Raw genomic sequence first — 188,611 nt, 5'->3', positions numbered from 1 at the left:
ACCAGCGGTCACACTCAAGCTCCTCAAGGGAGCGGTCACGGTCCACGAGTCGAGTCACCGACCGATCGTCCCATGGCAGATCTCAAACGCGGTCTCAGAGCTATGTCAACGCGCAACGAAGCCATGCAAGGTGGTTCGAGGTCTTTGGTCGCTGAGGTCAGTCATCCAGGATCGGCACATTGAGGCGTAGCTTGCTGTCTCGGTGCGCTCGACCTGTTGCGATGAGAAGTCTGGAGTGGATCGCGAAGGACGGTCTTTGTATCTGGATTGGATAGGTCGAAATCCTCACAGGGCTGGAATGCCAGTTGATGCCCTGGTCGACCTCGTGGCCGCTTACGCACTTTCGATGGCTGAAGGATGCGCAACATAGCACCGGATCGCCGGTTAGCCTAACCGGCGATCCCGGGGACCATTGCTGTTTGTACGCATGGGTCATGCCTGGCAGCGAAGTCGATGGACACGACCTGCCGGGAGCACATGATGCTTCCTTGCGGCCTTAACTTGTGTAGCCCTTCCTGGGCCCAACCGAATGGAAGAAATGGCTCGTCCCCCTGCGCTGAAACTTGCTGAGGTCCTGGCGGAGATCCGCATGAGTCCCTCGGCGTTCTACCGTCTGCGTGGCCGCAATCAGGCTCCACGGATGATCAAACTGCCGAATGGCGAACTCCGTTGCAGTCGAGCTGATCTGGATGCCTGGTGGGAGGCGTGCGAGAGGGATTCTGACAGTTGGCGATGAGTTACAACGTCCGCTTCTGGGACATACGGGAGCGCCCCGACCGGCGCAAGCCGTTCATGGTCCGGTGGACAGTCGACGGGCGCGAGAAGTCGGAATCATTCATGACCGCCGGGCTTGCCGAGAGCAGGCGAGCGAGGCTCGTCACCGCGGCACGCGACGGCGAGCCGTTCGACTTGCAGACCGGCTTGCCGGCGTCCGAGCTGCGGGCCATCAAGCAGCGAACAACGTGGTACGACCTCGTCCACGAATACCTCGATCAGCGATGGGATCGCACACCTGGCAACACTCGCCGCACACTGGCCGACGCGTTCGCCACCATCACACCTGCCCTCGTACTGCCGGGTGCCGCCTATTCGGAGCCACGAGTGCTGCGACGCGCCTTGTACTCATGGGCGTTTAACAAGCACGCCTGGGCCGAGGAGCCGAAGGAGGACTGGTGCAGGGCCCTGGACTGGATGAAACGGAACTCCCTGCCTGTCAGTGCCCTCACGGAAGCCGACGTGCTGCGGCGGGCGCTGGACGCCTTGTGTCGCAAGCTTGACGGCAAGAAGGCCGCGGCCAAGACGGCGCGACGCAAGCGGGCCGCGTTCAGTGAAGTGCTCAACACGGCCGTGGAGAAAGGTTACTTCGCAGAGAATCCTCTCGGTGGTCTTCGGTGGAACGCTCCGGCGGTCAATGAAGAGGTCGACCCGGCTGCTGTGCCCAATCCGGCCCAGGTCGCCCGGTTGCTTGCCGCAGTTGCCCGGCGGCGCGGGCGTGGTCCTCATCTGGAGGCGTTCTTCGGTTGTATGTACCACGCGGCGATGCGTCCGGCGGAGGTCATTCACCTCCGGTTCGAGCAGTGTGATCTACCCGAGACCGGGTGGGGCATGCTCAACCTGTCGGGTGGTGTCGTCACCGCGGGCAAGGACTGGACGGATGACGGCGCGGTGCATGAGGTGCACTCGCTCAAGCGCCGCGCGCCTACAGCCACCAGGCCCGTCCCCATCCCGCCGCAGTTCGTTCGTGTCCTCCGTGCCCACATCGACTGCTTCGGTGTGGCAGCGGACGGCCGGTTGTTCCGGAATCAGGCCGGTAACTACGTGGATCCTTCGGCCTATGGCATGACGTGGGCGCGGGCCCGGGAGGACGCGCTCACGCACGTGGAGCTCGGCTCCGGACTGGCCAAGCGGCCCTACGGTCTCCGGCACGCGGGCATCTCGTTCTGGTTGTACTCCGGTGTCGACCCGGCCGAGTGCGCTCGACGCGCGGGCCAGAGCATCGAGATTCTCTTCCGTCACTACGCCAAGTTCTTGGACGGCGTGCGGGAGCAGGCCAACCGTCTCATCGAGCAGTCCATGGAGGAGTGGGACCGCTTGAGCCGGGGCGAGGCTACGAGGTGAGCCGGAGTTTTGGTCCGTGACTGGTCCGGAACAGCTGGTCAGGAACGGGATACCGGTGGGACGAACCGGTAGTTCCGGTGTAAACGCGACCTCTGGCGGGACGGGATGAGCACGAGGCGCCCGACCAGTGAAACGCCAGGTCAGGCGCCTATTCTCTTGCCCCTAGAAGAAGCCGAGCTTCTTCGGCGAGTAGCTGACCAGCAAGTTCTTCGTCTGCTGGTAGTGCTCCAGCATCATGCGGTGGTTCTCGCGTCCGATGCCCGACTGCTTGTAGCCGCCGAAGGCCGCGTGGGCCGGGTACGCGTGGTAGCAGTTCGTCCAGACGCGGCCCGCCTGGATCGCCCGGCCCGCGCGGTAGGCCGTGTTCGTGTCGCGGGTCCACACGCCGGCGCCGAGACCGTACAGGGTGTCGTTCGCCGTGCGGATCGCGTCGTCGAAGTCCGTGAACGAGGTCACCGCCACCACCGGGCCGAAGATCTCCTCCTGGAAGACCCGCATCCGGTTGTCACCCTCGAAGATCGTCGGCTGGACGTAGAAACCACCGGCCAACTCACCGTCATGCTCGATTACCTGACCACCAGTCAGGATCTTCGCGCCCTCCTTCTGTCCGATCTCCAGGTACGACACGATCTTCCGCAGCTGCTCCGCCGACGCCTGGGCGCCGATCATCGTCGCGGTGTCCAGGGGGTGTCCCGGCACGATGAGTTCGGTACGGACGATCGCCGCCTCCATGAACTCGCCGTACTGTCCCCGCTGGACGAGCGCGCGCGAGGGACAGGTGCAGACCTCGCCCTGGTTCAGGGCGAACATCGTGAAGCCTTCCAGCGCCTTGTCCCGGAAGTCGTCGTCCGCCGCCCATACATCGTCGAAGAAGATGTTCGGCGACTTGCCGCCCAGCTCCAGTGTCACCGGCTTCAGGTTCTCGGCGGCGTACCCCATGATCAGCCGACCGGTCGCCGTCTCGCCCGTGAACGCGACCTTGGCGACCCTGGGGGAGGACGCGAGCGGCTTGCCCGCCTCCTCGCCGAAGCCGTTGACGATGTTCAGGACGCCCGGCGGCAGCAGATCGGCGACCAGGCCCAGCCAGAAGTGCACCGACGCAGGGGTCTGTTCGGCGGGCTTGAGGACCACGGCGTTTCCCGCCGCCAGCGCCGGAGCGAGCTTCCAGACCGCCATCAGGATCGGGAAGTTCCAGGGGATGATCTGCGCGACCACGCCCAGCGGCTCGTGGAAGTGGTACGCCACGGTGTCGTCGTCGAGCTCGCTGAGCGTGCCCTCCTGCGCCCGCAGCACCCCCGCGAAATAGCGGAAGTGGTCGATCGCCAGCGGAATGTCGGCGGCGAGCGTCTCCCGGACGGGCTTGCCGTTGTCCCAGGTCTCCGCGACGGCCAGCGCCTCCAGGTTGGCCTCCATGCGGTCCGCGATCCGCAGCAGCACCGAGGCACGCTCCGCCGGGGCCGTACGCCCCCACGCGGGGGCCGCCGCGTGTGCCGCGTCCAGGGCGAGCTCCACGTCCTCGGCGGTGCCGCGCGCGATCTCCGTGAAGGGGCGGCCGTCGACCGGGCTCGGGTTCTCGAAGTAGCCGCCACGTGCCGGGGCGACGTACGCGCCGCCGATCCAGTGGTCGTAGCGGGCCTCGTACGACATGAGGGCGCCCTCGGTGCCGGGAGCGGCGTAACGGGTCATGAACATGGCCTCCCTGGGTGGCGCCGGCCGTCCCTGGCCCGCGCTCACCGGCGAGTGTGCGGTCCCGGACGTTGCAAGAGGGTTGCGCCTGAGGTGAGTTCGGCCTCGAGGGAGTCGAGCCGGGCCCGCACGGGGGCGAGCCGGTCCGCCGGTACGGCCGCGCAGAGCGCCCGCCAGACCACCACGTCGTCCTCGCCCCACGCGCTGTACGCCCAGTCGGCGAGCAGCCCCGGATCGCCCCGGCCCACCAGTGCCGCCCGCACGCGGCCCGCGAGGCGTTCCCGGAGCCGTACCACCGCGGGGGCGCGGGAGCCGGGCAGCAGCGGACCCGCGTACCCTCCGGCCGCCGCCGCCACGGCCCCCGAGGCCAGCCGCCGGTCCACCGCCGCGAAGTCGGCGTCCACCACGCCCACCAGCCGGTACGGACGCGAGCGCAGCACCTCCGGCCCCAGGACGGAACGCAGCCGGGACAGCTCCGCCCGAAGGGTCACCGGGGTCACCGACTCGTCCTCGTAGAGCAGCGTGAGGAGTTCCTCGCCGCCCACCCCCTCCGCGCGGTGCGCGAGCACCACCACGATCTCGCTGTGCCGTCGGCTCAGCCGCGTCCGGCGCCCGTCGACCGACAGCACGGCCTCGTCCCGGCCGAGGGCCGTCAGACGCAGCCGCCCCGGCTCGGGGGCGGGCCCCGCGAGGGCCAGGTGTGATTCCGCCGCCCGCGCCACCGCCTGGACGAAGCCCAGACTGTGCGGATGCGCGAGCCCACTGCCGCCCGTGATGTCGACCGCGCCGAGCACCCGTCCGCTGTGCGGATCGTGCACCGGGGCGGCGGCGCAGGTCCACGCGCGCACCGGATGCCGGAAGTGCTCGGCGGCGACCACCTGCACGGGCCGGTCCACGGCGAGCGCGGTGCCGGGCGCGTTCGTTCCCGCCGCCGCCTCCGACCAGCGGGCCCCGGCGACGAAGTTCATCCGCCGCGCCCGGCGCAGCGCGGAGGGATGCCCCTCGACCCACAGCATCCGCCCGGCCGCGTCGCAGACCGCCACCAGGTGCTCCCCGTCCGCCGCGTACGCGCCCATCAGCTCACGGACCACCGGCATCGCGGCGGCCAGCGGATGCGCGTCCCGGTGCGCGGCCAGCTCGTCCCCGTCCAGTTCGATCCGCGCGGCCCCGTCCTGGCTCACGCGCGCGCGTGCCGAGCGCCGCCACGAGGCGGCGACCAGGGGGCGCAGCCGCTGGGCACCCGTTCCACCGGTCCCGGTGACGAGCCGGAGGCTCTCGGAGTCCGGGGGTGTGCCGTCGGGTCCGAGGGGCGGGTGGCTTCCGGGGCCCGGATTCCCCGGGTCCGGGCCTCTGGCGCCCGGCCCCCGCCCTGTCCCCGTGTCCGTCCGCCCTGCCATCCGCGTACCGCCCAACTCGGCCTCCTCGTCGAGGTCGTCCCGGCCCGTCGCGCTCATCGTCGTGCGGGCGCGAGCCGCCGACAAGCTCCTCGACGGCCAGGCGGTGGGCGGGTGTCCGGGACTCGCCCCTGCTGAGGGTGCGATGTGACGGGTGTGCCGGAGGGGGCTCTTCCGGGAGTCGGCCGGAAGTCGGTCGGGCGCCGGTCGGGCGGCGCCCAGATGCCAGTCGGTGGCCGACCGGGAGCGCCCCGGGAGTGCCCCGGCCGCCCGTGCCCGGACTCGACCGGGACTTGTTCGTGAGTCGGCCGGAAGAGCACGGACCACGCCGGGACGGTCCCCTGCCTGTGAGCCTCCGCCTTGCCGTCCTTCCGTCGTCGCCCGCGCGGAATCCCCGCCGGGCCGAAGGCCGTTCGGCTTGTACGGGACATACGGCAACGGGGCGTACGGCATACGGGGTGTACGGCTCCGCCCGGCTCGTGCGCGAGTCGGCCCACCGAGGCCGACGTGCGCCTGCGCGGCGGGACTCGCGGGGGCGGCACCCCGTACGTGAGCGCCCGCCCAGGGACGACCCCACCCGCCCTCCGGTCGACGCTCTTGTGCGTTCTTCGTCTGATTCACCACCGCCCCCGGCCGCCCTCCGTCATGCTCACGTACAGTGGGGCCGGGCCGTGACTGGCGCTTGAGGTGGATCACCACCGGGGAGCGGCCCGGCGGGACCGCGCCCGGTGCGGCGCCCGTCCTCATGCCGTGCGCCTGGGCGAAGCACCGGTCAGCCACGACGCCCAGGAGTTGCCATGTCCACCAGCACCGCCGCCCTCATGGACGGTACGGCCCTCGCTCGCCGCACGGTCGAGGAGACCGCAGCCCGCGCCTCCGAGATCACCCGCCGCACCGGCGTCACCCCCTGTCTCGCGACGGTCCTCGTCGGCGCGGACCCGGCCTCCGTGACGTACGTGAAGATGAAGCAGAACCGGTGCGCCAAGGCCGGAATCCGCTCCCGGCACGTCGAACTTCCCGCCGCCACCACGACGGAGGAGCTGGTCGCCGCGATCAGCGCGCTCTCCGCCGACCCCGAGGTCCACGGCATCCTGCTCCAGCACCCCGTCGGCCCGCACATCGACGAGCGCGCAGCCTTCGAGGCGATCGCCCCGGAGAAGGACGTCGACGGTGTGACCATGGCGTCCTTCGCGGCCATGGGCTTCGGCCTGCCGGGCTTCGTCTCCTGCACGCCGGGCGGCATCATGCGCCTCCTCGACGCGTACGACGTCGACCCGCGCGGCAAGCGGGCCGTCGTGGTCGGCCGCAGCGCGATCCTGGGCAAGCCCGCCGGACTGCTCCTGCTCGGCCGGGACGCCACCGTCACCTACTGCCACTCCCGTACCGAGGACCTCTCGTCCGTGGTCCGGGAGGCCGACATCCTCGTGGCCGCCGTCGGCCGGCCCCGCTTCATCAAGGGCGCCGACATCAAGCCCGGTGCCGTCGTCGTGGACGCCGGGTACAACCCGGGCAACATCGGCGACGTCGACTTCGCCTCGGCCTCCGAGCGGGCCTCGCTGATCACCCCGGTCCCCGGCGGTGTCGGCCCGATGACCATCGCCGTGCTCCTCGCCCAGACGGTCGAGGGCGCGGAGCGTCAGTTGGGGCTGCAGGCCGGGTGAGGGAAGGGCGGGCGCAGGGGAGGCGGTGGGCCGGGGTACGGTCGGCGATCGTCACGGTTCTGTACGCGCGCGGCGCGGTGGTCGAGAGAGCCGAAAAGCAGTGGCCGCGAGGCCGCCGACGGGCGAACCTGGACGGTGTGTCCCACCCGTCTACCGCCACTCCGCCGACCGCCACCCCGTCACCGGACCACGAGCCGACCGCGTCCGGGACGCCCGATCCGGGAGAACCGCCCGTGTCGGGTGGGCCGCTGGTGCGGGGTGGATCGTTCGAATCGCCCGAGTCCGTACCTCCGCACGAGCGCGGTCCAGACCGCCCGGACGTGCCCGTACGCCCGCGTGAGCCCGTACCCGTACCGCCGCACGAGCGTCGGTCCGTCCGGCCGGGCGATCCCGTGTTCGTACCCCCGCACGAGTCCGTGGCCGATTCGACGGCTGCCCTCGGGACCGTCCCCGGGTCCGCAGCCGTCCACATGACCGCTCCCGTATCCGCAGCCGTCCCTGGCGCCGCCCCCGCGTCCGGGGAGGACTCCGAGTGGTCCGCCCGGCTCACCCGGTTCGGCAAGCCCTGGCCCGGTCCGGCCGCCCGGCGCGCCCACCGGTTCGGCGTGCCGGTCGTACCGATGCTGGTGGCCGGTCTCGTGGCGGCGGCCCTCCTGACCGTCAGGGGAGAGGCCGGGCAGGAGACACGGCTCGAAGGGCGACCGGGGGACCCGTCCGCCGTCTCCGACGAGGGCCGGAGCACCGGGTCGCCGTACGGAGAGCCGGGGACACTCGGCGGAACGCGGTCGGACGACGCCACGCCCCTGGCCGACACGCCGGCATCCGGGACGTCGCTGCTCGACACGCCCGACACACCCACCGCCGGAACGCCTTCGTCCGCGAGGTCCGCACCGGGCACCCCGGGGGACGGCGGACCATCGGGAACCTCCACCCCCACCGGCCGGACCACGACCCCGAAGCCCTCCCGCACCGGGGTCGGCACCCCGGCGCGCCGCCCGACGTCGGCCGCGCCGCCGACCGGCGACCGGCCCGGCGGCGCGCCCGTCTCCTTCGAGCACCTGCGCGTCGGGGACTGTTTCGACATCGACCGCGCCACGCCGGGCACCGCGCTGCGGCGCGCCTGCGACAGGCCGCACCACGCCGAACTCGTCGCCCGGCCCCGCCTGACCGGCCGCTACGCCACCGACCAGGCGATCCGGGAAGCGGCCACCCAGCTGTGCCGCGCACCCCTGAGCCGCAAGGCCGCACGACAGCCGCTCGGCACCCGCTGGACGACCTTCGTCCAGTACCCGTACCGCACCAGCCACCTCCTCGGCTCGGTGCACGCGGCGTGCAGCCTGGCAGCCCCCTCGGGCGACCGGTTCAGCCACCGGCTCCGGTAGCGGCCCCCGCCGCGAAGGCGGTCGCCAGGGCCGTCGCCGGATCACGGTCCGCCGGACCCGCCGGGGACCAGCGCGCACCGGACTTGGCGTACGGCCACCAGCGGCCGTCCTCGCCGAGCCGCACCTGCGCGTCGGTTCCCACCGCCGTCCACCGCGCGCCCCCGGCCCGTCGCAGCGACGGCCGGTCGTCGTCCTCCCAGGACTCCGCGAGCCGTTCCCCGGCCCGCGCCAGTGCCCCGGCGTCCGGCGTCCACTCCTCCTCCAGTACGGCGAGACCGGCGGCGGCGCCGAACCGCCACGCGCGCGTGGCCAGGTCCAGTTCCGCCCGGGACCGGCCCGAACCGGTGGCGAGCCGTGCCGTGATCCACGGCACGGGGGAGTCCGCCGCGAGCCGCACCGCGTCCTGCGAGACCGTCAGCGAGGGCTGGACGCGCACCGCGCCCGAGCCGTCCCGGGGGGACGCCGTCCCCGCCCCGAGCGCCTCGGCCAGCAGCCGGAGCGCGCGGGCCGCCGCGTCCGCGGCCAGGAACTCCAGGGCCGAGGGGTCCACCCCCGGCTCCGGGTCGGTCTCGGTGTCGAGCGACGGCGGTCCTCCCGGCACGTCCGGGACGACCGGAGGCGCGGGCAGCGGCGGCAGGAGGAACCCGTCCGCGTACGCCTCCTCCGCCGACACGCCCGGCATCCCGCCGAAACCCACGGCGCGGTCCGCACCCGGCGTGTCGTCACCGGGGCCGCCGCGTGCCGCACGCGAGGCGCTGCGGGCCTGGAGCTCGTCCACCAGGGCGCGTTCGCCGCGTCCGCGCAGGAGCAGCAGGACGAAGGGGTCCTCGTCGAGCAGCCGCGCCACCTGGTAGCAGAGGGCCGAGGTGTGCGGGCAGTGGTCCCAGGCCTCGCAGCCGCACTCGGGGTCGAGGTCGCCGATCCCCGGCAGCAGGTCGAGCCCCGCCGCCGCCGCGTCCTCCACGAGGTGCGGCGGCATCTCCCGGTCGAGGAGCGCCGCGATGTGTCCCGCGCTGTCCACGGCGAGGTCCAGGAACCGGTCCCACTCCTCGTCCGTGAACTCCCGCACCAGGACGTCGCTGCGGTGCGCCGTGCCGTCGCGGTCCTTGACCACGGCCGTGATCCGGCCGGGCCGCACCGACACGGCGCCCACCGCCCCCGCCCGCGCGTTCCGGCGGCCCGCCTTGAGCTGCTGGCCGTCCAGCGCGGTGTCCTCAAGGGCCTGGAGCCACGCCCGGCCCCACCAGGTCCGGGTGAAGCCGCCGCCGCGCGCGGCCGGCAGCGCCGCGAAGGTGCGTTCCTCGTCCCCGTGTGCGTATCCGGTCATCGTCCGTCCCCCCGCAGTCGTACGAGCTCCGCCAGTTCGGCGTCGGTCAGTTCGGTCAGCTCCGACGGCGCGTCGCCGCCCGTGCCGAGGACGGAGTCGGCCAGTTCCCGCTTCCGGTCGAGCATCGCCGCGATCCGGTCCTCGATCGTGCCCTCGGCGATCAGCCGGTGCACCTGGACCGGCCGGTCCTGGCCGATGCGGTACGCGCGGTCGGTGGCCTGGGCCTCGACGGCCGGGTTCCACCAGCGGTCGTAGTGCACCACGTGCTCCGCGCGGGTGAGGTTGAGTCCGGTGCCCGCCGCCTTGAGGGAGAGCAGGAAGACCGGCACCTCCCCGTCCTGGAAGCGGGCCACCATGGCCTCCCGTTCGGCCACCGGGGTCCCGCCGTGCAGGAACTGGGTCCGCACGCCCCGGGCAGCCAGATGGGTCTCCAGCAGTCGGGCCATGCCGACGTACTGGGTGAAGACGAGCGTGGCGGCGCCCTCGGCGAGGATCGTGTCGAGGAGTTCGTCGAGCAGTTCCAGCTTGCCCGAGCGTCCCGCGATCCGGGGACGATCCTCCTTGAGGTACTGCGCGGGGTGGTTGCAGATCTGCTTGAGGCCGGTCAGCAGTTTCACGACGAGCCCCCGCCGTGCCATGCCGTCGGCCTCGGAGATGGCCGCGAGCGTCTCGCGCACGACCGCCTCGTACAACCCGGCCTGTTCCGGTGTCAGGGAGACGGCCCGGTCGGTCTCCGTCTTCGGCGGCAGTTCCGGCGCGATGCCGGGGTCCGACTTGCGGCGGCGGAGCAGGAACGGGCGGACGAGCGCGGCGAGCCGTTCGGCCGCCGCCGGGTCCCTGCCGCCCTCCACGGCGGCGGCGAACCGGGTCCGGAAGGCCCCCAGACCGCCGAGCAGCCCCGGGGTGGTCCAGTCGAGGATCGCCCACAGCTCGGAGAGGTTGTTCTCCACCGGGGTCCCGGAGAGCGCCACGCGCGCGCGTGCCCCGATGGTCCGCAGCTGCCGGGCCGTCGCCGAGTACGGGTTCTTGACGTGCTGGGCCTCGTCCGCGACGACGAGTCCCCAGGTCCGTCCGGCGAGCCGCGCCGCGTCGAGCCGCATGGTGCCGTACGTGGTGAGCACGAATCCGTCGCCGGGGAGGTAGTCGAGGCCCCGGGCGGCGCCGTGGAAGCGCCGTACCGGAGTGCCCGGCGCGAACTTCTCGATCTCCCGCTGCCAGTTGCCCATGAGGGAGGTCGGGCAGACGACGAGCGTGGGGCCCGCGGTGTCCGGCTCGGACTGCCGGTGCAGATGCAGGGCGATCAGGGTGATGGTCTTGCCGAGTCCCATGTCGTCGGCGAGACAGCCTCCGAGACCGAGGGAGGTCATCCGGTGCAGCCAGTCGAGCCCGCGCAGCTGGTAGTCGCGCAGGGTCGCGGCGAGCGCGGCGGGCTGGGCGACCTCGGTCCTGGTGCCCTCCGGCGCGGCGATCCGTTCCCGCAGCCGTTCGAGCCACCCGGTCGCCGCCACCGGGACCGGGCGCCCGTCGATCTCGGCGGTGCCGGTGAGGACGGCCGAGAGGGCGTCCACCGGGGTGACCTTGCGGTCCTGCTGGGCACGGGCCCTGCGTACCTCCGCCGGATCGACGAGCACCCAGCGGTCGCGCAGGCGCACCAGAGGCCGCCCGGCCTCGGCGAGACGGTCCAGCTCGGCGCGGGTCAGCTCCTGGTCGCCCACGGCGAAACGCCAGTGGAAGCCGAGCAGGGCGTCGGCCGAGAGGAAGGAGGGGAACGACGCCGAGGAGGCGGCCGAGGGGAAGCCACCCCCGGTGTCCCCGGTGCCTCCGGTGTCCCTGGTGTCTCCGGCGTTCCCGCGCGTGCCGGGCGTGTCGGTCGCGCCCGGCGTGTCGGAAGCGGGCCTCCCGGCGCCTTCCGGGACCGCTCCGGTCGGCTGTTCCCCGCCGTCCACCGGGCCGATGACCGCGCTCGCGGTCAGCCGGTCGGTGAGTTCGCGCGGCCAGTGCACCTGGACACCGGCCGCCGTCAGGGCCGGACCCGCCCGGCCCAGTAGTTCCGTGACCTCCTCGTCGGCGAGTTCGACGGTGTCGGGCACCGCCGCCGTCAGGAGCGGCGCGAGCGGCGGCCAGGCACGCGCGGCGCGCCGCAGCGAGAGCAGGGCGTCCATCCTGGCCCTGGGGCCGAAGGCGGTCGCGGTGCGCCCGGTGCCCGCCCACACCTCGGCCGCGTCCGCGACCAGCGTCGGGTCGGCGACGTCGTGCAGCTGCAGAACGGCCCGGAAGGCGGGCGCCTCGCTCGACCCGGCGGTGAACCCGGGGAGTTCGAGCCGCAGCGAGAGCCGCACACCGGCGTCGTGCACGGCCGCCACGTCGGCGGCCCACGCCCGGTGCTCGGGCACGGCGACCGGCGTGTCCGCCGCGAAGGCGGGCCCGCCCGCCGCGAGCGGAGCCGCCGGAGTGCGGGGCAGACAGTCCGCCACGGCGTCCACGAAGGCGCGCAGGAGCGCCTCCGGTGCGGGGAGGAGCAGAGCCCCGGCCCCGGACGCCCGTCCGTCCGTCGCCGCCAGCGGGACGGCGTGGGCCGTGGGAGGCATCGACGCGGCGAGCGTGCGCAGTTCCGCCAGTTCGCCGGGGCCGAGCGGCCCGGCCCGCCAGGCGTCGTGGTCGCCCGGGGTGAGGCCCGGCAGGAGTAGCCCACGGGCGACGAGCCCGAGGCCGAGCAGCGAGGCCGCACCCCAGAAGGCGGCGGCGGGCGAGGCACCCTCCGTGAACCGGGCCCGGGTGAGCAGCGGCAGGGCGTCCCGTACGGGAAGGGTGTACGCGGGAACGGTCACGGCCCGCAGCTCCGCACCGTCCACCACGGTGAGTTCGGCGGACCCGTGCGGGAGTTCCGGGAGCGGCTCGCCGTCCGTCGACCAGAACGCGATCCGGCCCGCGCGGGGCGGATCGGCGGGGAGGAAGACGGCGGCGTGGCGGGCGAGCATCCCGGTTGATTCACGAGTCGGTTTGAGAGTCGATTCGCGAGTCGGTTCGAGAGTCGATTCATGAGTCGGTTCACGAAGGGAGCCGGGGGCGGTTTCACGAGCGGGTTCGCGGGCCGAATCGTCAAGTCCGTACGACAGCGACAACACATTCCTCAAATTTGACTACCTGAATACTGAGCGGCCGAGGATACCTCGCCGAGCCGCTCCCGCATACAGCATGGGCATGTGATCAGGGACACAGGGGATCGGGGTGGGGGTCGCCCCACCCCGGCCCCCCGGTGCGCCCCCGGCGCGGGCCGGGTGGTGACGCCATGGCCCGGCCCGGCCGCTCCTCCGTACGTTCTCGGTGGGCACCCGACGGCCGATGCGCCACCGCACGACGGCCGCCCACCGCGCCCCAGCCGCCCCAGAGAACCCGGAGCCCCGCCATGTCCCAGGCAACCGTCCCGCCACCGGCCGTCGCCCCCTCCCCGGCGCCCGCCCGCACCCGGGGCGGCAGCGAGTTCACCCCGCTCCTGCGCGTGATCAGGGAACAGGGCCTCCTCCAGCACCGCCCCGGGTGGTACGCCCGTGGCATCGCCGTCAACCTGATCGGCATCGCCGCCGTGGTCGCCGGACTCGCCCTGACCGGACCCTCCTGGTGGGCCCTGCCGCTCGCCGCGCCCCTCGCCCTGCTCTCCGCCCGAATCGCCTTCGTGGCCCACGACGCCGGCCACGCCCAGATCACCGCGAACCGCAGGGCGGGGCGGATCATCCAGCTCGCGCACGCCAACCTCCTGCTGGGCATGAGCCGCGAGTGGTGGAACGACAAGCACAACCGCCACCACGCCCACCCCAACCACCTCGACAAGGACCCGGACGTCGCCGCCGACATCCTCGTCTTCGCCGAGCACCAGACCACCGGCCGGACCGGAACGCGCGGCTTCCTCACCCGCCACCAGGCCCTGCTCTTCTTCCCCCTGACGACCCTGGAGGGCATCGCGCTCAAGGTGTACGGAGTGCGGTCGCTGCTCGCACAGGACGGACCCTGCCGCACCCGGCGCGAGCGACTCGTCGAAGGCGGACTGCTCCTGGCCCACTTCCTGGGGTACGCCACCCTGCTGCTGACCCTCCTCACCCCGGCCCAGGCCCTCGTCTTCGCCCTCCTCCACCAGATGCTGTTCGGCGTCCACCTGGGCATGGCCTTCGCCCCCAACCACAAGGGCATGGACCGGCCCGACGAGCATCCCGACAGCGACGACTGGGGCCACCTGCGGCGCCAGGTGCTCACCTCGCGCAACATCCGGGGCGCCACGCTGACCGACTGGTTCCTCGGCGGACTCAACTACCAGGTCGAGCACCACCTCTTCCCGAGCATGCCCCGCCCGCACCTGCGCCTCGCCCAGCCGGCCGTCCGGGCCCACTGCGCGGCGCTCGGGGTCCCGTACACGGAGACCGGCTTCGTGGACTCATACCGTCAGGCCCTCGGCCATCTGCACGAGGTGGGCGCGCCCCTGCGTTCCGAGGGCACGGAGTAGGGTCGAAGGAGATCACGCACGATGTGATCATCGGATCGGTGGCCGCTGTGCCGGTGCACCGGCACGGGACGGCGGAGACCCCGCCGGACAGCGGAGAAGGGGAACTCCTCGCCATGAGCGACGCCACGGTCACCACGGTCAGCAGCAACGACACCTACGCGTTCACCAAGCCCAACCGGGAACGCATCACCCTCGTCGCCGGGCTCGGCGTGGAGGGCGACGTCCACGCGGGCGTGACCGTCAAGCACCGCTCCCGGGTCGCCCAGGACCCGACCCGGCCCAATCTGCGCCAGGTCCACCTCATCCACGCCGAACTGTTCGACGAGGTCGCCGAAGCGGGCTTCGAGGTTGCCCCGGGCGACCTCGGCGAGAATGTCACCACCCGGGGCATCGACCTCCTCGGCCTGCCCACCGGCACCCGCCTGCACCTCGGCGCCGAAGCCGTCGTCGAGGTCACGGGACTGCGCAACCCCTGCGCGCAGATCGACGGCTTCCGGCACGGACTCCTCAAGCGGGTCGTCGGCCGCGACGAGAACGGCGGGATCGTCCGCAAGGCCGGGATCATGGGCGTCGTCCTCACCGGCGGCGACATAAGGCCCGGCGACCCGATCCGCGTCGAACTGCCCGAGGGCCCGCACCGCCCGCTGGAGAAGGTCTGAGCCCGGACTCGGGACCCGCGCGGCCCGGCACCGGCCCCGGGCGGACGCCGGGTCAGTCCTCCAGGGAGCAGGAACCGACCGGATCACCGTGCGCGGGCTTTTCGATCGTCCGGTCGGCGGGCGGCCGGGTACCCCTCTCGACCCAGCGCGTCAGCGCGTCGAACGCCGAGCGGTAGCACGGCAGTATCGGCCGCAGCCGGTCCGGGAACGTGTCGTACAACCCGTCGGCGTGTGTGCCGCCCCGGACCGTGTAGTACCGGTGCAGCCCGCCCCGCCCCCGACCGTCGATCATCCGCGCGTACACGTCGGAGCCGGTGGTGATGGGCAGCAGGGTGTCCAGGTCTCCGTGCAGGGTGATCAGCGGCCTGCCGATCCGGCCCGTCAGCGCCACCTTCGCCACCGCCCGGTGGACGGCCGCCGGACGCGCCGCGTAGTCGTACGAGGCGTCCGACGCGCAGGGCGCGAGGATCTGCTCCGCGGTGCCACCGGCCGTCGCACCGGGACACGCCGGATCGTACGAGGGATCGAACTCGGCCCGGAAGATCTTCTGCGTCAGACCCCAGTAGACCTTCTCGTGGTACGGCCACAGGAACCGCGACCCCGGCGCGAATCCCGCCCCGATCAAATCCTCGTCGGTGGCCCGCCCCAGCGACCTGGCGACCGTCACGGGCAGACCGGTGAGGAGGTTCGGACCGTGTGACGTCCACAGCACGCCCTCCCAGTCCACCCCGCCGTCGTACAGCTCGGGCCGGTTCTCCAGCTGCCAGCGCGTCAGATAGCCGCCGTTGGAGATCCCCGTCATGTACGTCCGCGCGGGCGTCCGGCCGTACCGCTGCCCTACGGCCCGCTTCGCGGCCCGGGTCAGTTCGGTCACCCGGCGGTTCCACTCGGCCACCGCGTCACCCGGCTCCCGGCCGTCGGTGAAGAAGTCGGGTCCCGTGTTGCCCTTGTCGGTGGCGGCGTACGCGAAGCCCCGGGCGAGGACCTGGTCCGAGATCAGCGCGTCCGTGGAGTACTGGCGTCGGTTGCCCGGCGCGCCCGTGACGACCAGACCGCCGTTCCAGCGGTCGGGCAGCCGGATCACGAACTGCGCGTCGTGCGCCCAGCCGTGGGTGGCGTTGAGACGGGAGTCGTCGGGGAAGTACCCGTCGATCTGCACCCCCGGCACCCCCGAGGGGTTACGGGTCCCCCGCGCGGCCAGACCCGCCTGGTCCGCCATGTCGGTGTACGGGGTTCCGGCGAGACCCGCGGTCGTCAGGTCGTCCAGACAAGCGGACCGCTGGTGCTCGGCGCCGGGCACCCGGAGCCGTTCCTGCCGGGCACAGTGCCCGTCGGCCCGGTCCCACGCCCCGGCGGGACTCGCGGGGCCGAGGACGGTGACCCCGGTCAGGAACGCGACGAGCAGGGAGACGCCCGGAAACAGGCGCATGGTGGACCTCCGGTGGTACGGAAAGGGGCGCGGCGCCACATCGTGCGGCGTGCACCCACCACCGGGCCATGGGTTGAGCCCCCATGCCGGGGAGGGGGTTTGTGGGGTGCGATGACTCCTCTGAGCGAAGACGGACGGCAGACGGGGGACGGGGAGCACCGGGCTGGGACTGGGTGCTGGGAACTGAAAGTGGGAGCCGGGTTGGGGAGTCCGGCCCGGCCACCGGAAGCCACGACTGTGGGGTGGGGTGGGGTGGGGGAGCGGGAAGCCGGGGGGCGGGAGTCGACTGCGGGGAGGGGAACCAGGTCAGGGCGGCCCGTGGAGCCGGGACGGGGGCCCGGTCCGGAGGTCGGTGAGGCCGGGCCGGAACCCGGCTCCGGGAGGTCGTTTCAGGACGGGCGCAGCGCCATCGCGTCGAGTCGTGCGAGGAGCGAGGGCAGCCGGGCTCCCCGGGCCACCGGGAGCACCTGGCGGGGGAGTTCGTCGAGGAGGACGAACGCCATGTCGTCGGTCCGGGCCACCAGCGACCACCCCGGCCCGTCGGCCCGTAGCGTCCGCCCGCCTCCGGCGGCCCCCGCGTCGGACCGCACCCGGCCGACCGGGGGTGGGTCCTCCAGGTAGCCGCGGAGCTGGTCGAGCGCCCTGCGGACCCCGTCGTAGGGATCGGTGGCGGGGACGAGGGCGGAGCCCTGGGTGACGGGACCGGACCCGGTCGCGGCGGAGTCCGACGGTCCGGACCGGGCTCCGGGAGGCGTGCGCGAGAAGTCGGGGCGGGCCCCGTCGAGTGCCCCGGGACCGGCAGCGGCCGGGGCGGTGGCCCCGGCATCGCCGCCGTCGGCGGGCACGGGCGGCCCGAGCGTTCCGTCGTCGGCGACCTGCGCCCGCCAGGCCGACCACTGGCGCGCCACCTCGTCGGCCCCCGTACGGCGCTGCGCCGGACCCCACTCGTCGTCGCGCGGTGGCGTCAGCGGGGGCGGATCACCCTCCTCCGGTGCCGGGTCGTGCGGCGCGGGCACGCCCGGCGCGCGGGTCGCCACGGGGAGCGGCCAGCCCGGCAGTCCGGCGACGACCGAGTTCTCGTCGGGGGACAGGTCGTAGGCCATGCCGCAGTCCCAGGACGAGATGGCGACCGCGACCAGGGACACGTCGTCCACGACGACCGTCCACCGCGCCCCGAGCCCGTCCTGGCCGAACAGCAGCCCGTATCCGTCCGCGTACGGCGCGAGCCCCAGCACGGCACAGGCCGCCGCGTAGTCGTCGCCGAGCACGCTCGGGAAGCGCGCGGGCGTCAGGAGCGCCGCGGTGAGCACGAACAAGGCGTCCGCGTCACCCGCGGCCTCGACGGTCCGGTCCGTCCCCGTCACGGCGGCCTCCCCTCTGGTGGTCGGCGCACCTTAACCAGTCAGTAGGGAGAGCTGTCCATAGTCCGGCGCGGTGACCTGTGTCGCCGCTCCGGACCCTTGCCCCGCGCGGAGATCAGGTCTCACCGGCCGGTCGCCGGGCCGGTTCCTCGCGGAGACCGAGCAGCGAACGCGCCACCGCGCCCGGTGCCTCGTTCCGCTCCCGGGCCAGCGCGAGCACCGCCCGGCAGGCCAGTTCGTTGACGCCGAACGACAGCATTCCCGGAGAGACCCGCCCCGCCGCCTCCTCGGCCCGCGCCGGATCGTTCTCGGCACACGCGGCCACGTACTCCGCCGCCGCCTCGAACAGGTTGTGCCCCTGCCGGGGCCGTACGGGCGCGGGCGCCTCGGCCCGTGGTGCGCTCCGGGCGGACGGAAGGAGCCTGCGCAGTCCGTCGGGTATTCGTGCCACACCCCACCGCCTCTCCCGGGCACGACTGCCCGGCACCACCACCGTAGACAGTGAAGTGACCCGGCAGAAGGGCGCGTCGACGACAGACGCGGAAGAGCCGTTCCGTCAGCGGTAAGCGCTTGTGCCCTCATGGGTCGGCCCTGCGGCTGCCCGGGCTTCGGCGGGGTGTCCGTCCGCGGTGGCCGAAGGTTCCTCTCCACGGCCCCGCGCCGGCTCCCGTCGGAGATCATCCGCTCCAGCGCGGTCGTGCCCCGCGCCCGCCCTCGGACGGGTCGGCGCCCGCCGACTCGGCGCGCTGGGCCGTGCGCCCCGGCGCGCAGCGGGCGCACGGCGATGTCCCTCAGCCCTCGCGGACGGCCGTCGCCAGATAACGGGCGTCCTCGTCGACGTACCCCACGAGCCGCCAGCCCGCCTCGGCGAGCACGCGGCGGAGCCGGGGCTCCGCGCGCAGGTCGTCCGGGGAGATCTCGCGGCCGTGGCGCGCGGCGAGGGCGGCCCTGCCGATCGGGTGGAAGAGCACGAGGTGCCCTGCGGGCCGGACGGCACGGGCGAGCTCGCGCAGATCGGCGACGGGATCCGAGAGGTGGGAGACGAGCCCCGCCCCGAAGACCGCGTCCAGCGCGCCGTCCCGCACCGGAAGCCGCCCGACGTCCGCGCGCAGCAGGGCGGCGGAACCACCGGGTCCACCCCGTCCGGCCAGGACGGCCTGCTCCAGCATCTCGGGCGTGAGGTCGATGCCGAGGACGGTACCGGAGGGGCCGACGGCCGCCCGGAGCGGCGGGAGCGCCCGCCCGGTTCCACAGCCCGCGTCGAGCACCGCGTCCCCGGGGCGCAGACCGATCGACTCCACGGCGGCGGCGTACGCGGGGCCGTCGCCGGGGAACCGGGAGTCCCAGTGGGCGGCCCGGGAGCCGAAGAACTCTCGTACACGCGTGGGGTCATCGCTCATGGGCTCATGATCCCTCACCCCCAGGGAGGAACCCCCGGCGTTCATCCCGCCCGGAAGGATGAACGTTCTTCGTACACGTTCGAGCCCTGCCCGATCGTTACGGAACATCCTTCCGTCATATTCCAGCAGCTTTCGAAATGCGCCCCTGGTGCGCCCCCCGATGCGCCTAGCGTCCCTGACCCATGGGACACCTGGACCACGCCGCCCTCGGCTGGCTGACACCCGCACTCTCGTACGCCATGGCGTGCGTCGGCGCCGCCCTCGGCCTGCGCTGCACCGTACGGGCACGCGACACGACCGGCCGCTCGCGGCGGAACTGGCTGCTCACAGCGGCCTCCGCGATCGGAACCGGCATCTGGACGATGCACTTCGTGGCGATGCTCGGCTTCGGTGTGACCGGCACCGACATCCGCTACGACGTACCCCTCACCGTTCTCAGTCTCGTCGTCGCCATGGCGGTCGTCGGCGTCGGCGTGTTCGTCGTGGGACACGGGATGGACCGGCCGCGCTCGCTGTTGATCGGCGGACTCACCACCGGCGTCGGCGTGGCGAGCATGCACTACCTGGGCATGGCCGCCCTCCGGCTGCACGGCGAGATCCGGTTCGATCCGGTCCTCGTCGTGCTCTCCGTGGCCATCGCCGTCGTCGCCGCGACCGCCGCCCTCTGGGCGGCCCTCAACATCCACTCGCCCGCCGCCGTGGCCCTCGCCTCGCTCGTGATGGGCGCGGCCGTCAGCAGCATGCACTACACGGGCATGTTCGCCGTGCACGTCCAGGTGTCCCCCTCCGGCACCGGGCTCCCCGGGGCGACCGCCATGCAGTTCGTCTTCCCGCTCGCCGTCGGCCTCGGCTCCTACCTCTTCGTCACCGCGGCCTTCGTCGCCCTCTCCCCGACGGCCGAGGAACGGGCCGCCTACGCCTCCGCGGGACGCCTCACCGAACCCGACGAACGCGCCGTGGACGTCGCTCCTCCCGGCTTCCGTGCCCCGAGACCCGTCCGCGCGCCCACGCGCTGACCACGCCCGCAGGGGCTCCCGTACTCCCCGCGGAACCAACGCTCCAGAGCCAGCGACAGCCGGAACGAGGACCATGCGAACCTCCCGCACGACCAAGGACGCCGAGTCCCCGCCACCGCCGTCGGCGACAGCGCGCGGACGCCGCGCGCACGCCGGACCGTCCGCCGACGAACGACCCGCCGATGAGCCGCCCGCCGGGAAACGGCTCGCCGGGGCACCGGAGGAGCGCGCCTCGGTGTCTTCCGTGTCTTCCGTGTTTTCGGTGTCTTCGGCGTTTTCGGTGTCTTCCGGCGGCGCCCGTTCCCGCCCCTGGCCGGGGCACCACCGACTCCGCCCCCGCACCGTCCGCGCCAAGGTCGTCTCGCTGCTCCTCGTACCCGTGGTCTCGCTCCTCGCCCTCTGGGGCTTCGCCACCGTCACCACCGCCCAGGACATCGCCCGCCTCAGCCGGATCCAGCACATCGACGCCGGAATCCGCAGGCCCGTGGCCGCCGCCGTCGCCGCTCTCCAGGACGAACGGCGCGCCGCCGTCCGGCAGGTCGCGGCCCCCGCCACCACCCGTGCCGCCGAACTCAGGGACCGGGTCCGCCGCACCGACGAGGCCGTCGACCGGCTCCGTCTGGACGACACCCACACCGTGGGCGACTCCGGCGGTCTGCCCGAAGCCGTCGGCGCCCGGGTGTCCGCGTTCGTCGGCCGGGTCGAGGGCCTCGCCCGGCTCCGTACCGCCGCCGTCCGGGGACGGGCCGACTGGGACCAGGTGTACGAGGAGTACACGGCCGCCGTCTCCGCCGGATTCGCCGTCGGCGGCGCCCTCACCGGCTCCCAGGACACCGCACCGGGCTCCGACGCGCGCGTACTCCTGGAATTCGGCCGCGCGGGCGAAACGCTGTCCCGCGAGGACGCCCTCCTCACCTCCGCCCACCTCACCGGCCACCTCGGCGGGGCGCACCTGCGCGCCTTCACCGGAGCCGTCGACACCCGCCGTACGCTCACGGGCCCGGCCGCCGCCGACCTGCCCCCGGCCGGGCGCGCCGCGTGGGCCGCGCTCGCCACCGGACCCGACCACACCCGGCTCACCCGCGCCGAGGACCGCGTCCTCGCGGCAGCCCCCGGACGTCCCGCCGCACGCGCCGTCACCCCGGCGGAGTGGGACGGCGCCGTCACCGCCGTACGGAACGGACTCGCCGCGATCGAGACCCGGGCGAGTGCCGCCGACCGCACCGACCCCCTGACCGGCGGCTTCCTCAGCACCGGCGGTACGGCGGTGCTCCTCGGCCTCGCCGCGGTCGCCGCCTCCCTCGTCATCTCCGTACGGATCGGCCGCGGCCTCGTCGTCGAACTCGTCAGCCTCCGCAACACCGCACTCGGCATCGCCATGGGCAGGCTCCCCGCCGCCATGCGCCGCCTGCGCGCGGGCGAGCGGATCGACGTCCACGCCGAGGCACCCCCAGGTCCCGCCGCCCAGGACGAGATCGGCCAGGTCGGCCAGGCCCTCACCACCGTCCACCGGGCGGCCCTGTCCGCCGCCGTCGAACGCGCGGAACTCGCCGACGGCATCTCCGGTGTCTTCGTCAACCTCGCACGCCGCAGCCAGATCCTCGTCCACCGCCAGCTCAATCTCCTGGACACCATGGAGCGGCGAGCCGACGACCCCGACGAACTCGGCGACCTCTTCCGGCTCGACCACCTCACCACCCGGATGCGCCGCCACGCCGAAAGTCTGATCATCCTCTCCGGCGCGGCCCCCGGCCGTGCCTGGCGAACCCCCGTCCCCCTCGTCGACGTCGTCCGCGCCGCCGTCTCCGAGATCGAGGACTACGCGCGCGTGGAGCTGAACCGACTCCCCGAGACGACCGTGGCCGGCGTGGCCGTCGCCGACCTCACCCACCTCCTGGCCGAACTCATCGAGAACGCCGCCCAGTTCTCCCCACCCCACACCAAGGTCCGCGTCAGCGGCGAACCCGTCGGCAACGGCTACGCACTGGAGATCGAGGACCGGGGCCTCGGCATGGGCAAGGAGGCCCTCGCCGAAGCCAACGCGCGCATCACCCGGTCCGAGACCCTCGACCTCTTCGACAGCGACCGGCTCGGCCTCTTCGTCGTCAGCAGGCTCTCCTCCCGCCAGGACGTCAAGGTCCATCTGCGGACATCCCCCTACGGCGGCACGACGGCCGTGGTCCTCCTCCCCGCAGACCTGCTCCGAAGCGCCCCGCCGCACCCCGTGGACGACGTCCCCAGGGCGCCCCGGCCCCGCCGCGCCGCCGCGCCGCCGACGACGACCGGAGGGCACTCCGGACGTCCGTCCGGCAACCACCCTTCCGGACGTCCGTCCGGCAACCACCCCTCCGGTCCCGGGTGGCTGGGCGACCGTCACTCCGGACGCCACCCGGACGGCACCGGACCGTCAGGAGCCCCGCAGGACCCCCGCCCGGGGCCTTCCCCGGCCCGCCCGGCCGCCGTACCCGCACGCGTGCCGACGGACCCCGGCCCCGCGCCCGCCGGGGTCACCGCACTCCGTCCCCGCGGCCCCTCCGTACCACCGCCCACCCTCAGGACGACAGCGGCGGGACAACGACCCGATCCCACCACTCCCGTCACTCCCACCAGACCTGTCAGCCGCACGGACCATGACGGCCCCACCGGCCACGGCGCCCCGACCAGTCACGGGGGCCCCACCACCCACGACACCTCGGGGGGAGACCTGCCCCGGCGCGTACGACAGATGAACCTCGTCCCCCAACTGCGCGGACCTGCCGCGCCCGAACCGGGGCCCACGCCCTCCGCGGCCGACCCGCGCACCCCTGAGCAGGTCAGGGACCGGATGACGGCCTACCGGGAGGGCTGGCTGCGCGGCGGCGGACCGCCCCTCGGCAGCGCCCGCCCCCCGGCCACCGGCCGGCGCCCCCTCGACGACCGACACCCCGAAGGAGACCACGCATGATCGACCACGAGAGGATCTCGCCCCACCGGTCCAGCGAGCTCGACTGGCTCCTCGACGACCTCACCCGGAGGGTCCGGGAGGCGCACCACGCCGTCGTGCTCTCCGACGACGGACTCCCCGTCGGCGCGTCCGGCGGCCTCAGCCGTGAGGACGCGGAGCACCTGGCCGCCATCGCCTCCGGCTTCCACAGCCTCGCGAAGGGCGCGGGACGCCAGTTCCGCACCGGCACGGTCCGCCAGACCATGGTCGAGATGGACGACGGCTTCCTCTTCGTCGCGGCGGCGGGCGACGGCTCCTGCCTCGCGGTGCTCAGCTCCGCCGACGCGGACATCGGCCTGATCGCCTACGAGATGGCCCGTCTCGTCAGGCGGGTCGGCGAGCACCTGCACACCCCGCCGCGCCTCGCGGCCACCCCGCCCGCCGCGGGCTGACAGGGAGAGCGTCCGTGAACGAGGAGCACCCCGGCGGCGACCCGACCGCACCGGGCGGCCAGTGGTACGACGCCGACGCCGGACCGCTCGTCCGCCCGTACGCGATGACCGGCGGACGCACCCGCTCAGGGCCCGCCCACCTACGGTTCGACCTCATCGCCCTCGTCGCCGTGCGGGGCGAACCGCCCGGCCCCGCCGAGGAGTCCCGTCTCGGCCCCGAACACCGCTCGCTGCTCGCCCGGTGCCGGGCGGAGACGCGGTCCGTGGCCGAGCTCGCCGCCGACGCCGACCTGCCCGTCGGAGTCGTCCGGGTCCTCCTCGGAGACCTCCTCGCATCGGGCCTCGTACGCGTCGACGGACCCGTACCGCCCGCACAACTCCCCGCCGAAACGATCCTGAGGGACGTCATCCATGGCCTACGAGCGCTCTGACAGCAGCGGCACGGACGAGAGCGCGGACCCCGCCGGCCTCGCCCTGAAGATCCTGGTCGCCGGAGGCTTCGGCGTCGGCAAGACCACCCTGGTCGGCGCCGTGAGCGAGATACGCCCCCTGCGTACCGAGGAACGGCTCAGCCGCGCCGGTGCATCGGTCGACGACACCGGGGGAGTCGGCAGCAAGACGACCACGACGGTCGCCATGGACTTCGGCCGGATCACCATCCGCGCCGGACTCTCCCTCTACCTCTTCGGCACGCCCGGACAGGACCGCTTCTGGTTCCTGTGGGACGACCTGTCCCAGGGAGCGCTGGGAGCCGTCGTCCTCGCCGACACCCGCCGCCTGGAGGACTGCTTCCCGGCGGTCGACTACTTCGAGCACCGGAAGATCCCCTTCGTGGTCGCCGTCAACTGCTTCACCGGCGCGCGTGCCTATGGAGCCGCCGACGTCTCCCGCGCCCTCGACCTGGACCGGGGCACACCGGTCGTGCTGTGTGACGCGCGTGACCGGGACTCCGGAAAGGAGGTCCTCATCCGAGTCGTCGAGCACGCGGGCCGGGTCCACACGGCCCGCTTCCTGGACTCGGCGAACTGATCCGGTCCCGTCAGATCCGTCACCCCGTCACCCCGTCACCCTGCCGTGCCGTCACCCCGTCGTCCCGGTAGCCGTACGCCGTCAGGGAGCGCGCGTCGGCGTACGGGAGCACGCCCCGGCGGGCTTCCGCCCCCTCGACCGCCATGTCCCGCCGACACATGCCCCGCGAGGCCGTTCCGCCCCTGGATTCCGCGCCACGGGTCCGGGATTTCCCGCGGCACGCGCGGGCGTGGTGGGGTGCTTGCCCTGTTCACGACAGTGCGTAAGGCTTGCGGCGATACGGCTGACCACAGCGGTCCGGACCACGGGAGCCCGGCCCGCAGGGGACACACCAAGCAGGGGGAGGACCACTGATGGCGCTGGACAAGGGACTTGACTGGCTGCTCGACGACCTGACCCAACGCGTCGGGTTCATACGACACGCGTTGGTGCTCTCGAACGACGGCCTGGTGACGGGTGCGAGCAGCGGGCTCGCACGGGAGGACGCCGAGCACCTGGCAGCCGTCTCCTCCGGCCTGCACAGCCTCGCCAGGGGCTCGGGACGGCACTTCAGGGCGGGCAGGGCCCGCCAGACGATGGTCGAGTTCGACGAGGCGCTGCTCTTCGTCACCGCGGCGGGCGAGGGCAGTTGCCTCTGCGTGCTGAGCGCGGCAGAGGCGGACGTCGGTCAGGTGGCGTACGAGATGACCCTGCTGGTCAACCGGGTCGGCGAGCACCTCGCCGTGGAGGCGCGGCAGCCCGGCGGGCTGGGCGGAGGACCGTTCTGACCCACTGACAGGCCGTTGTCCACAGGCCGTTGTCCACAGGTCGTGCGGACATCGTGACTCTGAGTTACTTTCGTGGAGTGGGTCCGAGGGGCTCACGACACGAGGACACGGAGAAGCACGGGAGGGCCGCGGAATGACGGTGGACGAAGGGGTACGCACGGTGACACCGGGGCGGGCCGCGCAGGAACTGGAGCTGAGGCGCGAAGAGTTCCAGCTTGCGGTCCAGATCGGCCTGGTGAGGACGGTACCGGCGGGTGAGAGCGGGCGACGAAGGGTCGAGCACCGCGAGATCGACCGGCTCAAGGCCGCGCCCGACTTCCCCGCCGGACTGCGCGACCGGGTGAGGGCGGTCGGTACGGCCGAGGCGGCGGCGCTCCTGGCGATCACCCCGGAGCGCTTCACCCGGCTGGTCAGGACCGGACACCTCAATCCGGTGCGGTTCTCGCTGAACCGCTACCGGGCGGTCGTGTGGACCTACCTCGCCGAGGAAGTGGCCGAGTTCGGGCTCCTCTGCCCCGACCTGCTCACCGGGCGCCTGCCCCAGCGACTCCGCGACCGCCTCGTCGCCAACGAGGACCTGCGCCCCAGGAACTGGCGGGCCCGTCGGCTCGGAGCTCAGCTCCGCGCCACGGACGACCCGTGGGCCAAGGCCGCGGCCATCGCCGCGCTGCTCGACCCGGTGCAGGTGGCCGAGGTCGTCGACGACCCCTACGAACGACACCACCTCGACCGGCTGCGCCCGCCACCGCCACCGGGCCTGCCCCTGCGTGCCGTGGCGGCCCGGGACATCGGCGAGCGACTGACACGGGCCGACGACCCGGACGAGATCCTGTGGCACCGGCTGAGCCTGGCCCTGGCCCTGGACGAGGCCCGCACCGAGCGCGAGGCGCCACACCCGGGGGAGGGGGTCACGGGGAGCGAACGGAAACCGGCCCCGTGGGACACCGCCGCCGGATGGGACCGTGCGGTGAGGTGGACACCACCGGAGGCGCGGGACGCGATCGGACACCTCCGGACCGGCGCATCCGCTGGTCGGACGGGGGTACGGGGGCTCTCCGGGCCGTTGCCGCCGGGGACGCGGCAGCGACCGGGCGAGCGTCCGGGGACCCTGGGCTCTGCGGGTTCCCCGGGGACTTCGGAGACTCCAGGGGCTACGACGGCTCCGAGGCAGACAGGGCCCGGGGTGCCGCTGAGGGGGCCCGTGAACCGTGTTCCCGTGATGCCGCTCGCGGCCCAGGAGCCTCCGCCCGTACCCGCGATGCCCCCGGCTGTGCCTCCGATGCTCCCGCCTGTGCTCCCAATGCCCTCGGCCGTCGTCGCGCCCACCGGGCGCCTTCCGGCGGCAGAACGCACGCCCGGCCGGGCGGCCCGTGCCGGGCTGTTCGCCCGGTTCCGTCGCGCGAGGGAAGGGGCGAGCGGGCGACGGACCGACCGGCGCGGGCGCAAGGACACCTGGCCCTGAGGCCGACCCGGGGCAGGTGCCGGCCGCCACCCGCCCCGCCGTACCTCCGGGCCCGGCCACGCCCGCCACCTCCGGGCCCTGGCCCCACTCGCCCGAGCGGCGTGGATCGGGCCCCGCACGGTGCTGTCCTCCGCGATGCCGCTGCCGCGATGCCGCTGCCGTGCTGCCGCTGCCGCGCTGCCGTGGGGTGCGGGCGAGCTGCGGTTGTCCGTGGGAGTCAGGGAGGAGGGAGGGAGGAGGGAGGGGGAGGAGGGGGAGGGGGAGGGGCCCGTGCCGGATCTCGCGTCGCCGCGCGGGAGGGCCGAGGTTGTGGGGACGATGGGGGCATGATGTTCGCCCGTCTCGCGGAGGTGTCCAGGGAGGTCGCCGCCGCGCTCGCGCGCTCGCGCAAGACCGAGTTGCTCGCCGAGTTGTTCGTGGAGGCCGAGCCTGAGGAGAGCCCCCTGGTCATCGCCTATCTGTCGGGTCGGCTGCCGCAGGGGAGGATCGGGGTCGGGTGGAGCGTTCTTCAGGAGGTCGTGCCTCCCGCTGTCCCGCCCGTCGAGCGGCCGGAGCTGACGTTGGGGCGGGTGGACGCGACGATGACGGAGCTGGCCGGTGTCTCGGGGGCGGGGGCCCGCGCGCGGCGGTCGGAACTGGTGCGGGGCCTGTTCGCCACCGCCACCCACGACGAACAGGAGCTGCTGCTGCGGCTCCTGGCCGGGGAGGTACGGCAGGGGGCTCTGGACGCGGTGGCGCTGGAGGGTGTCGCGCGGGCGTCGGGTGTTCCCGCCGCCGAGCTGCGGCGCGCCGTGATGCTCGAAGGGTCGCTGCCACCGGTGGCGCGGGCCGTTCTCACCGAGGGGGTCTCCGCGCTCGACCGGTTCACCCTGCGGGTCGGCACCCCGGTGCAGCCCATGCTGGCGCACACCGCGGCCTCGGTCACCGAGGCGATCGGGCTGGTCGGCCCCTGCGCGGTCGAGGAGAAGCTCGACGGCATCCGCGTCCAGGTCCACCGGCTCGGTGATGAGGTCCGCGTCCACACCCGTTCCCTCGACGACATCACCGATCGGCTGCCTGAGGTGGTGGCGACGGCCCGTGCGGTGGCCGCCGACGCGTTCGTCCTGGACGGTGAGGTGATCGCCGTCGATCCCGGTACGGGGCGTCCCGCCGCGTTCCAGTCGATCGCGGGCCGGGTCGGTTCCCGCACCGACGTCGCCGGTGCGCGTGCCGCACTGCCGCTGACACCGGTCTTCTTCGACGTCCTCGCGGCCGACGGCGAGGAGCTGATCGACCAGCCGGGGAGGGAACGGCACGCGGTGCTGGCCCGGCTCCTGCCCGCCTCCCAACGCGTGGGGCGCCTCCTGGTCACCGATCCGGACGACCCGGCGCAGGTCGAGGCCGCCGAGCGGTTCTTCACCGACACTCTGGCGCGGGGGCACGAGGGCGTCCTCGTGAAGGCCCTGGACGCCCCCTACGTCGCCGGGCGCAGAGGGCGCACCTGGCTCAAGGTGAAGCCCGTCCACACGCTCGACCTCGTCGTCCTCGCCGCCGAGTGGGGACACGGGCGCAGGACCGGGATGCTGTCCAACCTGCACCTCGGGGCCCGCACCGCGGACGGCGGCTTCGTGATGCTCGGCAAGACCTTCAAGGGGCTCACCGACGAGATGCTGCGCCGCCAGACGGAGCGGCTCGGTGAACTGGCGGTGGAGGACGACGGATTCACCGTGCGGGTCCGGCCCGAATTCGTCGTCGAGATCGCCTACGACGGGCTCCAGGTCTCTTCGCGCTACCCGGCGGGCGTGACCCTCCGGTTCGCCCGGGTCGTACGACACCGGCCCGACAAACCCGCCGCCGAGGCCGACACGATCGAGGACGTCGTCGGACCGCACTGAGCCGAACCGTCGCACTTCACCGGGCCGAGGGGAGGAGCACGGTGGAGAGGAGTGCTGCCGGGGGGAGAGGCATGCGGGGTGGCCCGCGGCCCTCGTGGCCCGGAAGACCGCGGACCACCTGACGGAGGGGTGGGGCGACGGGCCTCGCGGGCGGGAGACGCACGAGGGATGCTGGAGACGTGCCAGGAGGAGCGGTCGGCACGATGGGCAGGACGGGTCACCGTGCGACCGGCGGGCCGCGAGGAGATGAGCGACGTGTACGACTTGCACATCGACACCGATGTCACCGTGCAGCTCAGTGACTGCTGCCGGGAGGACGCCCAGGCCGTCTTCGACGTGCTCGACGGCGTCTATCAGCGGGAGGACATGACGGTTCCGGGCCCGCAGTCGGCTCCAGGGCCCGCGGTCACCGTCTGGACGGCCACTTTCGACACGGCGGGTGGCGGGCGCCGGGAGACGGCGCCCGCCTCGTTGACGGCGCCGGTCGGCGTCACCCTCACCGGCGGATACCACGCCGTCGACGCGGTCGAGAAGACCCTGGCCGTGGCTTTCGACGTCCGGTCGATGCAATCGGTCTCCGGTGACCAGGAGACCGAGGCCCGTCTGCTTCTCGCGTCTCGTTGAGAGCGGCCCTCCGGTTCCCCGTGGCGGGGGTGCGGAAAGGATCACGTCCTCGTGGCGGGGCACGGAGAGAACACGGACGCCCGGGTGCCGCGCGGACCGGCGGGCGAGCCGCTCGCGCCTGCCACGCGACCCCGGTGGCCCTTCTCGGTATACACCATGTGTAGAGTGCTTGACCGGTCGTGCGAACCGTCCTGACCTGGCGGTTTCCGGCTGCACCGAAGACACCACAGGGGAAGCGGGTTCCGATATGTTCCGATCCAAGCTGGGCCGACACAAGGGCGCGGTCGCCGCGCTGCTCGCCACCGCGTCTCTGGCGCTGACGCTCGGCGGCTGCGGAATGGACACCGTCACCCCGCAGGACGCCCGGGGCGAGGCGGGCGCGGACGCGAAGAAGGCCGCTCCTTCACGCCGGGTCGACTGCGACAAGGTCAAGTGCATAGCACTGACCTTCGACGCGGGTCCGGGCAAGGACACGCCCCGGCTGCTCGACGTCCTCAAGGAGGAGAAGGTCCCGGCGACCTTCTTCCTCCTCGGAAGCAAGCACGTCGACCGCTATCCCAAGGTGGTCAAGCGCATCGCCGACGAGGGGCACGAGGTCGCCAACCACACCTGGACCCACCGGATCCTGACCGACCTCGACGCCTCGGAGATTCGTGAGGAGCTGTCCAGGACCCAGGACGCCGTGGAGAAGATCACCGGGCGCAAGCCCACGCTGATGCGCCCGCCGCAGGGCCGTACCGACGACACGGTCTCCGAGGTCAGCAAGGAGCTCGGACTGGCCCAGATCCTGTGGAGCATCACGGCCAAGGACTACTCGACCAACGATTCCGCCCTCATCCGCCAGCGCGTGCTCGAACAGGCACACGGCGACGGCATCATCCTGCTCCACGACATCTACGACGGTACGGTGCCCGCCGTTCCCTCGATCATCGACGAGCTGAAGCGGCGCGGCTTCACCTTCGTGACGGTGTCGGAACTGCTCGCCCCCGGCAAGGCGGAGCCGGGCGCGGTCTACCGCCCCGAGAAGGACTGACGAGAACCGTCGAAAACCGGGTGAGGTGACTCACACCGCCCACACGGGCATTCTCGGAACATTGGGGAAAGGCCGACCGTTGTCAGTTATGTGACGGCGAAGGGGTCCGGTCCCCAGGTTCCCCCCCAGAGGCGACCGCTCTTCCCGTCACGGCAGATCGGCCCCGGTTGGAATCCCCCGTCCAGCCGGGGCTCTGTCGTTCCCGGACTGCCGCCCTCCCGTGAGGGGCGCCGGAGGGTGCGCCGACGGCGCCCGAGAGGCGCGTGCTCCGGCGGATCCGACCCGTTCGAGTGAGGACCCGCATGGTGGCCCCGTGCCCGGGCACCGATCATCCCGAGCGGGGGAAGTGCGATCCCCGCTCACCGCTCCGAACAGGGACGATCGCAGGGGGACACCATGATCCGAGCGACCTCGCGCACCTCGCGCATCCGCCTCACCCTCCTCGCCGCAGCCGGTGCGCTGATGCTCTCCGGCTGTACCACCGTCGTGCCCGACAGCTCCGTGACCTCGGGCCGTGCGGCTCAGGACACGCGGTTCGCAGCCGCCGAGCCCCGGCTCGTCGTGGAGTGCCCGGACGACCGGGTCCTCGCCCTCACGGCCAGGCCCCGCGCCCCCGACGTGAACCGCACGCTGCGGGCGGAGTCCTTCGGCATCGCTCCCGGGGGAGTCTCCCTCACGGCCACCACCCTCACCGTCTCCCGGGGCGGCTGCCTCACCGCCGCTCGCGGCGGGCTCCACGGTGACCGGCACGGCCCGTTCCTCGCCGGAGTCCCCGTCGGCGGACTCCAGGCCGACGCGCGGTCCCGGACGAGCAGCGGCCCCGCTGCCCGGGAGGCCCTCGTGCGCCGGGCCGACTGCGCGCCACCGTCCGAGCGTCCGTACTTCGACCGGCCGTACTTCGACCGTCCGGAACTCGGGGGGCCGTACTCCGGCCGCCCCGGTCCGGCCGACATCGCCCGATGCGACCCCGATGCGGCACTCGCAGCCGTCCGTGCCCGGCTCGAAGCCGTCCGGCCCGGTACGGTCCGCGCCCTGCGGCACGGCGAACCCGCCACCTACCGGGAACTGCGCGCCCGCGCGCTGCGAAGAGCGGCCGAACCGCAAGGACCTGCCACCCTCCCGGAGAAGGCCACGAGCCATCCGTGACGCACCCCCCCGGGCCGTTCCGCAAGGGGGCGGCGGTCATGATGGCGGCGCCGACGACCCGCCGTGTTCCGGGAAGGCGGCGGCTCGGCCGTCGGCGCGGCCCACGGCCCTCAGGTACGGGGAAGCGCCGCCGTCGGGTGACGCAGGGCGGAGGTCAGCATCAGGCCCGCGCCCCGGACCACACTGGTCTGCGGATCGTTCACGAGACGGAGACGGGCCCGCAGCAGGTGCGCCAGACGCCCGGTCACGTCCAGCGACAGGGCCCCGCCGCCGGTCACCAGGACGCCCCGGCGCAGTGCGCCCCTGACCGCGCCGGTGCGGTCCCGCCGCCACAGATCGCTCACCATGTCCGCCGCCGTACCCGCCACCGAGTCCGCAGAGGACCGGGCCGTCCCGACCGGTGCGCCGCCCGACTCGGGCGGGTCGTCCACCCCCACCTCGGCGAGCCGCGCGTCCTGGACGAGACCGTCCACGACGAGCGTCACCTCGGTCAGCCGTGCGCCGAGGTCGATCACCAGGAGCGGGCCGCCGCCCGCCGGAGCCGCGTAGGCCGCGGCGGCTCGCGCGCTGTCCACGGCGATGATCCGTGTCGGCCCCAGGGCGTCCACCAGGCGCCGGGCCGCCGCCCGTTCCTCGGGGGCGGCGAGCACGGGATGGGTCAGCATCACGACGGTGTCGTGCCCCTCGTCGCCCGGAGCGGTCGCGGTGAGACGGCGCAGCAGGGCGAGCCGGGAGCCGGACTCGGTCATGTGCCCGCCTCGGACCGGACCGCTCGGGACATCCGCGAAGACACCCGCGCCCGGCGCCCACGCACGGGTCCTCGCGCTGCCGATGTCCAGGGCGATCCCGCGCACCGGACGCCTCGCGCCCGGGGCGCCGTCTGCTGAACCGAACGATCCCATCACGTGCGTCGCTTCCGTCCGTCCCTTGCGGACTCGCTGATTACGAGGCCGATATGGGGCTTCACTATGCAGTATCCGTGGTGGAAGCGCCATGATGCTTGTGGATCGAAGGATTCGTAGGGGAGTGTCGGTGAGGGCTCAGGCGCCCAGCCACAGGTCGGGGCCGAACACCTCGTAGTGGATGTCGGCGGCGGACGTGCCGCGCCCGAGGAGATCCGCCCGGATCGTCCGGAGGAAGGGGAGCGGGCCGCAGAGGTACGCGGTCGTGCCCGTCGGCAGGTCCAGCGCGGTGACGTCCGCGCGTCCCGGCAGGGCACCGGAGTCGCCCGGCTCCTCGTACCAGAGGTGGAGCGTGCCCTGCGGCAGGGCGTCCACGAGTCGGCGCAGTTCCGCGGCGTGCGCGTGCGATCCCGGCGAGCGGTCGGCGTGGACGACCACGACGGGACGGGACGAGCTGTCGGCCGCGAGGTGGTCGAGCATGGCCAGCATCGGGGTGCTGCCGATGCCCGCCGAGGCCAGCAGCAGCGGGGTGTCGCCCTCGGGCAGGACCAGATCGCCGAACGGGGCGGACACGTCCACGAGGTCCCCGGTCCGGGCGTGGGCGTGCAGCCAGGAGGAGACCTCGCCCGCCGGGTCGCCGTCGACGCGCTTCACCGTGATCCGCCACCGGGGGTGACCGGGGGCGGCGGACAGGCTGTACTGGCGGATCTGCCGGGCGCCGTCGGGCAGGGCGACCTGGACGCTGACGTACTGGCCCGGGCGGAAGGCGGCCGTGGGGGATCCGTCGGGGTGCCGCAGGACGAAGGAGACCGTGTCCGGTGTCTCCTCGTGCCGTTCGGCGATCTCCATCGGGCGCCAGACCTCGCCCTCGGCGACCCCCGCTTCCTGGTAGAGCCGGGACTCGACGGCGATCAGGGCGTTCGCCATCAGCCAGTACACCTCGTCCCAGGCGCGGGCGACCTCCGGGGTCACCGCCTCGCCGAGGACTTCCACGATGGCGGCGAAGAGGTGCTCGTGCACGACCTTGTACTGCTCGGACGTGACGCCGAGCGAGGCGTGCTTGTGGGCGATCCGGGACAGCATGGCGTCGGGCCGGGCGTCCGGCTGCTCCAGGAGGGCGGAGGCGAACGCGGCTATGGATCCGGCGAGGGCCTTCCGCTGGTCGCCGCTGGCCTGGTTGCCGCGGTTGAACAGGTCCCGCAGCAGCCCGGGGTGGGCGGCGAAGAGGCGGCCGTAGAACCGTTCGGTGATCTGGTCGAGCGCGCCTCCGACGGCGGGCAGGGTGGCGCGGACGACCGGGACGGCCTGCTCGGACAGCATGACGACTCCATATCTGGTAGATGATCTACCTATTTAAAGGTGGGTGTGAGGCGCCGCCGGACGCGGCGCCCAGGAAGGGGGGGCTCAGTCGGTGGGGCGCGGGCCGAGCGAGAGCAGCAGGGGGCCGGTCGGGGATTCCACCAGTTCCGCCACGGTCACCGGGTCGAGCACCCGGTAGAACGCCTCCTGCGCCTGGCGCAGGGTGGCCCGTAGTCTGCATCCGGACCGCAGCGGGCACGGTGGGTCGCCCTCGCAGGCGACGACCTCCTCCTCGCCCTCCAGGGTGCGGGTCAGCCAGCCCACCGAGGCGTGCCTGCCGCGTTCAGTGAGGGCCAGGCCGCCACCCCTGCCCCGTCGCGCCTCGATCACGCCGAGGTGCTGGAGCCGGGTCACCACCTTGGCCATGTGCGCGTAGGGCACCTCCATCGAGTCCGCCACCTCGCGGGTGGTGACGGATTCCTCGGGAGCGGTGACCGCCAGGCGCATCACGGCACGCAGCGCCAGGTCGGTGAACTTCGTCAGCCTCACGCCGTGACCGTATCAAAGCGGTATGGGGGATGCGTATTAAGGGGGTGTCGAGTGGAGGACGTCTCGTCCAGCCGTCATGGTCGAGTGGAGGACGTCCCGTCCAGCCGTCGCGGTCGGTTGGAGGGCGTCCCGTCCCGCCGTCGTGGTCGGTCCGCCCCTTCACCTCGTCACGTGGGCCCGGTGTTCCCGGCCGGTCGGGCGGCCCTCTCCCCACGCCGTCGATGCCGCCGCCACTGCCACCAGCCTCCGGTCAGCAGACAACTGCTGGTGAGGACGATCCCGGCGACCGGCCAGCGCCCGTCGGCGATCCTGGTGTCCGAGGCGACGACCACGAACAGCCCGAAAGCCGGCAGCAGCAGTGATCCGGCCGCGCGCAGAGCCGCCAGGGCGACGGCCGGATCCATCCGGAGGCCGCGCGGGGCGCGCAGATCGCGGTCGCCGACGTAGAAGACGGTGGCCCGGTCCATGAGCCGACGGGTGGCCCGCAGATACGAGACGGCCATGTACGGCAGCCACACCAGCGGCGCGACCAGCCCGGCCAGGAACACCACGCCGACCAGCGCCCAGTGGCCGAGCCGGGCGAGCGGTCCGCCGCCCGCGTCCGGGGTGAGCAGTCCGAGGAGCCGCGCCATCCGCATGACCAGGTCGAAGAGCACCGCCACCCGGCCCGGCCCGGTGGCGCCCCCGCGTACGGCGGCACCGCCCCCCTCCACCGCCTCGCGGTCCGTGCCTCCCGCATCCTCCTCCACGGCCTGCGAAGCCGCTGTCCCGTTCTCCGCCACGGCTTCCGGAGCTCCTGGCCCGTTCTCCTCCAGGAGCGCCGCCAGCGAGGCCCGTGCGGCCGGCAGGTCCTCGTACACGCCTTGCAGGACGAGGAGCTCCGCCGCCCGTTCCGGGTCCGTGGGGTCCCGCCCCTCGACGGCGGCGAGTTCCAGCACCGTGCGCGCCTGGCTGAGGAGCGCGCCGCAGAAGGCGAACGGCACGAAGAGCAGGAAGGGCCCGCCGACGAAGGCCCCCTCCGTCGCCACCGCGCGGCGCCCCCGGGCGACGACCAGGGCGCGCAGGGCCGCGTCGTCGGCGCCGGGGCGGGCGCTGCGGAGCCGGTCGACGGTGGCTCCCGCCCCCGGGCCCAGACGGCGCAGCGCGAAGGACGCGAGCGACTCCGGGAGCCTGCCGGGCCGTGCGCGGATCTCCCCGAACAGGGAGCCCGCGAGCCCGGCGGCCGGTGCCGCCCGCGCCCTCTTCCGCACCGTCGTGTGCGCTTCCTTCCGGGCCCCGCCGGGCCGTCCGGAGGTGCTCAGGCCAGGACCTTGGCCTTCGCCTTCTCGTACTCCTCGGGCGTGATCGCGCCCTTGTCCTTCAGCTCGGCGAGCCGTGCCAGCTCGTCGGTGGGGCTGGGGGCGCCGCCCTGGGTCCCCGCCGTCTTGCGGATGTAGTCCTGGAACCTGGCCTCGGTGTCCTTGGCCTGCTTGGCGTCACGCTCGCCCATGCTCCGGCCCCGGGCGATCACGTAGATGAGCACGCCGATGTACGGGAGGACGATGCAGAGGATCAGCCAGCCGGCCTTGGCCCAGCCGTTGAGCGAGTGGTCCCGGAAGATGTCCGTGATCACCTTGAACAGCAGGAACAGCCACATGATCCAGAGGAAGAACCACAGCATGGTCCAGAACAGGTTGAGGAGAGGGTAGTCGTCCATTCCTGCACGCTCCGTTCCCGCGACGGCCGGGAGGGGCCACGCGTTGAACCGAGTCTCACCCGCCGACGGCGCCCCCGCACGTCGTGGCCGCCCCGGTGGCGGGCAGCCGGAGGACGTGCCCCGTCACGAGGCGCGCAGCGCGGCCAGGGCGCGGTCGGCGTGCGCGCTCATGCGCAGCTCGCTGCGCACGACCTCCCGCACCCGCCGGTCCCGGCCGATCACGAACGTGACCCGCTTCGTCGGCGCGAGGGAGAAACCGCGGGTGACGCCGAACCGGTCGCGCACGCTTCCGTCCGGGTCGGAGAGCAGCGGATATCCGAGCGAGTGCCGCTCCGCGAACTCCCGCTGCCGTCCCACGCCGTCCGAGCTGATCCCGACGGGCAGCGCACCGGCGGCCCGGAACTCGGCGGCGAGATCACGAAAGTGGCAGGCCTCGGCCGTGCATCCCGGGGTCATGGCCGCCGGATAGAAGAAGAGGACGACCGGCCCCTCGGCGAGCAGTTCGGTCAGGGAACGGGGGGTGCCCGTCTCATCCGGAAGGGTGAAGTCCTCCACCAGGTCACCGACGTTCACAGCGGCCGTCCCCGATCGTGTGCGGGCCGCCACCGGTGCCTCCGGTGGCCGGCCGGTGACGTTACCCCAGAGCGGGAGCCACCGTCACCCCGCACCCTGTCGAGGGCGCCGCCGCGTGGCGGACCCGTGGGCGGGCCCCGGACCCCCGCCGGATCACCCGTTCAGCCCAGGCCCGCCGTCACCGTGCCCCGTGCCGTGGCGGCGCGTCGGTCCAGGACCGCGAGCACCCGCTCGCCCCACCGCAGGTTCTCCTCCTCGAAGTACCGGCCGCGCATGAGCGTGAGGTACGGGCCCACCCGCTCGGCCTCGTCCAGATACCGTTCCTCGTCCCGGCCGTCCAGCATCCGTTCCCGCATCCGGTCGTAACGGGCCAGCTTCTCCCGTGCCGTCTCCATGCGCCGGGCCACGAACGCCCGCACCGCCTGCGTGTCGCCCTCGTCGCAGGACTGCACCTGCACCATCAGGTCGTCACGGACCGCGCTGGGGCGCGGCGGGGTGGAGGTGTAGGCGGCCAGGTCCCGCCGTCCCGGTTCGGTGAGGCTGAACATCCGCTTGTTGGGGCGCCGTTCCTGCTGCACCACGCGCGCCGTGATCAGACCGGCCTCCGCGAGCCGGTCGAGCTCGCGGTACAACTGCTGCGGAGTGGCGGCCCAGAAGTTGGCGACGGACACGTCGAAGATCTTGGCCAGATCGTATCCGGAGGCCTCGCCCTCCAGGAGAGCTGCGAGGACGGCGTGCTTGAGCGACATCCGGACACGCTAGCAGTACGTTGAAGGGTTTCCCCCGGGTCCGATCGCCCCTCGGCCGGGGGCCGGACGGACGCTCTACGCTGGCACGTCCGTCCGCCGCCTGCCTAGGCTCGGAGAGGGGACGGCACACCCGAGGGGCAGCACGATGGACAGCGACACCTTCGTCTACACCACCTACATCCGGACCACTCCGGACGAGCTGTGGACGGCGCTCACCGACCCGGCGTCCACCCGCCGGTACTGGGGCGTGGCCTTCGAGACGGAGTGGACACCCGGCGCCCCCATGGTCTGGGAGGAGGGCGGACGCCGGACCGCCGACCCCGAGCAGCTCGTCCTCGCCGCCGAACCCGGCCGCCTCCTCGCGTACACCTGGCACACCTTCACCCCCGCCTGGGCGCAGGCGGTCCGGCTCGATCCGGAGGTCCACCGGAAGCTGCTCCAGGAGCGCAGATCACGGGTGACCTTCGACATCGAACCCGCCGGTGACACCGTGAAGCTGACGGTCACCCACGGGGACCTGGAGGCCGACGGCCTGATGAAGGGGCTGATCGGCGAGGGCTGGCCCGCACTGATCTCCAGTCTCAAGTCGCTGCTGGAGACCGGCGAGGAACTCCCCGAGCCGCCCCGCTGACCCATGCCGCCGCTGACCCATTCGAGTCGTCTCGTCCGTGATTCGCCCGCCACACCCGACGTCTTGATCATCCTTTCCTCCTCTCATCCGATGTGATGCAGCGGTCGGCGCCGTCCGCCGGCCTCGCCGTCCGGGAGGAGAAGGTGTCCGACGTGCCGTCACACAGATACGTACGGGGCTGGGGCGCGGTGTCGCTCGTGGCCGGAGCGGTACTCCTCGGGACGGCCGCGCAGTTCCCTGACCGGCCCGGGACACCGGACCCGGCGGCCCCGCGCCCGGCCGCCGTCGTCTCCCTCGACGGCTGCGTCGTCGCGGGCGGATGGTGCTCCGCGCCCCGGCACACCGTCGTCCTCGGCGGCACCACGGTGCTCACCGGGCGCCCGTTCACCGTCGACCGCCGGGTGGACGGCCCCGTCGAACTCGTCCTGCGCAGCCCCGGAACGCTCGCCGACGTCACCGTCACGGACCGGCGGGGCCGCCGGATCGCGGGCTCCCCGAGCCCGGACGGCAGCCGGTGGACCAGCGCCGCGCCACTGCCCGCCGGAAACCGCTTCGCCGCCCGGCTCGTCGTCGAGGGAAGCGGCGCCGAAGGACCCCGGCGGCAGGTCGCCCGTCTGGACTTCCGTACCGTCGCACCCCCCGGGGGCGAGCGGCTCACCGCCTCCTTCGGACCGGACGGCGGCGGTACGTACGGGGTCGGGCAGCCGGTCACCGCCGAACTCAGCCACCCCGTCCCCGAGGACGACGGCGAGGCCCGCAGGACCGTCGAGCGCGCCCTCGTCGTCGCGACGGAGCCCCGGGTCGAGGGCTCCTGGTACTGGGTCGGCCCCCGCACCCTGCACTACCGGCCCCGCCACTACTGGCCCGCGCGCACCACCGTGAGGGTCCGTGGCGGTCTCGAAGGGGTCAGGATCGCCGACGGGCTGCACGGCGGCCGGTCGCGTGCCCTCACCTTCACCACCGGGGACCGGATCGAGGCCGTCACCGATGTCGCCGCCCATGAGATGACCGTGCTCCGCGACGGACGGGTGCTCCGTACACTGCCGGTCACCACCGGGAAGGCCGGATACCGCACCCGGGGCGGCACCAAGGTCGTCCTCGGCAAGGAACCCCTGGTCCGGATGCGCGGCGACTCCATCGGCATCGCGCGCGGCAGCCGGGACTCCTACGACCTGAAGGTGCGCTGGGCCACCCGGGTGACCTGGAGCGGCGAATACCTGCACGCGGCACCCTGGTCGCTCGACGCGCAGGGCACCGAGGACGTCAGCCACGGCTGCACGGGGATGAGCACCCGGGACGCCGCCTGGCTGTACGACACCGTCCGCGAGGGAGACCTGGTACGCGTCGTCAACGGGTACGGGGCCCCGATGACCCCCTTCGGCAACGGCTTCGGCGACTGGAACCTCGGCTGGTCCGCGTGGCTGCGGGGCAGCGCCCTCGGCCCGGACGCCCCCGAGCGGGCCTCCGCCGCACCCCGTACGGGCGGCGCGGTGGTTCTCCGGCCCGCACTCTGACCCGGCGCGACCAGGCACCGGTCACCGGGCCCAAGCCGGCCTCGCCGCGCACGCCGCGCCAGCCGAGCGGCCCGGTCGCGGAGGTCCTCCGCGCGGACCGTCACGGTCCGGGGCGTGCTCGGAGTTCCCTCTCAGAGTTCCGCCGTCGGCCCCCGCGTTCCCTGCGGGGCGTCCGGCGACGACTCCGGTGAGGGGGCCGACGGCGGGACCGTGGCCGGGACCGGTTCGCCGAGGCTGACACGGGGACGGCGCTGGAGGCCCGCACCCACCAGGACGCCCAGGGCGATGGCCGCCACCGTGATCACGGTGGTCACCAGACTGTCCAGACCGCCGCCCGTGTCACCCTCCACGACGATCTCCGACACGCTCGTGAGCCCGACCGCCCCCGGCACGAGCAGCCAGAAGCACGGCAGGAAGACCACCTGGTCCGGGGTGTGCGAGCGGCGCGAGATCCAGCGGGCCATCGGCGGCAGCAGCATCCCGGCGGCGAACGCGCCGAAGGCCGCCCCGGCGAACCCGGCGGCGGCCGACTGCACGAACCGCTCCACCAGCAGGGCGCCGAGCAGCCAGAACGTCACCCGGGGCGGTGCGGAGAAGTACAGCAGGAAGCCGAAGCCGAGCAGCAGCACCCCCACCCACGGCGCCCATTCGCCCAGCGGCTGCGCCATGGCACCGGACGAGGGGTGCGGGCGCAGGAGTTCGGTGCCGACCAGGATGCCGAGCGCCAGCAGGAACAGCACTCCGGCGGCGCCCGCCAGCCGGGCCATACCGGAGAGGGCCGCCCCGGTGGCGAGTTCGATGGCGCCGAGCGTCAGCGCGGCACCCGGCAGGAAGGCGATCAGCGGCGGCACGTACAGCACGGTGGGCGCCTCGTGCAGCAGCGGACCGGCCCAGCGCAGCGACACCGCCGTGACGAGGATCGCCGCGACCACCGGCAGCGCCGTACGGGCCGCGGGGAGCCGGTCGCCGAACAGCCGGAGCAGACCGACGCCCGCGCCGAGCACCGCGTATCCGGCGACCGCCGGGACGGTCGCGTGCCGCATCGAACCCAGGCCCACGGTCAGCAGCACATAGCCGAGGACCGTCGCCGCCGGGCTGAACCGTTCCGGACGCTCCCGCAGTTCCCGAAGTCCCCGCGACACCTCGGCGAACGGCAGCGCCTCGGCGCGCATCCGCGCCACCAGCGACTGCAGCGCCTCCACCTGGTCCAGCCTCAGATCGGGGCCCTCCACCGGCGCGAAGTCCAGTTCGCCGCCCCGGCCGTCGGGCCCGCCGCCGACCCGGACGAACAGACCGGTGGGAACCACGAAGGACCGCACCCGCATCCCGTACCGCGCCGCCACATCGGCCAGCAGCCGTTCCACCTCGGAGGTCTGCTCCCCGGCCCGCAGCAGTTCGGCGCCCAGCTCGCACAGGACCGCGGCCAGATCCCGCAGCCGCTCCCGTCCCGCGTCCTCCGCCTCCGGCACGGTGACGGTGTTGCCGCCGCGCCGCAGGAGCCGCAGGGTGGCGGCCCTGCGGGCGAGGCCACGCACATCGAAACGGGGCAAAGAGCGCATTGTGGAAAATTAGCAGTGCGGAGGACCCCGCACCCGGCGGCGCCGCAGCGGCGCGCACCCGTACCCGCCCGTCGTACCCGCCCGTCGTGGCCGCCCTCAGACCCGTCCGCCGCCCGTGGTGTCGGAGGAGAGCCGCTGCGCCGCGTAGATCGGCAGCACCGAGAGGACGATCAGGACCGCCGCCACCACGTTGACCACCGGGGCCTGCTGGGGGCGGGTCATGTTGTCGAAGATCCAGACCGGCAGCGTCTGGAGCCCGGGACCGGCCGTGAAGGTCGTCACCACGATCTCGTCGAAGGACAGCGCGAAGGACAGCAGCGCGCCCGCGAGCAGCGCCGACCGGAGCTGCGGGAACGTGATGTCCCAGAAGGCCCGGAAGGTGTGCGCGCCCAGGTCCGCCGCCGCCTCCTCGTGCGAGCCGGGCAGTCTGCGCAGCCGGGCGGCCACGTTGTTGAAGACCACGACGACGCAGAAGGTCGCGTGGCCCACGACGACGGTGAACATCCCCAGCCCCACACCGAGCGGTTCGAGGACCGTGCCGAAGGCCGAGTTGAGCGCGATGCCGGTGACGATGCCGGGCAGCGCGATCGGCAGCACCACCGCGAAGGAGACCGCCTCGCGGCCGAAGAACGCGTACCGCTGGACCGCGAAGGCGACGAGCGTGCCGAGCACCAGCGCCACCGCCGTCGCCGCGAGCCCGGCCCGCACCGAGGTCCACAGCGCGGCCCGCGCGCCCTCGTTCTCCCAGGCGGCGGCCCACCAGTCGAGCGTGAACCCGGACGGCGGCCAGCCCGCCGCCCGGTCGGGGTCGAACGAGCCGAGCAGCACGAGGAGCAGCGGCAGGTAGATCCCCGCGAGGACGAGCCCGGCGGCGGTGCGCAGCGCGATCCGCGCGGGACGGGAGAGATGCATCGGTCGGGTTCCTTCCGGCCGGTCACAGGCTGCGCAGCGCGCCGGAACGGCGCACCGCGAGCAGGTACACGACGATGACGGCGACCGGCACGGTGCCCAGCGCGGCCGCGAAGGGCAGGTTCAGGGTGACGTGGGAGGAGATGACGTTGCCGATCAGCTGGGTCTTGCCGCCGACGATCTGCACGGTGATGTAGTCGCCGAGGCTCAGCGAGAAGGTGAAGACGGACCCGGCCGCGAGCGCGGGCCGCACCAGTGGCAGGACGACCGACAGGAACGTCCTGCCGGTCCGCGCCCCCAGATCGGCGGAGGCGTCCAGCAGGTTCGCCGGGAGCTGGACGAGCGCCGTGTGGAGCGGGAGCACCATGTACGGCAGCCACAGGTACGTCAGGACGAGCACGGTCGCCGTCAGGCCGTACCCGGGCCCGGACAGGCCGAAGGGGCGCAGTACCGAGTCCAGCGGACCGCCCTCGGAGAGGATCAGCCGCCATGCGTACACCTTCACCAGATAGCCCGCCCAGAGCGGGGTGAGCAGCGCGACCACGAGCAGGGGGCGGCGGCGCGGGTGTGCCACGCGGGCGGTGTAGAACGCGAGCGGAAAGGCGAGGACGGCGCAGAGGGCGGTGACGCCGAGGGCGACGCCGACGGTCCGCAGCGCGACCGTGCGGTGGACGGGGGAGGTGACGAGTTCCTCGAAGTTCCGCGTGGTCCAGCTCCGTACGACCTCGGAGGTGAAGCTGTCGGTCGTCCAGAAGGCGGACAGGAAGAGGGCGGCGAGCGAGCCGAGGTAGGCGAGGACCAGCCAGAGCAGCGGGGCGGTGAGCAGGGCCGCGAGCCGCAGCCGGGGCCGCCGGTGCAGAACGCCCGCGAGTCGTCGCACGGCACCGGGCCCCCGGGCCGCGCGGACGGCTCCGGGGGTTCCGGCGGAGGGCTCGGGGGAGAGCCCCGGGGGGAGCGGGGTGAACGAGGTCACGGCACGGTCAGCCCTTGATCTCGGTCCAGGCCCGCACCCACTCGGCGTACGGGACGCATCGGGTGTCCGTCCGGCCGTCGAGGCACTGCTCGATCGGGGTGGTCCAGAAGTGGACCTGCTTCCAGTACGACTCGTCGGAGGCGTGGAAGACGGTGCAGTGGTTCTTGTCGGCGGTCTCGGCGCAGGACTTGGCGTTGGCGGGGGCCTCTCCGAAGTACTCGGCGACCTGGGCGTTGGCCTTCGGCGAGACGATCCAGTCGAGCCACTTGTAGGCGCACGTGGGGTGCTTGGCCTTCGCGGAGACCATCCAGGTGTCGGACCAGCCGGTGGAGCCCTCCTTCGGCAGGACGGCCTCGACCTTGGCGCCCTCGGCCCGGGTGAGGTTGGCGATCACCTGCCAGCTGGTGCCGACGACGGAGTCGCCGCTCTTGAAGGCGGAGACCTCCTTGAGGTAGTCGCTCCAGTACTCGCCGATGTGCTTGTTCTGCTCCTTGAGCAGGGCCACGGAGGCGTCGAACTGCTTCCGGTCGAGGGCGTAGGGGTTCTCGATGCCCAGCTCCGGCCGGGTCGACTTCAGGTAGAGGGCGGCGTCGGCCAGGTAGATGGGCGAGTCGTAGGCGGTGACCTTGCCGCTGTGCGCGGAGGCCCGGTCGAAGACGGCGGACCAGGAGTCGGGGGCGGGCTTCACCTTCTCGGTGTCGTACATGAGGAGGTTGGCACCCCGGCCGTGCGGGATGCCGTAGGGGACGTCCTCGACCGAGTTCCACTCCTTGTTCTTGAGCCCGGCGAAGACATCGGCGTAGTTCGGCACGAGCGAGGTGTTCACGGGGGCCGCGTCACCGGAGGCGATGAGCCGCAGGGAGGCGTCGCCGGAGGCGGAGACGGCGTCGTACGCGCCGGTCTTCATCAGCGCGACCATCTCGTCGGAGGTGGCCGCCGTCCGGGAGTTGACCTGGCAGCCGGTCCGCTTCTCGAAGGGGGTGACCCAGTCGGCCTCCGGGTTGTTGGAGCCGTCCTCGACGTAGCCGGGCCAGGCGATCAGATCGACCTGGCCCTCGGGCGCGCCGAGCGACGTGGGTGCCTTCAGGTCGGGCGGGTTGAGGCCGCCGGACCTGGTGGCGCCTGCCGGTTCGGACGAGCCGCAGGCCGTGAGGAGGAGCAGCCCGGAGACGGCGGCTGCGGCGAGCAGGGAACGGTGCGGGCGCACGTGGTTCTCCCTTGAGTGAGGGGACGGGAGCGAGTGGGGGAGAGGGGCGGCGGAGGGGTGGGAGCGGACCCGCCCGGGAGTCGGGGAGGGCGGGCCGTTTCGGACCGGGGTGGTCGGGCTGGCCGCGCGGGGAGCGGAGCGGGCCCGTCCTAGACGTTGTCCGGTACGCGCACGGCGTGGCGGGGGTGCCAGCCGAGGCCCACCCGGGCGCCCCGGTAGGCGGTGAGGTCGGCCGGGGAGGTCTCCACGTTCTGCTGGAGCGCGGTGAGCCGTCCGCCGCCGTCGATGTCCACCAGGAAGCGGGTGGTGGCACCGAGGTAGGCGACCTCGGCGACGGTGCCGGTGGCGGTGAGCAGTCCGGATCCCGCGGGCTGCTCGGGGCCCCTGAGCACGCGGATCTTCTCCGGCCGGATGCTGTACGTCCCCGAGGCCCCGAGGAGGCGCCGGGCGATGTCGCCGACCAGCAGGTTGGAGGTGCCGACGAACCCGGCGACGAAGGGGGTGCGGGGGCGTTCGTAGATCTCGGCGGGCCCGGCGACCTGTTCGACACGGCCCTGGTGGAGGACGGCGACGCGGTCGCTGAGGGCCAGCGCCTCCTCCTGGTCGTGGGTGACGAAGACGAAGGTGATGCCGACCTCGCGCTGGATCTCCTTCAGTTCGAGCTGCATCCGCTCGCGGAGCTTGAGGTCGAGCGCGCCCAGCGGTTCGTCGAGGAGCAGCACCCGGGGCCGGGCGACGAGCGCGCGGGCGAGGGCGACGCGCTGGCGCTGACCGCCGGAGAGCTCGGCCGGTCTGCGGCGTCCGAGCCCGTCGAGCCCGACGCGGGCGAGTGAGGCGCGGGCCCGCACCAGACGTTCGGCACGGGCCACCCCGCGCACCTTGAGGCCGTAGGCGACGTTCTGCTCGACCGTCATGTGCGGGAAGAGGGCGTAGTCCTGGAAGACGGTGTGCACGTCCCGCTCGAAGGGGGCGAGCCGGGTGACATCACGTCCGGCCAGCTCGACCGTGCCCGAGGTGGGCGTCTCGAACCCGGCGATCAGCCGCAGCACGGTCGTCTTCCCCGAGCCGGAGGGGCCGAGCATCGAGAAGAACTCGCCGTCGGCGATCTCCAGCTCCACCCCCGCCACGGCCTCCACCCGGCCGTAGGTCTTGCGCAGTCCCGTCAGCCGGATCGCCGGTCCGTCCATGGGAAGAGCCTTTCTGATGCGGTGGAGCGTCGATCGGGCGTGAGCGCAAAGATATGAAACCATAGTTCATAGCTCAAGGCCCCTTTAAGGTGAAACCTGAGTCAACGCTTGACGCGCGAGGTGGTGAACGGTGAGACCAGACGGCAGGCCGGACGAGGGCGGGGCACCCGGGGCGGGCACCGCCCGCAGGGCCGTCTTCACACCCGTCGACACCCGGGCGCGGGTGGACACCGTCGCCCGCCGCATCGGCGACGCCATCGAACTCGGACTCCTCGCCGACGGGGAGCAGCTCCCCGGCGAGACCGAACTCGCCGGACAGCTCGGCGTCTCCACCGTCACCCTCCGCGAAGCCCTCATGGCCCTGCGGCAGCAGGGGCTCGTCACCACCCGCAGGGGCCGGGGCGGCGGCAGCTTCGTCACCCTGCCCGACGACCCGCCGCGGGAACGGCTGCGCGCCCGCCTCGCCGACTGGTCCACCGAGGAACTGCACGACCTCGGCGACCACTGGGCCGCCGTCTCCGGCGCCGCGGCGCTCCTCGCCGCGCGCCGCACCCAGCCCGGCGACCTGCGCCCCCTCGTCCGTACGGCGCGGGAACTCGACGTCGCCGAGGACCCGGCGACCCGCAGCAGGCTCTTCGGGCGCTTCCACGTCGAACTCGCCGCCGCCGCCCAGTCCGCGCGCCTCACCCGCGAGGAGATCGCCCTCCAGACCGACCTGGGCGCACTGCTCTGCCTGGTCCTCGACGATCCGGAGCATCTGGCGAGTCTGTCGGATCGTCACCGCGACGTGATCTCGGCCGTGCAGGATGAGGCCGACGAGCGGGCCAGAACGCTCGCCGAGACATGTGTACGGGAGTCGGTGGAGCGGCTGATCGCGCTGCGCCTCGCCGGTCCCGGCCGCGCACCCGAGCCTCGTCCCGAGGAGGACATGCATGGGCAGGAGCACCGGGCTCGCGGGCCCCGAGGGGGCCACCGCTGACACTCCGCACCTGACGGCCACGGCACGGGATGGGGACCCCGAAGGCCCTGAGCGGAGCCCGGGACCCGGCGACCGTGCCGGACGCCCCGGACCCGGCGCCCGGTACGAACCGACCGCCCCGCCCGGCGACCGCGCCCGGGAACCGTCCGGCACCCCTGGAGCGACCCGCCCGGCGGACGTCCCCGACGCCCCCGACCCGTACCGCGAGGCCGTCGAGCGGGTCGGTGCCACCCTCGAAGCGGTCTTCGCCGTGGTCGCCGGGACCGGCGACGACACAGCGGCCCTCCTCTCCGACGCGGCCCGCACCGGCCGGGCGCCGCGCTCCGCAGTCCTGGCCCCCCTGCGGCCAGGACTGCGGGACCGGCTGGGCCGTCACCCGCTCGTGTCCGGTGTGGGGTTCGTCGCCGCGCCGGGACTCCTCGACGACGTGCCGGGATGGCTGGAGTGGTGGCAGCGCGGCCCCGACGGCACCGCCCGGCCGCTGCTCCTCGATCTGGACCCCGGCCACACGGCGTACTCCGACTACACCCACTGGGACTGGTACACCCTGCCCCGCGACACCGGCCGCAGGACCGTCGCCGGGCCCTACGTCGACTACCTCTGCTCCGACGAGTACGGGCTGACGCTCTCCGTGCCCGTCGTCCTCGACGGCGCCTTCGCCGGGGTGGCCGCCGCCGACGTCTATCTGCGCCACTTCGAGGCGGCCGTGCTCCCCGAGCTCCAGCGGCTCCCCGCGCCCGCCCGGCTGGTCAGCGCGCGCGGCCGGGTCGCCGCCTCCACCGACCCGGCCCACCTCGCGGGCTCCCTGACCCGGGGCCCCGACACGGCCGCCGCGCTCGCGGGCCCTCCGAGCGGACACCGCGCCGACGGACTGCGGCTGCTGCCCTGCGCCGGGACGCCCTTCGTCCTCGTCACCGCCGAGGACTGACGGCACGGGACGCCCCGCACACGACGACGGACATCGCCGCCCACCGGGCTCCGGCCGCCGCCCGCCTCACCCCACCCGTACGCGACCGCCGACGCCACCGGAGCGTCCGGTCCACGCAGAGGCACGCCGTCCCCGCCGAGGCGGACGCGAAGCTCAGCCGCGACCGCGTCACACGCTCCCCCGGCGTCCTCCACGGCTGAGGGCGCCGCCGTCCCGGCCCGTCACCCGGCGGGCCCGCCCTCGGAGCACCCGCCGCGAGCTGCGAGGATGGCGGCATGGCGGACCACGACGAGAAGGACGCGCGACTGGCCGAGGCCGTCGCGCTGCGCGCGCGGGGAGAGAAGGAGGAGGCGCGCAGGCGGCTCGTCGCCCTCGCCGCCGCACACCCGCACGACGCCGAGACCGCCTACCAGACGGCCTGGGCGCATGACGTCCTCGGCCTGGAGGCGGAGGCCGTGCCGTACTACGAACGCTCCCTCGCGGGCACCGGACTCACCCCCGAGGACCGGCGGGGCGCGCTCCTCGGCCTCGGCAGCACCTACCGCGTCCTCGGACGGTACGAGGATGCCGTCACGCTGCTGTCCGGCGCCGTCGAGGAGTTCCCCGACGACGGCGCCCTGCGGGCCTTCCTCGCGATGGCCCACTACAACACCGGCCGTAACCACGAGGCGGTCGCCCTGCTGCTCCGGCTGCTCGCCGCCACCAGCGAGGACGCGTCGGTACGGGCGTACCGCCCGGCCATCGAGCACTACGCGGCGGACCTCGACGCGCTCGGCTGAGCGCGGCCCGTCAGCCCCCGGTTCCCACGAGGCCAGGGGCCCTGGCCTCACCCCTGGCCGCCGGGGCCGCGAACGGTGACCATGGGCCCATGCTGCTGCCCCGCACCCGTACGGAGACCGAGTTCGTCGAGGTCGTCCGGCTGACCGCCCCCGGACACCTCACCCCGAAGGGCCTGTCCGGCGACACCGTCGACATCTGGGTGGAACACGAAGCACGGCGGGCCCTGGAGCTGATCGCCGCCCTGCCGCCCGGAGAACAGCACCGGTGCTTCGTCCCCGGCTGGGGCATCCGGGCCCACGGCCCCACCGACCCGCTCTTCGAGATCGCCTTCTGCTTCCGCTGCCACGGCGCCCGCCTCTGGGGACCGGACCTCCCTCCCGCGCTGCGGGGCCAGCCCTTCGACGCCGACAGCCCGGCAGCCCATGAACTCCTCCGCCGGTTCCGGGCCCGCCTGCCCCCGGAACCGGCCGCCGCTCCTCCCGGGTGACCGGATCAGTCGTTGTGGCCGGATCAGTCGTTCACCGCCGTCAGGAGCACCACCGCGTCCTCCAGGGCGGTGAGCCCGTGCCGCTCCTTGGGGATCATCCGCAGCGCACCCGCCGTCAGCTCCTCGGCCCGTCCCGCCGCCGTCAGGTCCACCCGGCCGCGCAGCACCTGGAGGCTCGCGGCGGGCGGTGCGTTGTGCTCGTCCAGGGAGGTGCCCGAGGTGAGGGCGATGACAGTCTGCCGCAGCACCCCGTCGTGCAGCACCACCCGGGCGCTGCGTCCGTGCGGCGCCGTGCGGGCGGCGCTCAGGTGCTCGTCGGCGAGGGCGGCGAGGTCCAGGATCATGTCTCTCCCTGCGGGTGCGCGGCCGGATGCCCCCAGCCTCCCGCCTGCCGCCGGTGCCGCAACTCGGGAAGGGCCCGCGCTCAGCCGTCGTCCCGGGGGAGCAGGGCCCCCGCGAGATGGTCGTACGCCACGTGCGCGTGCAGCCGCACCGCGGTCACCAGGGTGTCGTCGTCCGCGTAGAAGCCGGGGTTGTGATTGGTGACGAGCCCCCGTCCGCCCGGTTCCGGAACCGGCCGGCCCGCCGTGTCCAGCACCGTGTCCTGGACGCCGAGCATCACGTACAGGCCGCCGAACCGGCCCACGAGCTCGGACACGTCGTCGTACCCCAGCGTTCCCGACGTCTCCACCACCCGCTCCGCGCCGACCACCCGCCGGAACGTCGGGAGACCGGCCGCCACCCACGGACCGGTGTTGCGCACCGGCGGCACCGGCTGGAGGTACGCCACCTCGGCCGTCGCCCCGTACGCCGCCGCCGAGTGCTCCGCGAGCGTCGTCAGGCGCTGCCGCACCCGCTCCATGTCCGACTCCACGGCGCAGCGGACCGTGCCCCACAGCGTCACCGTCTGCCCGACGATGTTGAAGCGGCCGACGTCCTCGACGTGCCCGATCGACACCGTGACCGGATCGAACGCCGACACCTGCCGGTAGAGCTGGCCGATGCCCGTCAGGACCGCCCCGACCGCCGGCATCGGATCGACGCCCTCCCAGGGCGTGGAGCCGTGCGTCTGCCTGCCGGTGACGACGATCCGCACGAGGACCGAGGCGCCGTACTGGTTCCCGATCCGGTATCCCACGTACCCCTTCGGATGCGGGGTCACGTGCAGCCCGAACGCCATCGTCGGTACGGGATCGTCGAACGCGCCCGCCGCGACCATCGCGCGGGCCCCGCCCTCCTCGGTGACCGGAGGCCCCTCCTCGGCGGGCTGGAAGACGAACAGGACGGTGCCCGGCAGCCTTCCCCGGACCCCCGCGAGGACCGTCGCGGCGCCCAGCAGCGCCGCCGTGTGACAGTCGTGCCCGCAGGCGTGGGAGACGGGGAAGGGGCCGCCCGGGTACTCCGTGTCGACCACCTCGGAGGCGAACCCGGCCCCGCACAGGTCCCGGACCGGCAGGGCGTCGGTGTCGGCGCGCAGCGCCACGACCCGCTCGCCGGGCACGCCCCCGCGCAGCACGCCGACGACCCCGTGGCCCGCGATGCCCGTACGGACCTCGTCCAGGTCCAGGGCGCGCAGCCGGTCGGCGACGAGACGGGCGGTGTCCACCTCGCGGTTGGACAGCTCCGGGTGCCGGTGCAGATGGTGGCGCCACGCCACGACCTGTTCCGCGACGGCCGCCGCCCGTTCGTCCAGCTCGTCATGGATCGCGTCGCTGCCCAAGGGAACTCCTCCGGTCGCCGGACGTGGTCGCCGGACGCCGGGGGCGGCCGGAGCGGTGACGGGCGGCCGTCCGGGGACGGTGGCCGTGCGGGCATGGTCCCACCGGAGCGCGAACGGCGCACGCCCCGCCGGGAAGGGCGGGGCGTGCGCCGTTCGGGCGCGGGCGTTTCCTGTCCGGGTCGGCCCGGTCAGCCGGTGAAGACCTCCACCAGGGACCAGATTGCGAGACCGGCCATGCAGACGCCGCCGATCCGCTGCACCACCTTGAGCGGGACGCGCTTCGCGATGAACCGGCCCGCGACCAGGGCGAGCGCGGACACGCTCATCAGGGCGGCGAGGGAGCCGATCGCCGTCGACCAGGTGCCGTTCGTGGCGGCCAGGTTGGCGGTGGTGATCTGGGTGAGGTCACCCCACTCGCTGATGAAGACGGCCATGAAGGCGGTCGAGAAGACGGGCCAGAAACCGGTGACGGTCTTGCCGCCCTCCTCGCTCTCGTCGTCGTCGCCCCCGCCGCGCAGCAGCATGAACGCGCCGAAGCCGAACAGCAGGGCGGAGACCAGCTTCACCGACCAGCCGGGCAGCAGCCCGAGCAGGCTGCCCGCGCCCACAGCGATGGCGACATGGGCGAGGAAGGCGGTCGAGGTGCCGAACCAGACGTACAGCGGACGCATCCGCGTGCCCATGGCGAGGGACGCGAACATGGTCTTGTCGGGAAGCTCGGCGAGGAAGATCAGCCCGAAGGCGGTGAGGATCGCCAAGGGGTCGAGGTGCATACCGGGGCTCTCTGCTCGGTCCGGGCCACGGGCCCGGCACGGCGCCGAGAAGGCGACGGGAGGACCACTCGGCCCGGCATGACGGACCACGCCCACGGAAGCGCGGACGCGGTTGATGCCTGGCCGAAGGTCTCGCCCGTCCGTGTCACACGGACCCGGCCACCGGGAACCCGGAGGTTCCAGTATGTCGACGGCCGGTTCGCAGGGCTACTCCCCTTCGCTGCGCCCAGTGTAGCCGACTGGGCCGGACGGGTGAGGAGCCGGTGTCCGCCCCACCCGGGAGCCCTCCACCGGCCTCCGCCCGCCCCAGCGGCCCCGGACCGTTCAGCCGTGCCGGCCCACCCCACAGGCATCCGCCCACCCCGCAGGCCCCGGCACTCCCCGTCCCCCCGGCCCGGCAGCGGACACACCCGGCAGGGGACACGCCGAGCCGCGGACACGCCCGGACCCCGCGCCACCCGGGACCGGACGCCGCCCCTGCGTACGATCATGGAATGCCCGCAGGTCATCGGAGCCGTCCCGGTTCAGCGACGCGCACCCAGTTCAACCTCGGTCGCACGCTGCCCTTCCTGGTCCTGGCCCTGGCGTTCCTCATGGACCTGGTGACCCCCGACCAGGAGCGGTTCGACCGGCTCCTGATCGCCGCCCCCACGCTCGCCGCCGTCACCTGGAGCGTGCGCGGGACCCTCGGCATCGGCCTGCTCGCCATGGCCGCCCGGTTGCTGCTCGGCCTGATCCGGGGAGAACCGCTCGTCGCCGAGGTCCTCGCCAGTGAGGCGGTCCTTGTGGTCGTCACCCTCGCGGGCGCCTGGGTCAGCCGCGTCCGCACCCGCTACGAGCAGGACCTCGCGGAACTCAGCGCCGTCGCCGAGGTCGTCCAGCGGGTCGTGCTGCGCCCGCTGCCCGCGCACCTCGGCCGGTACGACCTCCACCTCCTCTACGTGGCCGCCGCCGCCAAGGCCCGTATCGGCGGTGACTTCTACGAGGCGGTACGGGTCCCCGGCGCCGTCCGGATCATGCTCGGCGACGTCCAGGGCAAGGGCCTGGGCGCCGTCGAGACCGCCTCCGTCCTGCTCGGTTCCTTCCGCGCCGCCGTCAGCGACGCCGTCGACCTCGCGGCCCTCGCCGACCGTCTCGAAGAGGGCCTCGCCCAGTACGGGGCCTGGGATCCGGAGTCCGACGCCGCCGAACGCTTCGCCACGGTCGTCCTCGTGGAACTCCCCGACGGCCGGGACCTCGCCCGCCTCCTCAGCTGCGGTCATCCCGCCCCCCTGGTCCAGCGCGGCACCGAGGTCGCCCAGGTGCGCTTCACCGACCCCTCGCTGCCGGTCAACCTCGCCGGGCTGTGCGTCTCGCGCCACCGGATCGAGGAAGTGCCCTTCGAGCCGGGGGACCGGATGCTCCTCTACACCGACGGCGTCAACGAGACCCGCGACCGGGCCGGGGTCTTCTACCCGCTCGAACAGCGGCTCCGGGGATGGGCCGGGGAACCGGCCGGAGAACTGCCGGGCATCCTCCACCGGGACCTCACCCACTACGGCGGCGGCGACCTCGACGACGACGTGGCCGCCCTCGTCGTGGTCTTCCCGGCCGAACCCCGCTGAGGCGGACCGCCCCCGCCCAAACCTCCCGCCGGGGGGCGGCTTCCGCCGCCGCCGCGCCGCCGGGTGTCCCGTGCGCTCTCCGCGCGCTCTGGCCGCTCCGTCCCGCATGCGTGAGGCTGGCGGCCGTCCGTGTCGCGGACGGTCACGAGTCCAGCCGAGAGGAACGGGTGCACGTGTCCCAGCAGAACCCCTTCACCACCGGCCCGGCCGAACCCTTCCCCGGCTTCCCGGGGATCACGGCCGGACTCACCGACGCCGAGGCCGCCCGGATCGCCGGACGCGGTCTGTGGGCCGCCGACGGGACCGTGGAACCCGGCGCCGTCCGCCTGGGCCAGACCCTCGCCAACGCCCTCCTCGCCGGGACGGCGGACGCCCCCGACCGCACGCCCGGGGGCGCGGCCCCGGACACGGCCCCGACCGCGCTCCTCCCCGCCGGTCTCGCCGCCGTCGTCGAGGAAGTGCGCGGCCTGGCCCTGCCCGCGTACCACCGGATCGAGGGCGCGTCGGACGACGTCCGGCTCTCCGCCCTCAGCCTGCGGCAGCTCGGCCCCGGCCCGCACCCGCTCGTCGTCCTCCCGGCCGGCTGGACCCCCTTCGGCTGGTCGCTCTTCCTCTGGACGTACCTGGTCCTGGCCCGCAAGGGCTACCACGTCCTCGCCTACACCCCGCGCGGCCTCGGCGCCCCCGGTCTGCCCTCCACCTCCGGCGGCCTCGTCGATGTCGCGGGACCCCACGACTGGGCCGACGGCTCGGCCGTCGTCGACTTCGCGGTCGACCACTTCGCCCCGAGCGTCATCGGCTTCATGGGGGAGTCCTACGGATCGGGCATCAGCCAGCTGGTCGCCGCCCACGACGACCGGGTCGCCGCCGTCGTCGCCCTCAGCACCTGGGGCAATCTCGCCACCGCCCTGTACGACCACGGGACCCGTCACGTCGCCGCCGTGAAAGCGCTCCTCGCCCTCACCGGCGGACCCGTGGAGGCCAGGTTCGGCGAGGAGAACCAGCGCGTCCTCGCCGACTTCCTCGCCGACCGCGACCTGCCGGACGTCGTCGACTGGGGCCGCCGCCGCGCCCCGGAGTCGTACCTCGGCCTCACCAACGACAACGGCACCCCGACCTTCTTCTCGAACACCTGGCACGAGAGCCTCTTCGCGGTCAACCAGCTCCTGGACACCTTCGAGGGCCTTGAGGTCCCCAAACGGCTCAACCTGTGGATCGGCGACCACGCCGCCCCGGAGGGTCCCGGGCTCATCGGCCCGCCAGGGGAGGAGGACCCGCCCCTGGCGGAGGCGTACGCCTGGCTCGACCACCACCTCAAGGGCGCGCCCAACGGCGTGGCCGCGTGGCCCCAGGTCAGCGCGCAGGTGATGTTCACGTACACGACGGAACCGGTGCCGGACCCGGTGACCGGCGAGCCGACCGGGGAGCGGCGGATCACCGCCCCGGCCCGCCGCGAGGCACACGAGCACTGGAGCGGCTTCACCCGCGCCACCGAGGTGTTCGGCCTCACCGGCGACGGCGCGGGCGGCGCCGACGGACGGCTCCTGCCCGCCGGCGGAGCCGCCCCGGGCCCCCGGGAGACCGGCTGGCGCCGCACCTTCCTCGCGGGCGTGGACACCGAGGCCACCGCCATGGACGCGATCATGAGGACCGGCCGGGCGGAATGGACCGGCAACCCCAAGACGTACGACACCCGCAAGATCGACCGCAGGCACGCCGTGGCCTGGACCACCGACCCCCTGACGCCGCTCCGGCCGGGCGACACGGCGGGCCGCCGGATCCGGGGTGCCCCACGGCTGCGCCTCACCGTCCGGTCCACCGTCTCCTCGGCGAGTCTCTACGCGCACCTCTTCGACGTCGCCGAGGACGGCACGGCCCGGATCGTCAGCCACGAGCCGCTCAACGCGTACGGTCTGGCGCCCGACCGGGACACCACCGTGACCTGGCGGCTCCAGGCGGCCGCGTACGACGTCGCCGCCGGGCACCGGCTGATGCTGGCCGTCGACAGCAAGGACCCGCTGTACGGCGACGCCACCGTCACCTGGACGCAGACCGTGGTCGGCTCCCCGGCCGCCACGCCGTCCTTCCTGGAGCTGCCGCTGGGCTGAGCCCCCGCCCGGCGGAGGGCCGGGCAGGGAGCGCGGGCTCAGGCCACCGGCGCGAGCCCCAGGTGCTCGCGGAGCGTGCCGCCCGTGTACGCGGTCCGGTACACGCCCCGTTCCTGGAGCTCCGGGACCAACAGGTCCACGATGTCGTCGAGACCGTCCGGGACCAGGTACGGCGAGATGTTGAAGCCGTCGATCGCCCCGTGCCGGACGAACCGCGCGAACTTCTCGGCGAGGCCCGCCGGGGTGCCCGCGTGCCCGCGCTGCGGCCCCAGTTCGATGACCGTCTCGCGCAGCGACCATCCGTTGGCCTCCGCCTTCGCCCGCCACTCGGCCACCACCGGACGGGGGTCCTCCAGCCAGCGGGTCCCGAAGGCGCCCGTGTACTGGCCCACCACCGGGTCCTCGGCGGGCAGCGGGCCGTCGGCGTCCCGCCCCGACAGGTCGAACCCCCACAGCCTGCTCGCGATCCCCAGGGCCACGGCGGGCGTGACCTGAGAGAGGCGCACCCAGCGCTGCTTCTCCTCGGCCTCCTTCTCGGTGGCCCCGATGACGATCTCGGTCCCGGGCAGGATGCGCAGCGCGTCCTCGGCGCGCCCCGCCGCCCGCAGCCGCCGCCGGATGTCCTCGGCGAAGGAGAGGGCGTCGTCGAAGTCCGTGCCGTGCGCGGAGAAGACGACGTCCGCGTTACGGGCGGCGAAGTCCCGGCCCTCCCCGGAATCACCCGCCTGGAAGATCACCGGATGCCCCTGGGCGCTGCGCGGCAGGGTCGGCGCGAGATCCACGTCGAACTGGGCGCCCCGCCTGCTGACGCGGCCCACCGCGTCCGGCACCGACCAGGACCGGGCGTCCGCCGAACCGGCGACGGAGTCCTCCGCCCAGCCGTCCCACACGGCGCGCGCCACCGACAGGAACTCCTCCGCCCGCCGGTAGCGGTCGGCGTGGTCGAGGAAGCCGCCGCGCCGGAAGTTCTCGCCGGTCCAGGCGTTGTGCGTGGTCACGACGTTCCATCCGGCCCGGCCGCCGGACAGCAGATCCAGCCCGGCCAGACGGCGGGCGAGGTCGCCCGGTTCGTTGAAGGTGGTGTTCGAGGTGGAGACGAGACCGATCCGGTCGGTCGCCGCGGCGAGCGCCGCCAACTGGGTGATCGAGTCGGGCCGGCCCGCCACGTCGAGTTCGTGGATGCCGCCCTCCGACTCCCGCAGCCGCAGGCCGTCCCCGAGGAAGAAGGCGTCGAACAGACCGCGCTCGGCGGTACGCGCCACCCGCAGGAAGGTCGCCGGGTCGATCTGCGAACCGCTGGCCGGATCGGACCAGATCGTCCAGTGGTTGACGCCCTGGACGAACACCCCGAGGTGGAGCCGGGCGTCCGGGCGGGGGACGTCGGTCGGGTCGGTGCGGGTCATCGGGACTCCTCCCGGACGGGCGCGGCGGCGGAGGTGGTGAAGCGGCTGGGCGGCCTGGTCAGGCCGAGGGAGGTGCGCAGGGTGGCGCCGGGCAGCGGCCGGGCCGCGACGCGCCGGACGAACAGCTCGGGCAGGACCAGCCGGGACAGCACCGCCAGGTCCTCGTCGAGGACGAGCGGCCGCAGCCGTACCCCGTCGACGTGCTCGGCCAGTTCGGCGAGCAGGGACACCAGCCCCTGGGCCGGACCGGTGTACCGCAGCCGGTCCGGACGGGCGGACCACGGGGAGTGCCGTTCCAGGTCGGCCACCCGCTCCCGGGCCGTCTCGCCGGGCGCGTCGAGGGCCACCTCGACCTCGGCGAAGACACGGGGGGTGTCCGCGGCGGAGGCCTCCCGGGCCTCCCGGGCCACCTCGGCGACGGCGGCGCCGCCGACCAGCGCCACATCGGTCAGTCCGGCCGGGACGAGACCGGACCGGGCGAGGACCACGGGCCTGCCCTGCGGCGGGCGCGGCACGATCGAAGGTCCCTTCACCGAGTACGTGTCCCCGACGAAGTCCACGGAGTGCAGCCGCGAGCGGTCCAGATAGCGGCTCGTGGCCACCGACCGGATCACCGCGTCGTCCTCCCACGAGTCCCACAGATCCCGTACGACCCTGAGCCCGTCGCGGGCCTCACGGGCGAGGGCGTCCGGGCCTTCGACCGGGGGCCGTCCCCAGGCGCGGGCGGCGCCCGGGTCCGCCTCGACCCCCACCACCCAGCCGGACCGGCCCGCCGACAGGTGGTCGAGCGAGGCGAGTTGCGAGGAGACGTGGAACGGCTCCGCGTACGTGGTCGACAGGACCGGCGCGACACCGAGGACGCTGGTCGAGGCGGCGACGAACGCGGCCCGTTCCACCGCCCCGATCCGGCCCACCGGGTCGGGTCCGGAGCCGGGCGGGAGGATCGAGTCGTCCAGGGTCACCAAGGTGAACCCGGCGTTCTCGGCGACGGCCGCGACCCGGGCGAGCCGACGCGGGGTCAGCAGGTCGCCGGGGGCGTGCGCGGCACGGCGCCACGCGGCCGGATGGGCGCCGTCGCCGTCGATCTCGACGGCCAGGCGCAGGGCGGGGCGGGGCATGGGAGGTCCTTCCGGAAGACAGCGGCGCACACCGGGACCACGGGCGCGCGGGGGCGCGCCGCCACGGGGCCGGGCGACGGGACGTCAGGGAGCGCGCGGACCCTCGCGGGGCGGGGTTCAGACGCGGGCGGAAGGACAGATGGCCGAGGAGGTCCGGCAGAGGTCGACATGGCGCCTGCACACGAGCGGCGTGCCCGCCGGGGGCACGGACCGGAGGGCACGCGGCCCCGAACCCGTTGCCCGCATGTCCACCTCCCCGCAGTTCAGACCCTGTGTCCCGGCCAGGACCGGAGGGCACCTCAGCTTAGGCGGGCGGCCTTCCCCGCTGTCAAGACCGTTCCGGACGACGGACGGCCGTCCGGAGCGGGGGAGTCGGGTGCCTGCGCGGACGGACCCGCCACGGCATGCTGCCCTGTGGGACGGCAGAGGGCCCGCACGCCGCTCTCGCCGGGGACGGCCTTCCGGCTCGAAGGGCCGGAGCCGGGGTCGGACTTCGGGCCAGGGGGAGGCATCGCGCCGGGGAAGGGCGAGGCCCGTGCGGCGGGGTCGACGCGGGCCGGAACGGGGCGGAGGGGAGGGCGGTGCGGTGGAGTCGGTCCGGGGCTGCGGTGTCGTTGTCGGAGATGGATCTCGGGGCCCTATCTCTTTGGTCAAGGTGGAGGGGTGCTCATTCGGGTGTCTGGAACGATGTGCCTGTGCATGCTGATGATCAGGTTGGCGAGGGTGTCTCTGCGGAGCTCGCGGCGTTTCTGCGTAACGCTGCCGACGGCCGTCCGGTGAAGATCGTTCCTTCGGTCTGCGGCGGGTGCGGCGGGCGCGTGTTCTTCGTGCTCGTTGACGATGTCGAGGGTGGGGCCGAGCGGGTGTGCGTTGGTTGCGGCGGCCGTGTGTTCATCGCGGATAGCGAGGAGTTCTGGGAGGACGCGGACCCTGGCGAGGCCTGCTGTCCTTGCGGGAGTGAGGAGTTCGAGACGGCAGTCGCGTTCTCTCTCGCCGACGACGGGTTGGTCCGCTGGGTGACCGTTGGGCTGCGGTGCCGCAAGGACGGCGCGGTCGGGCTCTATGCCGACTGGAAGATCGACTATGGGCCCACGGATCACCTCCTGACCATGGTCTAGGCCTGCGGAGCAACCGCCCGAACAGGCTACGGTTCGTAGAAAGTGCCGTCGCGGAGCATCACGAAGAGGACGTCGGCTCATCGTCGGGCGAGGCAGAGCAGGGCTTGGGTGTGGTGCTTGCCCTGGGCGATTTTCTTGTCGTAGTAGGCCCGTGATGACGGGTCGCCCAGGGCCGCGAACGCTGAGAGGAAGAAAGCCCTCTTCAACTGCTTGTTTCCTCTCCTGGAGGGCTGTTCGCCGCGGATCGAGTATCCCGAACTCCGGGTTGCGGGGGCGAGTCCGGCGTAGGCGGCGAGGTGGCCGGCGGTGGGGAAGGTGCTGCCGTCGCCGACCTCGATCAGGATGCGGGCTCCGGTCCTGATGCCGACTCCCGGCATCGAGATCAGGACCTTCGAAAGAGGGTGGGCCTCCAGCAGGTCTTCGATCCGTCCGGCCAGGAGTTTGCGCTGGTCAAGGACAGCGGTCAGGAATCCGGCCAGGCTTGGGACGATCAGCGCGGCCGCCTCGGTGCCCGGCACCACCACGGTCTGCTCGTCCAGCGCGGCAAAGATGTCGTAGACCAGCCGCTCGGCCATTCTCGGGGCCTTCGGCCGTAACAGCGTGACCAGGCGGCGCCGTCCGGCCTTGCGGATCTGGGTCGGTGACCCGAACCGTTCGAGCAGGGTCAGGACGGCTGGGTCTGCAACCGCGGCCCCCTCGACGGGTTCGTTCCCGGTAGCAGAGGCGGGCTCCGCGCATCGGCCCTCGGGCGGACAGGGGATGCGACCCCAGCAGGACGCGCGGGCCCGGCGACGGCCCCTACGGTGCCCGCATGACCCGACTCACCAGAGCGGCCGCCGCCGCACTCCTCGCCTGTTCCCTCGCCTTACCCGCCGGAGTGGCCACCGCGGCCGCCCCCGACACCTCTCCCGTCGCCGCCGCGCAGCGCGCACGGGCCGCCGTGCTGCCCGCGCCCACCGGCCCGCACGCCGTCGGCAGCACCGTCCTGCCGCTGGTGGACCGCTCGCGCACCGACCCGTGGGTGCCCACCGCAGACGGCCGGGAGCTCATGGTCACGCTCCACTACCCGGCCGCCCGCCCCGGCGACGGCCGCCCCGCCCCGTACGCGCCCCGCGAGTCGGCGCGGCTGCACGCCGAGCAGCTCTGGCCCGGCGTCTCCGGTGACGTCCTGGCCCGGACGCGGACCCACAGCGCGACCGACGCCAAACCCGCGCCCGGCCGCCGCCCCCTGGTCCTGCTCTCACCGGGCTTCAGCGTCTCCCGCTGGACCCTCACCCACCTCGCCGAGGACCTCGCCTCCCGCGGCTACGTCGTCGCCTCCGTGGACCACGCCTACGAGTCGTACGGCATGGGCCTGCCCGACGGCCGGACCCTCACCTGCGTCGCCTGCACGGCCCTCGACGGGGGCGGCGTGCACCCGGGTGTCGTCACCGCCACCCGCGCCGCCGACATGCGGTACGTCCTCGACCGGCTCACCGGGCCCAAGCCCGTCTGGCGGTACTCCGGCCTGATCGACAAGAGCCGGATCGGCATGGCGGGCCACTCCATCGGCGGCGCGAGCGCGGCGACCGCGATGGTGGCCGACCGTCGGATCGACGCCGGGATCAACATGGACGGAGCCTTCTGGGAGGACCTCCCGGCGGAGGGTCTGAACGGGCGCCCGTTCATGCTCCTCGGCACCCACGACACCACCCATCTGCCCGGCGGCACCGACACCACCTGGGACCGGACCTGGGCCGCCCTCGACGGCTGGAAGCGCTGGGTCACGGTGGCCGGGTCGGACCACGGCACCTTCTGCGACGCTCCCGTGCTCGCCGGCCACTTCGGTCTGCCCCAGCCCGAACTGCCCGTGGACCGGGCCGTCGCCGTCACCCGGACGTATGTCGCCGCGTTCTTCGACCAGCACCTGCGGGGACGTGACCGCCCGATCCTGGACGGACCGACCCCGGCGAACCCGGAGGTCCACTTCCAGCACCGCTGACCGCCCCGGGGCGGAACCCCTCAGCCCCGGTAGGGGGTGTTCGCCGCCGTCCAGTCGGCCAGGGCCCGCGCGCACTCGGCGACCGATTCGCGCCAGGTGCGCGCGGCACCCTCCCCGGCCTCGTCACTGACGTGCTTCACGATCCGCAGCGGCACCCCGGCGAGCGCGGCGGCCGCGGCGAGCGCGTACCCCTCCATGTCGACCAGGGGCGCCCGCTCGGCGAGCCGCGCGCGGGCGGCCTCGTCGGACACGAACGTGTCACCGGTGGCCAGGACCACGTCACCGCCGTCCGGCAGTGCCAGCGGAGCCCCGTACGTCTCGCCGGTCAGGGTGGCGAGGAGCCCACCGTCGAGGTCGTGCTGCACGACCGTGCCGACCACGTGCGTCCCGGTCCAGCCGGACCGCAGCGCCCCGGCCGTCCCGAGGTTCACGATCCCCGACGGCCGGGGACCGCGCCCGAGGACGGTCGCCAGCGCGGTCGCCGCGTTCACCTTGCCCATGCCGGTCAGCAGCACCGGCAGGTCCGTGTCCAGGAACTGCGCCTCCTCCCTGACGGCGAGGACGAGCAGCGGACGGTCGACGGTGATGTGTCCCAGGAGTTCCATGGGGGTCACGCTAGTTCGCGGGCCGGGCCGCCGTACAACCAGGTCCCGCCGGGTCTCGCACCGGGACCAGCCGTCCGATCAGCGCCCCGCCTCACGGGGTCGCGGCACGGGCGCGTCACGACCGTCTCCGCGGAGGCGGGGGCGGAGGCGGGGGCGTGGGCGGGGGCGTGGGCCACCGGGTCACCCGTGCCCCACGGTGCGGGCCGCTCGGGGGCGAGCCGACGGTCCCGGCGGTCCCGGTCCTCGATCCCTCGCATCTCCGCACCTCCGCGAGGATGCGCGCCGAGACCCACCGGGTCCGCCGGGCCCGTCAGTTCCTCGACGAGGTCCTGCGGCGCATCGACGCGCACACGGCGGAGGACGACGTGGCCGTCCTCGCGGCCCGCGCCCGCGCCCACCCGGCCTCGTGACACCGCGTCACCCCCTGGCCCACGCAGAGCCCCGGGGAACCCCTCTCCGACCGGCGGGAACGCCCGGTTTCGCGCCCCGGCGGGATTCTTTCCGCAGGACGCTTGTGCACGGCCCCGGCGCGCGTCACTCTCCTCGGTATGAACACGGCCAGACATGCCAGTGAACGTCTGATGAGCTGGCCCTCGCTGAGCCCCGGCCGAGCCCACTGCGGCGCCGAGCTCGGACTGGGCACCGCGACGCACGAGATCGTCCACTTCCACGGGGAGCACGAGGCCGATGTGCACCTCACCCGCGCCATGGTCGCCAAACTCCGCCCGGCGCTCCTCGGGTCCAGCGCGGTCCGGCTCCGCGCCGGTTCCGGGTGGGTGACGGTCCTGCTGGACATGGGCTCGGACATCGACCTGCTCGCCACCCTGGTGAGCGCCGCGCTCCAGGCCAACGGGGTTCCCGACGTCGCCCCCGACGGCTGCACCCGCACCCGCCCGGTCCCGGGACTCCGCTGAGCCCGGGCACCCCGGGACCACGCGGGGCGGGAGGCCACCGGCAGCACCCCCGCGCAGCCCCCCGGCAACACCCCCGTGCGGGCCGGGCGGCAGCGCGCCCGCACCCGTTCGGCCGTATCCGGGAGGTGTCCCCCCGCCCGGCCGGGTAGCGAACCAGTTATGCCCTCCACACCGCCGCCGCACGACGGTGACCCCACCGAGGACGGTTCCTGGTTCCGGCGGCTCCACGCCCGTGTCGCCGCCTCGCCCGTCGGACTCGCCTGGAACCGCGGCCGCGCCATCGAACTCATGCACCGCGCCATGGGTTTCGCCGCGCTCAGCCTGCTCACCCTCGTCCCCCTGCTCATCGTCGTCGCGGCGGCCGACCTCGCCAGCGGCCAGGGCTTCGCCCGCTGGCTCGTCCAGGGCCTCGGAGTCTCCGAGGTCTCGCAGGAGGAGGTCGAACGGCTCTTCGGCCAGCCGGGGCAGGCCCTCCAGCGCACCACCGCCTTCGGACTCGCCGCCCTCGCCGCGTTCGGCGTCACCTTCGGCTCCGCCGTACAGACCGGGTACGAGCGGGTGTGGGACCTCCCCACCGCCCGCTGGCACACCATGTGGCGGCACGTCGTCTGGCTCGCCGTCCTCGTCGGCGCCCTGCTCCTCTTCGTGGCCACCCCGGCGCCCGCCCGGTCCTCCGCCGAGACCACCCTCCTGGTCGCCCTCTCCGACCTCACCGGTACCTTCGTCTTCTTCTGGTGGTCGCAGCGGTTCCTGCTCTGCGGCCGTATCCGCTGGCGCGCCCTCGCCCCCGGAGCCGCCCTCACCGCCCTCGGACTCCTCGGCCTGCGGATCTTCTCCCAGCTCGTCTTCTCGCCCCTCATCGCCTCCAACGCGGTGACGTACGGCCAGTTCGGCACCGTCCTCGTCCTCCAGTCCTGGCTGGTCGGCGTCGGCTTCGTGGTGTACGGGGGCGCCCTCGCCGGGCGCCTCGTCCACGAGGTACTTCTCGACCGCAGGCTGGGCCGGGGCGGCCCGCCCCCCGGCTGACCGGGGCGGCGGCCCGTCCGGGCTCGGACCGGAGCCGTCACTGGTCCCGGCGCCGCACCGCGAGCACCGTCACCGCCGCGGCGCCCGCCGCCCACAGCGCGTACACCAGCCAGGCGCCCCCGGCCGACCACGGGAAGGGCTGCTCGAAGGGGCCGGGCGCCGCCAGCCGCTGCCAGGCCTTCAGCGGCGTCATGTGGGAGAGCGTCGCGGTGAGGTGCCGCCGTTCCCCGAGGGCCATCGGCACGAACAGCAGCACGACCACCGCACCGACGACCGAGACCGCGCCGCGCCGCAGCAGCGCCCCGAGCGCCATCCCGGCCGTCGCGCACACCGGCGCGAGCAGCGCCGACGCCACCATCAGCCGCAGCGCCCCGGGATGGGTCACCGGAAGTCCCGCGCCCCGCACCGACAGCACGGCCTGCGTCAGCCAGAACGACACCGCCGCGACCACCGCCCCGAACAGCACCTGCGTCAGGGCCACCACCAGCACCTTCGCCGACATCAGGGCGGTGCGCGCCGGAACCGCCGCGAAGCTCGTACGGATCAGCCCGCTGCCGTACTCCCCGACCACCGCCATCGCTCCCACGGCGGCGGAGCAGAGGATCAGCACCGTCGACGCGTTCCCGGTGAAGGCGTCCCCGAGCGCCATCCCGTCGGCCACGAACGCCACCCGGCCCGACTCGTCGTACGCGTACCAGTACCGGTAGTGGTCCCACGCGGTCCCCACGTTGAACGCCACCACCACCAGCGCCATCAGCAGCAGCGACCAGCCCGTGGACCGCAGCGACCACAGCTTCAGCCACTCCGACGCGAGCAGGTCACGGAAGCGGGCGCGGGGCTCCACGAGGGGAGTGGGCCCGACGAGGGCAGCGGACAGCGTGGTCATCGGGCGTCTCCCGCGAGATGGTCGGCGTGGCCAGCGGTCAGTTCCATGAACGCCTCCTCCAGGGAGGCGGTGTGCGAGGTCAGTTCGTCGAGCGGCAGCCGGTGCGCCAGGGCCAGTTCCCCGATCCGGGCGGCGCCCATTCCCGTCACCGTCAGACGCCCGCCCTCCGTGGTCACCCCGGCCCCCTCCGCGAGCAGCACCGAGGTCAGGGCCGTGCGGTCGGGCGTGCCCACGGTCACCCGCGGGCGTCCGCCGCGCGCCGCGAACTCCGCCAGGCTCTCCGCCGCGACGAGGGAACCCCGGCCGATGACGACCAGTTCGTCCGCCGTGTGCTCCATCTCCGTCATGAGATGGCTGGAGACGAAGACCGTCCGGCCCTCCCCGGCCAGCCGCCGGAACAGCTCCCGCACCCACCGCACGCCCTCCGGGTCGAGCCCGTTGAGCGGCTCGTCGAACAGCAGCACCGGCGGATCGCCGAGCAGCGCCCCCGCGATCCCGAGCCGCTGCCGCATCCCCAGCGAGTAGCCGCCGATCCGGCGGCGCGCCACCGACGCCAGGCCGACCTCCTCCAGGAGCGCGTCGACCCGGGCCGGCGGGACGCGGTTGCTCTGCGCGAGGGCCCCGAGATGGGCCCGCGCCGTCCGGCCGCCGTGCACGTCCGAGGCGTCGAGGAGCGCGCCGACGTGCCGCAGCCCGCGCGGCCGGTCCGCGAACGGCCGCCCGTCGACCGTCACCGACCCCCGGGTCGGCGCGTGCAGCCCCAGGACCATCCGGAGCGTGGTGCTCTTGCCCGAGCCGTTCGGCCCGAGGAAGCCCGTCACGCGCCCCGGCCGCACCGTGAACGTGAGCCCGTCCACGGCGGTCGTCCCGCCGTACCGCTTGGTGAGTTCCTTTGCTTCGATCATGTGCACCACCCTGGCTCCCGGCGCCCGTCGCGGGCATCGGACCGGCGCTGACGATCCGGGCCCCCGCTGTCACCCCCGGGTGTACGACCGGGGGACGACGACCGGCCCGGGGCCCGCGCCCTACGATCACCGCATGTCCGCGACCACGTCCGTTCCGCTCCTGAGAAGGGTCACCCCCGGTGGGTGGGCCGCGACCGCCTGGCTCGCGGGACTGCTCTTCACCGTCCTCCTCCGCGTCCGGCTGCCCGGCCAGGAGGAGGCCGACGTCATGGCGGGCGTGGTCATCCTGCGCTGGGACGGCATCACCATGCTGCTCCTCGCCACCGCCCTCGCGCTGTACGGAGCCCGGCTCCTGTCCCGCCGCCCGGCGGCGGGCCTGCGCCACCTCCTGGCGGCGGCGGTCGTCGGCAGCACGCCGCTCGGCGTCACCGCCATCCCGATGGCGCAGTACCTCGCCGTGGACGTCGCCCTCTACGTCATCGCCGCCGCCCGCCCGCCCCGTGAGGCCCGCCGGGCCCTGCTGCTCGCCCTGGGCGTCCTCGTCGCCCACCTCGCCGTCCGGCTCCTTGCCGGCTGGAGCGTCGGCACCACCGGAGCCCTGGCCGTCGCCCTCACCGCCGCGGTCGCCTGGCTGCTCGGCCGCTCCGAACAGCAGAACAGGGCGCACGCCGCCCGCGCCCGCGCCCAGACCGCCGCCCAGGCCATCACCTCCGAACGGCTCCGCATCGCCCGCGAGATGCACGACACGGTCGCCCACAGCATGGGCATTGTCGCCCTCCAGGCGGGCGCCGCCCGGCGGGTCATCGACACCCGGCCCGAACAGGCCCGGCAGGCCCTCGCCGAGATCGAGACCGCGAGCCGCGAGACGCTCGCCGGACTGCGCCGGATGCTCGGCGCGCTCCGCACAGGGGAACCGGACGCGGCGCGGTCCCCCGCCGACGCCGGACTGCCCGAGATGCCCGGCCTCGCAGCCCTCGACCGGCTCGCCGAGATCACCGCCGCCGCGGGCGTCCGCGTCGCCGTCCACCGGGTCGGGGCACCCGGCCCACTGCCCCAGGACATCGACCTCTCCGCCTTCCGCGTCGTCCAGGAGTCCGTCACCAACGTCGTACGGCACTCCGGCGCCGGCTCCTGCACGGTCACCGTCGACCACCGGGACCCCGGAGCCCTGCTCCTCACCGTCGAGGACCGGGGCCGGGGCACGGCACCGGAACCGATCCCCCCTCACGACGGCACGGGCTACGGCCTCGTCGGCATGAGGGAGCGCGTCACACTGCTGTACGGAGAGTTCGACGCGGGCGCCCGTCCCGGCGGAGGATTCCGCGTCACCGCCCGCCTCCCCCTGCCCACAGGAGCCACCGCACCATGAGCGACACCACCGCCGGACGTCCCGTCCGGGTCGTCCTCGCCGACGACCAGCCCCTGGTGCGGACGGCACTGCGCATGGTCATCGCCGACCTCCCGGACCTGGTCGTCACGGGCGAGGCGGCGAACGGCGCCGAGGCCGTCCGCCTCACCGAGGAGACCGGCGCCGACGTCGTCCTCATGGATCTGCGGATGCCCGGCACCGACGGCATCGAAGCCACCCGCCTCATCACCGGGGGCCCCACCGGCGCCCGGGTGATCGTCCTCACCACCTTCGACGACGACGAGCACGTCCACGGCGCCCTCCACGCGGGCGCGTCCGGTTTCCTCGTCAAGGACATGGCCCTCGACGACATCCTCGCCGCCGTCCGCGTCGTCGCCTCCGGCGACGCGCTCATCGCCCCCAGCGTGACCCGACGCCTCATCAAGGAGTTCACCGGCCGCCCGAGGAACCCCCCGGTCGCTCCCCGCCGGACCACCGAGGGCATCACCGACCGCGAGCGGCAGGTCCTCACCCTCGTCGGACGGGGCCTGTCCAACACCGAGGTCGCCGCCGCACTCCACATCAGCGTCGCCACCGCCAAGACCTATGTGACCCGGCTCCTCGCCAAACTCGACGCCCGCGACCGCGTCCACCTCGTGATCATCGCGTACGAGGCGGGGCTGGTCTCGGCCGACCGCCCCGCGGGGGAAGGGGAACGCACCCACGGGAGTGATCACACGATCCGGTGATCCCCCCGGGACCGCCCGGGCGACGGGCCCCGGACGGCTTGGATGGGTACGACCCCACCCACGCCTCGAAGGAGAGCCGTCCCATGACGAACACCTGGCTGCCGCCCGGCGAGTACGTAGCGACCCTGCCGAGAGCGACCGCCTACGCCTGCCTCTACTTCACCGACACCCGGGGCCGCCCCTTCCAGCTCCGGGCCACCTACCACACCGAGACCTGGCAGTGGCCCGGCGGCAACATGGACCCGGGGGAGACCCCCTGGGAGACGGCGGTGCGCGAGTGCCACGAGGAGACCGGGATCACCTTCACCGGCGAACCCCGGCTCCTCGGCACCCACTTCGTCACCGACCGGGGCGAGGAGTGGCCCGCGAACCACATCGGTTTCATCTTCGACGGCGGTGAACTGACGGACGACCAGATCGCCGCCGTCGTCCTCGACCCCGACGAGCACAGCGCGTACAGCCTGCGCACCCTCGACGCGTGGGCGCGGGAGATGCCACCGCACGAGTTCAGCCACCTCGCGGACATCGACCGTGCCCGCAGGACCGGCACCCCGGTGTACCTGGAGACCGGCCCGGACGAGGACTGACCCCCACCTCCCGTACGAGGGCGGGGGCCGCCCCGCGCGCCCCTCGCCCTCCCGCCGGAACCCCCGCCGGACCACCGGGTGGCCGAACGGCCCGGCCCCGCACCCCGGGGGACGACCGGCCGGTGCGGTAGAAGGACCCCATGTGCTGGAGCGCGACGGCCGACCTGTGGGCGGGCCTCGGGATCGGCGCCGTCGGCGTGGCCGCCCTCGCCTCCGTACGGCGCCCCGGAGACCTGCCGCTCGCCGCGCTGCCCCTCCTCCTCGGCGCCCACCAGCTCGTGGAGGCCGCCGTCTGGCACGCCGACGGAGGAACGGGCCCCGCCACCCTCGCCTGGGCGGTGATCGCCCTCCCCCTGCTGCCCCTGTGGGTACCGCTCGGCGTCCTCGCCGCGGCCCGCCCGGCCGACCGCCGACGCCTGCTCGTCCCGCTCGCCGCCGGAGTCACCACCTCGGGCCTCCTCGCCCACCACCTCGCCACCCACCCCGTCACGGCCGAGATCCGGGGCCACACCATCGGCTACGCCGTCGGCCCGCCCTTCGCGCCCCTCGTCCTCACCGGCTACCTCCTCGCCACCGTCGGAGCCCTCCTGCTCGCCCGGGACCGGCTCCTGCGGCTCCTCGGCCTGGTCACCGGGGCCGGAGCGGTGCTCTGCGCGGTCCTGTGGCGCACCGCGTTCCTCTCCACCTGGTGCGCCCTGGCGGCCGTCGCCTCGGTCCTGCTGCTCGTACGGATCCGGACCGGACCCGTAACCCCCCGGCGGTTCAGCCAGTTGACCCGGTCATGAAGAAGCGCAGTATGCTCGCCATCGCCTCCCTCGCCGCAGGCGTCGTCACCGCCCTCATCACCCCGCCGCCGCACGCGAGCGCCGCGGACGGTCCCCTGGGCGGCGCCACCGGCATCCTCCAGGAGGACGGCGTCGGCCCCGTGCTCCACGACATCGTCGAAAACGCCGAGGACGTCCTCCAGAACCAGGAGCCCGGCGGGCTCATCTGACCCGAGGCATACCGCGTCCGGTGCCCCGCGCCCCTTGAGGGCGGCGGGGCACCGGCACGTCGTGACGTGGGAGGAGGCGCCCCGGTGCGGGCCGTGCGCCGGTAATGACAGGATGTCCCCATGAGCAATAACGTTTACTTCGACATCACCATCAACGACGAGCCGGCGGGCCGGATCGTCTTCCAGCTGTTCGACGACGTCGTCCCGAAGACGGCGCAGAACTTCCGTGAGCTCGCCACCGGCGAGCACGGCTTCGGCTACGCCGGTTCCCCGTTCCACCGCGTCATCCCGCAGTTCATGCTCCAGGGCGGCGACTTCACCCGGGGCAACGGCACCGGCGGCAAGAGCATCTACGGCGAGAAGTTCGCCGACGAGAACTTCAAGCTGAAGCACGACCGCCCGTACCTGCTCTCGATGGCCAACGCCGGCCCGAACTCGAACGGCTCGCAGTTCTTCGTCACCACCATCGTGACCGACTGGCTCGACGGCAAGCACGTCGTCTTCGGCGAGGTCGTCGAGGGCCAGGAGCTGGTCAGGAAGATCGAGGGCCTCGGCTCCCGCTCCGGCGCCACCAGCGCCTCCATCAAGGTCGCCGAGTCCGGCGTCGTGAAGGTCTGACCCCCTTCCGACGCTGACCGGAGGGCGCCCGGCGCCCTCCCGCGGAACCGCCCGGCCGGGGCGGGGGAGAGCGAGACACCCCGCCCCGCCGCACCGGTCGTCCCTCCGCCCCCGTACGAACACGGGCAGCCCCGCCGCCACCGGACACGCCCCGGGCGGACGAGGACGCGCCGCCTCCGCCGAGAACACCGGCGGAGCCCACCCGAGCGCCCGCCCGGGCCCCCTGCCGCTCCTCCGAGCCGGGCACGCCCGGTATCCGGGCGCCGCCCGCCACCGGCGGGAACCACTTCGGCCGGGACCGGCCACCGCCGCGCTCAAGGCCCCGGGGCCGCCGAACGCGCTGCCCGAACCCGCTCGCTCGGGGGGATACCGTTCGCGGACGACCCGGCCCCGTACGGCCTCCTCAGGCCGTGTGGTGAGGCACGCGGGGGAGTCCGGAGACAGCTCCCACCGGGCGCGACGCCGGGGACGCGGCACCGGCCGCCGTACACCCCGCCACCGATCACGCGCCACGCCCGCAGCAGCGGTACGTCCGCGATGCCGGGGACCCGCGGACGCGCCCCGGCCGAGGCGAGCGGATCTGCCGGTGGACGTCCGACCCGCTCGACGGCTCCCGGCACCAGGATCAGGGCACCTCTCCTTGGCTGGGTACGTCGGCGCCCGCCGTCCCCGCGCACGCGCGGCGGACCGGCCGTCTCCGGTCGGCCCGCCGGAGGGGGATCCTCAGCTCTCCCCGCCCTCCCCGTACCGCCGCTCGAACTTGGCGATCCGGCCCTCCGAGTCCACCGTCCGGGCCTTGCCCGTGTAGAAGGGATGGCTCTCGGAGGAGATCTCCACGTCGATCACCGGATACGACTGCCCGTCGTCCCACTCGATGGTCCGGTCACTGGTCGCCGTGGACCGGGTCAGAAAGGCGTACCCGGCCGAGCGGTCACGGAAGACCACCGGGCCGTACTCGGGCTGCTTGTCCTGCTGCACGTGTCCTCCTCGGGCTCCCGCCCAGACTCGGCCGGCCGGATCGGCACGGCACCCCCAGCCTCCCCGCGCCGCCGTCCGCCGACCAGCGCCACGGGCCCGACCGGGTGACCGGGACGGCGCAGGGGCCGCGCCCTCGGGCGTCCCGTCCGCACGCGACGGGCCACCGTGCGGGGCCGGGTGCCGGGTGCCGGGTGTTGGGGGCCGGGGGGCCGGGGAGGCCGCCGCTCACCCGCCGCGACCCATCTGACGGTCTCGGGTGACCGGGACCCTGCCGAGGGCATGAGCGCCGGGGCCCGTCCCGGCACCCGGAGCCGTGCCACCGGAGCCCCGGCTGAGGGACCCTTCCGTGAAACCGTGAGGCGGCGGGCCGGGCTTTCGAAACACGCCTACTGCCGACGAGTCTCCGACTCAGGTGACTAGACCCCCTTCGGCCACCTGGCCGCGAGCAGCAGGGCGATGTCGTCCGGGCGGGCCGTGGTCTGGCGGGCCTCCCGGATGAGCCGGTCGGCGGCCTCCGCGAGAGGGAGGGAACCGGTCGCGGACAGGGCCTGCCGCAGGGCCTCGATCCCGTCGTCGATGTCCTCGCCCGGCCGCTCCACCAGGCCGTCCGTGAACAGCGCGAGGACCGCGCCGGGCGCCAGCCGCAGCCGCGTCACCGGATACGAGGCGCGTCCGTCGATCCCCAGCACCATCCCGCCCGCCAGCTCGACCAGTTCCGCCGTGCCGTCCGGCCGGGTCATGAGCGGGTGCGGATGCCCCGCCCGCACCGCCCGCAGTTCCCCCGACTCCGGGTCGAGGAGGATGTAGCAACAGCTCGCGAACTGCCCCGGGTCCAGGTCGATGAGCAGCCGGTTCGTCCCCCGCATCACGTCCTGCGGCCGGTGCCCGGCCAGCGCGAAGGCCCGGACCGCGCTGCGCAGCTGCCCCATCGTGGCCGCCGCCGCCACCCCGTGGCCCTGGACGTCGCCGATCACCAGGGCGAGCCGCCCCTGCCCGGTCTCGATCACGTCGTACCAGTCGCCGCCGACCTCCATCCCCTGGGTCCCCGGCAGATACCGGCCCACCGTCTCCACCCCCTCCCGCTCCGGCAGCCGGTGCGGGAGCAGCGCGTCCTGGAGCCCCCGGGCCACCGCCGACTCCGTCTCGTACCGCTGCGCCCGCTCCAGGGCCTGCGCGATCAGGCCCGCCAGTGCCGTCAGCACCGTCCGCTCCTCCGGGGTGAACCCGCGCGGCCGGTCGAAGCCCAGGATGCAGGAGCCCACCGGCCGCCCCGAGGCGATCAGCGGCAGGAACGCCCGCGCCCCCGTCTGCGCGTCCAGCGGAAGACCCGGATAGGTCCGGCCGAGCCGCTCCATCGACTCGAAGAACAGCGGACGGCCCGTCGTGAGCGTCTCCACCCCCGGCATCCGGGTGTCCAGCGCGACCCCGTCGAAGGGCTCCAGGAACCCCGGCGGGAAACCCGTCTCCCACGCCAGGTACAGCCGCCGGTCGCTCAGCAGGTAGATGGCCAGCTGCCGCCCGCCGAACGCCGGCAGCAGCTCCTCCGTCACCACCGACGACACCTGGCGGGCCGTGACCGCCTCGGAGAGCGCGATGGCCAGCGCCACCGGCCGGTACAGCGCGGTGATCCGCTCGTCGGAGGGGACGATGCCGTCCGCCCCCGCGCGGTCCGGGGCCACCGCCCCGGGCAGGGCCTCCGGAGCCCCCTCCACCGGGCCCTCCTCCGGGACCAGCACCATCGTCACCCCGTCCCGCCCCGGGTACAGCGACACCGAGAGCCACCGGCCCCGCTCGGGGCGGGCCAGGAACCGCACCGGCTCCTCGGAGAGCAGCGCCGCACGCAACTGCTCCTCGTGGAAGGGGAGGCCGAACCAGGGCAGCACCTCCCAGAGGGTCCGCCCCGCGAGCAGCGCACGCGGCCGGCCGAGGAGCCGCTCCGTGCGCTCGTTGAGGTACGTGACGCGGCCCAGACGGTCGATCGCCAGGATCGCCCTGGGCAGCCGGTCCGTCGCGTCGGAACCGACCAGACCGGTACCGAGGTCCACCAGAGTGCACGTCAGGTGGGCGGTCCCGGCGCCGGGACCGCCCGGTGGGCCGCTCGCAGCGCCACCGTCGGGAGCCACCACGGGCGTGGGGACCCCGGCGATTCCCACCGGGCCGGACCCGCCCGCGCCCGTCGGCCCGCCCGTCCCGTCCGCCGTGTCCGGCCCCCCGTCCGGAGCGGGGGACCCCCGGCGCGCCCGGGTGGAGACCTCCAGGAGGTGCAGACCGCCGTCCGGGCCCTTCAGCCGTATCCGGCGCACCGCCGGTCTGCCGTCCGGCCCCGTCGCCTGCCGGGCCGCCGCCCACAGGGCGTACCCGTCCTCCGGTTCGAGCAGCGACGTCAGCTCCTCGATCGAGCAGGGCGAGGCCATCTCGGCGCCGAGGATGCGCAGCAGCCCGGGGTCCATCGTCACCGTGCCCGCGCCCACGTCCCAGTCGAAGGAGCCGAAGCGGACCGGTGGCGCGCTCGCCGTGGACCGCTGGACGCAGACCGGGTCGGCCGACCACTCGACCGTCGTGCCGCGCCGGGCCAGACCGGACAGGGCCTCACCGAGGTGGCGTGCCCGGCGGGTCATCCGGGCGCGGTCCCGGGGGGACACCGGGACACCGGGGCTCGGGGGGCGCAGCGCGGCCAGCACGCCGAAGCGTTCGCGGCCCGCGACGACCGGCGCGTACAGCGAGGAGAACGGGAAGGGCAGGTTCGCTACCAGCTGGGGGAAGCGCCGCATGGCCTCCTCGACGTCGGCGAGGTGCACGGACTGGCCCGAGCGGTGCACCTCGGCGACCGGGAACGGCCGGTTGGCGTGCATCCGCCACCACGGCCGGAACACCGGCCCAGGAAGCCCCACGAGAACCGCGAGCCGCAGCAGCCCCGGAGTACCGGAGCGCAGGTACACCCCGCCCGCGTAACCGCCGACCTCCTCCACGGTCCGCAGCACGGCTTCCGTGAGGGTCCAGGCCAGGGGAGCGGAAGCGGGCCCGCCGGCGGCCCTGTCCCCGGACGGACGCCCGGTACCGCCCGCCGGTCCGGTGCCGGACGCGCCGTGGGTGGTCACACAGCCAGGATGCGCCCGACCGGAACGGCCCCGCATCCCGGCGGGACCCCCGGGGAGCGGCCCTGTTGACCGGGTGCCGTCGCCCGGTCACACTCGGTGCTCGACCGCCGTCGCCCCGGTACGGCACGGTCCCCACTCCGACCAGGGAGCACGATGACGGGCCAGGTTCTTCCGTACGACGTCCACGGCACCGGCCCGCGCAGGGCTCTCGTCCTGCACAACTGGTTCGGCGACCGCACCAGCTTCGCCCCACTGCGGGCCCGGCTGGACGGGGACGCGGGCACGTACGCCTTCGTCGACTGCCGGGGTTACGGCGAGGCCCGCGACCGTACCGGAGCCTTCACCATGGAGGAGGTCGCCGCCGACGCCCTCGCCGTCGCCGACGACCTCGGCTGGGACGACTTCTCCGTCATCGGGCACTCGATGGGCGGCAAGGCGGCGCAGCTGATGCTTCTCGACGCCCCCGCGCGCGTCCGCTCGATCATCGGCATCTCGCCCGTCTCCGCCGCCGGGTTCCCCCTCGACGACGAGACCTGGGAACTGTTCGCGGGCGCCGCCGGGGAACCGGCCAAACGGCGGGCCATCATCGACAACACCACCGGCGGGCGCCGTGACCCCGCTTGGCTGGACGCCCTCGTGGAACGGTCCGTCAGCCGCTCCTCCGCCACCGCCTTCCGCGCCTACCTGGACTCCTGGTCCCGCGTCGACTTCCACGAGCGGGTCCGCGACAACCCCACCCCGGTCCTGCTCGTCGTCGGCGCCCATGACCCGGCCCTCGGCCGCCAGGCGATGGAGTCGACCTGGCTGCGCTGGTATCCCGAGGCGCGCCTCGAAGTCCTCGCGGACGCCGGTCACTACGCTCCGGAGGAGACCCCCGGACCTCTTGCCGAGGCCGTCGAGGCGTTCCTCGCCGACTGACGGGACCTTTGCCGCGCGACCCGGGACCTCCGTCCCGGGTGCCGCTCCGGTGGCCGGGTAGCCGACGGGTACCAGGGTGCGCGAGCGCACCGGCGGAGCAGCGGAAGGGCTGAGCACGATGACGGAACAGACCGCGGGCACACGACACGAGGGCGGCGGCGGCCGGGACCGGGGCCCCGTACTGGTCGGGGTGGACGGTTCGGCGTCCGCGCTGCACGCGGTGGAGACCGCCGCGGGGGAGGCCCGCTCGCGCGGAGCGCGCCTGGCCGTCGTGCACGCCTTCACCTGGCCCCTGCTCCCCGTCCCCCTCGGCCCCTCCCCGTACGGCCCGCCCGGCGGCGGCCTCAGGCAGCAGGCCCAGGAGATCCTCGACACGGCCGTCGTACGCGCCCGCGCGTGCGCCCCGGACGTCGAGGTGACAGGGGAGATCATCGAGGGCGAGCCCCTCACCGTCCTGGCCGCCCGGTCCCGCTCCGCCGCCCTCGTGGTCGTCGGCAGCCGGGGCGTCGGCGCGTTCACCGGACTGCTCCTCGGCTCGGTCGCCGTCCACCTCGCCGCGCACGCCGGGTGCCCGGTCCTCGTCGTCCGGGGGCGCGAGGGGCCCAGCGGACCGGTGCTGCTGGCCGTCGACGGCTCCCCGGACTCCGGGGCCGCGGTCGACTTCGCGTTCGAGACGGCACGGGCCCGTGGCGCGGAACTCCTCGCGGTGCACGCCTGGGCGCCGAGGACGGGTCCCGGCGACCTCACCCCGCTCTTCCAGGGCGAGGAGGTGATCAGGGACGAGGAACAGAGGGTCCTCGACCAGGCCCTCGCGGCGGCCGGGGAGCGATGGCCCGAGGTGTCCGTCGAACGGCGGCTCGTCCGGGGCCGGACCCGGTCGGTGCTGCTCGCGGAGAGCGCCGACGCCCAGCTGGTGGTCCTGGGGGCCCGGGGCCGCGGAGGGTTCGCGGGCCTGCTCCTCGGCTCGGTCAGCCAGGCGATGCTGCACCACGCGCAGAGCCCGGTCGTGGTGGTCCGGGGCGCGGCGGGAGAAGCCGGAGCGGCCTGAGGCGACCGGGCCGGACTGCCCCGGCGGGACCCGGCTGAGACGACCGGGCTGGATTCGCCCGGTGGGACCCGGCTGAGACGACCGGGCCGGATTCTCCCGGTGTGATCCGGTTCCACCGGGGGCGGTGCCTACCCTGGAGGGAGGAGACACGGGCGGGAGGCGGGGTCCCCGCCCCGCCCGGGGCCGGCGCGGTCGGAAGGGCGGCGCGCGATGTTCTTCGGCGATCGTACGGACGCGGGGCGGCAGCTCGCCGCCCGTCTGGACCACCTCAAGGGCCGGGACGTCCTGGTGCTCGGTCTGCCGCGCGGCGGAGTCCCGGTGGCGGCGGAGGTCGCCGCCGCCCTGGGCGCCCCGCTCGACGTCTGTCTGGTCCGCAAGCTGGGTGTGCCCCGGCAGCCCGAGCTGGCGATGGGCGCGCTCGGCGAGGGAGGCGTCCGGGTGCTCAACGAGCGGGTGCTGCGGGACGCCGGGGTGACGGAGCGGGACCTCGCGGCGGTGGAGGAGCGCGAGCTGCGGGAACTGGAGCGGCGGGGCCGCCGCTACCGGGGGAGCGGGCCGTCCGAGCCGCTCGCGGGCCGGACGGTCCTGGTCGTCGACGACGGGTTCGCCACCGGGGCCACCGCCCTCGCGGCCTGCCGGGTGGTGCGGGCCGGGGGAGCGGCCCGGATCGTCCTCGCGGTCCCGGTCGCCCCGCGCGGCTGGGCGGCCCGGCTGGGCGGCGAGGCCGACGAGACGGTGAGCGTGCGGACACCGGATCTGTTCTTCGCGATCGGACAGTTCTACGGGGACTTCTCACAGACCCCGGACACCGAGGTGATCGCGTGCCTGGAACGGAACCGGGCCGCGCGGGGGCCGGTGGCCCGGGGCGCGGACGACCTGGCGGTACGGGGCCGGGACGACGTGGTGGCTCGGCGTGCGGACGGTCCGGTGGTGCGGGACGGGGAGGGCCGGACGGTCCGGGGCACGGGCGGTGCGGCGGTCCCGGGCGGGGACGGGCCAGTGGTGCGGGGCACGGGCGGTGCGGGTGTCCCGGGCGGGGACGGACGCGTGGTGCGGGACGGGCCCGTGGCGAGGGACGTCCGTGTTCCGTTTCCCGGTGGTGAGCTGCCCGGACGGCTCGTGGTGCCCGAGGACGCCACCGGTGTCGTGCTCTTCGCCCACGGCAGTGGCAGCGGCAGGCACAGCCCCCGCAACCGCGCCGTCGCGGCGGCGCTGAACCGGGCCGGGCTCGGCACGCTCCTGTTCGACCTGCTCACCGAGGCAGAGGCGGCCGACCGGGCGCTGGTCTTCGACGCGCCGCTGCTCGCCGGGCGGCTGTCCGGGGCCACGGAGTGGCTGTCCCGGGACCCGGCGGGCGCCGGACTGCCGCTCGGGTACTTCGGGGCGAGCACGGGGGCCGCCGCCGCGCTGTGGGCGGCGGGCGATCCCGCCTCCCGGGTGGCCGCCGTCGTCTCGCGGGGCGGGCGGCCGGACCTCGCCGCGAGACGACTGGGGCTGGTGCGCGCCCCGACGCTGCTGGTCGTGGGAGGCCGTGACGCACGGGTCGTCGAGCTGAACCGGCGGGCCCGGTCGCTGTTGCGCTGCGAGAGCGAGCTCGCCCTGGTGCCGGGCGCCGGTCACCTCTTCGAGGAGCCGGGCGCCCTGGAGGAGGTGGCGGGGCTCGCCACCTCCTGGTTCACCGGGCACCTACGGGATCAGTAGGCCCCGTTGACGTTGTCGATGGAGCCGTAGCGGTCGGCCGCGTAGTTGCAGGCGGCGGTGATGTTGGCGACCGGGTCGTACTGGTCCACGGGCGTGCCCGGCACGTGGTAGGCGAGGAAGGTCGGTTCGATGACCTGGAGCAGCCCCTTGGAGGGTGTGCCCGCCACCGCGTTGGAGTCCCAGAGGTTGATGGCCCGGGGGTTGCCGGAGGACTCGCGCATCACGTTGCGGAGGATGCCGTCGTACGAGCCGGGGATGCCGTGCCGGGCCATCACGTCCAGGGACTCCCGGATCCAGCCGTCGAGGTTGTCGGTGTACTGGGCGGCGGCGATCGGGACGGCCTTCAGGGCGACGGTGGCGGCGGAGGAGACCGCCCCGGTGGCGGAGGCGCCGGTGCCGGTGGCCACGGCGGGGACGGCCCGGCTCTCGGAACGGTTCGCCCGTTCGGTCGAGTCGGACGCCTTCCGCGCCTCGGCGGGGGTGGCCTTCGCGGACAGCCGATGAATCGTCAGTTCAAGGCCGGGGTGAATGAGTGACGGATTGTCACCCACGACGTTCTTGTTGGTCCGGTAAAGACCTTCCCAGCCTCCCTGAATTCCCTTCTTCTGGGCGATGAGGGAAAGGGAGTCGCCGCTGACGACCGTGTAGGTGCGGGCGTCGGCGGGAGCGGCCGGGACCTTCGCGGGGGCGGCGGGGGTGGCCGCCGGGGCGGTGACGGCGGTGCGGGCGACGGATTCCTGGACGCCGGAAACAGGCGCGGCGCCCGCCATGGCGGGGGCGATCAGGGGCAGGGCCAGGGCGGCTCCACCCGTGCTGATCAGCGCCCAGCCACGGGAGACGGAGCGGCGGGGTCGGCGGTGCTTGCTCTGAGCGGGCATGACGGATTCCTCTCCGGCGCCTGCGGGGTGAGCTGTCGGGTTCGGACGGGAGATGTCCGGCCGCGCGCACGCGGCTGCACCCCGAGCCGCCCCGGATTCCCGGGTCGGCGTATTCGTGGGTCCCCCGCTCCTGCCGTCGGGTGAAAAGGAGAAGTGTTTCGAACGGTGGCAGGATTCGGCGATCCGCTCGAATGCAGGTGACCGTAGGGCAGTCATGCGGCATGGAACAAGAGGATCAGTGGCGAGAAATGCGGAAAGGATCACGGAATTCGGATGATTCAAGATCGAACGCGATCCGGGCGGGCGGGGAATTCCTTGCCCGGTACGGGCCCGGAGCCCCTGGCCTCCCGGTTCACCGCGAGGGTAGTGAGTCGCGTCACGCGGAACCTGATGTCCGCATATGACCCTTAGTTCCGTTAATGGGGAAGTGTGGCGTAAAGGCCCATCGCCACGATGGGCATTGAGTGTCAAATGCGGCAAAACGGGCATTCCGCGTGAAAGATGAGAGTGATCCCGACCGAGGAGCCCCCGGATGCCACCCACCGTCCCCCCGCTCAGCCCCGACGCCCTCGACCGCGAGGCCGCCGCCCTCCACGACAGTGCCGTCTGGCAGCGGATCGTCGAGGAGTGGACCGCCGCCCCGCCCGCCGCGACTCCGGCCCTGCCCGCGGCCCTAGCCCCGGCCCTGCCCGCGGCCCCGGCCGCGCCTCCGCTGCCGCCCGTGCCGGGCCCCTCGCCCGCCCGCGTACCCGGCCTCGCGCCCCCGCCCGGCGAGGGCGTGGGGCCCGAGGCGTGGCGGCGGCTGCTCACCGTCCCGGTGGACCGGCTCGTCACCGACGCCCTCGGCGCCCTGCCCCCACCCCCGCCCGTCGAGCGCCGCCTCCCCGGCCGGATCGGAGCCGTCCTGCCCGACCGGCTGCACGCCTGGCGCCGGATCGGCAGCCCGGAGCTCCGCCCCTCGGTCCACCTCGGCTACGCCCGCCTCGTCCTGACGGAATGGGGCTGGCAGAACACCCCGTACCGGCTGCGTGACGCCCGGGGCGCCCGGTGCGTGTGCGGCGCCCTGCTCGCCGCCCACCGCCTGGGATACGGCGGCGGGGCGACCATGAACGAGGCGGCCGCCTGGATCATGACCGAGCTGCGCTCACGCGGATGGCACGAGCTGATCGGGCCGTGGAACCGGGCTCCCGGCCGCACGGCGGACGATGCGGTGGCCCTGCTCGACGCCACGATCCGCCGCGCCGCGCTCGCCGGACGCTGAGCCGCCCCGGATCAGCAGCTGACGCTCGGTTCCCCGGTCTCGATGTGGCCGGTGCGCCGGCGCGACCAGGTCCCGTCGAGGGTCGGCGAGGACGGTGGAGCCGTACCGGCCGTTCTGGTGCGCGACGCCGTCGAAGTGTCCCTCACGGGTCGAGTCCGCCGGGACGGTGTACGTCCACGGGTCGTCCGGACGGTGGACGTTCGAGCGGATCGTGAACGTCACGGGACCCGCCGAGGTGCTGCTCGGCCGGAACCGCGGGGCCGTCCTCCCGGTGCCCGGCCCGGTCGCGTACCGGGCCGGGCGCCTCGACGGCCCGGCCCGCTCAGACGGTACGGACCTCCACGCCCGCCTCGGTGAGCCGCGCCACCGCCTCCGGAGCGATGCCGGTGTCCGTGACGAGGAGGTCGACGCGGTCCAGACCGCAGATGCGGGCGAACGCCCGGCGGCCCATCTTGGAGGAGTCGGTCACCACCACGACCCGGCTGGCGCGCTCGGCGAAGAGCCGGCTGATGCTCGCCTCGTCCTCCTGATGGGCCATCACGCCCAACTGGGGGTCGACCCCGTCGACCCCCAGGACCACCACGTCGAGCACGACCTCGTTGAGCACACCGACCGTCAGCGGTCCCACCAGCTCGTACGTCTGGGGCCTGGCCACCCCGCCGGTCGCGACGATCTTGATCTGGGGGCGCACCGCCAGCTCGCCCGCGATGTTCAGCGCGTTGGTGACCACCGTCAGCGCGGGACCGGGCGACGCCGTCGCTCCCGGGAGCTCCGCGCGACCGCTCGCGAACCGCAGCGCGAGCGCCCGTGCCACCTCCGTCGTGGTCGTGCCCCCGTTGAGCCCCACGACCTCGCCCGGCGCGACCAGATCGGCCGCCGCCTCGGCGATCCGGCGCTTCTCCGGGGCGTGCCGCGTGGATTTGTACCGCAGGGGCAGCTCGTACGACACGCCGTGTGCGACCGCGCCGCCCCGGGTCCGTACGAGCAGCTGCTGCTCCGCGAGCTCGTCGAGGTCCCGGCGGATCGTGGCGGCGGAGACGTCCAGCGTCGTCGCCGCCTCCTCCACCTCCAGTTTCCCCGAGGAGGCCAGGAGTTCGAGGAGCGTGTTCCACCGCTCGTGCTTGGACATGGGTCCCTCCCTCGGGATCGTGCGCGCGTCCGATTCTATCCGCCGACCCGCCGTGGATCTGGAAACAGAATGCATGTTTCTGCTTGAATGGCCCCGACTTCGAACAACTTTCATCACCACAGTGCCCCCTTCTTGCAAGGAGACCGGTCATGAGTACCACCCGTACCGCCGTGGAGATCGCTTCCCAGCCGACGACCTGGCGGCAGGCCGCCCGGACCCTCCCGCAGCACACCGCCGCCCTGCCCCGGCGCGGCGAGCGGGTCGCGGTGATCGGCTGCGGCACCTCCTGGTTCATGGCCCTGGCCTACGCCGAACTGCGCGAGTCCGGCGGCCACGGCGAGACCGACGCCTTCGCCGCCTCGGAGTTCCCCTACGGACGCCACTACGACCGGGTCGTCGCCATCACCCGCTCCGGCACCACCAGCGAGGTCCTGGCCGTCCTGTCCCGGCTGCGCGGCACGGTCCCCACCGGCGCGATCACCGCCGATCCCACGACCCCCGTGATGGACCTCGCCGACGAGGTCGCCGTCCTCGACTTCGCCGACGAGGAGTCCGTGGTCCAGACCCGCTTCGCCACCACGGTCATCGCCCTGTTCCGCGCCCACCTGGAGGCCGAGGACGCGCTGCCCGAGGGCGTGGCCACCGTCGAGGACGCCGCACGGGACGCCGAACAGGCCCTGGGGTCCCCGCTCGACGAGAGCGTGCGCACCGCCGAGCAGTTCACCTTCCTCGGCACCGGCTGGACCTACGGACTCGCCCTGGAGGCAGGCCTCAAGATGCGCGAGGCGGCCGGCGCGTGGACCGAGGCCTACCCCGCGATGGAGTACCGCCACGGCCCCATCAGCATCACCGGACCCGGCCGTGTCACCTGGGGCTTCGGCGTCCTGCCCGCCGGACTCGCCGACGAGGTCCGCAAGGTCGGCGGGACCCTCTCCGAGAGCGACCTGGACCCGCTCGCCGACCTGGTCCGGGCCCAGCGGCTCGCCGTCGCCGTCGCCGAGGCCCAGGGCCTCGACCCCGACACCCCCCGGAACCTGACCCGCTCGGTCGTCCTCACCGACCCCGCCGCCTGACCGCCGCCCGCACCCGCCACCCCGGAGAAGCAGCATGCCGTTGACGCCGACCGATGAGATCGTCCGCCGTGCCCGCGCGGCGGGCACCGGCGTGGGGGCGTTCAACGTCCTCCAGCTCGAACACGCCCAGGCCATCGTCGCCGGAGCGGAGACCGCCGACCGGCCGGTCGTCCTCCAGATCAGCGAGAACACCGTCCGCTACCACGGCGCCCTGGAGCCGGTCGCGCTCGCCTCCCTCGCCGTCGCCCGCGCCGCCAAGACCCCCGTCGCCGTCCACCTCGACCACGCCGAGAACCCCGACCTCGTCCGGGAGGCCGTGGCCCTGGGACTCGGCTCGGTCATGTTCGACGCCTCGAAGCTCCCCTACGCGGAGAACGTCGCCGCGACCCGCGAGGTCGTGGAGCACTGCCACCGCCACGGCGTCTGGGTCGAGGCCGAACTCGGCGAGGTCGGCGGCAAGGGCGGCGCCCACACCCCCGGCGTCCGCACCGACCCCGCCGAGGCCCGCGCGTTCGTCGAGGCCACCGGAGCCGACGCCCTCGCGGTCGCCGTCGGCAGCTCCCACCAGATGCTGACCCGGGACGCGGTGCTCGACTTCGACCTGATCGCCCGGCTGCGCGCGGCCGTCGACACCCCGCTCGTCCTGCACGGCTCCTCCGGCGTCCCGGACGCGGACCTCACCACCGCCGTCGCCGCGGGCATGACCAAGGTGAACGTCTCCACCCACCTCAACAAGGCCTTCACCCGGGCCGTCCGCGACCATCTGACGGAGCACCCGGCCACGGTCGACCCCCGCCACTACCTCACCCCCGCCCGGGCGGCCGTCGCCCACGAGGTCGCCCACCTCCTGACGGTCCTCGCGCCCCACTGACCCGGCCCGCAGGACCGGGAGCCCGGCGCGGTGGCGCACCCCCTCCGCACCACCGCGCCGACCGGCCCCACGGAAAGCGGCCCCCCCTCGGGGGGCCGCGCTTCCGGAGCCGGACCACGGGGCCCGCGGCGGAACACCCGCGCGGGCCCCGCCGCCGACCGGGGTCAGCCCTCCCCGTCGATCCGCTCCGCCACGAACACCGGGATCTCCCGCTCGGTCCGCACCGCGTAGTCCGCGTAGTCGGGGAAGGCCGCCACCGCGCGCTCCCACCACGCCTCGCGCTCGGTACCGGTGACGATCCGGGTCCGCATGTCCCACACCCGGGGGCCGTCCCGCACCTCCACGAGCGGCGAGGCGACGAGGTTGTGGTACCAGAAGGGGTGCTCCGGCGCGCCGCCCTTCGAGGCCACCAGCGCGTACGCCCCGTCGTGCTCGACCCGCATCAGCGGCGTCTTGCGGAGCTTCCCGCTGCGCGCGCCGACGCTGGTGACCAGCACGACCGGCATGTCCCGCATGGTCGTGCCCTCGGTGCCGCCGGACGACTCGTACAACTCGACCTGGTCGCGCACCCACTGGCTCGGGCTGGGCTCGTACTCGCCTTCGAGGGGCATGGAAGTCCTTTCGGGTCGTTCCGGGGCCCCGGTGGTCCCCGGGATGTCGTCAGTACCATCTCGTAGAGTGACGCATGACGGCGGTGCGGTGGCACGACACGAGGGGGAACGGCCCGGACGGGGGAGTCGTTCCTCGCGGCCCGGCCCCCTCCCGGGCCCCGACCCGCCCGGCCCGCCCCCGTCCCCAGGAGTCGCATCCGTGCCCAGCATCGAGTACGCCGACGTCAGGACCGCCGCCGAGCGCGTCCACGGCCACGTCCGCCCCGTCACCGTCGTCCCCGCCGACTCCGGCGCGCGGCCGTACGAGCTCCACTACGCCCTGGAGCTCATGCAGCACACCGGCTCCTTCAAGGCCAGGGGCGCGCAGAACTTCCTCCTCGCCCACCGCGAGGCGGGCACCCTGCCCGCCGCCGGTGTCACCATCGCCTCGGGGGGCAACGCGGGCCTCGCGTGCGCCTGGGCGGCCCGGCGGCAGAACGTCACCGCGACCGTCTTCGTGCCGACCACCGCCCCCAAGGTCAAGGTCGACAAGCTCGTCGCCCTCGGCGCCGACGTCCGGCTCGTCGGCAGCGAGTACGCCGAGGCGCTCGCCGCCTGCGAGGACTTCGCGGCCACCACCGGCGCCCTCGCCTCCCACGCCTACGACCACCCGCTGATCGCCGCGGGCGCGGGCACCCTCCTCGACGAGATCCACGCGCGCGTGCCGGACCTCGACACCGTCGTCGTCGCGGTCGGCGGCGGCGGGCTCCTCAACGGCGTCGCCGTCGCCGCCCGGCACCACGGCATCCGGACCGTCGCCGTCGAACCCGAGGAGTCCCGCGCCCTCGACGCCGCCCTGCGGGCCGGACACCCCGTCGACGTCACCGTCCGGTCCGTCGCCGCCGACTCCCTCGGTGCCCGCCGAGCCTCCGCCGCCGCGGTCGAGACGGCCCGCCACGACGACGTCCGCAACGTCCTCGTCGGCGACGCCGCGATCGTCCGCACCCGCCGCGCCCTGTGGGACGACCGCCGCCTGGCCGTCGAGCACGCCGCCGCCACCGCCCTCGCCGCCCTCGCGCCGCAGGACGACGGATCCGACGCGCGCTACCGCCCGGCCCGGGGCGAGAAGGTCTGTGTGGTCCTCTGCGGAGCCAACACCGACCCGGGCGACCTGACGGGGGAGCCCGAGGCCCGGTAGCCACGGCGACAGGACCGGCCACGGCCCCCGGCTCAGATCTCGATGCGGCACTCCCACCAGGGCCGGCCGGAGAAGCCGAAGGGGTCGTTGGCCGTGCGGGCGAGGACACGCGCGTCGATCGGGGCCAGCGCGGCGCGCAGCTCCCGGCGGGCCCGGGGGCGCAGGTTCCACACCGCCAGCTCCAGCAGGGTGCGGATGTGCCCGGTCGGCACGTCCGTGAAGCCGTAGTGCCACTCCTCGGCCTTGCGGGGGCGTCCGGCGCGCAGTGCCCAGCGGCGCAGCGAGAGGGCGATGTCGCCCCTGTCCAGGCCCCGGTCGCGCTCGAACCGGGCTATCTGCCGGTTCGCCGAGGCCGACAGCCCCGGGATGACGGTGGTTCTCCTGATGCGCCCGGTGCCCCGAAGACGCAGTTGTGACCTGATCTCGCCCGGTGTCCGGCGAGCCATGGTGACTTCCCTGAAAAGGTGGTGTCCGGCAGGTAGCGGAACGATAACCCCACCGCCGGTGATCGTCCATGCCCCGCCATCCGGACCCGCCCCCTCACCGTCACGGCGGGTGCGTCAGGATGGGGGCATGACCGAGATCCTCACCCCCCGTCTCCTCCTCCGGCGCTGGAGCGACGACGACCTCGTCCCGATGTCCGAGATCAACGCCGACTCCGAGGTCATGCGCTGGATCCGCGACGGCTCCGTCCTCAACCTCGAACAGACCGCCGAGGCCATCGAGCGCTGGGAGGACGAGTGGGACGAGGAGGGCTTCGGGCTGTTCGCCGTCGAGCTGCTCGGTTCGGGCGAGCTGATCGGCTTCGCCGGGCTCTCGGTCCCACACTTCCTGCCCGCGGTGCTGCCCGACGTGGAGATCGGCTGGCGCCTCGGCCGCTCCTACTGGGGCCAGGGTTACGCCTCCGAGGCCGCCCACACGGTCCTGGAGTTCGCCCTCCAGGACCGCGGGCTCGACCGGCTCGTCTCCCTCATCCAGCCTTCCAACGAAGCCTCCGTGAACGTCGCGGAGAAGCTGGGCATGACCTTCGAGCGGGAGACGGTCCACCCGGAGTTCGGCCTGCCGCTCCAGGTCTACGCGATCGACCTCACCGAGTACCAGGCCTGACGGCCCGGTCCCGGGACGCTCAGTGGCGCTCGGGCAGGTCCCGCTCGGCGGGCAGCGACGTGACCGCGCCGTCCCCGGCGGTGGCGCGCGAGGCGGCGACGGCGGGCTTCTTCCCGCAGAACGCGGCCTCCAGCGTCCCGCCGAGCGCCGTGTTCGCCGCCCCCCGGTTCGAGGTGTTCGCCATCGCCGAGAGGCCCCGGCGGCCGTCGCGGGTGGCGAAGGCGTACGTGTAGAAGCCCTGCACGGTGCCGGTGTGGCCGTACACCCGCGTCCCGCACGACAGGTCGTAACGGCGCAGGCCGAGCCCGTAGAACCGGGTGTTCGTGGTGTCGGTCGGGGTGACCGTGGTCATCGCGTCCATCATCGCCGGGGACAGCAGCCGGCCCCGCATCAGGGCGCTGGTGAAGGTGTTCAGGTCGGCGGGGCTGGAGATCACGGCCCCGGCGGACTGCGCCCAGGAGACGGTCTGCTCCGTGGAGTCCACGAGCGCGCCACCGGCCTGGTCGGGGTGCAGATAGCCGCGCGCGTGCGGTCCCGCGATCCGGGCGTCGGGGTGCACGTACGAGGTGTCGCGCAGCTTCAGGGGCTTGAAGACGCGGCGCTGGTAGGCGTCGGCCACCGGCTTGCCCGTGAGCTTCTCGATGAGCATCCCGACCACCACGAAGTTGGCGTTCGAGTACTTGTAGGAGACGCCCGGCTCCGTCGTGCGGGGCTCGCTCAGGGACAGGTCGACCAGCTCCTGGTAGCCGAACACCCGGTTCCGTACGGACTCGAAGCCCGGCACGGTGTCGGCGAACATCGCGTTGGTGTAGTCCGCGAGCCCACTGCGGTGGGTCAGCAGGTGGCGGACCGTGATGCGGTCGTCCGGCAGCAGACCGGGCAGGTACGTGTTCACCGGGGCGTCCAGCTCCAGCTTGCCCTCCTGCGCCAGCTGGAGCAGCACCACCGTGGAGAACGTCTTGCTGACGCTGCCGATCCGGAAGCGGGACCGGATGTCCATCGGCGCGTTCGTGACGCGGTCCTGGACGCCGACGGTCCGGCTCCGGACCCCCTCGGGGCCGGTGAAACGGGCCATCGCGCCGGGCGCGCCGTTGGCCATGGCCGCGTTCAGGGCGGCGGTCACCCCGTCCATGTCGGGCGCGGGCACAGCGGGCGTCGCGGCGGCGGGAGCGTCGGGGGCGGGTGCGGCGAACGCGCTGGTGGCGGGGACGACACCCGCGGCGAGGGAGGCGATCAGGGCGGCGCTCACGGCCAGGCGTCGGTGTGACGTCAGGGGCACGGGATTCCTCAACTTCTTCCGGGTCGTTCGGCACGGCACACGGCCCGGTGTGCCGGGGGCGCGGCGACCACGGCCGCGCGGCCCCGGTCCCGTACCCATGGATCATGAGTGCGGGTACGCGGTGAACGGTTCCTGACACGCGGCGGACGATCTGGACCCGGACGTTCCGAACGGCGCCCACACACACGGAACCGGCCGGCCGAAAGGGATCGGCCGGCCGGTTCCACCGGGGGAGCGGGGATCAGACCGTGTCGAAGCGGTCCAGCTCCATGACCCGGCTCCACGCGGCGACGAAGTCCGCCACGAACTTCTCCTTGGCGTCGTCGCTCGCGTAGACCTCCGCGAGCGCGCGCAGCTCCGAGTTCGAGCCGAAGACCAGGTCCGCGCGGGTGCCCGTCCACCGGACCTCGCCGGTCGCGGTGTCACGGCCCTCGAACGTCGTCGCGTCCTCGGACGTCGCCGTCCAGGCCGTGCCCATGTCGAGCAGGTTGACGAAGAAGTCGTTCGTCAGGACGCCCGGGGTCGCGGTCAGGACACCGTGCGCGGACTGCTGGTGGTTCGCGCCGAGGACGCGCAGACCGCCGACGAGGACCGTCAGCTCGGGCGCGCTCAGCGTCAGCAGATTGGCGCGGTCGACCAGCAGGTACTCGGCGGGGAGCCGGTTGCCCTTGCCGAGGTAGTTGCGGAAGCCGTCGGCCTGCGGCTCCAGCGCGGCGAAGGACTCCACGTCCGTCTGCTCCTGCGCGGCGTCCACCCGGCCCGCCCGGAAGGGGACCTCGACCTCGAAGCCCGCCTCCTTCGCGGCCCGCTCGACGCCCACGGCGCCCGCCAGGACGATCAGGTCGGCCAGCGACACCTTCTTGCCGCCGTCCTGGGCGTCGTTGAAGGTGTCGCGCAGACCCTCCAGGACGCGCAGCACCGACGCCAGCCGGTCCGGGTCGTTGGCCTCCCAGCCGATCTGGGGCTGGAGGCGCACCCGGGCGCCGTTCGCACCGCCGCGCTTGTCGCTGCCCCGGAAGGAGGAGGCGGCCGCCCACGCGGTCGAGACCAGTTCGGACACCGACAGGCCGGTGGCGGCGACCGCGCTCCTGAGCGAGGCGATGTCCGCCGCGTCCACCGGCTCGTGGTCGACGGCGGGCAGCGGGTCCTGCCAGAGCAGGACCTCGGAGGGCACCTCGGGGCCGAGGTAGCGGGCGACCGGGCCCATGTCGCGGTGGGTCAGCTTGAACCAGGCGCGGGCGAAGGCGTCCGCGAACTCCGCCGGGTTCTCGTGGAAGCGCCGCGAGATCAGCTCGTACGCCGGGTCGAACCGCAGCGACAGGTCCGTCGTCAGCATGGTCGGCGCGTGGGTCTTCGACGGGTCGTGGGCGTCCGGGACCGTGCCCGCGCCCGCCCCGTCCTTCGGACGCCACTGGAAGGCGCCCGCCGGGCTCTTGAACTGCTCCCACTCGTAGCCGAAGAGGATGTCGAAGAAGCTGTTGTCCCAGGCCGTCGGGGTGTCGGTCCAGATGCCCTCCAGACCGCTGGTGATCGCGTCGCCGCCCCTGCCGGTGCCGTGGGTGCTGCTCCAGCCGAGACCCTGCTCCTCCAGCGCGGCGGCCTCGGGGTCGGCGCCCACGCGGTCGGCGGGCCCGGCGCCGTGCGTCTTGCCGAAGGTGTGGCCGCCCGCGATGAGAGCGACGGTCTCCTCGTCGTTCATCGCCATCCGGTCGAAGGTCTCGCGGATGTCCCGCGCGGCGGCGATCGGGTCCGGAGTGCCGTTGGGGCCCTCGGGGTTGACGTAGATGAGGCCCATCTGCACCGCGCCGAGCGGGCTCTCCAGCTCGCGGTCCCCGGTGTAGCGCTCGTCGCCGAGCCAGGTGGTCTCGGGACCCCAGTAGACGTCCTCGTCGGGCTCCCACACGTCCGCGCGGCCACCGGCGAAGCCGAAGGTCTCGAAGCCCATCGACTCCAGGGCCACATTGCCCGCGAGGATCAGCAGGTCGGCCCAGGAGATGTTCTGGCCGTACTTCTTCTTCACCGGCCACAGCAGACGGCGGGCCTTGTCCAGGTTGCCGTTGTCCGGCCAGCTGTTGAGCGGCGCGAAGCGCTGCTGGCCCGCCCCGGCGCCGCCGCGCCCGTCGCTGACGCGGTACGTGCCCGCGCTGTGCCACGCCATCCGGACCATCAGCGGGCCGTAGTGCCCGAAGTCGGCGGGCCACCACTCCTGCGAGGTGGTGAGCACCTCGGCGATGTCCCGCTTCACGGCCGGCAGATCGAGGTTCCCGAACGCCTCGGCGTAGTCGAACTCCCCGCCCAGCGGGTTCGCCACGGCGGGGTTCTTCGCGAGGATCTTCAGGTTGAGCCGGTTCGGCCACCACTGGCTGTTGCCGCCGCTCTGGGTGGGGTGCGCGGCACGGCCGTGCGCGACGGGACAGCCACCGCCGCCCTCCTCCTTCGCGTCCACGACGATCGCTTCATGGTTCTCAGACATGGTGTCCCTTCCGGACCGGGCGGTTCGCAGTGATCAGGAAGCAGGGTCGGCCGAACGGCCGGACACCGGCCGCTCCCCGCGGACGGACCGGCGCGCCCTGCTGAACGCCCCCGCCCCGCCCGCCGTGCCGGAGTCTTCCTGTCCCTTGGCCATCATCGAATCCGATCCTACGATGGACGAAGTCCAAGTCAAGAAGAAACCCAATCATTCGAAGGGGTGAGCCGGATGAGCGACCTGCTGGCGCGACTGCGCGCGCGTGGCTGGCGGATGACGTCCCAGCGGCGGGTCGTCGCGGAGGTCCTCGACGGCGACCATGTGCACCTCACGGCCGAGGAGGTGCACGTGCGGGCCGTGGCGCGGCTGCCGGAGATCGCGCGGGCGACGGTCTACAACACCCTCGGTGAACTGGTCGCGCTGGGCGAGGTGGTGGAGCTCTCCACCGACGGGCGGGCCAAGCGGTACGACCCCAACGCCCGCCGCCCGCACCAGCACCTGGTCTGTTCGGGCTGCGGTGTCATCCGGGACGTCCACCCGACCGGTGATCCGCTGGCCGACCTCCCGCCCGGCGAGCGGTTCGGCTTCGCCGTGTCGAAGGCGGACGTCACGTACCGGGGGCTCTGTCCGGCCTGTTCCTGACGCACCTGTTCCTGATGGGCCCGTTTCTGGTGGGCCGGGTGGTGCGGGTGCGGTTGAGGCGGGCACGGCGGGAACAAAGGAAGCCCCTCCACCCGATGGTGGAGGGGCTCCTCGTGCACCGCGCCGCCGTGCGGCGGACGGCTTGCCTGACGGCTTACTTCAGGACCGCGAGCGCGTCCTCGTAGTTCGGCTCGTCGGCGATCTCGCCCACCAGCTGCGCGTGCAGCACGGTGTCGTTCTCGTCCAGGACGACGACGGCGCGGGCGGCCAGACCGGCCAGCGGGCCGTCCGCGATGTCCACGCCGTAGTTCTCGTGGAACTCACGGCCGCGCAGGGTCGAGAGGTTCTTGACGTTCTCCAGGCCCTCGGCGCCGCAGAAACGGGCCTGGGCGAAGGGCAGGTCGGCGGAGACGCAGAACACGACCGTGTTGTCGAGGCCCGCCGCGGCCTCGTTGAACGCGCGCACGGAGGAGGCGCAGGTGGGGGTGTCGACGCTCGGGAAGATGTTGAGGACCTTGCGCTGACCGGCGAAGTCCTTCAGGGACTTGTCCGCGAGACCCTCGGCGACGAGCGTGAAGTCAGGAGCCTGGCTGCCCGGCGTCGGCAGCGCGCCGTTGACCTGTACCGGGTTGCCCTTCAGCGTGACCTGGGCCATGGGAGATCTCCTTCGAAGAGGGTGGGTGGCAACGGGGGAATCGTACGGCGTGGCGGCGGACCCGCCGGACGGGGCCTCCTGGAAGTGGAAGCCGAGCCCCCTTGACTCCCCCTTCTCTCACTTCTTAAATCATGGAGGCGACTAAGTCTCATGACATCCATTCATGTCATGCCCATGATGTGGCGTGTCCTGGGTCCGGCCGCCTCCCCCACACCCGACGGAAGTGAGAGCCATGAGTCCCTCACACACCTCCCGCCGCCCTCTGCTCACCGCCCTCGCGGCCCTCGCCGTGGCCGCCGCCGCGCTGGGCCTCGGCCCCGTGGGAACCACGGGCCCCGCCGGGGCGGACGTACGGATCCGGCCCGTGGCGGGAGCCGCCGCCGTCACCTTCTCCGACGACTTCGACGGCCCCGCGGGCTCCGCGGTGAACGGCGCCCGCTGGCAGACCGAGACCGGGGACAACGTCGACAACCACGAGCGGCAGTACTACACGGCGGGCAACGCCAACGCCGCTCTCGACGGCCAGGGCCATCTGGTGATCACCGCCCGGAAGGAGAACCCTGCGAACCACGCCTGCTGGTACGGCCGCTGCGAGTACACCTCCGCGCGGCTCAACACCGCCGGGCGGTTCACCACCACGTACGGACATGTCGAGGCCCGGATGAAGGTGCCGCGCGGCCAGGGCATGTGGCCCGCCTTCTGGATGCTCGGGAACGACATCGGGCAGGTCGGCTGGCCCGCCTCCGGCGAGATCGACGTCATGGAGAACGTCGGTTTCGAACCGTCCACCGTCCACGGCACCCTGCACGGGCCGGGCTACTCGGGCGCGGGAGGCATCGGCGCCGCCCACACCCTGCCCGGCGGCCAGGTGTTCGCCGACGCCTTCCACACCTTCGCGGTCGACTGGTCGCCCGGCCGGGTCAGCTGGTCCGTGGACGGGACCGTCTACCAGACCCGTACGCCCGCCGATCTCGGTGGCCGGAGCTGGGTGTTCGACAAGCCGTTCTTCCTCATCCTCAACCTCGCCGTCGGCGGATACTGGCCCGGCGACCCGGACGGATCGACCTCCTTCCCCCAGCGGCTCGTCGTCGACCACGTCCGGGTGACCACCTCCGACGGCCCCGCCACCGGCGGCCCGATCACCGGCATCGGCGGCAAGTGCGTGGACGTGGCCGGTGCCGGCAGCGCCGACGGCACCCCCGTCCAGCTCTACGACTGCAACGGGACCGGCGCCCAGCGGTGGACCCTGGCGGCGGACGGCAGCGTCCGCGCGCTCGGCAAGTGCCTCGACGTCACCGCCGCGGGCACGGCCGACGGCACCCGCGTCCAGCTCTACGGCTGCAACGGGACGGACGCCCAGCGCTGGACCGCCGACGCCTCCAGGGACATCGTCAACCCCCGTTCCGGCAAGTGCCTGGACGCCACCGGCAACAGCTCGGCCAACGGCACCCGGCTCCAGATCTGGACCTGCGCGGGCACCGCGAACCAGAAGTGGAACGTGACCCGCTGACCGGCCGCCAGGGCCGACCGCCGACGGAGTCGGCCCCCGGGCGGAGCGGACCGGTCGGCGGAGCAGACCTGCGGGCCGGAGCCGACCGCTCGGCAGAACCGGCTCGCGGGCCGGAGCCGACCGGTCGGCCCGGTCGACAGAGCTGATCTGCCGACCGGGCCGATCCGCCGGTTCCGGGCGGGGCGGGCCCGGAACCTGACCGGCCTTCCGCCCCGGGCCCTTCCGGAGCCGGCCCCGCCGCCCTCCCGCGTACGCTCGTCCCGTGCCGCCCACCCCACGCCTCCACCGTGTCGCCGTCCTCGTGCTCGAAGGGGCGAAGCCGCTCGACGTCGGCATCCCCGCGCAGGTCTTCACGACCCGCGCGAGCATGCCGTACGAGGTACGGGTGTGCGGCGCCGAACCCGGACTCGTCGCCGGGGGCGACGGCCTCTCGTACGCCGTCGCCCACGGCCTCTCCGCGCTGGCCTGGGCCGACATCGTCTTCGTCCCCGGCTACCGCTTCCCCGACCGGGAGGACCCGCCGAGGGCCGTGCTCGACGCCCTCGTCGCCGCGCATGAACGGGGCGCCCGGCTCGCCGCGATCTCCACCGGCGCCTTCGCCCTCGCCGCCACCGGACTCCTCGACGGCAAGCGCGCCACCACCCACTGGCACTACACCCACGCCCTGATGGCGAAGCGTCCGCTCGTCCGGGTCGACGAGAACGTCCTGTTCGTGGACGAGGGCAGCGTCCTCACCTCGGCGGGCGCCGCCTCCGGCCTCGACCTCTGTCTGCACATCCTCCGGGGCGACCTCGGGGTCGCCGCCGCGAACCACGCCGCCCGGCGGCTCGTGGCCGCGCCCTACCGGAGCGGCGGCCAGGCCCAGTACGTGCCGCGCAGCCTGCCCGAGCCGCTCGGCGAACGCTTCGCCGCCACCCGGGAATGGGCGCTGCACCGGCTCGCCGAACCCCTCACCCTGGACGTGCTGGCCCAGCACGCGGCGGTCTCGCCGCGCACCTTCTCCCGGCGCTTCGTCGAGGACACCGGATACACCCCCATGCAGTGGGTGATGCGCGCCCGCGTCGACCTCGCCCGGGAACTCCTGGAGCGCTCCGAGCGGAGCGTCGAGCAGATCGCCGCCGACTCCGGACTGGGCACCGGCGCGAACCTGCGGCTGCACTTCCAGCGGATCCTCGGCACCACGCCCAGCGACTACCGGCGCACCTTCACCAAGGGCGAATGACCGCCCCCGGCGGCCTCCCCGGGATCTTGGCACGATCCTTGCGGACCATGGCGATCACGCCTCTGTCGGCCCGGCTCCCGGCGCGCGAACCTGGTGGTACCGCAGAAGGGACACCTCATCATGACTCGCATCGCCATCAACGGATTCGGCCGCATCGGACGCAATGTGCTGCGCGCACTGCTGGAGCGCGAGACCGACCTCGAGGTCGTGGCCGTGAACGACCTCACGGAGCCGACCGCGCTCGCGCGCCTGCTGGCCTTCGACTCGACCTCGGGCCGTCTCGGCCGCCCGGTCACCGTCGAGGGCGACACCCTCGTGGTCGACGGGCGCCGCATCAAGGTGCTCGCCGAGCGCGAGCCCGCGCAGCTGCCCTGGGCCGAGCTGGGCGTGGAGATCGTTCTTGAGGCGACCGGCCGCTTCACCTCCGCCAAGGCGGCCCGCGCCCACCTCGACGCCGGTGCCAAGCGCGTGCTCGTCAGCGCGCCCTCGGACGGCGCCGACGTGACGCTCGCGTACGGCGTCAACACCGACGCGTACGACCCCGAGCTGCACACCATCGTCTCGAACGCCTCGTGCACCACGAACGCGCTCGCGCCGCTGGCCGCGGTCCTCGACGACCTCGCGGGCATCGAGCACGGCTTCATGACGACGGTCCACGCCTACACGCAGGAGCAGAACCTGCAGGACGGTCCGCACCGCGACCCGCGCCGCGCCCGCGCCGCCGGTGTCAACATCGTGCCGACCACCACGGGTGCCGCCAAGGCCATCGGCCACGTCCTGCCGAACCTCGAGGGCAAGCTGTCCGGCGACTCGATCCGCGTCCCCGTGCCGGTCGGTTCGATCGTGGAGCTGAACACCACCGTCGCCCGCGACGTGACCCGCGAGGACGTCCTCGCGGCGTACCGCACGGCGGCCGAGGGCCCGCTCGCCGGTGTCCTGGAGTACTCCGAGGACGCCCTGGTCTCCGCCGACATCGTCGGCAACCCGGCCTCGTCCATCTTCGACTCGGAGCTCACCCGCGTCGAGGGCCGCCACATCAAGGTCGTCGCCTGGTACGACAACGAGTGGGGCTTCTCGAACCGCGTGATCGACACGCTCCAGCTGCTCGCCAGCTGACCCGGAAGTCCGTTCTGCCCGACGCCCCCGCCGCATCCACGGATGCGACGGGGGCGTCGGGCGTTCCCGTACGGGTTCAGCGGCGCACTGCGCGCCACAGCAGCACCGAGCCCAGCACCGGCACACCGATGCCGAAGACCGCCACCAGCAGCAGCTCCGTCGGCCCGATGCGGCCCGAGGCGCCGAGCCCGACGCCCAGGAACAGCAGCACCGGCACGGCCGCCCCGGTGACGGTTCCGATGATCTTCTCCCGGCGCTCCCACTGCGGGGCGCGCCACAGCAGGAACAGGGTCCCGATCAGCACCGCCGCCCCCAGGAACGGGGCGAGCACGAGGAGCAGCCCCGAACCGGAGAGCAGGGCCAGGACGCGTCCCGTACGGGAGGCGGTGGGGGCCGCGCCCGGCACGCCCTCCTCGCTCAGGGCGGAGGCGGCCACGGTCCGCGGGTCGCCCAGTCCGGAGAGGACCGCACGGACCCGGTCGTCGTCCGTGCCCCCGTCCACTCCGTTGACCTCGATGTGCTCGCGGAGGTCGGCGAGGAGTTCGGCGCGCCGCTCGGCGGGCAGACCGGTGGTCTCGCGCCCGACGGCGTCGAGATAGGCGGCCACGAGCGGGTGGTCGACGGCGTTCATACGGGATCCCCCTGCGGGTCGGTGAGAAAGTGGTCGACGGCGTCCCTGAAATGCGGCCACGCCCGGGTGAACTCGGTGAGCGAGGCCCGTCCCACGCCGGTGAGCGTGTAGTAGCGGCGCGGCGGTCCGCCTGCGGCGTCGCGCAGTTCGGTGTCGACGAGCCCCTCGCGGCGGAGCCGCGACAGCAGGGGGTACATCGTGCCCTGACTGGTGGTCATGGCACTCACCGAGGACAGTTCGGCGACGATCTCGACGCCGTACTTCGGTTCGTCCCTGAGCAGTGCGAGGACGCAGTACTCCAGGACTCCCTTGCGGAGCTGGCTCGGGACCCTGCCGCCGAGGTCGTTCATTGCGTTACCAGGAGCCATGCAATGCAAGATACTCGGGACAGGGGACTCCGACAAGCCCGTGCCCCGGGGAAGCTCCCCGGGGCACGGGCTCGCCCTACCCGGCCTGCCCCACCGCCGACCGGGCGCCGACTCAGCCCGCGGCGCGGTACGCCGTGGCCAGTCGGGCGACCGCCCCGGGGAGGTCCCCCGTGAGCAGCAGGTGGTCGGCCTCGGCGAACGGTTTGGCCACCGCCTCCGTGACGTTCCCGCCGATCTTCTTCTGGACGATCAGCCGGGCCGTCCCGACGAGCTCGCGGCCCTCCGGAGAGTCGCCCCGCCCGGTGGCCTGGAGCACCTTCGCGGCCGTCCCCAGCACCCGCAGCGCGCGTTCCCCGCCGGTCGGCACCGGGCCGAGGGTGGTGAGCCCCCAGCCGTACGGGAACTGCGGGTCGTACCGCTCGTCCCCGACGTTGACCGGCAGCTGGGACTCAGACCTCGGCCAGGTCACCGGGAGCCGACCGGTGAACGGCCGCTTGCCGTAGAGGACATCGGCGACGCCGTCGCCCTCCGTGCCCGGCAGCCAGGACGCGACGAGGGCGTCGATCTCCGGGAGCCGGTCGCCGATCAGCTGGGGGCGGCCCGAGACCACGAGCACCGCGCACGGCATCGCCGCGCACACCCGGTCCACCGCCGCCTTGTCCGCCACGCCCAGTTCGAGGTCATGGCCGTTGCCGACGTCCCCGATCCCCTCCGCGTACGGCGTCTCGCCGACCACGACCACACCCACGTCGTAGCCGCCGGTCGGCGCGGAGGCGTCCTTCGACCAGGCGATGTCGGCGCCCGGCGCGGCCCGGCGCATCCCTTCGAGGATCGTCGTGCCGGTGGTCGTACGGCCTGAGGCGCCCTGCCAGCTGACGGTCCATCCGCCCGCCTGGTTGCCGAGGTCGTCGGCGTTGGACCCGGCCACGTACACCTTCTGCCCCCGCCTCAGCGGCAGGACGGGGCCGTCGTTCTTCAGGAGGACCTGGGACTTCGCCGCCGCCTCCCGGGCCACCGCGCGGTGCGCCGCGGAGCCCACCGACGGCAGGTGCGTCCGGTCCGCGTAGGGCTTCTCGAAGAGGCCGAGGCGGAACTTCTGCGTCAGGATCCGTGCCACGGCGTCGTCGATCCGCGCCGCCGTGACGCGCCCGGCGTCCGCCTCGGCGGTCAGCGTCCGGGTGAACTCCTGGTAGTTCGTCGGCACCATGATCATGTCGAGGCCAGCGCCGACCGAGGTCCGCACATCACTGGCGTAGTCGCCGGGGATCTGGTCGATGGCCTGCCAGTCGCTGATGACGAAGCCCTCGAAGCCCATCCGGCCCTTCAGGACACCGTTGATCATCTCGGCGTTCGCGTGCATCTTCACCGGCCCCCGGCCGTCGCCGAGGACGTCCAGCGAGGAGTACGACGGCATGACCGTCCCGGCGCCGCGCCGGACCGCCTCGGCGAACGGCGCGAGGTGCACCGCCTCCAGCTCCGCCCGGGTGACCCGGGTGATCCCCTGGTCGATCGTGTACGAGCCGGTGGACGAGGAGCCGTAGGCGGTGCCGCCGTCGCCCACGAAGTGCTTGGCGCTGGTCAGCACCTTGTCGGCGCGGTCGAGGTCCGAGCCGTCCCGCGCGCCCTGCATTCCGTCGATCATCGTCTCCATGGCGGTGACCAGCGCCGGGTCCTCGCCGAAGGCCTCGTAGGAGCGGCCCCAGCGTTCGTCCCGGGTGACGCAGACGCAGGGGGCGAAGTCCCAGGGCACCCCGGTGGCCCGGACCTCCTTCGCGGTGACGGCGCCGGTGCGCGCGGCGAGCCCGGGGTCGCGCCCCGCGCCGATGCCGATGTTGTGCGGCATGACGGTCGCGCCGACGACGTTGTTGTGCCCGTGGACCGCGTCGACGCCGTAGATCAGGGGGATCTGGAAGCGGGTCGCCCGGGTGCGCAGCTGGAAGGCGTCGATCATCGAGGCCCAGGCCTCGGGCGTGTTGGGGGTGGGTACGGAGCCGCCGCCGGAGAGCAGCGAGCCGAGCGCGTATCCGGCGATGTCGCCGGGGGACCGCAGCGCGTTCCGCTCCGCCTGGGTCATCTGACCCGCCTTCTCCGCGAGGGACATCCGGGAGAGCAGATCGGTGACGCGCTCGCGGACGGGCAGCCGTCGGTCGAGATACGGCAGCCCGTGCGCGTTCACCACGACCAGCGGGTTCTCGGCGGGCGGCGCGGCGCCCTCGACGGTCAGCCGCAGCGGGATCGTCTCGGCGCTCTCGGCGGCGCCGTCCCTCAGCGTCGGCACGGTGACCGACCGGGTGGTGCCGGAGGGCGTCCCGGCGGGGAACACCACACGGCCGGAGACCGGACGGTAGTCCTCGCCCGGCTCGGCGGTGCCGTCGCCGCCCTCCGTCGTGTACGCCACGGTGACCGGCGCACCGGTCGGCCCGGAGCCGGTGGTGGCCACCGAGACGTCCACCCGGGCGGCGCGGCCCTCGTCGACGGGGTGCACCACGGAGCGGGTCACCACCCGGGCGGTGAGCGAGGGTTCGGCCGTCCCGTACAGCTCGACGCCGTCCAGGGCGAACCTGCCGGGCGCGCCGGTCGGCAGGGTGACGGCGTACCCCCACATCCGGTCGAGGCCGAGGATCTGGTCGATGCCGCCGACGGGCTGGTAGTCGGTGCGGTAGACGAAGGCGGAGAACGGGATCTCGACCTGGTGCCAGCCCTCCCAGTCGTCGGTGAAGGAGGTCGTCCACAACTCGGACGCCTCACCGTTCGCGCCGCCGTCCTTGATCTCCAGGGCGATCCGCTTCCCCGAGCCGGGCGGCAGGGGCGCGGTGTTCTGCCCGTACCACCAGAAGCGGACGCCCCCGTACGCGGTCCAGTCCTGGGCCGGGCGGTCGAAGGCGAAGTCGTGGGTGAAGCCGCCCCAGCCGCCGATGGCGTAGTCGCCTTCGAGGACGGAGCTGCCCTCCGGGGCGTCGGCGCGTTCCACGAGCCTCAGGTCCGGGTGGGAGGAGGCGGTGTCACCCCAGGTGAACAGCCCTTCGGCGGGGGGACCCGCGAACGGGACCTCGCCCTCGAAGCGGTCGACGGGCCGGGGCGCGGGTTCCTGCGCGGCGGCGCTCGGCGGGCCGCCGGAGAGCAGACCGGTGAGTACGGCGGCGGTGGCGATCACCGCCGAGGTCACCGTCCTTCGGGGACGTGCGGATGCCATGCGGGCTCCTTGGGGCGGGCCGGGCCCGTCGAAGGGGACGGGGGAGAGAGGGGGGCGTTACGGGTGGTGGGTCCCTTTCCAGTGGGTTCCTCCGGTGCGGCTCCGGAGCTGGGCCCGGGTCCCGTCGGCGGAGGGGCCGCCGGTGACGTCGAGGCATTCGTCCGCGCCGGTGCGGGCCACGTCGTGCGTGGCGGGGTCGTACCGCCGGTGCTGGGCGGCGGTGCCGTTGCAGTTGTACAACCGGACCCGGGTGCCGTCGGCGGTCGAACCGCCGGTGACGTCGAGGCATTTGCCGAGGACCCGGGCGTGGGCGTCACCGGCGGGGGTCGAGCGCGATGGGCGGCGGTCCCGTCGCGGAGGGGCGGTGGTGTCGGTGATCGACACGCCGCCGCCCTCGGACCGCTGGTGGGTGACGCTCTCGTCGACGGTGACGGTGACGGTGACGGTGACGGTGACGGTGACGGCGAGGGCGAGGTACGTGGTGCCGTCCGCCGGTCCGAGCGCGATCGGGGACTGTGGGGCGAGCCCACGGGTGACGGTGCGTCCGCCCGGGCCGGACGTGGTCGTGAGCCGGACGACGACCCGCTCGTCGGCCGCCCGTGCGATGCCGGGCCCGGTGAGGGCGAGGCTCCCGGTGGGGAGGGGACCGGAGTCCAGGACGGTGGGCGGCCCGAGGACGCGGACCGGTCCGCGTCGCGCGGTGCCGGTGCGTGCGGCTCCACCGCCGCGCCGGAGGAACGCGCGGAGACACCTGCGTGTGTTATGCACCTGACAAGCCTTTCGCCGTTCGTGCCCGGCAAGTCACAGTGGCAAGCCTTATATCAAGGCCTGAAGTTACAAGGCCTGAAGTTATGAGGTGCCCCAGGACCCGTCAACCCTCCGCGCGGACGTCCCTCTCCGGGGCTGGGGTGCCGGGTGTGCCGGGTGCGCCCGGCTGTGGGACACACCGGGGCGGCCGGGTCGTGGTCGCCGCCGCAGGCCGTGGACCCGGGCCACGACTCGGGGTCGCACCGCAGGAACGGGCTTCCAGGGCGTCCACCCGTGTCAGCCGCACGCCGACGGGCGCCGGGCCCGGGCGAGGCGCCCGCACCACGAACGTCTCCTCCCCGTACCGCCCGTCTCCGTCGGCCGCGCGGTGGCGCCCGCTGATCGAGGGGAACGCCCAGCGGGTGGAGCCGAAGGCGGCGGCCGGGGTCGGGGCGGTCACCACGGAGCCGACCGCCCCGAGGGGCAGGGGAACCGGTCAGGACCGACGCCGTCCTTCCAGACGGCGTACGCCATGAAGAGGAGGACCTGCCCCGCCACTCCGCACGACAGCGCGAACAGCGGGTTCCCCATGAACACCCCGGCGCGCTCGCGCACGGGCCCTCCTCCGCCCGGCACCCGGGGAACGGCCCGGCTCCCGGGGCGCAGTTCGGCACCCGGATCGCCGTCGTGCCCGGAGCCGTCCCTGAAGAGGGGCCGGGCCCCCTTCCACGAAGGGGGCCCGGGAGCCCTTTCGTGTCACCGGCCCCCGCCCCCGAGGGGGCTCAGGAGACGGACCTGCCGAAGAACTCCAGCTCCGCGATCGCCACCTGCTTGCGCGGGTCCGCCCGCCACGCCGTCCGCAGGACCAGCCGCACCGAGAGCGCGTCGCGCACCCGGACGTCGACCCGCTGGGTGCCGCCGTCGTTCACCCGGTGCTGGGACACCCGGGTCTCGCCCGAGGAGTCCTTGACGACGAGCTCGAAGGTCCGGGGGGTCGCCTGGCCGTCCGCCTGGGTGGTGTTCTTCGAGCTGCCGGGGGTGATGAGCAGGCTCAGCAGATCGGTCGGCTCGGCGAACGTGGCCTCCAGGTACTGGCCCGCCGAGTCACCCGCGTAGCCGGTGCCCCACCAGGTGTTGGAGTACCCGTCACCCGCCAGCTTCGGATCCTGCGTCGGCGCCGAGTGCGAGGCCGTCCACGACACCGGATGCACCGGGACCCGCTTGGCGAAGTGGTCCTGGACCGCGCGGACGGCCGGCGGACCGCCGATGACCCCGCCCACGAGCACCACCACGGCGCCCGTGACGATCAGCGCGCGGACGGCCCACCGGCCACGGTCCCTGGCCAGCGCGGGACGACGGCCCGCGTAGGGCCCCTCGGCCGTGGAGAGCCGCTCCGGCGTCATCGGCGTCGCGCAGTACCGGCAGAACCGGCGTCCGGGGACGTTCGTCAGGGCGCACGCGGGACACGGTGTACCGCCCTCGACGGGCGCGGGCGCCGCCGCACCGCGCGACACGGGACGGGCCGCCTCCGGACGGGCCGGGAGCACGGGCGCGGCCACGGACGGCTCGGCCGGACGACTCCCCGGGACCGGGACCAGAAGGGACCGCGCGACGGTGTCGGAGGAGCGCGCGGCGGTGTCCGAGGAACGCCCGGCGGGTGCCGGGGCGGCCTCGGTCGCGGCTTCGACAGGGGCGGGGACGACGGGAGCAGGAGCGGAGGTGGGGGCCGAGGCCGGTTCCGGCTCTTCGCGTACGGCGGGCAGTGGCGCCGTCACCTCCTCGGCACCGGCCGCCTCCGGGTCGCCCGTGCCGGACACCCGGCCCTCGACGGCCGTCGGCTCCGCCGCGCGCGGCTCCGTGCGCTCCTCCTCGTCCGGCCGCTCCGGCACCGGAGCGGGGACGGGAGTGGCGGAAGGCGCGGGCGCGGCGGAAGGCGCGGGCGTCGCCGCCGGAGCGTCCCAGCGCAGGAACGCTCCGCAACTGTCGCAGAACGACTGGTCCTTCGTCCGCACCGGGCTCGCGCAGTCCGGGCACGGCCGGGTCTGGGGCGCGTCACTCATCAGGTCAAGCTCCTTCGGAAGTACGGGAAGTGGTCACCGCGACCGTGAACGGAAGGTGTGCGGGACGGGCCGCGGCCACCACCGCGCGCAGCCGGTGCGGGTCCACGGCGGCCGGGTCCCCGACCCGCAGGACGACCCGCAGACCGGCCACCGGGGTCCCGGGGAACGGCCCGAGCGGCCCGGCGGACCAGCTCGCACCGCCGCTCTCGGTGATCTCGGGGGGCACACCGAAGGCGAGCCGGACCGCCGCGGCGAGCCCCTGCCGCGTCCCCCGGACCCGGTGCAGCGCCACGGCGGACGCCACCGCGTGCCGCCGCAGTTCGACCGGTTCCCCGCCGTCCAGCTCCGCGCCCACCCAGGTCGCCAGGTAGTCCACGAAGTCCGCCGGGGCCAGCGCGGGCGAGAAGTACGCGTCGAGCGAGTCCAGCACGTTGAACAGGGGCGCCAAGACCACATCGAGACCGGCCACGAACCGCTGGCCGAAGTCGTCCTCCGCGTACACGGCGGGCAGCGCCGCGCCCAGCGGGTACGGGGTCGCGAGCCCTGGCACCGTACCCCGCGCGGAGCCGCTCACCGCGCCTCGATCACACGGACGCGGTGGTCGAACGGGAACAGCAGCGCGGACGGCGCCAGTTCGATGCGGTCCGTCGTGTCGCCCCGCCGTCCGGTCAGCGGATCGGCCGGATGCAGCAGCACCTCGTCCACCAGCTCCACCCCCGGCACCCGCTGGAGCGCCGCGAACACCTCCCCGGCCCGCAGCGGACGCCCGAACGGCCACCCCTCGCCGTGCGCCCCGCCCGTCAGCGGGTCCAGATACGCGTACAGCGTGTCCAGGGCGTCGGCCCGCACCCGCTCCACCTCCGCGGAGCGGAACGCGTGCAGCGTCGCCACCACCGTCACCCCCTGGTAGAACGGCGGCCCCACGGCCAGCCGCGTCCCCAGCGGGCGCCGCTCGTCCAGGAACCCGGTCACCCGCGACAGCAGCTCCTCGCCCGGCACCAGCTGCTCGAACCGCAGCCGGCCGCCACGGTCCGGCACCGCCTGCGGCACCACCAGCACCCGGACCGCGTTGTCCCCCGCCTCCGCCGAGTCCGCCGCGAGGCACGCGATCCGCGCGGTCTCCGGCGCCGCCCGCCGCGCCAGCTCCTCGTAGTCCCGCGCGGTCACGGCCCGCTCCTGCGCCCGCAGGGTCACCGGCGCCCTGGTCTTCGCCTCCTCGACGGTCTCCCCGTCCACTCCGCCCCGGGCGGCCTCCCGGTTCTCCACCCGCGCGATGTACGGGATGGAACTGCGCAGCACGCAGATCGTGGACCGTGCCACGTTCCCCGCCCGGCCGCCCCCGGTGCCGTACCGCACGGCACGTATCGCCGCGCCCTTCGGCGGCACCGCGCCGTACTGCCGCAGCGTGCCGTCCGGCTGCCGCACCGAAGGACCGAACGCGATCTCGCCGGTCGTCGCGTCCAGCGTGAAATGCCGGTCCCCGGGGCGCGACGACGCGAAGTCCCGTACGACGCCCCACTCCTCCCAGCCCTCCTCCGGGTCGTCCCCGGACCCGGCCCCGTCGGCCCGCGCCGCGACCTGGAGCAGCAGCGGCGGCCGGTCCACCACCGGCGCGTGGGCGAGCCGCACCCGCTGCCCCGCCACCCCCTCGGACTCGCCGAGCGGTTCGTCCCGCACGGTCTCCGCGTGCGCCGCCCGGACCGTACCGCCGATCGTGAACGCCTCCGCCGCCCGTACGGTCGGCGAATCGCTGTACGACGGCAGCCCCTCCAGCGGCTCCACCACCCGGCAGCGCACCCACCCGGCCTCGTGCCCGCCGAGCCGCGACACCGCGTGCCCGGACGGCAGGTGCAGCACCACCTCGCCCGGCCGGTTCAGACCGCCGGTGGAGTCCTCGTCCACCTCGCACTCCACCCAGCCCTCGGCCGCCGACCACGCCTCCCACACCAGCGGCGGACGGCGCGGATCCACGCCCACGCCGTCGACCCGGCTGTCCAGATCGAGGACGAGGACACAGTCGGGCGCCGCCGCCGAGAGACCGAAGAGCAGCAGGTCGCCGACCCGGGGCAGCGGAGTGAACGCGGCCACGTCCTCCCCGCCCAGCAGATCCTGCGTACGGTCCTCCGGAGTGCCACCCGCCTCCTGGCGCACCAGCCGCGCCAGCGAACACGGCACCACCGTCAGATCGGCGGAGGTCGCGAACACCACCGCCTCCTCCGTCTCCGTCCGCCCGGTCGACACCTCCGTCCCGGCGGGCAGCAGCACCGGCTCCGGCTGCGGAGCCGACAGCCGGAAAGTGACGTCGGCGTGCGCGGCGCCCGGCGGGAACAGCGTCACGCCCAGCAGGTCCAGGAAGGCCAGATGGTTCTTCTCGGGCACCCGGTTGAGGCGGTAGACGAGCTGGTCCGCCATGTGCGCGACGGCCTCGACGAGGGTCACGCCCGGGTCCGAGACGTTGTGGTCGGTCCACTCCGGGCACGCCTGCTGGATGTAGCGCTTGGCGTCGTCCACGAACTGCTGGAAACGACGGTCGTCGAGATGGGGGGCGGGCAGGACCATGGCGGCTCTTTCAGTCCTCGGAGGGGATGACGTAGAAGGGGAAGACGAGGTTGCGCGGACTGTTCGCGCCGCGCACCCGGTAGTGGACGTCGATGAACAGCGTGGTCGGCTCCCCGGGCGCCGGGGCGACCGTGACGTCCTCCACCTCGATGCGCGGCTCCCAGCGGTCCAGCGAGGTCATCACCTCGTACCGGATCCGGCCCATCGTCGCGTCGTTGACCGGCGAGAACACCAGCTCGTGCACCGCGCAGCCGAACTCGGGCCGCATCGGCCGCTCACCCGGCGCGGTGGCCAGGACCAGCCGCATCGACTCCTCGATCTCGCGGTCCCGCCGCACCAGGGCGATCGAACCGCTCGGCCCGGTCCGCAGCGGGAACGCCCAGCCCGCGCCGACGAAATGCTCACTCAAGACGCCCTCCTCATCAGATCGGCAGCTTCGCCGCGATGGGGTTCGGCAACGGCGGAGTCGCCGTCACGAACGCCAGCGTGTTCACCGCCACCTGCACGTCCGCCGACACCTTGAACTTCAGGCCCGCCTTGACGTCCACGCCCAGTCCCGCGTCCAGCCGGATGTACCCCTTCGCCGCCAGGGTCAGATCCGTCCCCGACTCCACGGTCACCCCGCGCGCGCCGGTGATGGTGACGGTGCCGTCGCTCTCCACCGTCAGCGTCGTGCGGGCCTCGTTCAGCTCGACGCTCAGCGCGCCCTTCGCCGTCCGCAGCCGGATGCCGTGCGTGGCCCGCGTCCGCCCGCCCTCCTCCCGCAGCTCCACCGTGTGCCCGGTACGGGAGGTCAGCGCACGCCACTGCACCCGCCCGCTCGTCGGATCGACCGGCGGCACCCGGTCCGTCGCCGGGGCGTGCCGGTCCACACCGTTGTAGAGACCCGCGAGGACGTACGGATGCTCCAGGGAGCCCCGGTCGAAGGCGCACAGCACCTCGTCGTCCACCTCCGGCAGCATCAGGCCCCCGCCGCCGCGTCCGCCCAGCTGCGCCACCCGGCACCAGCCGCTCTCGTACGTCGCCGACAGCCACGGGAAGCGCAGCCTGACCCGGCCCAGCGACAGCGGGTCCTTGGTGTTGGTCACCAGGGCCACCGCGACCCCCGGCATCGGCGGCGCGGGCTCGCCACCGCCCGACGCCGTCCCGTACAGCGAGCGGAACTGGCGCCCCGACACCGTCAGCCAGGTCGCGAACTGCCGCCCCGACGCGAAGACATGGCGCACACCCGTCGCCGTGTACCGCCCCTCGAAGGGGAACCCGGCGCCCTTCACCGCCACCGGCTGCCCCGGCTTCAGCGCCGGATTGCCGGTGACGGCGACCTCCAGTTCAGCGAACGAGCCCGTCACGTCGTCCGCGAGCGCGGTGGCCGCCCGGGTCACCTCCGACTGGGTCGTGAACGGCGTCGCGGTGTAGGTGAGTTCGGCGGGCCCGAACGGCGCGGCCAACTGCGCCGGAGTGATGTCGGAGATGATCTCCCGGCTCGCCACGGCCGGGGTCGGCGAGGACAACGCCTGCTTGGTACGGGGATCCCAGCCCCGCACGTCCACCTTCGCCACCTGCCCCGCCGCCGTCACCGACACCCTGCTGTGCAGGGTGTTCGCCCCGAAGTCCAGGACGTACGGGCTGGCCGCCGCGGGCGTGGTGTCCGACGGCGCCGAGGACGCGGGCGGCAGCGCGGCGAAGACCAGCCTGCCCGCCGTGTCCAGCGACAGCCGGACGTCGTTCTCCCGCGCGAGCCGGGACAGGAAGTCCCAGTCCGTGATGTTCGGCTGGGTCGCCAGCTCGTACACCGTGGGCGTGGCGTCCACCCGGCCGATCGGAATCCGGTTGAGCGCCGCCAGCTTCCGCACGATGTCCGAGGCGGTCATGTTCGGATAGCCCTCGACCCGCCTGCTGCGCAGCAGCCGGTGCCCCGGGTCGTACCCCCGCAGGATCAGGTACCGCCCGTGCCCGGGCGCCCCGTCCACCTCCAGGGCCGTCACCTCGCCGGTGAGCATCGGCTCGCCCAGCTTGCCGTCGGTGAACGGCGACAGCACCGCCATCGCCCCCACCTTCAGGAACGGGAACTTCCCGGTGAGGGTGCCGTCCTTGTCCGCGAAGGTCAGCTGGAAGGCGGACGGCACATTGACACTGGAGTCCACCCAGCCCTCGGTGAGCCGGACCGCCAACGGGTCCGGGAGGGGCGTCCCGTCCAGCTGCACGTGCAGGACGGTGGTGAAGGTCTTCTCGCTCATGAGGCGCCCTCGGTGGCCGGCGTTTCGGTGGTGGACGGGAGCAGCAGTTCCGTGCCCGGACGCAGACGCATCGGATCGTCGATGCCGTTCGCCTCCGCGATGACGCGCCAACGCGTCGCGTCGCCGTACTCGCGCCACGCCAGGGAGGCGAGCGAGTCCCCGGCGACCGTGCGGTGCACCCGCCGGGCCGAGAGCGCGCCGGACGTCGGATTCTGCTTCTTGGTCGCGCTGGAGATCTCCGTCAGCGCGAGCGAACACGTGGCCCGGATCGGAATGCCACTGGGACTGAACAGGGTGTACGTCGCCGACACCGACGTCACGTACGCCACGAACTGCACCGTCGAGAACGACCCCCAGGAGAACCGCACCCACGGCGGCGACGGAGCCTTCGCGCTGATGCTCTGCTGCGTCACCTCGCAGCACGAGAGGAGCAGTTCCACCTGCTGCTGCACGTCGTTCGAGGACGGATCGCCCGATCGGTCCAGGAACACCTCCAGCTGCAGCTCCGCCGGAAGGCTCCCGGTGAACTTCGGCGGCGCCCCCCGGTCGTACGCCACGGCCTGCTCCGTCAGCCAGCTCGCGGACCGGCTCAGCCGCAGCTCGTCCGGATTGAACTGGAACTTCACCTCGCCGAGCTTCCCGCCGTAGCTGCTCGACAGGTCCGTCGGCGGCTGATGGATCGCCAGGGTGGCCCGTGAGAGACCGCGCGCCGCTATGGCGCCCATGAGCCCGGACATCTCAGGCGCCTCCGGCGTCGGTGAAACCGTGGTGCGCGATCTCCAGGGTCTCCGTCGCCACCGCCGGGCTCGCCGGGTCGAGCGTCGGACCCGTCCACCGCACCGGCAGCACCTCGACCAGGCCCCACTGCGCCACCACCGACTTGTCCGCCCGCAGCGCCGCGATCTGCGCCGTGGGGCGCGTGATCCCGGTCGCGAGGGAGGAGATCCACGCGGCGACCTTCGCGGTGTCCGGGGTCAGCGGACGGGTCAGCCGGATCGTGGAGAACGTGACACGGGTGGGCAGTTGCCACACGAAGCCGTTGTTGCCGCCCTCCTGGCGCCGCTCCACCTCGACCTCGGAGGAGAGGCCCTCGCAGCCGTTGAACAGGCCGAGGTCCTGGCCGTCGATCGTCAGCTTGAAGAAGATGGTGGAGGCGGGATCCAGCTCGTTGGGCATGGTGGGGGTCTCTCGGATCGGGGGTCACGGGCGGGAGATGCGGCGGGCGGGGTACGGGCCGGGTCAGCGCCCGTGGTCGCGGAGGCGGCCCACCCGCTCGCGGTCGGCGCGCAGTTCGGCACGGAGCAGCCGCGACAGCGGAGTCACGAGCCGCCGGGCCAGTTCGTCGAGCTGGGTGGGTGACTCGACGTCCGGCGCGGCAGCCCCGGACGCCTTCCGCTGGACGGCGGCGGGGGCCGAAGCCGTACGGGCCACCGGGGTGCCCCGGGGCCCGGGAGGCCCGGCGGGCACGGCCACCGAGGTCCGCTGGAGCGGTACGGGGGCGGGCGCGGGAAGCGGCTGGACGGCCGGTACGGGCGCCGCCTCGGGTGCGGCCTGCCGCTGCACGACGACGGGCCGGGCCACGGGCCGCACGGCGGAGGGCGAGGCCAGCGGCACCACCTGCCGCTGCACCGAGGGCGCGGCGGACGGCGTGAGCAGGGGAGCGGGCGTCGCCACCGGGGCGGGTGCGGCGGCGACCGGAGCAGCCCCGGGAACGCCCGGCGCGAGCGGCCGTCCCCCGGCCAGCGGCAGCACGGCCGCCGCCCGGCGCTGCGCGGGGCGCGGCACCCGGACGACCGGCAGGGGTCCGGTCCGGCGCTGTACGACGGGGGCGGGGCCCGCCTCGGCGACGGGGGGTGCCGCCGCCGGTTCCGGGGTACGGGGGGCCGGGGCCGCTTCCGGTCCGGGGCGCGGGTCCGCCGGGGCGGGAGCGGGCGCCGGGACCGGCGGAGTGACGGGTGCGCCGATGGGGGAGCGCCGGGGGGCGGGGCCGACCGGGCGGGCGGGGGCGGCGGGCGCGTGGGAACGCTGGATCGGCGCACCGAGCCCGGTCCGGGGAGTGGCCGTGGCAGGAGGAGCGGGGGACGCCGGGGCGGGCGGCTTCCTGACGTCCGGAGAGACCGGCGAGGAGGCACGGCCGCCCGGGGCCGTGGGAGAGGCGGGGGCGGCCGAGGGGGCCGCCGGAGCGCGTGACGCGGTGGGCGTGGGCGTGGTCCCGCCGGACGTGTCCGGGGTGCGCGGGACGACCGGCTGCACCGGGACGGCCCGGGGGACAGGTGTGGTGGAGGCCGTGGGGGCGGGTGTCGTCCTGGCGTCGGGGGCCACCGGAGCGGGCCGTTCGCCGTACGCGGACGGGGCGCCGGGGGCGGACGGGGAGGGGGCCCCGGGGGCGCGCTGGACGACCGGCGCGCCCGCCGGGGCGGGCCCGGTCACGGCTCCGGGAGTGCTCCGGGCCGCCGGGGCGCGCGGTGCTTCCGGGGGGACGGGGGAGGTCCGGGCGGAGGGAGCGCGCTGGACGGAGGAGGCCGCCGGGGGCGTGGCCCCGGACGGCGCGGGGGCCGGAGGAACCGGCGTCCCGGCACGGTCGGGAACCCCGGTACGGGGGGTGTCCGTCGCGGTCCGCGCGATCGGCTCCGTGCGGGGGAGGGGGCCGACGGGCGGAGTCGGCGCGCCGCCGCCCCGGGCCGCCGCCGGGCGAGGAGCGTCCGGCGTGGTCCGGACGGCCGGTGCCGTGGCGGCGTCAGGAGTGGTGGCGGAGCTGTCCCGGGCCGCCGGGGTCCGGCCGGTGGAAGCCGTCCGGGGGACGGGTGCGGGTGTGGCCGACGGTGTGACGGGCCCGCCCCGCGCCGCCGACCGGGGGATGCCCGGTGCGGTCTGGACGGTCGGCGTGGCTCCCGCGACGGGAGAAGGAGAAGGCGTGGGCGTCGATGCCCCGGAGCCACCCCGGGCCTTCGCCGTACGGGAAGTGTTCGATTCGGTCGGGGCCGTCTGGACGACCCGCGCGGCCTTCGGCCCCGCTTCGGCCGGTCCCGCCGGGGCGGTGGACGCCTTCGGCGCGGTCGACGGCGTGGGCAGGGGCGTCGGTGTGGTCGACGGTGAGGGGGCGGGCGTCGGCGTGGCGGAGCCGCCCCGGGGTCGCGTCAGGGGGGAGGCGCCCGGACTCGCCGGAGCGGTCGGCGCGGTCCCGGTGTCCACGGGCCCGGACGTGCGCGGTCCCGCCGGTGCGGCGGACGTCCTCGGAGCGTCCGTCGCCGGGGGTGCGGGTGCCTTCCGCGTGGTCGGTGCGGCGGGCGCCGTCCGGACCGGCGGCGGGGTGGGCGCGGTCGGCGGCACCGGGGCGGCGGACGCCCTCTGGACGACCGGCGGGGTATGCGGGGTCTGCGGCGCGGGGGCGCCGGGCGCCTTCGGCGCGGCCGGAGCGGTCGGTGCGGGCGGCGGCACCGGGCTGCCCGGCGTCTTCGGCGCGGCCGGTGCCCGCTGGACCGGCGGCGCGGCCGGCGGGCTCGGCGGCGCGGACGCCGTCGTGTTCCAGTCCGCGCCGGGCGCGCGCCACGAGCGCCGGATCTGCGGGCGCCGCTGGACCGGGGCGGTGGGCGTGCCGTGCGGAGTCCCGGGCCCTGCGGGGGAAGCAGGACCCGGGACGTTCTGGGGCCGCGCGGCGGCCGGTGCCCCGGGCGGCCGCGCCGGGGCGGGCGGCTCGACCGGCGCGGCCGGGGCCGCGGTCCGGCGCACGGGGGCCGCGCCGACCGGAGCCAGCGCACGCGGCGGCTGCTCGGGCCGGGCGGAGACGTACGCGTCCCGCCGCACGGGCACGGGCCGCACGGGCGCGGCGGGCGTCGCACCGCGCGGTGCGGACCCGGTGGGCCCGCCCACCGGCCCGGCCCCCGCCCGCTGCACCGCCGGAGCGGTTCCGGTCGCCGAGCGGGAGACGCCCGGGGGTACCGCGGAGGTGTCGGGGACGGTCGCGGCGGCGCCCGCCACCGGCAGCCGGAGGCCCGGCAGTTCGGCGCCCGGCGTGGCGGGACCGGCCACCGGCCGTACCGCGTCGAGCAGCACACCGCCGGGCGCCCCGGGCACGGCACCGTGCCCGAGGTCGCTCTGGAAGGACGGGTTCCAGTGGGTGGCGAGGGAGGCGGAGAAGCCGTGCTCGGAGACCGTGCGCGGACCGTCGAGGACCCGCTGGACGGGTGGCAGCGCCCGCCAGGCGTCCCCCGGTGCCGCCGGGGGTGCGGCGGGGGCCGGAGCCCCGTCCCGCGCGTCGGCGCGCGCTCCCCGCGCGGTCCGCCACTTCTCGAACATGCCCATCTTCTCCTCCGCCCTCCTTTCCCCGTCTTCTCCGTCTCCCAGGTCTTCCCGGCTTTCCCGGTTTTCCCGGCCTTCCGGTCTCCCCGGGCCCCGCCGTCACGCCTGGGACCGCTCCACGAGCGAAGCGGCCTGGGCCACGTACCGCCGCCGGTCCGTGTGCTCCAGATCGAGGATGTCGTCCATGCCCCAGTGGAAGTGGAAGGCGAGGTACGCGGTCTCCTCCTCGATCCGGTCGGCCGCGTACGTCACGATTCCCCCAGGCGGCTCCCGGCCAGCTCGACCTCGAAGGACTCCTCGCAGTGCGGGCAGGCGACGGCGGCCCTGGTGTGGCCCTCCGCGTTGATCTGCCGGTAGAAGTCCTGCAGGAACGCCAGGTCGGAGGCGAACATGTTCTCCACCGTCCCGTCGTGGACCGACGGGAGCGTGCCCAGCCGGGTGATGACCCGGCCGAGCAGCACCACGGACAGGTAGGCCGGGTTCTCACGGACCCGGATGTCCCGCAGCGGGAGCAGCTCGTCCCTGGCCGTGGCGAGCCGCATCGCCCCGTGGCGGTGCACCGTGCCCGCCTCGTCGACGAACCCGCGCGGCAGTTCGAACTCGAACTCCGTGCGGAGCGGCTCCTGTGGGCGGTCCTGCCGGGTCCCCGCCGATCCCTCGCGTCGCATCAGCCGAGCGTCAGCTCTTCGAAGGTGATGGTGACCTGCTCGGTGAGGGCGGCGGCGTCCCCCGCCTTGGTGGCGCTCAGCTCGACCTTGGTGCACCAGGCGTTGCGCAGGTTGTACCGCTTGACCTCGGCGAGCTGGTAGTCCAGGAAGATGATGGACGCGTCCTTGCGGGCCGAGCCCATGTCACCGGCGATGGAGGCCGAGATCCACTCGGTGAACGCGGCGGACTGGGTCGCGCCACGGGTCACCGTGCACTCGCCGGCCTTCTTCACACCGGGCAGCTTCTTGATGATCGGCTTGCCGTCCGCCGAGACCTGCTGGAACTCGATGACGTCCTGCTCCATCGAGAGACCGCTGATCTCCTGGAGGGTCTCGACCATCACGCCGTCGATCTGCAGGCCGAAATTATGGGTGGTGAGGGCGTCACCGGTGTCCAGGGACATGGGAGTTCACTCCTGTGCTGAGGGGCGGTCCCCCGCGCGCGGCGCGCGGGGAACCAGGACGGTTCGGGGTACGGGAGACGGGCGGGCGGAGGGGAGGACTACTCCTCCAGCTCGCCGCCGCCCCCCTGGAACTGCGCGAGACGGAAGACCACGAACTCGGCGGGCTTCACCGGGGCGATGCCGATCTCGCAGACCACCCGGCCGAGGTCCACGGACTCCGCCGGGTTCGTCTCGGCGTCGCACTTCACGTAGAACGCGTCCTCGGCCCGCTGGCCGAACAGCGCGCCCTGGCGCCACTCGTTGACGAGGAACGCGGAGATGTTGCGGCGGATACGGGCCCACAGCGACGGGTCGTTGGGCTCGAACACCACCCACTGCGTCCCGACGAGGATCGACTCCTCCAGGTAGTTGAAGTAGCGGCGCACGTTCAGATAGCGCCAGGCGGGGTCGGAGGCCAGGGTCCGCGCGCCCCACACCCGGATGCCACGGCCCGGGAAGGCCCGGATGCAGTTCACCCCGATCGGGTTGAGCAGGTCCTGCTCGCCCCGGGTGATCTGGAGCTCCAGGTCGACCGCGCCGCGCACGATCTCGTTGGCGGGAGCCTTGTGGACACCGCGCTCGGAGTCGTTGCGCGCCCAGACGCCCGCCATGTGCCCGGACGGCGGGACCGTACGGGTCTGGCCGCTCGCCGGGTCGAAGGACTTGATCCACGGGTAGTAGAGCGCCGCGTACCGGGAGTCGTAACCGGCCTCCTCCTGGCGCCACTTGCGGACATCCCGCGCGTTGAGACCCGGCGGCGGGTCGAGGATCGCCATCCGGTCGCCCATCAGCTCGCAGTGCGCGATCAGACCGAGCTGCACGGCCTTGACCTGCTCCAGGTCGATGAGCCCCTGCTGGTAGGCGCCCATCAGGTCGGGCACGGCCACCATGTTGATCTCGTCGTACGCCTCCAGACCGCCGAAGCCGGTGCGGTCGGCGGAGTCGCCGATGAACCGGCCGGACTCCAGGGCGGTACCGGTGGCGGGGACCGGCGCCGGGACCTGGGCGGGCGGGGCGAGCGTCACGGCCTGCGCCTCGGGACGGGCGAGCTGCCCGCCCGCCACGGCCTCCTCCAGCACGATGGTCTTGGAGCGCTGCTTGACCTGCGTCACCACGTAGTTGCGGGCGCTCTTCTTCGCGGAGGCGTCGAAGCTCTCGACGACCTTCTCGCCGTCCTTCACCACGAGCTTGAAGCGCTCGGCGTCGCCCTCGACGTCCTGCACCTCGACGGTCAGCCGGCCGCCCGCCTCGGTCCCGGCGGCCAGGGCGGCCACCCGGAAGGTGCCGAGCGCGGTGGCCTCACCGGCGACGAGCTCCAGGGGAGCGGCCTCACCGGCGGACCCGGCGGCACCCGTGGCGTCCCCGCCGCCGACACGCACCACGTACGCGGCGGAGCCGCCGTTGTTGAAGAAGCCGTACACGGAGTGGGCGAGGTGGTACCCCTCCGTGAAGGCTCCGAACGACGCGACGAACTGCGACCAGTTGGTGACCAGCACCGGCTCGTCGAGCGGGCCTTCGGGCGCGAGCCCGACGAACGCGGCGACGGACGTCCCGACGCCCTCGATGGGCCGGGACCCGCTGGCGACTTCCTCGACGTAGACGCCGGGGGACAGATAGGTGGGCACGTTCGGTTGCTCCTCGCTGGTGGGGTCTGCCGACCGGGGGCCGCCGTGCCACGGAGGCACCGGCCGGGGGCGTCGGAGTCGTCGCGGCGCAGCGCTCTGACGCGTACCACTCTCCCGCGCGCCGAGCGGCCCGGGGGAGGGGGGAACGGGCGGTCACGGGGGCAGCCGAAGGTGCCCGAACGTCCCGGCCGGGCACCGGATCCCCTGGTCGGCCGGGCGCGCGTGGGCACGACACACTGCCCCCGGTCGAGGACTTTCGGGCAGCCGCAGACCCACCCCCGGCCCTTACCGTTCGCCCATGACCATGTGGACCTCTCTGGACCCGGCCGAGGTGACCGTCGAGCCCGGAGCGCGGACCGGTGCCCGCCTGCGGGTGCGCAACACCGGCGACACCGTCGAGGAATACCGGCTTTCGCTCGTCGGCAAACCTTCGGGCTGGTCCCGGGTCGAGCCGGACGTCCTCCGCCTCTACCCGGGCAGCGAGGGCGTCGCCGAGATCTCCTTCGCCCCGCCGCGCTCCTCGGACGTCGAGGCCGGACCGCTCGCGTTCGGCATCCGCGTCGACCCCCGGGAGAACAGCGCCGCGCGCGATGTCGTCGAAGGCCGGCTGACGGTCACCCCCTTCACCGAGACCCGCGCCGAACTGCTGCCTCCCGCGCTCGTCGGCCGCTTCCGCGGGCGCGCCCGCATCGCCGTCGACAACCTCGGCAACACCCCGCTGACCGCCTCCCTGGTGGTCCGCGACGACGCCAACCGGCTCACCTTCGACGTACGGCCCAACGCCGTGCAGATCGCGCCGGGCCGCGCCGCCTTCGGCGAACTGGTGGTACGGCCCCAGGCCGTGCGGTGGACCGGCGCCGAGGAGTCGCACCGCTTCACCGTCTCCGTACGGCGCGCGGGCGACGACACCGCCCTCGACCTCGACGCCACCTTCGACCAGCGGCCTGTCCTCGGGAACTGGCTCGTCGTCGCGGGCGGCCTCCTCCTCACCGCCGCCATCGCCTTCGTCTTCCTCTGGTTCAACTTCTCCCCGAAGGTCACCAGCGCGGCCAAGGACCTGCGCGCGTCGGGCGCGCCCAAGCCCGCGCCCCAGGGCAGCGGGGACACCCTGCCCGAGGCGCCGCCCCCGCCGAGCGGCCCCGGCGCGCCCCCGCCCGGCGCGGAGAGCCCCGGCGCTCCGCCGCCGGGCACGGACGGAGGGCCCCCGCCGCCCGCCGACCAGGGCGGTCCGGGCGGCGGTTCGGGTGACGGCGGCTCAGGCGGTGGTTCGGGAGGCGGCTCCGGAAGCGGAGGGTCGGGCGGCGGCGCGCCGACGACCCGGCCCCAGCCCACCGAGGGCGGCGCCCCCGAGCCCGGCAGCCCCCAGCAGCCCGCCGTGCCCCCGCCCGCGCCGAAGGACCTCCCCCCGTGGACGTACGGCAACGCACCGGACGTGGTGGTCGAGTTCGCCCAGGAACGCCTCGCGGCCATGGGCAACAGCAACCCCTGCACGCTCAAGCAGCCCTGGAAGCGGGGCGTCATCGACACGCCCACCTACCATGCGATCGTCTGCTACCAGGACGCCGTCAAGGCGGACGGTGACCGGGGGAAGAACTCCGGCGAGATCTTGAAGAACGACACGCGGGGCACCCTCGGCAACGCCACCCTGACCTCGCTCTGGGCCCAGCGCATCACCCCCGACTCGGTCAAGCAGGGCTCCACCACGGGGGAGAACACCAGGCTGATGGCGGCGTTCTGGTGGGCGATCAACCGGGAATTCAGCCCCGCCGACCTGGAGCGGGGCCGGACCAACGCCCAGTACGGCATCGACTGGCTCCGCAACGGCACCGTGAAGACCACCAAGTACAGCAGCAACGTCACCGCGCACATCAAGAACTACCAGCAGTCCGTCGGCCTGTCGCCCAGCGGCGAGGTCGACTGGCCGACACTCCGCAAGATGATCGGCGGCAGCGTCAAGTGACCGGCTGACCCGCTGACCCCGGGAAGCGACAGCAGGAGGGGGGCCACCCGCATCGGGTGGCCCCCCTCCTGTTCCTGTCGTTCCTGTCGTTCCTGTCGTTTCAGCCGGTCAGCCGGTCACGGCGACCAGGGCGCGTGGGCCGAGGGCACGAGCCGCCCCGCCTTGAGGTACTCGCGCCGCGCCCCCGCCCGGATGTCCTCACCGGTCACCGAGGAGCCACGGCCCGCCGCCAGATAGCCGGCCGTCACCGCCGCCGACCTGATGGCGCCGCCCGCCAGCTCGAACTCCACGGCACAGCGCGCGATCTCCTCCTCGACGTCCGCCCCGCAGGGCGCGCCCGCCAGGCACGTCCGCCACAGCTCGACCCGCTGCCCGGGGTCGGGGAAGGGAAAGTCCACCACCAGATCGAGGCGCCGGGTGAACGCCTCGTCGATGTTGGCCCGCAGATTGGTGGTGAGCACCGCGATCCCGTCGAACGCCTCAAGGCGCTGGAGCAGATAGGCGCTCTCCAGGTTGGCGTACCGGTCGTGCGAGCTCTTCACCTCGGAACGCTTCCCGAACACCGCGTCGGCCTCGTCGAAGAGCAGCACGCAGTCCGTCCGGTCCACCTCCGCGAAGATCCGCTCCAGGTTCTTCTCGGTCTCGCCGACGTACTTGTCGACCACCGCCGAGAGGTCCACCACATACAGGTCCAGGCCCAGTTCGCCCGCGACGACCTCGGCCCCGAGCGTCTTGCCCGTCCCCGAGTCCCCGGCGAACAGGGCGACCACCCCCCGGCCCCGTCCGCCGCCGGTCCGCAGCCGCCAGTCGCCCAGCACCCGGTCCCGGTGGCGGGCCCGGCCGGTCAGCTCGCGCAGCATCCCCATCGGCTCCGGCGGAAGCACCAGATCGGCGAAGCCGACGGCGGGCCTGACGCGCCGGGCCCGGCTGTCGAGCAGCGGCGCCGACACCAGCCGGGCACTGCGCTGCACCTGCGCGAGCGTCAGCGCGGTGCCCTCGAACGCGGCGAGCGCCCGCGCCGCACGGGCCGCCCGGCGCACCTGCTCCCCGCTGAGCCGGAACGGCGCCGTGGCCTCGCCCAGGTCGAAGTCCACGGTTTCATCGCCGAGTTCCTGGCGCCAGAGGTCCCCGGTGCCGCTCGTCGAGGGCGCCCCGTCGAGGGCGATCAGCTCCGCTTCCGGCGCCCACCGGGGATCGGGCGCGTCCGCTCCGGCGAGCACCACGGTCGTACCGGAGGCCGCCAGGGCGCGCACCAGCGGACCGGGCCGGTCCGGCAGCGGCTCGACCACCAGGGCGGCGCCCCGCAGCCGCGCTTCGCGCAGCAGCGCGCGCGCCACGGCCGTGGTCCGCTCGGTCGGCTCCGTGGACTCGGGCCGGTGCCGCAGGACCGGCCGTCCGGCCGCGAGCAGCGCCGCGACCACTCCGTCCACGGCCGCCCCGGGCACCCGCTCCCGCAGATGGACGGTGACGGGCCCGGCGGCGGCCACCCGGAGCCCGAGCGCGCTCGGCGGCGCCACCGCGGCCCCGGCACCGGGGGAGAGCAGCTCCACGCCCGCGCCGAGAAGACGCCCGTCGAGCCTGCCGTCGTCACCCAGCAGATGCGCCACCACCCGCTCCGGTACGCGCAGGGAGCGGCCCGGCAGCGGCCGGTCCTCGTCCTCGACGTCGAGCAGCCCTCCGGCGCGCAGGGGCGCGGCGGGATGGAACCGGTCGCGGGCGCCGGGGTCGGCGGGCCCGGTCCCCGCGAGGTCCAGGGCGAGCGCCACGGTGGCGCGGCGCCGTCCGACGTCGTCGTTGAGGTACCCGTACAGCGTCTCGAACCCCCGGTCCACGTCCGGTGCGAGCGCGGCGACGAGGATGTGCGCGTCGAGCGGAGCGAGCCCGAAGGCCCGCGCCAGAGTTCCGAGCCGGTCCGTGCCGTCGGCGTCCGGCAGCGGGACGATGCCGTCCAGCGGTGCCGGGCCCGGTTCCGCCCCGGCGATCCGCCGGGCGGTGTCCCCGGTGACGTACAGACCGCGCAGCGGATCGCCCGCCGTGGGGTCGTCGGCGCTGCGGGCGTCCACGAGCGCGGCGACCCGGGCCCGCAGGACCGCCACCCGCACCCGGATGTCGTCCCCGGTGTCGTCCCCGTCGCCGCTCATGAGCCGTTCCCTTCGGGCGTACGGGCGCCGGGCGCCGTGACCCGGCGCACCACCCGGGGGCGTGGGTCTCCGGGGGCGCCGCCGGAGGTCCGGACGGCGATCTCCACCTCGGTGACCGGCGGAGCCACCGGGTATGCGGGGGTGACCGGGAACGGGGTGGTGATCACGACGTCCAGGGAGGGCTTCAGTTCGCCGCCGAGCGCCGACCAGATCTCGGCGAGCGACCGGGAGTCGGCGGGCGGAACGGCGACGGTCAGCGGCAGGGCGGTGCTGATCGGGCGCACCGACTCCGGCACGGCCCCGTCCGGCAGCACCTCGTGGGGGAGCAGCAGCGCGAGGACGCCCGAGAGGAGCCGGTGCTCGTCCTCGGGCCGGGTCGTCCAGGCGGTCACCAGGTAGGAGAGCCGGAACCAGCGCGGCGGCTGAAGCCTGCGCGTGACCACCCCGTGGGCGTCCCGCTCGGCGAGCGCGCCGCGTTCGCGCCGGGCCGTGTCCTCCCGGATGTCGTACAGATAGGCGTTGAGCGTCGGGGCGTTGCGCCGGGCCGCCCAGTCGCGCGTCGGCGCGTCGAAGGCGACGTCGCCGGTGACGGCGGGCGCGAGCAGCCCCCGCAGGGCCTCGTCTATCTCGTGGATCATCAGATGTAGCCTTCGCGGAGCGCGTACGCGACGGCATGCGCCCGGTTGGTGAGCTGGAGCCGCGTCATCAGCGCGTGCAGGACGTTCTTGACGGTGCGTTCGGAGTAGGCGAGCTTCTCGCTGATCTGCCGGGTGTCCAGGCCCTCGGCGAGCAGCCGCAGGACGTCCACCTCGCGGGGTGCCATCCCGAACAGCGGCACCGCGCCGCCCGTGGAGGCCCCCGCCGTCGAGGCCCGCTGGAGCCGCCCCACCTGGTTGAGCAGACGGCTGACGAGGTCCGGCGGGAGTTCGCCCTCGCCGCGCGCGGCGCTCTGCACCGCGCTCAGCAGGCGCTGCTCGGTGGCCTGGTGACGCCAGATGATGGCCCGTACCCCGTACTCCACGACGGCCAGCAGATCGGGCTCGCGCAGTTCCCGCGCGATGAGCACGACCCGCTGGTCCCGGCCGCGCAGCAGCCGCCGCAGCTCGGCCGTGGTCGGTTCGTCGATCCGTTCGGCGAGCAGCACGGCCACCGCAGGGGCGGTGTCCCGGCACCCCGTGCCCGCCCTGTCCCGTCCGTCGCCCGCCAGGTCGCCGCAGTCCTGGTCGGGGACGACGTCGATGGCCGGCTGGTGCCGCAAGTGGCTGATGAGTCCGGCCCTGCTGAGCGGATCGGACGCGTGGACGGTCACCGCCACCCGCTTGGTGAGCACTTCCGCTACCTGCATTTTCTCACTCCCCTGGAGCACCCGGGCGCGTCAGGACGTCCGGGCAGGTCCGTGGAGGCGGCTGTACCGGTGTCGCCCGTCCGGTGGTCGGCACACATGGTGGGCCCCCGAGGTCGACGGTTCGCGGCGGACGCCGTCGGCCACCCTGGTCGCTCCCCAGGGTCCCGTACGCGACTCACGTCCCACTGCCGTCGCGCTAACGTTCTACTGCCGTTGTCCGGAACTCACTTGACCCCGGCTCGCCGACCCTCGGCGTGTATGGCGCGCGTCACCGCGGAAGGCGTGCTTCCGCCGAGGTGGGCGGGGCGCTTCCCCACCGTGCGGTCCCGCGGGTCATTCGGTGCGCCGGGTGAGGAGGACCTGGGAGAGCAGGTCCCGGGTCAGGGCGAGGTGGGACTCCTCCGGGTGGGTGGTCAGACGGATCCTCACCCAGGCCTCGTCGAGGTCCACTCCGGTGACCCGCGAGAGCCGCCTGGCCTGCCAGGAGGTGATGGGGGACCAGATCCAGCGATGTTCTCCGAGCGGCTTCATGGGCTGATCAACGAGAGGGGCGGGCGGACGGAACAGCGCGGACCGGGTGATAGATGAGCGGGCGGAGCGGTCCGGCCCAGCCCAGCCCAGCCCGTCCCGGCCCGGTCCCGGTCAGCGCCCGGCCGCCCCGCCCCCCGGCGGCCTCACGGGGCCGATCGGCTGGTCGGGGTCGAGCACCAGGCCGAGGCGGGGGGTGGCGGCCGAGAGGACGCCCCACAGGGCGTCGCCCAGGAAGAGCGTGAGTTCGTCGAGCGAGCTGCGTGTCCCGGGGTGGGCCGCCCAGTGGTTGACCACCCCGTCCACCAGACCGACCATGCCGACCGCCAGGTTCAGGGTGAATCCGGCGGGCGGCTCGCGGCCTTCGAGGAACTGGTCGCCGTACGCGTCGAGGACCAGCGCCAGATCGCGGGCGACCGCCGTACGGGTGTCCGCCACGGCGGGGGAGCCGGTGAGGGGCCGCCCCCGCGCGCCGGTGCCGAGGAACTGATGGAGCCGGGGGTGCTCGGCGACCCAGCCCACGTACGTGCTCGCGGCGAGGTCGATCGCCCCCCGGATCGTGCCCCTCGGGTCCAGCGCCGGGGCCAGCGAGGCCACCAGGTCCTGGAGGATGCGCGCTCGGATCTGCTCGTCGAGGTCCTCGCGGCTCCGGAAGATCCGGTAGACGACGGACCGGGGCATGTCCGCCTCGGCGCCGATCGCCGCCACGCTGACCGAGGTGCCGTCACGCGAGATCACCGCGAGCGCGGCCGACAGGACCCGCTCGCGCCGCTCGGCGCGGTGCCCGGTCCAGCGGGTGTCCCGTCCGTCGGGCCGTCCGTCGTCGCGCAGCTGTCTCTCCGTCACGGCGTGGATCGTACCCGCCGCCGCCGAAGGGCCGAGGGGCCCGCCGGCCTCCGGAAAGGGTGGCGCAGATCACGTTACCGCCGGTACCCTGGACGTCGTGACACAGGTAAATTCCCCGTACCGGGCGAGAGTTCCGATCTGAGGGGACGCACATGGAGTACGAGCACGTCGACGTGCTGATCATCGGCGCGGGCCTCTCCGGAGTCAGCGCCGCCTGCCACCTGAGCGCCGGGAACCCCCGCCTCAGCTACGCGATCCTCGAACGGCGCACCAGGATCGGCGGCACCTGGGACCTCTTCCGCTACCCCGGCATCCGCTCCGACTCGGACATGCACACCTTCGGATTCGGCTTCCGCGCCTGGCACGGCACCAAGGTCCTCGCCGACGGCACCGACATCCGCCACTACCTCCAGGCCACCGCCGACGAGCACGGCGTCACCGACCGCGTCCTCTTCGGCCGCAGGGCCGTCCGGGCCGACTGGTCCGGCGACGAAGGACGCTGGACCGTCGAGACCCTCGACGAGACCACCGGCGAGACCGAGATCCGCACCGCCCGCTTCCTCGTCGGCGCCACCGGCTACTACGACTACGACCGGGGCCACCGGCCCGAGTTCCCCGGCGAGGAACGCTTCGGCGGCACCCTCGTGCACCCCCAGCACTGGCCCGAGGACCTCGACCACACCGGCAGAAGGGTCGTCGTCATCGGCAGCGGCGCCACCGCCATCACCCTGCTCCCCTCGATGGCCGCCGACGCCGCCCACGTCACCATGCTCCAGCGCTCACCCACCTACATCATGGCGCTGCCCGCCGACGACCCCGTCTCCCTCCTCCTGCGCCGCCTCCGCGTCCCCGCCCGGCTCGTCCACCGGCTGGGCCGCGCCCGCAACATCGCCCTTCAGCGCGCCCTCTACGTCCTGTGCCGCAGAGCGCCCCGGACCATGCGGCGCGTCCTCCTCGGAGCCGTCCGCGCCCGGCTCGGCGGCGCCGCCGACATGCGCCACTTCACCCCCGCGTACAAGCCCTGGGACCAGCGCCTGTGCGTCGTCCCCGGCGGCGACCTCTTCACGGCGCTCAGGACCGGCCGGGCGTCCGTCGTCACCGAGCACATCGACACCTTCACCGAGACCGGCATCAGGCTCAGGTCCGGCGAGGAGATCCCCGCCGACATCGTCGTCACCGCCACCGGCCTCAGGATGCAGCTCGCCGGAGGAATGGAACTCGCCGTGGACGGCGCGCCCGTCACCACCCGCGACCGCCTCCTCCACAAGGGCGTGATGCTCGACGGCGTCCCCAACCTCGCCATGATCATCGGCTACACCAACGCCTCCTGGACGCTCAAGGCCGACCTCGCCGCCGCCTACGTCAGCAGGCTGCTCACCCACATGGACCGGCACGGACACACCAGCGTCACCCCCGTCGCCACCGAGGCCGACCGCTCCCCGGTCTCCGTCCTGGGCGAATCGCTGACCTCCGGCTACATCGCCCGGGGCGACGCCACCATGCCCCGCCAGGGCACCCGCGACCCCTGGCGCGTCCGCAACGACTACTACCACGACCGCCGCGCCCTGCGCCGCTCCCCGGTCGACGACCCGGCGCTGCGCTTCGAAGGACCGGCGAAACCCGCGCGGACCTGACCCCGACGACCGACGAGCCACAGAACCGAGAGAGGAACGCCACGATGACGACCAGTCGGGAGACCTACCACGCCAGGCTCCGGACCCTGTCCGAAGCCTCCGTGCACATCCACTTCGACGCCTTCGCCGACATCGACTGGGACGACCCCGACCACGCCGTCGACCCCACGGACCCCCGCTGGGTGCTCCCCGCCGCCGACCCGCTCGGCGGACACCGGTGGTACCGGGAACAGCCGCTGGAGGTCCGCACCAGGATCGGACTGTGGCGGTACGCCAACATCGTCAAGGTGGGAATGCAGTTCGAGAACATCCTCATCCGGGGAGTGATGGACTACCTCTTCGCCCTGCGGAACCAGAACCCCGAGTTCCGCTACCTCACCCACGAGGCCACCGAGGAGTGCCACCACACCCAGATGTTCCAGGAGTTCGTCAACCGCTCCGGCGCCGACGTGCCCGGCGGCCGACGCTCCTTCCGGGTGCTCAGCCGCTTCCTGCCGCTGGCCGGCTCCCTCGTCCCCGAGTCGTTCTTCACCGGCGTCCTCGCGGGCGAGGAACCCATCGACCACCTCCAGAAGGCCATCCTGCGCGGCGGCGAGGACATCCACCCGCTGATGCGGCGCATGATGCAGATACACGTGGCCGAGGAGGCCCGCCACATCTCCTTCGCCCACGAGTTCCTGCGCGAGAAGGTCCCCGGCTACGGCAGGGCCCGCAGGGGCGTGCTGTCGATCGCCTTCCCCGTCATCATGCGGGTCCTCGGCGACGTCATCGTGGTCCCCGACCGCAGGACCGCCGAGAAGATCGGCGTACCGCACTGGGTCATCAAGGACATCTTCTGGAAGTCCCCCGACGGCGAGAAGATGCTCCGCGACCTCTTCGCCGACGTCCGGGCGCTCGCCGAGGACATCGGCCTGATGAACAGGGCCTCCCGCCGCGTCTGGCGCGCCCTGCGCATCGACGGCCGCCCCGCCCGCTACCGGGGCGAACCGGCCCGCCTGAGCACCTGACGCCCTTCCCGGCCGGACTCTCCCGGCGGCCGGACCGGGCCGGGTCCGTGAGGGCCCGACAGAGCCGGGGCCGTACACCACACGGACGTACCCGACCCGGCCTGGCCGCGACCCGGCCCGACCTCGACCCCGGGCTGACCTCGGCCCGGCCCGGTCCGGCCCGTAGGAGCAGCCCCGCCCCGGCCGTCCCCATGCCTGACCCGGCTCGTCCGGGCACCCCTTCCCGGCCGCGTCCCGGCCGGACCCGCTCGTCCGCACCCCGAACGGAGACCCCCTTGCCCTACGTCGTGACCCGTTCGTGCTGCGCCGACGCCTCCTGCGTCCTGGCCTGCCCGGTCAACTGCATCCACCCGGCCCCCGGCGAACCCGGCTTCGGCACGACCGAGATGCTGTACGTCGACCCCCGCACCTGCGTCGACTGCGGCGCCTGCGTCACGGCCTGCCCGGTGGACGCGCTCAAGCCGCACACCGCGCTCGCCGCCGCCGAACTGCCCTTCCTCGAACTGAACCGCGCCTACTACGACACCCACCCCCACGAGGACCGGGCACCGATGGCCCTCGTCCCGCCCCAACGCCGCATCCGCGGCGGGGAACTGAGGGTCGCCGTGGTCGGCGCGGGACCCGCCGGACTGTTCGCCGCCGACGAACTCCTCCGCCACCCCGGCGTGAGCGTCACCGTCCACGACCGGCTGCCCACCCCGTACGGGCTCGCACGGGCGGGCGTCGCCCCCGACCACCAGGACACCAAGCAGGTCACGGGACTCTTCCGCGCCATCGAGAGCCAGCCGGGCTTCACCTACCGGCTCAACACCCACATCGGCCGCGACCTCCACCACGAGGACCTGCTCCGCGACCACCACGCCGTCCTCTACGCGGTGGGCGCGGCCACCGACCGGCGCCTCGGCATCGAGGGCGAGGACCTGCCCGGCTGCGCCTCCGCCACCGACTTCGTCGCCTGGTACAACGGCCACCCCGACCACAGCGCGGACACCTTCCCGCTCGACGGCGAACGGGCCGTCGTCGTCGGCAACGGAAACGTCGCCCTCGACGTGGCCCGCGTCCTCACCGCCGACCCCGAGCGGCTGGCCCGTACGGACATCTCCGACCGGGCCCTCGACGCCCTGCGCGCGAGCCGCGTCCGCGAGGTCGTCGTCCTCGGCCGCCGGGGACCCGCCGAAGCCGCGTTCACCCTGCCCGAACTGCTCGCGGTCGCCGCGCTCGACGACATCGACGTCCTCGTGGAGGGCTGGCCCGCCGACGTACCGGCGGACGCCACCCCCGGCACCCGGGTGCTGGCCGAGATCGCCGCCCGCCCCCGGAGACCGGGCAGCCGCCGCCTGGTCCTGCGATTCCTGACCGCCCCGGCCCGCGTCGTCGGTGACGACCGCGTCACCGGCCTCGCCGTGGCCCGTACCGCGCTGCACTCGCGGTCGGGCGGGGTGCGGGCCGTGCCCACCGGGGACGAGGAGATCCTCGGGGCCTCGCTCGTGCTCCGGGCGGTGGGATACCGGGCCCGGCCCGTCCCGGGCCTCCCCTTCGACGAGGACACCGGCACCGTCCCGCACGACCGGGGCCGTGTCTCCCCCGGCGTCTACGTGGCGGGCTGGATCAAACGGGGGCCCACCGGCTTCATCGGCACCAACAAGTCCTGCGCCCAGGAGACCGTCGAGGCCCTCCTCGACGACTGGGACGCCGGTCGTCTCACCGACCCCGCCGTCCCGGCGGCGGACCGCCCGGCCCCTCCGGACGCCGTCGGCCTCGACGGCTGGCGGGCCATCGACGCCTCCGAACGCGCGGCGGGTGCCGCCGAGGGCCGCCCCCGCGTCAAGCTCGTCGACCGGGAACGGCTGCTCGCCGCCGCGCGGACCCCCGCGCCGAGTGGTCGCGACGCCGCGGGGGGAGGACGCTGGAAGTGAGCGCGTCCGGGTCCCGTGGGCGTCCGAACGGGTCGCCGACCCGGTCGGAAAGGGCGCGTCATGCGCATGCTGCTGAAGGTTCAGATGGACACCCCGGCCTGCAACGAGGCCATCAGACAGGGCACCCTGCAGAAGACGATGGAGCGCACCCTGGAGGCGCTCAGCCCCGAGGCCGCCTACTTCACGGTGGAGGACGGCTGCCGCACGGGCTATCTGTTCTTCGACCTCGCCGACCCGTCCCGACTGCCGGAGATCTCGGAACCCCTCTTCCTCGAACTGCGTGCCAGGATCCACTACTCGCCGGTCATGAACCCGGACGACCTCCGCAAGGGCCTGGGCGCCCTGACCGTCTGAGCCCGCCGGGCCCCCGGCACCGCACACGGTCCCGCGCCCGCGCGAAGGAAGGCCCGGCGCAGAGCCCGGGCGCACGGAGGCGGGCGGGGCGTGTCCTGCCCACCGGCCCGCGTCCTCGGCGCCGCGCCCCGGCCCGCCGCGCCCCGGCCCCCGACCGGTGGAGGTACACGGCCGCCGACGATGAGTGAGGGGCCCGGCGGTCCACCCTCCGCAGGCAGCCACCCGAGGAACGGTGGACCATGGACACGGAGACGTTCGACCTCGCACCACAGGCCCTGGTCGTGGCCCGGCTCGCGGCCTCGGTGCCCGACACACGGCTCGACGGCCCGACCCCCTGCCCCGACTACCGGGTCCGGGAGCTGCTGGGCCATCTCACGGGCCTCGCCGTCGCCTTCCGCGACGCCGCCCGCAAGGACCTCGGCGCCTCGACGGCCACGCCGCCCGGCACCACCCGGCCCGTCCTGCCCGCCGACTGGCGCGAGGCACTGCCCCGCGCCCTCGACGAACTGGCCGGTGCCTGGCGCGCCCCGGACGCCTGGACGGGTGCGACCCGCGCGGGCGGGGTGGAACTGCCCGGCGCGGTCGCGGCGGCGGTGGCCGCCGACGAGCTGGTGATCCACGGCTGGGACCTCGCCCGAGCCACCGGCCGGGCGTACGCCCCCGACCCGACCGCACTGGCCGTCTCGCACGCCTTCCTGAAGGCGGCGGAGGAGGACCGGGGCACGGGAATCTTCGGACCGGTCGTACGGGTTCCCGAGGACGCGCCGCCGCTCGACCGGGCGGTGGGGCTGAGCGGCCGCGACCCCCGCTGGACCCCGGCGCCGGAGCTGTAGCGCCCAGAAGGCGTCCAGGTCCCGTGGCCCTCCAGGTCCGCCCGGCCGGCCACCCCGACCCGGCCGCCACGGGCCCTGCGGACCCGTGGCGGCCCGCCGGACCGGACGCGCGGGTGGCCCCGCCGTCCACCGGGTGACCCGTTCGCACCGCGCCCAGCCCCGCCCGCCGCCCCCGGGGATACCGTCGAGGACATGGTTGGTGATCGTCAGGGCTGGCTCAGCTGTCTGCTCGCCGGAGCCGTGTTCGTCGTCTGCATGGCCGGCACCACGCTGCCGACCCCGCTCTACCCGCTCTACCAGGAGAAGTTCGGCTTCTCCGAACTGACCGTGACCGTCGTCTACGCCGTGTACGCCTTCGCCGTCATCGCCGTCCTGCTCCTCGCGGGAAACGCCTCCGACACCGTGGGACGACGGCCCGTCCTCCTCTGGGGCCTCGCCTTCTCCGCCGCGAGCGCCCTCTGCTTCCTCAACGCCGGGGGACTGTCCTGGCTCTACGCCGGACGGCTCCTCTCGGGCCTGGCGGCGGGCCTCTTCACCGGCGCCGCCACCGCGTACGTGATGGAACTCGCCCCGCCCGGCGGCACCACCCGCGCCACCTTCGTCGCCACCGCCGCCAACATGGGCGGCCTCGGCTGCGGCCCCCTCCTCGCCGGAGTGCTCGCCGAGTACGCCCCCGAGCCCCTCGTGCTGCCCTTCGCCGTCCACCTCGCCCTGGTGGTCCTCTCCACGGCCGTCCTGCTGAGGCTCCCCGAGACCGTGAGGGAACGGCGCCCGCTCAGCGCCGTACGCCCCCGGCTGCCCGCGCTGCCCGCCGGGGTCCGCACGGTGTTCGCCCCGGCGGCCGCGGCCTCCTTCGTCGGCTTCGCCCTCTTCGGCGTGTTCACCTCGGTCAGCCCCGCCTTCCTCGCCCGCTTCCTGCACGTGGACGACCACGCGGTGAGCGGCGCGGTCGTCGCCCTCGCCTTCTTCGCCTCCACCGGCGGACAGCTCGCCGTCGACCGGGTCGGCGTCACCCGCTCCCTCACCCTCGGCTGCGCCGTGCTCTTCGCCGGACTCGCCCTCCTCGCCGTCGCGCTGTACACCGACCTCCTGGTGTTCCTCGTCCTCGCCGCGGCCGTCGGAGGCACCGGCCAGGGACTCGCCTTCCGGGCGGCGCTCTCCTCGATCACGGCGGTGGCCCCGGCGGACCGCAGGGCGGCGGTCGTCTCCGCCCTGTTCGTGGTCGCGTACACCGGCATCTCGATCCCCGTGATCGGCGTCGGCCTCCTGGCGGGCCCCCTCGGCCTGGAAGGCGCGGGCCTGGTCTTCATCGCCTGCATGCTGCTCCTGGTCGCGGCGGCGGCCGGCTATCTCCGCCGCCGTCCGACGCCCCACCCGCCGACCGGGCCGACCACCCCCTGAGACGCCCCCGGAGCGCCCAGGGGCCGAATCCGGGCATACGGCATCCGCACCGCCCGCGCGACTGCCAGAATGACCGCCGTGTCCGACACGTCCGCGCGACCCGGTGGCCCCGAACCCGACGACGGCCCCCTCGACCCCGCCCAGCTCATCCGCATCACCTCCCTGCACCGGGGCTTCCTCTACCAGCACCTCTACGCCGTCGGCTGTCTGCTGCGGCTCGGCGCCGCGGGAGCGGAACGCCTGCTGGTCGAACGGGACGAGGACATCGAGGTCGTCCTCCCCGGCCGACGCCTCTACCTCCAGATCAAGACCCGGGTCAGACCGCTGCGCGGCGGCGACGTCAACGGTGCCGTGGACGCCTTCTCCGCCGTACGGGCCCGGCACGCTGACGGCGGCCGCCCCGGGCGCCCCCGGCTCGTCGTCGTGTCGAACCAGCCCCCGGGACCCGGCCTCACCGCACGGACCACCGCCGACGACTGGCCGCCGGACGTCACCCTCCTCACCCCCGGCGGCGAACCCCCCGAACCCTGGCTCCCCCCCTGCCTGGACCACCCTCGACGAAGCCGTCGCCTGGTGCGCCGGGGAAGCGGCCCGGGTCCCCTTCACCTCCCTGTCGCCGCACACCCTGGTGTGGAAGCTGGCCGCCCGCGTCGTCCTGGCCTGCACCGGACACGGCGGACAGGGCTTCACCGCGAACGAACTGCCCCCGCTGTACGAGCAGTTCGTCCAGGAACTCCAGGCCTTCCCGGCCACCCCCGCCCCCTACCTGCCCCAGGCCACCGAACCGGACCTGCTCACCGGAGCCCGGGTCCGTCTCGTCACCGGCTTCTCCGGGGCGGGAAAGACCGCCTGGGCCTCCCACGCCGCCGCGCACTCGCCCGAACCGCTCACCTACTTCGACGTGGCCACGCTCCCCGCCGAGGCGGTCGCGGGCTCCCTCGCCCGAGAACTCGCCGCCCGCCACCTCGACAGCCGGGCCCGCACCGGGCTCCCCCACGGCACCGGCACCGACACCCTCCGGGCGGTCCACCACCGACTGGCCGGAACACCCGTCGCGATCGTCCTGGACAACGCGCACCGCCTCGACGCGCACGACCTGCGGCACCTGGTCGAAGCGCTGCCCACCGCCCGCTTCGTCCTCCTCGGCCAGCCCCGCCCCGACCAGGCGGCCTTCGCCGCCCGTCTCGACGTCCGCCCCGAGACCCTCGACGGATGGACCGCCGACGACGTCGCCTCCGTCTTCGCCGACACTGGCTGCCCCGTCGACCGGCCCACCGCCGAACGCCTGGTGGGCCTCACCGGCGGTCTGCCCCTCTACGTGCGCAACGCGGCGCGGCTCACCCTCACCCATCACGACGGCGACGCCGCCCGGTTCTGCACTGCCCTGAGCGCCCGCGCCCACACCGCGCCCACCGTCCAGGACCTGATCCTCGCCGAGGTCTTCGACACCCTCGACAGCACGGCACGGACCACCGCCTACCTCCTCGCCACCGCCGAGGTCCCCCTCACCGACGAGGAGGTCCGGCGGCTCGCGCCCGCCGCCGGACTCGGCGGACCGGCCTGCGCCCGCGCGATGCGGTCCCTCACCTCGTACAGCCTCGTCCAGCGCACCGGCACCACGGCCACCCTGCACGACGCCGTCCGCTCCCTCGCCACGGAGTACGCGCCCGAAGGCGTCGCCCGGCCGGTCGAGGAAGCCCTCCGTGACCTCCTGGCCCCGACCGCCGAGGGCGGGGGCACGACGCTCCCGCGCCTCGCCCGGTGGATGACGACGCTGCCCCGGACCGGCCGCACCGAGGAACTCCTGCGGTTCACGACCCACGACTTCTTCTTCGAACAGTCCTTCGCTGCAGGGCTGGCCCCCACCCTGCGCGCCGTCGCCTCGGACGGACGGGCCGCGCCCATGGACCGCTTCGACTCCCTGAACGCCCTCGCGATCCTGGCCCAGGAAGCCGACGAACGGGACGTCCACGGATCCCTCGTGGACGACCTCGACGCCCTCGTCGCCGCGCACCCGGAAGCGTGGGGGACCCGGGAGAGGAGCGTCCTCGCGACCCAGCGGATGGCCCGGCACGCCCACACCGGAGACCTGGCGTCGATGAACGCCGCCTACCTCGCGGCCAGGGCCGGGAACGCCGACGGATCGCCGGGATCACGCGTGCTGCGGTTCAACCAGGCACGGTGCTTCTTCCTCGCCGGCCGCCACGAGCAGGCGGATCTGCTCGCCCTGGACGTCGCCGAGGCGTCCTACGCGGCCCTCGGACTCACACCCGAGGACGTGCTCGGCGCGGGCCCCGAGGAACTCCGCGCGCTCCTGGGGGAGGAAGCGGCCCGGCTGGACGACGTCAAGCGGCTGGCGGACTGCCTGGCCCTGGTGGTCCGCTGCAAACGGGAACTCGGCACCTCCCACGGGCTCGCCGCGATGCACGCGCTGAAGTTCTACCACCTGGCCCAGGCCTGGCGCCCGATGGTCGGCATGGGCCAGGAGGTGGCCGACGACTTCGTCGGGATCGGCGACCTCCAGGCCTCCCTCGGCCTGCTGGAACAGACACTGCTGCCGCTGGCGGAGCGGTACCGGCTCGACGACCTGGTGGTCGGGGTGCGCGCCCAGCGGGCCGTCGTGATCGCGCACACCGGCGATCACGCGACGGCCCTCGCCGAACTCGACGTCCTCCAACGCTACGACGTCCCCCCGGGGCAGGCCGAGGAACTGGCGCACCAGCGCGCGCTCGTCCTGCGCCTGGCCGCCGGAGCGCCCGGCCGCCCCTCCTGACCCGCTATCTCCCGCCGGAGGAGCGCGGTCCCCGGCGGCGCCACCGCGCGCAGGCGTCGAGCACGTCGACCACCGCGCCCCCCACGTGCAACGCGATCCAGCCCGCGCCCCTCAGCGCCCGCACCACGGCGGCGCCCGCCACGTCCTCCATCGTCCGTACCCCTCCCCGTTCGCCCCGTCGGCTCACTTTGATCACACAGACGCACCCGGCCGCCGCCGGGTTGCCCGGGGCGTGCAGGTCAGGCGCGGCAGCGCAGCATCTCCAGGGGCGGGTTCGCCAGCAGATCCGCCCAGAAGCCCTCGCCGAACTCCTGGACACCTGCGTCGGACACCCCGATCGGCACCCATTCCAGCGACCGGAACCCGGCGGCCCGCAGCGCCCCCTCATACACGTCACGCCGGGGCGCCGCCACGACGATGGTGATCGGCCGGGGCGAGAGGAGCGCCGTGACCCGCATCTGCGGACCCGTCCCCGTCTCCACCCCGGTCGGCTCACAGCGGAACCCATAGGGGTCCAGGGGCGGGGAGGCGACACGGTAGTCGGGGCTCTGGACGAGCAGATGGAACGTGCCGCCCGGCACCAGGTTCCGGTGCGCGTTCCGGCACATCCGCTCCATCGTCGCCACGTCCGGCGCGTAGTTGAGGCACTGCACCCCCAGCGCCAGGTCGAACGGCGTTCCGAGGAGCGGCAGTTCGGCAACATCACCGACCTCGTAGCGGACGCCCAGCGGATCGCGCCGGTCGATCTCCCGGGCCGCGGCGACCATCTCGGCGGAGATGTCGACACCGACGACCTCCGAAGCGCCCCGCCGCTTCAGCTCCCTGCTGTAGAAGCCGGTGCCGCACGCCAGGTCGAGCACCGACCTGCCCCGGACGTCCCCGACCAGTCCGAGCACGCTCGGGACCTCCCCGTACCGCGTCAACGGCAGCGCCTTGAAACCCTCGAACGCCTCGCCGATCCCGTCGTACTGCTGCACACCCATGTTCCGCCCCTCCCGTGAACCGTCCGTACGCGGCCACCCACGAGCCCCCGGTACGCGCGGGTCCCGTGGTGCGCGCTCGTGGCAGAGAGTCTTCACCGGACGGCGCCGCGCGACGAACTGGCGAATGGCACGAGACCCGGCACCCCGGAACCCCGCATCGCCCGAACGCCCGCCGGAGAAACCGCTTGTGCCCCGCCCCACCCCCACTGTCACACTGGGCCGCGTGGACGAGACGAAGATCTTCCGCCGTGCGGTCGTCACCTGGGCCTCCGGCGGCGCGGGGGCAGCGGCGGCGGCCGGGACCGCCCGAGAACTGGCCGACACCCTCCCGGTGCGCACGGCCGTCCTGGTGGAGGGCGTCAGCGACCTGGTGGCCGTCGAGACCCTGGCCGCCCGCCACGGCCGCGACCTCGAAGCGGAGGGCGTCGTCGTCGTCCCGCTCGGCGGAGTGACGAACATCGGCAGGTTCCTGGCCCTCCTCGGACCCCGGGGCCTCGACATCGGCCTCGCCGGGCTCTGCGACGCCCCGGAGGAGGACCACTTCGCCCGCGCCCTGGAACGCGAGGGCCTCGGCAGCGGCCTCACCCGCGCGGACATGGAACCGCTCGGCTTCCACGTCTGCGTCGCCGACCTGGAGGAGGAACTGATCCGCGCACTCGGCCCCGCCCGCGTCCAGCAGGTGATCGAGGCCCAGGGCGACCTGCGGGCCTGGCGCCTCTTCCGCAAGCAGCCCGCCCAGCGGGAACGGACCGTCGAGCGGCAACTGCGCCGCTTCATGGGCACCATCAGCGGCCGCAAGAGCCAGTACGCCCGCTCGCTCGTCGACGACCTGGACCTGACCCACGTCCCCCGCCCCCTCGACGGCCTCCTCGCCCACCTGCCGACACGCCCGGCCCGCGCCTCCCGATGACGTCCCGGCCCGCCTCCGGTCCGTACATTCCGAGGACAGCCCCGGAGACGTCCCGGGGACCCGGCCACGGACAGGAGCCACATGAACACGCGGGCGGCACAGCACGAGGACGACGGCCCCGGCACCACCGGACCCCAGGTCGTACGGCGGGAACCGGTCACGACGGCGGTGGTGCGCGGACACGTGCCCGCCGCGGAACTGCGGGACTTCTTCGACAGCGCCTTCGGAACGCTCGGCCGGGTCCTGCGCGAACAGGGCGTCACCCCCCTCGGCGCCGCCTTCGCGCTCCACCACGGGACCTCCGGGGAGAAGGCGGACCTGGAGGTCGGCTTCCCCACCGACCGGGCGGTACGGGCCGAGGCCGGGGTCGTGGCCGCGTCCCTGCCCGGGGGCCGGGTCGCCCGGCTCACCCACCACGGCGCCTTCGACGGACTCGGCGCCTCCTGGGAACGCCTGGGCACCTGGATGCGCGACCGGGGACTCGCACAGGGCGAGGAGCGCTGGGAGGAGTACACGACACAGCCGTCCCCCGGCATGGACCCGCGCGACCTGCGCACCGAACTCCACTGGACCATCGCCGACTGACGCCCCGAACGGCTCGACCTCCCCGAACGGCACCCCCGGCGTCCGGCGTCCGGGCTCCGGCGGTGGCTCAACCGCCGCCGAGCCCCGGCGCCCCCCACAGGGGAAACCAGCGGTCCGTCTCCGGCTCCATCGCCAGATCACCTCCGAGCAGGGCCCTGACCTGGAGTTCCAGTACATTGTCCCGGCTCTCCGGCCGGTCCGCGCGCGGCGCGAACGGATAGAACGTCCCCCGCTTGTACAGGTACACGAGGGCCAGCTCGCGGGCCCGGTGACCGTCTCCCTCCCCGGACCCCTCGGCCTCCGCCGCCCGGAAGGACGTGAGGGAACAGAGCAGGTTGGGCCCGAACCCCGCCTCCTCCAGCAGGGTGTTCACCGCGTGCAGATCGTTGACCAGCGTCACCAGATCGTCCGAGGGCCGCCGCACGGTCAGCCAGGTGTAGCCGTACGCGTCCCCGGCGTACGCCACCGGCCCCCCGGCCGCCTCCTCGTCGACGTCGAGGAGCTCCCGCACCTCCTCCTTCAGCCGCGCGAAGGCCCCGCCCTCCACCGCCGCGAAACAGACCGCCCCGGCGCCCGTGGGCACGAACCCCGCCCCCGCCTGGAGCGTCAGCGCGGCGCCAGGCAGCCCGAACAGCCGGTCGAGATCGGGCCGCACCGGCCGACTGCGCCCCAGGATGCTGTCGAGGAGCCCCACCGCCCTCACACCTCGCCGAGCTGAGCCGAGATCCGGCCGAGCTGTTCGAGCCGCTGCTCCAGCGTGGGGTGGGTGGAGAGCAGACGGCCCATGCTCTCCTTCGAGGAGAACGCCGGAGCGAACCAGAAGGCGTTGTACGGCTCCGCCTCGCGCAGGTCGCGCGTCGGAATGCGGGCCATGTCACCGCTCACCTTGGTGAGCGCCGACGCCAGGGCCGAAGGACGGCCGGTGAGCAGCGCGGCGGCCCGGTCGGCGGCCAGCTCGCGGTAGCGCGAGAGCACCCGGGTCAGCAGGAAACTGATCATGTAGACGATGCCGCTGACGACCGGTACGAGGATGATGGCCGCGCCCATCGGGCTGTTGCGGGTGCTGCGGCCCAGACCGCTGTAGAGCGCGACCCGGGTCATCATCCCGGCCAGCACACCGAGGAACGAGGCGATCGTCATGACCGCGACGTCCCGGTGCGCCACATGGGACATCTCGTGCGCCAGGACCCCTTCCAGCTCCTCGGGATCGAGGCGCCTCAGCAGTCCCGTCGTGACACAGACCAGGGCGGTCTTCTCGCCCCGGCCGGTGGCGAAGGCGTTCGGGATGTCGCTGTCGGCGATCGCCACCTTCGGCTTCGGCATGTCGGCCAGCGCGCAGATCCGGTCCACGGTGCCGTGCAGTTCGGGCGCCTGTTCCCGGGACACCTCACGCGCGCCCATGCCCAGGGCGGCGATCCGGTCGCTGAACCAGAACTGCGCGACGAAGAGCAGTCCGATGATCAGCAGGACGACCGGCCAGGAACCGCGCAGCAGCACCAGCAGGACGCCGACGAACACCACGTACAGCAGCCCGATCAGGAACATCGTCGTCGCCATACGGGTCGAGAGCCCCCGGTCGGGGGCGTAACGGGACCGGGACAAGGACCGCGCTCTGGCCATGCGGACACCCTCTTCCAGAACCGGCCGGGAACCGACCGGACCAGCCTTCACCGCCCCCTGCTACCAGTGTGCTCCCCGAACGCCCGGAACGGGCGGCGGGCCGTCCCCGGACCCGCACCGGGTCAGGGGACGGCCCGCAGGGCCAGGGCGAAAGGGCCGGGCCGGCAAGGGCCGGGGAAGCCGCCTCACAGGCGCTTGGCGCTCCGCAGGGTCTTGGCGTAGTAGCCGTTGCCGTCCAGCCGGGACACTCCGCCGAGGTCCCCGATCGTGGGACCGTTCACCTCTTCCCGGCTGGAGACGAAGATCAGGTGCCCCTCGGTGTCGTGGCCGAGGACCATCCCGACGTGGTCGAGCCGCTGCCCGGTCCGGGCGTCCAGCTTGAAGAAGACGATGTCGCCCGGCTGGAGCAGGTCGATCGTGGTCGGCCGGTCCTGCGCCGAGACACCGGTCAGCGGCAGGACGTCGGTGCCCTCCCCGGAGCGGGCCATGCCGTTCGCGGTGCGCGGCAGACCGTTGCCGGACTTGTCCGAGGACATCAGGGGGTAGCGCGCCCGGTAGCCGAGCACCATGCGCAGATAGCCGGAGCAGTCCAGGGACCTGGCCCGCTTCGTCTCGGGCTTGCCGACGTTGCCGTCCCGGAAGGGGTAGGACAGGCCGAGGTAGTCGTAGAAGTCCGACTGTTCGAGGCGCAGGTCACCGCCCTCGGCCCCGGTGGTGTTCAGCGGCCCGAAGTTCGCGTCGCCCGCGAAGGAGACCCCCTCCTTGTCCTTCCGCTCCTGCGCGCCCGCCACGTACTGGAAGGCGATGGCGAAGAGGTCGTCCTCCTTGCTGTCCGCGAACTCCGCGTACCACTCCTGGAACCACTTCTGCTTCTCCGCGCCCTCGGACCAGACCTTGGGCATCAGCCGCACCCAGTCGGTGGTGGAGACCTTGGAGGCGGTGGAGGTGGGCTCGGCGAAGGTCCGGCCGGGGCCGGTCAGCTTCGCCGTCCGCGCGCCGTCGGTGAGGACCGCCTTGATCCCGCCGTCGCCGCCCCTCAGCACGCTGCGCGCGGGGTTCTCCAGGCGGGACCAGCGCTCCTCGCCCGTGGCCTTGGCACCCGGCTTCCGCGCACCGTCGAGCACTCCCATGTTGCGCACCTCGGTGACACCCCGGTCCTCCTGCTTGCGGAGTTCGAGCGTGAGGTATCCCGAGGTCGCGACGAGCCCGAGGACCACGAGCCCCGAGAGCAGCGGGCGTGACGTCTTCTTCCCTGCCATGGTTGTTCCTCGATTCTCAGACGGTGGGCATGATGCCGAGCAGCAGCCCGGCGGCGACGACGATGTACGCCATGAGGGAGACGGAGGCGGTCGCCAGCAGGGTCGGGCCCTTCGGCTGGCGGACCAGCTGGTACGCGATGAGACCGGGCACGATGAAGCCGAGGGTCTGGTTGCCGTAGAGCAGCGGGAACTCCAGCGACAGGACGATCATCACGGTGGCCTGGAGCAGCACGCCGAGGAGGACCACGGCCGCGAAGAGCCGCTTGCCGTAGAGGATCACGAGCCGCTGCATGAGCTTGGTGCCCGCGTAGGTGAGGGCGGTGACGCCGACGACCATGGCCGCCCGCTGGAGGTCCTCGATGAGGGTGAGGGCGATCCAGCCCGGGGTGATCATCCCACCGGGGGAGAGGTTGGTGGTGAGGTAGCACAGGAGGGAGAAGAGCAGGCCTATGGCGATGCCCAGGGCGGCCATCTCGGGAGTCAGGGCGGCGGTGGTCAACAGGGGCTCCGGGCGCGGGTACGAGGGGTGGGGCGGGGCGGTCGGCGGCGGCCGGCGGTCAGGAGTGCGGAGGCGGTCGCTCGCCCTCGGGGGCGGGCTGCTGGGGGAACCAGCCGTAGGACGCCTCGTTCCCGTGCGGGTTCCAGTCCTCCTCGGGCTCGTACCGGTTCGTGGCGGCCGGAGCCTCGTACCGGTTCGTGGCGGCGGGAGCCTCGTACCGGGTGGTGGCGGCCGCAGTGTCGTTCCAGTCCGCCCAGGGCGCGGACGGCGTCTCCACCGGCGGCGCGGGAGCCCGTACGACGGGGATCTCCTGCGTCCGCGAGACCTGGTGGCGCTCCTCGTACGCGGCGGGGTACGAGGCGTACGGGTCCAGGTGGACCGGCTGGGCGGCGACGGGAGCCGCCGCGTCCGGGCCGGTCCCGGTGGGGCTCTCGTCCGCCGGGAGCCCGGCCAGGTACTCCAGCAGCTCCTCGCCCTGGCCGTGGATGTTGCCGATGGCGACGAGCGAGGAGCCGTCGGGCATCCGCGCGAGCATCGCGGGCATGAACTCCTCGGCCGGGCGGCGCTCGCCGCCGAGGTCGACCGCCCTGTCCCGCCACTCCGCCGGGATGGCGTCGATGGCGCTCCTGGCCGGGTGGCCGATGACGAAGACGTTGTCCGGCCGCAGGTCGGGGATGATCTCGCCCATCTGGCCGTTGCGCTCCACCCGGTCGGGGCGGCAGTTGATCACGACGTTCAGGGGACGGCTGACGGCCCCGAGGTCCAGCAGCTGGTTGACGTTCATCAGGGTCGACTCGGGGTCGTTCGCGGCGAAGACGTTGGCGAACGCGAGACGCCGGTTCTCCGGCGTCACATAGCGCTCCACGGAGAGCACACCGGGGTCCGGCGGGGCGTCGTACATGCCCTGGAGGGCGGTACCCCGCTCGATGCCGAGCAGCTCCGCCACCGCCAGGGCGATGGCGACGTTCTCCTTGAAGGTGAACCAGCTGAACCCGCGCAGCTCCGCGTCGCTGACCGTCTCCGGGTCGGCGTACACGAGCCGGCAGTTCCGGGCGTCCGCCTCCTCCTGGAGGATGTGGAAGCGTTCCTTCTCCGCCGTCACGCAGATGCCGTCCTCGGGCATCGAACGGCACAGGGACCGGGCCACGTCGTCCAGGGTGGGGCCCATCTCCGCGAGGTGGTCCTCACGCACGTTGCACAGGACGCCGATCGTGGAGCGGATCAGCTTGCTCTGGTTGATCTCCTGGAGCGCGGGCATGACCGCCATGCACTCGATGACGAGCGCGTGCGGCCGGTACGTGGCGGCCCGCCGGACGATGCCGATCTGCTCCACGATGTTCGCGATGCCGAACTTCCGGTAGACCGGCTCCTCGGTCGCGTCGGGGTGGATGAAGCGCGCCGCCGTGCCCGTCGTCTTGGCGACGGTGGTCAGCCCGCCGCCGCGCAGGGCGCCCGCGCAGAGCCGGGTGATCGACGACTTGCCCCGGATGCCGTTGACGAGGACCCGGGCGGGGATCGTGTGCAGGGCCGCGTAGTGCCTGCGCTGTTCGACGATGCCCGCGGCCAGCAGGGCGATCCCGCCGATCAGCAGGACGAAGTAGAGATAGAGCACGGCCTTGTCACCTTCCGCCGAATTCGGACCGGGGCTCCATGGGCCGCCGTACCTGCTGCTGTCGCTGGGCCTGCGCCTCCTGGCGCAGGATCTCCAGGCTGCGGACGACCGCGCCCACCTCGTCCTGGTAGCGGGGGTAGAGCACCGTCTTCACATCGCCGTCCACGAGCTTCTCCGCGCCGGTGGCCAGGGCCCGCAGCGGCCGGACGACCACCAGGAGGACCCAGCCGAGGCAGAGGATGATCGCGGCGAGCCCGAGCATCCCCGCGAGGACGCTGCGGTCCTCACGCTCGTACGGGGCGATCTGGAAGCGCTCGGCGTCCTGCCAGCTGACCACGGTCCAGCCGAGTTCGGAGGTCACGCCGCCGCCGGAGAACGGAGCCGCCGCCGCGACGGTGACCCTGCTGCCCTCCCGCAGCAGCAGCCCGTTCTCGACCGGACTCGTGCCGACCGGCACGCGGGCCGCCCGGACGAGCTCGGCGAGCGTCTTGTCCGGCAGCTCCGCGAACGCCAGGAACCCGGCGTTGCCCGCGATGCTCAGGCCCTCGGAGTCCACCACGCGGACCTCGCCGAGGCCGGGGCGGGCGAGCAGGGAGTTGAGGAAGTCCACCCGGATCTCGCCGACGAGGGTGTGGCCCTCGCGCTCCGGCAGCGGGGCGGAGGCCTGCACGATCGGCTCCTTGCCGCCCTTGCCGGACACCTGGACCGGGGGCTGGTCCTCGCCCGGCTTCCAGTCGTGCGGCTCCGAGCCCACGTGCGCGCCGACCCGGCCGTCGCCGTCGACGACGTACAGCGCGCGGTAGCGGGGGTGCTTGGCCAGGGCGTCCTCCAGGAGGCCCGTGGTGGCGGCCTCGTCCTCCTTCCCGATGAGCCGGGAGGCGGACACGAGGTCGGCCTGTGCCTCGTTGAGCGCCCTGCGGAGCCGGTCCGTGATCAGGTCCGTGCGCTCGCGCTGGTCGTTCACCATCGTGGCGGGCACGCTCACCGTGTCGTCCGTGCGGTTCAGCACGAGGCCGACGGGTACGCACCACAGGAGCAGCAGGACGGCCGTCAGGACGAGCGGGCCGCGTCCGCCGACACGGATCCTGCGCCGGGGCGCGGTGCCGTCGTCGGCGTACTCGCCGTTGAGCTGGCGGCGCAGCCGTTCGAGGGCGGCGCCGATGCGGGCGGCCTCGCCCCAGCGGGGCACGGTCACCGGGCGCGTCCGGTCGCCGCGGGCGAGCCTGCGCGACTCCAGGAACAGCCGCAGCAGGGGCCGCTGCACGGTCGCCCAGAGGAGGAGGACGGCGAGCAGTCCGAGCGCCACGAGGGCTCCGGCCGCCGCGAGCCCGAAGAGCCCGCGTTCCTGCTCGGCGGTGCGCTGCTGGACCACGGGCAGCAGGGACACGACGGTGAGGCCCAGCCCCGCGGCCTGGCTCGGCTTGTCCTCGGGGTCGGGGGAGGAGAGCGAGGCGTATCCGGCGGTGGCCACACGGCCGTTGTACTCGCCGCCGAGGAGGGTGCCGCTGACACCGGGGTAGCCGCGCGCACCGGGTTCCTTGGCGCGGACGGGATGCTGCTCGGTCCGCTCGGCGGCCTGGCCGCCCAGCCTGGTCATCTGCTGGTGGAGGAAGGCCAGCTCCTTGCGCTCCTGGTCGGAGTTGAGCGCCTCGGCCTGCTCGAAGCCGGAGGTGGCGAGGATCTCGCCGTCCTCGGCGACGACCGCCATGGTGCGGAACGGGCCGAGGCTGACCGCGGGCACGGCCAGGCTGCTCGACGCGATCAGAAGCTGCTGCGGCCGGTCCTTCCAGTCCAGGACCGCCATGGTCATCAGCCGGACGTCACCGGTCTCCAGCCGCACCATCCGGGGCGTCAGGGCCTGCTTGCCGGTCAGGACGTCCTTGTCCAGCCAGGCGAGCGGGATGGTCTCCCCGCGTGCGGCGAGGACCTCGCCGTCCTCCAGGTCGACGACGGTGGTGCCGGTCCACTTCTGGTACGTGCGGCCCAGGTCGGCCAGGATCCGCTCGGCCTTCACCGGGCGGCCCGCGCTCAGTGCCGTGGCCGTGCGGTCCAGGTCGGTGACCCGTTCGTCGATCGAGGCGCGCAGCGCGATGGCCCCGTCCTCCGCGAAGTACTGCTGTGAGGACAGCACGGCCTTCGGCGCGACCGGCTGTTCGCCCGGACCGAGCACCTTGGCGGTCAGACCCGCGAGGGCGAGGACCAGGACGCACAGGACCGCGATCGGCGGGCGGATGCCGCCGAGGAGCGGCATGTCCGCGCGCCGGCGCAGCCGCCGTCGTCCTCCGCGTACGGCATACGCGGTGTTGCTCGATGTCACTGCTGCTCTTTCCTGGTTCCTGCGGCTGTCGCGGTGCGGTGGCCGCCGCGCCGGTGGGGCGGCGGCCACCGGCGCGGGTGTCCATGGACGCCGGTGCCCGTCGGCTCCGGTGGTCCTCGGCGGGTGGGCCGGGGTCTGTGCCGGGCGTCGGGACCGGCGCGGGGCGCGCGGGTTCCGACGCTTCGGGGCGGATGGTCCGCCCGGTGTGCGGGGACGCTCCTGGGCGAGTGGTCCGCCTGGTGTGCGGGGATGCTCCGGGGCGGATGGTTCGCGGTCGGCTCAGTTCTTCAGCGAGAGCTCGGCGAGCCCGTCGCCGCCGGGAGCGCCCCGGTTGAACAGGAAGCCGCGTGTCCGCTCCAGGGCGAGGCGGTAGCGGGCCAGCCGGTCCGCGTTCAGGTCGCCCGGTGTGTCGAGCAGCTGCCGGGGATCGACGAGCCGGAGGTCCTCGACGGCGCCCTTGGGCAGTTCCTCGTCGTCCTCGACCTCGGGCGGGATGTCCACGAGGGTGGTGCGGTAGCGGGCGGCCACGTCCCAGCCGGACTCCGTCTCCCGGAACTCGAACCAGCCGATCGCGCCCTCCTCGGTGAGTCCCGTGGGGGAGGAGTGGCGGGCCACCTGGTTGCCCAGACTGAAGGCGATCCAGGTGCCGTTCAGCTTCTGGATCGGCTGGACCACGTGCGCGTGGTGGCCGATCACGAGGTCGATCCCGGTCTCCTCGGTGATCCGCTCGGCCAGGTCCAGCTGGGGCACGCTCGGCTCGTTGTAGTGCTCAAGGCCCCAGTGGACCGAGAGGATCACCACGTCCGCGCCCTGCTGCCGGGCCCGGGCCTCGGCCTTCTTGATCTCGGCGGTGCTGATCCGGTTGAAGGCCCAGCCCTGCTTCTTCGGCGTCGGGTTGAGGAAGGACTCCCACGAGTAGGACAGGTGCGCCACCTTGACGCCCTTGACCTCGCGGAGGGTGATCTTCTCCGCTTCCTCGCGGGTGCGGGCCGAACCGGCGTGGCCGAGCCCGATCCGGTCCATGGTGTCCAGGGTGCGGCGGACGCCCGTCAGACCGTGGTCGAAGGTGTGGTTCGAGGCGGTCGAGCAGGTGTCGTAACCGATGTCCTTCAGCGAGGTGAGGATCTGCGGCGGGACCAGGAACTCCGGGTAGCCCTCGAAGGGTCCCCGGGGCTTGCCGACGGGGGTCTCCATGTGGCAGATGGCCAGGTCGGCCTTGCTGATCACCGGCTGCACCCCGGCCATGAGGGGGCCGAAGTCCAGCCCCGCGTCCCCCTTGCCGGTCCGCTTCGCGTCCTTGGCCGCCTGCTCGACCAGCTCGGGATGGATGAGAACATCTCCGGCGGCGGCCACGGTGAACGTGCGTCCGCCGGGTTTGGTCCGCGACTCCGAGGGGGTCGGGGCGCAGCCGGCGGTCAGCACGGCGAGGACCGCGGTGGCGGCGAGCACACGACCTAGGGGGAGAGAATCGCAGAATGTCACAGCCCGATCTTCACACGATCTTTAAGATCGACTTTTCGCGTAAGATTACAAGATCATCACTTTTTCTTTACTCCCTCATTGCCTTGGGTACATGTCTGGGCCTTGTTGGATGCCAGGCGACACCGGGTGACATGTCGGACACGAAGCGTTCGCAAGTCGGAGGGCTCGTGGACCTCGACGGCCGGATCCGTGAGTACACCGAGCGGATCGGGGACCGGGAGCCGTACAGGAAGCCCTCCAAGGAGCAGAGGGGGCACATCGCCGAGGGTGTCGGAGCGCTCCTCGACGGCGACCTCCCGACGGCCGGGGAACGGCTCGGCGCCGTCGGTCTCGGCGTGGTCCGGCTCACGGACGCCACCTCCGGCCGGCGCTACCACGAGGTCGCAGCCGAGAAGGACGGCACCGAGGAGGCGCGCTGGGGGCGGCTCTACGTCCCCGCCGACGCCCCCGTCCGGTGGAGCGCGCAGGTCCCGCACCCCGTCGCCGACCGTGGCACCGAGCATCTCGGGACCCGGCTCATGGAGGGCGCGCCCGGTGGCGCGCTCGTCCTCGCCGGGGCCCATCGCACCGCGGGCAAGGGGGACGCGGCGGACGTGGCGCACCGCACGGACAGCGCGTTCCACGTGATCGTCGACCAGCTCCAGAAGCGGAAGATCCCCGGCGTCCAGCTCCACGGCTTCGCCCGTGCGAAGGACCGCCCGTACGACGCGATCCTCTCCACCGGCGCCACCCAGGCGGCCTCCGCCGACGCCCGCGCCCTGGCGGACCTCATGGAGGACGGCGGGGCCAGGGTCTGCCGGGGCTGGGTGGACCGCTGCCCGCTGGAAGGCACCACGAACGTCCAGGGGAAGGCGGCACAGTGGGACGGAGCGGCCTTCATCCACGTCGAACTGGCCCCGGACAACCGGGCCGATACCACCGAGGCACAGGACACGACGGAGGCCCTGACCCGCCTGGTGACGACCTGGTCGGAACGGGGCCGCCAGGGCTGACCCCCGCACGCCGCCCGGAGCGCGAGGCCCGATCGGCCCGGCGCCGTCGCGCGGACCGGCCGGGACGGCCGCCACGCATGGCCCGTCCTGGTCGTCCCGGTCGTTGGGGTCGGCGGCTGGCGAGCAGGAGGGGTGAAAACGTCTTGGCGACACATCTGTTAAGAAATTCTTTCTAGAAAAGTATTCCAGATTTACCGCTTCGCGGGCCACAGTTGCCCCATGACTGATCGTGAACCCGGCGGACTGCCGGAATCTGATGAGCATGGGCATGGCATCCCGGGGGGTGGTGTCCCCCCGACCCGGATGCCCGCCGTCGAGCCGGGCTACGGCCGTCCCCCTGGTTTCGGACCCCCGCCGGACCACCTGTACCCGTGGCCGCAGCCCGGTGGTCACGGACCTCCGGGGCCGCCGCAGCACTTCGGAGGTCCGTTGCCTCCCCCGCCCGGCGGGGGCGGGCGTGGCCCCTTCGAGGGCAGGCTCGCCGTGCTGCTCGCGGCCCTCGCGGTGGGCCTGCTGGTCATCGGTGGCGGTGTGTACGTCGCGTCCGGCGGTGACCGGCAGCGGACGGGGAAGCCCGTGGCGGAGACGGCGGCCACGCCGTCCGGTTCCCCGTCGGTCGACCGGGGCGACGGGAGGGGCGCGGGCGGCGACACCCCTGCCTACGATCACAACGCCGGTATCGGGGCGGGCGAGTCGCCGGTCTGGCTGCGCGAGAACCGGACCGATCTGGCCCGCAAGGGCGCCGAGCAGTACGGCCCGTGGCGGGTGGGCGGTGTGGTGGTCAAGGCGATGTACAAGGAGGTCGTCGCCTATGCGGTGGCCGACGGTCGGGAGATGTGGAAGGCCGCGTTGGAGACGCGGCTGTGCAGCGTTCCTCATGCTCCGTCCGTGAGCGGGAAACTGGTCGTCGGCGTTCTGGAGAGCGACACCGCCGAGGGCGACTGTACGGGCCTCCAGCAGATCGACCTCGCCACGGGGAGGGCGGGCTGGAGGATACGGGTGCCGCGGGAGTACACCGACGACACCGGCCGCTTCCAGATGGCCGTCGTCGGCGAGACCGTCGCGATCACCCGGAGGCTGGGCATGATCGGCTTCTCGGTCACCGACGGCAGGAGACTCTTCGGTACGTCGACGACGGGCGCCTGCTTCCCCGTCTCGCTCGCGGGCGGCGCCAAGCTGATCTATCTCGTCGAGTGCCTCGGCCCGAAGGGTGGCACCGGCCTCAGTGCCACCCGGGTCCAGGAGCTCGACCCGGCGACGGGCCGGGCCAAGTGGACCCACCAGTACGCCGACGGATGGAGGGTCGGCCAGGTCTATTCCGTGGACCCGCTGGTCGTCTCCGTTCGCCGTGCGAAGGTCTGGAACATCACGGCCTTCACCCCGGACGGCGGGATCCGGTCACAGATCGCACCCGAGTTCCCGGTCAGCGACCACTGCGACGCCCTCGCCTCCTACGACGTACAGGGCTGCTACGGCGCCGTGACTGACGCCGAGACGCTGTACATCGCCGGGGGCAAGACCGACGGCGCCGGTCACGTCACCTACGCGGTCGTCGCTGTCGACCTGGACACCGGTACGGAGAAGTGGCGCGCGGCCGGGCCCGACGGCCGCACCATGTGGCCGCTGGCGGTCGAGAACGGCAAGCTCGTCGTATACCTCGCGACCCGCCCGGGGACGGCGGGCGCGGTCGCAGTTCTCGCCCCGACCGGCGGCGCCCCGCAGACGGTCTTGCGGAGTCCGGCAGCCGCCGTCGGCGCCGAACGCGGCTTCGAGCCCTCCCGTGCGCGCCTGGCCTGGGCGGGCGGAAGGATCTTCCTGCTCAAGGACCGTGTGTTCAGTCCTCGGCCCAGGGCGGTGGACCACTCGATCCTGTCCTTCGGGAAGTAGGTCTTCAGTCGGTGGAACCCGGCGCGCGAGCGCCCGGTCGGACCCCGCCGTGACACGCAGCCGCCCACGGGCGAGCGGAATCCGAGGGACCAGATGCAGAACCCGTACCAGCAGCCGAACCCTTCTTCACAGCCGTACCCGTACCCCCACACACGGCAGGACGTTCCGCCCTACCCGGTGGGCAGGCCGTTCGGGGCGCCTGAGCCGCCGCCGGACAAGAGGAAGAAGACCACCACCGTCGTCGCGGTCTGCGCGGCGACCGTCGTCGTAGCCACTGTCGTCGTCACCGGTGTCGTGGTCCTCAAGGACGAAGGCGTGGGCAACGGCCGGGCCGACCACGGGACGGGCGGCCGTCCGTCGTCAGCCTCCGCCTCGTCTCCAGCGCCCTCCGGCACCGACGCGAGGCACGGCTCGGGCGGAGTGGAACCGACCATCGCGGGATGGAAGGCAGTGGTCAGTCCCGCACACGGCACGGCCTTCGACGTCCCGGCGGACTGGGAGGTCGATCCCGACATCAGCTCCAGCGGCTACCCGGACAACAACAACCCGGACAAGAGGCTCGTCCAGCACGCCGTGCCCGCCTTCTACAAGGCCGCATGGTGCAGCATCGACGCGGACGGCAGCGGCCTGATCAGCGACTTCGAACTCGGCAGCGCCGGCGTCCAGGGCGTCACCGGGGCCAAGGACACCCGTGAGATCGCCGAGAAGGTGGCGCCGCTCTGGGTCTACGCCGCGTTCACCCAGCCGGACAAGAACGTCGTCACCCGGTACAGGGCGGTGGATTACACCACCGAGGCGGGTGTCAGGGGCAGCTATGTGAAGGCGTACTCCGAGGGTGCCGAGAAGCCCAACAAATGTGCGGGCGACGGCCAGGCGGTCGTCTTCTGCTTCAAGAACTCCAGGGGTGACTTCGTCGCCTGGGACATCTACGCCAGAACGGGGGTGCCCGGCGCCCTGAGCGACGACCTGATCATGAGGATCCTGAGCACCGTCCGGCTGGCGGGCGACCCCACCGACCCGCCGCCGTGACCTGCGGGCCGGAGTGCCGGGACGCGTCGGGCACTGCTCGCGCCGCCTGAGGCGGCCGGAGCCGTGAGGCCGAGGTCCCGGTCTCCGGGGCGCCGTACGTTCTGGAAAACGGCTCTGGCCGGAATCTGCTCTACGCTGGTCCGATGGGGAAGCAGCAGCGTGGCGAGGCGACCGTCGATCTGATCCTGGCCACGGCGCTGCGCGTGTACGCCGAGTCCGGCCAGCAGGGCTTCACGGTCAACGCCGTCACGAAGGCCGGCAAGGTCAGCCTCGGCAGTCTCTACCATCACTTCGGCAGCTTCGACGGCCTTGCCGCCGCGCTGTACATCCAGTGCATGGGCAAGCTGTTCGACGAGATGAACGAGGCTCTGCGGCGCAGCCGTACCGCCCGCACCGGTGTGCGCGCCGTCGTCCAGGCCTACCTCCGCTTCACCCAGGAACAGCGTGAGGCGGCTCTCTTCCTGCACGCCTCCGCCTATTCCGGCTCCCTGGCCCTGCACGCCGAGGAGATCAGGGCGGCCAAGGAGGTCATGACGGCGCCGATGAACGAGTGGCTGCGAGCCCGGATGGAGAAGGGTGAGGTCGCCCCCATGCCGGGGTCCGTGGTCGAGGTCCTCGTGATGGGGCCGGTCGCCGAGGCTGCCCGCCGCTGGCTCTCCAGTACGTACGACCTCGACCTCGCGGAGGCGGTGCGGCTGCTGCCGGACCGGATCTGGCGCTCGCTGCAGCCGGAGTGACTTCTCCAATGTAGAGGAAAATTCTAGAATCTTCTTCCATTTCTAAGCTCTCGTGGGCCACACTTGGGGCCATGAGTGACAGTCGGCGTGGAAGAAACGGCGACCAGCCGGGGCTGGCCTGGTTGTGCATCGCCTTGTGTTTCGGGGGTCCTCTGGCGCTGGCCGTCGTCTTTGACGACGCCTTCGACGGCTGGGCCTTCGGAATGTTCGTCGTCGCCTTGTTCCTGGGTGGCGCCCTGATCAACCACCTGGTGGGGGTCAGGCTCCGGTCCACCGCGATGACCAAGGCGTCGTGGGGTGCGGGCGTTGTGGTCGTGTCCCTCGGCATGGGAAACGTGGTGGGGCACTTGGGTGCCCCGCAATGGGGCCGTCTCACCTTCGGGGTGACGGCGGTCGGCCTGGTGGCGGCCCGCAATGCCTGGACGCGGCGTCACCCGTCCACCAGGGACAGCCCTTGACGGGCCGTGGTGGCAAGGGCCGGGCGGTCGGCTCCAGAAGGTCCTGCGGCCCCCTCCCGTGGACTTCGAGTCGCGCGGTACGAGTACCGCGGCCGACGTCGGCCCCGCGTGCGAGGAGCGCCGCGTCGCACCCTGCTCGACGAAGGGGCGTACGAGCCGCCCGTACTCCAGCAACGCCGAACGCACCGAGGCTCTCGCGGGCTTGCTGCCCGCCTGCGACTGTCACCGGTGCCGCACCGTGCTCGACGTGCAGCCGGCGGGCAGGCGCGTCAACAACCCTCCGGGCCGATTCGGGGACACCGTGCAACCGTTCATGGACGGCGACACGGGAGACTCTCCGTCCGCATTCCCGTGCCCGGGAACGGGAATGCGGAGGCTGTTGTTTCAGGAGGGGCGGGATTCGAGAAGGAGCGTTACCCGTACGGGCCAAGAAGTCCGACGGGCATTGCCTGAGGGGTGTAAACAATGCCACGCTCCCCGCGGATGGCAGGGCTTTCGGGCATTGCCGCTTCATCGGTTCGATTTCCTCGCGCGAGAGGTGGAAGACAATGGATGAGCCGCTTCAGGTGACACCGGTGAGTGTCTCGCCGAAATTGTTCGCCTACACCTACGACCTGGGGATCAACGGGGTCTTCACCCTGTCCTTCAGCGTTCCCCGTGTGACCCCGAGCAGCGTCGTCATGGTGTCGATGTGCGAATTGGGCGGACAGCCCGGCACTCCGTTCATCGGAGACGCGACGATGACGGTCCACAACGTCGCCCCCGACAACAATCAGGTGCACGTCCGGGGAGAAGTGAACTGGGACTCCACCCTCTCCGTCCGGATTTACTTCCTCGTTTCCTGAGCCGCGCGCACAGGCGGATGCCTTCGGGGCGTGGTCACAAGAAAAATCGACCGTGCCCGTGAGAGCAGCCGCCGTCGCCGTTCTCTTTACGTCGGCAGCCGGTCACCCTCCACAGGGGAGGGTGACCGGCTGCCGACGTATAAGGATCCGAGGCGCGTCCGCGACCGAGCCGGTGGCCTTCCCTGGCGGTGTCCGGGGCAGATGCCGTTCGGGCGAGGCCCCCCGCCCGCCCCCGGGCCGCCCGCTCCGGCCTGCCCCCGCTCCCGCCTGCCCCGGTCCGTGAGCGACCCGGCATCTCCCGTCGTGCCCCGCGTGCCCTGGGCCCCGGCCCCCGCCCCGGGTCCCGGCCCCGCCTCGGACCGGCCCCCGCCCCCGCGAGGTCCACCGCCCGGCCATGCGCCGGTTTCGGTCACGGGGCGAAGCGCCGGGACCCGTTCCCCGGTTCCACGCACCCGGCTGGTCACCACAGGACGAGTTGTCCACAGTCCATGGTTCAGACCATTTTGGCGATTTTTCAGCCACGTGAATTGACAGGGCGGCGGCCCTGCCCTGTCCTGACGGACAGTCTGGGGCAAGGTCCGGGCGTCATGCTGCTGGAGGCACCGGCCTCCGCCAGGAGGGGTGTCATGAGCAGTTCAGTACCGTCCGGAGCGCCCTGGGAGGACTTCGGGCGCGCCCTGAAGTCCTGGCGCCGTCGATCCGGCCTCACCCAGCGCCAGCTGGGCCAGATCGTGGGGTACCACCACAGTCAGATCAGCCGCCTCGAAGCGGGGCTGCGGGAGCCGCCGCCCGGCCTGGTCCACCGACTCGACACGGCACTCGGTGCGGGCGGCGCGCTGGCGACGCTCGCCGCCGCCGCCCACGACTCACCGCACGACCGACGGCGACTACCGGCCGAGACGGGCCTGTTCACCACACCGCCCGGCGCGGAACCGGGCGGCGGCGCGGCCGAGTGGGACGGCCTCCCGTGGCCCGCCGCGCTCCCGGCCGAAGGGCTCGTGTGCCCCCTCCACGGCAGCGCGGGCTGCGTCACCCCGGACCGTGCCGCCGCCCCGGAACTCCTCGCGCGGCTGGCGGCGGGCGAACCCCGCTTCGACGAACTGACCGCCATGGAACCGGAGGTGCTGCACGCCCTCACCGGATTCCTCGCCTGTGTGATCCGGGGCGCCCTGCAACTGACCTCCCTGGACGGCACGGCCACGACGGAACGGCTGCTGCGCGGGGTGATCCGCTGGGCCGACGCGGTCAACACGACCGGCCGCACCCCCCACGGTCAGCTGCGGATCGCCGCGCAGTACGCCCAGGTCGCGGGACGACTCCGGATGCGTCGTGGCCAGAGCAGCATCGGCATGGCCTGGTTCGGGCACGGGCTGCGCTGGGCGGACGCCGTCCACGACATACCGGCGCGCGCCACGCTGCTCAGCGACATCTGCGCCCTGGTCAGGCTGGACGACGACCCCGGCCCGACGCTCGGATACGCCGAGGCCATCGGAGCCGTCGACAGCCGACGACGCTGGATCTCCACCCTCTCCCACCTCTACCAGGCCCGGGGGTACGCGCTCCGCCAGGACGCCGCCGAGTGCCGCCGCCACATCGCCGCCGCCCGCCGGGCGTTCGACAGGCTCGGCCGGGACGACGACCTGGAGGCCCCCTGGCTCACCGGCGCCGAGGGGGAGATGCGGCTGGACTCGGCGATCGGCGGGGCGCTGCGCGACCTCGCGGCGGCCACCGGGGACCGTACGACCGCCCGGCGTGCCGTCGAAGCGGTCGCCCGCTCGCGGGCCCGGCTCTCGCCCCTCATGCGCGACACGCATCTGCTGCTCACCCTCAGGCTCGCCGACGGCTGGGCCTGCGCCGGTGACCCGGAGGCGGCGGTCGCGCTCGCCGCGCCGGTGCTCGACGTGGCGGCGGGCACCGACGAACTCCTCGTCCGCGCGGAGCTGGACGGACTGCACACCAGGCTCTCCCGGGACTGGACCGGTGTCCCCGAAGTCACCGGATACCGGGACCAGTTGGCCGATCTCGGAGTGCGGAGCGCGGTGCGCGGCTTGCCGGAATTTGCCAGCCGCGCACCGCACGTCCGGACGCGTTGACCCGGGCGCGGACGGATGTGAGGGTGCGGCCAGCCCGCCGACGCGACGCGTCGGACGTACGGGTGTTCCTCGACGGGAGCACCCGTAGCCGGATCGTTGCTTTGTCATAGCCACGACACCGGCCGGGTGGCTCATCACCTCTCACAAGGAGCCATGATGCTGAGAAAGATGGCGGTGGCCGGGATATCCCTGGTCGTGACACTCGGAGTGGTGGTGCCGGCCTCGGTCGCGACAGCCGCGCCGGTCGCCGCACCCCCCACGAGCAAGCCGCAACCGCCCTCCGCGGCGAGGGCCGTCGCCGCCGCCGACCTGGCGGCGCTCAGCGGTCTCGACGCGCTCGCCAAGGGCCCCGACGAGCAGTACGACCGGCACCAGGTCATCCCCTGGACCCAGGGCCTCTACGCCGTCGCCTACGAGCGCACCTACCGGGGCCTGCCCGTCGTGGGCGGCGACGCGGTGGTCCTCGCCGACGGAGAGGGCAAGGTCCGTTCGGTCCACTCCGCGACGGAGAACGCCGTCTCGGTACCCACCACCGCCAGGATCACCGCCGCCGCGGCCGAGCGGACCAGCCGCAAGCGCCTCGCCGAGGTCCGGAAGGCCGAGGCGCCGCGCCTCGTGGTCCGGGTCAAGGACGACCACGCCACCCTCGCCTGGGAGACGGTGCTCACCGGGCACACGGCCGAGGGCACGCCCAGCAAGCTGCACGTCTTCGTCGACGCCCGCGGCGGTGACGTCGTGGACTCCTACGACGACGTCCGGGCCGGGACCGGCCGCAGCGAGTGGAACGGGCCCAGCCCGCTCACCATCGACACCTCCCGCTCGGGCACCCAGTACGTCCTGCGCGACACCACCCGCCCCGGCCTCCAGTGCTCCGACTACAGCGGCGGCCTGTTCACCAAGGCCACCGACGACTGGGGCACGGGCAACGCCACCAGCCGCGAGACCGGCTGCGTCGACGTCATGTACGCGGCGCAGAAGCAGTCGGACATGCTCAAGGAGTGGCTCGGCCGCAACGGGCACAACGGCAACGGCGGCAGCTGGCCGACGCGCGTCGGCCTCAACGAGCTGAACGCCTACTGGGACGGCTCCACCATCACCATCGGCCACAACAGCGCGAACAAGTGGATCGCCGGCGTGGACGTCGTCGCCCACGAGTACGGCCACGGCCTGGACTCCAACACGCCCGGCGGCGCCAACAACGAGAGCGGACTCGGCGAGGCCACCGGCGACATCATGGGCGCGCTCACCGAGGCGTACGCCAACCAGCCCGCGCCGTTCGACACCCCCGACTACACCGTCGGCGAGATGATCAACCTCCAGGGCCGCGGCCCGATCCGCAACATGTACAACCCGGCCGCGCTCGGCGACCCGGCCTGTTACTCGGCGTCGATCCCCACCACCGAGGAGCACGCCGCCGCCGGTCCGCTCAACCACTGGTTCTACCTGCTGGCCGAAGGCTCGAACCCCGGCGGCGGCAAGCCCTCCAGCTCCACCTGCAACAACTCCACCATCACCGGGATCGGCGTCAAGGACGCGGGCCGGATCTTCTACGGCGCCATGCTGCTCAAGACCAGCGGCATGACCTACAAGCGGTACCGCACCGCCACCCTGACCGCCGCGAAGAACCTCGACCCGAGCTGCGGCCTCTTCACCACCACCAAGGCCGCCTGGGACGCCATCAGCGTGCCCGCGCAGACCGGCGACCCGGCCTGCGCCTCGCAGCAGACCGACTTCTCCCTGGCGCTGGCACCCGGCTCCGGCGACGTCCAGCCGGGCTCCTCCGCCACCGCCACGGTCAACACCACCACCGTGTCCGGCAGCGCCCAGCAGGTGGCCCTCACCGCCACCGGCGCGCCCACCGGGGCCACCGTCTCCTTCAGCCCGTCCACGGTCACCTCCGGCGGCTCCGCCACGATGACCGTCGCGACGACCTCCGGCACCGCCGCGGGCACCTACCCGATCACCGTCACGGGCCGCAGCGGAAGCAACTCCCACACCGCGCAGTACACCCTGCGGGTCGGCGGGGGCGGCACCCCGAACACCCCGCCGGACGTCGATGTGGCCGCCGTCCAGGCCCACCTGGCGCAGCTGTCCACCATCGCGTCGCAGAACGGCGGCAACCGCCGCTCCACCACGGCCGGCTACCGCTCGTCCCTCGCCTATGTGAAGGGCAAGCTCCAGGCCGCCGGTTACACGGTGACCGAGCAGACCTGCACCTCCGGCTGCACGGCCGGTGCGGGCAACAACCTGATCGCCGAATGGCCCAAGGGTGACGCGGCCAGCGTGTACATGTTCGGCGCCCACCTCGACGGCGTGTCCGCGGGCGCGGGCATCAACGACAACGGCTCCGGTTCCGCCGCGCTTCTGGAGGCGGCCCTCACCCTCGCGAAGACCGACCCGACCATGAAGAACCGGGTCCGCTTCGCCTGGTGGACCGACGAGGAGCAGGGCCTCAACGGCTCCTCCTTCTACGCCCGGACGCTCGCCACCACCGAGCGGTCCAGGATCAAGGCGTACTACAACTTCGACATGGTCGCCTCAGTCAACGGCGGCTACTTCATCAACAACCTCAACTCCTCCGCGTCCGCGCCGATGAAGGCCTACTGGGACTCCCTCGGCCTGGCTCCGCAGGAGAACGTCGAGGGCCAGGGCCGCTCCGACGACTACTCCTTCCAGCAGATCGGCATTCCCACCTCCGGCTACGCCACGGGCGCCTCGGCGACCAAGTCCTCCTCGGAGGCGGCCAAGTGGGGCGGCACCGCGGGCCGTGCGTACGACCCCTGCTACCACTCCGCCTGTGACACCACCGCCAACATCAACGCCACCGCCCTCAACCGCAGCGCGGACGGCATCGCCTACACCCTGTGGAAGACCGCCGTCGGGGAGACCTCGACCCCGGTGAACGACTTCTCCCTCTCCGCGTCGCCCGCCGCGGGCACGGTCGCCCCCGGCGCGTCCGCCACCGTCACCGTGTCGACGGCGACCACCAGTGGCAACGCCCAGAACGTCCAGCTGTCGGCCTCCGGCCTGCCGACCGGTGTGACCGTGTCGTTCAGCCCCGCCTCGGTGACCTCCGGGCAGTCCTCGACGGCCACCGTCGCGGTCGCCACCGGCACCGCCGCGGGGACGTACACCCTCACCCTCTCCGGTGCGGGTGAGGTCAGCCACCAGACCACGTACACCCTCACCGTCTCCGGCGGTGGAGGCGGCGAGACCACCTGGCGGCTCGGCGGCACCTACGCGGCCGGCGACATCGTCACCTACGACGGCGTCCGCTACCGGTGCCTCCAGGGCCACACGGCCTACCAGGGCTGGGAGCCCCCGAACGTCCCCGCCCTCTGGCAGCGTCTCTGACGGCCCGACAGGGCCTGCACGTCCGAGAGCCTGAGGGCTTGAGGACCTGACGGCCCGACCGGTCGCCGAGCGCGACCCCCACACCCCCGGCCCGTACCCGTGCGACACGGATACGGGCCGGGGGCCTTCGCGCGTGGGGTGAACCTCCAGGAGGAGCCCCGAAGCAGAAGCGGATGTTCCGTTTCCGGCCATGCGGTGGGGCGGGCGGCCCCGGAGCAGCGTGCCACGGGAACGCGCACGCCAGGGCGGAAGAATCGTTGCCCCCGGGCCGAGGAGCGCGAACGGCCGTGCGAGACGAACGAGGGACGGAGCGCCGCCCGGTGAGGAAGTGAGAGGACGAAACAGCAGGTCAGCGACCGATTACCCTCTTCAGCCGACGCCCTCGGCGGTGAAAGTGTGGGCACGAACCGGGCCGCCCGCCGTGAAGCCGGGCCGCCCTCCGGTCGCAGAAACAGAGGGGAACCACCATGTCAGCGCGTAAGACCCTGGCGATCATGACCGCCGTCGCGGCACTGATCGCAGGGCCCGTCCTGTCGGCCCAGGCGTCGACCACCGTTCCGACCGGCTCCGCCCACGCCGGGCAGACCCGCGCCGCCGGACTCACCGACCGGCAGGCCGCGGAGCTGCGGGACCGGGTCGACGCCGTCCTCGCGCAGGACCCGAGGGCCCGCCAGATCTCGGCGAACACCCTCACCACCGAGGGCGGTACGGTCACCGTCGCCGTGCCCGGCCGCTCCGAGACCCGCGACCTGGCCGCGCCCGCGGCGGCCCCGGCCTGCGCCGACGGCCACCTGTGCGTCCAGGACGGACGCGGCTACATCTACGACTACTACCGGTGCGGCTACTACGACTTCGACGGCATCGGCGACGGCACCTTCAACAACAACCAGACCCCCGGCACCCGCGCCCGCTTCTACAACCAGGACGGCAGCGAACGCTGGTCGAACGTCGCCAAGTCCACCGGCACCGCCTCCTGGAGCCCCGTCTACCACATCCGCCCCTGTTGACAGATCCGCTCCAGTCGGTCCTCCACGTCCCGCGTCCCGCCCCGCCTCCCGGGTCGGGGGCGGGACGTCGTGGCGGGACCCGCCCGACGCAGCCGAGCGCACGGGCCGTCACGCACGGCCCGGGGCCCCGTGAGAGGGTGGGCGTCATGGGTGGGGTGTCGGACGAAGAGCTCTCCCGGGAATTCCTGGCCGCGATGCGCGTCGGTGATCTCCGTGAGGGGACCGTGACAGAAGTGACCCGGCACGGTGTGGCGGTGACCCTGGACGGATTCGCCGCCCGCCCGCTGGGCTTGGTGGGGTCGCTGGACCTCTCCTGGGCCGGTTCCGCCCGAGCGGTGGCCCGTGTGGGGGAGCGGATCGCCGCGCGCGTGATCGGCGTCGACCTGGACCGGGGGCGCGTGTGGCTGGCGAGGACCGCCACGGAGAACCCCGAACTCTGGGCGTTCCTGGACTCGTTCCGCACCGACGACCTCCTCTCGGGACGGATCGCGTCGATCGAACGGTTCGGCGTCTTCGTGGCGCTGGACGAGGGCCCGAGCCACCCGGTCTTCCCCGGCGTCGGGCTCATCACCCTGCCCGAGCTGTCCTGGCGGCACTTCGAGGCCGCGACGGACGTCGTCCGGGTGGGGGAGCGCGTCACCTGCGCGTTTCTCGACTTCGACACCACGAACGGAGAGGCCAGACTGCCGCTGCGGGCCACACGACCCGACCCGTTCCAGACCTTCGCCGACAGTGCCTCGGTGGGCGACGTCCTACGGGGACGGGTCACCCGACTGGTCCCGTTCGGTGTTTTCGTCCATGTGGGCGACGGCACCGAGGGACTGATCGAGCGACGGAACGGCACGGGGCCGTCCGGAGGGGCTCCGGGGGAATCGGTGCGGGTCGGCGACGAGATCGCGGTCGTCGTCACCGAGATCGACCGCGAGCGGCGCAGGCTGTTCCTCTCCCGCCGACCCGCCTCCCCGCCCCCCGACTGACCTGAGACTGGTCCCGTCAGCCCGTCTCCTCGGTGGGTGCAGCGGGTCTTCGGCCGTGCCTTCCGTGAGGCGTACGGACCCGGTGCCACCGAGGTCCGCGCGCTGAACGCCGTTCGAAGTGGCCGGGTTCCGCCACGTGTCCGTGGACCGTCGTCCCGGGCCCGGCCCGCACGGGATGTCCCATAAGTGAGCCTACGGGCCGCTATGGTCTGCTGACCATGAGGACGAACGCCTTAGCTCTGACCGCCGCGTCGGCCGCGGCCGTACTGCTCGCGCTGCCCGCCCCGGTCCGCGCGGCCTCCCTCCCGGCCCAGGCCGCCACCCCCGCGACGTGCAAGGACGGCCGCAGCGACGCGCGGGGCCGCTCGTCGGTGGACGGCACCGAGATCGCCTGGGACGACGAGACCCGGTTCGACGACGCCCTGAGGACCGCCCACCGGCTCTGGTCGACGGGCTCGCTCACCCGGGTGAAGATCCGGCCGGACGACGCCACGACGTGGGCCGACCTCGTGTGGCGGGACGCCGACAGCACCTCGGGCGAGTGGAAGAACGTCTACGGGCGCTGGGCCGGGCGGAGCGGCACGGACACGATCGAACTCAACGTCGCCTATCTGGGGGAGGGGAGACCATTGGGCAGGGCGGAACACCGGCGGAGGGTCGCCGCGCACGAGATGGGCCATGCCCTCGGCTTCTGCCACAAACCGCTGTCCTACCGGTCCCTGATGTGGTCGGACTACGACGACCTGGCGGCGGACCGGATCGACGCACCGACTCCGCGGGACATCGGCAACTACCACGCGCTCTGGGGCAGGTCACGATGAACAGGACCATGGGAGTGCTCGTCGGCGGACTGACGGCCGCCGCGGTCACGGTGGGCAGCTGGATCGGCCTCCAGGAGTACACCGAGCCCCGTACCCGCCCCGAGGCGCTGCGCGGGTACGACGCGACGAACCCGGCGAGCACGGCCCCGCAGGCGGAGAACGTCTTCACCGGCATCGTGCGGGCGTTCGAGGAGCTGCGGGAGATCGAGGGCTGGGAGCAGGGCGTCTACCGGGTCGAGGTCGTCTCGGCGTTGCGCGGGAGCCTGCACGGCACGGTACGGGTGACGTACGCCCCGGAGGACGCGGGACCGGAGTGGCTGGAGACGGGCGGCACGTACGTGTTCGCGACCCACGCGTGGACGGACGTGGCCGGGGACGGGCACGCGCAGCTCTTCAAGGGGGAGATGCGGCCGGTGGACGCCGGACAGCTGTCGGCCTGGGAGGACGCGGTGGCCCTGCCACTGGTGGCCGACCGTGAGCCGTCCGGACGGCCGGGCCCCTGCTCGGGCCGGGACTGCTGAGGAGTACGGGCCGTCGGCGCGACGGACGGTCAGGAGACCTTCCTCAGGCCGCGGTCACGAACTCCGGGGCGCGCCCGGCGGGGGCGCCTTCGGCCGCTTCGGCCCACAGCCCCAGCAGACGCCGGTACTCGGCCGTGCGGCGCTCGCTGCGCGGCTCGTCCATCAGCTCCCTGATCCGGGCGTTGACCCAGGAGGCCGCGGGCGCGTGACGGGGGAGACCGACGATGGTGTGCATGGGAACACCGTACGGGCGGGGTCCGACAACCGCGCCGGGATTTCCGGCGCCCCCCGAGGGGGACCGGGGACGCGCGCGACGCCCCCGGTCCCCCTCGCCCCCGTCCCGTTCACCTCAGGGCCGCAGAACCCCGCCGCACGCCTACCCGGCGGCCCCGGACGGTGCCGTCGGCAGGTACCGGGGAGCGCGCCAGGCGCCGAGCCGCCGCTCCACCGCCGCGCCCAGCGACAGCAGGGCCGCGTCCTGCCGGTCCCCGGCCATCAGGAGGAGGCCGACCGGCAGTTCACCGACGAACCCGGCGGGTACGGACAGCGAGGGATATCCGGCGACGGCCGCCGGGGTGGACGACGGGATCACGTCGTTGTCGCCCCGGGCACAGTCGGTCGTCCAGGCGGGCGGGTTCGCCGGGGCGGCGAGGGCGTCCAGGCCGTGGGCGGCCATGGTCTCGTCGATGGACCTCCGGGACAGGTCCTTCAGCTCGGCGCGCATCGCCCGGTAGCCGGGATCGGTGGTCGGCGGCGCGGCCAGCGCCTGCTCGAACAGCTCCTGCCCGGCGAAGCACGACCGCTCGGCCGGGTGCGCCCGGTTGAACGCGATCAGACCGGCGAGATCACGCGGCCCGTGACGGGTGGCCAGATAGGCGTCGATGTCCCGGTGGAACTCGCTCAGCAGCGCCGGGAACTCCAGCGCGGCCAGCCTGTCCTGGTACGGCGGTGTCACCTCCACGACCTCGGCCCCCGCCGCCCGCAGCCGGGCCGCCGTCCGGGTCATCAGGGCGTCCACCCCGGCGCCGAGCGACGGCAGCCGCCACAGACCGATGCGCTTCCCGCGCAGGGCACCCGGACGGGCGGCCGCCGTGGTGCCGAAGGCGCCGTCGGGGCCCGCGTCGCCGTGGCCGCCGAGGACCGCGAGGGTGAGCGCGGTGTCGACGACGTTCCGCGCCATGGGGCCCGCCGTGTCCTGTTCGGCCGAGATGGGGACGACACCGGCGGGGCTGACCAGACCGAGACTGGGCTTGTGGCCGACGACCCCGTTCATCCCGGCGGGACACACGATGGAGCCGTCCGTCTCGGTGCCGATCGCCACCTGAGCCAGGGACGCGGCGAGCGCGGCGGCCGAACCCGACGACGAACCGCAGGGGTTGCGGTCCAGGACGTACGGATTGCGGGTCTGCCCGCCCACCGCCGACCAGCCCGATGTGGGCCTCGCCGCGCGGAAGTTGGCCCACTCGGACAGATTGGTCTTGCCGAGGACCACCGCACCGGCCGCGCGCAGCCTCCGGACCAGCTCCGCGTCCCGCTCCGGCGGACGTCCGGCCAGTGCCAGCGACCCGGCGGTCGTCGGCATGTCACGGGTGTCCACGTTGTCCTTCAGCAGGACGGGGATGCCGTCGAGAGGACCGAGGGTCTTCCCGAGGCGGTGCCGGACGTCACTGGCGGCAGCCTGGCGCAGGGCCGTCGGGCTGGTGCGCAGCACCGCGCCGATCCTCGGATCGACCGCCTCGATCCGCCGCAGGTACGCCAGCGTCAGCGCCGACGAGGTGAGGGACCCGCGTCCCATACGGGTCTGCAACTCGGGGATCGTCACCGTGTCCAGGTCCACTCCGCGCGGGAGCGCCGGACCGGCGGTGGAGGGCGAGGACACGGCGGCCACCGCCCGCTGCCCCGGCACATCCGCCGCCGGGAGGGGAGCGAGGGCCAGGGCCACGGTCAGCGCGGCGACGCTTCTCTTCATCATGGGGACAAGCCCACCGGAGGAGGAGCAGGGGGCACAAGGGACTTCCCCGCCTCCTTGCCCGCCCCGCCCCTCCCCGGGTGTCCTCAGGCCGGTGCGGTGAGCCACCGGTGGACGGCGAGGGCGGTCGTACGGGCGTGCTCCTCCAGCATGGTGAAGTGGTCTCCCGGCACGGTGACCTCGGTGTGCGGCAGCGCCCAGGCCGGGGCGGGAGCGGTGCCGGGCAGCGGGTCCCGGGCCCGTACGTACAGGGTCGGACAAGTGAGCCGCGCGGGCCGCCAGCCGCCGAACAGCTCGAAGTATCCGGCCATGGCGGTGAGCCTGCCGGTGCTGTCGGAGGCGAATTCCGCCGCCCGGCGCAGCATGTCCGACGTCATCGCGGAGAGCCGCTCCCCCCGGTCGCCGTGGTCCGGGGGGTAGGTGTCCAGGAGGACGACGGCCGCCGGGGGCGTGCCCTCGGCCTCCAGGCGTTCGGCGACGGCGTGGGCCACCCAGCCGCCCGCCGACCGTCCGAGCAGGACCGGCGGACCGTCGCCCGAGGCGGCCCGGACGGCGGCGGTCTGGGCGGTGACGAGGGCGTCGAGGCCGGAGGGCAGCCGCTCGCCCTCCCCGAACCCGGGGTGCCGCAGCGCGGACACCGGCCGTGTCCCGCGCAGTCCGGCGCCGAGGCGCGCGTACTCCTGCGGTCCCGAGACCGCGCTGAGCGCGGGGGCGCAGATCAGCCGGGGCCCCGCGCCGCCCGCCGCGAGCACGACCGGCGGGTGCGCCGCACCGGCCGCCTCCGCGCCCTCGAAGGCCGGGCGCAGCCGTGCGGCGAGGGTGAGGAGCACCATGCCGTCCCACGTACGGCCCCGTGCGCAGGCGGTGCGGAAGAGCGCGCGCAGGGAGTCGGGGGACGCCCCGGCGTCCGGCGCGTCGGCTCCCCGGTCCCGGTCGGTGGATACGGCCCCGGGGGCGTCACCGTCCGTTCCCGCACCAGGGCCGTGCCGCTCGTCGGCCTTTGCCGGGGGCCTCTGGGCGGTGGACCGCCGGGTCAGTTCGTCGGCGAGGGCCCGGGGCGTCGGGAAGTCGAACAGCAGGGTGGACGGCAGCGCGAGGCCCGTCCGCGCGACCAGCTCGTTGCGCAGCTCGACCGCGGCCAGCGAGTCCAGGCCCAGGTCCGCGAGGAGGACGTCCTCCTCGATCTCGGACTCCTCCTGGTGGCCCAGGACCCGGGCCGCGAGCGCCCGTACCCCGGCCAGCACCGAGCCGGGCGCACCACCGAAGAAGGAAGCGCCGTCGGGGACGGAAGAACCACCGAGCACGGAAGAACCGTCAGGGACGGACGCCCCACCGGACCGGCTCCCGCCCGGGGCGGCTCCCGGACCGGACACCGAAGTCCGCGACCCGGCCGGGCCGTCCGCGTCCCGGAAGGCGGTCGGACCGAGGCGGGCCGCCACCACCACGGGTTCTGCCCCGGCCACCGCCGCGTCGAACAGCGCCAGACCCTCCTCCGGGCCGAGCGGCCCGAACCCGGAGCGGGCCATCCGCCGCAGGTCCGTGTCACCCAGGTGCGCCATCATGCCGTCGTCCTGCCGCCAGGGCCCCCAGGCCAGCGACGTACCGGCGAGCCCGAGCCGCGCACGGTGGTGGGCCAGGGCGTCCAGCGCGCAGTTCGCCGCGGCGTAGTTGGCCTGCCCCGCGGAGCCGAACGTGCCCGCCACCGAGGAGAACAGCGCGAACAGCGCCAGATCCTGACCGAGCGTCAGCTCATGCAGGGCGAGGGCCGCGTCCGCCTTCGGCCGCAGCACCCGTGCCAGCTGGTCGGCGGTGAGCCCCGTGACGACACCGTCGTCCAGCACCCCCGCGGTGTGCACGACACCGGTCAGCGGGTGGGCCGCCGGTACGCCGCCGAGGAGCGCGCCGAGCGCGGTCCGGTCCGTGACGTCGCAGGCCCGGACGGTCACCTCGGCGCCTGCCCGGCGCAGCTCCGCGACCAGCTCCCGCGCTCCCGGGGCGTCCGGCCCGCGACGGCCGACGAGCAGCAGGTGCCGCACCCCGTGGGCGGCGACGAGATGCCGGGCCACGAGGGCGCCCAGGGAACCGGTGCCGCCGGTGACCAGGACCGTGCCCTCCGGGTCGAGCGCCCGCGCCTTCCGGGCCGTCGTCCCCGCCACGGGTACCAGCCTCGGCACGTACGCGGTGCCCCGCCGTACCGCCGCCTCCGGCACGGGGTCGGCCAGCAGGGCGGGCAGGGCGCGCCAGGACTCGGGGTGCCCGTCCACGTCGACCAGGGCGAAGCGGCCCGGGTGCTCGCGGGCGGCGGAGCGGACCAGTCCCCACACCGGCGCGTGCGCGGGCACGGGCGGGGACCCGCCGTCCGTACGCGGGCCGGTGGCGACGGATCCGGTGATCCGGCCGGTCGCGCGGTCCGGGGGCGAGCCGTCCTCGTCCGGTCCCACGGCGCCGGACGTCACCACGACCAGCCGGGAACCGGGCGGGCACGGCCCGGCGAGCCAGTCCCGTACGAGTCCGAGCGCCCGTTCCGCCGCCCGCAGCAGTTCGGCGGCGAGGGCCTCCCCCTCCACGGCCGGTCCCGGCGGCGGACAGGGCGCGACGACCACGGCCGCCGCCGGGTCGCAGGAGGCCGCGTCCGGATACACCGGGACACCGGAACCCGGCGGCGCGAGCGCGTCCGCGAGGGGTGTCCCCGGTGCGCTCAGCACCCCCCACAGGGGCGGCGCTGAGCGCGCGGACGGCTCGGGCAGGGGCACCCATTCCGTCCGGAGAAGGGCGGGAGCGGTCGCCTCGGCCGCCGGGCCGCCGCCCCGGACCTCGGCCCCGGGAACGGACCCCGTCCCGGCCCGGGTGAGCGAGGGCGGCAGGGGCCTGAGCGACAGCGAACGGACCGTCGCCACCGGCGCCCCGGCCCCGTCGGCCAGCTCCACCAGGGACCCTCCGTCGGGCCCGGGGGACACCCGGACCCGCAGCCGCCCCGCACCGGACGACCCGTACGCCCGTACCCCCGCGAAGGCGAACGGCAGCGAAAGCCCGCCGTCCGTACCGGAACCGTCGACGGCGCCGTCCAGGGCCAGGACGTGCAGCGCCGCGTCGAGCAGCGCGGGATGCAGCACGAAGCCCGCGGCCCGTGCGGACTCCGGCAGCTCGACCTTCGCGTACAGCTCGTCCCCGGCCCGCCAGGCCGCCCGCAGCCCCCGGAAGGCGGGCCCGTACGCCAGCCCGCCGGCCGCCAACCGCTCGTACGCCCCGGCACCCCGGGCCCTCAGCGGGACCGCCCCGGCCGGAGGCCGCAGGGCGTCGGACCCCCCGGCCGGAGGCCGCAGGGCGTCGGACCCCCCGGCCGGAGGCCGCAGGGCGTCGGACCCCCCGGCCGGGCGCCCGCCCCGGTCGGCAGCGGAGGCGGCCACGAGCGTCCCGGTGGCGTTCCGCGTCCAGGGCGCGTCACCCGCCGCGGTGCGCGGCCGGGAATGGAAGAGCACCGCCCGCCGTCCGGCGTCGTCCGCACCCCTCACCCGCAGCTGTACGTCGACGTCACCGTCCGGGGGCAACGGCAGCGGCGCCGTCAGGACCAGCTCGTCCAGGACGTCCGCGCCCACCTGCCCACCCGCGTGGAGGGCCATGTCGACGAAGGCGGTCCCCGGAAGCAGGACGCGCCCGGCCACCACGTGGTCGGCGAGCCACGGATGGTCCCGCACCGAGAGGACCCCGCTCAGCAGCAGACCGTCGTCGTCGGCCGTCCGCACGCACGACCGCAGGAACGGATGGGTCCCCTCCGCGACCAGGGTCGGGGACCGCTCCTCCGGGGCGCTCTCCAGCCAGAACCGGCGGCGCTGGAAGGCGTACGTGGGCAGCGCGACCCGCCGCCCCCCGCGCCCGGCGAAGACGGCGGACCAGTCGACGGGCACCCCGTGCGCGTGCAGCGCCGCCACCGTGTCGAGCAGGGCCTCCGGTTCCGGCCGCGACCTCCGCAGCGTCGGCAGGACCAGCGGTACCGGGCCCCGACCCCCACCGACCGTGCCGCCCGTGCCCGGGGCGCCCGCGACCGCCTCGGCCGCGCCGGGGCCGTCCTCCGGCCCGGACGGCACCAGACAGTCACGGACCAGACCGGTGAGCACCCCGTCCGGCCCCAGTTCCACGAACTGCGTCACCCCCCGCTCCGCCAAGTGGGCCACCGTGTCGGCGAAACGCACCGGGCGGCGGACGTGATCCACCCAGAACTCCGGCGAGCACACCTCCTCGGCGGTGGCCGCCCGGCCCGACACGGCGGACACCAGCGGCAGCCGGGGCGCCGCGAACGACAGCCCCCGGACCACCTCCGCGAACGCGCCGAGGACCGGCTCCATCAGCGCCGAGTGGAAGGCATGACCGACCGGCAGCTCCCGTACCGACCGGCCCCGCTCACGGAAGTACGCGGCCACCGTCCGTACCGCCGCCCCCTCGCCGGAGACGACCACCGAAGCGGGCCCGTTGACCGCGGCGATCCCGGCCGCGTCCCCGGCCGCCACGAGCCGGGCGGCCACCTCGTCCTCCCCGGCGGCCACCGCCGCCATCGCCCCGCCCGGGGGCAGCGCGTCCATCAGCCTGCCCCGGGCCTCGACGAGCGCGCACGCGTCCGCCAGGGACAGCACCCCGGCCACGTGCGCCGCCGTCACCTCACCCACGGAATGCCCGGCCACCGCGCCGGGCCGCACCCCCCACGCCTCGAACTGCCGGAACAGCGCCGTCTCCAGGGCGAACAGCGCGGGCTGCGCGAACCGGGTCGCCCGCAGCAGCTCGGCCGCCCCGGTGCCGGGCCCGGCGAACATCACGTCCCGCAGCGGCACCGGCAGCAGCGGATCGAGCAGGGCGCAGCACTCGTCCAGCGCGTCGGCGAACGCCGGATACCGGTCCCGCGCCCCGTACAACGCGCGTCCCATGCCGGGACGCTGACTGCCCTGGCCGGTGAAGAGCAGCGCCGAAGGCCCGTGACCGCGCGCGACGCCCGTACGCACCCCGGGACCGCCGTCGCCCTCCGCCACGGCCCGCAGCGAGCCGAGGAGCCCGGCCCTGTCCCCGGCCACCACCACCGCCCGGTGCTCCAGGGCCGTCCGCGTGGTGGCCAGCGCGTACCCGAGATCCACCAGGGGAACCCCGGGCGAGGCGGACACGTGCTCGTACAGCCGCCGGGCCTGCGCCCGCAGCCCCGGCCCGCTCCTCGCCGACAGGGGCAGGACCGAAGGCGCGGACTCCGGCCGGGCGCCGGGTCCGGACACCGTCCCGCCGTCGCCGTCGCCGTCGCCGTCGCCCCCGTCCCCGGTCGGCCCCGGCCCGTCACCGGTCCCCGCCGGGTCCGGCAGGTCCTCGCCGGGCCCGTGGCCGCCCGCGCCCGCCGGAGCCTCCTCCAGTACGACATGGGCGTTGGTGCCGCTGATCCCGAACGACGACACGCCCGCCCGGCGCGGCACCTCCGAAGCGGGCCACTCCAGGGCCTGCGACAGCAGCTCGATCCGCCCGGCCGACCAGTCGACCCGGGGCGTCGGCTCCTCCGCGTGCAGGGTGCGCGGCAGCACGCCGTACCGCATCGCCTGCACCATCTTGATGATCCCGGCGACCCCGGCGGCGGCCTGCGTGTGACCGATGTTCGACTTCACCGAGCCCAGCCGCAGCGGCTGCCGCCGCTCACCGCTCCCGTACGTCGCGAGGAACGCCTCCGCCTCGATGACATCGCCCAGCCGGGTCCCGGTGCCGTGCGCCTCGACCGCGTCGACGTCCGAGGTGTCCAGGCCCGCGTCCGCGAGCGCCCGCCGGATCACCCGCTGCTGCGCCGGGCCGTGCGGCGCGGTCAGACCGTTGCTCGCCCCGTCCTGGTTCACCGCCGAGCCGCGCACCACGGCCAGCACCGGCAGTCCCGCGCGACGCGCCTCGGACAGCGTGCTCAGCAGCAGCATCCCGGCGCCCTCGGCCCACCCCGTACCGTCGGCGGACGCCCCGAACGCCTTGCAGCGGCCGTCCGGGGACAGCGCCCGCTGACGGCTGAACTCCACGAACGACGACGGGCCCGACATCACCGTCGCCCCGCCCGCGAGCGCGAAGGCGCACTCGCCCCGGCGCAGCGCCTGCGCCGCCAGGTGCAGGGCCACCAGCGACGAGGAACACGCCGTGTCCACGGTGAGCGCGGGTCCCTCGAAGCCGAAGGTGTACGCGATGCGGCCCGAGGCGACGCTTCCGGCGTTGCCGAGACCCAGGTACCCCTCGACCTGCTCGGGGGTCCGCGTCAGCCGGCTGGCGTAGTCGCTGTACATCAGGCCGACGTACACGCCCGTCGGCGAGCCGCGCAGCGACCCGGGGACGAGCCCGGCGTGCTCGAACGCCTCCCACGCCACTTCCAGGAGCAGCCGGTGCTGGGGATCCATGGCCAGCGCCTCGCGGGGGGAGATGCCGAAGAAGCCGGGGTCGAAGCGGTCGACGCCGGAGAGGAAGCCGCCCTCACGCACATACGTCTTTCCGGGCCGCGCGGGGTCCGGGTCGTACAGCGCCTCGGTGTCCCAGCCCCGGTCGGTGGGGAAGGGCCCGAGGGCGTCCCGTCCTTCGGCCACCAGCCGCCACAGGTCCTCGGGCGAGGCCACGTCTCCGGGGTAGCGGCACGCCATCCCCACGATCACCACGGGATCGTCGTCCTGCCGGGCGGATCCCCGGTCCACGGGTCCGGCATCCGCCGCCGCGACGGCGTCCCGCTCCCCGAGGTGGGCGGCGAGCGCGGCGGCGGTGGGGAAGTCGAAGGCCACGGCCTCGGAGAGCGAGAGGCCCGTCGCGGCCGACAGCCGCTCGCGCAGCACCGTCGCCGTCAGGGAGTCCATGCCCAGGTCCCGCAGCGCGGTGCCCGGCTCCACCTCCCGGGGCTCGCGGCCGAGCACGGCCGCGGCCTCGCTCCGCACCAGGGCCAGCAGATCGCCGTACGCCTTCCCGGGGGCCCGGCCGTCCGGGGGCTGTACGCCCACGGTCCGGACGTCCCGGGCCTTGACTTCCGGGGCCCGCGCCTCGGGGGTCCGTGCCTCCAGGGCCCGTGCGGGCAGGGCCCCGAGGTCCCGGCGGACGATCTTCCCGGAGACGGTACGGGGGATCTCCGCCGTCTCGAACAGCTCGGCCGGCACCTTGGCGGACGACAGCTCCTCCCGGCAGGCGGCCAGGACACGCCCCCGGTCCAGCGGGCCGCCCCCGGGCGCGGCGACCAGGTAGGCCACCGGCACCTCGCCGAAGACGGCGTGCGGGCGTCCGGCCACGGCGGCGTCCGCCACCCCCGCGATCCGCCGCAGGACGGCCTCCACCTCGGCGGGATGCACGTTGACCCCGCCCCGCACGATCAGGTCGCTCGCCCGGCCCGTGACGGTCAGTTCCCCGGCGGCGTCCACCCTGACCAGATCACCCGTGCGGAACCAGCCGTCGCGCAGCACCTCCGCCGTGGCCTCCGGCCTGTCGTGGTAACCGGCCATGACTCCCGGGCCGGTGACCCAGAGTTCGCCCTCTCCGGTGGCGGGGCCCCCGGGGCCGCCGAGCCGGACACGGGTCCCGGGCAGCACCCGGCCGCACGCGCCGGGCGTCCCCGCCTCGCCCGGCCCCGCCATGGTGACCGGACCCGCCTCCGTGCTGCCGTAGTGCTCCAGGTACGGGACACGGCACACCGCCTCGAAGGACGCGCGGAACCCGGGCCCGGCGGCGGCGCCCCCGCTGACGCAGCCCCGCAGCGCGGGACCGCCGAGCCCGGCGTCGCCCCGCTCGCCCCGGACGGTGTCGAGCAGCGCCGTGTAGGTCGTCGGGACCCCGCCGAGCAGCGTGAACGAGGCTTCCTCGCGCCGCAGTTCGCCCAGTACGCCCGCCACCGAGAACCGGGGCAGCAGCACCGCGCTCGCCCCCACGGCGGTCACTCCGAGGAAGCACACGATCTGGCTCATCGCGTGATGGAGGGGCAACGGCCAGAGCACACGGTCCCGTTCGGACAGTCCGAGAACACCGACGAGGCCCGTCGCCACCGGCGAGAGACGGTTGCGCTGGGTCGACAGGACGCCCTTGGGCGCACCGGAGGAACCCGAGGTGTAGAGCAGCCAGGCGGCTTCGTCCAGCGCCAGATCGTCCCGGGCCCGCGCCCCTGGCTCCGTACCGGCCAGCTCCTCGTACCGCAGTACGGTGCCGGGCCCGGACGGAGACCGGCCCCCGGCGGCGCCCGGCGGGGCCGTACCGTCCGGGGCGACGTCCTCGTCGCCGCCCCCGGCCACGATCAGGATCAGACCGGGCCGCGCGGACAGGGTCCGCCGCCGGGCGAGACGGGCCTCGTCGGTGACGAGCACCCGGACCCCGCTGTCGTCGAGCAGACGGGCCAGCTCCTCCTCCGGGGCGCCGGGGTCCAGGGGCACGCCCACGCCGCTCGCGCGCGTGACGGCGAGCAGGCTCTCGACGGTCTCGACGCGATTGCCGAGCAGCACCGCCACCCGGTCGCCGCGCGCCACACCCAGGTCCACCAGATGACCGGCCAGCCGCGCGGTTCCGCGCTCCAGTTCCCGGTAGGTGACCCGCCGGGACCGGTCCTCGAAACAGACCTTGTCCCCGAGACGACGGGAGTGCTCCCCGAGCAGTTCCGGCAGCGGCTTGACGATGTCGGCGTGCGGACCCACCGCATGACCTCCTTGAGACGACCCGTGATCGAGGACGACCACATGATCCTTCCGGTTGCCCGGCAGGGGCGACGACCGCTCCCGCCCCGCGCGGCGGGCCGGGCGCCCTTGACCTGAAGCGCGCTTGAGTTCCTAGCGTGTCGTCAGATCGATCGTCCGACGACGGAAGAAGGCGTTCATGATTCTCGTGACCGGAGCCACCGGCACCACAGGAAGCGCGCTCCTGAAGGAGCTGCACGCGCGGGGCGCCGGTCCGCTGAGGGGGCTGACCAGGCAGGCGGCGCGGGCGGTGTTCCCCCACGGGGTCGAGGCCGTGGAGGGCGACCTCGGGAGCCCCGCGTCACTGGAACGGGCGCTCGACGGTGTGCGCTCGCTGTTCCTCCTGTCGGGCCTCGGGCCCGCCGCCGACACCCTCGAAGCCGCCCGCCGAGCAGGTGTCGAACATGTGGTGCTGGTGTCCTCCATCACCGTCCAGACGCATCCTCACCTGGGTCCCGCCGCGGCGAACCTGGCGGTCGAGGAACTGCTCAAGGACACCGGCATGGCATGGACGGTCCTGCGGCCGACCCAGTTCGCCTCGAACACCCTGATGTGGGCGTCGGCCGTCCGTGCGCACGAGACCGTCGAAGCGCCGTACGCGGAGGTCGCGCTGCCCACGATCCACCCGGCCGACGTCGCGTCGGTGGCCAGGGTGGCACTGACCGAGCCGGGTCACCACGGCCGCGTCCACGCCTTGACGGGACCGGAGCGGGTGAGCCCCCGACAGCAGGTCGCGGCCCTGGCGGAGGCGCTGGGCCGGGAGGTCCCGTTCGCGGAGATCAGCCGCGAGCGGGCCCACGCGCGGACGGCCGCGGCCTTCGGGCCCGAAGCCGCCGACGCGGTGCTCGACCTCACGGGCGGGGACGTCAACGACGAACTGCTGGCCGTGCGCGACACGGTCACCCGGGTCACCGGAGCCCCGGCCCGGACGTTCCGTCAGTGGGCCGGGGAGAACGCCCCCGCGTTCCGCTGACCACCCCCGGCCGGGGGCGCCCCCTACCGGCGAGCCACGGCCGATGCCGAACGGCACGGTCACCGACCGGCCGCCCGGGACGGACTCAGTCCGTGTCGGTCTTCGGCCGGGGAACGACGTCGAGCCCCGCGGGACCGTTGATGATCATCGAGGGGAGACGGGCCGGCCGCCGGTCGGGGTCGGTGAGGGAGAGCGCGGGCAGCCGGGTGAAGAGCGTGGTCAGGGCCACGTCCGCCTCCAGACGCGCGAGGTGCGCCCCGATGCAGAAATGGGGCCCGAAGCCGAACGCGAGGTGTGCCTTGTCCGCGCGCGCGGGGTCGAAGGCGTCGGGGTCGTCCGGGTGGACCTCCGGGTCCCGCCCGGCCGCGGCGAAACCGATGATGATCGCCTCGCCCTTTTCGATCACGACTCCTTCGCCGAGGTCGATGTCCTCGATCGCGTACCGCAGCGGAATGTGCATGACCGGCCCCTCGAACCGCAGCGTCTCCTCGACCACGTCGTCCCAGCCGAGCGTCCCCTCGCGGACGCGGGCGAGGTGCTCGGGGTGGGTCAGCAGGGCCTGGACGGCGCTGGTGATCAGATTGACGGCGGTCTCGTAGCCCGCGCTGATCATCGCGAACAACGTGCCGACCAGCACGGAGTCGGACAACGGCTCCTGACCGGGCGCGTCGGACAGCAGGAGGTCCGTGGTCAGGTCGGACGCCGGGTGGGCCCGCTTGTACGCGATGAACTCCGAGAGGCGCTCGACGAGTTCGTTGCCCGCGGCCAGTGCGCTCTCCGGGTCGAGCGTGGAGTCGAGCGTGGCGTCCATCACCCGGCCCATCCCGGGCCGCAGGTCGGCGGGCACCCCGACCAAGTCGCAGATGACCGTCATCGTCAGCGGCAGAGAGAGGGCCTGCCGCAGATCCACGCTCTCGCCCGGCGGCAGCGCGGCGAGCGCCGCCACCAGACGGTCAGCGGTCGCCTGCACCTGAGGACGCATCCGGTCGACCCGCCGCGGTGAGAACGTCGGCGCGATCCGCCCCCGGGACTTGCGGTGGTCCGCCCCGTACAGGTTGAAGAAGCTGTCCTGGAAGGTGAGGGGGGCCAGGGGCCACCCCTCGGGAGCGTCGGCGGCACCCGGCCAGTGCTTGCGGAAGTCACGCGACACACGCGGATCGGTGGTCAGGGCCTGGATGACGCCGCGCCGCGTCACGGACCACGCGATCACACCCCCGGGAAGCTCGACGCGTACGGCGGGGCCCCGCGCGCGCAACACGGCTGCCTCGGTGTGCAGCGCGCTTCCGGTGGGATCGAGCATCGGGCAACGCGGCCCGGGAACGGATGGAGTCGGCATGACGGTGCTCCCCCTCACTGGAGAAACCACGAAGGGCTTCCCGCCGAGGCGACGGGCCTCGTTCTGTCGGGGGAAGCCACGCACTCCCACGCATTGTGCGCGCCGGACGACATCGTGGGAAGACCGCCCGGCGGACTCGGTGGGCGTGGGGTGGGGCGTGGGGTGGGGCGCGCGGGGGCCGGGCGCGCCCCTTCGCGCCACCGGGCGCCGTTGGCGCGGGTACCGCTCGCGGGCAGGATCGCGGGGCACCCGACAGAAGGGCCGACCATGGCCAGTGACTTCCAGCGCGTCAAGCTGTCCCGCGTGTTCCACGCCTTCGACGCCGACGGGAACGGCTATCTGGACCAGCGTGACTTCCGGGCCCTCGCGGAGCGCTGGAAGGGCCTGCCGCGCGTACGGCCCGGCTCGGAACTGGCCGACCGCGTGGAGCGGGTCATGCTCGGCTGGTGGGACCATCTGGCGGCCCAGGTGGACGAGGACGGGGACGGCAGGGTCGACTTCGACGAGATCCTCGCCATGGTGGACCTGCTGCCCGCGATGCGCGAAGTCGTCGCCGCCACCGCCGAGACCGTCTTCGACGCCGTCGACGAGAACGGCGACGGCCGGATCTCCCCGGCCGAACACCAGCGCCTGGTCGACACCTGGCACGGCGAGAGCGTGGACACCGCCGGAGTCTTCGACCGGCTCGACCAGGACGGCGACGGCTACCTCGACCGCACCGAGTTCACCGAGCTGTGGACCCAGTTCTGGATCAGCGACGACCCGGCCGAACCGGGCAACCACCTGTGCGGCCCGGTACCGGCGGACACCTGAAAGGCCCGCCGGCCGGGCCGACGAGGGGTCCGTCCCCGCTCGTCGTCCCTCCCGTCCGCCGGGGGTGACGGCCGGAGCCGACTGCCCCCGACGGGGAGGTGGTGGTGCGTCAGGACGCCGGGACGGTGTCCTCGAAGGTACGGCCCGCCGAGCGGTACCCGATGACCCGCTCGTTGACCTGGGCCGGGGTCAGGACCTGGTCCTGGACGTGCAGGACGTAGTCCACGGCCTGCTCGTAGGTGCGGGCGGTGGTGGTGTCGGGCTGGCCGGTGAGGCTGGTCAGCCACTGGTTGAAGGCGATCAGCATGCCGCGTTCGGGCAGGTAGGCCGCGCTGTGGGTGCCGAAGAGCCGCCCGTCGACGTAGTAGCGGATGTCGGTGTCGTCGATGGTGAGGACGAGGTCGCGCCAGCCCGCGTAGCCCGCCCGGTCGGCGGTGTGGGTGTTCACCGGAGGCTGGACCCCGGTGGAGTCGTAGGTGTCCCAGGAGGTGGTGAAGAGCGTGTTTCCGGTCTCGCCCCAGCCGCCGTTGGGCAGGTACTCGAAGTCGTACTCGGCGTAGTCGTCCGCCATGGGGGCCTTGAGGTCGTTGATGGCGAAGAAGGTCTGGATGACGTGGTCGCCGTCGGGGCCCTGCACGGGAGCGTCGCTGAACTTCACCCGGGCCGCGTAGGTGCCCTTGCGGAACTTCATCGTCGTGGTGGAGATCTCCGCCTGACGGGTGGTCGCCGCGGTGCCCGTCGTCTCGGTGCGCAGCTTCAGCACCGAGGCGCCGCCGTCCGTGCCGAAGGTGACGTTCCCCGGTGCCCAGGTGGCGCCCGGGACACCCGGGCCGCCGCCCCAGCTGCGCACCATCCAGCCGTTGGCGCCGAGCTTGGGGTCGTCGTGGGCGGTGTAGACGAAGTCGTCGAAGAGGGCCCGGGTGGGCGGCGGGTCCACGACCGGGCCGCCGGGCGCGGTGCCCCAGACGAGGCCGCCCGCGAGGTGGGCGGTGACCTTGGTCCAGTCCGCGTACGAGGTGCGGTCCGGGCCGAAGGAGTGGTCGTCGCTCTGCCGCAGCTGGCTCCAGTCGGCGCGGTGGAAGCGGAGTTGCAGGTCACCACTGGTCGCGCCGGGGGCGAGGGAACCGGCGGCGGCGGTGAAGCCGACCTCCAGATAGCGGTCGGCGGTGGGCGTGCCGGGGGCGAGCGTCCCGAAGGTCCCGGTGACGTTGGCGCAGCCGCGCACGGCCCAGTCGCAGGCGAAGCGGTACGCGGTGCCCGGCGTGTCGGCGCTGAAGTAGTAGCGGAGTTTCACGTCGGCGAGCCGGACCGGGGCGGAGCCGGTGTTGCGGACGGTGAGCCAGGGCGCGGTCTGACCGGCGGTGGCAGAGGTGACGCCGGTGCGGTACTGCACGGTGAGCACCGGGGTGGCGGTGTCGGCGGCGGCGTTCGCGGCGGCGGGGAGGGCCGCGAGACCGAGCGCGGCGAGCCCGGTGGCGAGGATTCCGGCGGTGGCGTTGCGCAGCCGCTGGTGGGGGGTTCTTCGCATGGTGCTGTCTCTCCTGAACGGTGGTCCTGTGCGGTGAACGGTGGTACGGGAGCGAGCAGACAACCCATAGGTATAGACCTATGGGTTACGCAGAACCTACTGAACCTGTGGAGGTTTTGACAGATGATGAGATCAACTTGATTGAAATCGCTTCGGTTTGGGGTGAGGGGTGGCGCCCTTCCGGGGCTTTCGTCACCCGTCACCCATCGCCCATCGGTCGCTTGTCCCCGTTTCCCGGCAGCCCGGCAGCCCGGCAGCCCGGCAGCCCGGCAGTGCGGTGGGAGACGGGAACGCCGGGGCCCGGCGGGAAGAGATCCCGCCGGGCCCCGGCGTGTGTGGAGGGGGAGCCGCTCGGGCTCGGAGGCGAGGGCTCAGGGGTGGAGCCGGGTCTGCCAGTCGCTCGGAAGGCGGTCGGCCGGTCCCGGCGCCGACTGGCCGGCCGGGTGGTCGCCGGGCGGCGCCAGCGCGGGCCCGGAGTCGTACAGACCGTCCGTGGCGTAGTTCCAGAACCACGCCTCGCCCGGCTCGAAGCTCTGCACGAGCGGATGCCCGGTGGACTTCCAGTGGCCGGTGGCGTGCTGCCCCGGCGACGAGTCGCAGCAGCCGATGTGGCCGCACTGGGCGCAGCGCCGCAGATGGAACCACCAGCCGCCCAGCTCGTCGCACTCGACGCAGCCGGTGCCGCTCGGCGGGACGTTCGGGTCGATTCCCTCGATGTCGGTCATACGGGCTCCTCGGCCGTTGGGCTGTCGCTGTCGCTGTCGCTGTCGCTGTCGCTGTCGCTGTCGCCGTCGGTGTCGGGCTCCGGTGCGGTCAGCGGCAGCAGCACCTGGAAACGGGTGTCGCCCGGGACGGACTCGACCTGAAGGCTGCCGTGGTGTTTGTCGACGACGATCCGCCAGGAGATGTCGAGACCCAGCCCGGTGCCCTCCCCGACCGGCTTGGTGGTGAAGAAGGGGTCGAAGATGCGGCCCCGGATCTCCTCCGCGACACCGGGTCCGGTGTCGCGGAACTCCACCAGCAGCCGGTCGCCCTCCCGGGCCGTACGGACCGTCAGGGTCCCGTCCCCGCCGCCGCTGCCGATCGCCGCCACCGCGTTGTCGATGAGGTTCGTCCACACCTGGTTCAGCTCCGCCGGATAGGCGGGCACCTCCGGCAGGGAACGGTCGTACTCCTTGACCACGCGCACATGTGGACCGATCTTCGCGGAGAGCATCAGCAGCGTGCTGTCGAGGAGCTCATGGACGTCGACCTCACGGTGCGGAGCACGGTCGAGCTGCGCGTACTGCTTGGCCGCGTCCACCAGATGGGAGATGCGGCCGGTGGAGTCGTCGATCTCGTCCATCAGCAGCTCGGTCTCGACCGTGTAGTTCAGCCAGCCGACGGCCCCCGGCAGGATGTCCTCGTCGACCGTCGCCGCGACCTGCTTCAGCCACTCCGTGTCCAGCCCGGCCTGCACGAACGTCGGCGCGATCCGCCAGCCCTCCTGGATGCCGTGCTCGTCGAGCCAGTCGGCCAGCTCGTCCTCCCGGTCGGCGGCCTCCAGCGGCGTCAGCGACGGCGCCTTGGCGACCCGCTCGGCGGTCCGCTCCTGGATCTCGATGAGCCCGGCGAGGGCCTCGCGCGAGTAGGGACCCTGGGCGATGACCGCCAGCTTGTGCCGCATCTTGCCGACCCGCTCGCGCAGGGCCGCCGTGGCGCGTACGGCCGCCGCGGCCGGATTGTTCAGCTCATGGGTCAGTCCGGCGGCCAGCGAACCGAGCGCGAGCAGGCGTTCGCGCTGGCCCACGGCCCGCTGGGTGCTCTTGGAGCCGAAGAACAGCCCCTCCAGGAGGTGCGCCGCCATCGGGAACCACTCCCGCATGACGGCCGCGAACGACTCGGCGGGCAGGACGAAGAACCGCGTCGGCTCCGTCACCCGCATCGAATTGGTGTACGTCTGCGGCACCTGGTCGCCCAGATACGCCTGCATCGCCCCCGCGTACACGCCCCGCTGCGAGGTACGGCCGACCTCCACGTCGTCGCCGCCGACCCGCCGGGACAGCACGACGGTCCCCTCGATCATCACGTAGAAGCACGTGGCCGGATCGCCCTCGGCGTACACCGGGCCCGGCTCGAACCGCTCCACCCGCCCCTCCGCGCACAACCGGCCGAGCTGCTCGGCGGAGAGCTTCTCGAACAGGAACAGCGAGCCGATCTCACAGGGGTCGCAGGGCATCTCCCGGGCGCTCACGACTGCTCCAGATAACGGTGGACGAGCATCACGGCCATGGCTCCCTCTCCCACGGCCGAGGCCACCCGCTTCGCCGACTGCGAGCGCGCGTCCCCGGCCACGAACACCCCCGGAACACTGGTCTCCAGGTGGTACGGCGGCCGGTCGAGCTCCCACTCGCCCGGCGGACGCCCGTCGGGTGTGAGATCGGGTCCGGCCAGGATGAACCCGTGCTCGTCACGGAGCACCGTCCCGTCGAGCCACTCCGTCAGCGGGGCGGCGCCGATGAAGACGAACATCCACTGGGCGTCGACCGTCTCGCTCCCGCCGGAGGCCGCGTCCCGCAGCGTCAGCCGCTCCAGGTGCTCCTCGCCGTGCGCCGCCTCGACGACGGTCCGGGGCCGCACGGTGATGTTCGGCGCCTCCTCGATCTGCTGGATCAGGTAGTACGACATCGACGCCGCCAGCGACTCCCCGCGTACGAGGAGCGTCACCGACTTCGCACCCCGGGCCAGGAACACCGCCGCCTGCCCGGCCGAATTCGCCCCGCCGACGACGTACACGTCCTGCCCCTCGCAGGAGGCCGCCTCGGTGAGCGACGAACCGTAGTACACACCCCGTCCGGTCAGGTCCTCACAGCCGGGCGCCGCGAGCTGCCGGTACGACACGCCGGTGGCCAGGATGACGCTGTGCGCGGTGACCTCGGAACCGTCGGAGAACCGCACGATCCGCGCCGCGCCGCTCGCGTCGAGACCGTTGACCTCCCGGGCGGTGAGGATCTCCGCGCCGAAACGGTTCGCCTGACGGCGGGCGCGGTCGGTCAGCTGCGCCCCCGAGACGCCGTCCGGGAAGCCCAGGTAGTTCTCGATCCGGGAGCTCTGCCCGGCCTGTCCGCCGGTCGCCGACCGCTCCACCAGCACCGTACGCAGCCCCTCGGACGCCCCGTACACGGCGGCGCCGAGCCCGGCCGGGCCACCGCCGACGACGACCAGGTCGTAGAACGCGGCGGCCGGGGTCGTCGCGAGCCCCACATGGGCGGCCAGCTCCGGCGCCTCCGGCTCGATCAGGACCGTGCCGTCCGGGGCCAGCACCAGGGGCAGCCGGTGACCGTCGGCCCCGGCGGCCTCCAGAAGCCGTCGCCCCTCCGGCTCGTCGGACGCGTACCAGCGGTACGGCACCTGGTTGCGGGCCAGGAACTCCCGTACCCGCGAGGAGTGCGCCGACCAGCGGTGCCCCACCATCTTGGTGGCCGGAACCGGCCGGTAGTCGCTGGAGCGCCAGGCGCTGAGCAGGTCGTCGAGGACCGGGTAGAGCTTCTCCTCCGGCGGGTCCCACGGTTTGAGCAGATAGTGGTCGAGGTCGACGACGTTGATCGCGTCGATCGCCGCGTCGGTGTCCGCGTACGCCGTCAGGAGTACCCGGCGGGCCCCCGGATAGACACCGATCGCCTGCTCCAGGAACTCGATGCCGTTCATCCGGGGCATCCGGTAGTCGGCCAGGATCACGGCCACCAGATCGCCCCGCAGCTTCAGCTCCCGCAGTGCGTCGAGAGCGGAGTCGCCGGACTCCGCGCGCACGATCCGGTAGTCGCCGCCGTAGTGACGCCGCAGGTCACGGGCGATGGAGCGGGAGACGCCCGGGTCGTCGTCCACCGTCAGGATGACGGTACGGGCTGCGTCGGTGGCCTGTGCCATGCGTGCTCCGCCCTGTGCGCTGCGGACAGCCGGTCCGGCGAGCTGCCCACCGGCTCAGCTCCATCGTAGGTTCGATGGCCCGGACCCGCCCCGACGGAACGGACCCGCCCCGACGGACTGCGGCGCGGCCCCGATACTTTTTGCAGACTCTGCATTTTTGCGTACCATGCACGGATGGCAGAGGGGGTGCCCGCTCGCGGCGGGCTCAGAGAACGCAAGAAGAAGGCGACCCGTTCCGCTCTGGTGGAAGCCGCCGTACGTCTGGCGGCCGAACACGGAGTCGAGAACGTCACCGTCGACGCCGTCAGCGCGGCGGCCGGGGTCTCCACACGCACGTTCTTCAACTACTTCGACTCCCGCGACGAAGTCTTCGTGATGATCGGCGCGGACTCCGGCGTCCGCGTCCGCCACGCCGTCCTCGCGGCCCCCGCCGCACTCTCCCCCCTGGAGGCACTGCGCGAGGCCCTGGCCGCCGAACTGCAGGGGTTCGAACAGCAGCAGGAGCTGTGGCGACTGCACGCGGAGGTCCTCGGCAAGAACCCCCAACTCCTCGCGCGGACCCTCGGGGCCCACATGAGCGACGAACTCCTCCTCGCCGAGACGCTCGCCGAACGCGTCGGCGCGGGCTCACCCCTCTTCACCCAGGACCGGCCCGCCCACGCCTCCCCGGCGGAACAGGACCGCAGGCACGCCCTGGCCCTGTACCCCAGACTCCTGGCCGCCGTCGGCAGCACCGCCGTCCGCGTCGCGGTCGAGCACTGGTGCGTGCGCCAGACCGAGGCCGCCTTCGCCGACGTCTTCCGCGAGACGTTCGAGCACCTCGCCGCGGGCTTCCCCGAACCCCCGTCCGGAGCGGCGGACCCCTCACCGGACGACCACGTCCGGCCCGCCCGCTGAACGGATCCCCCGGAGCCGCCGCACCCGCCCGCGCGCGGGCGGCCCTCCGACCGAACGAAACAACCGAGAAGGAAGCTGTGAACTCAACAGCGGCGCCGGTCCAGGCGTCCCCGACCTCCATGTCGGACCGGCAGATACTCCAGGCCATGTCCGGCCTGATGGCGGGCATGTTCGTGTCCATCCTGGCCGGAACCGTGGTCGCCAACGCCCTGCCCCGGATCATGGCCGACCTCGGCGCCAGCCAGTCCTCGTACACCTGGGTCGTCACCGCCGAACTGCTCGCCATGACCGCGACGGTGCCGCTGTGGGGCAAGCTGGCCGACCTCTACAACCAGAAACTGCTCCTGCAGATCTCCCTCGGTCTGTTCGTGGTCGGCTCGCTGCTGGCCGGGTTCTCCCACGACGTCGACCTGCTGATCTTCAGCCGCGTCGTCCAGGGCATCGGCGCGGGCGGACTGACCGCCCTCGCCCAGGTCGTGATGGCGGCGATCATCCCGCCCCGCAGGCTCGGCAAGTACGCCGGAATGTTCGGTGCCGTCTTCGCCGTCGGCACCGTCGCGGGACCCCTCATCGGCGGCGTCCTCGTCGACACCTCCTGGCTCGGCTGGCGCTGGTGCTTCTTCATCGGCGTCCCCTTCGCGCTCTTCGCCATCGCGCTGCTCCAGCGCACCCTGAAGCTGCCCGAGGTCCGCAACCGCGAGGTGAAGATCGACTACCTGGGCGCCTTCCTCCTCGTCGCGGGTGTCTGCGCGCTCCTCGTCTGGGTCACCCTCGCGGGCAACAGCTTCGACTGGGCCTCCTGGCAGACCGCGGCCCTGACCGGCGGCGGAACGGTCCTCCTCGCCGCCGCCGTGTTCGTCGAGTCCCGGGTGTCCGAGCCGATCATCCCGCTCGGCATCTTCCGCAACCGCACGGTGACGCTCACCACCGTCGCCAGCTTCTTCGTCGGTCTCGCCATGTTCGGCGGCACCGTCTTCCTCTCCCAGTACTTCCAGATCTCGCTCGGCAAGTCCCCGACGGTCGCGGGCCTGATGAGCCTGCCCATGATCCTCGGCCTGCTGGTCTCCTCCACCGTCGCCGGACAGCTCATCAGCAGGACCGGCCGCTGGAAGGTCTACCTCGTCACCGGCGGCATCCTGATGACCGCCGGTCTCGGTCTCCTCGCCACGATCGGCGCCGACACCCACTTCGGCCTGCTCAGCTGCTACATGGCGATCATGGGCGTCGGCGTCGGCATGCTGATGCAGAACCTGGTCCTCGCCGCGCAGAACGACGTGCCCGCCGCCGAACTCGGCGCGGCCACCTCCGTCCTCTCCTTCTTCCGCAGCCTCGGCGGCACCATCGGCACCAGCGTCCTCGGCGCGATCCTCGCCGGCCGCGTCGCCGCTGAGATGAGCGAGGGCCTCCAGGAGGCGGGCGTCCCCGCCGCCCCGGGCGCGGCCGGGCACGGCGCGATGCCGGACATGACGACCCTGCCCGCGCCGATCCGGGAGATCGTCGAGCACGCCTACGGCGTCGCCACCGGCGAACTCTTCCTCGTCGCCACCCCCTTCGCGCTCCTGGCGGTGATCGCGGTCCTGTTCGTCAAGGAGAAGCCGCTGAAGACCACCAGCGGCATGGAACGCCTCGCCGAGGAGTCCGGCGCGGCCGGGCACGCGGACCCGGCCGAGGCATTCCCGGCGAAGGCGGGAGCCCCGGCCGCGCCCGCCGAGAAGAGCTGAGCACCCGGGCGGCACATGTCCGTTCACGGCCCGCGGCCTCTCCCACAGCAGACGTGGGGGAGGCCGCGGCCATGCCCGCGCCACCCGGACCATCGGTGTGCGCCGCTCTCTATCCCGGAACGTTGTCCTCTTCACGAGGGACAGCCCGCGACGGCGACTGTCAGCGAGGGACCCGCTCGGGCGCCGGGCCCACGGCCACGCTCGGCAGAGAGGTCGGCAGTGTGGCGGGCTCGCTCGTCAGCCGCGTGGGAGCGGTTGGTCCGGGCCAGGGGCCGGACCGGTCGACGCCAGTTCGAGGGCGGAGGGGTCCGGACAGTTCGGCCTCGTGAGGACCGGCACGGTCCCGATCGTGACCTCGGCGGTGAGACAGGTGCCGTGGTCCTGTTCTATGACGGCCTTCAGCACGCCGTGGCGCAGCGGTGTGACGGAGACCCAGGCCGGAGTGTCCAGTTCCACCCAGCCTTCGAAGGACACGGACATGCCCGTCACCATGGTGTTCGAGGCGGGGGAGGCCACTTGGGCGGCCTGGCGCAGGGCTTCGAGGAGGAGCATTCCGGGAGCGTGGTCGACCGGGTGGTCGAACAGGACGGTGTGGTCCAGGTCCACGCGCAACTGCCAGCGGTCGGCGCGTCCGGTACCGGCGAGCACCACGTTCTCGGACCGCCAGTGCCCGACGCTCGCGGGCGGCAGGGGAGGCAGTGGCGGCACGGCCCGGCGGCGCACTTCGGCGAGGTCGTGCTCGCCGCGTAATCGGCGGTAGACGGCGGGGGAGTGGTTGGTGAAGCGGGTGCTGGCGCTCCCGACCCGGCGTCCGTTCAGCCGGACGTCCGCGTGCATGGTCATCGAGACCAGGCAGCCCCTCCGGAGCCGGACGTCGTCGCACGTGATGTCCAGGACCACATCGGCCTGGGCCTGCGAGAGCAGCATGGCCCCCGGTTCGACCTCGAAACGGAAGTCGTCCCAGACCAGATGGCTGCCGAAGGGCACGCCGTACGCGGCATGGGACAGCAGGGGGAACGTCTGACGCACCGTCTCGACGAAGAGCAGGGGGTCGAAGCGCTGGTTGCGGGGCCGGTAGAAGGTGTGGCAGCGGGGCCACCGGGCGTGGACGGTGTGCCGGTCGCCGCCGTGCGTGGCCCAACCGGTGAGGAGCACCTCGGTGGACGCGCGCTTGTGGACGAGTTCCCGGGGAACCTTCCCGGCGATCCGCGATCTGTCGTGTCCTGAACCTTGAACACCTGAGCCTTGAACATGGGACATGCCAGCGCTTTCCCCCTGGATCGATGGCCTGCGTGGCGGCGGTCCGGCTAACATAAAGTACGTTATCTATGTCTGTCGAGGAGTGATGCAGAGTGTCATCTGTCAAGGCGGAGCGGGCCACTCGGACGCGGCAGAAGGTCCTGCTGGCGGCGGCCGAGGTCTTCGACGAGGCCGGATACGAGCGGGCGGCGGTGACCCAGATCGTCGAGCGGGCGGGGCTCACCCTCGGCGCGCTCTACTTCCACTTCGGCTCGAAGCAGGGGCTGGCCGAAGCCCTGATGAACGCTCAGCCGACGACGATAGAGCCCCACCTCGAATCGACCGGACTCCAGCGCCTGGTGGACATCACCCTGGTGTGGGCGGACCGCATGAAGCGCGATCCGATCCTGCGCGCGGGAGTCCGGCTGGCCATAGAGCAGGGCAGCCACGGCATGAACGACGCCACCTCCTTCGAGGAGTGGCGGGCACTCATGTGCGGCCATCTCGACGAGGCTCGATGTAACGGCGAACTCCGCGAGGGCACTTGTCCTGAGCGGCTGGCCCGCTTCGTCGTCGGCGCCTGCACCGGTATGCAGGTCTACTCGAATCTCGCCACCAAGCGCGCCGACCTCACCGAGCGGGTCTGCGACATGTGGGATCTGCTGTTGCCCAGTGTCGCCTCCGAGTCGGTGGTGCGTGACATCCATGTCGGCCCCACGCGCATTCCCGCCCCGAGACCGTGACAGCGCCCGCGCCCCGGCGCATCGTCCTCACCGGGGCCACGGGGCAGATAGCCCCGCTGGTGGCCCGTCACCTGACGTCCCGTCACCGGGTCGTCCTCACAAGCCGTACGCCGTGGCGCGGGGCGCCACGCCCCGGTGTCACACACGTCACCTGTGACTACGACGTCTACGAGAGCCTCGTCGACGTGTTCCGGGGCGCCGACGCCCTCTTCGTCGTGACCAACGACCCCACCCGCCCCGAACACGACCGGAACGTGGTGCGAGCGGCCGTCGAGGCATCGGTGGGGCACCTCGTCAAACTCTCCGCGGCGGCGGTGCTCGACAGCGCGGCCCACGACCTGATCACCGAGTGGCAGCGCGCCAACGAGGAGCGCGTCAAGGAGAGCGGCATCCCCTGGACCATGGTCCAGCCGCGCTCCTTCATGTCCCACGCCCTGGGCTGGGCGCCGGGCATCCGCAGCAGCGGCATCACCCACGCGTTACACCCTCACAGCCGCAACGCGTGCGTCGCGCCCGAGGACATCGCGGAGGTGTCCGCCCTGCTCCTGGGCGACACCGGCCACCACTTCCGGTCGTACCAGCTCACCGGTCCCCAACCGCTCTCGGCCCACGAACAGTCGGCAGTGCTGTCCCGCGTGCTGGGACGTCCCCTCCGCTGCCGGGAGCTCACCCCCGAGGAAGCGCACACGCGCTACACGCGCCGGTACTCACCGGCGATGGCCGACGCCCTGATCGCGAGCGCCGGACGGCAGCTCGCCGGTGCCAAGGCGCAGACCACGGACACCGTCGAGCGACTCACCGGAAGGCCCGCCACCACCTTCGCCCAATGGGCGGCCGGCCACCGGGACCGCTTCGCGTGAGACCCGTGGGGGCCGGAACGCCGAAGCCGCGTGCGACACCTGTCGGCGCGTGCCCCGGCCGTGCCCCCGGCCGTGCTCCCGGCCGTGCTCCCGGCCGTGCTCCCGGCGGGCCGAGGGCCGGGAACCAGCGCGCTCGCCGACCGCGTTCCTCCAGGGTGCCGATCTTCCGATCCGGTCGTACCCGAAGAAGGACGAGACATGATGGACACCTCAGCCGGCCCCCCGTCAGCACAGGGGCTGTTGCACGGCAAGACGGTCATGATCACCGGAGCGAGCAGCGGGATCGGGGCCGCGTCGGCGGAGCTCTTCGCGCGGGAGGGGGCCCGCGTGGTCCTGACGGCCCGCCGCGAGGACCGGTTGCGGGAAGTCGTGGCCAGGATCGAGGCGGCGGGTGGGCGGGCCGTCGCCGTGGTGGCCGACGTGACCCGCGCCGAGGACATGCGCGCCGCCGTACGGACGGCGGTCGGGACCTTCGGCGGTCTCGACGCCGCCTTCAACAACGCGGGATGGACCTCCACGGGTACCCCGATGCATCTGATGCGCGACGACGAGTACGACCGCATCATGGACGTCAACGCCCGGGGCGTATGGAACGCGATGCGGGCACAGATCCCCGTGATGCTCGAACACGGTGGTTCGATCGTGAACACGTCGAGCGTCGCCGGAGTCCGCGCGACCGGGGCCTCGTCCCCCTACATCGCGGCCAAGCACGCCGTCATCGGCCTGAGCAGGGCCGCTGCCGACGAGTACGTACGCCACCGCATCCGTGTCAACGCGCTCGCCGTCGGCAGCACCCGGACCGAGCTGATGGACCAGGTGCTCTCCGACACGCCCGCGCTCTTCGCACCCTTCACCGAGCGTGCCATCCAGCAGCGCCTGGCCGACCCCGTCGAGATCGCGCAGACGGCCGCCTGGCTCTGCTCGGACCGCTCGTCGTTCACCACGGGTGCCGTCATCCCCGTCGACGGAGGATGGACCGCCCGGTAACCCCACCGCACCAGCGGACTTGCCCAGAACGTTTCGGGTTTCCCTCGTTCTCGTGCTCATCACCCGATGCTCACCGTATGGTCGGACCGCCCGTCGAGCCGCCGCCGCGGGACCGCGCCGCCCGCGGCCGCGGGCAGTAACCCTGGGGACGGTACGTGAGGGACCTGACTGGCCTCGTCTCGACAAGCGGCAGCCGAGGCGTGGTGGGGGACCGGGAGAGACCTGACCGCTTCGGCGGACCCGCGCCCCGGCACGGGTCCGGCACGGGGCCGAAGCCGATCGGACCCGGCGCGCGATCCGGCTTCCCCCGCCACGGGGGACCGGACGTCGCGGCCGGTGCCGGGTGTCCTCCCACCCGCCCCGGCCCGCCCCCACCGCCCGGGGCGACCGCACGGCCCCCGCGGACACGCCACCCGGCCGGGCGGGATCGTCGGCGCGCACGAAGTGACCGTCCGGTGGATCGGCACCCGCCTTCCGCCATCACGCCAGAGTCGCGGCGGCCCCATGGCGGCGCCGGGGCCCGTGCCACCTTGGAGTAGACATTCGGAGAGCGCTTGATGAAGGGCGACGGCCTCATCTCCGTGGCCCCGGCGGGGCGCGGCCCGCTACCGCCCCTCCGCCTCACGGGGGCGGTCGGGTCCGGTGCGCCGCCCCGCCCCGCGACGCACGGCATCAGACAGCGCTCCCCGATCCGGCCCGGCCACCGAGGGAACCCGATGCGGCCCGAGCGGCCCACCCGGATTCCGATTCCGGCAGGTCGGCCCGTGCCCTCATTGTCGTCGCGATCCCCGAGGCCCCATCATGAAGAACAGCGAACGAGCCGCCAGCACCCGTGCGAACCTCGTCCTGGCGGCAGCACACCACTTCGACCAGCACGGCTACGACGGTACGACGCTCAACAGCGTCTGCGCGGAGGCCAACGTCACGCTCGGGGCCCTCACCTTCCACTTCCGCTGCAAGGCGATCTTGGCGTCGGAAGTGGTGGACGAGGGCATGGGCGAGCTGCGACGCGTCAGCACCGCCCGCGCCGACACCGCCGGACCCCTGCCCGAACTCTCCCTCCTGGTGCTCCGGGTGGCGACGGCCCTGCGGGACAGCGCCCTCACCCGGGCCGCCGTACGCCTGGTCCAGGAGGGGCAGGTCGCCTCCGGCTGGCTCGCCGTCTTCCGCGCGGACGTCCTGAGACTCCTCGAAAGGGCCTCCGCCACCGGTGCCCTGGCCGCCGGGGTACGGCTGACCACCGCCGTGCGCCTCATCATGTACGTGGTGGAGGGCGCCGCGACGGAGGCCCGGAGGGCCGCTGCCGAAGGGGTCTCGACGGACTGCGACTTCGCCGAGATCTGGCGCGTCGCACTCGGCGGTCTGGCCGCGGACCCGGGCTGAGGACACGGCCGTCGCCGGTCGTCCGGTCGCGTCACCCGGGGCGTACGAGCCACTCGAAGCGGCCGCCCCCCGTGGGACCGGGCGGAGTGCCGCGCACGACCGGCGTGCCCGTCACTCAGTCACAGAGCCCGTCGCCGTGGGGGAAAGAGGGGTCACGGACTTCGTCGCCGTCCGGGAGGGGGCGGCCACGGAGCCGGGAGTACGCGAAGGCGGCGGACACCAGCGTGGTGTGGTGGTGCCATCCCGGGTACGACCGGCCCTCGAAGTCCTGAAGCCCGAAGTCTCCGTTCAGTGTGTCGACCACGTTCGCGGCCAGCCTCGGCTGGCGCATCAGGGGCAGCAGCTCGGGCAGCCGCCGGTCGACCATGTTCGTCAGCCACGTCCGGGTCGAGCCGCACGGCCGACGCCGGACGAGCAACCGCAGCCGGACGTGTCCCGACGCCGGGCCGGGGAGGGACACCGGGAGGGAGAGGACGTGCTGCCGGTCCTCTCCGGTGACGGTCGGGCCCATGAGGACCTGCCGGACGGTGAGCGTCGGCCAGTTGGTGGACGGAATGGCCCCGGGCAGGACGCGCACGGTGTCGGGGACCTCCACCACGAAGGGCTGCTCGCTCCGCACCAACTGGGAGAGGAACGCTTCGCGGTCCGGTAACCACGACAGTTCGGCCGTGACGGGGGCATGTGCGCCAGGATGCCACAGGGGCGCTCGCCCGAGGAGTTCCGAGGCCTGTGACCACAGCGGCCCACTGATGTCCTCCGGTACCCGGGCCTTGGACCGCCGTGCCCTCGTCCACCCACGCGGGATGTACAGGTGCCAGTCGACGGGCAGCGGCCCGTGCTCGCCCGTGGCCAGGACGACCAGGCCGAGCTGACCGTTCGACAGCCGGCCCAGCAGGGGGTCGAACCTGCGGTGGACTCCGGCGGAGTGGTCGCCGCGCTTCGGGATGAAGGCGGGGGCCAGGGTCCAGGACGTCACGGCCGCGCCGGTCCGCGCGACCCGGCGGAGCAGCGCCTGACGTGTCGCCGTCCAGTCCCAGGGGCTGGCGTTCACGAACTGGTGCAGCGCCTGCGATGCCGTCGGGGAGGCGCTGACGGATTCCGCGAGCCGCCGCGGCGACTTCTTCCCTGGTGTCCGCAGCAGTGCCTCGACATAGAGGTGTGCCCATTTGCGCTGGTCGGCCCTGGGGAGACAGCCGAAGAGGGTGTCGGTGAAGCCCGCGAAGCCGGTGAGGGGTGGGAGTCGGGTGGTGTGTGGGGTTGGGGTGGGTGTGGGGTTGTGCAGCAGTGTCATCGGGCGTTCCCTCCCGTGTGATGTACCGCTGTCCCCGTGTGGTGTGCTGGTGGTTCGGTCTCCGGGGACGGGGGATTCCCCGGAGGCCCAGCAGAGCCAAGCATAAAGAGCGCTATTTATGTTCGGCTAGGAGGGGTGGGCCACGGGGCGACTTTGCCAAGTCCGTCCGTGTGTCCTCGGGTTGGGGGCGGTGGTGACGGTGTGGTGCCCGGCTTCTGTCGCGTACGGGAGGGGACCGGCGTTCCGTGGAGCCCGTGAGGTGAAGCCCCTGAGTGCGGCGCTGTGCGGCCGTGTGGCCGTGTGGCTGGCCCGGTCGGGCCGGTCGTGCCGGGCTTGGAGGCCGAGGGGGCGACCCTTCGGGCGGGGCGTGACGGGGTAGGGCTGCGTTCCGTTTCCTCTCGCCGCTGCCGCTGCCGCTGCCGCTGCCGCTGCCGCTGCCGCTGCCGCTGCCGCTGCCGCTGCCGATTGCGGGTGGGTGGGTGGAGCCGTCTTGTCTGCCGCGCCGGATGGGCGGAGATGTCCTGTGGGTGCCGCGGGGTGGGTGCCGTATGGCTCCTTCCGGTCGGGTCGGTGGCCGAAACCGATAGGCCTCACCCCATGGTGATTCGGGCCGGGCTGCTGGGGCTGGGGGTGCGTGAGGGGCTCACGGGAGGCGGTCGACGCCTTCGGTGCGCTCGGGGTTCTCCGTTCGTAGCCGCCGGTCCAAGGCCCTTGGTCGTCTGTCGTGATGGTGCGCGTACGCCCGGTCGGTCGTGGTCGACCGCTCGTGGCGCCGGGGTGGTTCGCGCCGACGAAGTTGGTCAAGTCGTGACACGCCTGTCGCCGCCCCAAGCATAAATAGCGCTCTTTATGCTTGGCTCTGCTGGGCCTCCGGGGAATCCCCCGTCCCCGGAGACCGAACCACCAGCACACCACACGGGGACAGCGGTACATCACACGGGAGGGAACGCCCGATGACACTGCTGCACAACCCCACACCCACCCCAGCCCCACACACCACCCGACTCCCACCCCTCACCAACACCCCCCTCACCTGGCCGCGCGGGGTGGAGCGGCACGCCGGGGCGAACCCGTGCAACGAGGCGCCGCCACACAACGAGGTGCCGGGCACGCCGGACGGCGGGCACTGACCGTCTCCTCGCCCTCGCCCCCGCGCCCCGCCCCGTAGTCGATGGCCGGAGCCCGCCCGTCTCCCGTGACGCGGTGGACGGGAAGTCGCCGTCCGTCCGAGCGACGGCCGGGCCGTACGCCGCCGTCCGAGGATCCCCGCGATCGCGGACCGGCCGCCCGGCATGCCTCCTGCCCAGCGCATCGCACGGTCGGGCCCCGCCCGAAGCGTCCGCCCGGCGGTGCCGGGCGTGACCTCCCGTCCCTCCTCCGCACCGTGTGGAGGAGGGACGTCATCGCGTCCCCACCCCGGCGTGATCACTTCCTCTGCGTCACCTGCACGGCACCCCCCACGAGCCGGAGACCACGTCGACCGGAGCCGTCGGCGCGTCTCCCGGCACCTGTGACCTCAACCTGCGGAAGACCGGACAGAAAGTAGACCTGCGGTGCCTTTAGATCGTGCGGACACCCCACCCCCCACCCGCCTGGCGGACCGGCTGAAGGCGACAGTTCAGGATCTTGGGAACACGAGGGGGGACGAGTGTCCCGGAGTCGACCTGGTGGCGCTCTCCTCCCTGGTGGCCGCCGACTCGCCTCGCCTGGGCGGGACGAGCCCGGATCACGTGGAGGTCCTCGCGCAGGGTGACATCCAGCCGATCCTGGTCCACCGGGACACCCGTCGCGTGGTCGACGGGATGCACCGGCTCCAGGCCGCGAGGCTCCAGGGAGAGGAGACGATCCCGGTCCGCTACCTGGACGGACCGGCCAGCGAGGTCTTCCTGCACTCCGTGGCGGCCAACGTCAGCCACGGTCTTCCGCTGACGCTGGCGGACAGGAGGGCGGCGACCAGGCGCATCCTCGCCTCCCATCCGGATCTGTCGGACCGGGCGATCGCCCGCATCACCCGGCTGTCCCCCAAGACCGTGGGCGCCGTCCGGCGGACTTCGACTGAGGAAGTTCCTCAGTCGAAGGTCCGGGTCGGCGAGGACGGCCGCACCCGTCCGCTCGACGCGGCGCAACGCCGGGAGGCCGCCCGCGCGTTCCTCGCCGAACATCCCGGCGCGACGCTCCACGAGACCGCCGCGAGCGCGGGAGTGTCGGTCAGCACCGCGTGCGAGGTCCGGCAGCGGATGCGGCGCGACGAGGAGGGCTCACCACCACGACCGGCTGCCGCGCGCGAGGTCCGGGACCGCGACACGGCGGGCGGCGGCGGGAATCCGGCGGGCGACGCGTGCGCGGAGCGCGGTCGCGCGCGGCGGGCCGAGACCCTGGCGAAGGACCCGTCCCTCAGGCTCACAGAGTCGGGGCGCGCACTGCTGCGCTGGCTGAACGAACGCGCGCCGGACCTCGAAGTGGGGCGGCGGCTGATGGCCGCGGTGCCGCCGCACTGCGCCGTGGCCGTCGCGGACCTGGCCAACTCCTACGCCCTCGAATGGCAGCGGTTCGCCACCGCTCTGGACCGGGCCGTGGACGACGTGACCGAGTAGCGGAGCGCCGCACGGGACCGGGACGCCGTAGACGGTGACGCCACGGCTTCCGACGGGCACGACCGCATGCCCGCGGTGTGCCCGCGCCCTGCTCGGGCCAGGCCGCTTTCCCGGCGCGACGGCCCGTCCGCACCCTTGCTCGCACCGGGGAACCACCTCCCGGTGCGAGGCCCGCCCATGCCCCGCCCAACTCCTCGGAACCGCTTTCCGATTCCCTCCGATCAACGGTTCGGAGGGAGTTCCGAGCCCTTTTCTTGACGGCATGGGCGGGCCCCTGAATTATGAAATGGCGCTCGGTGATGAGCCGAACTGGATCCGGCAGGAAAATCACCGAAGGGCGCTTGTGCAAGGCTCTTGTACCGGGCATGAGAATGCCGAACGGCAGGAGGAAATGCTTTCCGATCGTCAAGGGGATGACCAGGCGGCGTCATCGAGGCAGCCGAGCTGTTCGACCTGACGCCAGAAAGGACTGGAGTACAGGATGGACCGAGCGGGAGTTCGAGTGGAGAAGACCATGGCCGACGCCGGGACGAGCGCGGACGTGGCTGTGGTCGGAGCGGGCCCGGCCGGCCTGTACGCCGCCTACTGCGCGGGCTTCCGAGGGCTTTCCAGCGTGCTGGTCGACGTGCTGCCGGAGCCGGGCGGCCAGATCGCGGCCCTGTACCCGGAGAAGAAGATCTACGACATCGCGGGGCGCCCCGCCGTGCGGGGCCGGGAGCTGGTGGACGACCTCGTCGCCCAGGTGGCACCGTTCCAGCCCCGCTACCTGCTCGGCAGGACGGCGGTCTCCCTGACCCCTGACCAGGTCAGGGGCTGGATCATCGAGTTGGAGGACGGCACGAGGGTGCGGGCGGGGGCCGTCGTGGTCGCGGCGGGCCTGGGCCGCTCGGTCCCCCGCACCCTGCCCTGCCTCGGGCCCTATCAAGGGCGCGGCGTGGCGCACCACGTGCCACGGCTCGACGAGCACCGGGGCCGCGACGTGATGATCGTGGGCGGCGGCGACAGCGCGGTTGACTGGGCCCTCGCCCTCGCGCCGATCGCACGGTCCGTCACCGTCGTCCACCGGCGCTCGGCCTTCCGCGCCCATGAGCACGGCGTCAAGCAGATGTACGCGACCGGCATTCGGGTCCTGACCGATGCGCGGGTGACCGCCTGCCACGGTTCCGAAAGCCTCGAAGAAGTGAGCGTCCATACCGGTGCGGAGGAATTCGTACTTCCCGTACAGGCTCTTGTCGCGGCCCTGGGATTCATCACCAACGTGGGCCCGATCGCCGATTGGGGACTCCGGATGGAAAATCGCCAGATCATGGTGGACACGGCGATGCGGACGAATCTGCCGGGAGTTTACGCGGTCGGCGACATCTGTTCCTATGAGGGCCGCGTCCCGCTCATCTCGGTGGGCTTCGGAGAAGCGGCGACCGCGGCCAACCACGCGGCGGTCGAACTCCGCCCCGGCTCCCGTCTCGCGCCGGAGCACTCCACCGACACGGACGGCGCACTGACGTCATGACCATGAAAAAGCTGACGATCCTTCCCTCGGGCACCGAGATCCTGCTGCCCCCGGGCTCCCTCCTCACCGAAGTCGAGTACGAGACCTCCCAGCGGCTCATCCCGTTCGGATGCCGCTCGGGATCGTGCGGCGCGTGCGTCATCGAGGTGCTGGAGGGCTTCGGCAACCTCGGTGAACCCGACCACGACGAACTCGACTTCCTGGAAGACCTCGGCCGGACCGGCGGCTCCCACCGACTCGCCTGCCAGTGCCGACTGCGGGGCGACGCGACCGTTCGCGTCACCGACGCCCCCTGAGAACCGCTCGCACCGAACGTCCGAGCGTCCCAACAGAAAGGTTGACCATGCCGAACCGCGTGACCAACGCCGGTTACGGGGACCGCACCCGGTTCCTCAGCTCGACCGCCTCGGCGCAGCTCCGCGCCGAGATCGACGAGCAGCTCGACCAGCAGGTCCTCGAGTGGTACGCCAACGTTCCCGAGGCCGCACACCTCGAGGGCAGGAACGTCGACTCCGAGTACTACAAGCGGAACCTGATCGAGACCGCCTGGCGCATCCGGCTGCTGCGCGTCTCCGAGGCCAAGGCGCTGGTGGAGATAGCCAAGCGCAGCCCCGAGGCGGCGCAGGTCTGGGCCAACTACGAGCAGGAGGAGATGCTCCACGACGAACTCTTCATCACCGACCTGGAGAAGGTCGGTGTCACGCGCGAGCAGTTCCTGGCCACCGAGCCCTACCTGTCGACCAAGCTCCTCACCGGCTACTTCTCCTACCTCCTGGACCACGAGGGCCCCCTCGGCGTCGTCGCGTACTCCTACCTCGTCGAGTACGTGAACGTGAAGCTGGAGCCCAGGAAGCTGGAGGCGCTGAAGCAGTCGGTCGGCGAGGGCAACATCGGCGGCCAGATCAACCACTCGCACACCGACATCAACGACGACCACCCCGGCGAGGTCTGGGCCGCCGTCCGGCACCTGCTGCGCAGCGACGAGGACATCGCCTCGTTCAAGCGGTACCTCCGCGAGCACCAGACGATCCTGGCGCAGTACTTCGAGGAGCTGTACCTGGACACCGTCGCCAAGGCCGAACAGCAGCCGGCCTGATCCCTGTTCCAGCGGGGGGGGGGGGGGGGCGCGCCCCGCCCCCCCCCCCCCCCGGGGCGGGCCGCGTGTGGTCACGAAAACCCAGCCCGGTGGGGCGGCGCCGCCCCCCCCCGGGGGCCGGGCAGGGG

The 188,611-nt window shown here is 73.5% G+C and carries 164 protein-coding genes, 2 pseudogenes and 2 riboswitches; of the genes and pseudogenes, 84 read left to right on the top strand and 82 right to left on the bottom strand.

The features are described from left to right. The first annotated feature begins 538 nt into the window (after positions 1 to 538). Entirely contained in the window at positions 539 to 736 is a 198-nt protein-coding gene (locus tag ACIRQY_RS18770) for a helix-turn-helix transcriptional regulator (RefSeq protein ID WP_403926931.1), read from the top strand. After that, complete coding sequence (locus tag ACIRQY_RS18765; protein WP_403926928.1) at positions 733 to 2,118, top strand: tyrosine-type recombinase/integrase; 1,386 nt, start codon at positions 733 to 735, stop codon at positions 2,116 to 2,118. The genes ACIRQY_RS18770 and ACIRQY_RS18765 overlap by 4 nt, the downstream gene beginning before the upstream one ends. A gap of 162 nt (positions 2,119 to 2,280) precedes the next feature. Here the strand turns inward: ACIRQY_RS18765 and ACIRQY_RS18760 are convergent, their stop codons facing one another. Beyond that, complete coding sequence (locus ACIRQY_RS18760; protein ID WP_403926925.1) at positions 2,281 to 3,804, bottom strand: aldehyde dehydrogenase family protein; 1,524 nt, start codon at positions 3,802 to 3,804, stop codon at positions 2,281 to 2,283. 44 nt (positions 3,805 to 3,848) lie between these two features. Continuing rightward, entirely contained in the window at positions 3,849 to 5,258 is a 1,410-nt protein-coding gene (locus ACIRQY_RS18755) for a GAF domain-containing protein (RefSeq protein ID WP_403926953.1), read from the bottom strand. A 601-nt stretch (positions 5,259 to 5,859) separates the two neighbouring features. Further along, positions 5,860 to 5,967, top strand: a riboswitch (ZMP/ZTP riboswitch). A 28-nt stretch (positions 5,968 to 5,995) separates the two neighbouring features. Between ACIRQY_RS18755 and ACIRQY_RS18750 the strand changes: the two genes are divergently transcribed. Both ACIRQY_RS18750 and ACIRQY_RS18745 read left to right on the top strand, forming a co-directional pair. Continuing rightward, positions 5,996 to 6,859 carry a bifunctional 5,10-methylenetetrahydrofolate dehydrogenase/5,10-methenyltetrahydrofolate cyclohydrolase gene (locus ACIRQY_RS18750; protein WP_403926923.1) on the top strand — a complete coding sequence of 288 codons (864 nt, stop codon included), beginning with the start codon at positions 5,996 to 5,998 and terminating at the stop codon, positions 6,857 to 6,859. Between the two features lie 470 nt (positions 6,860 to 7,329). Continuing rightward, entirely contained in the window at positions 7,330 to 8,241 is a 912-nt protein-coding gene (locus ACIRQY_RS18745) for a hypothetical protein (RefSeq protein ID WP_403926920.1), read from the top strand. Here ACIRQY_RS18745 and ACIRQY_RS18740 read toward each other — a convergent pair. Together ACIRQY_RS18740 and ACIRQY_RS18735 are read right to left on the bottom strand one after the other, a co-directional pair. Continuing rightward, positions 8,222 to 9,568: an SWF or SNF family helicase gene (locus ACIRQY_RS18740; protein ID WP_403926917.1), complete on the bottom strand. Its 1,347-nt coding sequence runs from the start codon at positions 9,566 to 9,568 to the stop codon at positions 8,222 to 8,224. The genes ACIRQY_RS18745 and ACIRQY_RS18740 overlap by 20 nt on opposite strands. After that, positions 9,565 to 12,546, bottom strand: a complete 2,982-nt coding sequence (locus tag ACIRQY_RS18735) for a DEAD/DEAH box helicase (protein ID WP_403926915.1) — start codon at positions 12,544 to 12,546, stop codon at positions 9,565 to 9,567. Before ACIRQY_RS18735 ends, ACIRQY_RS18740 begins: the two co-directional genes overlap by 4 nt. Positions 12,547 to 12,974: 428 nt before the next feature. Here ACIRQY_RS18735 and ACIRQY_RS18730 point away from each other — a divergent pair, with 428 nt between their 5' ends. Both ACIRQY_RS18730 and ACIRQY_RS18725 read left to right on the top strand, forming a co-directional pair. Beyond that, positions 12,975 to 14,063, top strand: a complete 1,089-nt coding sequence (locus ACIRQY_RS18730; protein ID WP_403926912.1) for a fatty acid desaturase family protein — start codon at positions 12,975 to 12,977, stop codon at positions 14,061 to 14,063. Between the two features lie 113 nt (positions 14,064 to 14,176). Beyond that, positions 14,177 to 14,722: an MOSC domain-containing protein gene (locus ACIRQY_RS18725; protein ID WP_351788360.1), complete on the top strand. Its 546-nt coding sequence runs from the start codon at positions 14,177 to 14,179 to the stop codon at positions 14,720 to 14,722. 52 nt (positions 14,723 to 14,774) lie between these two features. Here ACIRQY_RS18725 and ACIRQY_RS18720 read toward each other — a convergent pair whose 3' ends face one another. The 4 genes from ACIRQY_RS18720 to ACIRQY_RS18705 form a co-directional block, all read right to left on the bottom strand. Next, positions 14,775 to 16,151 (bottom strand): tannase/feruloyl esterase family alpha/beta hydrolase, encoded by a 1,377-nt coding sequence (locus tag ACIRQY_RS18720; RefSeq protein ID WP_403926909.1) that lies wholly within the window; start codon positions 16,149 to 16,151, stop codon positions 14,775 to 14,777. A gap of 389 nt (positions 16,152 to 16,540) precedes the next feature. Then, positions 16,541 to 17,515: a hypothetical protein gene (locus ACIRQY_RS18715; protein ID WP_403926906.1), complete on the bottom strand. Its 975-nt coding sequence runs from the start codon at positions 17,513 to 17,515 to the stop codon at positions 16,541 to 16,543. 112 nt (positions 17,516 to 17,627) lie between these two features. Further along, complete coding sequence (locus ACIRQY_RS18710) at positions 17,628 to 17,963, bottom strand: hypothetical protein (protein ID WP_403926903.1); 336 nt, start codon at positions 17,961 to 17,963, stop codon at positions 17,628 to 17,630. 340 nt (positions 17,964 to 18,303) lie between these two features. Further along, entirely contained in the window at positions 18,304 to 18,912 is a 609-nt protein-coding gene (locus tag ACIRQY_RS18705; protein ID WP_403926900.1) for a class I SAM-dependent methyltransferase, read from the bottom strand. A gap of 182 nt (positions 18,913 to 19,094) precedes the next feature. Between ACIRQY_RS18705 and ACIRQY_RS18700 the strand changes: the two genes are divergently transcribed. The 5 genes from ACIRQY_RS18700 (at position 19,095) to ACIRQY_RS18680 (ending at position 24,332) form a co-directional block, all read left to right on the top strand. Beyond that, positions 19,095 to 19,928, top strand: coding sequence for an MHYT domain-containing protein (locus tag ACIRQY_RS18700; protein ID WP_403926897.1), 834 nt, complete (start codon positions 19,095 to 19,097; stop codon positions 19,926 to 19,928). A 73-nt stretch (positions 19,929 to 20,001) separates the two neighbouring features. Then, on the top strand, positions 20,002 to 22,872 hold the full coding sequence (locus ACIRQY_RS18695; RefSeq protein ID WP_403926894.1) for a nitrate- and nitrite sensing domain-containing protein: 2,871 nt from the start codon (positions 20,002 to 20,004) through the stop codon (positions 22,870 to 22,872). Next, on the top strand, positions 22,869 to 23,303 hold the full coding sequence (locus ACIRQY_RS18690) for a roadblock/LC7 domain-containing protein (protein WP_351788339.1): 435 nt from the start codon (positions 22,869 to 22,871) through the stop codon (positions 23,301 to 23,303). The genes ACIRQY_RS18695 and ACIRQY_RS18690 overlap by 4 nt, the downstream gene beginning before the upstream one ends. Before the next feature lie 14 nt (positions 23,304 to 23,317). Then, on the top strand, positions 23,318 to 23,734 hold the full coding sequence (locus ACIRQY_RS18685) for a DUF742 domain-containing protein (RefSeq protein ID WP_351788336.1): 417 nt from the start codon (positions 23,318 to 23,320) through the stop codon (positions 23,732 to 23,734). Beyond that, complete coding sequence (locus tag ACIRQY_RS18680; protein WP_403926892.1) at positions 23,715 to 24,332, top strand: GTP-binding protein; 618 nt, start codon at positions 23,715 to 23,717, stop codon at positions 24,330 to 24,332. Before ACIRQY_RS18685 ends, ACIRQY_RS18680 begins: the two co-directional genes overlap by 20 nt. Positions 24,333 to 24,351: 19 nt before the next feature. Here ACIRQY_RS18680 and ACIRQY_RS18675 read toward each other — a convergent pair whose 3' ends face one another. Then, the gene (locus tag ACIRQY_RS18675) at positions 24,352 to 24,477 is read right to left on the bottom strand and encodes a hypothetical protein (protein WP_403926889.1); all 126 of its coding nucleotides are present in this window, start codon (positions 24,475 to 24,477) and stop codon (positions 24,352 to 24,354) included. 208 nt (positions 24,478 to 24,685) lie between these two features. On the opposite strand from ACIRQY_RS18675, the gene ACIRQY_RS18670 reads away from it, so the two are divergent. From ACIRQY_RS18670 to ACIRQY_RS18645, 6 genes are all read left to right on the top strand, one after another. Then, positions 24,686 to 25,099, top strand: coding sequence for a roadblock/LC7 domain-containing protein (locus tag ACIRQY_RS18670; RefSeq protein ID WP_351788330.1), 414 nt, complete (start codon positions 24,686 to 24,688; stop codon positions 25,097 to 25,099). Between the two features lie 133 nt (positions 25,100 to 25,232). After that, entirely contained in the window at positions 25,233 to 26,561 is a 1,329-nt protein-coding gene (locus ACIRQY_RS18665; RefSeq protein WP_403926887.1) for a DUF6397 family protein, read from the top strand. A 326-nt stretch (positions 26,562 to 26,887) separates the two neighbouring features. Continuing rightward, positions 26,888 to 28,435, top strand: coding sequence for an ATP-dependent DNA ligase (locus ACIRQY_RS18660; protein ID WP_403926885.1), 1,548 nt, complete (start codon positions 26,888 to 26,890; stop codon positions 28,433 to 28,435). A gap of 246 nt (positions 28,436 to 28,681) precedes the next feature. Further along, a complete protein-coding gene (locus ACIRQY_RS18655; protein ID WP_403926882.1) occupies positions 28,682 to 29,059 on the top strand; it encodes a hypothetical protein in 378 nt (125 codons plus the stop codon). Between the two features lie 247 nt (positions 29,060 to 29,306). After that, entirely contained in the window at positions 29,307 to 30,092 is a 786-nt protein-coding gene (locus tag ACIRQY_RS18650; protein WP_351788320.1) for a polysaccharide deacetylase family protein, read from the top strand. A gap of 396 nt (positions 30,093 to 30,488) precedes the next feature. Next, positions 30,489 to 31,238: a hypothetical protein gene (locus ACIRQY_RS18645; protein ID WP_403926880.1), complete on the top strand. Its 750-nt coding sequence runs from the start codon at positions 30,489 to 30,491 to the stop codon at positions 31,236 to 31,238. Between the two features lie 110 nt (positions 31,239 to 31,348). Here the strand turns inward: ACIRQY_RS18645 and ACIRQY_RS18640 are convergent, their stop codons facing one another. The 7 genes from ACIRQY_RS18640 to ACIRQY_RS18610 all read right to left on the bottom strand — a co-directional run bounded on the left by ACIRQY_RS18640 (position 31,349) and on the right by ACIRQY_RS18610 (position 37,006). Next, positions 31,349 to 31,987, bottom strand: a complete 639-nt coding sequence (locus tag ACIRQY_RS18640; RefSeq protein ID WP_403926877.1) for a rod shape-determining protein MreC — start codon at positions 31,985 to 31,987, stop codon at positions 31,349 to 31,351. 291 nt (positions 31,988 to 32,278) lie between these two features. After that, positions 32,279 to 33,460 carry a globin domain-containing protein gene (locus ACIRQY_RS18635; protein WP_403926875.1) on the bottom strand — a complete coding sequence of 394 codons (1,182 nt, stop codon included), beginning with the start codon at positions 33,458 to 33,460 and terminating at the stop codon, positions 32,279 to 32,281. A gap of 84 nt (positions 33,461 to 33,544) precedes the next feature. After that, positions 33,545 to 33,988 (bottom strand): RrF2 family transcriptional regulator, encoded by a 444-nt coding sequence (locus ACIRQY_RS18630; protein WP_403926872.1) that lies wholly within the window; start codon positions 33,986 to 33,988, stop codon positions 33,545 to 33,547. Between the two features lie 167 nt (positions 33,989 to 34,155). Beyond that, entirely contained in the window at positions 34,156 to 35,238 is a 1,083-nt protein-coding gene (locus ACIRQY_RS18625; RefSeq protein ID WP_403926870.1) for a hypothetical protein, read from the bottom strand. Positions 35,239 to 35,285: 47 nt separating this feature from the next. Beyond that, positions 35,286 to 35,684 (bottom strand): SHOCT domain-containing protein, encoded by a 399-nt coding sequence (locus ACIRQY_RS18620; RefSeq protein WP_351788304.1) that lies wholly within the window; start codon positions 35,682 to 35,684, stop codon positions 35,286 to 35,288. A gap of 123 nt (positions 35,685 to 35,807) precedes the next feature. After that, positions 35,808 to 36,257 carry a peroxiredoxin gene (locus ACIRQY_RS18615; RefSeq protein WP_351788301.1) on the bottom strand — a complete coding sequence of 150 codons (450 nt, stop codon included), beginning with the start codon at positions 36,255 to 36,257 and terminating at the stop codon, positions 35,808 to 35,810. Between the two features lie 161 nt (positions 36,258 to 36,418). Then, the gene (locus tag ACIRQY_RS18610) at positions 36,419 to 37,006 is read right to left on the bottom strand and encodes a PadR family transcriptional regulator (protein WP_403926865.1); all 588 of its coding nucleotides are present in this window, start codon (positions 37,004 to 37,006) and stop codon (positions 36,419 to 36,421) included. 145 nt (positions 37,007 to 37,151) lie between these two features. Between ACIRQY_RS18610 and ACIRQY_RS18605 the strand changes: the two genes are divergently transcribed. Together ACIRQY_RS18605 and ACIRQY_RS18600 are read left to right on the top strand one after the other, a co-directional pair. Next, positions 37,152 to 37,637, top strand: coding sequence for an SRPBCC family protein (locus ACIRQY_RS18605; protein WP_403926863.1), 486 nt, complete (start codon positions 37,152 to 37,154; stop codon positions 37,635 to 37,637). A gap of 152 nt (positions 37,638 to 37,789) precedes the next feature. Beyond that, complete coding sequence (locus ACIRQY_RS18600; protein WP_403926860.1) at positions 37,790 to 39,151, top strand: Ig-like domain-containing protein; 1,362 nt, start codon at positions 37,790 to 37,792, stop codon at positions 39,149 to 39,151. A gap of 131 nt (positions 39,152 to 39,282) precedes the next feature. Here the strand turns inward: ACIRQY_RS18600 and ACIRQY_RS18595 are convergent, their stop codons facing one another. The 5 genes from ACIRQY_RS18595 to ACIRQY_RS18575 form a co-directional block, all read right to left on the bottom strand. Beyond that, positions 39,283 to 40,701 carry a threonine/serine exporter ThrE family protein gene (locus ACIRQY_RS18595; protein ID WP_403926858.1) on the bottom strand — a complete coding sequence of 473 codons (1,419 nt, stop codon included), beginning with the start codon at positions 40,699 to 40,701 and terminating at the stop codon, positions 39,283 to 39,285. 105 nt (positions 40,702 to 40,806) lie between these two features. Then, on the bottom strand, positions 40,807 to 41,622 hold the full coding sequence (locus ACIRQY_RS18590) for an ABC transporter permease (RefSeq protein WP_351788287.1): 816 nt from the start codon (positions 41,620 to 41,622) through the stop codon (positions 40,807 to 40,809). 22 nt (positions 41,623 to 41,644) lie between these two features. After that, the gene (locus ACIRQY_RS18585; protein ID WP_403926950.1) at positions 41,645 to 42,499 is read right to left on the bottom strand and encodes an ABC transporter permease; all 855 of its coding nucleotides are present in this window, start codon (positions 42,497 to 42,499) and stop codon (positions 41,645 to 41,647) included. 100 nt (positions 42,500 to 42,599) lie between these two features. Further along, positions 42,600 to 43,799 (bottom strand): ABC transporter substrate-binding protein, encoded by a 1,200-nt coding sequence (locus ACIRQY_RS18580; RefSeq protein WP_403926854.1) that lies wholly within the window; start codon positions 43,797 to 43,799, stop codon positions 42,600 to 42,602. Between the two features lie 149 nt (positions 43,800 to 43,948). Then, on the bottom strand, positions 43,949 to 44,986 hold the full coding sequence (locus tag ACIRQY_RS18575; protein WP_403926851.1) for an ABC transporter ATP-binding protein: 1,038 nt from the start codon (positions 44,984 to 44,986) through the stop codon (positions 43,949 to 43,951). A gap of 130 nt (positions 44,987 to 45,116) precedes the next feature. Between ACIRQY_RS18575 and ACIRQY_RS18570 the strand changes: the two genes are divergently transcribed. The 4 genes from ACIRQY_RS18570 (at position 45,117) to ACIRQY_RS18555 (ending at position 48,160) form a co-directional block, all read left to right on the top strand. Beyond that, complete coding sequence (locus ACIRQY_RS18570; protein WP_403926848.1) at positions 45,117 to 45,965, top strand: FadR/GntR family transcriptional regulator; 849 nt, start codon at positions 45,117 to 45,119, stop codon at positions 45,963 to 45,965. After that, entirely contained in the window at positions 45,919 to 46,893 is a 975-nt protein-coding gene (locus ACIRQY_RS18565; RefSeq protein WP_403926845.1) for a cache domain-containing protein, read from the top strand. The genes ACIRQY_RS18570 and ACIRQY_RS18565 overlap by 47 nt, the downstream gene beginning before the upstream one ends. Before the next feature lie 275 nt (positions 46,894 to 47,168). Continuing rightward, a complete protein-coding gene (locus ACIRQY_RS18560) occupies positions 47,169 to 47,672 on the top strand; it encodes a tetratricopeptide repeat protein (protein WP_403926842.1) in 504 nt (167 codons plus the stop codon). An 89-nt stretch (positions 47,673 to 47,761) separates the two neighbouring features. Further along, positions 47,762 to 48,160, top strand: coding sequence for a hypothetical protein (locus tag ACIRQY_RS18555; protein ID WP_403926839.1), 399 nt, complete (start codon positions 47,762 to 47,764; stop codon positions 48,158 to 48,160). Positions 48,161 to 48,183: 23 nt separating this feature from the next. Here the strand turns inward: ACIRQY_RS18555 and ACIRQY_RS18550 are convergent, their stop codons facing one another. The 3 genes from ACIRQY_RS18550 to ACIRQY_RS18540 form a co-directional block, all read right to left on the bottom strand. Beyond that, on the bottom strand, positions 48,184 to 48,504 hold the full coding sequence (locus ACIRQY_RS18550; RefSeq protein ID WP_403926836.1) for a cupin: 321 nt from the start codon (positions 48,502 to 48,504) through the stop codon (positions 48,184 to 48,186). 80 nt (positions 48,505 to 48,584) lie between these two features. Continuing rightward, the gene (locus ACIRQY_RS18545; RefSeq protein WP_403926833.1) at positions 48,585 to 49,880 is read right to left on the bottom strand and encodes a M20 family metallopeptidase; all 1,296 of its coding nucleotides are present in this window, start codon (positions 49,878 to 49,880) and stop codon (positions 48,585 to 48,587) included. 188 nt (positions 49,881 to 50,068) lie between these two features. After that, positions 50,069 to 50,653 (bottom strand): TMEM165/GDT1 family protein, encoded by a 585-nt coding sequence (locus ACIRQY_RS18540; RefSeq protein WP_403926831.1) that lies wholly within the window; start codon positions 50,651 to 50,653, stop codon positions 50,069 to 50,071. A gap of 494 nt (positions 50,654 to 51,147) precedes the next feature. On the opposite strand from ACIRQY_RS18540, the gene ACIRQY_RS18535 reads away from it, so the two are divergent. Further along, positions 51,148 to 52,257: a PP2C family protein-serine/threonine phosphatase gene (locus tag ACIRQY_RS18535; RefSeq protein WP_351788260.1), complete on the top strand. Its 1,110-nt coding sequence runs from the start codon at positions 51,148 to 51,150 to the stop codon at positions 52,255 to 52,257. 173 nt (positions 52,258 to 52,430) lie between these two features. After that, positions 52,431 to 54,365, top strand: a complete 1,935-nt coding sequence (locus ACIRQY_RS18530) for an alpha/beta fold hydrolase (RefSeq protein ID WP_403926828.1) — start codon at positions 52,431 to 52,433, stop codon at positions 54,363 to 54,365. 38 nt (positions 54,366 to 54,403) lie between these two features. Here ACIRQY_RS18530 and ACIRQY_RS18525 read toward each other — a convergent pair whose 3' ends face one another. The 3 genes from ACIRQY_RS18525 to ACIRQY_RS18515 form a co-directional block, all read right to left on the bottom strand. Next, positions 54,404 to 55,768: an NtaA/DmoA family FMN-dependent monooxygenase gene (locus tag ACIRQY_RS18525; protein ID WP_403926825.1), complete on the bottom strand. Its 1,365-nt coding sequence runs from the start codon at positions 55,766 to 55,768 to the stop codon at positions 54,404 to 54,406. Further along, complete coding sequence (locus ACIRQY_RS18520) at positions 55,765 to 56,886, bottom strand: LLM class flavin-dependent oxidoreductase (RefSeq protein ID WP_403926822.1); 1,122 nt, start codon at positions 56,884 to 56,886, stop codon at positions 55,765 to 55,767. Before ACIRQY_RS18520 ends, ACIRQY_RS18525 begins: the two co-directional genes overlap by 4 nt. 117 nt (positions 56,887 to 57,003) lie before the next feature. After that, positions 57,004 to 57,132, bottom strand: coding sequence for a putative leader peptide (locus ACIRQY_RS18515; RefSeq protein ID WP_403926819.1), 129 nt, complete (start codon positions 57,130 to 57,132; stop codon positions 57,004 to 57,006). Positions 57,133 to 57,581: 449 nt separating this feature from the next. On the opposite strand from ACIRQY_RS18515, the gene ACIRQY_RS18510 reads away from it, so the two are divergent. Beyond that, entirely contained in the window at positions 57,582 to 58,004 is a 423-nt protein-coding gene (locus ACIRQY_RS18510) for a hypothetical protein (protein WP_403926816.1), read from the top strand. Between the two features lie 80 nt (positions 58,005 to 58,084). On the opposite strand, the pseudogene ACIRQY_RS18505 reads toward ACIRQY_RS18510, so the two are convergent. Continuing rightward, a pseudogene (locus tag ACIRQY_RS18505) lies at positions 58,085 to 58,711 on the bottom strand (transposase); the annotation flags it as partial. A gap of 104 nt (positions 58,712 to 58,815) precedes the next feature. On the opposite strand from ACIRQY_RS18505, the gene ACIRQY_RS18500 reads away from it, so the two are divergent. Next, positions 58,816 to 59,985, top strand: a complete 1,170-nt coding sequence (locus tag ACIRQY_RS18500; RefSeq protein ID WP_403926813.1) for an alpha/beta hydrolase family protein — start codon at positions 58,816 to 58,818, stop codon at positions 59,983 to 59,985. A gap of 20 nt (positions 59,986 to 60,005) precedes the next feature. On the opposite strand, the gene ACIRQY_RS18495 is transcribed toward ACIRQY_RS18500, so the two are convergent. Further along, positions 60,006 to 60,590 carry a nucleosidase gene (locus tag ACIRQY_RS18495; protein ID WP_351788244.1) on the bottom strand — a complete coding sequence of 195 codons (585 nt, stop codon included), beginning with the start codon at positions 60,588 to 60,590 and terminating at the stop codon, positions 60,006 to 60,008. A 275-nt stretch (positions 60,591 to 60,865) separates the two neighbouring features. Between ACIRQY_RS18495 and ACIRQY_RS18490 the strand changes: the two genes are divergently transcribed. The 3 genes from ACIRQY_RS18490 to ACIRQY_RS18480 all read left to right on the top strand — a co-directional run bounded on the left by ACIRQY_RS18490 (position 60,866) and on the right by ACIRQY_RS18480 (position 62,530). Continuing rightward, positions 60,866 to 61,000: a hypothetical protein gene (locus tag ACIRQY_RS18490; protein ID WP_403926810.1), complete on the top strand. Its 135-nt coding sequence runs from the start codon at positions 60,866 to 60,868 to the stop codon at positions 60,998 to 61,000. 138 nt (positions 61,001 to 61,138) lie between these two features. Next, complete coding sequence (locus ACIRQY_RS18485) at positions 61,139 to 61,504, top strand: luciferase family protein (protein ID WP_351788239.1); 366 nt, start codon at positions 61,139 to 61,141, stop codon at positions 61,502 to 61,504. A 159-nt stretch (positions 61,505 to 61,663) separates the two neighbouring features. Further along, positions 61,664 to 62,530 (top strand): YhjD/YihY/BrkB family envelope integrity protein, encoded by an 867-nt coding sequence (locus ACIRQY_RS18480; RefSeq protein ID WP_351788237.1) that lies wholly within the window; start codon positions 61,664 to 61,666, stop codon positions 62,528 to 62,530. Between the two features lie 37 nt (positions 62,531 to 62,567). On the opposite strand, the gene ACIRQY_RS18475 is transcribed toward ACIRQY_RS18480, so the two are convergent. Beyond that, on the bottom strand, positions 62,568 to 63,416 hold the full coding sequence (locus tag ACIRQY_RS18475; RefSeq protein ID WP_403926806.1) for an ABC transporter permease: 849 nt from the start codon (positions 63,414 to 63,416) through the stop codon (positions 62,568 to 62,570). Further along, entirely contained in the window at positions 63,413 to 64,321 is a 909-nt protein-coding gene (locus tag ACIRQY_RS18470) for an ABC transporter ATP-binding protein (protein ID WP_403926804.1), read from the bottom strand. The genes ACIRQY_RS18475 and ACIRQY_RS18470 overlap by 4 nt, the downstream gene beginning before the upstream one ends. A gap of 133 nt (positions 64,322 to 64,454) precedes the next feature. Here ACIRQY_RS18470 and ACIRQY_RS18465 point away from each other — a divergent pair, with 133 nt between their 5' ends. The 6 genes from ACIRQY_RS18465 (at position 64,455) to ACIRQY_RS18440 (ending at position 68,617) form a co-directional block, all read left to right on the top strand. Further along, positions 64,455 to 65,690, top strand: coding sequence for a sensor histidine kinase (locus tag ACIRQY_RS18465; RefSeq protein WP_403926801.1), 1,236 nt, complete (start codon positions 64,455 to 64,457; stop codon positions 65,688 to 65,690). Continuing rightward, complete coding sequence (locus tag ACIRQY_RS18460; RefSeq protein ID WP_351788228.1) at positions 65,687 to 66,418, top strand: response regulator transcription factor; 732 nt, start codon at positions 65,687 to 65,689, stop codon at positions 66,416 to 66,418. The genes ACIRQY_RS18465 and ACIRQY_RS18460 overlap by 4 nt, the downstream gene beginning before the upstream one ends. An 83-nt stretch (positions 66,419 to 66,501) precedes the next feature. After that, positions 66,502 to 67,005, top strand: coding sequence for an NUDIX hydrolase (locus ACIRQY_RS18455; RefSeq protein WP_351788225.1), 504 nt, complete (start codon positions 66,502 to 66,504; stop codon positions 67,003 to 67,005). Positions 67,006 to 67,145: 140 nt separating this feature from the next. After that, the gene (locus ACIRQY_RS18450) at positions 67,146 to 67,790 is read left to right on the top strand and encodes a DUF6629 family protein (RefSeq protein WP_403926798.1); all 645 of its coding nucleotides are present in this window, start codon (positions 67,146 to 67,148) and stop codon (positions 67,788 to 67,790) included. Continuing rightward, positions 67,787 to 67,999, top strand: a complete 213-nt coding sequence (locus ACIRQY_RS18445; protein ID WP_351788220.1) for a hypothetical protein — start codon at positions 67,787 to 67,789, stop codon at positions 67,997 to 67,999. Before ACIRQY_RS18450 ends, ACIRQY_RS18445 begins: the two co-directional genes overlap by 4 nt. Before the next feature lie 120 nt (positions 68,000 to 68,119). Continuing rightward, entirely contained in the window at positions 68,120 to 68,617 is a 498-nt protein-coding gene (locus ACIRQY_RS18440) for a peptidylprolyl isomerase (RefSeq protein ID WP_351788217.1), read from the top strand. A 723-nt stretch (positions 68,618 to 69,340) separates the two neighbouring features. Here ACIRQY_RS18440 and ACIRQY_RS18435 read toward each other — a convergent pair. Both ACIRQY_RS18435 and ACIRQY_RS18430 read right to left on the bottom strand, forming a co-directional pair. Next, positions 69,341 to 69,595, bottom strand: coding sequence for a type B 50S ribosomal protein L31 (locus tag ACIRQY_RS18435; RefSeq protein ID WP_351788214.1), 255 nt, complete (start codon positions 69,593 to 69,595; stop codon positions 69,341 to 69,343). A 416-nt stretch (positions 69,596 to 70,011) separates the two neighbouring features. After that, complete coding sequence (locus ACIRQY_RS18430) at positions 70,012 to 72,693, bottom strand: SpoIIE family protein phosphatase (RefSeq protein WP_403926794.1); 2,682 nt, start codon at positions 72,691 to 72,693, stop codon at positions 70,012 to 70,014. A 153-nt stretch (positions 72,694 to 72,846) separates the two neighbouring features. Here ACIRQY_RS18430 and ACIRQY_RS18425 point away from each other — a divergent pair, with 153 nt between their 5' ends. From ACIRQY_RS18425 to ACIRQY_RS18415, 3 genes are all read left to right on the top strand, one after another. Next, positions 72,847 to 73,611 carry an alpha/beta fold hydrolase gene (locus tag ACIRQY_RS18425; protein WP_403926791.1) on the top strand — a complete coding sequence of 255 codons (765 nt, stop codon included), beginning with the start codon at positions 72,847 to 72,849 and terminating at the stop codon, positions 73,609 to 73,611. 118 nt (positions 73,612 to 73,729) lie between these two features. Continuing rightward, the gene (locus ACIRQY_RS18420) at positions 73,730 to 74,659 is read left to right on the top strand and encodes a universal stress protein (RefSeq protein WP_403926789.1); all 930 of its coding nucleotides are present in this window, start codon (positions 73,730 to 73,732) and stop codon (positions 74,657 to 74,659) included. Between the two features lie 210 nt (positions 74,660 to 74,869). Beyond that, on the top strand, positions 74,870 to 76,360 hold the full coding sequence (locus ACIRQY_RS18415) for a phosphoribosyltransferase family protein (protein ID WP_403926786.1): 1,491 nt from the start codon (positions 74,870 to 74,872) through the stop codon (positions 76,358 to 76,360). On the opposite strand, the gene ACIRQY_RS18410 is transcribed toward ACIRQY_RS18415, so the two are convergent. After that, entirely contained in the window at positions 76,354 to 77,238 is an 885-nt protein-coding gene (locus tag ACIRQY_RS18410) for a transglycosylase SLT domain-containing protein (protein WP_403926784.1), read from the bottom strand. The genes ACIRQY_RS18415 and ACIRQY_RS18410 overlap by 7 nt on opposite strands. A gap of 4 nt (positions 77,239 to 77,242) precedes the next feature. Continuing rightward, positions 77,243 to 77,429, bottom strand: a riboswitch (cyclic di-AMP (ydaO/yuaA leader). Positions 77,430 to 77,770: 341 nt separating this feature from the next. Between ACIRQY_RS18410 and ACIRQY_RS18405 the strand changes: the two genes are divergently transcribed. Then, positions 77,771 to 78,499 carry a hypothetical protein gene (locus ACIRQY_RS18405; RefSeq protein WP_403926781.1) on the top strand — a complete coding sequence of 243 codons (729 nt, stop codon included), beginning with the start codon at positions 77,771 to 77,773 and terminating at the stop codon, positions 78,497 to 78,499. Here the strand turns inward: ACIRQY_RS18405 and ACIRQY_RS18400 are convergent. Beyond that, positions 78,383 to 78,721, bottom strand: a complete 339-nt coding sequence (locus tag ACIRQY_RS18400; RefSeq protein WP_403926779.1) for a hypothetical protein — start codon at positions 78,719 to 78,721, stop codon at positions 78,383 to 78,385. The two genes, ACIRQY_RS18405 and ACIRQY_RS18400, sit on opposite strands and share 117 nt — an antisense overlap. Positions 78,722 to 78,821: 100 nt before the next feature. Then, positions 78,822 to 79,628 carry a DeoR/GlpR family DNA-binding transcription regulator gene (locus ACIRQY_RS18395; protein WP_403926776.1) on the bottom strand — a complete coding sequence of 269 codons (807 nt, stop codon included), beginning with the start codon at positions 79,626 to 79,628 and terminating at the stop codon, positions 78,822 to 78,824. 149 nt (positions 79,629 to 79,777) lie between these two features. On the opposite strand from ACIRQY_RS18395, the gene ACIRQY_RS18390 reads away from it, so the two are divergent. Both ACIRQY_RS18390 and ACIRQY_RS18385 read left to right on the top strand, forming a co-directional pair. Continuing rightward, complete coding sequence (locus ACIRQY_RS18390; RefSeq protein WP_351788190.1) at positions 79,778 to 80,701, top strand: sugar isomerase; 924 nt, start codon at positions 79,778 to 79,780, stop codon at positions 80,699 to 80,701. A gap of 34 nt (positions 80,702 to 80,735) precedes the next feature. Continuing rightward, a complete protein-coding gene (locus tag ACIRQY_RS18385) occupies positions 80,736 to 81,572 on the top strand; it encodes a ketose-bisphosphate aldolase (protein WP_403926773.1) in 837 nt (278 codons plus the stop codon). A 164-nt stretch (positions 81,573 to 81,736) separates the two neighbouring features. On the opposite strand, the gene ACIRQY_RS18380 is transcribed toward ACIRQY_RS18385, so the two are convergent. After that, the gene (locus ACIRQY_RS18380) at positions 81,737 to 82,183 is read right to left on the bottom strand and encodes a nitroreductase family deazaflavin-dependent oxidoreductase (protein WP_351788185.1); all 447 of its coding nucleotides are present in this window, start codon (positions 82,181 to 82,183) and stop codon (positions 81,737 to 81,739) included. Between the two features lie 199 nt (positions 82,184 to 82,382). Here ACIRQY_RS18380 and ACIRQY_RS18375 point away from each other — a divergent pair, with 199 nt between their 5' ends. After that, positions 82,383 to 83,360, top strand: a complete 978-nt coding sequence (locus ACIRQY_RS18375; RefSeq protein WP_351788182.1) for a serine/threonine dehydratase — start codon at positions 82,383 to 82,385, stop codon at positions 83,358 to 83,360. 32 nt (positions 83,361 to 83,392) lie between these two features. On the opposite strand, the gene ACIRQY_RS18370 is transcribed toward ACIRQY_RS18375, so the two are convergent. Then, positions 83,393 to 83,806, bottom strand: a complete 414-nt coding sequence (locus tag ACIRQY_RS18370) for a hypothetical protein (protein ID WP_403926770.1) — start codon at positions 83,804 to 83,806, stop codon at positions 83,393 to 83,395. A gap of 127 nt (positions 83,807 to 83,933) precedes the next feature. Between ACIRQY_RS18370 and ACIRQY_RS18365 the strand changes: the two genes are divergently transcribed. Continuing rightward, complete coding sequence (locus ACIRQY_RS18365) at positions 83,934 to 84,467, top strand: GNAT family N-acetyltransferase (protein WP_403926769.1); 534 nt, start codon at positions 83,934 to 83,936, stop codon at positions 84,465 to 84,467. Positions 84,468 to 84,486: 19 nt separating this feature from the next. Here the strand turns inward: ACIRQY_RS18365 and ACIRQY_RS18360 are convergent, their stop codons facing one another. Both ACIRQY_RS18360 and katG read right to left on the bottom strand, forming a co-directional pair. Continuing rightward, positions 84,487 to 85,746 (bottom strand): serine hydrolase domain-containing protein, encoded by a 1,260-nt coding sequence (locus ACIRQY_RS18360; RefSeq protein ID WP_403926767.1) that lies wholly within the window; start codon positions 85,744 to 85,746, stop codon positions 84,487 to 84,489. A gap of 241 nt (positions 85,747 to 85,987) precedes the next feature. Then, complete coding sequence (katG, locus tag ACIRQY_RS18355; protein ID WP_403926765.1) at positions 85,988 to 88,219, bottom strand: catalase/peroxidase HPI; 2,232 nt, start codon at positions 88,217 to 88,219, stop codon at positions 85,988 to 85,990. Between the two features lie 225 nt (positions 88,220 to 88,444). On the opposite strand from katG, the gene ACIRQY_RS18350 reads away from it, so the two are divergent. Beyond that, positions 88,445 to 88,855, top strand: coding sequence for a Fur family transcriptional regulator (locus ACIRQY_RS18350; RefSeq protein ID WP_366443688.1), 411 nt, complete (start codon positions 88,445 to 88,447; stop codon positions 88,853 to 88,855). A 154-nt stretch (positions 88,856 to 89,009) separates the two neighbouring features. Here the strand turns inward: ACIRQY_RS18350 and tpx are convergent, their stop codons facing one another. Next, entirely contained in the window at positions 89,010 to 89,510 is a 501-nt protein-coding gene (gene tpx / locus ACIRQY_RS18345; protein WP_351788167.1) for a thiol peroxidase, read from the bottom strand. A 232-nt stretch (positions 89,511 to 89,742) separates the two neighbouring features. Between tpx and ACIRQY_RS18340 the strand changes: the two genes are divergently transcribed. The 3 genes from ACIRQY_RS18340 (at position 89,743) to gap (ending at position 93,358) form a co-directional block, all read left to right on the top strand. Next, positions 89,743 to 91,020 carry a ricin-type beta-trefoil lectin domain protein gene (locus ACIRQY_RS18340; protein WP_403926762.1) on the top strand — a complete coding sequence of 426 codons (1,278 nt, stop codon included), beginning with the start codon at positions 89,743 to 89,745 and terminating at the stop codon, positions 91,018 to 91,020. A gap of 262 nt (positions 91,021 to 91,282) precedes the next feature. After that, a complete protein-coding gene (locus ACIRQY_RS18335) occupies positions 91,283 to 92,242 on the top strand; it encodes a helix-turn-helix domain-containing protein (RefSeq protein WP_351788162.1) in 960 nt (319 codons plus the stop codon). Between the two features lie 120 nt (positions 92,243 to 92,362). Continuing rightward, positions 92,363 to 93,358, top strand: a complete 996-nt coding sequence (gene gap / locus ACIRQY_RS18330; RefSeq protein ID WP_403926758.1) for a type I glyceraldehyde-3-phosphate dehydrogenase — start codon at positions 92,363 to 92,365, stop codon at positions 93,356 to 93,358. A 76-nt stretch (positions 93,359 to 93,434) separates the two neighbouring features. Here gap and ACIRQY_RS18325 read toward each other — a convergent pair whose 3' ends face one another. The 17 genes from ACIRQY_RS18325 to ACIRQY_RS18245 form a co-directional block, all read right to left on the bottom strand. After that, positions 93,435 to 93,989 carry an HAAS signaling domain-containing protein gene (locus ACIRQY_RS18325; protein WP_403926755.1) on the bottom strand — a complete coding sequence of 185 codons (555 nt, stop codon included), beginning with the start codon at positions 93,987 to 93,989 and terminating at the stop codon, positions 93,435 to 93,437. After that, entirely contained in the window at positions 93,986 to 94,357 is a 372-nt protein-coding gene (locus tag ACIRQY_RS18320; protein ID WP_351788154.1) for a PadR family transcriptional regulator, read from the bottom strand. Before ACIRQY_RS18320 ends, ACIRQY_RS18325 begins: the two co-directional genes overlap by 4 nt. Before the next feature lie 112 nt (positions 94,358 to 94,469). After that, positions 94,470 to 97,550 carry a glycoside hydrolase family 3 N-terminal domain-containing protein gene (locus tag ACIRQY_RS18315; RefSeq protein WP_403926752.1) on the bottom strand — a complete coding sequence of 1,027 codons (3,081 nt, stop codon included), beginning with the start codon at positions 97,548 to 97,550 and terminating at the stop codon, positions 94,470 to 94,472. A gap of 57 nt (positions 97,551 to 97,607) precedes the next feature. Next, positions 97,608 to 98,318 (bottom strand): ricin-type beta-trefoil lectin domain protein, encoded by a 711-nt coding sequence (locus tag ACIRQY_RS18310; protein ID WP_403926749.1) that lies wholly within the window; start codon positions 98,316 to 98,318, stop codon positions 97,608 to 97,610. Positions 98,319 to 98,753: 435 nt separating this feature from the next. Next, entirely contained in the window at positions 98,754 to 98,912 is a 159-nt protein-coding gene (locus tag ACIRQY_RS18305; protein ID WP_403926746.1) for a hypothetical protein, read from the bottom strand. Between the two features lie 167 nt (positions 98,913 to 99,079). Next, positions 99,080 to 100,357 (bottom strand): NADase-type glycan-binding domain-containing protein, encoded by a 1,278-nt coding sequence (locus ACIRQY_RS18300; protein WP_403926743.1) that lies wholly within the window; start codon positions 100,355 to 100,357, stop codon positions 99,080 to 99,082. 4 nt (positions 100,358 to 100,361) lie between these two features. Next, positions 100,362 to 100,931 carry a phage tail protein gene (locus tag ACIRQY_RS18295; RefSeq protein ID WP_351788143.1) on the bottom strand — a complete coding sequence of 190 codons (570 nt, stop codon included), beginning with the start codon at positions 100,929 to 100,931 and terminating at the stop codon, positions 100,362 to 100,364. Then, positions 100,928 to 102,916 carry a putative baseplate assembly protein gene (locus ACIRQY_RS18290; RefSeq protein ID WP_403926741.1) on the bottom strand — a complete coding sequence of 663 codons (1,989 nt, stop codon included), beginning with the start codon at positions 102,914 to 102,916 and terminating at the stop codon, positions 100,928 to 100,930. The genes ACIRQY_RS18295 and ACIRQY_RS18290 overlap by 4 nt, the downstream gene beginning before the upstream one ends. 10 nt (positions 102,917 to 102,926) lie before the next feature. Next, on the bottom strand, positions 102,927 to 103,325 hold the full coding sequence (locus ACIRQY_RS18285) for a GPW/gp25 family protein (protein WP_351788137.1): 399 nt from the start codon (positions 103,323 to 103,325) through the stop codon (positions 102,927 to 102,929). A gap of 13 nt (positions 103,326 to 103,338) precedes the next feature. After that, complete coding sequence (locus ACIRQY_RS18280) at positions 103,339 to 105,153, bottom strand: VgrG-related protein (protein WP_403926738.1); 1,815 nt, start codon at positions 105,151 to 105,153, stop codon at positions 103,339 to 103,341. Continuing rightward, positions 105,150 to 105,890, bottom strand: coding sequence for a LysM peptidoglycan-binding domain-containing protein (locus ACIRQY_RS18275; protein WP_403926735.1), 741 nt, complete (start codon positions 105,888 to 105,890; stop codon positions 105,150 to 105,152). Before ACIRQY_RS18275 ends, ACIRQY_RS18280 begins: the two co-directional genes overlap by 4 nt. Before the next feature lies 1 nt (position 105,891). Then, positions 105,892 to 106,329: a phage tail protein gene (locus ACIRQY_RS18270; protein ID WP_351788129.1), complete on the bottom strand. Its 438-nt coding sequence runs from the start codon at positions 106,327 to 106,329 to the stop codon at positions 105,892 to 105,894. A gap of 63 nt (positions 106,330 to 106,392) precedes the next feature. After that, positions 106,393 to 109,449 carry a hypothetical protein gene (locus ACIRQY_RS18265; protein ID WP_403926733.1) on the bottom strand — a complete coding sequence of 1,019 codons (3,057 nt, stop codon included), beginning with the start codon at positions 109,447 to 109,449 and terminating at the stop codon, positions 106,393 to 106,395. A gap of 102 nt (positions 109,450 to 109,551) precedes the next feature. Then, positions 109,552 to 109,704 carry a DUF6760 family protein gene (locus tag ACIRQY_RS18260; protein WP_351788123.1) on the bottom strand — a complete coding sequence of 51 codons (153 nt, stop codon included), beginning with the start codon at positions 109,702 to 109,704 and terminating at the stop codon, positions 109,552 to 109,554. Next, positions 109,701 to 110,120, bottom strand: coding sequence for a hypothetical protein (locus ACIRQY_RS18255; protein ID WP_351788120.1), 420 nt, complete (start codon positions 110,118 to 110,120; stop codon positions 109,701 to 109,703). Before ACIRQY_RS18255 ends, ACIRQY_RS18260 begins: the two co-directional genes overlap by 4 nt. Beyond that, positions 110,120 to 110,563, bottom strand: coding sequence for a phage tail protein (locus tag ACIRQY_RS18250; protein ID WP_351788117.1), 444 nt, complete (start codon positions 110,561 to 110,563; stop codon positions 110,120 to 110,122). The genes ACIRQY_RS18255 and ACIRQY_RS18250 overlap by 1 nt, the downstream gene beginning before the upstream one ends. Before the next feature lie 98 nt (positions 110,564 to 110,661). After that, positions 110,662 to 112,227, bottom strand: coding sequence for a phage tail sheath family protein (locus ACIRQY_RS18245; protein WP_403926730.1), 1,566 nt, complete (start codon positions 112,225 to 112,227; stop codon positions 110,662 to 110,664). Between the two features lie 298 nt (positions 112,228 to 112,525). On the opposite strand from ACIRQY_RS18245, the gene ACIRQY_RS18240 reads away from it, so the two are divergent. Then, positions 112,526 to 114,187: a hydrolase gene (locus ACIRQY_RS18240; RefSeq protein ID WP_403926728.1), complete on the top strand. Its 1,662-nt coding sequence runs from the start codon at positions 112,526 to 112,528 to the stop codon at positions 114,185 to 114,187. A 116-nt stretch (positions 114,188 to 114,303) separates the two neighbouring features. On the opposite strand, the gene ACIRQY_RS18235 is transcribed toward ACIRQY_RS18240, so the two are convergent. From ACIRQY_RS18235 to ACIRQY_RS18215, 5 genes are all read right to left on the bottom strand, one after another. Beyond that, positions 114,304 to 116,328 carry an AAA family ATPase gene (locus ACIRQY_RS18235; RefSeq protein ID WP_403926726.1) on the bottom strand — a complete coding sequence of 675 codons (2,025 nt, stop codon included), beginning with the start codon at positions 116,326 to 116,328 and terminating at the stop codon, positions 114,304 to 114,306. Beyond that, positions 116,325 to 116,966, bottom strand: a complete 642-nt coding sequence (locus tag ACIRQY_RS18230) for a DUF4255 domain-containing protein (protein WP_403926724.1) — start codon at positions 116,964 to 116,966, stop codon at positions 116,325 to 116,327. Before ACIRQY_RS18230 ends, ACIRQY_RS18235 begins: the two co-directional genes overlap by 4 nt. Beyond that, entirely contained in the window at positions 116,966 to 117,673 is a 708-nt protein-coding gene (locus ACIRQY_RS18225) for a LuxR C-terminal-related transcriptional regulator (protein ID WP_403926722.1), read from the bottom strand. Before ACIRQY_RS18225 ends, ACIRQY_RS18230 begins: the two co-directional genes overlap by 1 nt. Before the next feature lie 333 nt (positions 117,674 to 118,006). Further along, on the bottom strand, positions 118,007 to 118,204 hold the full coding sequence (locus tag ACIRQY_RS18220; RefSeq protein WP_403926720.1) for a hypothetical protein: 198 nt from the start codon (positions 118,202 to 118,204) through the stop codon (positions 118,007 to 118,009). Positions 118,205 to 118,315: 111 nt separating this feature from the next. Next, the gene (locus ACIRQY_RS18215; protein ID WP_403926718.1) at positions 118,316 to 119,047 is read right to left on the bottom strand and encodes a TetR/AcrR family transcriptional regulator; all 732 of its coding nucleotides are present in this window, start codon (positions 119,045 to 119,047) and stop codon (positions 118,316 to 118,318) included. A 152-nt stretch (positions 119,048 to 119,199) separates the two neighbouring features. On the opposite strand from ACIRQY_RS18215, the gene ACIRQY_RS18210 reads away from it, so the two are divergent. The 7 genes from ACIRQY_RS18210 (at position 119,200) to ACIRQY_RS18180 (ending at position 128,965) form a co-directional block, all read left to right on the top strand. Continuing rightward, positions 119,200 to 120,681, top strand: coding sequence for a flavin-containing monooxygenase (locus ACIRQY_RS18210; protein WP_403926716.1), 1,482 nt, complete (start codon positions 119,200 to 119,202; stop codon positions 120,679 to 120,681). Between the two features lie 44 nt (positions 120,682 to 120,725). Further along, a complete protein-coding gene (locus ACIRQY_RS18205; RefSeq protein ID WP_403926714.1) occupies positions 120,726 to 121,688 on the top strand; it encodes a diiron oxygenase in 963 nt (320 codons plus the stop codon). A 275-nt stretch (positions 121,689 to 121,963) separates the two neighbouring features. Continuing rightward, a complete protein-coding gene (locus tag ACIRQY_RS18200) occupies positions 121,964 to 123,604 on the top strand; it encodes an FAD-dependent oxidoreductase (protein ID WP_403926711.1) in 1,641 nt (546 codons plus the stop codon). A gap of 60 nt (positions 123,605 to 123,664) precedes the next feature. Further along, positions 123,665 to 123,958 (top strand): hypothetical protein, encoded by a 294-nt coding sequence (locus ACIRQY_RS18195; RefSeq protein WP_403926708.1) that lies wholly within the window; start codon positions 123,665 to 123,667, stop codon positions 123,956 to 123,958. 239 nt (positions 123,959 to 124,197) lie between these two features. Beyond that, the gene (locus tag ACIRQY_RS18190; RefSeq protein WP_403926706.1) at positions 124,198 to 124,791 is read left to right on the top strand and encodes a TIGR03086 family metal-binding protein; all 594 of its coding nucleotides are present in this window, start codon (positions 124,198 to 124,200) and stop codon (positions 124,789 to 124,791) included. 192 nt (positions 124,792 to 124,983) lie between these two features. Next, positions 124,984 to 126,192: an MFS transporter gene (locus ACIRQY_RS18185; protein WP_403926703.1), complete on the top strand. Its 1,209-nt coding sequence runs from the start codon at positions 124,984 to 124,986 to the stop codon at positions 126,190 to 126,192. Between the two features lie 628 nt (positions 126,193 to 126,820). Next, entirely contained in the window at positions 126,821 to 128,965 is a 2,145-nt protein-coding gene (locus ACIRQY_RS18180; RefSeq protein WP_403926700.1) for an AAA family ATPase, read from the top strand. A gap of 4 nt (positions 128,966 to 128,969) precedes the next feature. On the opposite strand, the gene ACIRQY_RS18175 is transcribed toward ACIRQY_RS18180, so the two are convergent. Both ACIRQY_RS18175 and ACIRQY_RS18170 read right to left on the bottom strand, forming a co-directional pair. Next, positions 128,970 to 129,116: a hypothetical protein gene (locus ACIRQY_RS18175; protein WP_351788075.1), complete on the bottom strand. Its 147-nt coding sequence runs from the start codon at positions 129,114 to 129,116 to the stop codon at positions 128,970 to 128,972. 88 nt (positions 129,117 to 129,204) lie between these two features. Next, positions 129,205 to 129,948, bottom strand: coding sequence for a class I SAM-dependent methyltransferase (locus ACIRQY_RS18170; RefSeq protein ID WP_351788073.1), 744 nt, complete (start codon positions 129,946 to 129,948; stop codon positions 129,205 to 129,207). Positions 129,949 to 130,171: 223 nt separating this feature from the next. Between ACIRQY_RS18170 and ACIRQY_RS18165 the strand changes: the two genes are divergently transcribed. Both ACIRQY_RS18165 and ACIRQY_RS18160 read left to right on the top strand, forming a co-directional pair. After that, positions 130,172 to 130,858 carry a TOPRIM nucleotidyl transferase/hydrolase domain-containing protein gene (locus ACIRQY_RS18165; RefSeq protein ID WP_403926696.1) on the top strand — a complete coding sequence of 229 codons (687 nt, stop codon included), beginning with the start codon at positions 130,172 to 130,174 and terminating at the stop codon, positions 130,856 to 130,858. An 81-nt stretch (positions 130,859 to 130,939) separates the two neighbouring features. After that, positions 130,940 to 131,443 carry a GyrI-like domain-containing protein gene (locus ACIRQY_RS18160; protein WP_403926693.1) on the top strand — a complete coding sequence of 168 codons (504 nt, stop codon included), beginning with the start codon at positions 130,940 to 130,942 and terminating at the stop codon, positions 131,441 to 131,443. A gap of 67 nt (positions 131,444 to 131,510) precedes the next feature. Here the strand turns inward: ACIRQY_RS18160 and ACIRQY_RS18155 are convergent, their stop codons facing one another. The 7 genes from ACIRQY_RS18155 to ACIRQY_RS18125 all read right to left on the bottom strand — a co-directional run bounded on the left by ACIRQY_RS18155 (position 131,511) and on the right by ACIRQY_RS18125 (position 140,172). Then, a complete protein-coding gene (locus ACIRQY_RS18155; RefSeq protein ID WP_403926690.1) occupies positions 131,511 to 132,137 on the bottom strand; it encodes a hypothetical protein in 627 nt (208 codons plus the stop codon). Positions 132,138 to 132,142: 5 nt separating this feature from the next. After that, positions 132,143 to 133,063 carry a zinc metalloprotease HtpX gene (gene htpX / locus ACIRQY_RS18150; RefSeq protein WP_351788063.1) on the bottom strand — a complete coding sequence of 307 codons (921 nt, stop codon included), beginning with the start codon at positions 133,061 to 133,063 and terminating at the stop codon, positions 132,143 to 132,145. Positions 133,064 to 133,248: 185 nt separating this feature from the next. After that, entirely contained in the window at positions 133,249 to 134,322 is a 1,074-nt protein-coding gene (locus ACIRQY_RS18145) for a hypothetical protein (RefSeq protein WP_351788061.1), read from the bottom strand. Positions 134,323 to 134,338: 16 nt separating this feature from the next. Next, on the bottom strand, positions 134,339 to 134,821 hold the full coding sequence (locus tag ACIRQY_RS18140; RefSeq protein ID WP_351788058.1) for a poly-gamma-glutamate biosynthesis protein PgsC/CapC: 483 nt from the start codon (positions 134,819 to 134,821) through the stop codon (positions 134,339 to 134,341). Between the two features lie 58 nt (positions 134,822 to 134,879). Beyond that, on the bottom strand, positions 134,880 to 136,433 hold the full coding sequence (gene pgsB / locus ACIRQY_RS18135) for a poly-gamma-glutamate synthase PgsB (protein WP_403926686.1): 1,554 nt from the start codon (positions 136,431 to 136,433) through the stop codon (positions 134,880 to 134,882). A 7-nt stretch (positions 136,434 to 136,440) separates the two neighbouring features. Beyond that, positions 136,441 to 138,684 carry a HAMP domain-containing protein gene (locus ACIRQY_RS18130; RefSeq protein ID WP_403926948.1) on the bottom strand — a complete coding sequence of 748 codons (2,244 nt, stop codon included), beginning with the start codon at positions 138,682 to 138,684 and terminating at the stop codon, positions 136,441 to 136,443. A gap of 345 nt (positions 138,685 to 139,029) precedes the next feature. Then, positions 139,030 to 140,172 (bottom strand): CapA family protein, encoded by a 1,143-nt coding sequence (locus ACIRQY_RS18125; RefSeq protein WP_403926946.1) that lies wholly within the window; start codon positions 140,170 to 140,172, stop codon positions 139,030 to 139,032. A 191-nt stretch (positions 140,173 to 140,363) separates the two neighbouring features. Here ACIRQY_RS18125 and ACIRQY_RS18120 point away from each other — a divergent pair, with 191 nt between their 5' ends. The 13 genes and pseudogenes from ACIRQY_RS18120 (at position 140,364) to ACIRQY_RS18060 (ending at position 154,953) form a co-directional block, all read left to right on the top strand. Beyond that, positions 140,364 to 141,224 carry a hypothetical protein gene (locus ACIRQY_RS18120; protein ID WP_403926683.1) on the top strand — a complete coding sequence of 287 codons (861 nt, stop codon included), beginning with the start codon at positions 140,364 to 140,366 and terminating at the stop codon, positions 141,222 to 141,224. A gap of 429 nt (positions 141,225 to 141,653) precedes the next feature. Further along, positions 141,654 to 143,111, top strand: a complete 1,458-nt coding sequence (locus tag ACIRQY_RS18115) for a PQQ-binding-like beta-propeller repeat protein (protein ID WP_403926680.1) — start codon at positions 141,654 to 141,656, stop codon at positions 143,109 to 143,111. A gap of 93 nt (positions 143,112 to 143,204) precedes the next feature. Further along, on the top strand, positions 143,205 to 144,140 hold the full coding sequence (locus ACIRQY_RS18110; RefSeq protein WP_403926677.1) for a hypothetical protein: 936 nt from the start codon (positions 143,205 to 143,207) through the stop codon (positions 144,138 to 144,140). A gap of 143 nt (positions 144,141 to 144,283) precedes the next feature. Beyond that, entirely contained in the window at positions 144,284 to 144,877 is a 594-nt protein-coding gene (locus ACIRQY_RS18105; RefSeq protein ID WP_403926674.1) for a TetR/AcrR family transcriptional regulator, read from the top strand. A gap of 71 nt (positions 144,878 to 144,948) precedes the next feature. Beyond that, a complete protein-coding gene (locus ACIRQY_RS18100) occupies positions 144,949 to 145,335 on the top strand; it encodes a hypothetical protein (protein ID WP_403926671.1) in 387 nt (128 codons plus the stop codon). A gap of 99 nt (positions 145,336 to 145,434) precedes the next feature. Next, positions 145,435 to 145,627 (top strand): annotated as a pseudogene (locus tag ACIRQY_RS18095) (IS481 family transposase); the annotation flags it as partial. Positions 145,628 to 145,910: 283 nt separating this feature from the next. Beyond that, complete coding sequence (locus ACIRQY_RS18090) at positions 145,911 to 146,180, top strand: hypothetical protein (RefSeq protein WP_403926668.1); 270 nt, start codon at positions 145,911 to 145,913, stop codon at positions 146,178 to 146,180. Between the two features lie 626 nt (positions 146,181 to 146,806). Continuing rightward, the gene (locus ACIRQY_RS18085) at positions 146,807 to 148,273 is read left to right on the top strand and encodes a helix-turn-helix domain-containing protein (RefSeq protein ID WP_403926665.1); all 1,467 of its coding nucleotides are present in this window, start codon (positions 146,807 to 146,809) and stop codon (positions 148,271 to 148,273) included. 156 nt (positions 148,274 to 148,429) lie between these two features. Continuing rightward, positions 148,430 to 151,627, top strand: a complete 3,198-nt coding sequence (locus ACIRQY_RS18080; RefSeq protein ID WP_403926943.1) for a M28 family peptidase — start codon at positions 148,430 to 148,432, stop codon at positions 151,625 to 151,627. Between the two features lie 467 nt (positions 151,628 to 152,094). Further along, entirely contained in the window at positions 152,095 to 152,634 is a 540-nt protein-coding gene (locus ACIRQY_RS18075) for a hypothetical protein (RefSeq protein ID WP_351795529.1), read from the top strand. A 146-nt stretch (positions 152,635 to 152,780) separates the two neighbouring features. Continuing rightward, entirely contained in the window at positions 152,781 to 153,611 is an 831-nt protein-coding gene (locus ACIRQY_RS18070; protein WP_403926661.1) for a S1 RNA-binding domain-containing protein, read from the top strand. Between the two features lie 218 nt (positions 153,612 to 153,829). Continuing rightward, positions 153,830 to 154,432: a matrixin family metalloprotease gene (locus tag ACIRQY_RS18065; RefSeq protein WP_351795523.1), complete on the top strand. Its 603-nt coding sequence runs from the start codon at positions 153,830 to 153,832 to the stop codon at positions 154,430 to 154,432. Beyond that, positions 154,429 to 154,953 carry a hypothetical protein gene (locus ACIRQY_RS18060; protein ID WP_403926658.1) on the top strand — a complete coding sequence of 175 codons (525 nt, stop codon included), beginning with the start codon at positions 154,429 to 154,431 and terminating at the stop codon, positions 154,951 to 154,953. The genes ACIRQY_RS18065 and ACIRQY_RS18060 overlap by 4 nt, the downstream gene beginning before the upstream one ends. Positions 154,954 to 154,996: 43 nt before the next feature. Here ACIRQY_RS18060 and ACIRQY_RS18055 read toward each other — a convergent pair whose 3' ends face one another. From ACIRQY_RS18055 to ACIRQY_RS18045, 3 genes are all read right to left on the bottom strand, one after another. After that, a complete protein-coding gene (locus ACIRQY_RS18055; RefSeq protein WP_403926655.1) occupies positions 154,997 to 155,188 on the bottom strand; it encodes a hypothetical protein in 192 nt (63 codons plus the stop codon). Positions 155,189 to 155,329: 141 nt separating this feature from the next. Beyond that, complete coding sequence (locus ACIRQY_RS18050; RefSeq protein WP_403926652.1) at positions 155,330 to 156,925, bottom strand: amidase family protein; 1,596 nt, start codon at positions 156,923 to 156,925, stop codon at positions 155,330 to 155,332. Positions 156,926 to 157,008: 83 nt separating this feature from the next. Next, complete coding sequence (locus ACIRQY_RS18045; protein WP_403926649.1) at positions 157,009 to 165,567, bottom strand: type I polyketide synthase; 8,559 nt, start codon at positions 165,565 to 165,567, stop codon at positions 157,009 to 157,011. Positions 165,568 to 165,745: 178 nt separating this feature from the next. Between ACIRQY_RS18045 and ACIRQY_RS18040 the strand changes: the two genes are divergently transcribed. Beyond that, positions 165,746 to 166,579 (top strand): SDR family oxidoreductase, encoded by an 834-nt coding sequence (locus ACIRQY_RS18040; protein WP_403926646.1) that lies wholly within the window; start codon positions 165,746 to 165,748, stop codon positions 166,577 to 166,579. A gap of 85 nt (positions 166,580 to 166,664) precedes the next feature. Here the strand turns inward: ACIRQY_RS18040 and ACIRQY_RS18035 are convergent, their stop codons facing one another. Further along, complete coding sequence (locus tag ACIRQY_RS18035) at positions 166,665 to 167,879, bottom strand: cytochrome P450 (protein ID WP_403926643.1); 1,215 nt, start codon at positions 167,877 to 167,879, stop codon at positions 166,665 to 166,667. 303 nt (positions 167,880 to 168,182) lie between these two features. Between ACIRQY_RS18035 and ACIRQY_RS18030 the strand changes: the two genes are divergently transcribed. Next, positions 168,183 to 168,728, top strand: a complete 546-nt coding sequence (locus tag ACIRQY_RS18030) for an EF-hand domain-containing protein (RefSeq protein ID WP_403926640.1) — start codon at positions 168,183 to 168,185, stop codon at positions 168,726 to 168,728. A 109-nt stretch (positions 168,729 to 168,837) separates the two neighbouring features. Here ACIRQY_RS18030 and ACIRQY_RS18025 read toward each other — a convergent pair whose 3' ends face one another. From ACIRQY_RS18025 to ACIRQY_RS18010, 4 genes are all read right to left on the bottom strand, one after another. Next, on the bottom strand, positions 168,838 to 170,256 hold the full coding sequence (locus ACIRQY_RS18025) for a cellulose binding domain-containing protein (RefSeq protein WP_403926637.1): 1,419 nt from the start codon (positions 170,254 to 170,256) through the stop codon (positions 168,838 to 168,840). Positions 170,257 to 170,627: 371 nt separating this feature from the next. Continuing rightward, positions 170,628 to 170,981, bottom strand: coding sequence for a UBP-type zinc finger domain-containing protein (locus ACIRQY_RS18020; protein ID WP_351795500.1), 354 nt, complete (start codon positions 170,979 to 170,981; stop codon positions 170,628 to 170,630). Continuing rightward, a complete protein-coding gene (locus ACIRQY_RS18015; protein ID WP_403926941.1) occupies positions 170,978 to 172,474 on the bottom strand; it encodes an ATP-binding protein in 1,497 nt (498 codons plus the stop codon). Before ACIRQY_RS18015 ends, ACIRQY_RS18020 begins: the two co-directional genes overlap by 4 nt. Positions 172,475 to 172,485: 11 nt before the next feature. Beyond that, entirely contained in the window at positions 172,486 to 174,162 is a 1,677-nt protein-coding gene (locus ACIRQY_RS18010) for an FAD-dependent oxidoreductase (protein WP_403926633.1), read from the bottom strand. Positions 174,163 to 174,336: 174 nt separating this feature from the next. On the opposite strand from ACIRQY_RS18010, the gene ACIRQY_RS18005 reads away from it, so the two are divergent. Beyond that, positions 174,337 to 175,059, top strand: coding sequence for a TetR family transcriptional regulator (locus tag ACIRQY_RS18005; RefSeq protein WP_403926630.1), 723 nt, complete (start codon positions 174,337 to 174,339; stop codon positions 175,057 to 175,059). A gap of 119 nt (positions 175,060 to 175,178) precedes the next feature. Next, positions 175,179 to 176,780, top strand: coding sequence for an MDR family MFS transporter (locus ACIRQY_RS18000; RefSeq protein WP_403926938.1), 1,602 nt, complete (start codon positions 175,179 to 175,181; stop codon positions 176,778 to 176,780). Between the two features lie 237 nt (positions 176,781 to 177,017). On the opposite strand, the gene ACIRQY_RS17995 is transcribed toward ACIRQY_RS18000, so the two are convergent. Further along, entirely contained in the window at positions 177,018 to 178,040 is a 1,023-nt protein-coding gene (locus ACIRQY_RS17995; RefSeq protein ID WP_403926627.1) for a ScbA/BarX family gamma-butyrolactone biosynthesis protein, read from the bottom strand. A 92-nt stretch (positions 178,041 to 178,132) separates the two neighbouring features. Between ACIRQY_RS17995 and ACIRQY_RS17990 the strand changes: the two genes are divergently transcribed. The 4 genes from ACIRQY_RS17990 (at position 178,133) to ACIRQY_RS17975 (ending at position 181,992) form a co-directional block, all read left to right on the top strand. After that, positions 178,133 to 178,762 carry a ScbR family autoregulator-binding transcription factor gene (locus ACIRQY_RS17990; RefSeq protein ID WP_351795486.1) on the top strand — a complete coding sequence of 210 codons (630 nt, stop codon included), beginning with the start codon at positions 178,133 to 178,135 and terminating at the stop codon, positions 178,760 to 178,762. Next, positions 178,759 to 179,622: an NAD(P)H-binding protein gene (locus ACIRQY_RS17985; RefSeq protein WP_403926623.1), complete on the top strand. Its 864-nt coding sequence runs from the start codon at positions 178,759 to 178,761 to the stop codon at positions 179,620 to 179,622. Before ACIRQY_RS17990 ends, ACIRQY_RS17985 begins: the two co-directional genes overlap by 4 nt. A gap of 198 nt (positions 179,623 to 179,820) precedes the next feature. Then, positions 179,821 to 180,609 carry an SDR family NAD(P)-dependent oxidoreductase gene (locus ACIRQY_RS17980; protein WP_403926620.1) on the top strand — a complete coding sequence of 263 codons (789 nt, stop codon included), beginning with the start codon at positions 179,821 to 179,823 and terminating at the stop codon, positions 180,607 to 180,609. An 801-nt stretch (positions 180,610 to 181,410) separates the two neighbouring features. Further along, on the top strand, positions 181,411 to 181,992 hold the full coding sequence (locus ACIRQY_RS17975) for a TetR family transcriptional regulator (RefSeq protein WP_403926618.1): 582 nt from the start codon (positions 181,411 to 181,413) through the stop codon (positions 181,990 to 181,992). Between the two features lie 115 nt (positions 181,993 to 182,107). Here ACIRQY_RS17975 and ACIRQY_RS17970 read toward each other — a convergent pair whose 3' ends face one another. Next, entirely contained in the window at positions 182,108 to 183,283 is a 1,176-nt protein-coding gene (locus tag ACIRQY_RS17970; protein WP_403926615.1) for a transposase, read from the bottom strand. A gap of 953 nt (positions 183,284 to 184,236) precedes the next feature. Between ACIRQY_RS17970 and ACIRQY_RS17965 the strand changes: the two genes are divergently transcribed. From ACIRQY_RS17965 to ACIRQY_RS17945, 5 genes are all read left to right on the top strand, one after another. Continuing rightward, entirely contained in the window at positions 184,237 to 184,413 is a 177-nt protein-coding gene (locus ACIRQY_RS17965) for a hypothetical protein (RefSeq protein WP_403926612.1), read from the top strand. Positions 184,414 to 184,950: 537 nt separating this feature from the next. Then, positions 184,951 to 185,877, top strand: coding sequence for a ParB/RepB/Spo0J family partition protein (locus ACIRQY_RS17960; protein ID WP_403926609.1), 927 nt, complete (start codon positions 184,951 to 184,953; stop codon positions 185,875 to 185,877). Between the two features lie 502 nt (positions 185,878 to 186,379). Then, positions 186,380 to 187,387, top strand: a complete 1,008-nt coding sequence (locus tag ACIRQY_RS17955) for an NAD(P)/FAD-dependent oxidoreductase (RefSeq protein WP_403926606.1) — start codon at positions 186,380 to 186,382, stop codon at positions 187,385 to 187,387. Continuing rightward, on the top strand, positions 187,384 to 187,683 hold the full coding sequence (locus tag ACIRQY_RS17950; protein WP_351795465.1) for a 2Fe-2S iron-sulfur cluster-binding protein: 300 nt from the start codon (positions 187,384 to 187,386) through the stop codon (positions 187,681 to 187,683). The genes ACIRQY_RS17955 and ACIRQY_RS17950 overlap by 4 nt, the downstream gene beginning before the upstream one ends. 47 nt (positions 187,684 to 187,730) lie before the next feature. Then, a complete protein-coding gene (locus ACIRQY_RS17945; RefSeq protein ID WP_351795463.1) occupies positions 187,731 to 188,483 on the top strand; it encodes a hypothetical protein in 753 nt (250 codons plus the stop codon). The last annotated feature ends 128 nt before the right edge of the window (positions 188,484 to 188,611 follow it).

Origin of the sequence: Streptomyces sp. NPDC101490 (assembly GCF_044767145.1) — a bacterium.
Classification (GTDB): Bacteria; Actinomycetota; Actinomycetes; order Streptomycetales; family Streptomycetaceae; genus Streptomyces.
Note: the sequence above shows the minus strand (reverse complement) of the source record. Positions and strands in the feature narration are given on the sequence as shown.

Excerpts from the sequence above, each read along its gene's own strand:
- ACIRQY_RS18770 (WP_403926931.1), top strand. The coding sequence starts at position 539 with ATGGCTCGTCCCCCTGCGCTGAAACTTGCTGAGGTCCTGGCGGAGATC.
- ACIRQY_RS18765 (WP_403926928.1), top strand. The coding sequence starts at position 733 with ATGAGTTACAACGTCCGCTTCTGGGACATACGGGAGCGCCCCGACCGG.
- ACIRQY_RS18760 (WP_403926925.1), bottom strand. The coding sequence starts at position 3,804 with ATGACCCGTTACGCCGCTCCCGGCACCGAGGGCGCCCTCATGTCGTAC.
- ACIRQY_RS18755 (WP_403926953.1), bottom strand. The coding sequence starts at position 5,258 with ATGAGCGCGACGGGCCGGGACGACCTCGACGAGGAGGCCGAGTTGGGC.
- ACIRQY_RS18750 (WP_403926923.1), top strand. The coding sequence starts at position 5,996 with ATGTCCACCAGCACCGCCGCCCTCATGGACGGTACGGCCCTCGCTCGC.
- ACIRQY_RS18745 (WP_403926920.1), top strand. The coding sequence starts at position 7,330 with ATGACCGCTCCCGTATCCGCAGCCGTCCCTGGCGCCGCCCCCGCGTCC.
- ACIRQY_RS18740 (WP_403926917.1), bottom strand. The coding sequence starts at position 9,568 with ATGACCGGATACGCACACGGGGACGAGGAACGCACCTTCGCGGCGCTG.
- ACIRQY_RS18735 (WP_403926915.1), bottom strand. The coding sequence starts at position 12,546 with ATGCTCGCCCGCCACGCCGCCGTCTTCCTCCCCGCCGATCCGCCCCGC.
- ACIRQY_RS18730 (WP_403926912.1), top strand. The coding sequence starts at position 12,975 with ATGTCCCAGGCAACCGTCCCGCCACCGGCCGTCGCCCCCTCCCCGGCG.
- ACIRQY_RS18725 (WP_351788360.1), top strand. The coding sequence starts at position 14,177 with ATGAGCGACGCCACGGTCACCACGGTCAGCAGCAACGACACCTACGCG.
- ACIRQY_RS18720 (WP_403926909.1), bottom strand. The coding sequence starts at position 16,151 with ATGCGCCTGTTTCCGGGCGTCTCCCTGCTCGTCGCGTTCCTGACCGGG.
- ACIRQY_RS18705 (WP_403926900.1), bottom strand. The coding sequence starts at position 18,912 with ATGAGCGATGACCCCACGCGTGTACGAGAGTTCTTCGGCTCCCGGGCC.
- ACIRQY_RS18700 (WP_403926897.1), top strand. The coding sequence starts at position 19,095 with ATGGGACACCTGGACCACGCCGCCCTCGGCTGGCTGACACCCGCACTC.
- ACIRQY_RS18695 (WP_403926894.1), top strand. The coding sequence starts at position 20,002 with ATGCGAACCTCCCGCACGACCAAGGACGCCGAGTCCCCGCCACCGCCG.
- ACIRQY_RS18690 (WP_351788339.1), top strand. The coding sequence starts at position 22,869 with ATGATCGACCACGAGAGGATCTCGCCCCACCGGTCCAGCGAGCTCGAC.
- ACIRQY_RS18680 (WP_403926892.1), top strand. The coding sequence starts at position 23,715 with ATGGCCTACGAGCGCTCTGACAGCAGCGGCACGGACGAGAGCGCGGAC.
- ACIRQY_RS18675 (WP_403926889.1), bottom strand. The coding sequence starts at position 24,477 with ATGGCGGTCGAGGGGGCGGAAGCCCGCCGGGGCGTGCTCCCGTACGCC.
- ACIRQY_RS18670 (WP_351788330.1), top strand. The coding sequence starts at position 24,686 with ATGGCGCTGGACAAGGGACTTGACTGGCTGCTCGACGACCTGACCCAA.
- ACIRQY_RS18665 (WP_403926887.1), top strand. The coding sequence starts at position 25,233 with ATGACGGTGGACGAAGGGGTACGCACGGTGACACCGGGGCGGGCCGCG.
- ACIRQY_RS18660 (WP_403926885.1), top strand. The coding sequence starts at position 26,888 with ATGATGTTCGCCCGTCTCGCGGAGGTGTCCAGGGAGGTCGCCGCCGCG.
- ACIRQY_RS18655 (WP_403926882.1), top strand. The coding sequence starts at position 28,682 with ATGAGCGACGTGTACGACTTGCACATCGACACCGATGTCACCGTGCAG.
- ACIRQY_RS18650 (WP_351788320.1), top strand. The coding sequence starts at position 29,307 with ATGTTCCGATCCAAGCTGGGCCGACACAAGGGCGCGGTCGCCGCGCTG.
- ACIRQY_RS18645 (WP_403926880.1), top strand. The coding sequence starts at position 30,489 with ATGATCCGAGCGACCTCGCGCACCTCGCGCATCCGCCTCACCCTCCTC.
- ACIRQY_RS18640 (WP_403926877.1), bottom strand. The coding sequence starts at position 31,987 with ATGACCGAGTCCGGCTCCCGGCTCGCCCTGCTGCGCCGTCTCACCGCG.
- ACIRQY_RS18635 (WP_403926875.1), bottom strand. The coding sequence starts at position 33,460 with ATGCTGTCCGAGCAGGCCGTCCCGGTCGTCCGCGCCACCCTGCCCGCC.
- ACIRQY_RS18620 (WP_351788304.1), bottom strand. The coding sequence starts at position 35,684 with ATGGACGACTACCCTCTCCTCAACCTGTTCTGGACCATGCTGTGGTTC.
- ACIRQY_RS18610 (WP_403926865.1), bottom strand. The coding sequence starts at position 37,006 with ATGTCGCTCAAGCACGCCGTCCTCGCAGCTCTCCTGGAGGGCGAGGCC.
- ACIRQY_RS18605 (WP_403926863.1), top strand. The coding sequence starts at position 37,152 with ATGGACAGCGACACCTTCGTCTACACCACCTACATCCGGACCACTCCG.
- ACIRQY_RS18590 (WP_351788287.1), bottom strand. The coding sequence starts at position 41,622 with ATGCATCTCTCCCGTCCCGCGCGGATCGCGCTGCGCACCGCCGCCGGG.
- ACIRQY_RS18575 (WP_403926851.1), bottom strand. The coding sequence starts at position 44,986 with ATGGACGGACCGGCGATCCGGCTGACGGGACTGCGCAAGACCTACGGC.
- ACIRQY_RS18565 (WP_403926845.1), top strand. The coding sequence starts at position 45,919 with ATGGGCAGGAGCACCGGGCTCGCGGGCCCCGAGGGGGCCACCGCTGAC.
- ACIRQY_RS18560 (WP_403926842.1), top strand. The coding sequence starts at position 47,169 with ATGGCGGACCACGACGAGAAGGACGCGCGACTGGCCGAGGCCGTCGCG.
- ACIRQY_RS18555 (WP_403926839.1), top strand. The coding sequence starts at position 47,762 with ATGCTGCTGCCCCGCACCCGTACGGAGACCGAGTTCGTCGAGGTCGTC.
- ACIRQY_RS18550 (WP_403926836.1), bottom strand. The coding sequence starts at position 48,504 with ATGATCCTGGACCTCGCCGCCCTCGCCGACGAGCACCTGAGCGCCGCC.
- ACIRQY_RS18540 (WP_403926831.1), bottom strand. The coding sequence starts at position 50,653 with ATGCACCTCGACCCCTTGGCGATCCTCACCGCCTTCGGGCTGATCTTC.
- ACIRQY_RS18535 (WP_351788260.1), top strand. The coding sequence starts at position 51,148 with ATGCCCGCAGGTCATCGGAGCCGTCCCGGTTCAGCGACGCGCACCCAG.
- ACIRQY_RS18525 (WP_403926825.1), bottom strand. The coding sequence starts at position 55,768 with ATGACCCGCACCGACCCGACCGACGTCCCCCGCCCGGACGCCCGGCTC.
- ACIRQY_RS18520 (WP_403926822.1), bottom strand. The coding sequence starts at position 56,886 with ATGCCCCGCCCCGCCCTGCGCCTGGCCGTCGAGATCGACGGCGACGGC.
- ACIRQY_RS18515 (WP_403926819.1), bottom strand. The coding sequence starts at position 57,132 with ATGCGGGCAACGGGTTCGGGGCCGCGTGCCCTCCGGTCCGTGCCCCCG.
- ACIRQY_RS18500 (WP_403926813.1), top strand. The coding sequence starts at position 58,816 with ATGACCCGACTCACCAGAGCGGCCGCCGCCGCACTCCTCGCCTGTTCC.
- ACIRQY_RS18495 (WP_351788244.1), bottom strand. The coding sequence starts at position 60,590 with ATGGAACTCCTGGGACACATCACCGTCGACCGTCCGCTGCTCGTCCTC.
- ACIRQY_RS18490 (WP_403926810.1), top strand. The coding sequence starts at position 60,866 with ATGCGCGCCGAGACCCACCGGGTCCGCCGGGCCCGTCAGTTCCTCGAC.
- ACIRQY_RS18485 (WP_351788239.1), top strand. The coding sequence starts at position 61,139 with ATGAACACGGCCAGACATGCCAGTGAACGTCTGATGAGCTGGCCCTCG.
- ACIRQY_RS18480 (WP_351788237.1), top strand. The coding sequence starts at position 61,664 with ATGCCCTCCACACCGCCGCCGCACGACGGTGACCCCACCGAGGACGGT.
- ACIRQY_RS18475 (WP_403926806.1), bottom strand. The coding sequence starts at position 63,416 with ATGACCACGCTGTCCGCTGCCCTCGTCGGGCCCACTCCCCTCGTGGAG.
- ACIRQY_RS18470 (WP_403926804.1), bottom strand. The coding sequence starts at position 64,321 with ATGATCGAAGCAAAGGAACTCACCAAGCGGTACGGCGGGACGACCGCC.
- ACIRQY_RS18465 (WP_403926801.1), top strand. The coding sequence starts at position 64,455 with ATGTCCGCGACCACGTCCGTTCCGCTCCTGAGAAGGGTCACCCCCGGT.
- ACIRQY_RS18460 (WP_351788228.1), top strand. The coding sequence starts at position 65,687 with ATGAGCGACACCACCGCCGGACGTCCCGTCCGGGTCGTCCTCGCCGAC.
- ACIRQY_RS18455 (WP_351788225.1), top strand. The coding sequence starts at position 66,502 with ATGACGAACACCTGGCTGCCGCCCGGCGAGTACGTAGCGACCCTGCCG.
- ACIRQY_RS18450 (WP_403926798.1), top strand. The coding sequence starts at position 67,146 with ATGTGCTGGAGCGCGACGGCCGACCTGTGGGCGGGCCTCGGGATCGGC.
- ACIRQY_RS18445 (WP_351788220.1), top strand. The coding sequence starts at position 67,787 with ATGAAGAAGCGCAGTATGCTCGCCATCGCCTCCCTCGCCGCAGGCGTC.
- ACIRQY_RS18440 (WP_351788217.1), top strand. The coding sequence starts at position 68,120 with ATGAGCAATAACGTTTACTTCGACATCACCATCAACGACGAGCCGGCG.
- ACIRQY_RS18425 (WP_403926791.1), top strand. The coding sequence starts at position 72,847 with ATGACGGGCCAGGTTCTTCCGTACGACGTCCACGGCACCGGCCCGCGC.
- ACIRQY_RS18420 (WP_403926789.1), top strand. The coding sequence starts at position 73,730 with ATGACGGAACAGACCGCGGGCACACGACACGAGGGCGGCGGCGGCCGG.
- ACIRQY_RS18415 (WP_403926786.1), top strand. The coding sequence starts at position 74,870 with ATGTTCTTCGGCGATCGTACGGACGCGGGGCGGCAGCTCGCCGCCCGT.
- ACIRQY_RS18410 (WP_403926784.1), bottom strand. The coding sequence starts at position 77,238 with ATGCCCGCTCAGAGCAAGCACCGCCGACCCCGCCGCTCCGTCTCCCGT.
- ACIRQY_RS18405 (WP_403926781.1), top strand. The coding sequence starts at position 77,771 with ATGCCACCCACCGTCCCCCCGCTCAGCCCCGACGCCCTCGACCGCGAG.
- ACIRQY_RS18395 (WP_403926776.1), bottom strand. The coding sequence starts at position 79,628 with ATGTCCAAGCACGAGCGGTGGAACACGCTCCTCGAACTCCTGGCCTCC.
- ACIRQY_RS18390 (WP_351788190.1), top strand. The coding sequence starts at position 79,778 with ATGAGTACCACCCGTACCGCCGTGGAGATCGCTTCCCAGCCGACGACC.
- ACIRQY_RS18385 (WP_403926773.1), top strand. The coding sequence starts at position 80,736 with ATGCCGTTGACGCCGACCGATGAGATCGTCCGCCGTGCCCGCGCGGCG.
- ACIRQY_RS18380 (WP_351788185.1), bottom strand. The coding sequence starts at position 82,183 with ATGCCCCTCGAAGGCGAGTACGAGCCCAGCCCGAGCCAGTGGGTGCGC.
- ACIRQY_RS18370 (WP_403926770.1), bottom strand. The coding sequence starts at position 83,806 with ATGGCTCGCCGGACACCGGGCGAGATCAGGTCACAACTGCGTCTTCGG.
- ACIRQY_RS18365 (WP_403926769.1), top strand. The coding sequence starts at position 83,934 with ATGACCGAGATCCTCACCCCCCGTCTCCTCCTCCGGCGCTGGAGCGAC.
- katG (WP_403926765.1), bottom strand. The coding sequence starts at position 88,219 with ATGTCTGAGAACCATGAAGCGATCGTCGTGGACGCGAAGGAGGAGGGC.
- ACIRQY_RS18350 (WP_366443688.1), top strand. The coding sequence starts at position 88,445 with ATGAGCGACCTGCTGGCGCGACTGCGCGCGCGTGGCTGGCGGATGACG.
- tpx (WP_351788167.1), bottom strand. The coding sequence starts at position 89,510 with ATGGCCCAGGTCACGCTGAAGGGCAACCCGGTACAGGTCAACGGCGCG.
- ACIRQY_RS18340 (WP_403926762.1), top strand. The coding sequence starts at position 89,743 with ATGAGTCCCTCACACACCTCCCGCCGCCCTCTGCTCACCGCCCTCGCG.
- gap (WP_403926758.1), top strand. The coding sequence starts at position 92,363 with ATGACTCGCATCGCCATCAACGGATTCGGCCGCATCGGACGCAATGTG.
- ACIRQY_RS18325 (WP_403926755.1), bottom strand. The coding sequence starts at position 93,989 with ATGAACGCCGTCGACCACCCGCTCGTGGCCGCCTATCTCGACGCCGTC.
- ACIRQY_RS18320 (WP_351788154.1), bottom strand. The coding sequence starts at position 94,357 with ATGGCTCCTGGTAACGCAATGAACGACCTCGGCGGCAGGGTCCCGAGC.
- ACIRQY_RS18315 (WP_403926752.1), bottom strand. The coding sequence starts at position 97,550 with ATGGCATCCGCACGTCCCCGAAGGACGGTGACCTCGGCGGTGATCGCC.
- ACIRQY_RS18300 (WP_403926743.1), bottom strand. The coding sequence starts at position 100,357 with ATGAGTGACGCGCCCCAGACCCGGCCGTGCCCGGACTGCGCGAGCCCG.
- ACIRQY_RS18290 (WP_403926741.1), bottom strand. The coding sequence starts at position 102,916 with ATGGTCCTGCCCGCCCCCCATCTCGACGACCGTCGTTTCCAGCAGTTC.
- ACIRQY_RS18280 (WP_403926738.1), bottom strand. The coding sequence starts at position 105,153 with ATGAGCGAGAAGACCTTCACCACCGTCCTGCACGTGCAGCTGGACGGG.
- ACIRQY_RS18275 (WP_403926735.1), bottom strand. The coding sequence starts at position 105,890 with ATGTCCGGGCTCATGGGCGCCATAGCGGCGCGCGGTCTCTCACGGGCC.
- ACIRQY_RS18270 (WP_351788129.1), bottom strand. The coding sequence starts at position 106,329 with ATGCCCAACGAGCTGGATCCCGCCTCCACCATCTTCTTCAAGCTGACG.
- ACIRQY_RS18265 (WP_403926733.1), bottom strand. The coding sequence starts at position 109,449 with ATGTTCGAGAAGTGGCGGACCGCGCGGGGAGCGCGCGCCGACGCGCGG.
- ACIRQY_RS18255 (WP_351788120.1), bottom strand. The coding sequence starts at position 110,120 with ATGCGACGCGAGGGATCGGCGGGGACCCGGCAGGACCGCCCACAGGAG.
- ACIRQY_RS18250 (WP_351788117.1), bottom strand. The coding sequence starts at position 110,563 with ATGTCCCTGGACACCGGTGACGCCCTCACCACCCATAATTTCGGCCTG.
- ACIRQY_RS18240 (WP_403926728.1), top strand. The coding sequence starts at position 112,526 with ATGACCATGTGGACCTCTCTGGACCCGGCCGAGGTGACCGTCGAGCCC.
- ACIRQY_RS18235 (WP_403926726.1), bottom strand. The coding sequence starts at position 116,328 with ATGAGCGGCGACGGGGACGACACCGGGGACGACATCCGGGTGCGGGTG.
- ACIRQY_RS18230 (WP_403926724.1), bottom strand. The coding sequence starts at position 116,966 with ATGATCCACGAGATAGACGAGGCCCTGCGGGGGCTGCTCGCGCCCGCC.
- ACIRQY_RS18225 (WP_403926722.1), bottom strand. The coding sequence starts at position 117,673 with ATGCAGGTAGCGGAAGTGCTCACCAAGCGGGTGGCGGTGACCGTCCAC.
- ACIRQY_RS18220 (WP_403926720.1), bottom strand. The coding sequence starts at position 118,204 with ATGAAGCCGCTCGGAGAACATCGCTGGATCTGGTCCCCCATCACCTCC.
- ACIRQY_RS18210 (WP_403926716.1), top strand. The coding sequence starts at position 119,200 with ATGGAGTACGAGCACGTCGACGTGCTGATCATCGGCGCGGGCCTCTCC.
- ACIRQY_RS18205 (WP_403926714.1), top strand. The coding sequence starts at position 120,726 with ATGACGACCAGTCGGGAGACCTACCACGCCAGGCTCCGGACCCTGTCC.
- ACIRQY_RS18195 (WP_403926708.1), top strand. The coding sequence starts at position 123,665 with ATGCGCATGCTGCTGAAGGTTCAGATGGACACCCCGGCCTGCAACGAG.
- ACIRQY_RS18190 (WP_403926706.1), top strand. The coding sequence starts at position 124,198 with ATGGACACGGAGACGTTCGACCTCGCACCACAGGCCCTGGTCGTGGCC.
- ACIRQY_RS18185 (WP_403926703.1), top strand. The coding sequence starts at position 124,984 with ATGGTTGGTGATCGTCAGGGCTGGCTCAGCTGTCTGCTCGCCGGAGCC.
- ACIRQY_RS18175 (WP_351788075.1), bottom strand. The coding sequence starts at position 129,116 with ATGGAGGACGTGGCGGGCGCCGCCGTGGTGCGGGCGCTGAGGGGCGCG.
- ACIRQY_RS18170 (WP_351788073.1), bottom strand. The coding sequence starts at position 129,948 with ATGGGTGTGCAGCAGTACGACGGGATCGGCGAGGCGTTCGAGGGTTTC.
- ACIRQY_RS18160 (WP_403926693.1), top strand. The coding sequence starts at position 130,940 with ATGAACACGCGGGCGGCACAGCACGAGGACGACGGCCCCGGCACCACC.
- htpX (WP_351788063.1), bottom strand. The coding sequence starts at position 133,063 with ATGGCCAGAGCGCGGTCCTTGTCCCGGTCCCGTTACGCCCCCGACCGG.
- ACIRQY_RS18145 (WP_351788061.1), bottom strand. The coding sequence starts at position 134,322 with ATGGCAGGGAAGAAGACGTCACGCCCGCTGCTCTCGGGGCTCGTGGTC.
- ACIRQY_RS18130 (WP_403926948.1), bottom strand. The coding sequence starts at position 138,684 with ATGCCGCTCCTCGGCGGCATCCGCCCGCCGATCGCGGTCCTGTGCGTC.
- ACIRQY_RS18120 (WP_403926683.1), top strand. The coding sequence starts at position 140,364 with ATGTCGGACACGAAGCGTTCGCAAGTCGGAGGGCTCGTGGACCTCGAC.
- ACIRQY_RS18110 (WP_403926677.1), top strand. The coding sequence starts at position 143,205 with ATGCAGAACCCGTACCAGCAGCCGAACCCTTCTTCACAGCCGTACCCG.
- ACIRQY_RS18105 (WP_403926674.1), top strand. The coding sequence starts at position 144,284 with ATGGGGAAGCAGCAGCGTGGCGAGGCGACCGTCGATCTGATCCTGGCC.
- ACIRQY_RS18100 (WP_403926671.1), top strand. The coding sequence starts at position 144,949 with ATGAGTGACAGTCGGCGTGGAAGAAACGGCGACCAGCCGGGGCTGGCC.
- ACIRQY_RS18085 (WP_403926665.1), top strand. The coding sequence starts at position 146,807 with ATGAGCAGTTCAGTACCGTCCGGAGCGCCCTGGGAGGACTTCGGGCGC.
- ACIRQY_RS18080 (WP_403926943.1), top strand. The coding sequence starts at position 148,430 with ATGCTGAGAAAGATGGCGGTGGCCGGGATATCCCTGGTCGTGACACTC.
- ACIRQY_RS18075 (WP_351795529.1), top strand. The coding sequence starts at position 152,095 with ATGTCAGCGCGTAAGACCCTGGCGATCATGACCGCCGTCGCGGCACTG.
- ACIRQY_RS18070 (WP_403926661.1), top strand. The coding sequence starts at position 152,781 with ATGGGTGGGGTGTCGGACGAAGAGCTCTCCCGGGAATTCCTGGCCGCG.
- ACIRQY_RS18065 (WP_351795523.1), top strand. The coding sequence starts at position 153,830 with ATGAGGACGAACGCCTTAGCTCTGACCGCCGCGTCGGCCGCGGCCGTA.
- ACIRQY_RS18060 (WP_403926658.1), top strand. The coding sequence starts at position 154,429 with ATGAACAGGACCATGGGAGTGCTCGTCGGCGGACTGACGGCCGCCGCG.
- ACIRQY_RS18055 (WP_403926655.1), bottom strand. The coding sequence starts at position 155,188 with ATGCACACCATCGTCGGTCTCCCCCGTCACGCGCCCGCGGCCTCCTGG.
- ACIRQY_RS18050 (WP_403926652.1), bottom strand. The coding sequence starts at position 156,925 with ATGATGAAGAGAAGCGTCGCCGCGCTGACCGTGGCCCTGGCCCTCGCT.
- ACIRQY_RS18040 (WP_403926646.1), top strand. The coding sequence starts at position 165,746 with ATGATTCTCGTGACCGGAGCCACCGGCACCACAGGAAGCGCGCTCCTG.
- ACIRQY_RS18035 (WP_403926643.1), bottom strand. The coding sequence starts at position 167,879 with ATGCTCGATCCCACCGGAAGCGCGCTGCACACCGAGGCAGCCGTGTTG.
- ACIRQY_RS18030 (WP_403926640.1), top strand. The coding sequence starts at position 168,183 with ATGGCCAGTGACTTCCAGCGCGTCAAGCTGTCCCGCGTGTTCCACGCC.
- ACIRQY_RS18025 (WP_403926637.1), bottom strand. The coding sequence starts at position 170,256 with ATGCGAAGAACCCCCCACCAGCGGCTGCGCAACGCCACCGCCGGAATC.
- ACIRQY_RS18020 (WP_351795500.1), bottom strand. The coding sequence starts at position 170,981 with ATGACCGACATCGAGGGAATCGACCCGAACGTCCCGCCGAGCGGCACC.
- ACIRQY_RS18015 (WP_403926941.1), bottom strand. The coding sequence starts at position 172,474 with ATGCCCTGCGACCCCTGTGAGATCGGCTCGCTGTTCCTGTTCGAGAAG.
- ACIRQY_RS18010 (WP_403926633.1), bottom strand. The coding sequence starts at position 174,162 with ATGGCACAGGCCACCGACGCAGCCCGTACCGTCATCCTGACGGTGGAC.
- ACIRQY_RS18005 (WP_403926630.1), top strand. The coding sequence starts at position 174,337 with ATGGCAGAGGGGGTGCCCGCTCGCGGCGGGCTCAGAGAACGCAAGAAG.
- ACIRQY_RS18000 (WP_403926938.1), top strand. The coding sequence starts at position 175,179 with ATGTCGGACCGGCAGATACTCCAGGCCATGTCCGGCCTGATGGCGGGC.
- ACIRQY_RS17995 (WP_403926627.1), bottom strand. The coding sequence starts at position 178,040 with ATGTCCCATGTTCAAGGCTCAGGTGTTCAAGGTTCAGGACACGACAGA.
- ACIRQY_RS17980 (WP_403926620.1), top strand. The coding sequence starts at position 179,821 with ATGATGGACACCTCAGCCGGCCCCCCGTCAGCACAGGGGCTGTTGCAC.
- ACIRQY_RS17975 (WP_403926618.1), top strand. The coding sequence starts at position 181,411 with ATGAAGAACAGCGAACGAGCCGCCAGCACCCGTGCGAACCTCGTCCTG.
- ACIRQY_RS17970 (WP_403926615.1), bottom strand. The coding sequence starts at position 183,283 with ATGACACTGCTGCACAACCCCACACCCACCCCAACCCCACACACCACC.
- ACIRQY_RS17965 (WP_403926612.1), top strand. The coding sequence starts at position 184,237 with ATGACACTGCTGCACAACCCCACACCCACCCCAGCCCCACACACCACC.
- ACIRQY_RS17950 (WP_351795465.1), top strand. The coding sequence starts at position 187,384 with ATGACCATGAAAAAGCTGACGATCCTTCCCTCGGGCACCGAGATCCTG.
- ACIRQY_RS17945 (WP_351795463.1), top strand. The coding sequence starts at position 187,731 with ATGCCGAACCGCGTGACCAACGCCGGTTACGGGGACCGCACCCGGTTC.